The sequence below is a fragment of the Pseudoduganella sp. jia 9 genome, from assembly GCF_055502615.1.
Window position 1 is genome coordinate 1 of the sequence record NZ_JBUPWE010000003.1, and the last position, 230686, is coordinate 230686.

The 230686-nt window shown below is 67.2% G+C and carries 183 protein-coding genes, 1 tRNA gene, 1 rRNA gene and 3 pseudogenes (1 of these 188 cut by a window edge); 92 read left to right on the plus strand and 96 right to left on the minus strand.

Features of this window, described 5'->3' with window-relative positions; translation table 11 throughout:
- Positions 1 to 185: 185 nt before the first annotated feature.
- The 4 genes from rrf (at position 186) to tnpC (ending at position 3019) form a co-directional block, all read left to right on the plus strand.
- A 5S ribosomal RNA gene (gene rrf / locus ACY34H_RS03365) occupies positions 186 to 298 on the plus strand.
- A gap of 406 nt (positions 299 to 704) precedes the next feature.
- On the plus strand, positions 705 to 1064 hold the full coding sequence (gene tnpA / locus ACY34H_RS03370; protein ID WP_464976077.1) for an IS66-like element accessory protein TnpA: 360 nt from the start codon (positions 705 to 707) through the stop codon (positions 1062 to 1064).
- Positions 1061 to 1408 (plus strand): IS66 family insertion sequence element accessory protein TnpB, encoded by a 348-nt coding sequence (tnpB, locus tag ACY34H_RS03375; protein ID WP_464976078.1) that lies wholly within the window; start codon positions 1061 to 1063, stop codon positions 1406 to 1408. The genes tnpA and tnpB overlap by 4 nt, the downstream gene beginning before the upstream one ends.
- A gap of 30 nt (positions 1409 to 1438) precedes the next feature.
- Positions 1439 to 3019, plus strand: a complete 1581-nt coding sequence (gene tnpC, locus ACY34H_RS03380) for an IS66 family transposase (protein WP_464976079.1) — start codon at positions 1439 to 1441, stop codon at positions 3017 to 3019.
- 427 nt (positions 3020 to 3446) lie between these two features.
- Here the strand turns inward: tnpC and ACY34H_RS03385 are convergent, their stop codons facing one another.
- Positions 3447 to 3770, minus strand: coding sequence for a hypothetical protein (locus tag ACY34H_RS03385; protein ID WP_464976080.1), 324 nt, complete (start codon positions 3768 to 3770; stop codon positions 3447 to 3449).
- A gap of 227 nt (positions 3771 to 3997) precedes the next feature.
- Complete coding sequence (locus ACY34H_RS03390; RefSeq protein ID WP_464976081.1) at positions 3998 to 4744, minus strand: NADPH-dependent F420 reductase; 747 nt, start codon at positions 4742 to 4744, stop codon at positions 3998 to 4000.
- A gap of 103 nt (positions 4745 to 4847) precedes the next feature.
- Between ACY34H_RS03390 and ACY34H_RS03395 the strand changes: the two genes are divergently transcribed.
- The gene (locus tag ACY34H_RS03395; protein ID WP_464976082.1) at positions 4848 to 5219 is read left to right on the plus strand and encodes a winged helix-turn-helix transcriptional regulator; all 372 of its coding nucleotides are present in this window, start codon (positions 4848 to 4850) and stop codon (positions 5217 to 5219) included.
- A gap of 117 nt (positions 5220 to 5336) precedes the next feature.
- Entirely contained in the window at positions 5337 to 6248 is a 912-nt protein-coding gene (locus ACY34H_RS03400; RefSeq protein WP_464976083.1) for a LysR family transcriptional regulator, read from the plus strand.
- 28 nt (positions 6249 to 6276) lie between these two features.
- Here the strand turns inward: ACY34H_RS03400 and ACY34H_RS03405 are convergent, their stop codons facing one another.
- Complete coding sequence (locus tag ACY34H_RS03405; RefSeq protein ID WP_464976084.1) at positions 6277 to 7266, minus strand: zinc-dependent alcohol dehydrogenase family protein; 990 nt, start codon at positions 7264 to 7266, stop codon at positions 6277 to 6279.
- A gap of 532 nt (positions 7267 to 7798) precedes the next feature.
- Here ACY34H_RS03405 and ACY34H_RS03410 point away from each other — a divergent pair.
- The 3 genes from ACY34H_RS03410 (at position 7799) to ACY34H_RS03420 (ending at position 12534) form a co-directional block, all read left to right on the plus strand.
- Positions 7799 to 8380, plus strand: coding sequence for a hypothetical protein (locus ACY34H_RS03410; RefSeq protein WP_464976085.1), 582 nt, complete (start codon positions 7799 to 7801; stop codon positions 8378 to 8380).
- An 82-nt stretch (positions 8381 to 8462) separates the two neighbouring features.
- Positions 8463 to 9698, plus strand: a complete 1236-nt coding sequence (locus ACY34H_RS03415; protein WP_464976086.1) for a cyanophycinase — start codon at positions 8463 to 8465, stop codon at positions 9696 to 9698.
- A gap of 124 nt (positions 9699 to 9822) precedes the next feature.
- On the plus strand, positions 9823 to 12534 hold the full coding sequence (locus ACY34H_RS03420) for a TonB-dependent receptor (RefSeq protein ID WP_464976087.1): 2712 nt from the start codon (positions 9823 to 9825) through the stop codon (positions 12532 to 12534).
- Here the strand turns inward: ACY34H_RS03420 and ACY34H_RS03425 are convergent.
- Positions 12527 to 12840: pseudogene (locus tag ACY34H_RS03425) on the minus strand (PLP-dependent aminotransferase family protein); the annotation flags it as partial. The gene ACY34H_RS03420 and the pseudogene ACY34H_RS03425 overlap by 8 nt on opposite strands.
- Before the next feature lie 172 nt (positions 12841 to 13012).
- Between ACY34H_RS03425 and ACY34H_RS03430 the strand changes: the two are divergent.
- Positions 13013 to 13279: a hypothetical protein gene (locus ACY34H_RS03430; protein WP_464976088.1), complete on the plus strand. Its 267-nt coding sequence runs from the start codon at positions 13013 to 13015 to the stop codon at positions 13277 to 13279.
- Between the two features lie 30 nt (positions 13280 to 13309).
- Here the strand turns inward: ACY34H_RS03430 and ACY34H_RS03435 are convergent, their stop codons facing one another.
- The 5 genes from ACY34H_RS03435 to ACY34H_RS03455 all read right to left on the minus strand — a co-directional run bounded on the left by ACY34H_RS03435 (position 13310) and on the right by ACY34H_RS03455 (position 22499).
- A complete protein-coding gene (locus ACY34H_RS03435) occupies positions 13310 to 15868 on the minus strand; it encodes a beta-glucosidase (protein WP_464976089.1) in 2559 nt (852 codons plus the stop codon).
- 35 nt (positions 15869 to 15903) lie between these two features.
- Complete coding sequence (locus ACY34H_RS03440; protein ID WP_464976090.1) at positions 15904 to 17151, minus strand: MFS transporter; 1248 nt, start codon at positions 17149 to 17151, stop codon at positions 15904 to 15906.
- Positions 17148 to 18791 carry an alpha-L-rhamnosidase-related protein gene (locus ACY34H_RS03445; protein WP_464976091.1) on the minus strand — a complete coding sequence of 548 codons (1644 nt, stop codon included), beginning with the start codon at positions 18789 to 18791 and terminating at the stop codon, positions 17148 to 17150. The genes ACY34H_RS03440 and ACY34H_RS03445 overlap by 4 nt, the downstream gene beginning before the upstream one ends.
- Positions 18792 to 18819: 28 nt before the next feature.
- Positions 18820 to 21510 carry a TonB-dependent receptor plug domain-containing protein gene (locus ACY34H_RS03450; RefSeq protein WP_464976092.1) on the minus strand — a complete coding sequence of 897 codons (2691 nt, stop codon included), beginning with the start codon at positions 21508 to 21510 and terminating at the stop codon, positions 18820 to 18822.
- A gap of 113 nt (positions 21511 to 21623) precedes the next feature.
- Entirely contained in the window at positions 21624 to 22499 is an 876-nt protein-coding gene (locus tag ACY34H_RS03455; RefSeq protein ID WP_464976093.1) for a DeoR/GlpR family DNA-binding transcription regulator, read from the minus strand.
- A gap of 182 nt (positions 22500 to 22681) precedes the next feature.
- Between ACY34H_RS03455 and ACY34H_RS03460 the strand changes: the two genes are divergently transcribed.
- The 6 genes from ACY34H_RS03460 to ppk2 all read left to right on the plus strand — a co-directional run bounded on the left by ACY34H_RS03460 (position 22682) and on the right by ppk2 (position 29892).
- The gene (locus tag ACY34H_RS03460) at positions 22682 to 23371 is read left to right on the plus strand and encodes a response regulator transcription factor (RefSeq protein ID WP_464976094.1); all 690 of its coding nucleotides are present in this window, start codon (positions 22682 to 22684) and stop codon (positions 23369 to 23371) included.
- A 1-nt stretch (position 23372) separates the two neighbouring features.
- Entirely contained in the window at positions 23373 to 24779 is a 1407-nt protein-coding gene (locus tag ACY34H_RS03465; protein ID WP_464976095.1) for a sensor histidine kinase, read from the plus strand.
- Between the two features lie 13 nt (positions 24780 to 24792).
- Complete coding sequence (locus tag ACY34H_RS03470; protein ID WP_464976096.1) at positions 24793 to 26073, plus strand: ABC transporter substrate-binding protein; 1281 nt, start codon at positions 24793 to 24795, stop codon at positions 26071 to 26073.
- A 329-nt stretch (positions 26074 to 26402) separates the two neighbouring features.
- Complete coding sequence (locus tag ACY34H_RS03475; RefSeq protein ID WP_464976097.1) at positions 26403 to 27734, plus strand: MFS transporter; 1332 nt, start codon at positions 26403 to 26405, stop codon at positions 27732 to 27734.
- Between the two features lie 151 nt (positions 27735 to 27885).
- On the plus strand, positions 27886 to 28929 hold the full coding sequence (locus ACY34H_RS03480; protein ID WP_464976098.1) for a patatin-like phospholipase family protein: 1044 nt from the start codon (positions 27886 to 27888) through the stop codon (positions 28927 to 28929).
- A gap of 42 nt (positions 28930 to 28971) precedes the next feature.
- Positions 28972 to 29892, plus strand: a complete 921-nt coding sequence (ppk2, locus tag ACY34H_RS03485) for a polyphosphate kinase 2 (RefSeq protein WP_464976099.1) — start codon at positions 28972 to 28974, stop codon at positions 29890 to 29892.
- Between the two features lie 88 nt (positions 29893 to 29980).
- Here ppk2 and ACY34H_RS03490 read toward each other — a convergent pair whose 3' ends face one another.
- A complete protein-coding gene (locus tag ACY34H_RS03490; RefSeq protein ID WP_464976100.1) occupies positions 29981 to 30550 on the minus strand; it encodes a hypothetical protein in 570 nt (189 codons plus the stop codon).
- 353 nt (positions 30551 to 30903) lie between these two features.
- On the opposite strand from ACY34H_RS03490, the gene ACY34H_RS03495 reads away from it, so the two are divergent.
- A complete protein-coding gene (locus ACY34H_RS03495) occupies positions 30904 to 34641 on the plus strand; it encodes an SdrD B-like domain-containing protein (RefSeq protein ID WP_464976101.1) in 3738 nt (1245 codons plus the stop codon).
- Positions 34642 to 34715: 74 nt separating this feature from the next.
- Complete coding sequence (locus ACY34H_RS03500) at positions 34716 to 35435, plus strand: PEP-CTERM sorting domain-containing protein (RefSeq protein ID WP_464976102.1); 720 nt, start codon at positions 34716 to 34718, stop codon at positions 35433 to 35435.
- A gap of 73 nt (positions 35436 to 35508) precedes the next feature.
- On the opposite strand, the gene yghU is transcribed toward ACY34H_RS03500, so the two are convergent.
- Together yghU and ACY34H_RS03510 are read right to left on the minus strand one after the other, a co-directional pair.
- Positions 35509 to 36351: a glutathione-dependent disulfide-bond oxidoreductase gene (gene yghU / locus ACY34H_RS03505; RefSeq protein WP_464976103.1), complete on the minus strand. Its 843-nt coding sequence runs from the start codon at positions 36349 to 36351 to the stop codon at positions 35509 to 35511.
- Between the two features lie 137 nt (positions 36352 to 36488).
- Complete coding sequence (locus ACY34H_RS03510) at positions 36489 to 37715, minus strand: ROK family transcriptional regulator (RefSeq protein WP_464976104.1); 1227 nt, start codon at positions 37713 to 37715, stop codon at positions 36489 to 36491.
- Between the two features lie 62 nt (positions 37716 to 37777).
- Here ACY34H_RS03510 and ACY34H_RS03515 point away from each other — a divergent pair, with 62 nt between their 5' ends.
- The 3 genes from ACY34H_RS03515 to ACY34H_RS03525 all read left to right on the plus strand — a co-directional run bounded on the left by ACY34H_RS03515 (position 37778) and on the right by ACY34H_RS03525 (position 42736).
- On the plus strand, positions 37778 to 38041 hold the full coding sequence (locus ACY34H_RS03515; RefSeq protein ID WP_464976105.1) for a hypothetical protein: 264 nt from the start codon (positions 37778 to 37780) through the stop codon (positions 38039 to 38041).
- Positions 38042 to 38292: 251 nt separating this feature from the next.
- Positions 38293 to 41355, plus strand: coding sequence for a TonB-dependent receptor (locus ACY34H_RS03520; RefSeq protein WP_464976106.1), 3063 nt, complete (start codon positions 38293 to 38295; stop codon positions 41353 to 41355).
- A 193-nt stretch (positions 41356 to 41548) separates the two neighbouring features.
- Entirely contained in the window at positions 41549 to 42736 is a 1188-nt protein-coding gene (locus ACY34H_RS03525) for a GGDEF domain-containing protein (RefSeq protein WP_464976107.1), read from the plus strand.
- A gap of 14 nt (positions 42737 to 42750) precedes the next feature.
- On the opposite strand, the gene ACY34H_RS03530 is transcribed toward ACY34H_RS03525, so the two are convergent.
- On the minus strand, positions 42751 to 43644 hold the full coding sequence (locus ACY34H_RS03530; RefSeq protein WP_464976108.1) for a sugar kinase: 894 nt from the start codon (positions 43642 to 43644) through the stop codon (positions 42751 to 42753).
- A gap of 191 nt (positions 43645 to 43835) precedes the next feature.
- Between ACY34H_RS03530 and ACY34H_RS03535 the strand changes: the two genes are divergently transcribed.
- Positions 43836 to 45425 carry a methyl-accepting chemotaxis protein gene (locus tag ACY34H_RS03535; RefSeq protein ID WP_464976109.1) on the plus strand — a complete coding sequence of 530 codons (1590 nt, stop codon included), beginning with the start codon at positions 43836 to 43838 and terminating at the stop codon, positions 45423 to 45425.
- A 51-nt stretch (positions 45426 to 45476) separates the two neighbouring features.
- On the opposite strand, the gene ACY34H_RS03540 is transcribed toward ACY34H_RS03535, so the two are convergent.
- The 4 genes from ACY34H_RS03540 to ACY34H_RS03555 form a co-directional block, all read right to left on the minus strand.
- Positions 45477 to 46130, minus strand: coding sequence for a MarR family winged helix-turn-helix transcriptional regulator (locus ACY34H_RS03540; protein WP_464976110.1), 654 nt, complete (start codon positions 46128 to 46130; stop codon positions 45477 to 45479).
- A 63-nt stretch (positions 46131 to 46193) separates the two neighbouring features.
- The gene (locus tag ACY34H_RS03545; protein WP_464976111.1) at positions 46194 to 48068 is read right to left on the minus strand and encodes a putative bifunctional diguanylate cyclase/phosphodiesterase; all 1875 of its coding nucleotides are present in this window, start codon (positions 48066 to 48068) and stop codon (positions 46194 to 46196) included.
- Positions 48065 to 48550 carry a YfiR family protein gene (locus ACY34H_RS03550; protein WP_464976112.1) on the minus strand — a complete coding sequence of 162 codons (486 nt, stop codon included), beginning with the start codon at positions 48548 to 48550 and terminating at the stop codon, positions 48065 to 48067. The genes ACY34H_RS03545 and ACY34H_RS03550 overlap by 4 nt, the downstream gene beginning before the upstream one ends.
- On the minus strand, positions 48540 to 50528 hold the full coding sequence (locus ACY34H_RS03555; RefSeq protein WP_464976113.1) for a TonB-dependent receptor plug domain-containing protein: 1989 nt from the start codon (positions 50526 to 50528) through the stop codon (positions 48540 to 48542). The genes ACY34H_RS03550 and ACY34H_RS03555 overlap by 11 nt, the downstream gene beginning before the upstream one ends.
- A gap of 266 nt (positions 50529 to 50794) precedes the next feature.
- On the opposite strand from ACY34H_RS03555, the gene ACY34H_RS03560 reads away from it, so the two are divergent.
- Entirely contained in the window at positions 50795 to 54151 is a 3357-nt protein-coding gene (locus ACY34H_RS03560; RefSeq protein WP_464976114.1) for a sugar-binding domain-containing protein, read from the plus strand.
- A 107-nt stretch (positions 54152 to 54258) separates the two neighbouring features.
- Here the strand turns inward: ACY34H_RS03560 and ACY34H_RS03565 are convergent, their stop codons facing one another.
- From ACY34H_RS03565 to ACY34H_RS03575, 3 genes are all read right to left on the minus strand, one after another.
- Positions 54259 to 56994, minus strand: a complete 2736-nt coding sequence (locus tag ACY34H_RS03565) for a glycoside hydrolase family 3 C-terminal domain-containing protein (protein WP_464976115.1) — start codon at positions 56992 to 56994, stop codon at positions 54259 to 54261.
- Positions 56995 to 57160: 166 nt separating this feature from the next.
- Positions 57161 to 57523, minus strand: a complete 363-nt coding sequence (locus tag ACY34H_RS03570; RefSeq protein ID WP_464976370.1) for a DUF4406 domain-containing protein — start codon at positions 57521 to 57523, stop codon at positions 57161 to 57163.
- A gap of 130 nt (positions 57524 to 57653) precedes the next feature.
- On the minus strand, positions 57654 to 59354 hold the full coding sequence (locus tag ACY34H_RS03575; protein WP_464976116.1) for a sensor domain-containing diguanylate cyclase: 1701 nt from the start codon (positions 59352 to 59354) through the stop codon (positions 57654 to 57656).
- 276 nt (positions 59355 to 59630) lie between these two features.
- Here ACY34H_RS03575 and ACY34H_RS03580 point away from each other — a divergent pair, with 276 nt between their 5' ends.
- Entirely contained in the window at positions 59631 to 63557 is a 3927-nt protein-coding gene (locus tag ACY34H_RS03580) for a CHASE domain-containing protein (protein ID WP_464976117.1), read from the plus strand.
- 30 nt (positions 63558 to 63587) lie between these two features.
- Here the strand turns inward: ACY34H_RS03580 and ACY34H_RS03585 are convergent, their stop codons facing one another.
- Complete coding sequence (locus ACY34H_RS03585; RefSeq protein ID WP_464976118.1) at positions 63588 to 64292, minus strand: GntR family transcriptional regulator; 705 nt, start codon at positions 64290 to 64292, stop codon at positions 63588 to 63590.
- Positions 64293 to 64462: 170 nt separating this feature from the next.
- On the opposite strand from ACY34H_RS03585, the gene ACY34H_RS03590 reads away from it, so the two are divergent.
- The 3 genes from ACY34H_RS03590 (at position 64463) to ACY34H_RS03600 (ending at position 70537) form a co-directional block, all read left to right on the plus strand.
- Positions 64463 to 66100, plus strand: a complete 1638-nt coding sequence (locus ACY34H_RS03590) for a sialate O-acetylesterase (protein WP_464976119.1) — start codon at positions 64463 to 64465, stop codon at positions 66098 to 66100.
- Between the two features lie 105 nt (positions 66101 to 66205).
- Positions 66206 to 69175, plus strand: coding sequence for a glycoside hydrolase family 2 protein (locus ACY34H_RS03595; protein ID WP_464976120.1), 2970 nt, complete (start codon positions 66206 to 66208; stop codon positions 69173 to 69175).
- Positions 69176 to 69322: 147 nt separating this feature from the next.
- Positions 69323 to 70537, plus strand: a complete 1215-nt coding sequence (locus tag ACY34H_RS03600) for a YbfB/YjiJ family MFS transporter (protein WP_464976121.1) — start codon at positions 69323 to 69325, stop codon at positions 70535 to 70537.
- Between the two features lie 29 nt (positions 70538 to 70566).
- On the opposite strand, the gene ACY34H_RS03605 is transcribed toward ACY34H_RS03600, so the two are convergent.
- Entirely contained in the window at positions 70567 to 71505 is a 939-nt protein-coding gene (locus ACY34H_RS03605; protein WP_464976122.1) for a LysR family transcriptional regulator, read from the minus strand.
- Between the two features lie 240 nt (positions 71506 to 71745).
- Entirely contained in the window at positions 71746 to 72081 is a 336-nt protein-coding gene (locus ACY34H_RS03610) for a hypothetical protein (RefSeq protein WP_464976123.1), read from the minus strand.
- A gap of 272 nt (positions 72082 to 72353) precedes the next feature.
- Here ACY34H_RS03610 and ACY34H_RS03615 point away from each other — a divergent pair, with 272 nt between their 5' ends.
- Both ACY34H_RS03615 and ACY34H_RS03620 read left to right on the plus strand, forming a co-directional pair.
- Positions 72354 to 73235, plus strand: coding sequence for a phosphate/phosphite/phosphonate ABC transporter substrate-binding protein (locus ACY34H_RS03615; protein WP_464976124.1), 882 nt, complete (start codon positions 72354 to 72356; stop codon positions 73233 to 73235).
- A 2-nt stretch (positions 73236 to 73237) separates the two neighbouring features.
- Entirely contained in the window at positions 73238 to 75997 is a 2760-nt protein-coding gene (locus ACY34H_RS03620; protein ID WP_464976125.1) for an EAL domain-containing protein, read from the plus strand.
- Between the two features lie 98 nt (positions 75998 to 76095).
- On the opposite strand, the gene ACY34H_RS03625 is transcribed toward ACY34H_RS03620, so the two are convergent.
- On the minus strand, positions 76096 to 76722 hold the full coding sequence (locus ACY34H_RS03625; protein WP_464976126.1) for a DUF6624 domain-containing protein: 627 nt from the start codon (positions 76720 to 76722) through the stop codon (positions 76096 to 76098).
- Between the two features lie 107 nt (positions 76723 to 76829).
- Positions 76830 to 77513 (minus strand): SOS response-associated peptidase, encoded by a 684-nt coding sequence (locus ACY34H_RS03630; RefSeq protein WP_464976127.1) that lies wholly within the window; start codon positions 77511 to 77513, stop codon positions 76830 to 76832.
- A gap of 155 nt (positions 77514 to 77668) precedes the next feature.
- On the opposite strand from ACY34H_RS03630, the gene ACY34H_RS03635 reads away from it, so the two are divergent.
- The 3 genes from ACY34H_RS03635 (at position 77669) to ACY34H_RS03645 (ending at position 82676) form a co-directional block, all read left to right on the plus strand.
- Positions 77669 to 78943: an MFS transporter gene (locus tag ACY34H_RS03635; protein ID WP_464976128.1), complete on the plus strand. Its 1275-nt coding sequence runs from the start codon at positions 77669 to 77671 to the stop codon at positions 78941 to 78943.
- A complete protein-coding gene (locus ACY34H_RS03640; RefSeq protein ID WP_464976129.1) occupies positions 78940 to 80607 on the plus strand; it encodes a glycoside hydrolase family 43 protein in 1668 nt (555 codons plus the stop codon). The genes ACY34H_RS03635 and ACY34H_RS03640 overlap by 4 nt, the downstream gene beginning before the upstream one ends.
- A gap of 116 nt (positions 80608 to 80723) precedes the next feature.
- Positions 80724 to 82676 carry an MHYT domain-containing protein gene (locus tag ACY34H_RS03645; protein WP_464976130.1) on the plus strand — a complete coding sequence of 651 codons (1953 nt, stop codon included), beginning with the start codon at positions 80724 to 80726 and terminating at the stop codon, positions 82674 to 82676.
- 27 nt (positions 82677 to 82703) lie between these two features.
- Here ACY34H_RS03645 and ACY34H_RS03650 read toward each other — a convergent pair whose 3' ends face one another.
- From ACY34H_RS03650 to fdhD, 3 genes are all read right to left on the minus strand, one after another.
- Positions 82704 to 85202, minus strand: a complete 2499-nt coding sequence (locus tag ACY34H_RS03650) for an ABC transporter permease (protein ID WP_464976131.1) — start codon at positions 85200 to 85202, stop codon at positions 82704 to 82706.
- 199 nt (positions 85203 to 85401) lie between these two features.
- Positions 85402 to 85677, minus strand: coding sequence for a hypothetical protein (locus ACY34H_RS03655; RefSeq protein ID WP_464976132.1), 276 nt, complete (start codon positions 85675 to 85677; stop codon positions 85402 to 85404).
- Positions 85678 to 85816: 139 nt separating this feature from the next.
- The gene (gene fdhD, locus ACY34H_RS03660) at positions 85817 to 86665 is read right to left on the minus strand and encodes a formate dehydrogenase accessory sulfurtransferase FdhD (RefSeq protein WP_464976133.1); all 849 of its coding nucleotides are present in this window, start codon (positions 86663 to 86665) and stop codon (positions 85817 to 85819) included.
- A 435-nt stretch (positions 86666 to 87100) separates the two neighbouring features.
- On the opposite strand from fdhD, the gene fdnG reads away from it, so the two are divergent.
- The 8 genes from fdnG to ACY34H_RS03700 all read left to right on the plus strand — a co-directional run bounded on the left by fdnG (position 87101) and on the right by ACY34H_RS03700 (position 98281).
- Positions 87101 to 90172, plus strand: a complete 3072-nt coding sequence (gene fdnG / locus ACY34H_RS03665; RefSeq protein ID WP_464976134.1) for a formate dehydrogenase-N subunit alpha — start codon at positions 87101 to 87103, stop codon at positions 90170 to 90172.
- A gap of 19 nt (positions 90173 to 90191) precedes the next feature.
- Positions 90192 to 91115: a formate dehydrogenase subunit beta gene (fdxH, locus tag ACY34H_RS03670; protein ID WP_464976135.1), complete on the plus strand. Its 924-nt coding sequence runs from the start codon at positions 90192 to 90194 to the stop codon at positions 91113 to 91115.
- Entirely contained in the window at positions 91102 to 91779 is a 678-nt protein-coding gene (locus ACY34H_RS03675) for a formate dehydrogenase subunit gamma (protein ID WP_464976136.1), read from the plus strand. Before fdxH ends, ACY34H_RS03675 begins: the two co-directional genes overlap by 14 nt.
- 135 nt (positions 91780 to 91914) lie before the next feature.
- A complete protein-coding gene (gene fdhE, locus ACY34H_RS03680; RefSeq protein WP_464976137.1) occupies positions 91915 to 92943 on the plus strand; it encodes a formate dehydrogenase accessory protein FdhE in 1029 nt (342 codons plus the stop codon).
- Positions 92940 to 94415 (plus strand): L-seryl-tRNA(Sec) selenium transferase, encoded by a 1476-nt coding sequence (gene selA, locus ACY34H_RS03685; protein ID WP_464976138.1) that lies wholly within the window; start codon positions 92940 to 92942, stop codon positions 94413 to 94415. Before fdhE ends, selA begins: the two co-directional genes overlap by 4 nt.
- Positions 94412 to 96301, plus strand: a complete 1890-nt coding sequence (gene selB / locus ACY34H_RS03690) for a selenocysteine-specific translation elongation factor (RefSeq protein WP_464976139.1) — start codon at positions 94412 to 94414, stop codon at positions 96299 to 96301. The genes selA and selB overlap by 4 nt, the downstream gene beginning before the upstream one ends.
- Positions 96302 to 96335: 34 nt before the next feature.
- A tRNA-Sec gene (locus ACY34H_RS03695) sits at positions 96336 to 96431 on the plus strand.
- Between the two features lie 137 nt (positions 96432 to 96568).
- On the plus strand, positions 96569 to 98281 hold the full coding sequence (locus ACY34H_RS03700; protein ID WP_464976140.1) for a vWA domain-containing protein: 1713 nt from the start codon (positions 96569 to 96571) through the stop codon (positions 98279 to 98281).
- Between the two features lie 82 nt (positions 98282 to 98363).
- On the opposite strand, the gene ACY34H_RS03705 is transcribed toward ACY34H_RS03700, so the two are convergent.
- The gene (locus tag ACY34H_RS03705) at positions 98364 to 98819 is read right to left on the minus strand and encodes a hypothetical protein (protein WP_464976141.1); all 456 of its coding nucleotides are present in this window, start codon (positions 98817 to 98819) and stop codon (positions 98364 to 98366) included.
- A 143-nt stretch (positions 98820 to 98962) separates the two neighbouring features.
- A complete protein-coding gene (locus ACY34H_RS03710; RefSeq protein WP_464976142.1) occupies positions 98963 to 99997 on the minus strand; it encodes an MBL fold metallo-hydrolase in 1035 nt (344 codons plus the stop codon).
- Positions 99998 to 100186: 189 nt separating this feature from the next.
- On the opposite strand from ACY34H_RS03710, the gene ACY34H_RS03715 reads away from it, so the two are divergent.
- Both ACY34H_RS03715 and ACY34H_RS03720 read left to right on the plus strand, forming a co-directional pair.
- Entirely contained in the window at positions 100187 to 101008 is an 822-nt protein-coding gene (locus tag ACY34H_RS03715; protein ID WP_464976371.1) for an alpha/beta fold hydrolase, read from the plus strand.
- On the plus strand, positions 101008 to 101700 hold the full coding sequence (locus ACY34H_RS03720; protein ID WP_464976143.1) for a YoaK family protein: 693 nt from the start codon (positions 101008 to 101010) through the stop codon (positions 101698 to 101700). The genes ACY34H_RS03715 and ACY34H_RS03720 overlap by 1 nt, the downstream gene beginning before the upstream one ends.
- A gap of 133 nt (positions 101701 to 101833) precedes the next feature.
- Here ACY34H_RS03720 and ACY34H_RS03725 read toward each other — a convergent pair whose 3' ends face one another.
- Positions 101834 to 102412: a TMEM175 family protein gene (locus ACY34H_RS03725; RefSeq protein ID WP_464976372.1), complete on the minus strand. Its 579-nt coding sequence runs from the start codon at positions 102410 to 102412 to the stop codon at positions 101834 to 101836.
- A gap of 214 nt (positions 102413 to 102626) precedes the next feature.
- Here ACY34H_RS03725 and ACY34H_RS03730 point away from each other — a divergent pair, with 214 nt between their 5' ends.
- Together ACY34H_RS03730 and ACY34H_RS03735 are read left to right on the plus strand one after the other, a co-directional pair.
- Positions 102627 to 104444, plus strand: a complete 1818-nt coding sequence (locus ACY34H_RS03730) for a putative bifunctional diguanylate cyclase/phosphodiesterase (RefSeq protein WP_464976144.1) — start codon at positions 102627 to 102629, stop codon at positions 104442 to 104444.
- Complete coding sequence (locus ACY34H_RS03735) at positions 104441 to 105379, plus strand: DUF72 domain-containing protein (RefSeq protein WP_464976145.1); 939 nt, start codon at positions 104441 to 104443, stop codon at positions 105377 to 105379. Before ACY34H_RS03730 ends, ACY34H_RS03735 begins: the two co-directional genes overlap by 4 nt.
- On the opposite strand, the gene ACY34H_RS03740 is transcribed toward ACY34H_RS03735, so the two are convergent.
- The 4 genes from ACY34H_RS03740 to ACY34H_RS03755 form a co-directional block, all read right to left on the minus strand.
- Positions 105351 to 106595 (minus strand): voltage-gated chloride channel family protein, encoded by a 1245-nt coding sequence (locus tag ACY34H_RS03740; protein ID WP_464976146.1) that lies wholly within the window; start codon positions 106593 to 106595, stop codon positions 105351 to 105353. The two genes, ACY34H_RS03735 and ACY34H_RS03740, sit on opposite strands and share 29 nt — an antisense overlap.
- Before the next feature lie 47 nt (positions 106596 to 106642).
- Positions 106643 to 108031 (minus strand): multicopper oxidase family protein, encoded by a 1389-nt coding sequence (locus ACY34H_RS03745; protein WP_464976147.1) that lies wholly within the window; start codon positions 108029 to 108031, stop codon positions 106643 to 106645.
- Entirely contained in the window at positions 108028 to 109488 is a 1461-nt protein-coding gene (locus tag ACY34H_RS03750) for a TolC family protein (protein WP_464976148.1), read from the minus strand. The genes ACY34H_RS03745 and ACY34H_RS03750 overlap by 4 nt, the downstream gene beginning before the upstream one ends.
- Before the next feature lie 86 nt (positions 109489 to 109574).
- Positions 109575 to 109991, minus strand: coding sequence for a hypothetical protein (locus ACY34H_RS03755; RefSeq protein WP_464976149.1), 417 nt, complete (start codon positions 109989 to 109991; stop codon positions 109575 to 109577).
- Between the two features lie 121 nt (positions 109992 to 110112).
- On the opposite strand from ACY34H_RS03755, the gene ACY34H_RS03760 reads away from it, so the two are divergent.
- Entirely contained in the window at positions 110113 to 111003 is an 891-nt protein-coding gene (locus ACY34H_RS03760) for an EamA family transporter (protein WP_464976150.1), read from the plus strand.
- On the opposite strand, the gene trbK is transcribed toward ACY34H_RS03760, so the two are convergent.
- Positions 111004 to 111225 carry an entry exclusion lipoprotein TrbK gene (gene trbK / locus ACY34H_RS03765; RefSeq protein ID WP_464976151.1) on the minus strand — a complete coding sequence of 74 codons (222 nt, stop codon included), beginning with the start codon at positions 111223 to 111225 and terminating at the stop codon, positions 111004 to 111006. It lies immediately after the preceding gene.
- Positions 111226 to 111277: 52 nt separating this feature from the next.
- Positions 111278 to 112762 (minus strand): M20/M25/M40 family metallo-hydrolase, encoded by a 1485-nt coding sequence (locus ACY34H_RS03770; RefSeq protein ID WP_464976152.1) that lies wholly within the window; start codon positions 112760 to 112762, stop codon positions 111278 to 111280.
- A gap of 140 nt (positions 112763 to 112902) precedes the next feature.
- Between ACY34H_RS03770 and ACY34H_RS03775 the strand changes: the two genes are divergently transcribed.
- Positions 112903 to 113442 (plus strand): GNAT family N-acetyltransferase, encoded by a 540-nt coding sequence (locus ACY34H_RS03775; protein WP_464976153.1) that lies wholly within the window; start codon positions 112903 to 112905, stop codon positions 113440 to 113442.
- 160 nt (positions 113443 to 113602) lie between these two features.
- Entirely contained in the window at positions 113603 to 114025 is a 423-nt protein-coding gene (locus ACY34H_RS03780) for a glycine zipper 2TM domain-containing protein (protein ID WP_464976154.1), read from the plus strand.
- A 42-nt stretch (positions 114026 to 114067) separates the two neighbouring features.
- Here ACY34H_RS03780 and ACY34H_RS03785 read toward each other — a convergent pair whose 3' ends face one another.
- Positions 114068 to 115018, minus strand: a complete 951-nt coding sequence (locus ACY34H_RS03785) for an AraC family transcriptional regulator (protein WP_464976155.1) — start codon at positions 115016 to 115018, stop codon at positions 114068 to 114070.
- 94 nt (positions 115019 to 115112) lie between these two features.
- Between ACY34H_RS03785 and ACY34H_RS03790 the strand changes: the two genes are divergently transcribed.
- From ACY34H_RS03790 to ACY34H_RS03815, 6 genes are all read left to right on the plus strand, one after another.
- Positions 115113 to 115859, plus strand: coding sequence for an SDR family oxidoreductase (locus ACY34H_RS03790; RefSeq protein ID WP_464976156.1), 747 nt, complete (start codon positions 115113 to 115115; stop codon positions 115857 to 115859).
- Positions 115860 to 116119: 260 nt separating this feature from the next.
- On the plus strand, positions 116120 to 117118 hold the full coding sequence (locus tag ACY34H_RS03795) for a protein kinase domain-containing protein (RefSeq protein ID WP_464976157.1): 999 nt from the start codon (positions 116120 to 116122) through the stop codon (positions 117116 to 117118).
- Positions 117115 to 119502 (plus strand): FtsW/RodA/SpoVE family cell cycle protein, encoded by a 2388-nt coding sequence (locus ACY34H_RS03800; RefSeq protein ID WP_464976373.1) that lies wholly within the window; start codon positions 117115 to 117117, stop codon positions 119500 to 119502. The genes ACY34H_RS03795 and ACY34H_RS03800 overlap by 4 nt, the downstream gene beginning before the upstream one ends.
- Before the next feature lie 3 nt (positions 119503 to 119505).
- On the plus strand, positions 119506 to 121077 hold the full coding sequence (locus ACY34H_RS03805) for a hypothetical protein (RefSeq protein ID WP_464976158.1): 1572 nt from the start codon (positions 119506 to 119508) through the stop codon (positions 121075 to 121077).
- A 12-nt stretch (positions 121078 to 121089) separates the two neighbouring features.
- Positions 121090 to 121608 carry an SH3 domain-containing protein gene (locus ACY34H_RS03810; RefSeq protein WP_464976159.1) on the plus strand — a complete coding sequence of 173 codons (519 nt, stop codon included), beginning with the start codon at positions 121090 to 121092 and terminating at the stop codon, positions 121606 to 121608.
- A 183-nt stretch (positions 121609 to 121791) separates the two neighbouring features.
- A complete protein-coding gene (locus tag ACY34H_RS03815; RefSeq protein WP_464976160.1) occupies positions 121792 to 123339 on the plus strand; it encodes an FHA domain-containing protein in 1548 nt (515 codons plus the stop codon).
- Positions 123340 to 123374: 35 nt separating this feature from the next.
- Here the strand turns inward: ACY34H_RS03815 and ACY34H_RS03820 are convergent, their stop codons facing one another.
- Positions 123375 to 124244 (minus strand): LysR family transcriptional regulator, encoded by an 870-nt coding sequence (locus ACY34H_RS03820; protein WP_464976161.1) that lies wholly within the window; start codon positions 124242 to 124244, stop codon positions 123375 to 123377.
- Positions 124245 to 124374: 130 nt separating this feature from the next.
- Between ACY34H_RS03820 and ACY34H_RS03825 the strand changes: the two genes are divergently transcribed.
- The 3 genes and pseudogenes from ACY34H_RS03825 to ACY34H_RS03835 all read left to right on the plus strand — a co-directional run.
- Positions 124375 to 125121 carry a glucose 1-dehydrogenase gene (locus ACY34H_RS03825; protein ID WP_464976162.1) on the plus strand — a complete coding sequence of 249 codons (747 nt, stop codon included), beginning with the start codon at positions 124375 to 124377 and terminating at the stop codon, positions 125119 to 125121.
- Between the two features lie 23 nt (positions 125122 to 125144).
- Positions 125145 to 126596, plus strand: a complete 1452-nt coding sequence (locus ACY34H_RS03830; RefSeq protein ID WP_464976163.1) for an MFS transporter — start codon at positions 125145 to 125147, stop codon at positions 126594 to 126596.
- Between the two features lie 257 nt (positions 126597 to 126853).
- Positions 126854 to 126979: pseudogene (locus ACY34H_RS03835) on the plus strand (transposase); the annotation flags it as partial.
- A gap of 72 nt (positions 126980 to 127051) precedes the next feature.
- Here the strand turns inward: ACY34H_RS03835 and ACY34H_RS03840 are convergent.
- Positions 127052 to 127795, minus strand: a complete 744-nt coding sequence (locus ACY34H_RS03840) for an SDR family NAD(P)-dependent oxidoreductase (RefSeq protein WP_464976164.1) — start codon at positions 127793 to 127795, stop codon at positions 127052 to 127054.
- Between the two features lie 87 nt (positions 127796 to 127882).
- On the opposite strand from ACY34H_RS03840, the gene ACY34H_RS03845 reads away from it, so the two are divergent.
- Positions 127883 to 128446, plus strand: a complete 564-nt coding sequence (locus ACY34H_RS03845; protein ID WP_464976165.1) for a TetR/AcrR family transcriptional regulator — start codon at positions 127883 to 127885, stop codon at positions 128444 to 128446.
- A 632-nt stretch (positions 128447 to 129078) separates the two neighbouring features.
- On the opposite strand, the gene ACY34H_RS03850 is transcribed toward ACY34H_RS03845, so the two are convergent.
- The 10 genes from ACY34H_RS03850 to ACY34H_RS03895 form a co-directional block, all read right to left on the minus strand.
- Positions 129079 to 129246: a hypothetical protein gene (locus tag ACY34H_RS03850; protein WP_464976166.1), complete on the minus strand. Its 168-nt coding sequence runs from the start codon at positions 129244 to 129246 to the stop codon at positions 129079 to 129081.
- 38 nt (positions 129247 to 129284) lie between these two features.
- A complete protein-coding gene (locus ACY34H_RS03855; RefSeq protein ID WP_464976167.1) occupies positions 129285 to 130181 on the minus strand; it encodes a pirin family protein in 897 nt (298 codons plus the stop codon).
- The gene (locus tag ACY34H_RS03860; protein ID WP_464976168.1) at positions 130178 to 130585 is read right to left on the minus strand and encodes an OsmC family protein; all 408 of its coding nucleotides are present in this window, start codon (positions 130583 to 130585) and stop codon (positions 130178 to 130180) included. The genes ACY34H_RS03855 and ACY34H_RS03860 overlap by 4 nt, the downstream gene beginning before the upstream one ends.
- A 123-nt stretch (positions 130586 to 130708) precedes the next feature.
- Positions 130709 to 133096: an SUMF1/EgtB/PvdO family nonheme iron enzyme gene (locus tag ACY34H_RS03865; protein ID WP_464976169.1), complete on the minus strand. Its 2388-nt coding sequence runs from the start codon at positions 133094 to 133096 to the stop codon at positions 130709 to 130711.
- A gap of 18 nt (positions 133097 to 133114) precedes the next feature.
- Positions 133115 to 135406: a coiled-coil domain-containing protein gene (locus ACY34H_RS03870; protein WP_464976170.1), complete on the minus strand. Its 2292-nt coding sequence runs from the start codon at positions 135404 to 135406 to the stop codon at positions 133115 to 133117.
- An 82-nt stretch (positions 135407 to 135488) separates the two neighbouring features.
- Positions 135489 to 136613, minus strand: a complete 1125-nt coding sequence (locus ACY34H_RS03875; RefSeq protein ID WP_464976171.1) for a hypothetical protein — start codon at positions 136611 to 136613, stop codon at positions 135489 to 135491.
- Positions 136610 to 137845 carry a hypothetical protein gene (locus tag ACY34H_RS03880; RefSeq protein WP_464976172.1) on the minus strand — a complete coding sequence of 412 codons (1236 nt, stop codon included), beginning with the start codon at positions 137843 to 137845 and terminating at the stop codon, positions 136610 to 136612. Before ACY34H_RS03880 ends, ACY34H_RS03875 begins: the two co-directional genes overlap by 4 nt.
- Positions 137842 to 138378, minus strand: coding sequence for a hypothetical protein (locus ACY34H_RS03885; RefSeq protein ID WP_464976173.1), 537 nt, complete (start codon positions 138376 to 138378; stop codon positions 137842 to 137844). The genes ACY34H_RS03880 and ACY34H_RS03885 overlap by 4 nt, the downstream gene beginning before the upstream one ends.
- Positions 138368 to 139591, minus strand: a complete 1224-nt coding sequence (locus ACY34H_RS03890) for a hypothetical protein (RefSeq protein ID WP_464976174.1) — start codon at positions 139589 to 139591, stop codon at positions 138368 to 138370. The genes ACY34H_RS03885 and ACY34H_RS03890 overlap by 11 nt, the downstream gene beginning before the upstream one ends.
- A 71-nt stretch (positions 139592 to 139662) precedes the next feature.
- On the minus strand, positions 139663 to 142833 hold the full coding sequence (locus tag ACY34H_RS03895) for a penicillin-binding transpeptidase domain-containing protein (RefSeq protein WP_464976175.1): 3171 nt from the start codon (positions 142831 to 142833) through the stop codon (positions 139663 to 139665).
- A 205-nt stretch (positions 142834 to 143038) separates the two neighbouring features.
- Between ACY34H_RS03895 and ACY34H_RS03900 the strand changes: the two genes are divergently transcribed.
- Both ACY34H_RS03900 and ACY34H_RS03905 read left to right on the plus strand, forming a co-directional pair.
- On the plus strand, positions 143039 to 143650 hold the full coding sequence (locus ACY34H_RS03900) for a YXWGXW repeat-containing protein (RefSeq protein WP_464976176.1): 612 nt from the start codon (positions 143039 to 143041) through the stop codon (positions 143648 to 143650).
- 90 nt (positions 143651 to 143740) lie between these two features.
- A complete protein-coding gene (locus ACY34H_RS03905; RefSeq protein ID WP_464976177.1) occupies positions 143741 to 144223 on the plus strand; it encodes a ribonuclease HI family protein in 483 nt (160 codons plus the stop codon).
- A gap of 5 nt (positions 144224 to 144228) precedes the next feature.
- On the opposite strand, the gene ACY34H_RS03910 is transcribed toward ACY34H_RS03905, so the two are convergent.
- Together ACY34H_RS03910 and ACY34H_RS03915 are read right to left on the minus strand one after the other, a co-directional pair.
- Complete coding sequence (locus tag ACY34H_RS03910; protein WP_464976178.1) at positions 144229 to 145920, minus strand: methyl-accepting chemotaxis protein; 1692 nt, start codon at positions 145918 to 145920, stop codon at positions 144229 to 144231.
- 13 nt (positions 145921 to 145933) lie between these two features.
- Complete coding sequence (locus tag ACY34H_RS03915; protein WP_464976179.1) at positions 145934 to 146410, minus strand: chemotaxis protein CheW; 477 nt, start codon at positions 146408 to 146410, stop codon at positions 145934 to 145936.
- Positions 146411 to 146580: 170 nt separating this feature from the next.
- Here ACY34H_RS03915 and ACY34H_RS03920 point away from each other — a divergent pair, with 170 nt between their 5' ends.
- From ACY34H_RS03920 to ACY34H_RS03930, 3 genes are read left to right on the plus strand one after another with little or no spacing between them, the layout of a single operon-like run.
- Positions 146581 to 147240 carry an HD domain-containing protein gene (locus tag ACY34H_RS03920; protein ID WP_464976180.1) on the plus strand — a complete coding sequence of 220 codons (660 nt, stop codon included), beginning with the start codon at positions 146581 to 146583 and terminating at the stop codon, positions 147238 to 147240.
- A gap of 4 nt (positions 147241 to 147244) precedes the next feature.
- On the plus strand, positions 147245 to 149185 hold the full coding sequence (locus tag ACY34H_RS03925; protein ID WP_464976181.1) for a DUF3857 domain-containing transglutaminase family protein: 1941 nt from the start codon (positions 147245 to 147247) through the stop codon (positions 149183 to 149185).
- Positions 149182 to 150456, plus strand: coding sequence for a TCR/Tet family MFS transporter (locus ACY34H_RS03930; RefSeq protein ID WP_464976182.1), 1275 nt, complete (start codon positions 149182 to 149184; stop codon positions 150454 to 150456). Before ACY34H_RS03925 ends, ACY34H_RS03930 begins: the two co-directional genes overlap by 4 nt.
- Before the next feature lie 20 nt (positions 150457 to 150476).
- Here ACY34H_RS03930 and ACY34H_RS03935 read toward each other — a convergent pair whose 3' ends face one another.
- Positions 150477 to 151091 (minus strand): SDR family oxidoreductase, encoded by a 615-nt coding sequence (locus tag ACY34H_RS03935; protein ID WP_464976183.1) that lies wholly within the window; start codon positions 151089 to 151091, stop codon positions 150477 to 150479.
- Between the two features lie 174 nt (positions 151092 to 151265).
- Here ACY34H_RS03935 and ACY34H_RS03940 point away from each other — a divergent pair, with 174 nt between their 5' ends.
- Positions 151266 to 152210 (plus strand): AraC family transcriptional regulator, encoded by a 945-nt coding sequence (locus ACY34H_RS03940; protein WP_464976184.1) that lies wholly within the window; start codon positions 151266 to 151268, stop codon positions 152208 to 152210.
- 15 nt (positions 152211 to 152225) lie between these two features.
- Here the strand turns inward: ACY34H_RS03940 and ACY34H_RS03945 are convergent, their stop codons facing one another.
- Positions 152226 to 154205 (minus strand): CocE/NonD family hydrolase, encoded by a 1980-nt coding sequence (locus ACY34H_RS03945; RefSeq protein WP_464976185.1) that lies wholly within the window; start codon positions 154203 to 154205, stop codon positions 152226 to 152228.
- Between the two features lie 151 nt (positions 154206 to 154356).
- Here ACY34H_RS03945 and ACY34H_RS03950 point away from each other — a divergent pair, with 151 nt between their 5' ends.
- Entirely contained in the window at positions 154357 to 154803 is a 447-nt protein-coding gene (locus ACY34H_RS03950) for a YXWGXW repeat-containing protein (RefSeq protein WP_464976186.1), read from the plus strand.
- Positions 154804 to 154918: 115 nt separating this feature from the next.
- On the opposite strand, the gene ACY34H_RS03955 is transcribed toward ACY34H_RS03950, so the two are convergent.
- Entirely contained in the window at positions 154919 to 156799 is a 1881-nt protein-coding gene (locus ACY34H_RS03955) for a pre-toxin TG domain-containing protein (protein ID WP_464976187.1), read from the minus strand.
- Positions 156800 to 156808: 9 nt separating this feature from the next.
- The gene (locus ACY34H_RS03960; RefSeq protein ID WP_464976188.1) at positions 156809 to 160462 is read right to left on the minus strand and encodes a hypothetical protein; all 3654 of its coding nucleotides are present in this window, start codon (positions 160460 to 160462) and stop codon (positions 156809 to 156811) included.
- A 1060-nt stretch (positions 160463 to 161522) separates the two neighbouring features.
- Between ACY34H_RS03960 and ACY34H_RS03965 the strand changes: the two genes are divergently transcribed.
- A complete protein-coding gene (locus ACY34H_RS03965; protein WP_464976189.1) occupies positions 161523 to 162017 on the plus strand; it encodes a DUF3016 domain-containing protein in 495 nt (164 codons plus the stop codon).
- 291 nt (positions 162018 to 162308) lie between these two features.
- On the opposite strand, the gene ACY34H_RS03970 is transcribed toward ACY34H_RS03965, so the two are convergent.
- On the minus strand, positions 162309 to 162833 hold the full coding sequence (locus tag ACY34H_RS03970; protein ID WP_464976190.1) for a hypothetical protein: 525 nt from the start codon (positions 162831 to 162833) through the stop codon (positions 162309 to 162311).
- A gap of 81 nt (positions 162834 to 162914) precedes the next feature.
- A complete protein-coding gene (locus ACY34H_RS03975) occupies positions 162915 to 163178 on the minus strand; it encodes a DUF2798 domain-containing protein (RefSeq protein ID WP_464976191.1) in 264 nt (87 codons plus the stop codon).
- Between the two features lie 117 nt (positions 163179 to 163295).
- Between ACY34H_RS03975 and ACY34H_RS03980 the strand changes: the two genes are divergently transcribed.
- The 3 genes from ACY34H_RS03980 (at position 163296) to ACY34H_RS03990 (ending at position 165960) form a co-directional block, all read left to right on the plus strand.
- Positions 163296 to 164225, plus strand: a complete 930-nt coding sequence (locus ACY34H_RS03980) for a LysR family transcriptional regulator (RefSeq protein WP_464976192.1) — start codon at positions 163296 to 163298, stop codon at positions 164223 to 164225.
- Between the two features lie 366 nt (positions 164226 to 164591).
- Positions 164592 to 165629: a tryptophan--tRNA ligase gene (gene trpS, locus ACY34H_RS03985; protein ID WP_464976193.1), complete on the plus strand. Its 1038-nt coding sequence runs from the start codon at positions 164592 to 164594 to the stop codon at positions 165627 to 165629.
- A gap of 49 nt (positions 165630 to 165678) precedes the next feature.
- On the plus strand, positions 165679 to 165960 hold the full coding sequence (locus tag ACY34H_RS03990; protein WP_464976194.1) for a DUF1294 domain-containing protein: 282 nt from the start codon (positions 165679 to 165681) through the stop codon (positions 165958 to 165960).
- 140 nt (positions 165961 to 166100) lie between these two features.
- On the opposite strand, the gene ACY34H_RS03995 is transcribed toward ACY34H_RS03990, so the two are convergent.
- Positions 166101 to 167453 (minus strand): erythromycin esterase family protein, encoded by a 1353-nt coding sequence (locus tag ACY34H_RS03995; RefSeq protein ID WP_464976195.1) that lies wholly within the window; start codon positions 167451 to 167453, stop codon positions 166101 to 166103.
- A gap of 79 nt (positions 167454 to 167532) precedes the next feature.
- Between ACY34H_RS03995 and ACY34H_RS04000 the strand changes: the two genes are divergently transcribed.
- Positions 167533 to 168486, plus strand: a complete 954-nt coding sequence (locus ACY34H_RS04000; RefSeq protein WP_464976196.1) for a DMT family transporter — start codon at positions 167533 to 167535, stop codon at positions 168484 to 168486.
- On the opposite strand, the pseudogene ACY34H_RS04005 reads toward ACY34H_RS04000, so the two are convergent.
- Positions 168473 to 169069, minus strand: a pseudogene (locus tag ACY34H_RS04005) (FMN-binding negative transcriptional regulator); the annotation flags it as partial. The gene ACY34H_RS04000 and the pseudogene ACY34H_RS04005 sit on opposite strands and share 14 nt — an antisense overlap.
- A 145-nt stretch (positions 169070 to 169214) precedes the next feature.
- The gene (locus ACY34H_RS04010) at positions 169215 to 169823 is read right to left on the minus strand and encodes an LON peptidase substrate-binding domain-containing protein (protein WP_464976197.1); all 609 of its coding nucleotides are present in this window, start codon (positions 169821 to 169823) and stop codon (positions 169215 to 169217) included.
- Positions 169824 to 169997: 174 nt separating this feature from the next.
- Here ACY34H_RS04010 and ACY34H_RS04015 point away from each other — a divergent pair, with 174 nt between their 5' ends.
- Positions 169998 to 170384: a VOC family protein gene (locus ACY34H_RS04015; RefSeq protein WP_464976198.1), complete on the plus strand. Its 387-nt coding sequence runs from the start codon at positions 169998 to 170000 to the stop codon at positions 170382 to 170384.
- A 350-nt stretch (positions 170385 to 170734) separates the two neighbouring features.
- Here ACY34H_RS04015 and ACY34H_RS04020 read toward each other — a convergent pair whose 3' ends face one another.
- Positions 170735 to 171028 (minus strand): H-NS histone family protein, encoded by a 294-nt coding sequence (locus ACY34H_RS04020; RefSeq protein WP_464976199.1) that lies wholly within the window; start codon positions 171026 to 171028, stop codon positions 170735 to 170737.
- Positions 171029 to 171264: 236 nt separating this feature from the next.
- On the opposite strand from ACY34H_RS04020, the gene ACY34H_RS04025 reads away from it, so the two are divergent.
- Positions 171265 to 171735, plus strand: coding sequence for a cupin domain-containing protein (locus tag ACY34H_RS04025; RefSeq protein WP_464976200.1), 471 nt, complete (start codon positions 171265 to 171267; stop codon positions 171733 to 171735).
- Between the two features lie 50 nt (positions 171736 to 171785).
- Here ACY34H_RS04025 and ACY34H_RS04030 read toward each other — a convergent pair whose 3' ends face one another.
- Positions 171786 to 174005, minus strand: coding sequence for a TonB-dependent receptor plug domain-containing protein (locus tag ACY34H_RS04030; protein ID WP_464976201.1), 2220 nt, complete (start codon positions 174003 to 174005; stop codon positions 171786 to 171788).
- A gap of 185 nt (positions 174006 to 174190) precedes the next feature.
- On the opposite strand from ACY34H_RS04030, the gene asd reads away from it, so the two are divergent.
- Complete coding sequence (asd, locus tag ACY34H_RS04035; RefSeq protein WP_464976202.1) at positions 174191 to 175036, plus strand: archaetidylserine decarboxylase; 846 nt, start codon at positions 174191 to 174193, stop codon at positions 175034 to 175036.
- Between the two features lie 182 nt (positions 175037 to 175218).
- Here asd and ACY34H_RS04040 read toward each other — a convergent pair whose 3' ends face one another.
- On the minus strand, positions 175219 to 176124 hold the full coding sequence (locus tag ACY34H_RS04040) for a LysR family transcriptional regulator (protein WP_464976203.1): 906 nt from the start codon (positions 176122 to 176124) through the stop codon (positions 175219 to 175221).
- Between the two features lie 123 nt (positions 176125 to 176247).
- On the opposite strand from ACY34H_RS04040, the gene ACY34H_RS04045 reads away from it, so the two are divergent.
- The 4 genes from ACY34H_RS04045 to ACY34H_RS04060 all read left to right on the plus strand — a co-directional run bounded on the left by ACY34H_RS04045 (position 176248) and on the right by ACY34H_RS04060 (position 179241).
- Entirely contained in the window at positions 176248 to 176844 is a 597-nt protein-coding gene (locus tag ACY34H_RS04045) for an FMN-dependent NADH-azoreductase (RefSeq protein WP_464976204.1), read from the plus strand.
- A gap of 55 nt (positions 176845 to 176899) precedes the next feature.
- Positions 176900 to 177790, plus strand: a complete 891-nt coding sequence (locus ACY34H_RS04050) for a pirin family protein (RefSeq protein WP_464976205.1) — start codon at positions 176900 to 176902, stop codon at positions 177788 to 177790.
- 31 nt (positions 177791 to 177821) lie between these two features.
- Positions 177822 to 178286: a hypothetical protein gene (locus ACY34H_RS04055; protein ID WP_464976206.1), complete on the plus strand. Its 465-nt coding sequence runs from the start codon at positions 177822 to 177824 to the stop codon at positions 178284 to 178286.
- 301 nt (positions 178287 to 178587) lie between these two features.
- Complete coding sequence (locus tag ACY34H_RS04060; protein WP_464976374.1) at positions 178588 to 179241, plus strand: PEP-CTERM sorting domain-containing protein; 654 nt, start codon at positions 178588 to 178590, stop codon at positions 179239 to 179241.
- 57 nt (positions 179242 to 179298) lie between these two features.
- On the opposite strand, the gene ACY34H_RS04065 is transcribed toward ACY34H_RS04060, so the two are convergent.
- Positions 179299 to 180426 carry an acyltransferase family protein gene (locus tag ACY34H_RS04065; protein WP_464976207.1) on the minus strand — a complete coding sequence of 376 codons (1128 nt, stop codon included), beginning with the start codon at positions 180424 to 180426 and terminating at the stop codon, positions 179299 to 179301.
- 68 nt (positions 180427 to 180494) lie between these two features.
- Here ACY34H_RS04065 and ACY34H_RS04070 point away from each other — a divergent pair, with 68 nt between their 5' ends.
- The 3 genes from ACY34H_RS04070 (at position 180495) to ACY34H_RS04080 (ending at position 183020) form a co-directional block, all read left to right on the plus strand.
- The gene (locus ACY34H_RS04070; RefSeq protein ID WP_464976208.1) at positions 180495 to 181448 is read left to right on the plus strand and encodes a M14 family metallopeptidase; all 954 of its coding nucleotides are present in this window, start codon (positions 180495 to 180497) and stop codon (positions 181446 to 181448) included.
- Positions 181449 to 181618: 170 nt separating this feature from the next.
- Complete coding sequence (locus ACY34H_RS04075; RefSeq protein ID WP_464976209.1) at positions 181619 to 181924, plus strand: ArsR/SmtB family transcription factor; 306 nt, start codon at positions 181619 to 181621, stop codon at positions 181922 to 181924.
- A gap of 40 nt (positions 181925 to 181964) precedes the next feature.
- Positions 181965 to 183020 (plus strand): alkene reductase, encoded by a 1056-nt coding sequence (locus ACY34H_RS04080; protein WP_464976210.1) that lies wholly within the window; start codon positions 181965 to 181967, stop codon positions 183018 to 183020.
- Between the two features lie 118 nt (positions 183021 to 183138).
- Here the strand turns inward: ACY34H_RS04080 and ACY34H_RS04085 are convergent, their stop codons facing one another.
- From ACY34H_RS04085 to ACY34H_RS04115, 7 genes are all read right to left on the minus strand, one after another.
- A complete protein-coding gene (locus tag ACY34H_RS04085) occupies positions 183139 to 184086 on the minus strand; it encodes an MBL fold metallo-hydrolase (protein ID WP_464976211.1) in 948 nt (315 codons plus the stop codon).
- Positions 184087 to 184173: 87 nt separating this feature from the next.
- A complete protein-coding gene (locus ACY34H_RS04090) occupies positions 184174 to 185598 on the minus strand; it encodes an acetate kinase (RefSeq protein ID WP_464976212.1) in 1425 nt (474 codons plus the stop codon).
- A 57-nt stretch (positions 185599 to 185655) separates the two neighbouring features.
- Positions 185656 to 186288, minus strand: coding sequence for a hypothetical protein (locus ACY34H_RS04095; protein WP_464976213.1), 633 nt, complete (start codon positions 186286 to 186288; stop codon positions 185656 to 185658).
- Positions 186289 to 186301: 13 nt separating this feature from the next.
- On the minus strand, positions 186302 to 186982 hold the full coding sequence (locus ACY34H_RS04100; protein ID WP_464976375.1) for a C39 family peptidase: 681 nt from the start codon (positions 186980 to 186982) through the stop codon (positions 186302 to 186304).
- A gap of 110 nt (positions 186983 to 187092) precedes the next feature.
- A complete protein-coding gene (locus ACY34H_RS04105; protein ID WP_464976214.1) occupies positions 187093 to 187632 on the minus strand; it encodes a hypothetical protein in 540 nt (179 codons plus the stop codon).
- A gap of 258 nt (positions 187633 to 187890) precedes the next feature.
- A complete protein-coding gene (locus tag ACY34H_RS04110) occupies positions 187891 to 189846 on the minus strand; it encodes a hypothetical protein (RefSeq protein ID WP_464976215.1) in 1956 nt (651 codons plus the stop codon).
- A 470-nt stretch (positions 189847 to 190316) separates the two neighbouring features.
- Positions 190317 to 191663 (minus strand): sigma-54 dependent transcriptional regulator, encoded by a 1347-nt coding sequence (locus ACY34H_RS04115; protein WP_464976216.1) that lies wholly within the window; start codon positions 191661 to 191663, stop codon positions 190317 to 190319.
- A 211-nt stretch (positions 191664 to 191874) separates the two neighbouring features.
- Between ACY34H_RS04115 and ACY34H_RS04120 the strand changes: the two genes are divergently transcribed.
- Positions 191875 to 192603, plus strand: a complete 729-nt coding sequence (locus ACY34H_RS04120; protein WP_464976217.1) for a 1-acyl-sn-glycerol-3-phosphate acyltransferase — start codon at positions 191875 to 191877, stop codon at positions 192601 to 192603.
- A gap of 152 nt (positions 192604 to 192755) precedes the next feature.
- Here the strand turns inward: ACY34H_RS04120 and ACY34H_RS04125 are convergent, their stop codons facing one another.
- From ACY34H_RS04125 to ACY34H_RS04180, 12 genes are all read right to left on the minus strand, one after another.
- Positions 192756 to 193349, minus strand: coding sequence for a HupE/UreJ family protein (locus ACY34H_RS04125; RefSeq protein ID WP_464976218.1), 594 nt, complete (start codon positions 193347 to 193349; stop codon positions 192756 to 192758).
- 15 nt (positions 193350 to 193364) lie between these two features.
- The gene (gene ureG / locus ACY34H_RS04130; RefSeq protein WP_464976219.1) at positions 193365 to 194000 is read right to left on the minus strand and encodes an urease accessory protein UreG; all 636 of its coding nucleotides are present in this window, start codon (positions 193998 to 194000) and stop codon (positions 193365 to 193367) included.
- Positions 194001 to 194030: 30 nt separating this feature from the next.
- The gene (locus tag ACY34H_RS04135; RefSeq protein WP_464976376.1) at positions 194031 to 194711 is read right to left on the minus strand and encodes an urease accessory protein UreF; all 681 of its coding nucleotides are present in this window, start codon (positions 194709 to 194711) and stop codon (positions 194031 to 194033) included.
- Positions 194711 to 195241, minus strand: a complete 531-nt coding sequence (gene ureE, locus ACY34H_RS04140; protein ID WP_464976220.1) for an urease accessory protein UreE — start codon at positions 195239 to 195241, stop codon at positions 194711 to 194713. The genes ACY34H_RS04135 and ureE overlap by 1 nt, the downstream gene beginning before the upstream one ends.
- A 14-nt stretch (positions 195242 to 195255) precedes the next feature.
- On the minus strand, positions 195256 to 196956 hold the full coding sequence (gene ureC, locus ACY34H_RS04145; protein WP_464976221.1) for an urease subunit alpha: 1701 nt from the start codon (positions 196954 to 196956) through the stop codon (positions 195256 to 195258).
- Positions 196957 to 196972: 16 nt separating this feature from the next.
- Positions 196973 to 197299 (minus strand): urease subunit beta, encoded by a 327-nt coding sequence (locus tag ACY34H_RS04150; RefSeq protein WP_464976222.1) that lies wholly within the window; start codon positions 197297 to 197299, stop codon positions 196973 to 196975.
- 8 nt (positions 197300 to 197307) lie between these two features.
- The gene (locus ACY34H_RS04155; RefSeq protein WP_137312348.1) at positions 197308 to 197610 is read right to left on the minus strand and encodes an urease subunit gamma; all 303 of its coding nucleotides are present in this window, start codon (positions 197608 to 197610) and stop codon (positions 197308 to 197310) included.
- A 30-nt stretch (positions 197611 to 197640) separates the two neighbouring features.
- Positions 197641 to 198504, minus strand: a complete 864-nt coding sequence (locus ACY34H_RS04160; RefSeq protein ID WP_464976223.1) for an urease accessory protein UreD — start codon at positions 198502 to 198504, stop codon at positions 197641 to 197643.
- Positions 198505 to 198632: 128 nt separating this feature from the next.
- The gene (locus ACY34H_RS04165) at positions 198633 to 198863 is read right to left on the minus strand and encodes a hypothetical protein (protein WP_464976224.1); all 231 of its coding nucleotides are present in this window, start codon (positions 198861 to 198863) and stop codon (positions 198633 to 198635) included.
- Between the two features lie 192 nt (positions 198864 to 199055).
- Entirely contained in the window at positions 199056 to 200813 is a 1758-nt protein-coding gene (locus ACY34H_RS04170; protein ID WP_464976225.1) for a DUF885 domain-containing protein, read from the minus strand.
- Entirely contained in the window at positions 200810 to 202462 is a 1653-nt protein-coding gene (locus ACY34H_RS04175) for a SulP family inorganic anion transporter (RefSeq protein ID WP_464976226.1), read from the minus strand. Before ACY34H_RS04175 ends, ACY34H_RS04170 begins: the two co-directional genes overlap by 4 nt.
- Before the next feature lie 87 nt (positions 202463 to 202549).
- On the minus strand, positions 202550 to 203125 hold the full coding sequence (locus tag ACY34H_RS04180; RefSeq protein ID WP_464976227.1) for a TetR/AcrR family transcriptional regulator: 576 nt from the start codon (positions 203123 to 203125) through the stop codon (positions 202550 to 202552).
- A 96-nt stretch (positions 203126 to 203221) separates the two neighbouring features.
- Between ACY34H_RS04180 and ACY34H_RS04185 the strand changes: the two genes are divergently transcribed.
- The 3 genes from ACY34H_RS04185 to ku all read left to right on the plus strand — a co-directional run bounded on the left by ACY34H_RS04185 (position 203222) and on the right by ku (position 206502).
- Complete coding sequence (locus tag ACY34H_RS04185; protein ID WP_464976228.1) at positions 203222 to 204274, plus strand: aldo/keto reductase; 1053 nt, start codon at positions 203222 to 203224, stop codon at positions 204272 to 204274.
- Between the two features lie 148 nt (positions 204275 to 204422).
- On the plus strand, positions 204423 to 205415 hold the full coding sequence (locus ACY34H_RS04190) for an SDR family oxidoreductase (protein WP_464976229.1): 993 nt from the start codon (positions 204423 to 204425) through the stop codon (positions 205413 to 205415).
- 10 nt (positions 205416 to 205425) lie between these two features.
- Positions 205426 to 206502 (plus strand): non-homologous end joining protein Ku, encoded by a 1077-nt coding sequence (gene ku, locus ACY34H_RS04195; protein WP_464976230.1) that lies wholly within the window; start codon positions 205426 to 205428, stop codon positions 206500 to 206502.
- 67 nt (positions 206503 to 206569) lie between these two features.
- On the opposite strand, the gene ACY34H_RS04200 is transcribed toward ku, so the two are convergent.
- Complete coding sequence (locus ACY34H_RS04200; protein ID WP_464976231.1) at positions 206570 to 207595, minus strand: AraC family transcriptional regulator; 1026 nt, start codon at positions 207593 to 207595, stop codon at positions 206570 to 206572.
- Between the two features lie 165 nt (positions 207596 to 207760).
- On the opposite strand from ACY34H_RS04200, the gene ACY34H_RS04205 reads away from it, so the two are divergent.
- On the plus strand, positions 207761 to 208453 hold the full coding sequence (locus tag ACY34H_RS04205; RefSeq protein ID WP_464976232.1) for a glutathione S-transferase family protein: 693 nt from the start codon (positions 207761 to 207763) through the stop codon (positions 208451 to 208453).
- Positions 208454 to 208551: 98 nt separating this feature from the next.
- On the opposite strand, the gene ACY34H_RS04210 is transcribed toward ACY34H_RS04205, so the two are convergent.
- Complete coding sequence (locus ACY34H_RS04210) at positions 208552 to 209193, minus strand: hypothetical protein (RefSeq protein WP_464976233.1); 642 nt, start codon at positions 209191 to 209193, stop codon at positions 208552 to 208554.
- Positions 209194 to 209608: 415 nt separating this feature from the next.
- Here ACY34H_RS04210 and ACY34H_RS04215 point away from each other — a divergent pair, with 415 nt between their 5' ends.
- From ACY34H_RS04215 to ACY34H_RS04225, 3 genes are all read left to right on the plus strand, one after another.
- The gene (locus ACY34H_RS04215; protein WP_464976234.1) at positions 209609 to 210070 is read left to right on the plus strand and encodes a carboxymuconolactone decarboxylase family protein; all 462 of its coding nucleotides are present in this window, start codon (positions 209609 to 209611) and stop codon (positions 210068 to 210070) included.
- A gap of 50 nt (positions 210071 to 210120) precedes the next feature.
- The gene (locus tag ACY34H_RS04220; protein ID WP_464976235.1) at positions 210121 to 211614 is read left to right on the plus strand and encodes an HD domain-containing phosphohydrolase; all 1494 of its coding nucleotides are present in this window, start codon (positions 210121 to 210123) and stop codon (positions 211612 to 211614) included.
- A gap of 150 nt (positions 211615 to 211764) precedes the next feature.
- Positions 211765 to 212592: an isocitrate lyase/PEP mutase family protein gene (locus ACY34H_RS04225; protein ID WP_464976236.1), complete on the plus strand. Its 828-nt coding sequence runs from the start codon at positions 211765 to 211767 to the stop codon at positions 212590 to 212592.
- Here ACY34H_RS04225 and ligD read toward each other — a convergent pair.
- Positions 212577 to 215336: a DNA ligase D gene (gene ligD, locus ACY34H_RS04230; RefSeq protein WP_464976237.1), complete on the minus strand. Its 2760-nt coding sequence runs from the start codon at positions 215334 to 215336 to the stop codon at positions 212577 to 212579. The genes ACY34H_RS04225 and ligD overlap by 16 nt on opposite strands.
- A gap of 192 nt (positions 215337 to 215528) precedes the next feature.
- On the opposite strand from ligD, the gene ACY34H_RS04235 reads away from it, so the two are divergent.
- Positions 215529 to 215900, plus strand: a complete 372-nt coding sequence (locus ACY34H_RS04235; protein WP_464976238.1) for a hypothetical protein — start codon at positions 215529 to 215531, stop codon at positions 215898 to 215900.
- Positions 215901 to 216105: 205 nt separating this feature from the next.
- Positions 216106 to 217374: an MFS family transporter gene (locus ACY34H_RS04240; RefSeq protein ID WP_464976239.1), complete on the plus strand. Its 1269-nt coding sequence runs from the start codon at positions 216106 to 216108 to the stop codon at positions 217372 to 217374.
- A gap of 42 nt (positions 217375 to 217416) precedes the next feature.
- Here ACY34H_RS04240 and bla read toward each other — a convergent pair whose 3' ends face one another.
- The 8 genes from bla to ACY34H_RS04280 form a co-directional block, all read right to left on the minus strand.
- A complete protein-coding gene (gene bla / locus ACY34H_RS04245) occupies positions 217417 to 218268 on the minus strand; it encodes a subclass B3 metallo-beta-lactamase (RefSeq protein ID WP_464976240.1) in 852 nt (283 codons plus the stop codon).
- Positions 218269 to 218406: 138 nt separating this feature from the next.
- On the minus strand, positions 218407 to 218616 hold the full coding sequence (locus tag ACY34H_RS04250) for a hypothetical protein (RefSeq protein ID WP_464976241.1): 210 nt from the start codon (positions 218614 to 218616) through the stop codon (positions 218407 to 218409).
- 269 nt (positions 218617 to 218885) lie between these two features.
- Positions 218886 to 219542: a purine nucleoside phosphorylase YfiH/LACC1 family protein gene (locus tag ACY34H_RS04255; RefSeq protein ID WP_464976242.1), complete on the minus strand. Its 657-nt coding sequence runs from the start codon at positions 219540 to 219542 to the stop codon at positions 218886 to 218888.
- 141 nt (positions 219543 to 219683) lie between these two features.
- Positions 219684 to 221168 carry an efflux transporter outer membrane subunit gene (locus tag ACY34H_RS04260; protein WP_464976243.1) on the minus strand — a complete coding sequence of 495 codons (1485 nt, stop codon included), beginning with the start codon at positions 221166 to 221168 and terminating at the stop codon, positions 219684 to 219686.
- Complete coding sequence (locus ACY34H_RS04265) at positions 221165 to 224356, minus strand: efflux RND transporter permease subunit (protein WP_464976244.1); 3192 nt, start codon at positions 224354 to 224356, stop codon at positions 221165 to 221167. Before ACY34H_RS04265 ends, ACY34H_RS04260 begins: the two co-directional genes overlap by 4 nt.
- Positions 224357 to 224387: 31 nt before the next feature.
- The gene (locus tag ACY34H_RS04270; RefSeq protein ID WP_464976245.1) at positions 224388 to 225596 is read right to left on the minus strand and encodes an efflux RND transporter periplasmic adaptor subunit; all 1209 of its coding nucleotides are present in this window, start codon (positions 225594 to 225596) and stop codon (positions 224388 to 224390) included.
- Positions 225597 to 225792: 196 nt separating this feature from the next.
- The gene (locus tag ACY34H_RS04275) at positions 225793 to 226662 is read right to left on the minus strand and encodes an alpha/beta hydrolase (RefSeq protein ID WP_464976246.1); all 870 of its coding nucleotides are present in this window, start codon (positions 226660 to 226662) and stop codon (positions 225793 to 225795) included.
- Positions 226659 to 226856, minus strand: a complete 198-nt coding sequence (locus ACY34H_RS04280; protein WP_464976247.1) for a hypothetical protein — start codon at positions 226854 to 226856, stop codon at positions 226659 to 226661. The genes ACY34H_RS04275 and ACY34H_RS04280 overlap by 4 nt, the downstream gene beginning before the upstream one ends.
- Positions 226857 to 227060: 204 nt before the next feature.
- Between ACY34H_RS04280 and ACY34H_RS04285 the strand changes: the two genes are divergently transcribed.
- The 3 genes from ACY34H_RS04285 to ACY34H_RS04295 all read left to right on the plus strand — a co-directional run bounded on the left by ACY34H_RS04285 (position 227061) and on the right by ACY34H_RS04295 (position 230127).
- Positions 227061 to 228002 carry a LysR family transcriptional regulator gene (locus ACY34H_RS04285; protein ID WP_464976248.1) on the plus strand — a complete coding sequence of 314 codons (942 nt, stop codon included), beginning with the start codon at positions 227061 to 227063 and terminating at the stop codon, positions 228000 to 228002.
- On the plus strand, positions 227999 to 228976 hold the full coding sequence (locus tag ACY34H_RS04290) for a D-2-hydroxyacid dehydrogenase (RefSeq protein ID WP_464976249.1): 978 nt from the start codon (positions 227999 to 228001) through the stop codon (positions 228974 to 228976). The genes ACY34H_RS04285 and ACY34H_RS04290 overlap by 4 nt, the downstream gene beginning before the upstream one ends.
- Before the next feature lie 152 nt (positions 228977 to 229128).
- Positions 229129 to 230127 (plus strand): OmpA family protein, encoded by a 999-nt coding sequence (locus ACY34H_RS04295; RefSeq protein ID WP_464976250.1) that lies wholly within the window; start codon positions 229129 to 229131, stop codon positions 230125 to 230127.
- An 11-nt stretch (positions 230128 to 230138) separates the two neighbouring features.
- On the opposite strand, the gene lnt is transcribed toward ACY34H_RS04295, so the two are convergent.
- Positions 230139 to 230686, minus strand: partial view of an apolipoprotein N-acyltransferase gene (gene lnt / locus ACY34H_RS04300; protein WP_464976251.1) — the 3' portion only. 1117 nt of this gene lie beyond the right edge of the window; the window shows 548 of its 1665 coding nt (coding positions 1118–1665); the start codon falls outside the window, past its right edge; the stop codon is at positions 230139 to 230141.

Below are 230686 nucleotides of genomic sequence, written 5' to 3' on the forward strand. Positions count from 1 at the left end.
TGATAGGTCAGGTGTGGAAGTGCAGTAATGCATTAAGCTAACTGATACTAATTGCCCGTACGGCTTGTCCCTATAACCTTGACGGTTACAGTGCATTTACTCTTTGATGAGAGTTACCCAACTTACTTCTTCCAGATTGAGCAGTGACGTTGCCCCATAGGGAACGGCACTGCGTACAAGTCATGCCTGATGACCATAGCAAGTCGGTCCCACCCCTTCCCATCCCGAACAGGACCGTGAAACGACTTTGCGCCGATGATAGTGCTGCAACCAGTGTGAAAGTAGGTTATCGTCAGGCTGTTACATAGAAAAACCCCGCTAGCGTGTGCTGGCGGGGTTTTTCGCATTTGAACGCATGCTTTGTGCACTGCCCACTTGATTCCGACCCGTCGGCCGGCAAGATGCTGTCGACCGATCAATGTCGTGGAGCAGTTGACGCGACCGCCACGAAACGGCTTGCCCCTTATGTTGCAAGAATTGCTATATGATCGTGGAGTTCATCCCCTTCGGCCAACCTTCCGTGGCCAACACCCAGCGTGCGGCAAACACCTGTTCGAGAAGTTCTCCAAGCCACTGAACTGCGCCTGAAGGCGCTGATGTTGCGGGGTATGGAGGGCGATGGTAAGCGTACAGCCTGCACCGTCTAGACACTGAATAGCACCAGTTGCCAAGATAGTCCCCACTAAATTTTGGTGGAGACTATCTTGGAGAGTGAGGTCAAACCCGGCAGGCGCCGACGCAGTACGAACTACCCACTGGAGTTCAAGCGGAAGTTGGCGCAACAGGCGTGCGAACCCGGTGTGTCGGTTGCACAGCTGGCTCTGCAGCATCAGTTGAATTCGAATATGGTGTTCAAATGGCGGCGCCAATTGCGCGCCGGCCTGTTCGATCAACCGGGGCTGGTTGCGGTGACATTGGCGCCAGTGATACCGCCACGGCTTGGTGTGAGCGATCAGCGCTGCGAAGGCGTGATCGAAATCCGGCTGGGCAATGCGACGATGCGGATCGAAGGTCGGCCCGATCCAGCAACGCTGGCAGTGGTCCTGGAAGGGCTACGCCGATGATCGGCCTGCCCGCAGGAACACGTATCTGGCTCGCGGCCGGCGTGACCGATATGCGTTCCGGCTTCAACGGTTTGGCCTCAAAAGTGCAGACTGCCTTGGAGGAAGATCCGTACAGCGGCCATGTGTTTGTTTTCCGCGGCCGGCGCGGCGATCTCATTAAAGTGCTGTGGTGGACTGGCGATGGCCTGTGCCTGCTGTGCAAGCGCCTCGAGAAGGGCCGCTTCATCTGGCCACAGGCCACGAGCGGTACCGTCACGCTGACACAGGCCCAACTCTCGATGCTGCTTGAAGGGATCGACTGGCGCCGGCCAGAACGGACTTGGCGACCGGAGTCGGCCTTGTAAACTTGCTATCGTCAGCGTAAACTTGGTCGCATGCTCAACGCCGCTGACCTGCCCGACGATATCGCTGCCTTGAAGGCCATGCTGCTGGCCAGCGAAGCGCGTGCTGCACGGATTGAAACATACGCAGAACAGAGCGAAGCGCGCTTGGCGCATTTGACCGCTGAACTGTCGAGGCGGGACGCCGAGATCGAGCACCTGAAGCTGGTCCTGGCCAAGCTCAAGCGCATGCAGTTTGGCCGCAGCTCTGAAAAGCTGGACCAGCAGATAGAGCAACTGGAACTGCAGCTGGAAGACCTGGAAGCGGAAGAAGCGGTCGCCGAGGCCCAGGCGCCTGCAGAGGTAGCGCCTCGCAAGAAAGCCGAACGCAAGCCGCTGCCACCACATCTGCCACGCGAAGAGCATGTGCACTCACCGGGCAATGATGCCTGCCCGGACTGCGGCGGCCACCTGAAGTATCTGGGTGAAGACGTCTCGGAGCAACTGGAGTACGTGCCGGCCAGTTTCCGCGTGATCCGCCACGTACGTCCCAAGCTGGCCTGTGCCTGCTGCGATACGATCGTGCAAGCACAGGCAGCAAGCCGGCCGATCGAGCGCGGCATCGCCGGTCCTGGACTGCTGGCCCATGTGCTGGTAGCGAAGTATGCCGACCACCTGCCGCTGTATCGCCAAAGCGTGATCTACGGCCGTGAAGGCGTGGAGCTTGAGCGCAGTCTACTGGCCAACTGGATCGGTGCCGCCAGCATGCTGCTGCGTCCCCTGATCGATGCCCTGCGCCGCTATGTTTTTGCCGGCACTAAACTGCATGCCGACGATACGCCACTACCGGTACTGGCGCCAGGCAACGGCAAAACGCGCACGGCACGCTTGTGGACTTACGTGCGCGACGACCGCGCCGGCGGTGACGACACGCCACCGGCAGTATGGTTTGCATACTCACCCGACCGCAAAGGCGAACATCCGCAGGCGCACCTGGCCAACTTCAACGGCGTGCTGCAGGCCGACGCTTACGCCGGCTTCAATGCGGTCTACGACACTGGCCGCGTGATCGAAGCAGCATGCTGGGCACACGCGCGACGTAAGTTTTACGACCTGCATGCGGCGCGCCCGACACCGCTGACCACCGAAGCGCTGCGCCGGATCGGCGAGCTGTATGCCATCGAAGAATCCATCCGCGGCAAGCCGCCCGACGAACGTCGTGTCACCCGCCAGCAGCAAGCGAAACCGCTGCTCGACGACCTGGAGCGCTGGCTGCACGCCACGCTCGCTACGCTGTCGCGTAAATCCGATACGGCGGCAGCGATCCTGTATGCCCTCAAGCTGTGGCCGGCACTGATCCGCTATGCCGACGATGGCCGCATCGAAATCGACAACTCGGCCGCCGAACGCGCGCTGCGCGGCGTCGCGCTGGGCCGGCGCAACTTCCTATTTGCCGGCGCCGACAGCGGTGGCGAACGCGCCGCTGCCATGTATGGGCTGATCGGAACGGCCAGGCTGAACGGCATCGACCCCGAAGCCTGGTTGCGCCACGTGCTGACGCATATCGCCGATCATCCTGTGAACCGCGTCGACGACTTCCTGCCCTGGAACTGTGCCGCCAAACTGGCCGGCTGAACTCCGCTTCCCAGCGGTGTGGCAAACATCATCTCGCTTTCCATCTGACGGCTCAAGACGGTGCTGAACAGACGCTTACAAATTAGACCGGATTAGATCGCGAGGGAAAACGGGGGCACTGCGTCATGCGTCTTTTCCATCGAATCCGCTTGAGTCCGCTTGAATCCGCCTGACGCTAATCGGGTTCAGCAGATAGCTCGACTGGACCCGGACAAGCGAGCTTGCAGACTCTATGTCCGCCTCTGGCTGAACTCGGCCGTTCGCCAGAGCGCAGCAGCCCGCAAAATCGGAAAGTCGCAGGCTCTCGTGAAAGGCAGCTCCCGCCCTGAAGCGGACCGTCGTCCGAAAAAAGGTCATCAATCCGACATAGTCAAGATCTGCTGCCACCGGTTTCAAGGCTATATCGTTTTGCAAGATGTTCCACTCCCTAAAGATCCTTCAGGGATCGGGTCATGCTGGACATAAGGTAGGCGCGGTCAACGTCAGAAATTTTCAGCCTTTCAAAACCGGGCCAACTGGCGACATTGGACAATCCGAAGTCCCATGCTTCACTAAAATAGGTCGGATCCAGTCCCCACTCATCTCGCGGCACCGATCGATGTATGAAACCGCGCACAACCCACAGATCAGAAAGGAACTCTCGTCCGGCATTGCTGAGAGGTTCGAGAGGTCTTTCATCGGGCCAGATCAAGCAGAATTTGAGCAACTCGAAGTTTGGTTGAGCTGCAGGATCCAAAGTCAGCTTCCTCAAGATTTCAATATCGTTCCGCAATATCATTTGTATGGCTCCAACTATAGCAACTCGCCTAGCACCGCGAGCCTGCGGGCTCACGGATACCCGGGAAAACCTCGAAGCTGACGTTAGGTGCACGACCTCTCCTGGCCGAATCGGCCATAAGTCACGCTGCGGGCGCTGGAACGGTTCGCACCGCGCGTCGTCGCTGGAGCGGAACAATCGATTCCAGCACTCCGGCGCGCTTACATATTAATGGCGCGCACCAGCCGCACGCCCCACTCCTCGTCGGGATTGGTCGTGCCGTCGCCAAGGCGCTCCTGCATTACCGCAACACCCAGGTCCCGCCGCTTCGGTAGCCGGCTTCGCTCCGCGGCATTCAGCGCAGCGCCGATCTCGGCATAGGTCAGATCCGTGCAATAAACGGGCGCACCCGGCTGCTGGCGCCACGAGTCCGCGAGCGAGCCGGCGTCGAAGGCATCCAGGCCGGTATCGTTGACCAGCGACATGGCGACCTTGCGATCGTGACCCCGGTCCGCGGCCACCGGGATGGCGATGCGGTCGGATGCGCCGGCGGGCCTTGCCTTCCTGGCCAGGGAAGCCGAGCCGATGGCATTCCATGCCTTGGCAACGGGACGGCCAAGCTGCCCGGCGACCCACAGGCTCTCGACCTGGCCTTGCTCGATGGCGTCGATCTTCTCGTCGCGGAAGGGGTAGTAATTCGAGGTGTCGATGACCACGGTCTGCGCCGGGAGGCGGGCGACCAGTGGCGCGATGCCGGGGATGCGGTTGAGCGGGATCGACAGGATGACGGCATCGACATCGATGAACGCGTCCTCAGCGGTCACCGCGCGCGCGCCGCCGGACAGCAGTTCCGCATCGATCGTCTCGGGCCCACGCGAATTGGCCACTTTTACTTCGTGACCGGCCTGGCTCAAGCGCATGACCAGCGTCTTGCCGATGTGTCCCGTTCCCAAAATACCGATCTTCATACATTCCTCTCATTGATGATTTCTGTGCTGTCATAATAGGAACAAACTCCCTTGACAACAAGAACTCACCGAAAAGTGGGTAACGCACCAAAAGGTAAGTACTATGAACCGCGACTGGCAATGTGACGATCCCAAGCAGCAGCTCGTATGGGCCGCAGCGACGGGCGAAGCGCTGCGCGTACTGGAAGGAAAGTGGAAGATCGTCATCATCGTCCAGCTCTTCGCGGCCAAGCAGCCGCTGCGATTTTCGGAATTGCAGCGGCGGGTCGAAGGCGTCAACCAGAAAATGCTGATCCAGCAACTCAAGGAGCTGGAGAAGGACGGGATCGTCACACGAAAAGTGTATCCACAGGTACCTCCCAGGGTCGAATATGCACTCAGCGACATTGGCCTGGCGCTCGGTCCTTCGATCGAGTCCCTGGTGGACTGGTCACTGCTGCGCCGGGATGCCCTTCGTGCTGCCTCCCCGGCCTGACTGTCGACGGCGACCGATCGTGGCGACGCAATACCCTGCCATGAAAAGGGCTGATCACCGCCCTGCCGGCGCTGGCCGAACCATCGCGGCAACGCAGGCGCTCGGGTAGAGGTGCCGATGGAGCTCTTTCAATCGATGCGCCTGTTCGCCAAAGTCGCACAGCTTCAAAGCTTCACCAAGGCCGCCGAGTCCCTTCATATCGGCCGGCCGCAGGTCACGCTGGCCATCAACCAGCTTGAAGCGTCGTTGGGTGTACGGCTGTTTCAGAGAACGACACGCAAGGTCAGCCTGACTGCCGAGGGCGAGATCTTCCTGGCCAGGGTTGAAGAGATTCTCGGCCGCGTCGACGAAGCGGTGGCGATGTTCCAGCCTCCGGGGGGCGCCGTCAGCGGACGCCTCCGGATCGATATTCCTTCGGCGTTTGCCGTGGAGGGCTTCATGGCTTCGCTCAGCCAATTCCGCAAAGCGTATCCCAGGGTATCGATCACGCTGGGGGTGAGCGATCGTTCGGTCGACCTCATCGCCGAAGGGGTCGATTGCGTGCTGCGCATCGGCGAACTGCCGAGTTCCAGCCTGGTGGCTTGCCGCCTGGGCGCACTGGTGATGATCACCTGCGCGGCGCCGGCCTATCTCGAGAAAGCGCCGCCGCTCGAGAACCCGGCCGGTCTCGACCGGCATACATGCGTCAATTTCCTGTCCGGCATCAGCAAACGCACGCTGCCATGGCACTTCCGCGACCATGGCGTGGGCACGACGCTGCTGCCTGACAGCTCGATGCTGGTGAACGATGCATCCGCCTATGTCCAGTGCGCCCGGTCCGGCTTCGGGTTGATTCAAGTACCGGGAATCCTCGTGGACCGGTATCTTCGCGACGGGACGCTGGTGGAGGTCCTGGCGCAATATCGTCCCGCCCCGCGCCCTGTCTCGCTGGTCTACCCAAGCCGGTCGCATGTTCCGCCAGCACTGCGGGCATTTTCGGAATGGCTCCAGCAGCACTTCGCCGCCATCGACCGCACCTGGCTTGCGTAGTCGCGCACCGGCTGCGCCGGCGTGACTATTACAGCTTCACCAGGATCTTGCCGAACTGCGCGTTGGACTCGAGGAAGCGGGTTGCTTCGACGATCTCATCGAACGGGAATACCTTGGCAATCTGCGGGCTGAACTTTCCAGCGCTCAGACCTTCGGTGATGAAGGTCTTGGCGCGGGCAAGTTTCTCGTCATCGGCAGTCACTTCGATAAATTCGTAGCCGCGAATCGTTGTGTGCTTGCCCAGCACGTGCAGTACCGGCACTGGCGTGGTGTCGTGGCTCAGTGCGCCGTAGATGAATACGATGGCATCCTTGCTCGTCGCCTTGACGATGTTTTCGAAGTCGGGGCCACCTACCGGATCGAAGACCACGCGTGCACCGGCGCCGCCGCTGATGCGCATGATCTCCGCAGTGATGTCGTCCAGGCCGGTCTGCAGAATGTGGGTAAAGCCTGCCTGCCGCAGTGCATCCGTTTTCTCGCCATTGCGGGTGATGGCGATCGGGGTGGCGCCGACGGACGCGGCGATCTGCATCGCGGCCAGTCCCACACTGCTCGACGCCGCCGGCAGAACCACGAAGTCGCCTTTGCCCAGGTTGGCCAGGTCGATCAGTGCGCCCCAGGCAGTGGTGAACGGCATCCAGGTGGCGGCTGCGGCTTCATAGCTTACGCCAGCCGGATTCCTGACCACGGCGCGGGCCGGGGCGATCACGAGATCGCCATACAGGCCATACTGGTCGAACATGAAGGCCGGGATGACGGCGACCTGATCGCCGACCGCCAGGCCGCTTACCCCCGGTCCGACGGCGTCGATCACGCCCGATGCCTCATAGCCCATCGTGGCCGGGAAGATCGGCTCGATCACGTAGCGACCGGAGCGGTACATGCTCTCGGCGCGGTTCAGACCCAGCGCGCGGACGCTGATGCGTACTTCGCCAGCCTTCGGCTCGGGAGTGGGTACTTCGTCGATCTGCAGAACTTCAGGACCACCGGTTTTGTGAAAACGAACATGACGTGCCATAACTCTTCTCCTGCTTTTGATACGCCGCCAACGGGGCGTGGAATGGGTAATTGACCGGTCCGCTCACGCTGGCGTCGAAGGACGCGAAGGCAAGCTGGACACAGGCGAACTATAAGGAGGAGCCCGATCGTCGAGAAGACCGGATGGCGGGAACTGACTGTTTCGGTTTTTGCCAACTATCGCCACGAGCATGCGACATTCCGTACGGTGCGGTCGAGGAGCCGATGACCTGTCCCCTGCCCGGGCGGCGGCCCCCTGCGCGAATGATCCCATCAACATATCAACAAGCGTGCAATGCGCGACGCTTTATTTCCCACTTGAAGCTAATTCGATCGGCATTGGAAATTCTGATTTCTCATCAGTAAGTAGTCTGCGGATTTTATTTGCATTCAACGATTTCACATCCGCACTTGGCGATACACTTGCATTGCTTCCTGCAATCGATCACGGCTGACCTCCCAAACTCTCGATGCTGTCAATCCCATCGAATAGTTTTCCTGCGTGCAGTGGTATTTATTTTCGGAAAAATATCATGACAAATACAAGGTCTGTACAGCGCATTTTGATGTTGGCTGTGGCATTAAGTTCGGGCATCGCGCACGCCAGTGCCGTCGGCGCACGCGACGTTGCCATCCACGAGCTGCAGGTGAATACCACCGGCATCCTGAATAATGATGAGAGAGGCGCGGCAAGTAATATCATCCTGGATTTTTACGTCGGATCACGAGCCTCCATCACAAGCCTCGAATGGGACGTCAATGTGACCAGTTATGCCGGAAGCTACCTGTCCGAAATGAAGGTCACGTTCAGCGATACAACGGGCACCGGCGTGACTTTTACGCCCGGCAGCGGCGATGATTTTGACGGGACAGCGAACTACGCCGGATTCCAGGATCTTGGCGAGCTTGGACAGGTTTTTGCAGTGGGCGCCGACGGCATTCTGCGTCTGGAATTCCATGACGGCTTCAAGGATCTCGCATTCGACGAGCCTGAGGGAGTATGGAACTCGGGCACGCTGGTCTTCGGTATTTCTCCAGTGCCCGAGCCTCCCGCCTTTGCCATGGTGCTGGGCGGTCTGCTGTTGCTGTCGACCGCTTTCAGGCGACATCGTTAGCAGCAGCCGGTTTTCCCTGATCGGGACCTGTTTTCCCCGACGGATGTTTCATCCCAAAACAGCCATCACCGGAGCCCGAACCATGCCGACACGCTTTTTCCACCAGCCGCTGATGCGGATTCTCTCAGCTTGCGGCGCGATGACGCTCGCGATAACGTGTGTTATTTCCGCTGCCCCGGCATCCGCGGAGGCCACGTTCGAACCTGCTCAACCGATTCCTCTTTATTCCTATTTCGCGACAGGCGATGTCAATGCCGCGGTAACGGCGCCATCGTCGCTGCCGACGCCATCATTCGTGTTGATGGGTGGCGGTCCCGACGTGGATCCGGCGTTTCGATGGCTGATCCAGCGGGCCGGCATCAAACCGGGCACCGGGGGACGATTCGTCGTCATTCGGGCCACCGGGACCGAGGCGTATAACCCGTATATTTATTACAGCGACGAGGCGTTGTCGACTTCCACGACGATCGCCGATATGTGGGTGGGCGGCGCCGCGCTGGGCCTGACATCGGTGGAAACGCTGGTGATTCCCAGTGTCAAAGCGGCCAACAGCCAGGCCGTCAATGCGATCGTGGCGAAAGCCAACGTCGTCTTCATCGCAGGTGGTGACCAGAGCCATTACATCCGTTTCTGGAAAGGCACGGCGCTTGAACAGACGCTGAAAACACTGATGGCGAAAAACGTCCCTGTCGGCGGCACCAGTGCGGGTCTGGCAGTGTTAGGCCAGTTTGATTACTCCGCACTCTACCAGTCGGCCACTTCCGAGCTGTCGATGCTCAATCCATACTACAAGGATATTACGTTCGACCCCAGTCCTTTGAGTCTGCAGGGCGGCTTCATCGCACCACCGGCGCTGGCAAGCCTGATCTTCGATTCGCATTTCGACAGCCGCGATCGCATGGGCCGCTTCATCACCTTCATTTCAAGGATCGTGGCGCCGAACCGGACATCAAGCGGGACCGTAGGCTGCATGGGTGGTGTACTGCCCGCATCGTCCAGCGGCAATATGACCGCGCGCGGTATCGGTATCGGCGTCGAGACCGCATTGCTGGTCCAGGGAAATGGCAATGGGAGAGCCGTTACCGCGAAACGGATCACCAACCCTTCGACAACCACGGAAAGCGCGGTTTATTTTGTTCGCCCCTCTGTTCCGCCTTCTGTGTGCCGGCCCAGGTTTCCCCTGACAGTCTCCACCGTCGAGGTAAGAAAGCTGGCGGATTCGAATGGCGTTTTCAATCTTACCGACTGGACCGGCGTGCCGCTGTACAAACACCTGGACGTCAACTCCGGGGTGTTATTCCCCGCGGACTGGTATTGAGGGCCGCCGGCCGGAATGTATTATTTTTTACACATTACTGGGACGATGCGGCCATTGGCGCCAATTTCATTGATCAGCCGGCCGACACGCGCTAGTGTAAAAGCTGGAACCATGGAGGGATTGAATGACATATCAGCACGGGCACCTGCCGGTTCGAACACATATCGCCGTCAATGTATCGCGGATATTCGGCATCACGGCCACCGCCGGCCTGCTGGCTTCGCCGGTTTTCCCGGCAGCCGCGCAGGAGACACCAGCGATGCCCAAGGTCGAAATCACCGGTTCGTCGATCAAGCGCCTCAACGCCGAAACCGCATTGCCGGTGCAACTGATCACCCGTGCCGAGATCGAGAAAAGCGGCGTCACCACCGTGGCTGAACTGCTGTCGAAAGTGTCCGCCAACACGGCCGCCCTGACCGACGGCGCCAGCTTCAGCGACATTGCCGGACAGCGCGGTTTCAACGGCGCCAACCTGCGCGGCATTGGCGTGTCGTCGACGCTGGTGCTGCTCAATGGCCGGCGCCTGGCCAACTTTGCCTCGCCGGGCGGCAATGCGGGCGTCGACCTGAACGCGATCCCGTCGGCGGCGCTGGAGCGGGTCGAAGTGCTCAAGGACGGTGCCTCGGCCATTTATGGCACCGATGCGATCGGCGGCGTGATCAACTTCATCACGCGGCGCAATTACGAAGGTGCCGACGCCAGCGCCTACTATGCCGACACCGAGCACGGCGGCGCGCGCAAGGCCACGGCGACCCTGTCGGGCGGCATCGGCAATCTCGCAACCGATCGCTACAACCTGCTGGCCGTGCTCGACTACCAGGACACGAGCAGCCTGCGCTCGTCGCAGCGCAGCTGGATCGGTTCGGCCTACCAGCCCGACATCAATCTCGATTCGGGCAGTTCGAATACTTTCCCGGCCAACGTGCGCCGCACGCGCGCCGATGGCACCACCGCCACCGGCCCGCGGATGAATCCCGGTGCACCGGCCTGCAATCCGCCGGCAACCGTTTATGCGCCGGAAAGCTTCGTCGGTCCGGCCGCCTGCATGTACGATTACATGCAGGACACCGAACTCTTCCCGGAATCGAAGCGCGCCTCGCTGCTCACCCGCGGCCAGTTCGCAGTCGACAAGGACACCACCCTGTACGGCGAACTGCTCGTCAACGAAACGTCGACCACCTACCGCATCAGCGCACTGACGATCTCGGGCGAGATCTATCCGCTGGCCGGCCAGTACTACCCGCATGCGCTCATCACGAGCAACAAGACTCCGCTCGTCGTCAACATGCGCCTGACCGAAGGCGGACCGCGCACCAACGAAATCGATGCCAAGGCGACGCGCATGGTGGTCGGCCTGAAGGGCGGCGCGCTGGGATGGGACTACGACATGGCGCTCAATCACAGCGTCAACGAGGTGGACGACAAGTATATCGACGGCTATGTCAGGACCTCGCTGTTCGACGCGGCTTTCGCGCGCGGTGACATCAATCCTTTCGGACCGTCCGGTGCGGACGGCGCGGCCTTGCTGGCCGAGGCCAAGATCAACGACCTGGCGCGCCATTCGCGCGGCACCACCGACTCATTCGACATCAAGGCCACACGCGACCTGTTCGCGATGGCTGGCGGAAATGCCGCCATCGCGCTCGGCGCCGAATACCGGCGCGAGAAGATGAGCTTCAGGCCATCGGCGTTGCTTCAGGCCGGGGAAATCCGCGGCGAAGGCGAGGCCACGCCGTTTTCGGGCGGGCGCAATGTCAAGGCGGCATACGCCGAAGTCAACCTGCCTTTGCTGGCCAGCCTGGAAGCGCAACTGGCGCTGCGCCATGACCGCTACAACGACGTGGGCTCGACGACCAACCCCAAGGTCGGCATACGCTGGAATCCGATGAAACAGGTGGTGGTGCGTGGTTCGTATGGCACCGGCTTCCGTGCGCCCTCCCTTGCCGACCTTTACAGCCCTGTGCGGCTGGGCCAGGCCAACGGCATCTACAACGACCCGCTCGGCTGCATCCAGGTCGGCGCGATCGACAATACCGACAATCCCGACTACTGCGGCCTGCAACCCGATAAGCTCCGCGGCGGCTCGGCATCGCTGCGCCCGGAGGAATCGAAGCAGCTTTCGCTGGGCCTGGTGGTCGAACCGTATCGCGACCTCACGACCACGCTGGACTACTGGCGCATCAAGAAAACCGACGTGATCGTTTCGCCGGAAGGCTCCTACTTCACCGACCCGGTGCGCAATGCCGCCTTCATCATCCGCGGCGAGCCGGACCCGGCCCTGCCGGGTATCCCGGGACCCATCCTGTCGATCGATTCGCGGCTGCGCAATATCGGCGCACTGGAGACCTCGGGCGTCGACCTGGGCGTCGACTGGCGCCTGCCCGCGACCGCCGTGGGCAGGTTTGCCGTCTCGCTCAACGGCACCTATGTGTTCGACTACAAGACGCGCGAGGCGAGCGACGGCCCCGACATCAGCGCGCTGGGCGTGTATACCAACGACCAGATCGTCCAGCGCTGGCGCCATACGGTGAGCCTGGACTATGAACGCGGCCCGCTCAACCTGACGTTGCAGCAAACCTACCTGCGTGGCTATCGCGACCAGAACCTGCTGGCCGACGGGTCGGTCCATCGTGTCGATGCGTATTCCCTGCTCGACCTGACCGGCGGGTATCAGATCTCGACCGGCCTGAGACTGCGGGCCGGTATCAGGAATTTGCTCGACAAGAATCCACCGCGGTCGAACCAGCTGTTCAGTTTTTCGGTCGGCTACGATCCCAGCTATACCGATCCGCGCGGACGCCAGTTCTACACTGCGCTGGCTTACGCGTTCAGGTAGCCTCCGCCAGGCCGGCGGGCCGCCGCGCAAGCAGATCCGACAGCCGCTGGAGACCCGCCTGCAACCGTCCACGGTCCTTGATGGTACCCGGCGACATGCGCAGCGCATTCATGGATCCGCTGCCTGTCGCGAATGCCTCCGCCGGCATGACCGCGATACCCTCGCCGCCGTCCCCGGCGCCCCTGTACCACCCGGCCAGGATATCCCGCGCCATCCCGTGGCGCAGGCGGCCTCCCTGCGTACGCCTTCCATCAATCCGGCAGCCGAACCGTCGAGGATCCACTGCGTGGCCAGCGCCGCCGTCATCTTGTATGGTTTCACCTGGGACATTATGTCTCAATGTATGGATATTGCTTTCGCGTAGTATGCCTTATGGTCAGACCCGGTGACGGGTTTGAACGACGGCGAGGCTGCCGAAACAGCATTACAAGGCAGTGCGCCTCGATAGTGTCAGGAAATACCCTGGGAATACGCAAACATGGAATGGACCCCGATAGTCTTCGCGACGTTCAAGATTCTCGTGCTGGGCACGGGGATGTACTACGCCGTCAAGTGGCATTACGATCAAGGGAAGAAGAAGCAGGACAAGGAGCACGGAAAGAAAATGGACTGGGAACAGGAGAAGCGCGCGGTACTGCTCGCGGCCGCCAAGGTCGCTGTGGTCTTCGTAGTGTCGCTGCTGCTCCTGGGACTCTTCACCGTCGCCCTGATGAGATGGGTCGGGCTGGACTTGTCCTTCCCATGACGGGCCGGCTGCGCGGCCGGCCCGCCAACCCTATCGCGGCAAGGGGGCCTCCTGCCGCTGCACGATCTCGGCGGCATTGAAGCCCACGCCCAGCGACACCTTGCCGGGCGGCGCCACCCACTTGCTCCCCTTCTCGTCCCAGTACGACAGCAGCCTGCGCTCGACGGGAATCGTCACCACCTGCTCGCCGCCCGCCGGCAACTGAACCCGCGCGTAGCCGACCAGTTTCACCGCCGGCGTGTCGACCGGCGCCGGCAAGGCGCCGCTGTACACCTGCACCACGGTCGATCCGGCGCGCGTTCCGGTATTCTTCACGCGCACCGATACCGTGGCCGCCACGCCGGCCAGCCCCCCTTCCGCATCCTTCCCGCCCTCGCCTGCCCGCACGTGCAGGCGATCGAGCTGGAATGTCGAATACGACAGGCCGTAGCCGAACGGGAACAGCGGCTGCTGGCCGTGCTTCTGGAGGTAGCGATAGCCGACGAACACGCCTTCGTCGTAGCGCACCGTGCCGCCGCCCTGGTATGGCCGCGGGCCCTGGCTTTCGTCCGCCGGGAACGAGACCGGCAGGCGCCCGCCCGGTTCGGCGTCGCCGAACAGCACGTTGGCGATCGCGGTACCGGAAGCGGAGCCCGGATACCACATCTGCACCACGCCTTTTACACGCGCCAGCCATGGCATTTTCACGGCGCCGCCGGTATTCAGCACCACCACCGTGTTCGGGTTGGCGGCGGCGACCGCTTCGACGAGCGCATCCTGGTCGGCCGGCAGCGCGTAGCTGTCGCGGTCCATTTCCTCGCCGGTCACCTGGTTGACGAATACTACGGCGACATCCGACTTCTTCGCCAGCGCCACCGCGTCGGGGATCATCGAGGCCCCCTGCCAGCCCAGCTGGATGCGCGGTCCGGTGAACGCCCCGCGCGACGAATACTCGACCTCGATGCGCACCTTGCGGCCCTTTTCCAGGCTCACCACGCCATGCAGCGGATACGTGTACGGGCCCGAACCCGGGAAGCCGTCGGCTGTCGAGCGGGCGCCATCGATGACGGCCTTGCCGTCGACCTTCACCTTGACCGCTCCGCTGACGGAAGCGGTCAGCCGCACGGGGCCGTCCTTGTCCGGCGTGAAGTCCGCCACCCACTTCGCCGACCATTTCGCCGGCATCGCCATCGACGGCCTGCCCTTGATGTCGATTTCCTTGACCGTATCGCTGCCCAGCGCCGCGCCGCCGAAATCCTCGTCGCCGAAGTAGCGCACCTGCCAGCCCGGCTTGCCGTCCGGCGCCACCAGCGCCACCGGCGGCGCGAAGATGCCGCCATCGGCGGACATCGACGGCAGCACGAAGTCGCCGAGCGACCCTTGCGCGTGCGCCACTTTCGCCCCGCTGCCCGCTTTGGCGGCGATGGCATCGAGCGGCGTGGCGAACTGGCCCGGATCGACGAACGTCGACCACATCACGCCGGTGACGGTGTCCTTGCCGGCCGGGCCGATGACGGCGATCCGGCCGCCTCGGCGCAGCGGCAGCACATTGCCCTCGTTCTTCAGCAGCACGGTAGCGCTTTCCGCCACCCGGACGGCCAGTGCCTGGTGTTCCGGCGTGGTCACGACCGCAGCCGGCGTATCGGTGACGGGCCGGTCGAAAGTACCGGTCGAGAACAGCGCCCACAGCATGCGGCGCGCCGCGTCGTCGAGCCGGCTGGCCGGAATGCGCCCATCCCTGAAGCCCTCGGCCTTGCGCAGGAACGGCTGCAGCGACCAGGAGTCGATGCCGGCATTGAATTGCGCGATGCCGTCGGCGCCGCCCATGAAGTCGGTGGCCATGTAGCCCTGGAAGCCATGGCGCTTGATCGCGCCGAGCAGCGCGGCGTTCTCCAGCATGTAGGTGCCGTTCACTTTCGGGTAGGAGCCCATCAGCGAACCGATCGCCGCTTTCTCCACCAGGTAGTGGAACGGCAGGTCGTACACCTCGTGCAGCGCGCGCGGCCCTACTTCCACGTTCATCGTCAGCCGTTCGCGTTCCGTGTGATAGACCGTGTAGTGCTTGGCCATCGCGATCACGCCCTCGCCCTGCATGCCCGATGCCACCTGCGCACCCATGACGGCGTTGACCAGTGGGTCTTCGCCGAACGATTCGGTGAGCCGACCCGACAGGCCGTCGCGCGCCACGTCGACCGTGGGACCGAGGATCACGTTCCAGCCCTTGCCGCGCGCTTCCACGGCGATCGCCTTGCCATATTCTCGCGCCAGCCCCGCGTCGAACGTGGCGCCCAGCGCCAGCGGCACCGGGAAGGCCGTTACCCCCTTGTCGCCGCGCAGGCCCGCCGAGGCATCCACGCGGGTCAGCGGCTGGATGCCCAGCGGGGCCAGCGGCGCGTACTCGGCCGGATCGACGCCGCTCACCAGCGCCACCTTCTGCTCGAAAGTCATGGCTTTCAACACTTGGGCGGCGCGCACTTCCGGCGCCTGCGTGGCATCGCGCCAGGCTTGCGTACCCGATCCGGCCGCGGGTTCGGCTCCCTGCGCCAGGAACGCGATCGCCAGGCCCACGTGCACGGCCACGCCGCGGCGCAGCAGGTTCTTCTTCATCATCTCGTCTCTCTTGTCGTTGTCGTGGTTGAAAACAGTCAATGCAGGGCCGCCGCCGGCAGCCTGCGAATATAAAACCAGCCCAGTGCCGTGGTAAAGCCCACCGCCACCGTCAGCGTCATGAACAGCGTGGCCGGGCCGCTCTCGATCAGCAGCGGCGTGCCCAGCGCGGCCACGGCGGCCAGCATGCGCGTGAAGAACGTGGTCGCACCCTGGGCCGTGGAACGCAGCAGGGTGGGAAACAGTTCCTGGCTCCACACCTTCCACATCGACTCGCCGGCAAACGCGCCGCCGACGCCCTGCAGGATCTGCCAGGCCGCCAGCGAGAACACGTTGACGCCGAACACGACCGGCATCAGCTGCCCGGCCACCGCCAGCACGCCGCCGAGCACGAACCACGTCATCCGCGACGGCAGGTCGACAATGCGCATGAACAGGATCGCGCTGCCGAACGACACCGCCAGCTGTGCGGTATTGACCAGCCCCGCGGTGGAAACGGAAGTTCCGGCCACCTCGGTATACAGCAGCGTGCCGAACTGGCCGCCGGTGTTCGCGGCCAGGTTGAACACGCCGTAGAACAGCGCCAGCGCCATGAACGGGCCGGCGAAGCGGCGCCCGAACAGCTCCCGGATGCTGCCGGCGTCGAGCCGGTGTGCATCCGCATCGGCGCGCGCCCGCGACCATTCGCCGGATTCCGGCAGCGTGGCGCGCAGCGCCAGCACCAGCAGCGCCACCGCCAGCACATGCGCCCACATGATCCGCCCGCCCAGTTCGCCGAGGCCGCCGACGAAGATCTGCAGCACGTAGGTAGTGCCGATCGCCGCCATCCACAGTACGTGCGAAAAGGCGATCAGCCGGCCCTTGAAGCCGGGCGGCGCTTCCTCGGCGATCATCGCCATCGACACCGGCAGGTCCGCGCCGATGCAGAAACCCACGATCACCGTGCCGGCGCACAGCACCGCCAGCGACGGCGCGAACGCCAGCATGGCCGTGCCAAGCGCCAGCCCGAGCATCGTGGTGGTGAACACGCGGCGCCGGCCGAAGCGGTCGCCCAGCCGCCCGCCGACCAGCGCGCCGATGGCGAACAGCGCCGTCAGCACTGCCGACAGCTGTCCGATGTTCGCCAGCGACAGCCCGAAGCGGTCCTTGTACAGCACCAGCGCAGCGCCGCTCGTGATGATCGCGGCGGCATCCAGGTAGGAGGCCATGCCGGCCAGGATCGCCACCCGCCATGCCGGGCGAGGCAGGTCGCGCAGCCGCGGCACGGGAATCGTCTCGACTTTCATGCCGCCTCCCCCGCCGCCGGCCGGCCCAGGCCGCGGGCCCGGAACAGCCACGCGGGCGAGCAGCTCCACGCGTGGCAATAGCTGTTGGCGTGGATGTCGCCATACGGAGAGGCCAGCGGATCGGCCGGGTCGAACGCTTCCCAGAACGTGTCGGCGCCGGCATCGAGCATCGCGCCCCAGTAGGCACGCACCAGGTCGAGCGCTTCGCCGTCCATGCCGCAGGCCAGCATCGCCTCGGCAATGTAGTGATAGGCATACGGCGTGATGGGCCGCAGTGCTGCCGGATCAGCCAGCGCATTGCGCAATGCCGCCTGCGCAACGTCGCGCGATTCCGGAATCCCCGCCAGCACGAGCCACGCCTGCGCCGCGCACGACACCTGCTGTTCCGGCCCGCTGGTGTAGACGCCGCGGCCGGCGTCGAACAACTGCGCGCGGGCGGCGGCCGACATGCCGTCGACCAGCGGGCCGTAGTGGGCAACCTCCCCGGCGCATCCGAGCCGTTCGGCCAGCGCCAGCATGCGCCGCAACGCAAAGACGATGACGCCATGCGTGGCCGCGCTTTTATCGAGCCCGTAAGCCCAGTCGATGAAGCACCATGTTTCGCCGCTGTCGTGGAACAGCAGCGTGTCGTCGAGCCGGGCCAGCAGGCAGTCGACCTGGCGGCGCGCCACCGGCCACAGTTCGCGCCCGCAGGCCACATCGCCGGTCGCTTCCACGTATTCCTGCAAGGTCACGCAGAACAGCGCGGCGTAGTCGAGCGTGGTGGTATCCCCGTAGGTGGGTTCGGGGCGTTCGTACACGCAGCCGTTTACCAGGCCGTCGGAGCGCGGCAGGCCGGCGAACAGGTACAGGCAGCGCTTGACGACGCCGTCGGCGCGCAGCGTCACATAGCTGGCCAGCGCCTGCAGCCGCAGGTCGCCCACCCACAGCCGCCGGTCACGCCGCGGGCCGTCCTCGAACGCCGTCTGCAGGCAGTCGCGCAGTGTACGCTGCGCCACGAGGTCGACCTGGCGGATCCATTCCGGATACTCCGCCGGCAGCGGCGCCGGTTCCGTGCGGGCGGACGTGACGGCGTGCGCCGTCATCGCCTCGAATCGTACGCCGAAGCGGCGCGACGCGGCCAGCACCTCGACCTTCACGTAGCGGAACGCGTGCCGGCGCGCCACCCGGAACGCGGCCGGCAGGTCGTCGACCGTGACGATTTCCTCCGGCAGCCAGGCCGCGCTGATCCAGCCCGTGTACGGATACAGCGGCTCGGCCACGTCGGTCGGCACTTCGCCGAACGTGAGGCGCAGGCGCACCGGGCTGTCCGCCACGCTGCCGGCCGGCACCGCGCGAAACGACAGGTAGCCCGTCATGTGCTCGCCGAAGTCGACGATGAAGCTGCTTCCTTCCGGCCAGTCGCGCCCGTCGAGCGCCGCGCCGTCCGCGACCGGCTGCATCGCATGGCGCAGCGGCAGATCGGGGCGCGGCACCGGCCGCACCAGCGCGACCGGCCGCAGCGCGCGTTCGGCCAGGGCGGGCACCAGGGCCTGCGCGGTATCGAGGAACGCCGCGACCGGCTTGCCGGCCGGGAGGTTGACCCGGCGTGCCTCTTCCGCCGCGTTGGCGCGGGCAATCTGTTCCGGACTTGGTTTCATTGGTCTCCTCGGTGGTTGCAAAGCGGGGTTACCAGCGCTTGCTCAGGCTGGCGGAAATCACGCGGCCCAGCGGGTTGGCGGCGGCGGCATCGAAGCCGAGGATCGACCCGCCGGTGTAATACACGGGCGGATTGCGGTCGAACAGGTTCGTCACGTCGATGGCCAGCGTGGTGTTGCCGAGCACGCCGCCATCCCGGAATTTCCACGCGAAGTGGCCGTCCACCGTGTTGAAGCTGGACACCCGCTGGACCGGCGTGATGCCGGTGTTGCGGTAGCTGCCGACATGGTTGGCGAACAGCGCGGCGCTGAAGTCGCCGCGCACCAGGCCGGCCTGGAGCCGCACCTTGTCGCGCACCGAATAGTTGGTGTTCAGCAGCTCGATGGTTTCCGCCACGCCCGGCACGTTCTGGTCGAACTTGAGCATGCGGGTACCGGCGATGCCGAAGTTCCACTGGCCGACGCTGTTGCGCAGGCGGTATTCGACGTTGTAGTCGATGCCCTGGATCGTCTCGTCGGCGAAATTCTGGCGGCGCAGGTCATAGATCGCCAGCGGCAGGCCCACGTCCGGGTAGATCAGGCCATCGTGGCGCAGGCCGGCCAGCAGCGGTTCGACGGTGGAGCGCCATTGCGCGTCGGTGGCACCGGCCGGACGCAGCGTGCGATAGCGGTCATACGCGCCGATCGGGTTGAACAGCGGTCCGAACGTGGGGAACGTGATCACATCCTTGTAGTCGATGCGGAAGTACGTCACGCCCACCTTGAAGCCGCCCAGCAGTTCGGGACCGAGGTCCAGGCCCATGCTGTAGGTATTGGCCTTCTCCGGCTTCAGGTCGTTGCCGCCGGCCAGCCACACGGCATAGTCGGACGGCCCGGCGCTGCCGCAGCCGAGGTGCTGGCCGGGCAGGCAGTCGGCGCGGATGGCGCGGGTATCGATCGCGCTCGGCGCGTCCGCCAGGCTCGGCGCATGGAACGAGCGGCCGGCCGAGAAACGCACCTTGGCGCCTTCGGCGACCGTCCAGGTGGCGCCCACCTTGGGATTGGTGGTACTGCCCACGTCGCTGTAGCGGTCATGGCGCGCGGCGACCGACACGTCGAGCTTCCTGACACCGGGGACGGCATTCGCTTCGCCCAGCACCGGGAAGTACAGCTCGCCGAAGACGAAGTCGTCGTCGCGGGTACCGACCGACGTGTACGGCGCCGAGGTGAAATCGCCGCCGACGGGGCCGGCCGATGTCAGGCCTTCCATTTCCTCGCGCCGCGTGCCGGCGCCCAGCGCGGCCCTGGCCTTGCCGCCGCCCATCTGGAACAGCGGGCCATCGAGCTTGACCTGGGCTTCCTTCAGCGTGTGGCGCGCGTTGTAGCGCGTGACGAAATTGCCGACCTGGCCCAGCACGCCGGCGCTGGTCTGCGCGCCGATGCCGGTCGGGTTGAACGTGCCGTTGGCCGCCGCGGCGATCGCCAGCGCCTGGTTGATGCCGAAGTTGTTGACGTCATCCTTCTCGATGCCGTAGTTGAACTCGACCTTGGCGCTCCAGTCGTTCGGCAACTGCACGTTGGCGCCCGCCACCAGGCTGCGCGTGTTGGTGGTGATGCGGTTCGTGAACGCCGCACCGAAGTCCGCGGCCGGGTTGTACGTCACCGACTGCGTAGCACCCGCATCGGCACCGGCCAGCGGCAGGTGGAAGGGGCTGCCGGCCGGCACGGCGAGCGACAGGCCGCCGCTGGTGACGCCGCTGCCGGAGACGCGCGAATCGAGCCGGCGCCCCGAGTACAGGAAGCTTGCATACAGCTCGGCCGACTCGCCGACATCCTGGCGCACGCTGAAATAGGCCTGGTCGCGGTGCTGTGCGGGGTACAGGTCGTTGCCGCGGTTGGTCTCGCAGCGCGTGGCCGCCCCCGGCACCAGCGCAGCGCCGGCGAGGATCGGGTAATTCACGCCGCCGACGGTGGCCGTACCCGGCGTGCAATTGGTCGAGCGCGCGTCGGCGCCGCCCCAGCGCCGCTGGTCGGCGACCGCGTACGGACGGGCGAAGCCGTCGAGCGCGGTGTTTTCCGAGCGTTCGATGGCGGCCAGCGCATGGCCGCCCTCCCACTTGTGTCCCATCAGGTGGCTGAAGTTCTTGGTGCGGTAGCCATCGGCACTGCCGAAGCGCAGCTTTGTCTCGGCGCCGTCGAAACTCTTGCGCGGCACGAAGTTGATGACACCGGCCACGGCGTCGGAGCCATAAATGGCCGAGCCGCCGTCCGCCATCACCTCCACGCGCTCCAGGATCGAGGTGGGAATCGCGCCGGCGTCGGGCGCGGTCTGGTTGATGCCGGCGCCTGGCAGGCGGTGGCCATCGAGCAGCACCAGCGTCAGGCCGCCGCCGCCGTTGCCCACGCCGATGCCATGGATGGCCGGCTGGTCGACGAAGTTGGCCTGGTTCTGGCCGTTGTTGATGCCGGAAGCGCTGAAACTGCCCATCTCCGGCACGGAGCGCAGCAGTTCGGTGGAGGTCGTGGCGCCGGTGGCGGCGATATCCTCGCGGCGGATCGTCGTGACGTCCGACCCTACCGCGGCCACGCCGCGGATGCTGGTGCCGGTCACGGTCACCACGTTCTCGGGCTGCACGGCCTGCTGGCCCGCGGCCGAGCCGATGGCTCCGGCGAGGCCGCAGGTCGCCAGGGCGATCCGCGTCATGCGCATGCCGGGAACGCGGTGAATGGAATGTCGTTGCATTGCCTGTCTCCTTGAATTGGTATGGGTGCTGCGTTGAACTGCTGTTTTCAGGGCGCAGCCGTGCCCGCGCGCGGCCATGGCTGCCGTGCGCATCGTGCTGACGCCTGGGGTACTCAGTGCGGCGGGCTGGCGCTGGTCCAGTTACGCGCGGCGGCGAGCCGGCAGGCCGCCTCGCCGCCGCCTGCCGGCGCATCCGGCGCAACCACGTCGACCTTCACGCCGGCGCGCTCCAGCATCTGCACGCCGGCGTCCGGCGCACCGGTATCGGTGACGACGCGGGCGACGCGGTCCAGCGCGCACAGGAACATGCCGCCGCGCCGCTCGAACTTCGAGGAATCGGCCAGCACGACCACGTCGCGGGCCTGGTGCAGCAGCCGGCGGCCGGCCTGGATCAGCAGCGCGTCCGCTTCCATCAGGCCCAGCGCGGACAGGCAGTGCGCGCCCATGAACAGCCGGTCGGCGTAGCAGTACTGCACCGCCTCGGTATCGAACGGGCTGAGGATGATGCCCTGCGCGGGATACACCTTGCCGCCGGTGAGGATTACGTCGTTCTCGCCGGCAGCCAGCAGTTCGCGGGCGACGGCGAACGAATTGGTCAGTAAGCGCATGCGCCGCTCCGCCAGATAGGCGGCCAGGTGGAACGTGGTGGTGCCGCCGCCGATCAGCAACGTGTCGCCGTCGGCGCACAGTGCGGCGGCATGGCGCGCGATGGCCCGCTTGCTGCCGGCATTGGCGCGTGCCGCATCGAGGAAAGTGTCGCCCCGGGCCGCCCCCGGCATCCGGCTCGCCGCAGCCTGGGCCGCGCCGGAGTCGATGCGGCGCGCGCCGCCATGGGTGCGGCACAGCTGGCCCGCGGTATCGAGCAGGCGGATGTCGCGGCGCACCGTGGCGGCGGACACGCCGAGCCATTCGGCCAGCCGGGAAATGGGCGCCGCGCCATGCTCGGCGAGCAGGCGCAGCAGGTGCTTGTGGCGGTAGCGCGGGTCCATCGCAGTCTCCTTTATGGCCGTGGACGGCCTGTTTTTCTTGCGAACCTTAACGTCTTGTAAGCAAATATACTCACGCATTAATGTTACGTAAACCTCTTAAAGAAACATTACAAGAAATTGATCATTTAGCCCGGTGCCACGCCAAGGTGGCCGTTTCGTTCATTTATTGTTAAACTCTTTTTATGCATATCCTGCTTGCCGAAGACGACCCGATCCTTGCCGACGCGCTGTGCGCCCACCTGCGCGGCATGGGCTATACCGTCGAACACGCGCCGAACGGCCCGGTGGCCGAGTACCTGCTGCAGCGCCAGCCGTTCGACCTGTCCATCCTCGATCTCGGCCTGCCGATGGTCGACGGCCTGACCGTGCTGCGCCACGTGCGCGCCACCAACCAGCAGATGCCGGTCATCGTGCTGACGGCGCAGGATGCGCTGGAGAGCCGCGTGGCCGGGCTCGACGCCGGCGCCGACGACTACATGACCAAGCCGTTCGACTTCCCCGAGCTCGATGCCCGCGTGCGGGCACTGCTGCGCCGCGTCAGCGCCGGCAGCGGCAATTCCGAACTGGGTTTCGGCAAGCTTGCTTTCGACCTGCGCACCCGGCGCGCCACGATCGCCGGCGAACCGGTCGAACTGAGCCCGCGCGAATGGTCGCTGCTGGAACTGCTGCTGGTGAACCGCGACAACGTGGTGACGAAGGAACAGATCAACGAAAGCTGGGCCAGCGACGGCACCGGCACCGGCGCCGGCAACGCCATCGAGGTGTACATCCACCGCCTGCGGCGCCGGCTGGAAGGCTCCGGCCTGGACATCCGCACCGTGCGCGGCCTGGGCTACCTGCTCGAAGCGGACAGCCGCGCGGCACGCGCCTGAGATGGTCTCGCTGCACCGCAAACTCCTGCTCTGGCTGCTGCTGCCGCAGCTGGTGCTGTGGGTGGCGGGCGGCTTCCTCACCTACCGGCTGGCCGCCACGTACGCGAACCGCGCGATCGACGCCAGCCTGGCGCAGGCTTCGCGGGCGCTGCTGCGGCAGGTAAAACCCATCGAACAGGGCCTGCTGATCGATTTTCCGCGCGCTGCCCAGGATGTGCTGGAAGCGGATCCGAACGATCCGCTGATGTACACGGTGAGCACGCCGCCCGGCCACTTCATCCTGGGCAACGAGAACCTGCCGGCACCGCCGGCGCGCATCGAACGCAAGCTCGACACGCCTTATTTCTATGACGGCGAAGTGGTGCCGCAGCCCGATCCCAGCGGCACGCCGAAGCAGATGCGCATCGCCGCGCTGTACGTGGCGTTCGGCGACATCAGCGCGCCGCAGCAAACCATGCTGGTGCAGGTGGCGCGCAGCAGCGCCAACCGCGAAGAGCTGGCGCGCGCCATCCTGGCCGACACGCTGCTGCCGCTGTCCGGCCTGGTCCTGCTGATGAGCGTCATCGTGTGGGCCGGCATCCGCGCCGGGCTGGCGCCGCTGGCGCGGCTGCGCCGCGAGGTGGAAAGCCGCGCCCCGGGCGACCTGACACCCCTGAAACTCGACCTGGCGCCGATCGAACTGCGCTCGCTGGCCGGTGCGCTGAACGATCTGCTGGCATCGGTGCGCCACCACGTGGGGGCGCAGCAGCGCTTCATCGCCGATGCGGCGCACCAGCTGCGCACGCCGCTGGCCGGCCTGAAAAGCCAGACCAGGCTGGCCCTGGAAGCGGCCGGCGACGACGTGCAGCGCACCCGCCTGGACATGGTGCACCAGAGCGCCACGCGCAGTGCCCACCTGGTGGCGCAGCTGCTGACGCTGGCCCGCGCCGAGCCGGGCGCGGCGGCGCTGGAACGGACCCGCTTCGACCTGCACCGCTTCGTGCGCGAAGTGGCGGCGCACCTGGTGCCGCGCGCGCTGCGCGCCGGCGTCGACCTGGGCGTGGATGCGCCTGCCGGCGAGATTCCGGTCCATGCCAACGCGGCGCTGCTGCGCGAAGCGCTGACCAACCTGGTCGACAATGCGATCCGCTATGGCGGCCGCGGCGCCGAAGTGACGCTGCGCATCAGGGAAGAGCAAGGCGCCGTGGCGATCGTCGTCGACGACAACGGACCCGGCATTCCCGCCGCGGACCGCGAGCGCGTGTTCGAACGCTTCGTGCGTGCCACCGAAGGCGGCGACGGCTGCGGCCTGGGCCTGGCGATCGTGCGCGAGATCATCGAGCGCCACCACGGTACCGTGACGCTGGGCGACGCCGAACCGCACGGCCTGCGCGTGACGATCCGGCTGCCGCGCGAGCCGCAACCATGAGCACGCTGCCGCGATGAGTGCCCTGTCCCCACGCAAGCCACGCCTTGCGGCGGCAGTGCTCGCCCTGCTGCACGCCGCCCTGCCCTGCGGCGCGAAGGCCGGCGAAGTGGAGGTGCTGCATTTCTGGGCCAGCGGCGGCGAGGCGCAGGCCGTGGCGCAGCTGAAAGCCACGCTGCGCGCGAACGGCCATACATGGAAGGACTTCGCCATCGCCGACGGCGGCGGCGGACTGGCCGTGCTGATGCTCGATTCGCGCGTACGCTCGGGAAACCCGCCGACGGCCGCGCAGATCAAGGGCGTGGCGATCCAGGAATGGGCCCGCAAGGGCAAGCTGTCGGGCCTCGACGACGTGGCCGGCGCCGAGCGCTGGGATGCGCTGCTGCCGCGGCTGATCAGCGACACGATGAAATACCGCGGCCATTACGTGGCGGCGCCGCTCAACCTGCACCGCGTAAACTGGCTGTGGATCAATGCCGACGTGCTGCGCAAGGCGGGCGCCAAAGTGCCGGCCACGTGGGACGAGTTCTTTGCCGCCGCCGAGGCGATCCGCCGGATCGGCATCACGCCGGTGGCCTACGGCGGCCAGTCCTGGCTGGACATGGGCACGTTCGAGAGCGTGGCGATCGGCGTGGGCGGCGTGGATTTCTACAAGAAGGCGTTCCTGGAACTGGACCGCGCGGCCCTGGCCAGCCCGGCGATGGAGAAAACCCTGGAAACCTTCAAGCGGCTGAAGTCCTACACGGACCAGCGCAACATGGGGCGCGACTGGGTGGCGGCGACGGCCATGCTGAACCGCGGCGCCGCCGGCATGCTGATCATGGGCGACTGGGCCAAGGCGGAGATGCTGGCCGCCGGCAAGCGCCCCGGCATCGACATCCTGTGCACCGCCACGCCCGGCTCCGCCGATACGTTCAGCTTCGACATCGATTCGATCGTGCTGTTCGACGTCAGCGCGGACAAGAAGGCGGCGCAGCGCGACCTGGCGCGCGCCGTGATGGGCCGCGAGTTCCAGCAGGCGTTCAACCTTGCCAAGGGTTCCATTCCCGCCCGGCTCGACGTGCCGCTGGACCGCTTCGATGCCTGCGCGCGCCGCGCCCGGCAGGATTTCCAGCACAGCGCGAAACGGGGCACCCTGCTGCCCAGCCTCGCGCACGGCATGGCCCATCCGTCGCACACGGTGGCGCCGATGTGGGACGTGGTGCAGCAGTTCTGGCACCAGGACCGCATGACCGCGCGCGACGCGATGGCCCGGCTGGCCGCCGCGGCCAGCCCTCCGCCGGCAACCAAGCGCTGATCCGCCGCCACACCCCGGATCACCCTTCCCGACGATGCGCCTGCGCGAGCCCGACGCCAGGGCGGGCACGGCTGTGCCCACCGCCGCATGCTGGTGCAACTTCGGCATCCGTGCAAAATGTGTTCGGTCACCGCACCAGTGGTTGTCTACCGAACGAACGTTCAGTATAGTTGCCGGACGCCTCCCGTCACTTTCATCCTGGAAGCCGGGAGCCGCGACCGTATTTACCCGGCTGGCGACAGCGTTGCGTGCCCCGAAGCGGGCATCGAAGCGAACAAAGCAGCGTCCGCGCCGCCCGGGGATCGACCAGTACGCATCAAGGAGACTGCATGGAAAATCAAGCGCTCGACGTCCGGGCCCACATCAATGGCCGGAGCATGTCCAGGTACCAGTGGCTGCTGCTCGGCCTTTGCTTCCTCATCGTCGCCACCGACGGCATGGACGTGGCGATCATGGGCTTCCTGGCCCCCGACATCATCGGCGAATGGGGCATTTCACGCACCGCGTTCGGCGTGGCGATGAGTGCCACGCCGGTCGGGCTGGCCATCGGCGCGCTGTTCATCGGCCCCATGTCGGACCGCTGGGGCCGCAAGCGGATGCTGCTCGGCGCAGTGGCGCTGTTCGGCCTGTTCAACCTGCTGAGCGCGGCCGCGGACAATATCGTGGTGCTCGGCCTGCTGCGCTTCCTGACCGGGCTGGGCCTGGGCGCGGCGATGCCGTGCTGCACCACGCTGCTGTCCGAGTACGTGCCGGAGCGCTCGCGCAGCACGCTGCTGGCCGTGATGTTTACCGGCTTCAACCTGGGCTCGGCGCTGATCGGCTTTGCCGCCGCGGCCTTGCTGCCATCGTACGGCTGGCGCGCGCTGCTGCTGATGGGAGGCGCGATTCCGCTGCTGTGCCTGCCTTTCTATATCTGGCTGCTGCCGGAATCGGCGCGCTTCATGGTAGTGCGCAAAGTGGCGTCGGACAAGATCGCGCGGACGCTGCGCCGCGTGTGCGGCGGCGAGTTCTCCGACACGACCCGTTTCCACGTCAGCGAACCGCCGGTGGCGACCGGCCATCCGGTGGCCACGCTGGTCTCGCCCACCTATAAATCGATGACGCTGTCGCTGTGGACCACGTATTTCATGGGCCTGCTGGTGATCTACCTGCTGGGCGGCTGGCTGCCGACGCTGATCCGCGATGCCGGCCTGCCGATCGAGCGGGCCGCCAGCCTGACCGCGCTGTTCCAGCTGGGCGGCACGCTGGGCGCGCTGGTCGTCGGCTTCTACATGGACCGCTGGCGCGCCAACCGCGTGATCGGGCTGGCCTATGGCGGCGGCGCCGTCTTCATCCTGGCGCTGGCCGCCAGCGACATCCACTCGGCGATGTTTACCGCCTTTGTGATGCTGGCCGGCTTCTGCATGAATGGCGCGCAGACCGGCATGACCGCCTTCGCACCGGCCTGCTACCCGACGGCGGTGCGCGCCACCGGTGTCAGCTGGATGCTGGGCATCGGCCGCTTCGGCAGCATCCTCGGCTCGTTCCTGGGCGGCGTGCTGCTGTCGATGGGCTGGGGCTTCTCGGCCGTGATCGCGATCCTCGGCATTCCGGCGGCCATTGCCGGCCTGGCGATCCTGCTGGTGCATGCCGGATCACGAGGCACCGCGAAGCCGGCCTGACACTGGCCATGCCGGCGGCGCGCAATGCGCGCGCCGCCGGCTGATCCGTAGCGCCGGAGATTCGCGAAACCCCCTACAGTACCGGCAAGGGCCTTCCTTGGCCCAGCCACATCGAAGGGGAATGCAATTGTTGATCGCCACGAAAAAAACAGTGAGCCTCGCCCTGCAGGGCGGCGGCACCTACGGCGCCTTTACCTGGGGCGTGCTTGACCGGCTGCTCGACGAAGAGCATCTGGAGTTCGATGCACTCACCGGCAGCAGCGCCGGCGCCATCAATGCCGCGGTCACCGCCGACGGTTTTGCCTTCGGCGGCGGCCGGCGCGGCGCACAGGCCGCGCTGCGCCGCTTCTGGACCACGCTGGGCCAGGTATCGCTGATGAGCCCATTGCAGCGTTCGCCCGTCGATCGCCTGACCGGCCGCTGGGACATGGCGCACACACCCGCCTATCACCTGATGGAAATGATGGGGGCCATCATCGGCCCGGTGACGAACCTGCCGCTCACCATCAATCCGTTGAAACAGTTCCTGTCGACGATGATCAACTTCGAGCGGGTGCGCGGCTGCGAGGAATTCGAACTGTTCATCGGCGCGACGAATGTGCGCACCGGTACCGGCAAGATCTTCACGCGCAGGGAGCTCGACGTGCAGAGGGTGATCGCCTCCGCCTGCCTGCCCACCGTGTTCGCCGGGGTGGAAATCGAAGGCGAACTCTACTGGGACGGCAGCTATGTCGCCAACCCGCCGCTGTTTCCGCTGCTCGAACGGCCGGCGCGCGACGTGATCGTCGTGCAGATCAACCCGATTGCCCGGAGCGAACTGCCGCGCAGCCAGGCCGACATCGCCAACCGCTCGAACGAGATCGCCTTCAATATCGCGTTCATGCGCGAAATCAGCTCGCTGTATTACACACAGCACCTCGCCGACGAGGAACGGGCGGCGCGCATCGCCGCCGAAGCGACCCGCCTGCACCTGATCAGCGGACTGGATACGCTGATGGACTACGGCTTCTCAAGCAAATTCAATTCCGAGCCGGGTTTCCTGGAAAAGCTGCATGGACTCGGCGTGGCGGCCGCCGAACAATGGCTGCGCGAGCACGGACACGACCTGGGTCACAGGACGACGCTCGACCCGGCGCGCATCTTCGCCGCCGACGTCGTCGCCGAACACCGCGCGTCATCGGCCTGTCACGTTTGATCCGTAGACTGCGGCACCATTACCATGTAGCCGGAGTACCGAATGTTGCAGAACAATCCGCAGGACGTCATTCATCGCGTGCAGCGCGACATCGCCGACAGCTACGACGAGGAGCTGGAACTGGAACTGGACGACCGCGATCTCGATCCCGACACGCTGCTGCCGCAGGGCGGGCGCAGCGACGAGGAAAGGGAGGCGCGCCGCGCCTACTTCCGCGAGCTGTTCCGGCTGCAGGCCGAACTCGTGAAACTGCAGGACTGGGTGGTGCACACGGGCCACCGCGTGGTCATCCTGTTCGAGGGCCGCGACGCGGCCGGCAAGGGCGGCGTCATCAAGCGCATCGCCCAGCGCCTGAACCCGCGCGTGTGCCGCGTGGCCGCCCTGCCGGCACCGAACGACCGCGAACGCACGCAGTGGTACTTCCAGCGCTATGTCTGCCACCTGCCCGCGGCGGGCGAGATCGTGCTGTTCGACCGCAGCTGGTACAACCGCGCCGGCGTGGAACGGGTGATGGGTTTCTGCACCGATGAAGAGTACGAGGAGTTCTTCCAGACCGTGCCGGAGTTCGAGCGCATGCTGGCGCGTTCCGGCATCCAGCTGATGAAGTACTGGTTCTCGATCTCGGACGAGGAACAGAATGCCCGCTTCCTGTCGCGCATCCACGATCCGCTGAAGCAGTGGAAGCTGTCGCCGATGGACCTGGAGTCGCGCCGCCGCTGGGAGGAATACACGAAGGCGAAGGAAATCATGCTGGAGCGCACCCACATCCCGGAAGCACCGTGGTGGGTCGTGCAGGGCGTGGACAAGAAAAAGGCGCGGCTGAACTGCATCGCCCACCTGCTGGCACAGATCCCCTACGAGGAAGTGGAACGGCCGGCGATCGCGCTGCCCGAGCGCGAATACCACGAGGACTACGTGCGCCGGCCGGTGCCGGCCGAGATCATCGTGCCGGAAATTTACTGAGGATTCATCCCGCGGCAGGATCGCGGCCAGCGCGACCGCGACGGTGCGGCAGCGCCGCGACCGGCCGTCCGCCCGATGCCGGCGACGGCTAGTTGATCGCGCGCTTCTCGCCGCCCGGCGTATGGTGCCAGGTCGGCCAGTCGTCGGCGCGCGGCAGGTTCGGCAAAGTCGGCAGCTGCGACTGTGCGTGCACCTGCGGTTCCGGCCGTGCCAGCGCCATCGTCAGCGCACTGATCACCTCTTCCTTGCCCTGCAGGCGTGCGCGCCACGTCACGTCGGCCGCCTGCCGTGCGGCCTTTTCCAGCTGGGCGATCCGCTCCAGCAATGCGATGCGGTGCTCGCAGGCGGCCAGCCGCTCGCGCAGGACCGCCATTTCCATCGCCTCGCCGCCCTGCCCTTCCCCGCCTGCCGCGCCGTCGACCTGGCGCAGCACGGCCTGGATCGCCTTGTCGGTTGCCGCCGGCGACGCGCCCGGCGCACCGTGCTCTTCGCGCCGGCCGATTTCGCCGTAAGCGCGTGCCAGTGCGGCCGAATCGATCTTCAGCGCGCCGTCGGCCGTGAATACCTTGTCCAGCCGGCCTTTTTCCAGGTCGCGGTAAATGGAAGCGCGGCTGCGCCGCGCCAGGCGCGCGGCTTCGGTAACGGTCAGAAGGGCCATGGATTCGCTCGACAGGTAAAGGGGCGAATGATGACGGCGGCATGACAGTTCGTCAAGGCATGTCTACTCCCCCATGGAACGCCGCCGCGTGCAGTGCTCTTTCGTCCTGGACGCAACAGTTTTCTACTGGCGGAACAGAAAGTCATTGCAGTTAACAAACTTTTATTGACAGTTGTTACTAAATTGATCAAACTGCTATACAATGAACAACATAAATAGCTGAGCGGCATCAAAATATCCGCCCCGCACTTCCCCTGCAGAAGCTGTACCAAGCACCTGTACCGCATCCCAGGACAACCCCGTCCGCCACGACATCCAACAGATGCGCAGGCTGGCATTGGAGCACACACTGCATGAGCGATTTAGCACTTTTCAGCACCATTCACGTCGATGAAGACACGTCCGTCAACCTCTCCCTGCACGACATCCTCAAGGATGCCGGCTATGTGGCATCGAGCACCCTCGCGGTCATCGACATCTCGACCGACCTGCCCGACGGAGAAACCGTATGGGGCGACACGCCCCTGCTGGGGCTGGTCGGCACTGACAAGATCTACGTGCGGCCGGGCGACTGGAAAGAACATTACAACGGCGAGTTCACCACCTTCCAGTTCATGGTGGAAGACAATGACGGCAACTACCTGTCTCTGGAACTGCGCGTGGTGATCGACCCGGTCAACGACGCGCCGACTGGTGCTGACCGCGACTTCGACCTGCCCAACCACGATCCGGTGGTGCTGGGCACCGATGATTTCGGCTTCAAGGACGCAGTCGAAGGCGATGCGTTCCAGTCCATCCTCGTCGAGTCCCTGCCGGCCGACGGCAAGATCCTGCTTGATGGCAAAGCCGTTACGAAAGGCACCGAGATTTCCGCCGCCGACATCGCCGCGGGCAAGCTGTCGTTCGTGCCTGGCGGCACCTCGGGCGGTATCGTCGAGATGGGCTTCCACGTGCGCGACAACGGCGGCATGACCGGAACCGGCGCGCAGGACACCAGCGTGAACACGAACTACCTGTCGTTCAAGGTGCCGATGCCGGAGATTACGGAACCCGAAGAACCGGGCAATCCGGGCAGCGGCGCACCGACGCTGGCCAAGATCGGCGACACGGTCTGGGAAGACAACAACGGCAACGGCATCCAGGATGCCGGCGAAGCGGGCATCGCCAATGTCAGCGTGGACCTGCGCGACGCCAGTGGCAATGTGGTACTGACGACCACCACCGACGCCGACGGCCAGTACAGCTTCTCGATCGGCACCGGCACCTACACCGTGGCGATCACCGCGCCAAAGGGCTACATCGCGACCGGCAAGAACGTGGGTTCCGACAGCGCCGTGGACAGCGACATCGATGCCAGCGGCCTGACCGGCGGCATCACCGTGGCCAAGGGCGACGTTTACGACAGCGCCGACGCCGGCCTGTACCGCTACGCCAGCATCTCGAGCACCGTCTGGAACGACGCCGACAGCGACGGCACGCTCGACGCGGGCGAAAGCGGCATCGGCAATGTCGCCGTGTCGCTGCTCGACGCGAACGGCAACGTCGTCGCCACCGCACGCACCGATGCCGATGGCCACTACACGTTCGGCGACCTGAAACCGGGCACCTACAGCCTGAAGTTCGATGCCGCCACGCTGCCCGAAGGCGTGAAGTTCGCCGCCGGCAGCGGCAGCACCGAACAGGTAACGCTGGCATCCGGCGAGAACGCGGTGTTCGAGGCGCCGGCCAATATGCAGCTTGGCAAGATCGCCAGCACCGTCTGGGAAGACCGCAATGCCAACGGCCTGCAGGACAGCGGCGAAACCGGCGTGGCCGGCGCCACCGTCTCGCTGATCGACGCAAAGGGCAACAAGGTCGCCTCAACGACCACCGACAGCAAGGGCAACTACACCTTCACCACGGCGGTTGGCAACTACTCTGTCGAAGTGACGAAGCCTGCCAGCTACACGTTCACCAGCCAGAATACCGGCAGCAACGATGCGCTCGACAGCGACGTCAATGCCAGCGGCAAGTCCGGCACGTTCACCGTGCAGGCCAACACCACGGTCGATCCGGCCGATGCGGGCGTCTACCGCTCCGCCTCGCTGGGCAGCAAGGTATGGTACGACTGCGATGGCGACGGCATCCAGGAGGCCGGCGAAAGCGGCATCAAGGGCGCCAAGGTCACGCTGCTGGACGCCAGCGGCAAGTCGATCGCCTCCACCACGACCAATGCCAGCGGCGACTACGCATTCACGGGCCTGAAACCCGGCACCTACAGCGTGAAGTTCGACACCTCGGCACTGCCGTCCGGCTACACGGTAACGAAACAGAACGCGGGTTCGGACGATGCGCGCGATTCCGACGTCGACGCCAAGGGCATGTCGCAGAAGGTGACGCTGGCTTCCGGCGAAAACAACACCAGCATCGACGCCGGCGTGGCGCAGATGGGCAGCATCGGCGACCGCGTCTGGCTGGACAGCGATGCCGACGGCATCCAGGACAGCGGCGAATGCGGCGTGGCCAACGTGGTCCTGACGCTGACCGATGCCAGCGGCGACGTGGTCGCCACCACGAAGACCGATGCCAACGGCAACTACAAGTTCAACGTGGCGGCCGGCACCTACAGCGTCAGCATGAAGACGCCGGACGGCTATGGCATCACCAAGCAGTACGCCACGAATGGCAGCTACGACAGCAACGCCGACGCCAGGGGCAACCTGGGCACCGTGACGGTGAAGGCCGGCGAAGCGGTGAAGACGCTCGACGCGGGCCTGACGCAGACCAGCATCCGCAGCACCGTCTGGGAAGACAGCGATTTCGACGGCGTGCAGGACAAGAACGAGTGCGGCATCGGCGGCGTGACCGTCAAGCTGTACGACGCCAGCCACAAGCTGAAGGCCACCACGGTCACGGCGTCGGACGGCAGCTACGCCTTCGACAAGCTGGCCGCCGGTTCGTACAGCGTCGAAGTGACGCGTCCGAACGGCTACTACACGACCAGGGCGAACGTGGGTTCGGACACGGCCGATTCGGACTTTGCCAACCTGGCCGGTTCGTCGAACGTGGCGGGCAGCGGCGTGTTCAAGCTGGCCGCCGGCCAGATGAAGACCGACGTGGACGCTGGCCTGTACCGCAAGGCCAGCATCGGCGACAAGGTGTGGCGTGACGCGAACCACAACGGCGTGCAGGACAAGGGCGAGGAAGGCGTCGGCAAGATCAAGGTCATGCTGTTCGATGCCGCGACCAGCAAGCAGCTGGCCGTCACCACCACCGACAGCAGCGGCAGCTACCTGTTCAGCAACCTCGATCCGGGCAGCTACTACCTGAAGTTCGACAAGGCCAACGTGAAGTTCACCGATTCCAAGGGCCTGACCTATGCGATGAACGACTGGAAATGGGGTGCGCAGAATACCGGCAAGAACGACCAGGTCGACAGCGATGTCAAGGGCGACGGCGTCAGCAAGACCAACCTGACCCAGACCGATGCCACGTTCCTGTCGTCCGGCGAGAACGACCGCAGCTGGGATGCGGCGATCACGCCGATCGCCATCGACCTGGACGGCAACGGCATCCAGACGATCGCCCGCGGCGACTTCGCCGGCAGCTTCGACCTGCTGGGCACCGGCAGCGCGGTCAAGTCGGGCTGGCTGTCGTCCGGCGACGCCTTCCTGGCGATCGATGCGAACGGCAACGGCCGGATCGACAGCATCGCCGAACTGTTCGGCGGCGCCAGCAAGGGCAGCGGCTTCGCGAAACTGGCATCGTTCGACAGCAACGGCGACGGTTTCGTGACGGCGGACGATGCGCAGTTCGGCGCGCTGACGCTGTGGCGGGACGCCAACGGCAACGGCGTCACCGATGCGGGCGAGCTGGTCTCGCTGGCGCAGGCCGGCGTCACCTCGCTGGCGGTGTCGTTCGAGGAACTGCCGTTCGTCGATGCCAACGGCAACCTGCACCTGGAACGCAGCAGCGCCGTCGTGAATGGCCGGGAAGTGTCGATGACCGACGTGTACTTCAGCGTCGACGCGGCCGACGCCGCGGCTGCCGGCATCGATGCGGCCAACATGGCCCAGCTGATCGGCCAGACCGCGACCGCCACCATCGCTTAAGCCACACGCCGCGCGCAGCACATACCACATGTGCCGGCATGCAGCCGGCACCATTGAACAACAACGAGAACACCATGAATAACATCACCCTGAAACTGTCCGCAATCGCCCTGGGCGCCGCCCTCTTCTCCACCGCCGGCGCTGCCGGCCTCGCCGCTGGCCAGGTCGATACCCACCACATCGCAACGCTGCGCGCGACGTCCAGCTATACCGCTCCCGCCAGCGGCATGTCGGTTCAGAGCTGGGACGTGGCCGACGCGAACGGCAAGGTCTTCCTGGCGCTGTGCGTCGAGCCGGGCACGCCGCTGGCTTTTAAAACCGCCGACTACAAGGCCACTGGCGCCTTCACGTTCGCGGCCGGCAAGGACGACGCCGTCGTGCGCCAGTCAGCCATCGCGCGCCTGTACTCCCACTATTACGGCGACATCACCGGCACCACGCTGGATGCAAAGCAGGACAGCCTGAGCTTCCAGCTGGCGCTGTGGGAACTGAACAACGACAACGGCAACCTCAAGGATGGTACGCTGGCATTCAAATGGAATGACACGACCTCCAGCTGGTCCCAGAACAAGCCGGAATTCCAGGGCATCCTGAACACGGCTGCGGAAATGATCTCGTGGTCGAGCGTTGCCACCAATCCGGTCGAGCAGGCGTACAGCTTCACGCAGTACACGATGACGGGTTCGCAAACCATCGTGGTGGCCACGCCGGTACCGGAACCGTCGACCTACGCCATGCTGGGCCTGGGCCTGGCCCTGGTCGGCTTCACCGCGCGCCGCCGCTCGAAGCGCTGATCGCTGCCCGCCCCGCCGCGGGCGGAAAACACAACGGGCGCCGCGGCGCCCGTTGTTCATTGCATCGCCAGCCTCAATCCAGGTCGGCCGCGTCGTGCCGTTCCGGCACCTGCTGTTCCGGCGGGCCCTGCAGCCGGTTCACGCGCCGACCGCGTGCCACCGCCGGGCGCGCCGCCACCTCGTCCGCCCAGCGCCGCACATTGGTGTATTCGTGCACCGACAGGAACTCGCCGGCGCCATACAGATCGCCCAGCACCAGCAAACCGTACCACGGCCAGATCGCCATGTCGGCGATCGTGTACTCGTCGCCGGACACGAAGCGGTGGCCGGCCAGCTGGCGGTCCAGCACATCGAGCTGGCGCTTCGCTTCCATCGCGTAGCGGTCGATCGGGTATTGCAGCTTCTCCGGCGCATACGCGAAGAAATGGCCGAAGCCGCCGCCGACGAAGGGAGCCGAGCCCATCTGCCAGAACAGCCAGTTCAGCGTTTCCGTGCGCGCCCGGATTTCGGTCGGCAGGAAGGCGCCGAATTTCTCGGCCAGGTAGACCAGGATCGAGCCGGATTCGAACACGCGCAGCGGCGTTTCTCCGCTGCGGTCAAGCAGCGCCGGGATCTTCGAATTGGGATTGATGTCGACGAAGCCGCTGCCGAACTGCTCGCCGTCGCCGATGCGCACCAGCCACGCGTCGTACTCGGCGCCCGCGTGGCCCAGCGCCAGCAGTTCTTCGAGCAGGATCGTGACTTTCTGGCCGTTCGGCGTGCCCAGCGAATACAGTTGCAGCGGGTGTTTGCCGACCGGCAGCTCGCGGTCGTGGGTGGCGCCGGCCACCGGCCGGTTGATGCTGGCAAAGGTGCCGCCGGATGCCGCGGGCGGCGTCCACACGGCCGGGGGCACGTATTTCGGGTTGTCACTCATGCGTTGTATCTCCTGTACGGGTCATGGCCGCGCCGGCCGAGGGCGGCCGCGCGGCGCAGGGACCGCTAGTTTGGCATGGTTGCGAAAAATGCGTACGGCGGGCCCGCATCCGGCGCCGCCCGGCCTGCGCGCTTGCTCTACGCGGCCCGCCCGGCGCTGCGCTCCAGCGTCTGCAGGTCGAGCGGACGCGTGAGCCGGTAGCGCGCCAGTGCCGCGGCGCCGACGGCGACGGCGTCGGCGCCAAAGTGCGAAGTGCGGATCTCGGGCGGTGTCAGCATCGCCGCTTCCGCATAGCCGGCGAGGACCTGCCGCGCCGGCCCGGTCAGCGCGTCGCCGAGGCGCAGCGCGGGGCCGCCGATGACGATCGCCATCGGATCGAAACCGGCCCACAGGTTGTTCAGCAGGATACCCAGCTGGCGCCCGGCCGCCGCGACGGTGGCACAGGTCGACGGGACATTGTCGGCCACCCGCTTGTACAGCCGTTCCAGCGCCGCGTAGCTGGGCCGCTCGTCGCCCAGCAGCGCCGCCAGGCCGATCAGGGCATCGGCGCAGCCGCGGCGCCCGCAGGTGCACGGTGGGCCGTCGGCCTGCAGGATCGCATGGCCGACTTCGCCGCCGAAACCGTGCATGCCGGTCAGCAGCCGGTCGCTGACGATGATGCCGGCACCGACGCCGTAGCTGATCGACAGGTAGATCAGCGGATCGCCGGCCGTCTCGCGGGAAAACTCGAGCTCGGCCAGCGCGGCCACGTTGGCCTCGTTCTGCATGTACAGCGGCCGCCCTTGCAGCACGGTACCCGCGAAGTGCGCCTCGACCTGGGCGCGCACGTCCACGTTGCGCCAGCCCAGGTGGGGCGCGTGGCGCAGCATGCCGGTGTTCTCGTCGACGGCGCCATGCAGGCCGATGCCCACGCCCAGCACCTGCCGCGCGCCGCCAGCGGTGGACGGGCGCGCGAGGCGGCGCGCCTGCCGCACCATCGCCTGTGCCGCCAGCCGGATGCACGAAGCCGCGTCGTGCGCATCGTCGTAATCGATGACGCGCGCGTCGAGCACTTCGCCCAGCAGGTTGGTGGCCAGCACGCGGGCTTCGTCGACACCCACTTCCGCGCCGATCAGCGCCAGCCGGCCAGGGTCCAGGTGCAGCGGGGTGGCGCGGCGCCCCACTTCGCCCGTCACCAGCAGCGCGCTCTCGGTGAGCCAGCCCTCGTCCATCAGCTCGCGCACCAGCTGGCTGACGGTGGACTTGGTCAGCCGCAGTTCGTCCGACAGCGCCGCGCGCGACAGGCCGGGTTGCACGCTCACCTGGCGCACCAGCGCCATCCGGTTCAGTTGTTTCAGGAGTTGCTGGTCACCGGTAACGGGCATGGCGGATCTGGGTCGATTGCAGTGGGCGGATTATGCAGCACCGGCGGCGCCGATGCCAAAAAATGCCCGCTCAATCCGCTGCGCGTTCGGTGCCGCGCAAGCCGTTGGTGGAGACGTTTCCATCGAACGTTGGTTTTTTGCCTCAGGCTGTGAAGATTTTGCAACGGATTCGGCGGCGGCAAAAGTTCGATGAGCGCGTCAGCACAGCTGGCCGCGTTTTTTTGTTGCTGATGGACACGTTTCCAGAAGTCGTTGATTTTGCTGTGAAAACGATTTCTTGGAAACCGTTTTCCATCGTATTACGTAAGGTACGTATGACCGAATGATGACGTAAATCCCTGCTCCGACAGGGTTTTTTTCGCATTCCGGACACAATTTTATTTGTTCGCCCGATTGACCAATTACGTCAATTTTCTTACTCTTGTGTAAATTCCGCCAGCCGGCAATGCTGCAAAGACAGCATGCGGCGCGCTGAAGTCCCGCGGTGATCGGAACGCAGGGACATGTGAATTTGGCAGGACCAATGACGTCGCACCCTTGCCCCGGGCGCGTCGTTCCACATCAGAGAGGAGACACCGTGCTGTACAGATCCAAGGGTTCCATGGAACTCAATGCTTTCCCCAATACCACGCACCGCCTGATCGCCATCGCCGTCGCCGGGGCTTGCGCCACGCTGATGGCGCCGGCATTCGCACAGGACGCCACCCAGGCAGCCCCGGCAGTAGCCCAGGCCGCCACGGGACCGTCGGCCCAGGAAGCCGCCAGCAATGTGGCCGGCAACGTCGCCGACCCGAGCGCACCAGCCACCGTCGTCGTCAAGGGCATCCGCGCCTCGATGCAGTCGACGCTGAACCTGAAGCGCAACTCCGACGGTATCGTCGACGGCATCGTCGCCGACGATATCGGCAAATTCCCCGATACCAACCTGGCCGAATCGCTGCAGCGCATTTCCGGCGTGTCGATCGACCGCAACCGCGGCGAAGGCGCGCAGGTTACCGTGCGCGGCGTCGGTCCGGACCTGAACATGGTGCTGCTGAACGGCCGCCAGATGCCGACCTCCAACCTGGGCGACCTGGCCGGCCGTGCGTTCGACTTCTCGAACCTGGCCTCGGAAGCCGTGTCGCAGATCCAGGTCTACAAGAGCTCGCGCGCCGACACGCCGCCGGGCGGCATCGGCGCGACGCTGAACATCATGACGGCGCGCCCGCTGGAACTGGGCAACATGGCCAGCATCGGCGGCAAGGTGGTCTATGACACCTCGAACGACAACCTGCCGCAGGAAGACGCGGCGAAGCGTTCCTACACGCCGGAAGTCTCGGGCATCTACAGCACCACCTGGGGCGACGGCAAGTTCGGCGTCTCGGTCAGCGCCAGCTACCAGGAACGCAACCTGGGCGTGAACCAGGCGCAGATCACCAACGGCTGGAAGGGTCCGTACACCGCCACGCAGACCGGCGTCACCGGCGTGATCCCCCTGCCCGGCCAGCCCGGCTCGGAGAACATCACCAACCGCCCGGACGGCAGCGACGTCTATTCCGTACCGCAGAACATCTCGTACTTCATGCGCGGTTCGCAGCGCCAGCGCACCAACGGCCAGCTGACGTTCCAGTTCCGCCCGAACAAGGACCTGACCTCGACGCTGGACTACACCTACTCGCTGAACAAGGTGCAGACCAAGTACCACGAGCTGTCGGCCTGGTTCAACCACGGCCCATCGGTTTCCAGCTGGACCGACGGTCCGGTGGCGGCGCCGATCTTCTACCAGGAGAACGTGGCCAACCAGGATATCGCGATGAACGGCGGCGACTTCGCCACCAAGTCCGAGAACAAGTCGATCGGCTTCAACACGCAATGGCGCGCGACGCCGGACCTGCGCCTGACGTTCGACGCGCACCACTCCACCGCCGTGTCGCAGAAGGACAGCCCGTTCGGCTCCAACAACGACCTTGCCACTGTCAGCTTCAGCCGCGGCAACACGCGCGTGCTGTTCGATAACGAAATGCCGGTGCTGTCGATCGAGGGCGCCGACTTCAACCGCGCGCCGATGCAGGTTTCCGGCTCCTGGTTCCAGGACGGCTACCAGAAGATGGAAATCGACCAGGCCCAGGCCGGCGGCCGCCTGAAACTGTGGGAAACCTCGGAACTGAACTTCGGCCTGTCGCTGACCAACGTGAAGAACCGCTCGGCATTCCAGCAGGTGCAGAGCGATTCGTGGGGCGGCGCCACTTCGCCGGCGGACTATCCGCAATCGATGTTCCGTCCCGACACGCTGTCGCAGTACTTCGACAAGCTGGGCGGCCACGACAACCCGGCCATGTTCCAGCAGATCCACCTGTTCGACTTCGCGGCGATGCGCCAGCGGGTGTCGGACGCCACCGGCAAGCCGGCGCTGTATCTGCCGAGCCTGGCCAATCCGGACTACGACCGCCGCACCACGGAGAAGAGCCGCGCGCTGTACTTCCAGCTGAACACCGAGTGGGATACGGCGATGCCGATGCACACCGGTATCGGCTTCCGCTACGAGAAGACCGACGTGCAATCGACCGCGCTGTCGCAGACCGTGTCGGGCGTGAACTGGGTGGCGCAGAACGAACTGCCGTTCGTCTTCTCGGGCAAGGACTTCACCAGCCTGACCGGCAAGTACCACCACATCCTGCCGAGCCTGGACTGGGACATGAACGTGCGTGACGACTTCAAGGTCCGTGCCAGCTATGGCCACACGATCGGCCGTCCGCGCTACGACCAGATCCAGGGCGGCACCAACATCAACCCGACCGGCAACATCAACTACGGCACCGGCACGCGCGGCAACCCGGCGCTGGAACCGGTCAAGTCGAAGAACCTGGACCTGTCGGCGGAGTGGTACTACTCGCCGCAAAGCACGATTTCGCTGGGCCTGTTCCACAAGTCCCTGTCGAACTACGCCGGCCAGAGCGTGAACATGGAAGCGTCGCCGACCGTGACGACGCCGGTGGGCGGCGCCTACTGGAACGCGGCGCTGGCGTCGGGCTGCATCAACACCGACACCACCTGCATCCGCAACTACATCTTCCGCAACTTCAACGGCCAGCCGGGCGTGGTGCAGGGCGCGGACAACGCGGCCGGCAACGCCACCGGCACGATCTCGGGCATCCCCGGCAATCCGGCCGTGCAGTACCAGATCACGTCGTTCGTCAACGAGAAGTCGGCCAACGTGAAAGGCGCGGAAGTCAACTGGCAGCACATGTTCGGCACAAGCGGCTTCGGCGTCCAGGCCAACTACACGTACGTGAAGTCGAACCTGGCCTTCGACAACGCCGGCTCGGGCAACCAGTTCGCGCTGGTCGGCCTGTCGGATTCGGCCAACGTGATCGGTATCTTCGAGAACGACCGCTGGTCGATCCGTGCCGCGTACAACTGGCGCGACGAGTTCCTGTCCTCGGTCACCGACCAGGCGGGCCCGAACCCGCAGTACGTCGAGCCGTATGGCCAGGTCGACCTGTCGATCGGCTACAACCTGACCAAGAACCTGACGCTGCAGTTCGAAGGCATCAACCTGAACGACGAAACGCAGCGCGTGCATGGCCGCAACAAGAACATGGTGCTGTCGGCCACGCAGGGCGGACCGCGCTACATGCTCGGCGCGCGCTACAAGTTCTGATGTAGTCAAGGGCGGCATCCGCGAAGTGGCCGGGCCGGCACTTCGCACCAGGCGGGCCGTCTTCGGACGGCCCGTTTTTCGTTGCAAAGCCGTGAAGAAAGTGAATGTCAAACTGATACTTATCAGAAATTTAAGGTAGAATGCCGCGGCATGGCCTGCGCTCTGTGGGCACCGTCAATGCCGGAAAGACCCTGTGCCGCACCACGACCTGCCCTATCCCCGCCTCGAGATCGACCGCAACCGCGCGGAGTTCGCCGACGCTGCCGTCGAGGACCGTTTCAATCGCCATCACCTGCCGGAGCGGACTTCCCAACTGAAGGTCAGCCTGCTGTTCTGCGCGGCGTTCTACGTGGCGTTCGGCGCGACGGACGTGGCCACGCTGGGCCCGACGGCGACGGCGTGGGCGATGATCGCACTGCGCCTGATGGTGGCGGTGGCCGCCGGCTGCAGCTGGCTGGCGATCACGCGCCGGCCCGAGTCGGTGCGCGTGGCGGTGCTGGCCGCCTGCGCGGTCGAGGTGGTCGGCCTGGCCGTGTTCATGGTGCTGTGCTGGTACCAGCCCTCCGCAACGACCTGGAACGTGATGTCGCAGGCGCTGATCCTGATGGCCATCTACATCAATATTCCGAACCGCTTCGTCTACGCCGCCTGGATCGCCATCGGCTCGAGCATCGTGTTCTGCGCCATGCTGCTGGTCCAGGGGTTCCTGAAGATGGACGACCAGGTAGCGCTGGTATTGCTGCTCATGCTCGGCAATACGCTCGGCTACATCGGCGCGCGCCGCTTCCACCTGGCCCAGCGCGAGGAATTCCGCTCCGCCCTCCTGCTGCAGCAACTGGCCGACCGCGACCCGCTGACCGGCTGCTACAACCGCCGCGTGCTGCAGAAAGGCCTGCTGGATGCGGAACTGGCGCGCGCACGCCGCTACGGCACCGCGCTGTCCGTGATCCTGTGCGACATCGATCACTTCAAGCGCATCAACGATACGCATGGCCACGCGGCCGGCGACCACGTGCTGCACGAGTTCGGCGCGCTGCTGCTGGAGATGACGCGCGAAACCGTCGACAGCGTGGTGCGCTACGGCGGCGAGGAATTCCTGCTGGTGCTGCCCGAAACGGATCTCGAGGGCGCCCGCGCGCTGGCCGAACGGATTCGCCATGCGTTCGGCAGCACCGGCAGCGCGGTCGAGTTCGGGCATTTCGTGACCGCCACCGCCAGTTTCGGCATCGCCTCGATGGCGGCGCTCGACCCCGATACGCCGGAGTCGCCGGCGGAGCTGGTCGAGATGGCCGATGCGCAGCTGTATGCCGCCAAGCGCGGCGGGCGCAACTGCGTGCGCGGGGTGTTGGTGACGGCTGACCGGATGCGGTCGACGGCCTGAGTACCGCCTGGCGCTTACCGCGGCGGAATCGCGCCGCGGTGCGCCAGCTTCGCGGCGGCGACCCGGTTGGCCAGCGCGGCGGCGCCAGCGGGCGCCTCGCCGCGCAGCACGGCGGCCAGGTAGGCGCCGTTCCAGGCGTCGCCGGCGCCGGTGGTGTCGACCACCGTGGCGGCAACGGCGGGCACCGCGGTGCACTGGCCGCGCAGCCACACCTCGCATCCCTCTTCGCCGTGCTTGACCACCGCGTGCTCCACCAGTTCATGGGGCGCACCCGGCAGGATGGCGGCATCGGCCGGCAGGCTCGGAACCAGGATGTCGACGAAGGGCAGCAGCTCGGCGCACGCCTCGCGGGCGGCCTGTTCGTCCCCCCACAGCCGCGGGCGGTAGTTCGGGTCGTACGCAACCAGCACGCCATGCTCGCGGGCGCAGCGGGCCGCCGCCAGCGTGGCGGCGCGCGCACCCGGCGAAATCGCCTGCGTAATGCCCGACAGCAGGATGCAGCGGGCGGAAGCGATGAACCCTTCGTCGATATCGGCCGCCACCATCCGCGAGGCAGCACTGCCCGCGCGCCGGTACGTAAACGAGCGCTCGCCGTGCGCGTCGAGCGAGATGAAGTACACGCCGTTCTCGCCCGGCACCAGTGGCGCCTGGCCGACGTCGATGCCTTCCGCCTGCCAGGCGGCGATCAGGCCGGGGCCGAACGGGTCGTCGCCGACGCGGGTGGCGAACGCCGTGCGCGCGCCCTGCCGGGCCGCGGCCACCAGCGCATTCAGGACATCGCCACCATAGGCCCTGGCGAACCGTTCGGCGCTGGCCAGCGGCTCGCTGGCGTTGAACTCGACCATGCATTCGCCCAGGCCGACCAGGTCGAAGCGGCGCGCGGCGCCGGCGTTATCGTGTGTGCTCATGATTTTCAGCGGAAGCGTTAACAAGAAATAAAAATTGGCGGTAACGCTATCACCTTCCGGGCCTCGTGCATAGCGCTTTTGCTGCGGCGCGGCACGCGGCCGTGCGCCGTCCGCACACATGGTCGGGTATAACGTACGGCGACGGGACCGGCACCGGCCGCCGATGCCTCCCTACGCCAAGGAGACCAACGATGAACGTAGCGAATCTCGGTATCGGCAAACGCCTGGCTTTCGCCTTTGGCACCCTTTGCATCATGTTGATCGCCATGGTGCAGCTATCGAACTCCATGCTGTCGCGGGTGAACGATGGCACCCATGAAATCGTCAACAACCGGATGCCGAAGATCGACGCCACGGTCCGTGTGCAGAGCGAGATCAACGACATCGCCATCGCGCTGCGCAACATGCTGCTGTATGTGGATCCGGCGGACCAGCAGCGCCAGCGCGAGGCCATTCTCGCGTCCAGGCAAGCCATCGAGACGGTCCTGCGCGACCTCGATAAAACACTGGAAAACCCGAAGGCGCGCGAACTGCTGCGCCAGATGCGCGCCGAGAACGAGCGCTACACAACAGGCCAGGAGACGATATTCGGCCACCTCGGCAGCGGCGCCATCGACGATGCGCGCGCCTTCCTTGGCACAGAGGTCAGGCCGGTGCTGGCACGCCTGAAACAGGCCATCTCCGAGCAGGCGGCGGTGCAAAGGGAAATCAGCGCGGCAGCCGCCGACGCGGCAACCGCCACCTACATCAGCACGCGCAACCTGATGTGGGGCCTGGGCTTCGCCGCCGTCGCGCTGGCGGCGCTGGTGGCCTGGTGGATCACCCGCTCGATCACGGCACCGGTCAGCCAGGCGCTCGGCGTCGCCAATACCGTGGCGGACGGCGATCTCACCAGCCGCATCGAGGCTGCCACGCGGGATGAACTGGGGGACCTGCTGCGCGCACTGCGCAGGATGAACGAAAGCCTGGCCGCCACCGTCACGACGGTGCGGCGCGGCACCGACATCATTGCCACCGCCGCGGCCGAGGTGGCGAACGGCAGCCAGGACCTTTCCGCCCGCACCGAACAGCAGGCCAGCGCGCTGGAGCAGACCGCATCGTCGATGGAACAGCTGGCATCCACCGTGAAGCAGAATGCCGACAATGCGCGGCAGGCCAACACGCTGGCCGGCGCCGCGTCGGCCGTCGCCGCGCGCGGCGGCGACGTGATCGCCCGCGTGGTCGGCACGATGGACGAGATCCGCGCGTCGGCCGGCCAGATCGGCGACATCATCGGCGTCATCGACAGCATCGCTTTCCAGACCAATATCCTGGCGCTGAACGCCGCGGTGGAAGCGGCCCGCGCCGGCGAACAGGGCCGCGGCTTCGCCGTCGTCGCCTCGGAAGTGCGGACACTGGCGCAGCGCTCGGCGGCCGCGGCCAGGGAAATCAAGGAGCTGATCGGCGCTTCCACCGACAAGGTGGCGGCCGGCAGCCAACTGGTCGGCGAAGCGGGTGCGACGATGCGCGACATCGTCGACAGCGTCCAGCGGGTCACCGACATCATGGGCGAGATCTCGTCGGCCACTGTCGAGCAGTCGGCCGGCATCGAGCAGATCAACCGCGCCGTGGTGGAAATGGATGCCGTGACCCAGCAGAATGCGGCGCTGGTCGAACAGGCCGCCGCGGCATCGGAATCGATGAAGGAGGAGGCGGCGCGGCTGGCGCAGGCGGTGGCGGTGTTCAGGATCGGCGACGATGCGCAGGCAGCGCGGCACACGGCGCCTTTACGGCTCGGCTAGCGGAGCATCGGGCTGCAGGTCATCGGGCTGGCCATTACCCGTCGTGCCGGCTCAGGCGAACGTCTGCCAGTTGCGCTGCGCGGCGGCGGCGTCGGCTGGTTCGTGCTCGGCGCAGTCGATGCGCAGGAAGGCGATCGGCAACGGCGCGCCGACCAGGGCGCAGTGGTGCGGCGCGGCGGCGCCGGGAAACTTGTTGGGCTCGAAATGTCGGCACGACAGGCAGGCGCGCAGTTCCGGGAAGCGCTCGGTTTTCTGCAGTTCGGCGATGGTCTTGAACAAGCCCGTCAGCAATGCCACCTGCAGCGGCTGCGGCAGCGCCGACACCGCTTCGTCGGCGAAACCCAGCGCACCTTCCAGCCGCCCGGCCAGTTGCTCGCCTTCGGGCGTCAGCAGCAGCGCGGTGGCGCGGCCGTCGTCCGCCGCCCGGGTCTTGCGCACATAGCCCTTCGCCACCAGGGCCGCCACGGAATCGCTGGCGCTGGCGGTGGAAATCGAAAGCTGCTGGGCCAGCCAGGACAGGCGCATGCCACGCACGCGGCGATGCAGCAGCTGCACGATGTCGGCCTGCGCGGGATTGAGCTGTTCGGCGGTGGATGCAGCCCACATGCCGGACCGCAGCACGCTGGCCAGCCGCGCCATCGCGGTGACGATGCGGGCCGACAGGTCCGGCGTCGCATCCCACGGGGTTTCGGGCGAGATATCCATTCGCGCAGGGTACGCCCGTCACCCGCTTATGTCAAGGAGTCCTAATCTTCCTCGGCCTTGATATCAGGCGGTGTCGAACCTCAGGTAGCGCGCCGCGAGCGCATCGGCGCTCATCGGCGCGCCCAGCAGGTAGCCCTGCACCACGTCGCAGCCGGCGTGGCGCAGCCAGTCGAGCTGGCGCTGCTCTTCCACGCCCTCGGCCACCACGGTCAGCCCGAAGCCGCGCGCCAGGGCCAGCACCGCGAGGATGATCGTCTCGCCGCGCTGCGGCAGCATCTGCACGAAACTGCGGTCCACCTTCAGCTGGTTGATCGGGAAGGTCTGCAGGTAGGCCAGGGACGAGTAGCCGGTGCCGAAGTCGTCGATCGCCAGCCGCACGCCGAGCTGCCGTACGGCCTGCATGAAGGCGATGGCGCACGTGACATCATCCATCAGCAGGCTTTCGGTCAGCTCCAGCTCCAGCCGGCCAGGCGCCAGGCCGCTGTCGGCCAGCGCGCGTTTCACGTCGCCGATGAAGCCCGGTTCGCGCAGCTGCCGTGCCGACATGTTGACGGCCAGCGTCAGCGCCGGCGCACCGGCACGCTGCCAGCCCGCCACGTCGGCGCAGGCCCGCTGCAGCACCCAGCTGCCCAGTTGCACGATCAAACCGCTTTCCTCGGCGATCGGAATGAACTCGGCCGGCGACACCGGCCCGTGCTCCGGATGCCGCCAGCGCAGCAGCGCCTCGACGCCGACCAGCTCGCCGCTGGCGCAGGCGAACTGCGGCTGGTAATGCACGGCCAACTGGCCGGCATCGATGGCGCGGCGCAGCTCGCGCTCCAGCGCGGCGCGGCGCAGCGTGGCCGCCGTCATCGCCGGCACGAACTCGGCCAGCCGGTTGCGTCCGGCCTGCTTGGCGTGGTACAGCGCGGTATCGGCACTGCTGACCAGGTCGCTCAGCGTCTCCGCATCGTCCGGAAACAGGCAGACGCCCACGCTGGCGGTGGCAAAGAACTCCCCGCCCGCCACCGAAATCGGCTGGCGCAGCGCCTGCGTGACGTTGCCGGCGATCGCCAGCGCCATGGCGCGCCCCGGCACGGGCGCCACGATGATGGCGAATTCGTCGCCGCCGATGCGGCCCACCAGGTCCGACGCGCGCACCGCGCCGGACAGTGCGGCAGCCACCTTCTTCAGCAGCGCGTCGCCGGCGGCATGGCCGGCGGTGTCGTTGACGGCCTTGAAATGATCCAGATCCACCAGCAGCAATGCGACCTGGCTGCCGGCCGCGCCGGCCTGTTCGAGCGCCCGTTCCAGCCGCTCGTAGGTCGCGTGCCGGTTCGGCAACTGCGTCACGTGGTCGGTATGGGCCATGTAGTCGAGATCGCGCTCGGCGGCCGCCGCCCTGGCACGCGCGGCGCGGCCCAGCGTGGCCACGACCAGCATCGCGCCCAGCGACGCCACGGCCAGCAGCGCAATGTAGCGCAGCATCGCCGCGCGCAGCCGTTCGGTTCCCACGTGCAGCACCGTGTGCCCCACGACGGCGCCGCGATAGCGCACCGTGTCGGTGACGACAATGCCGTCGTCGCGTTCGCGTCGCGCGGCCTCCAGCGTCGTCGGCAGCCGGCTGTCCGGATAGGAGAATTCGGCAAAGCGGCGCCCGCCCCTGTCGTAGATGCCGACCGCCTTCAGGCCCTGCGCGTAGCGGAACGCCCGCAGCGTCTCCTGCGCCACTTCGCGGTCGCCGAACATCAGCGGCGCGGTCACGCTGTCGGCCACGATGGCGGCCTGCACGCGGGCGCCTTCCATCAGCGCCTGGCGGATCTCGAGCAGCTGGTAGGCGACCAGTACCACGCCGGCGATCACCAGCGCCGCCGCCATCGCCAGCAACTGGCCGCTGCGCAGCGTCGCCGCGATCGGCGTGCGGTCGCGCGCCGCGGCCGGGGTCGAAAAGAGCTTCATCGGACGTTCCTGGCCAGCCGCAGCAGGCGCGCGCTGAGGCGCAGGCCGGCACGCGCGGCTTCCCTCGTATCGATGTCGAAGCGCAGGCGCTGGTCCTCCTCCACCAGCGCCACGGCGCCGGCGTAGCCATTGGCCGGCTCGTCGACGATGACCAGCGTGCCGGTACCGTCGGCGGCCGGGCGCGCCGCGCCGGCGTGCAGCACGGCCATGTCGCACGCGGTATCCGCGCCCGGTTCGACGACGGCCACCGTGCGCCCGCCCACCGGCTTGCCTTGCAAGCCTCGCAAGCCCTGCCACAGCACGTGGCCGCTGCTCACGCAGACATTGAGCGGCCGCGCGAGCGCCCGGGCGGGCCATGTGGTGAACTGCGCGATGTTATAGATATAGGCCGCCTTCAGCACCGCATCGTCGCTCTGGGCGCGGCCGTGCGGCGCCGCGACGAGCAGCGCCAGAACGGCGGCAGCCAGGCATTCAGAACGCATGGCCTATCTTGACGAGCACCGCGCGGCCCTCGCGCGCGATAGCTTCCTGCACGAAGGCCGGACCGGCCGGATCCGCGTAGCGGCGCGCGGTCGCGTTGTACAGGCTGATCGACCAGTCCAGTTTGCCGGTGTGGCTGGCCGGACCGAGCGTGACGTTCCAGGTGCAGAAGCCGCCCGTTTCGGCATTCTCGGTCAGGCGCCGCGACGTGCACTGGCCTTCCGTGCCCAGCCGCAGTGCATCGCCGGGCAGTGCCCAGGTGGCGTTCAGCTTCAGCAGGTGGCGCGGCGAATTGACGATCCACTCGCCCGTGTCGTCCGCCGCGTGCTGGTACGTGTAACTGCCGCGCACCCGGGTGCCGCCCGCGAACAGGCGTTCGGCGGACAGTTCGAAGCCGTCGGCCGAGGCCCGCTCGGTGTTGTCGAACATGAGAATGCCGTCCGGCCGCAACGTCTCCGTGATCAGGCCGTCGATGCGGTAATGGAATGCCGACACCGCCAGCTTGCTGTAGGCGTCGGGCTGGCGTTCCCAGACCAGCTCGCTCGTGGCGATCTCCTCGGCGCGCAGGGCCGGATTGGCGTCGGCATAGGCGTCGACGTCGTAATACAGTTCGTAGGCGTTCGGCGAGCGGTAGGCGGTGCCGTAGATCAGCTTCAGCGTATCTTTCGGCCCCGGGTGCCAGATCAATGCCGCGCGGGGGTTGACGCGGCTGCCCGTGGTGCTGTCGCGGTCGTAGCGCACGCCGGCGTTGAGGATCAGGTCGGGCGCGAGCCGCGCTTCGTCCTCGATGAAGACGCCGGCGCGGCTGTCGGACCGGCGGTCGTCCATCGCCGCCTCGTATGGGTCGAGGTCGAAGTTGAACTGGTCGCGGCGGGCATTGCGCTGCACGTCGACCCCGGCCAGCAGCTTGTGGCCGGCCAGGCCGGTATACGTGGCGGTTGCGTTCAGTCCGTACCACGCGGCGTGTGTGCCATCCACGTTGATGCGCGGCCTGTCGTCCTCGTCGGGGTACAGGCCGGCGCCGAGGTAGTCCGCCCGGCCCCACTCCAGCCGGGCGGACAGCGACAGCGCGTCCGACAGCGGCGCGCTGTAGCCCACCCCGGCGAAGCTCTGCGCATCGCGCGTCGCGTTCGGCGTGTTGAACACCGCGCCGAACGATGCCGTGGGTATGCCCTTCACACGCGTCACGTGGCCGGCGCTGAACGACAGCGGGCCGCGCGTGGCTTTCACGAACGCGCTGCGCGACCGGTCGTGGTCCAGGCCCGTGGCAAGGCCGTGGTTCTGGGCGGGCGTATCGAATTCGGCGGCGTAGACGTTGCCGCCGTCGCGCGTGAAACCGCTGACGGACAGCAGCACGTCGGTGCCGTCCTGCGCGTGGTAGCCCCAGCTGGCGCGGCCGCGGCGCTCGCCCTTGCTGCCGGCCGCCAGCGCGGCGCGCGGCCCGGAGAGCGCGCTGCCCGACTTGGTGACGATGCTGATCACGCCGAACAGCGTGTTCGAGCCATACACCGCCGCACCGGGCCCCGGCACGTATTCGATGCGCTCGACGAGGTCCATGTCCAGCAGGCCCTCGGTGCCGATCGATGCCTGGTCGTACACGCTGTCGTTGACGCGCACGCCGTCGATCAGCAGCAGGAAGCGGCTGTTGTAGTCGCCCGGCCGCTGGAAGCCGCGTGCCCCGAGGTAGGCGTAGTTGCGGTCGTCCGAGATGTACAGCCCCGGCAGGCTGGCCAGTGCCTCGCCCAGCGTGCGCCAGCCATGTTCACGCACATCCTGCGACGTCAGCACCGACACGGCGGACGGCGCATCGCTGATCCGCTGCGCAAAGCGCGAGGCGGAGGTGACGACGGTAACGTCCATCAGGCTTTCCAGCGGCATGGCCGCCAGGTCGCCGGACGGTTCCTGCGGATCGGCATGGGCAAACGCGGCTTGCAGGGCCAGCACCAGGATGAGTTGATGGCGCACGAAGGGACGGGGCATGGCGGCGGGCTGGGCGTGGAACGTGGGGACACGCTATGTCGATGTTCCGCTGTTCAACAAAGTATTTACATAAGGCAAGATGTTACAGGCGTTCGGCTACGAATGTGACGTTTGATTCTTTATGTTTAACGTTTTTTGCGCATACGCAACAACGGCCGGGCCATTCGTTGCCGCCTTGCTCATCTTCTTGACTGCTTTCCTGCGCGCGGCTGCCGATGCCGGAGAGCACGCGATAATGCACAGTCCTGTTACCTGCCCTGCCGCCGATGACACATTTTGCCCTCTTCCCTGTCCGCCACGCCATTTCCCTGTCCGCCGCCGCGCTGCTGGCGCTCGGCACCGCCCAGGCCGCCACCGCTACCGCGCCTGCGCGCGACCTCTCCGGCACCTGGCGCTTCGCCCTCGACCGCAACGACGAAGGCATCGCCGCGCGCTGGTACGGCAGCGCGATGCGGGACAGGTTCACCGACCGGATCGCGCTGCCGGGGATCCTGAACGCGCAGGGATTCGGCGACGAGATTTCCACACGCACGCCGTGGGTGCTGTCGCTGTACGACAAGGAATGGCACCAGCGCGAGGACTACAAGGCCTATACAAAGCCCGGCAACGTCAAGGTACCGTTCCTGTCGCAGCCGCCGCGCCACTACCTGGGCGCGGCCTGGTACCAGCGCGACATCGACGTGCCGGCCGCCTGGCGCGGCAAGCGCGTGGTGCTGCACCTGGAACGCCCCCGCTGGGGCTCGACCCTGTGGCTGGACGAGCGGGAGATCGGCAGCAACCGCAGCCTGGTGGCCGAGCATGCCTACGACCTGGGCCTGCTGGCGCCGGGGCGGCACCGCATCACGGTGCGGGTGGACAGCCGCATGCTGATGAACTACCGGCCCGATTCGCACAGCGTGTCCGATTCGCTGGGCATGAGCTGGAACGGCATCGTCGGCAAGGTGGAACTGCGCGCGACGTCGCCGGTATGGATCGACGATGCCCAGGTGTTCCCGGACGTGGCGGCGCGCACCGCGCGCGTGCGGCTCAAGATCGGCAACGCCGGCGGCAAGGCCGGCGGCGGCATCGTGCAGGCCAATGGCGAGCGCATTCCCGTCACGTGGACCGCAGCCGGCGGCAGCGCCGAATTCACGGTGCGCTACCCGCGCGACGCCGCGCTGTGGGACGAATGGAACCCCGTATTGCACACATTGAAACTGCAACTGGACGGCGCGCAGGCAAGCGACGCCCGCGACGTGACATTCGGCTTCGTGCAGATACGTGCCGAGGGCAAGCAGATGCTGGTGAACGGCCGGCCCACGTTCATGCGCGGCACGCACCACGGCGGCGATTTCCCGTTGACCGGCTACCCGCCGACCGACGTGGCCTACTGGAAGAAGATCTTCACGATCAACAAGCAGTGGGGCATCAACCACGTGCGCTTCCACTCGTTCAATCCGCCGGAAGCGGCATTCCAGGCGGCCGACGAGGTGGGCATCTACCTGCAGCCCGAACCGGGCATGTGGAATACCGTGTCGCCCGGCACGCCGATGGAAGCCATGCTGTACGAGGAAACGGAGCGCATGATCCGCGCCTACGGCAACCACCCGTCGTTCCTGCTGTTCAGCCCCAGCAACGAGCCGAAAGGCAAGTGGAAGGAAGCGTTCGACAAGTGGATCGCCCACTACCGGCTGGCGGACCCGCGCCGGCTGTACACCAACGGCACTGGCCACACCGAATCGGCGGTGCCGGACGTCGACAAGGGCACCGACTACCTGGCGATCCAGCGCATCGGCCCGAAACCGCTGCGCAACAAGACCGGCTGGTTCGGCCGCGATTATTCCGCTTCGCTGGAAGGCATCGGCGTGCCGGTGCTGTCGCATGAGAACGGCCAGTGGGTGGCCTACCCCGACTATTCGGTGATCGGCAAGTTCACCGGCTACCTGCGACCGGGCAATTACGAGATCTTCCGCGATTCGGCGCGGGCCCGCGGCGTGCTGGAAAAGAACCGCGAATTCGCGCTGGCTTCCGGCCGCTGGCAACTGGCCTGCTACAAGGAAGAGATCGAAGCGATCCTGCGCACGCCCGGCATGAGCGGCTACCAGCTGCTCGACCTGCATGACTACCTGGGCCAGGGAACCGCGCTGGTCGGCCTGCTCGACACCTTCTGGGAATCGAAAGGCTACGCCTCCGCCGAGGGATTCCGCCGCTTCAACGGCGAGACCGTGCCGCTGGCGCGGGTGACGCGCCTGGTGCTGACCAGCGCCGACACGCTGGACGTGCCGGTGGAGATCGCCCATTACGGCAAGGACGTGCTGCGCGGTGCGCGGCCGTGGTGGAAGGTCGTCGACACCGCCGGCAAGGAAGTGGCCGGCGGCAGCTTTGCCGCGGCGGACCTGCCCGTCGGCCGCAATGCCCAACTGGGCCGCATCGCCCTGCCGCTGGCGGGCCTGAAGGCGCCGGCGAAGTACCGGCTGGTGGTCGGCCTGGCCGATACGGGCATCGAGAACGACTGGAATTTCTGGGTGTATCCGAAAACCCTGGACACCGCGGCCCCGGCCGACGTGCTGGTGACACGCACCTGGCCGGAAGCCGAGGCGCGGCTGGCCGCCGGCGGCAAGGTACTGTACCTGCCGCGCAAGGCGGACCTCGACTGGACCTCGCCGCCGCTGGCGGACGTGCCGGTGTTCTGGAACCGCCTGATGAACCCGGGCTGGAGCCGCATGCTCGGGCTGTGGATCGACAAGGACCACCCTGCCCTGGCCGGCTTCCCCACCGACGATCACTACGACTGGCAGTGGGCCGAGGTGGCGGCGCAGGCGCGTGGCATGAACCTGGCCCGGCTGCCGCGCGGGCTGCAGCCGATCGTGCAGCCGATCGACGACTGGAACCGCAACTACAAGCTGGGACTGCTGTTCGAGGCACGCGTGGGCAGCGGCCGGCTGGTGGTGTCCACGGCGGACCTGGACAGCGATATCGACAACGGGCCCGACGCACGCGTGGTGGCGCGGCAGTTGCGCAAGTCCGTGCTCGACTACATGGCCAGCGCCGCCTTCGCCCCGAAGACCGCGATCGCGCCCGGCGACGTGCGCGGCTCCCTGTTCGATACGCGCGTAATGAAGAAGCTGGGCGCCACCGCCAGCGGCTGGCGCGATGCCGACAAGACCATCGACGGCGATCCGAACACCTACGCGCTGGAAGCCGGAAAGGGAGATGGCGCGCGCCCGCAACCGGCCCTGACGATCGCCTTCCCGGCCGCCGTGCCGTTCGACGGCCTGGTGCTGATGCCGCGCCAGAACCACCGCGACCACGAAGGCGATGTGCGCGAATGGCTGGTGCAGGTCAGCGATGACGGCCGCCAATGGCGCGATGTCACGCGCGCCACGCTGGGCTCCACGTTCGACCCGCAGGCGATCCGCTTCGACAAACTCAGCGCGCGCTGGCTGAAGCTGACCGCGCTGTCCGGCTTCGGCGCCGACCGCGCCAGCGCGCTGGCCGACGTGGCCGTGTCGTACACCGGCCCGGCGCTGCCGGACGAGGAAGGCGAGCTGCAGTACCAGCGTTCACGGTCGACGTCGTCCGATGTCGACGAAGCGGGGATGGATGACCGGCGGCCGGCGCGGCCGGGGGGCGGCAAGCGCTGATCCGCGGCTTGGGGGCTGGGGGCTGCGGGCTGCGGCCGGCAGCGGCCGGCGGCGGACACGATCATCGCGGGGCCGGCCGGCCCCACTGCTAAAATCACTTGCAGCCGTCATTTCGGCAACGCGAACTCCCCGTCGACCCGCAGCCTGGCCTGCGCGGCCTTCACATGCTTCGGCTGGCCGCCGCCGGCATACACCGTGTACTCGCCGGCGCGTACCGCGCGTGCTCCCTTTGCGTCGACCTGCGACTGCGCGCGCGCGTCGATGTCCATCGTCACGGTCTTGCTGCCGCCCGCTTTCACGTGGACGCGGCGGAAGCCGGCCAGCACCGGGTTCGAACGGTCGCCCGGCTTGGCCAGGTACAGCTGCACGACTTCGTCGCTGTCGCGCTTGCCGGTATTGCGTACCGTGACCGTGGCCGTCACCGCCTGCCCCGCCTTGATCCGCATGGCCGACAGTGCCGGCGCAGCGTAGCTGAAGCTGGTGTAGGACAGGCCATGGCCGAACGGGTGCAGCACCGGCCCGTTGAAGTAGCGGTAAGTGCGGTTCTGCATCGAGTAATCGGCGAACGGCGGCAGGTCCGCCTCCGAACGCACGATCGTGTATGGCAGGCGGCCGGCGGGGCTGACCGCGCCGGACAGCACGCGCGCGATCGCCGCGCCGCCGCCTTCGCCCGGATACCAGGCATGCACGATGGCGTCGGCATTCGCTTCCAGCCACGGGTCGGAGATCGGGCCGCCCGTCAGGAGCACCACGACCAGCGGCTTGCCGGTGGCTTTCACCGCTTCGAGCATGCGGCGCTGCGCGTCGGGCAGCGCCAGCGTCAGGCGGTCGCCGCCGCGGAAGCCCGGGAAGTCCACCTTCATCTCCTCGCCTTCCAGATCGGGCGACAGGCCGACCAGCGCGACGGCGACATCGCTGGCGCGGGCCGCGGCGACGGCATCGTCCACCAGCGCATCCTGCGGTGTCACCCATTCCAGCGCGCTGTGGCGATCGTTCTCGGTGCGCGCGTAATCGATGCGCACGCGGCGCGGTGCCGTGTCGTCGAAGGTGAAGTGGATCTTGTTCATCTGCTGCTGGCAGTTGCCGGCCACGCATTCGGCCGTGTTGCCGGCGCCGATACCGGCCTTCTCGGGCGAGACCACCAGTTCATCGTCGATCCATACCTTGATGTTCGGCAGCGGCCGGTCGCGCGGCACGATCATGCGGAAGCCCAGCTCGTACTTGCCCGGCTTTGGCGGTACCACCACGCCGGTCCAGCGGATCGAGAACCCCTTCGGCGCGAAGCCCTGCGGCGCGCTGTGCTCGAAGTTGAAATTGATGACCGGGTCGACACGCGTCAGCCTGGGCGTTCCGGAGAACGTGAGGTTGTCGAAGTACTCGCCCTTCAGGCCATGCTGGCTGCTGTCCGCCGCCACTTTCAGGTACGTTTCGGGGATCGGCATGCGCTTGCCGTCGATCAGCGGCGCGCCGGGCGCATAGCTGACGCGCGCGGTTCCGAAGGCCTTGCGCAGTGCGTCGACCGGCAGGCTCGGCTGGACGATGGTGCCGTTGTAGTTGCCTTCCAGGCTTTGCAGCAGCGCCGCGTTCGGCCCGATCACGGCGATGCGCGCGCCAGCGGCCAGCGGCAGTAACTTGCCTTCGTTCTTCAGCAGCACGATCGCTTCCTCGGCAGCCTGCTGCGCCAGCGCGCGATGCGCAGCCGAGTTGATGGCGCCGTACGGGACCTTGTCCCAGGCGCTGCCGTCGAGCAGGCCCATGCGGATGCGCGCGGCCAGCAGGCGCTCCAGCGAGGTGTCGATCTCCGCCTCCGTGATCAGGCCGCGCGCCACCGCGTCCGGCAGGCCCAGGTAGCTCTGGCCGCACACCAGGTCCGTGCCGGCCTTCACCGAGGTGGCCGCCGCATGGGCGATGTCGGGCGACGTCTTGTGGCCGGTGACGAGGTCGCGCACCGAATCGCAGTCCGACACGATGAAGCCCTTGAAGCCCCAGTCCTTGCGTACCAGGCCGTTCTGCAGCGGGTGCGCGCACATCGGGATGCCGTCCACCGCGTTGTAGGCGCACATCAGCGAGTACGCTTTCGCGTCGACGATGGCATTGCGGAACGCCGGCAGGTAGGTGTCTTCCAGGTCGAACGGCGAGACGTCGACGTTGAAGCTGTGCCGCTCCGGCTCGGGGCCGGAATGCACCACGAAGTGCTTCGGCGTGGCCACGCCCTTGTACAGTTTCGAGTCGGTGCCCTGGATGCCGCGGATGAATGCCATGCCCAGCTGGCCGGTCAGGTGCGGGTCCTCGCCGTAGGTTTCCTGGCCGCGGCCCCAGCGGGGGTCGCGGTAGATGTTGATGTTCGGCGTCCAGTAGTTGACGCCGAAGTAGCGCGCCGTGCCGCCGCCATCGCGCCGCAGCGCGGCATTGAAATTGGCCCGGCCTTCCAGCGCGATCGCATCGGCCAGGCGTTCCGTGAGCGCGGTATCCCAGGCCGCCGCCAGGCCGATCGCCTGCGGGAACACGGTGGCGTGCCCCGCCCGCGCCACGCCGTGCAGCACTTCGTTCCACCAGTCGTAGCGCTTCAGCCCGAAACGCTCGATGGCCGGCGCGCCGTTCTGCATCTGTTCGGCCTTTTCCTTCAGCGTCATGCGCGCAAGCAGGTCCCTGGCACGCGCCTCGGGCGACAGGGCGGTATCGCGGTACGCGGGCGCGCTGTCCGCCACTGCGATGGCGGGCACGAAGGCCAGGGCCAGCGCGAGAGGAATGGTGGCCAGCGCGGCCGGGCGGGTGAATGACGGAACGGGCGAGGAGCGGGATGCCGAGGGATGGCGGGTGTCGCGGGTGGCTGGGAAGTACATGGGTCTCCTGGACGGTCTGATGGTGAATTGCCGGATATCCCCGCATTCTGCCGACCGGCAAGACTCACCGCAATAGCGAAAACACCCAAACGCCGGGCGATTTTACGACCCTTGCCCGCCGGGCCGTGCTGCCGCAGACTATGTCGCCCGCGCCGCCAGGCATCCGTCAAGCGACCGGCACCTCGTCCAGGCTGAAATACACCGGCAGGCCCAGTTCGCGCGCCTGGCGCACGTCGCCATCGGCACCGCGCGAGGCGCCGGGAATCCGGTACACGGCGGCGCACTGGGCGATCACGCGGCGCGCCACGCCGTACAGGAAATCGGACGGCACATACTCCGCCACCCGGCCGTGCCCGGCATGCTGGGCCAGCGGCAGCGCAAGCCATTCGCCGATCAGCGGCACATGCCCCTTTGCATAGACCTGCCAGGCAGCCTCCTCGAGTACGTGGAGATTGCGCGCAATGCGCTGCAGGTCGCCTTCGGTGCCGCTGCGGTAGGGGCCGGCGATCAGGATGGTCATCGGTTTCATCATGGATTTTCCATATCGTTAAGGAAAGCACGATATTACATGATACTGCACGATATTGCACGATCCTGAGTGTAAAAAATCCGCCCGGTACCTCCATGCACGGGGCGGACGATGCGCGCCGGGCGGTGCTTCAGCCCACGCCGATCAGCGCATTTTCCTGCCGCGCCGTGCCGCGCACGCTGGCGAGTTTTTCCGCGCCGACCACGTTGACCGCGTAGCCGTTGCGGCCGGCGGCCTTGACGCCGTACAGCGCATGGTCGGCCGACTGCATGATCGCGTCGGCAGTCGTGTGAACGCCGGTGATGGCGATGCCGACGCTGGCCGTCACGTCCAGCGCCGTGTCGCCGGCCAGGAACGGGGCCCGCATCGCCGCCAGGATCTTGTCGCCCAGCTGGTGCGCCTCGCCGGGGCCGCGCACCTGTTCGAAGACAACCACGAATTCGTCGCCGGCCAGGCGCGCCACGGTATCGGTACAGCGCACGGCTCCCTGCAGGCGGCGCGCAAACTCGACCAGCACGGCGTCGCCCGTGGCGTGGCCATGGCTGTCGTTGATGCTCTTGAAACGGTCGATATCGAGGAAGGCCACGGCCACCGATTCGTTCGAGCGCCGCGCGCGCGCCAGTGCCGCCGGCAAGAACTGGTCGAACATGCGGCGGTTGTGGGTGCCGGTCAGCACGTCGGTCGTCGCCAGCCGGTGCAGGTCGTCGGCCGCCTGCTTGCGGCTGCGCGACAGCCGGTACAGCGCACGGGAAAGCACGCCGAATTCGTCGGCATGGTCGACGTCGAACGCGCTGATGTCGGTGGCGCCGGCATCGATCGATTCGACGATGCGCTGCAGTTCGTCCAGCGGTTCCAGCAGCACCTTGACGAGACCCCAGCCGAAGATGCCCGCCATCGCCGTGAACAGGCCGGCCGCGCCCAGCGCGTTGAACCACACCGACGCCATCGGCGCGAACGCATCGCGCAGCGGGTACGACACGGCCACCGTCCAGTCGACGTGGCGCAGGCGCTTCCACGCCACCAGCGCCGGTTCCTTGCCGTCGAGGATGTCGGCGCGCCAGCCTTCGTCGCCGACCAGCGCGGCGCTGATCGCCGGCATCTCGTCGGCCGACGGCCGCGTCAGGATCAGTTCCTTGCGCGGATGATGGATCACCGTGCCGTCGTTGGCGACGATGAACAGGTAGCCCTGCTCGCGGGTGCGCAGCGCTTCGACCTGGGCCGCGAAGGCCGGCCGCAGCAGATCGAGTCCGCCCACCAGCACGGCATAGATATTGCCGCGGGCGTCGCTCAGGGGCTGCGCCACCGACACCACCGGCCGGCCCGACAGCGCGCTGCGGAACGGCGCGGAGATCACGCTGTCGTGCGTGCGCAGCGCTTCCTGGAAATAGGGGCGCGCGCTGACATTGATGAACTTGTCGTTGCGGTTCTTCAGGCTGGCAACGCGATCGCCGCGCGCATCGAAGGCGGCAACGTTGAGGAATTCATCGCGCAGGCCCGGATGGGATTCCAGCAAGGCCTGCACGTCGCCGGCGTGCAGGCCCGGATGGGATTCCAGCAAGGCCTGCACGTCGCCGGCGCCCACGTTGCGTGACAGCGCCTCCTCGGCGATGCTGCGCAGCACCTGCTGCCTGGCGCGCACATCGTTGTCGAGGTAGGCGGCGGCGCCGGACAGTGCCGAGATTTCCTGGCGCGCGATCATGCGCTGGATCTGCGACTCCGCGATCAGCAGCGAAATGCCGCACACGCCGATGGCGGCGATGAGCACCATCGAGGCCACCAGGGCGGAGACCTTGAACTTGAAGCTGGTGAAGTGTGAGGTGGTCGAAAACACGACGACTCCCTGCGCGCGGTGACGCATCGATCGATGATCCGGCAGGGAGTTGGGCCAGGAGAGCAATCCGCGCGTGGCATGGGGGCGGACGTGCAAGGGCTTCATTATAACGGTGGCATCGCGCATGGCAGCCCGAAATGGCGGAAATGTTGCCCTGCTACAACGCTAGTGAATGCGAAGGCAGGTCCTTGCTGCACCACGCAGTGCACCGGAACATGCATGGTCGAAGCAACTCGGGCATCATCTGGACAACCACCGGGAGGAGACCCCATCCGCATGACGACGCGTTCCGGCCCGTTCTTCGCCAATGCCGGCAGAGCCGTGCTGTGCGCACTCGCCTACTGCCTGGCCGCCGCCGTGTGCATCGCTGTTTCCGTACCGACCGGGAATAACAGCCCGGTCTGGATTCCGACCGGGATCGCCCTCGCGGCGGTACTGCGCCATGGGCGGCCGATGCTGGCCGGGGTGGCGGCCGGCGCCTTTGCCGTCAACCTGACCCTGCTGGCGGATTCGCCCGGCATCGGGGTCATGGCGGTCGTCGCGGCGGCGGTCATCGCCGCCGGCAATACGCTGGCGGCGGCGGCCGGCGCCTGGCTGGTGCGCCGCGGCAACCGCGCCCTGCGGCGCGACAGCGGACTGGTCGTGTATGGCTACGTGCTGGTCGTGGCGCTCGCCGCGATGATCGGCGCGGCGCCGGGCGGGTGCGCGCTTGCCGTCGCCGGGCAGGTGCCGTGGAGCCGCGTGGGCCCGGTGATCACGCTGTGGTGGCTGGGCAATGTGATGGCCCTGCTGCTCGTGACGCCGCTGCTGTGGGCATGGACGTCGCGCCACGCCCTGCGCCCGCTGCGGCCGCCGCGTACGGCAGCCATGCTTGCTCTCCTGCTGGGACTGACGGCACTCGCCGCGTTCTGCCTGCTGCGGTCGGCGGCGGCATCGGTGCAGTCCTGGGCACCGCTTCTTCTGCTTGGTCCCGTCATCGCCGCCGCCTACCTGTTCGGCGCCCCGGGCGGCACCGCCGCCGGCGCGATCGTGGCGACCGGCACGGTCGCCGCCACGCTGGCGGGCGCCGGTCCGTTCGCCACCCGCGACCAGTTCCACTCCCTGCTCGGACTGGACCTCTACCTTGCCCTGATGGCAGTCGCGGCCATGCTCGTGACCAACACGGCCGCCGGACACCACCGGCCCTCGACTGGCCCGCGGCCGGGCCGCTGGCCGGTGGGAACGCTGGCGCTCTGTCTCGCCATCACGTCCCTGGCATGGCATGCGGTCGGCAGGCAGGCCGAACACCGCACCCGCGAGCGCTTCGACGCCCTGGTCGGCCTGGCGTGGCAGCAGATGGACTACCGGATGGCCAATTACCGCCGCATCCTGATGGCCGGCCGGGCGTTCTTCGACGGTTCCGACGATGTCAGCGCCGCCGAGTGGAACGCCTATGTGGGCAGCTTCGACGTGGCGCGGTCCTTCCCCGGCACGCTGGGGGTGGGTTTCGCCACGTGGCTGCGCTCGCCGGCGGAAGCCGAAGCATTCGTGCAGCGCATGCGCGTGCGGCAGCCGGACTACCGCCTCTGGCCGGAGCCTGTCGCCTGGCCCGTGGCCGCCGTGACGTATCTGGCACCGCCCGACGGGTCGAACCGGCGCCCCATCGGCTACAACATGACGGCCGAGGCCAACCGGCGCGCGGCGCTGGCGGCGGCGGTGGCCAGCGGCGGCATCGGCAGCACCGGCACCATTGGCCTGGTGCACGATATGGATCGGTCCGCCGAACCCGGCTTCCTGATGTTCATGCCGCTCTATCGCCGCGCTGCGCCGGTCGCCACCCCGGCCGCTCGCGAGGCGGCGCTGCGCGGCTTCGTCTACAGCCCGTTCCGCGTGCGCGACATGGTCGGCAGCCTGTCCGGCAGTCACGATGCGTTTGCGCTGCGGATCGTCGACCTGCACCCGGCGTCGAACGGCCGCGAGATCTACCGCGACGCCGCCGGAGACACGCGTGGGCCGCGCTATGTGAAGCCGCTGGCGGCGGTGCGCACGCTGGCGATCGACGAGGCCGGGCACCGCTGGCGGCTGGAATTTCGCGCCAGCGCCAGTTTCGAATCCGGCATCGACCGGCAAGGGCCGCTGCTGACGCTGGGCCTGGGTGCGCTGATCAGCTTCCTGTTGTTCAGCATCGTGCGCGGGCTGGCCTCGACGCGGGCGCGCGCGCTGCGGATCGCGCAGCAGATCACCCGCGAACTGCAGACGCAGCAGCGTGCGGCGCGCCAGAGCGAGGAACGCTTCCGCCTGTTTACGGCCAGCGTGCGCAGCCACGCCATCATCTTCCTCGACGCGGCCGGCCGCGTGGAAGCCTGGAACGATGGCGCCGCCAACCTGTTCGGCCACGCCGACGGCGAAGCGATCGGCCGCGCGCTCGACCTGTGGGCCGATCCGGAACGCGGCCGCGCGCTGCTCGACGAAGCGATGGCCGGCGACAGCGCGACCGCCGTCACGGAACTGGTGCGCAAGGATGGTGCGCGGTTCACCGGCGAGCTGCAGCTGACGGCGGTGCGGCGCGACGGCGTGCCGACCGGCTTTGCCTGCATCGTGCGCGACGTGACGGCGGCGCGCCAGGCGGAGGAACAGCTGCGGCAGGCGGTCGCGATCGCACAGGGTGCGAGCCGCGCCAAGAGTGCCTTCGTGGCCAACATGAGCCATGAACTGCGCACGCCGATGAACGGCGTGCTGGGCATCGCCGCGCTGCTGGAACGCGGCGCTCTCGACAAGGAACAGCGCGAGCTGGTGCGGATGATCCGCAGTTCCGGCGAGACGCTGCTGGCGGTGCTGAACGATATTCTCGATTTTTCCAAGATCGAGGCCGGCAAGGTCGAACTGCACCCGGAGCAGGTGGCGCTGGACGACGTAGCGCTGGCCTGCGCGCGGCTGATGGCCGTGAACGGCGGCGGCCGCCTGCGCGTGCTGGTGGACGTGGCCCCGGCGCTGCCCGCTACCATCGTGGCCGATGCACTGCGGCTGGAGCAGATCCTGACGAACCTGATCGGCAACGCGCTGAAATTCACCGAGCAGGGCGCCGTCGACTGCCGCTTCGTCGCGGCGAGGCTGGACGGCGCGCCGGCGCTGCGGGTGACCGTCGCCGATACCGGCATCGGCATCGCCCCGGAACAGCGCCAGCGGCTGTTCTCCGCGTTTGCCCAGGCCGACGGCTCGACCACCCGGCGCTTCGGCGGCACCGGCCTCGGCCTGACGATCGCCAGCAGCCTGGCCAGCCTGATGGACGGCACGCTGGACGTGGACAGCACGCCCGGCGTCGGCAGCACTTTTACGCTGACGGTCCCCCTGCGCGATGCCGGCGCGCCGGACCGCTACCGGCTGCCTCCCGCGCACATGCACCTGTCCGTGCTGCTGTGCGAGCCGGAGGCGCGGGTGGTCTCGGCACTGGCCAATGCCACCGCGCGCTGGGGCTGGCACCTGCACATCGTCCACGATGCGGCGCGCGTCGGGCTGCTGCTGGCGGTGCCAGGCGCGCTGCCCTGGGACCTGGCGATCGTCGGCCCCGGCATCGACGGCAGCCAGGCGATTGCCGCACTGGCCGCGCGGCGCGCGCAGTTGCCGTCCGGTTTCGCGCTGATCCGCATCGCGGCCGGCTTCGACGTGCCGCACGGTGATGCCGCGGCGCCCTTCCCCGCCGCCGTCGTGCATGCGCCGGCCACCCGCGCCGCGCTGCATGCCGCGCTGCTGGAAGTCCGCACCCCGGCCGAGCCGCTGCCGTCCCCGGCCCGGGACGACGACGGCGACAAGGACAACGACGACGACGACGACGACAACGATCGCGCGCCACTGGCGGGCTTGCGCGTGCTGCTGGCCGAGGACAACCTGATCAACCAGACCGTGGCCGTGGCCCTGCTCGACCATGCCGGCGCCGCCGTCACCGTGGCCGGCGACGGCGGCGAGGCGCTCGCCCTGCTGGAACGCGACCCGGCCGGCTTTGACGCGGTGCTGATGGACGTGCAGATGCCCGTGCTGGACGGACTGGCCGCGACGCGGGCGATCCGCGGCACGCTGCGCCTCGCGCTGCCGGTGGTGGCGATGACGGCCGGTGTCACGCAGGAAGAGCGCGATGCGTGCAGCATGGCGGGCATGGACGGCTTCATCGCCAAGCCGATCGACGAGGAGGAACTGGTGGAAGTACTGCGCGGCTACCGCCGCGCGTGACTTCAGGCGCGGCGGTAGCCGCGTGTGACCTCAATGCACCGGCAGCACGAAATCCGGGTACCGCTCGCGCAACGCATCGAGTTCGGACAGCGTGCCGGACAGGTGTTCGCGCACCCATGACTGCGCCCGCGCCGGGTCGCCGTCGCCGATCGCGCGGGCGATCTCGGCGTGCTGTTCGAGGATCGACTGGGCCTTGCCGTTCAGCGGCAGGTGCAGCCGGCGCAGGCGGTCCAGGTTGCCGCTGCCGTCGCGCAGCCGGTGCCACAGGCCGGTCAGCAGCGCGGCGTCGTACATGGTGCGGTGGAATTCCATGTCCGCGGCCGTGAAGCTGGCCAGGTCGTCGCACTCCAGGCACGCGCGCTGCCGGTCGACCAGCCCGGCCAGCCGCGCCGCCAGTTGCGGGTCGCGCCGCAGGGCCAGGCCGTGCACCAGCTCGAGCTCCACCGACAGCCGCAGGAAATGCGCTTCGCGGGCCGACGACAGGTCGACCGCGCGCACCCGCGTGGCATGCTGCGGGAAGACTTCGACCAGCTTTTCGTCGTCCAGCCGCGCCAGCGCATCGCGCACCGGCGTCACCGACACGTCGAAGTAACCTGCCAGGTCGGTGCGCGACAGCACGGCGCCGGGCGGCAGGGCCAGCGTGACGATCAGTTCGCGCAGGTGCTCATAGACCTGCAAGGCCGCGCTGCGGGACCGGTCGAGCCGGAAGGTGCCAGGTAAAGTATGTTCGCTCATGTTGTCATCGTTATGTGCCCCGCCGCGATTGTACCGGGCGCGGGCTGGGTCATGGACGTTCCTGGCCGCAAATCAACTTCATGAGCGATTGCCGGCCGCCGCGGCCGATCGCTGGACAGCGCGCCCCGGCCCCGGATAATCGCCGGGATCACGTCCAGGAAGTTTCCCGCATGCCCCTGCCACCCGAGCCATCCCCACCGCACATGCCCGGCCCGTCGCTCCGCGGCGCCCTGCCGTTCGCTCCACGGTTGATCGCCGCCCTGCTGCTGGGCGCCGCTTGCGGTGCCGCCGGCGCCGTGGTGCGCCTGCCGGCCATTCTCTCGGATCGCATGGTGCTGCAACGGTCGGCCGCCACGCCGGTGTGGGGCTGGGCCGACGCCGGCGAAACGGTGTCGGTGCGCTTCGGTGAAGCGGCCGCGGCCACGCGCGCCGGCGCCGACGGCCGCTGGCGCGTCGAGCTCGACCTGGGCGCAGCACCGCGCGCCGGCGAGCTGCGGGTGCGCGGCGCGGCCAGCGACATCGTGGTGCGCGACGTGCTGCTCGGCGACGTGTGGCTCGCCTCCGGCCAGTCGAACATGCAGAAGCCGCTCGGCGAACGCAAGGGCGAGCGGCCCACCTTCGACTACCGCGCCGAGATCGAAGCGGCCGATGCGCCGGATGTCCGCCTGTTCAAGGTGGCACGCAGGCGCGCACCAGTACCGATGGACGACGTGGCCGGCGAATGGGTGCGCTGCAGCCCGGAATCGGTGGAGCGCACCGCGTTCTCCGCCGCCGCCTATTTCTTCGGCCGCCGCCTGCACCGCGAGCTCGGCGTGCCGGTCGGCCTGATCGATTCCAGCTACGGCGGCACACGCATCGAACTGTGGACGCCGGCCGATGCACCGGCCGCCGCACCGGCCAATCTACCGGCCAATCTACCGCCCAATTTACCGCCCAATTTACCGGCCAATTTACCGGCCAATGTACCGGCCAATGTACCGGCCAAAACGGCGCCGGCCGGCGCGCAAGCCGGGCCGGACCATCCGGTGCTGTACAACGGCATGATCGCCGGCCTGGCGCCGTTCGGCCTGAAGGGCATGCTGTGGTACCAGGGCGAATCGAACCTGATCGACGACGGCGACGGCGCCGCCTATACCGCCAAGATGGCCACGCTGATCGAGCGCTGGCGCGGCGCGTTCGGCGGCGGCAATGCGCGAGCCTCCCAGCCGCGCCTTCTGCCCTTCTACTTCGTGCAGATCGCGCCGCACCTGTACCACGTGGTGCGGCAGGCAAAGGTGGCCGACCCGGAAGCGGCGGCGCGTCTGCGCCAGGCGCAGGCGGCGGCGCTGGCCATCCCCGGCACCGGCATGGTCGTGACGACCGACCTGGCCGACGACCTGGCCGACATCCACCCGCGCGACAAGCGCACCGTCGGCCTGCGCCTGGCCAACCTGGCGCTGGCCGATACCTATGGCCGCGCCGATATCGAAGCGCATGGCCCGCGCCTGCGCGCCATGCAGGTGGAGAATGGACGCGCGCTGCTGTCGTTCGACCATGCCGAAGGGTTGTTCGCCAGCGACCGCAAGCCGCTGTCGTGGTTCCAGGTCGCCGGCGCCGATGGCCGCTGGCATGCCGCGAAGGCCGACATCGAGGGCAGCCGCGTGGCGGTCGGCAGCGCGCGGGTGCCCCGGCCGGTCGCTGTGCGCTTCGCCTGGGACGAAGCGGCGCAACCGAACCTGGTAAACGGTGCGGGATTGCCGGCCATTCCCTTCCATACCGGCGAACCGCTGCCGGCCACCGCGCCGGCAATGTGGCGCAGGGCCGAATAATGTTGGGCAAGGCCGAGTAATGTTGCGCAGGTCAGAGGCAGGGCCCAACGAGGTCATATATTAGTATTTAAGCACGGATTTCCCACTGAAACGATGGAAAACGCGATGAACAGATTGCAATTCGAGCGCCGGCTGGGCGCCGCACTGCTGGCCTGCGCCGTCCTGGCCGGGCACGCGCTGCCGGCCCATGCCGCGCGCAATGTCTACAACTTCAATCCCGGCTGGCGGCTGGCCGTGGCCGATGCGCCCGGTGCGGCCAGGCCGGCGTTCGACGACGCCGCGTGGAAACCCGTGACCCTGCCGCGCGCCTGGAACGAGGATGACGCATTCGGCAAGGACATCGTCGACCATTCGACCGGCATCGCCTGGTACCGCAAGCACTTCACGCTGCCGGCCGCGGCGAAGGGCCGCAAGGTCTTCCTCGAATTCGAAGGGGCGCGGCAGGCCGCCGAGGTCTACGTCAACGGCAAGCGCGTCGGCCTGCACGAAAACGGCATCACGGCTTTCGGCTTCGACATCACCGGCGTGCTGGTGCCGGGCCGGAACGTGGTCGCCGTGCGCACCGACAACAGCTGGGACTACCGGGAGGCGGCCACCGGCCAGCGCTACCAGTGGGCCGACCGCAACTTCAACGCCAACTACGGCGGCCTGCCGAAGAACGTTAGACTGCACGTGACGGACCGCCTGTACCAGACCCTGCCCCTGTACTCGTCGCTGGGCACGACCGGCGTCTACGTGTACGCGCGCGACTTCGACATTCCCGGCCGCCGCGCCACCGTATGGGCCGAATCGGAGGTGAAGAACGACGACGACCGGCCGCGCACTTTCACGTACGAAGTGCGGCTGCGCGACCGCGACGGCAAGGAAGTGGCGCGCTTCGCGGCGCCCCCGCAGACCGTCGCACCGGGCGCCACGGCGGTCGCCAGCGCGCATGCGCCGGTGACCGGCCTGCATTTCTGGAGCTGGGGCTACGGCTACCTGTACGACGTGGCGACGACGCTGAAGGTGGACGGCGAGGCGGTCGACACGGTTGTCACGCGCACGGGTTTCCGCAAGACCGAGTTCAGGGACGGCATGGTGAAGCTGAACGACCGCGTGATCCAGATGAAGGGCTATGCGCAGCGCACGTCGAACGAATGGCCGGCCGTCGGCATGTCGGTGCCGGCCTGGCTCAGCGACTACGGCAACGGGCTGGCGCTGGCCAGCAATGCCAACCTGATCCGCTGGATGCACATCACGCCGTGGCGCCAGGATACCGAGTCGCTCGACCGCCTGGGCCTGATGCACGCGATGCCGGCGGGCGATGCCGAGAAGGACGTGACGGGTCGCCGCTGGGAGCAGCGCATCGAGGTCATGCGGGATGCGATCGTCTATAACCGCAACAGCCCCAGTATCGTCTTCTACGAAAGCGGCAACCGCGGCGTCAGCGCCGAACACATGCGCGAAATGAAGGCGCTGCGCGACAAATTCGATCCCCACGGCGGCCGTGCCTCGGGCAGCCGCGAAATGCTGTCGACGGAACTGCAGGGCATCGCCGAGTATGGCGGCGAGATGCTCTACATCAACAAGAGCGCGCGCATCCCGATGTGGGCGATGGAATACTCGCGCGACGAAGGCGCCCGCAAGTTCTGGGACGAGTTCACGCCGCCGTTCCACAAGGATGGCGACGGCCCGCCGCACAAGGGCCAGCCCGCGCCCACCTACAACCGCAACATGGATTCGCACGCGATCGAGAACGTCAAGCGCTGGCATGACTACTGGCGCGAGCGGCCGGGCACCGGCACCCGCGTGTCGTCCGGCGGCGTGAATATCGTGTTTTCCGATTCGAACACGCACCACCGGGGCGCCGAGAACTACCGGCGCAGCGGCGAAGTCGACGCGATGCGCATTCCCAAGGATGGCTTCTACGCCCACCAGGTCATGTGGGACGGCTGGGTCGACGTCGAGAACCCGCGCGCCCACATCGTCGGGCACTGGAACTACGCCCCCGGCACCGTGAAACCGGTGACGGTGATCTCGAGCGCCGACCAGGTCGCGCTGTACCTGAACGGCAGGCGGCTGCCCGATCCCGTGCAGAGCGAGCGCTTCCTGTTTACGTTCGCCGGGGTGGCATGGCAGCCGGGCGAGCTGAAGGCGGTCGGCCTCGACGCCGCCGGCAAGACGATCTGCGAAACGGTGCTGGCCACGGCCGGTGCGCCCGCCGCGCTGAAGCTGACCGCGCTGACGGCGCCCGGCGGCCTGCGCGCCGACGGCGCCGACCTGGCGCTGGTCCAGGTCGAGGTGGTGGATGCGCAGGGCCGCCGCAACCCGGTGGCGCTGGACACGGTGCGCTTCGACCTGCGCGGCCCGGCGGAGTGGCGCGGCGGCATCGCCCAGGGGCCGGGCAACCACGTGCTGGCGCGCGAACTGCCGGTAGAGGGCGGCGTCAACCGCGTGCTGGTGCGCAGCACCACCGAGGCCGGCCGCGTGGTGCTGCGCGCCAGTGCCACCGGGCTGGCCGAGGCCACGCTGGCACTGGACACGCAGCCGTTCGAGGTCGACGGCGGCCTCGCCACGCGTTTCCCGGCCGACGGGCTGCCGCTGCACCTGGAGCGAGGGCCGACGCCGGCCACGCCGTCGTTCAAGGTTTCAAGGGTGGCGGTGCCGGTCGCCGCGGCCGACGCGGCCAGCAACGCAGGCGATGCCGCGTTCACCCACGACGACGACGAAACGACCAGATGGTCCAGTACGCCGGGCCACGGCGCCATCACCTACCGCCTGGCGCAGCCGGCCACGCTGAGCGAGATCTCGCTGAAACTCTCCGGCTGGCGCGAACGCAGCTATCCCTTGCGCGTGTTCGTCGACGATGCTCTGGTCTATGAAGGCATGACGCCGAAGAGCCTGGGCTACGTGACCTTGCCGCTGCAGCCGCGCCAGGGCAGCACGGTGCGCGTCGAACTGAACGGCGTGGCCGACGAATCGAACGCCATCCGGCTGACCGAAGTGGCGAACCAGGCCATCACCGATACCGGCGCGAACCAGACGCCGAAGGGCGTGCTGTCGATCGTCGAGATCGAGTTCTACCGGGCGCCCTGAGCCGGCACGGCGCCGGGCGCCCGTCGGCGGGAGCTGGCCCATCAGCGGGAGCCTGCCGATAAGCTGGAGCTTATCGGTCGCCCCAGCCGTTCCGATTGGTATTCCCGCCACCGCATCCCTACCATGGTGACAACGAAAGGAGTCGCCATGACCACCCGCTCATCCGCTTCACCGGTTTCCCCCACCCCACCCGCCGTGCAGGACGGCGAGCGAACGCTGCCGGCGCCGGTGGCGATCTTTGCCGGCCTGGCCGCCAGCCTGGTAGCGATCGGCCTTGCCCGCTTTGCCTATACCCCGCTGATCCCGCCGCTGATCGAGGCCCGCTGGTTCGGCGCCAGCGACGTCGTCTACCTGGGCGCCGCCAATTTCGCTGGTTACTTCGCCGGCGCGCTGTCGGGCCGCCGCCTCGGCACCCGCTTTTCCAACCGCGCGATGCTGCGGTGGATGATGGCGCTCGCCGCGCTGTCGTTCGCCGCCTGCGCGTTTCCCGTCTCGCTGGCCTGGTATTTCGCCTGGCGGCTGGTATCCGGCTTTGCCGGCGCCGTGGTCATGGTGCTGGTGGCGCAGACCATCCTGCCGACAGTGGCGCCGGCCCGCCGCGGCCTCGCCAGCGGTGCCATCTTCATGGGCATCGGTGCCGGCATCGTCGCCTCCGGCACGCTGGTGCCGCTGCTGCTCGATCTTGGCCTGGCCGCCACCTGGCTCGGCCTGGCGGCGCTGTCGGCACTGCTGACGGTGCTGACGTGGCGCGCCTGGCCGGCGCATGCGCACGTGGCGCCCGCCGAAAACGACAGGCAGCCCATGCCGGCCTCCGTGCGGCTGCTGTATGCCGCCTATGCGGCCGTGGCCGTCGGCCTGCTGGGCGCTGCGGTATTCCTGGTCGATTACGTGGCGCGCGGCCTGGGCCGCGGCACGGCGGCGGGTGCGGCATACTGGATCGTGTACGGGGTGGGCGCGCTGTCCGGCCCCGTGCTGTACGGGCTGCTGGCGGACCGGATCGGCTTCGCACGGGCATTGCGGACCGGGCTCGTGCTGTCCGGCGCGGCGGCGCTGTCGCTGGCGTTCGCGGTCCATCCGGCTGCGCTGGCGGTGGCCAGCGTCCTGCTGGGCGCCTTCACGCCCGGCGTGGTGACGCTGATGATCGGCCGCCTGCACGAACTGCTGCCGGGCGACAGCCACGCCCAGCACGCCGCGTGGGGCCACTCGACGACGATGTTCGCGCTGTTCCAGGCGCTGGCCGGCTACGCGTTCTCGTTCCTGTTCGCGCACAGCGGCGGCCGGCATCACGTGGTGTTCGTTGCCTCCGCGCTGGCGTTCGGCGCCGCGTTGCTGCTGGAAATGGCCAGCGCGCGGCGGCGCTGAATCGACCACCCTCGACGTTTTCCGGCACGCTACTTTTCCGCCATCACCTCGCACCGGCGCGCTTCCTCCACAGTGATGGCGAGGAAATCCAGCACGGCCGGCTGCGCTTCGGCGCTGCGCCAGAAAGCGTGCATGGCCAGCGGCGCCAGCCCCGGCACCGCCAGCGCGACCATGCCGGGCAGCGGCTCGGGCAAGGCGAACGACGTCGCCAGCATGCAGCCCAGCCCTTCGCGCGCCAGCTGTACGCCGGTCTGCACCTGGCTGGTTTCATACACGATGTCGGGCGCGGCGCCGGCCGCGCGGCAGGTGGCCAGCACACGGTCGTAGACGGAAGGGTTGACGGCACGCGCGAACATCACCACGCGCTCCCGGGCCAATCGCTCCAGGCCGACCTGCCCGCCCGGCGCCCGCGCCAGCGGGTGATCGTCCCGCACCAGCAGCTTCCAGCCGGCCGCCAGCAGCGGCTCGGCCCGCACGGCGCCATCGGCCGGCAGCCACAGCGCCGGATCGTCGAGGATGACGGCGATGCCCAGGTCGATGCGGCCGCGCTGCAGGGCCTCGACCTGGGCCGCGGCATCCATTTCATGGCGCGTCACCTTGATGTCGGCATACAGCGCACGCAAGCGTTTCAGGGCGGCGGCCAGCATCGGCACGCTCGCATACTCGACCAGGCCGATCGACAGGCGCGTGTCCTGCAGGCCGCCCGCCGCGCGGGCACTGCGGGTGGTGTCCTCGATCAGCCGGAACACGCCCTGCACGCCGTCGCGGAAGATCTCCCCGGCCGGCGTCAGCGCAACCGCGCGCTGGCCGCGCACGAACAGCCGCACGCCCACCGATTCCTCGAGTTTGGCAATCTGCTGGCTGAGCGCCGGTTGCGTGATGAAGCACAGCTCGGCCGCACGGCCGAAATGCAGTTCCTGCGCCAGGGTCAGGAAATAATGGTACTGCCGCAGCTCACCGGTTCTCATGGGCCGATTGTAGACGCGCACCGGCGCGCGGGGCAATGCACCCGCGGTGCGGCCCTCCATCGGAGAGAACGGCCGCCTGCCCCGCCGGGCGGCGCCGGACAGTGCTACTCAGCCCTGCGGCGCCGGGCAGCGCCGCTCAGCCCTGCGGCGCCGGGCAGCGCCGCTCAGCCCTCCTGCGCCGAACTGCGCCGCCACCCCGCCATGCGATGCAGCAGCGTTCGCACGCCGGCGCGCGGCGGCTCAGCGACCAAGCTGCTGCTCGCCGGACTCCTGCGCCGATTTCGGCCGGAATTCCTGGGGGCTCATGCGCATGCGGCCGCGCCGGTCGCCCATCAGGTCGCGCAGTTCGCGGATCGGAATGCCACTGGCTTCGTGCATGCGCAGCAGGATCGTCGCCCCGACCGGCAGCCGGCCATGGCGAATCTTGCTGAGCACCGGCGGCGCCACTTCCAGCGCGCGCGACAGCGCCGCATCGTTTTTCGCGCCGAGCCGCTCGGCCAGCGTGTCGAGCAGGCGCCCGGGATTGTATTGACCGATGTCCTGATCGGCTCCACTATTGTTGAGCAGGGGTTCCATCATTTTCTCCTTGTCAATCGCTACTTGTTGGATATGCAGGCGAAGCAACGCAAATCAACAGGGCGATGTCGAAAAATCAGGGGTTTTGTAGTAACGATATAAAAGGTTTAAACGTTATAAAAACATAACAGGCAGCAGGGCAAGGTCTCCGCTCCTAACATTTATTAATTTTCGGTTATTGTTCAGCCGCTATCGTTTTGCGATAAAATGCCGACCGCCGCCGACCTGGCGGACCGCACCGCGTTGCCTGACGCGCCCTCGATGGAGCCTGGATGTACCCGATCCGAACCGCCGGCCAGTTTGCGGCCCGCTCGCTTGCTGCCCGCCTGTTTGCCTGCCTGCTTGCCACCGTCTCCGCGCATGCCGCGTCCGCGCCGGAAAACGGGGCCGTCTACCAGTTTTCGCCGGTCAACCAGCACAATGTGCAGATCACGGCAGGCTACTGGAATCCCATCATGGAATACGTGTCGCAGGCCAGCGGCGTGCCGGTGCGCCTGAAACTGGGGCGCACGTCCGCCGACACCACCAGCTTCGTGCTGGCCCAGGAAGTGGATTTTGCCTTTACCAACCACCTGTTCGCGCCGGAACGCGCACGGATGGGCTGGCGCGTGCTGGCCCGCCGCACCGGCACGGCGGTGCGTTCGCAGATCGTCACGCTGGCCGAGTCGCCGGTGCGCGACCTGAAGGAGCTGGCCGGCGCCGACGTCGCCTTCCCCGGCCCGGAAGCAACGGTTGCCTACCAGGTCAGCCATGCGGAACTGCAGCGGCGCGACATCCCCGTCAATGTGGTATTCGGCGGCAACATGGATGGCGCTTTCGCCCAGCTGGTCAGCGGCAAGGCGCGCGCCGTCGGCGCCAACTCGCAACTGACCGCGTCGTTCATCGCCCGCACCGGCAAGCCGCTGCGCGTGCTGTGGCAATCGCCACTGTTCAACGATTTGGCGCTGATGGTGTCGCCGCGCGTGCCGGCCGCCACGGCGGACGCGGTGGCGCGCGCGTTCATCGGCATGGTGGATGACCCGCACGGCCGCCGCGTGCTGGCCGACGCCGCCGCGCTGGTCAAGACCACGCCATTCGCCTTCGTGCCGGCAAGCGAGGCGGACTACGCCAGCTACCGCGAGTTCTACGGCCAGGCTCCGGCCGGACTGCGCTGACGATGGCTCCGCTGCGCCGCCTGACTCCGCGCACGCTGTGGGGCCGCATGCTTGCGCTGTACAGCGCCACGCTGCTGTGCTTCCTCGTGCTGGGCCTGGGCACCTATTACCACCTGCAGTTCGTGCGCGAGATCGAGGACGTGCAGGACACCGCCGGCATGCTGGCCGAGGTGGCGTCGCTGGCCGTCGAGGACAGCGTCGTCGTCGGCGACTACGACACCGTGCAGCGCACGCTGGCCAAGACGCTGCACTATTCGCCATTCAGCGCCGCCGCGTTCATCGACGTGGGCGGCCATACGCTGCGCATCGCCGCCCCGCTCCGCGACGGCGCCATGCCGCCCGCCTTCGTCGTCGCCATGGTGGCGGACCAGCTGTACGACGTGAACCGGCCGATCACCGTGGGCGGGCGCGACTACGGCGTGATGCGGCTGACCTTCGACGATGCCGCGATCGCCCAGCGCCTGTGGTACATGATCCGCGATGCCGCCCTGCTGGCCGCCTGCTGCGTGCTGCTGTCGCTGTTCGCCATGCACCGGCTGCTGCGCCGCTGGCTGGGCCAGCTCACGCGGCTGCAGCGCTACGAGGAAGACCTGTCGGCCGGCGTGGCCGATGCCGCCGCCCGCTCCGGCGATGCGCCGCTGGAAATCGAGCAGGCGATGCGCGCGGTGGACCGCATCACGCGCAGCATCCGCACCCGTTTCGACCAGCGCATCGATACGCTGATCGACTCGCTGATCCAGCACAAGAGCGCGCTCGACGAGGCGTGCAGCGTGTGCGAGCTCGATCCATCCGGCCGCATCGTCGCCGCCAACGACCGTTACGTGGCCGCTTCCGGCTACAGCCGCGACGAGCTGCTGATGATGCCGATCGACCAGATCGGCGAATTGCTGGAGCCGCGCCGCCATGGCCGGCACGGCGCCTCCACGCTGACCTGCGAGGTACGGCTGCCGGACCGCGCCGGGCGCCCGCACTGGCACCGGCGCACCGTGGTGCCGATCTTCGACGCCATGCGCAACGTCGAGAAATACATCTGCATCGAGATCGACATCACCGACCGCCGCCGCAGCGAACAGCTGGCGCTGGCCCATGCCCGCAAGCACGAGCAGGCCGCCGCGTTCGCCCGCTGCGCGCTGGTGGAATCCGACCACGATACGCTGTGCCGCCTGCTGGTGCGTGCCGCCGCGGTGGGCCTGCAGGCCGACAGCGCGGTACTGCTGCAGCATGCGGACAGCGGCACCGCCTGCGTGGCGGCATGGCCGCCGCTGCACGCCGGACGCGCCGACGATGGCGCGGACAGCGGCGGCCATCGCGCCGAGGTGGCGCTGCGCTGGGGCGAGGCACATGGCGTGCTGGCCGTGCAGGGCGGCGCCGAGGATGCCTTCACCGACCAGGACCGCTATTTCCTCGACAACCTCGCAGGCACGTTCGCGAATGCCGTCGAGCGCCACGACAGCAGCCTGCGGCTGCGCTACCTGGCGACGCACGATCCGCTGACGTCGCTGCCGAACCGCACCGCCTTCGGCGACCGGCTCGAGCGCACGGTCGCCGGCGGCAGCACGGTGCAGTTGCTGATCATCGACCTGGATCACTTCAAGAATGTCAACGACACGCTCGGCCACGCCGCCGGCGACGCCCTGCTGGTCGAGGCGGCGCACCGGCTGCTGGCCGCGCTGCCGCCGCGCGCGTTCGTGGCGCGCCTGGGCGGCGACGAATTCGCCGTGATCTGCCCGCCGGGTTTCCCTGACGACGCGGCCGACGCGTGCGCCGAAGCGCTGGTGGACAGCCTGCGCCGGCCCTTCGCGCTGGACGGCCAGCAGGTATTCATCGGCGCCAGCATCGGCATCGCCTGCTCGCCGCGCGACGGCCGCGCCGCCGACGATCTGGTGCGCAATGCCGATACCGCGATGTACGCCGCCAAGCAGCACGGCCGCGCGCGCGGCTGCCGTTTCCAGGGCGAGATGAATGCGCGCGTGGCGCGCCGCGTGGCGCTTGAATCCGGCCTGCGCGGCGCGCTTGATGGCGGTGAATTCACGCTGGCATACCAGCCCAAGCAGGACGTGGCCTCGGGCCGCCTGACGGGCTTCGAGGCGCTGCTGCGCTGGAACGGCGCGGTCGGCCCGGTCCAGCCCACCGAGTTCGTGCCGGTGCTGGAAGATACCGGGCTGATCCTGCCGGTCGGCACCTGGGTGATCCATGCGGTCTGCGCCCAGGTGCGGGCCTGGCGCGATGCCGGCATGCCGCCGGTGCCGGTGGCGGTGAACCTGTCGGCCCGCCAGTTCCAGCAGGACGACCTGGTGGACGTGATCCTGGCGGCCACGCACGATGCCGGCATTTCGCCTTCCGCGCTCGAGTTCGAGCTGACCGAATCGATGCTGATGAGCGACCCGGCCGCGGCCGAAGGCATCCTGCTGCGGCTGAAGGCGGCCGGCATCGGCCTGTCGATCGACGATTTCGGCACCGGCTATTCCAGCCTGTCGTACCTGAAGCGCTTCCCGCTCGATGCGCTGAAGATCGACCGCGCCTTCGTGCGCGACCTGCCGGCCGACAGCGAAGACCTGGCGATCACGCGTGCCGTGATCGCGCTGGCGCACAGCCTGGGTTTGCGGGTGATCGCCGAAGGCGTCGAGGATGCGGCCCAGCTGGCATCGCTGCGCGCCAACGGCTGCGACGAGATCCAGGGTTACCTGTACGGCGAACCGCTGCCGGCGGAGGATTGCCTGGCGATTTTCGCCCGGGACCGGCTGGAACGGACGGTGGCCTGATTCCTCGAACGATAGCGCTTGCCGTGCCCTCGACTGGCTGACACCATCGGCCGGTTTTTTCGCGCTACGTCACGTCCGCAACCGCTCCGTTGCGAACGCTAGCGCTTCTTCTCGCTCATCTTGCCTGGACAATCAGGCGGAATAAATCGTCTGCGTCCCTCGGCCTCATATTCCTCAAGGCTTGGCAGTCCGATAGCCAACCTGCGACGGTTGACCAGTTCCCGGTTATCGACTCCGTCGAGTACCAAATGACAGCGATCCGGTTGTGACCATTGCGTCCCATACTCCTGCGGACGGCCTTCGTTGGCTGCGATACGGTCGGCAAGATAGGCAAGATCACGCGGTGCCGCGATGCCGGCCTCTACCGAAGCTTCCAGGAACCCTTTCGCAAGGCGCTGGAAGGCAATGTCACTGTCCGCATGCTGGGCCAGCAACCAGGCACGATGACTATCTTTCTTTGTCGTTGGCCAACCGCATTCTGCGACGATTGCCTTGAACTGTTTTAAATTTTCGCTGTCGATAGTGCGCCAGCGCTGTTGCAGGGCGTCTTTTTCGGCGGCGGCGGCTTTTGGGTTCTGATCAAGCAGGTTCGACTCCTGCCTGATTTGCTGATCCACACTGGCTAGCGCATTCAAATGAGTACCGACCTTTTGACAGTCGATTCCGTTTGCTGCTGCCTGAAAGGCAAAAACAAATAAACCAGAAGCGAGCAACCGTTTCTTCATTTAAATCCTTTCAATATCCCGGCCCAGTGCCCGCCGAAAGCAGCCGAACAATATGGCTCAGTCGATGCTGTTCCTCCAGGGTCCAGCCCGGGATTTTGCCAGGCGTTCTAGAACAGCGCCGTCTGCGGATCGACCGCACCCGCCAGCGGTTCCGGCCCGGCCGTCAGCAGCCCCTCCTCCGGCAGCACCAGCATCCGCCGCGCCGCTTCCGGGTCGCGGCAATGCAGCCAGGCGTCCCAGTGCTCCGGCGCCAGCGGCACCAGCGCGCGCTTCTCGTCGCCGGGCCGGTGGAAGCGCGACAGCAGCGGATGCGCGTCGGCGTTGACGGTCAGTTGCGTGAACGAGCAGACGCGGCGCCCGTCCGGCTCTTCCCAGGCACGCCACAATCCGGCCACGGCCAGCGGCGCGCCGTCGGCGCGGCCGATCGACCAGCGCTGGTGCCGGCCGCTCTCGTAGTTCGGTTCGAACCAGCGTTCCATCGGTACCAGGCAGAAGCGGAACCGCGCCCACGCATCGCGGTAGCTGGCCAGTTCCGCGACGGTCTCGCTGCGCGCGTTCATCGTCGAATAGGCGCGGCTGCCGGGTGCCAGGCGGTGCTGCGGCACCATGCCGTAGCTGGCCACGAGGCAGCGGCGCCCCCGGCCCGCCGGTTCCGCCACGACGATCGGCGCCGCGTAGTCCTGCCACACCTCATGCTCCCACTCGCCGCGCGGGGCGAACGGCACCCGCTGGTCCAGGGCCGCGAAGCGTGCCAGGCTATCTCTTTTCACCGTCACATAATTTACACACATGCCGCCGCATTCCTCCACTCGCGCCTGCCCGGCCGAATGGTAGCAAACATCACGAAAAATGGTGCCATGCATCATCGATTGCGCTACCAGCCGGGTTCACAATTATCCCTTTCGCTATGCTATTGTGGCAGTCCATCCGAAATGATTGCGCAAACATGATCGCTAAAAAAATACGGGGACTGCGCTGGTGGATGATCGGGCTCGTCATGCTGGGGGCCGTCATCAATTACCTGACCCGCAGCACGCTGGCCGTGGCGGCGCCCACGCTGCTCACCGACCTGAACATCACCACCCAGGAATATTCATACATCACGGCAGCCTTCCAGGGCGCCATCATGCTGCAGCCGCTGTGCGGCTACGTGCTCGACGTGATCGGCCTGAAGTACGGCTTCGCGATGTTCGCCACCGCCTGGTCGCTGATCTGCATGGCGCACGGCATGGCCACCAACTGGCAGACGCTGGCGTTCCTGCGCGGTTTGCTGGGGCTGGCCGAAGGCTCGGCCAACCCGGCCGGCATGAAGGCGGTGTCGGAGTGGTTCCCGGCCAAGGAGCGCGGGCTGGCCGGCGGCATCTTCAATATCGGCGCTTCGTTCGGCTCGATGCTGGCGCCGCCGCTGGTGGTGTGGGCCATCCTGCACTACAACTGGCAATCGGCCTTCGTGATCACCGGCGCGCTGGGCCTGGTCTGGGTGGCGGCCTGGCTGCTGCTGTACGATGCGCCGGCGCGCCACCGCCGCCTGGCGGCCGCCGAGGCCGAACACATCGCCGCCGGCCAGGAACAGCACCTGAAGGGCGACGGCACGCGCCCATCGGTGCTCAGCATCCTGAAGCTGCGCAATTTCTGGGGCATCGCGCTGCCGCGCTTCCTGGCCGACCCGGCCTGGGGCACGCTGGCGTTCTGGGTGCCGCTCTATCTCACCACGGTGCGCGGCTTCGACCTGGCGCAGATCGCCATGTTCGCGTGGCTGCCGTTCCTGGCGGCGGACCTGGGCTGCATGTTCGGCCCGATCGTCGTGCTGTGGCTGCAGAAGCGCGGCGTACGCCTGATCAATGCGCGCCGCGGCGCCTTCACCGTGGGCGCCTGCATGATGATGGGCGTGGCCTTCGTCGGCTACGTGGAGAGCGCGTACGCGGCGATCGCCCTGCTCAGCCTTGCCGGCTTCGCGCACCAGACGCTGTCGGTCACCGTCATCACGATGTCGTCGGACCTGTTCAAGCGCAACGAGGTCGCCACGGTGGCAGGCATGTGCGGCACGTTCGGCAACCTGGGCCTGCTGATCTTCTCGCTGCTGATCGGCGGCATGATGGCCAGCGTCGGCTACACGCCGTTCTTCGTCAGCCTGGCCGTGCTCGACCTGATCGCCGCCGCGCTGCTGTGGATCCTGGTGCGCGAAAACGCGCCGCAACCCGCCACCGAACCCAAAGCATGATCCAGAACCCCATCCTTCCCGGCTTCAATCCCGATCCGTCCATCGTGCGGGTGGGCGACGACTACTACATCGCCACCTCCACCTTCGAATGGTTCCCGGGCGTGCAGATCCACCATTCACGCGACCTGGTCAACTGGCGCCTGCTGACGCGCCCGCTGACCCGCGCCAGCCAGCTGGACATGCTGGGCGCGCCCGATTCCTGCGGCGTGTGGGCGCCCTGCCTGACCCATGCGGACGGCCTGTTCTGGCTGATCTACACGGACGTCAAGCGCTATGGCCGCACCTCTACCGGCGGCGCCACCGGCAGCGCATCGCTGCGCGACTTCCACAACTACCTGGTCACCAGCCCGTCCATCGAGGGCCCGTGGTCCGATCCGGTGTACCTGAACAGCAGCGGCTTCGATCCTTCGCTGTTCCACGATGCCGACGGCCGCAAGTACCTGCTGAACCAGCTGTGGGATCACCGCCCGGGCGGCAACCGCTTCAACGGCATCGTGGCGCAGGAATACTCGGTGGCGGAGCGCCGCCTGGTCGGCCGCCGCGAGAACATCTTCCCCGGCACCGCGCATGGCCTGACCGAGGCGCCGCACCTGTACCAGCGCGACGGTTACTATTACCTGCTGACCGCCGAAGGCGGCACCGGCTGGAACCACGGCGTGACGATGGCCCGCTCGCGCAGCCTGCACGGGCCGTATGAACTGCATCCCGACGTCACCATTCTCAGCGCGCGCCAGCGCCCGGATGCTGCGCTGCAGCGCGCCGGCCACGCCGACCTGGTCGACACCGCCGACGGGCAAACCTGGATGGTGTACCTGTGCGGCCGCCCGCTGCGCAACCGCGGCACCTGCACGCTGGGGCGCGAGACCGCCATCCAGCCCGTGGCGTGGGGCGAGGACGGCTGGCTGCGCACGATCGATGGCGACGCCATGCCGGCACTGCAGGCCGCCGCGCCCGGCATGCCCGAGCACCGCTTCCCGGCGGCGCCCGGGCGCGAGGATTTCACGGCTGCGCAATTGCCGATCGATTTCCAGTGGCTGCGCACGCCATGGCCCGACGAGCTGTTTTCGCTGTCGGCGCGGCCCGGCCACCTGCGGCTGTTCGGCCGCGAAAGCCTGGGCAGCACGTTCCGGCAGGCGCTGGTGGCGCGGCGCCAGCAGTCGCACTGCTTCAGCGCGGCGACGGTGGTCGACTTCGCGCCGGAACACTACCAGCAGCAGGCCGGCCTGGTGTGCTACTACAACGCGTCGAAATTCCACTACCTGTACATCACCCACGACGACACCATCGGCCGGCACCTGCGCGTGATGAGCAGCCTGCCCAATCATGTGCAGACCGATACCTTCACGGTTCCGGTGCCGCTGCCGGCAACCGGCCCGGTGGAGCTGCGCGTGGAAGTCGACGACGAGCGCCTGCTGTTCGGCTGGCGGCCGGCCGATGTTGCCGCCGATGCACAAAACGGCGGCTGGCACTGGCTCTCGCAGCAGTTCGATGCGAGCATCCTGTCCGACGAAGCCAATGCGCCCGGCCAGCCCAATTTCACCGGCACCTTCGTGGGCATGGCCTGCCAGGACATGTCGGGCAGCCGCCTGCACGCCGATTTCGACTGGTTCGCCTACCGCGGACGGGCATACTGCAGCGATCCGAAGGGCCTGCCCGTTCCCTGAGCCGCTGGCAAAAACGGCGGCGGCGTGGCGTGGCCGCCACCCGCCGCCGCCATCCGTCTCCTCATTGCGCCTCCGACTCCGGTATAGTGACGACAGCCCATCGGCACAACGGAATCATGCTCAGCGGTTACTATCACCCCATCCTCGTCGCCGTCTCGATCATTGTCGCAATCTTCGCGGCCTACACCGGATTGAGCCTCGCCGACCGCGTGCGCAGCTCGCGGGGCCTGGTGGCGGCCGGGTGGACGGCCGGCGGCGCGCTGGCGCTCGGCACCGGCATCTGGGCCATGCACTTCATCGGCATGCTGGCCTTCCGGCTGCCGATCCCTGTCGGCTACGACGTCGGCATCACCGGCCTGTCGCTGCTGCTGCCGGTGACCGTCACCGGACTTGCTTTATGGCAACTTCGTCACCGGGTGGTTTCCGCCCGCCGGCTCGGCATGGCCTCCCTGCTGATGGGCCTCGGCATTGCCGGCATGCATTACACGGGCATGGCGGCAATGCGGATGGCACCCGGCATCGTCTGGGATCCGCTGGCGTTCGTCGCGTCGGTGATCCTGGCGATCGGCGCGGCTGCCGGCTCCCTGTGGATCGCGTACCGGCTGCGCCAGCGCACGCCGCGGGCCAGCCTGATCCAGGCCGCCGCCGCGGTCGTGATGGGCCTGGCGATCGCCGGCATGCACTACACCGGCATGGCGGCCGCGAGCTTCCCTCTCGGCAGCGTGTGCCAGGCCGCCGCCGGCGGCGTGGCCGGCATGAACCTAGCGATCCTCGTGGCGTTCGGCGCGGCCGCCATCCTCACCATCGGGCTGATCGTCGCCGTCTACGATGCCCGCCTCGAGGCGCGCACCCACGTCCTGGCGGCGTCGCTGGCCACCGCCGAGGAGCGTCGCACCCAGTTCCTCGACGAACACGAGGCACGGCTGCAGCTCGAGCGCCTGTCGCACCTGAAAGATGAATTCCTGGCCACCCTGTCGCACGAACTGCGTACGCCGCTGAACGCGGTGCTGGGCTGGGCCCAGCTGCTCCAGCAGGGCGGCAAGGACGACGCGACGCTGCAGCGCGGCCTGGCCGCCATCGAGCGCAACGCGCGCGCCCAGGTGCAGATGATCGACGACCTGCTCGACATGAGCGGCATCGTGTCCGGCAAGGTGCAGGTCGACACCGCGCCGGTGTGGCCGGCGGACTTCGTCACCGCCGCGGTGGATGCGATCCGGCCGATGGCGCTGGCGCGCCGCATCGTCGTTTCCACCGACATCGACCGGCAGGCCGGCCCGGTGCTGGCCGACGCGGGGCGCATGCAGCAGGTGATGGGCAACCTGCTGTCGAACGCCGTCAAGTTCACCGAGCCGGGCGGCCGCGTCACGGTCACGCTGGCCGGCGCCGCCGAACAGCCCGGCCACGCGATGATCCGGGTGGCCGACACCGGCGCCGGTATCGAACCCGCCTTCCTGCCGCACGTGTTCGACCGCTTCCGCCAGGCCGATGCGTCGACCACCCGGCTGCACGGCGGCCTTGGGCTGGGCCTGTCGATCGCCCGCCAGCTGGTGGAACTGCAGGGTGGCACGATCCGCGCCGAGAGCGCCGGCGCCGGGCGCGGCGCCGCCTTCACGGTGGCGCTGCCCTTGTCCGCCTACGCCGCGCCGCGCACCGCGAAGCCCGATACGGCAGCGGCGGCGATCGACCTGGCCGGCGCGGTGATCGTCGCCGTCGACGACCAGCCCGATTCGCTGGACGTGCTGAAGCGCGCGCTGGTGGCGGCCAATGCGCGCGTCTACACGGCCGGCAGCGGCATCGGCGCGCTGAACCTGGTGGCCAGCGTGCGCCCGGCCCTGCTGATCAGCGACATCAGCATGCCCGGCATGGACGGCTTCGAACTGCTGCGCAAGGTGCGCGCGCTGCCCAACTGCCGCGCGCTGCCCGCGCTGGCGCTGACGGCGCTGGCCGGCGCGCGCGAGCGCGACCGGGCGCTGCAGGCCGGCTATACGGACCACCTGCCGAAACCGGTTGGTCCCGCCACGCTGGTGCGCGCCGCCGCGGAGCTGCTGGCCCAGCGGGAAAAAGTGTAAAACAGGCAACCCCGCATCACCCCCGCATCACCCCCGCAGCGCCTGCGCGGGCGCCACCCGCATGGCCAGCCACGCATGCCGCGCCGCCGCGGCCAGCGCAACGGCCGCCGTTGCCGCCAGGGCGCACGGCAAAGCCCACTGCCCCTCCGGAGCGCGCTCGACATAACCCGCCAGGTAGCGTTCGATGACCAGTGCCGCCACCGGCAGCCCGGCGACAGCGCCCAGCAGGGCCAGCGCCCCTGTCTCGCGCAGCACCAGCAGGCCAACCGCGCCGCCGGAGGCGCCGTGCAGCTTGCGCAGCACGATTTCCCTGGCGCGGCGCTGCACGGTGTGGGCCGACAGCGTGTAGCACCCGGCGGCGGCCAGCGCCAGCGCGACGCCGGCCGCGATCGCCAGCAGCCGCGCCAGGCGCCTGTCGTCGGCGTAGTTGCGGTCCAGGATGTCGCCGGCGCGGTGGATGCGCGGCAGCGCATCCGGGAAGAAGCGCGGCCACAGCTGGCGCACCAGCGCATCGACCCGTGCCGGCGGCAGCGCCGAGCGCACGGTCAGCGTCGCGCCGCCGGTGGACAGCTCGAAGGCAACGGGCCGCGGCTGCTCGCGCAGCGACTGGAAGCGCAGCGGCGGTGCGATGCCGATCACGCGGCGCGGCGCCGTCTTGCCGTCCCAGTCGCGGAACAGCACGGTCTGGCCCAGCGCGCTCGCCGGTTCACGGAAGCCCAGCAGGCGCGCAGCCTCGGCGTTGAGCACCAGCGGCCCCGGGTCGTCGTCGCGGTCCTGCCGCGGGTCGAACAGGCGGCCGGCACGAGCCCGGATGCCGTAAAGGGTGAAGAAGTTGGCGCCGACCCAGCGTACATCGAGCGCCGCGGACTGTCCGCCCGGCCTCTGGAATGTGCGGCCGAGCGGATCTTCGCTGCGGCCCACCGCATCCAGCGACACGGCCACGCCATCGATGCCGGGCTGCGCGGCCAGGGCCGCCATCAGGCCGCGCGCCTTGTCTGAAAAGCGCAACTGTTCCGGCACGTCGACCAGCGTCAGCGGCGCCGGGTCGAAGCCGGGCGCCGCCGACGCCGCATGGCGCGTCTGCCATGCGATTGCCAGCGCCACGCCGGCCACGCCCATCGCCACCGCAAGTTGCAGCACGGTGAGTACCCGCCGCGCCCGCGCCGCGCCGGCGGACTCGGTATCCGGCTTGCCGGACAATACGCGGTCGGGCCGCACGCGCACCGCCAGCCACGCCGGATAGACGGCCGCGGCGCAGCCGAGCACGAAGGCGGCTGCCAGCACCGCCGCCAGGTGGCCCGCCGACAGCATGCCGGGCAGGTCGCGGCCGGCCAGCGCCGCGAAGGCCGGCTGGGCGAGCCATGCCAGCAGCAGGCCCATCAGCGCTGCAAGCAGCGTCACCGTCACGGCTTCCGTCGCGCATTGCGCGGCGATGTCGCGGGCACGGGCGCCGAGCACCTTGCGCACGGCCAGTTCGCGTTGCCGGCGCAGCACGCGCACGGCCGCCAGGTTGACGTAGTTGGCTCCGGCCAGCGCCAGGATCAGCAGCGCCACCGAGCCAAGGCCGGTCACCAGTGCCGGGTTGGCGCGTTCGCCCGCGCGAAAATGAAAATTGCTGCCCAGTTCATGGTCGAAGTAGGCGCTGCGCAGCGGCGCCAGCCCGAGTTCCAGCGGCTTGCGCCCGGCCAGCCGCGCCAGTACGTCCGGACCATGGCGCTGCATGCCGGGCAGGTGGTCGACGGCGGCCTGCAGCGCGGCGCCGACCGCTTCAGGCTGGCCATCCGGCCGCAGCCGCACAAGCACCTTGCCGGGCCAGCCCTGCCGGCCGGTCAGCATTTCCTCGCGAATTGCCGGGTCGACGATGGCGCTGGCCACGCCAGCCAGCGCGTCGAATGGCAGCGTCGTCGGCCCCGGCTGCGGCGCCAGCACGGCCGCCACGCGCAGCACCTGCCCTTCCGCGCGCAGCGTGCGGCCGACGGCATCGGCCGTGTCGAACAGGCGCATCGCGGCCGACCGGGTCAGCACGATGCCGTCCGGACGCGCCAGTGCCGCTTCCACATCGCCGTCGATGGCACGCAGGCCCAGCATGCCGGCAAAACCCGGCAGTACGGCCAGGCCCTGCAAGGGCACCAGGCGGTTGCCGGCCCGCACGGTCAAGCCCGTCACTTCCGGCCGCAACGCGACCACCACGGTGGCGCCGGCCACACCGGGCACTGCCGACGCCGTGCGCGCCAGCGCCATCGGCGCCTGGTCGAACCAGGGTGCCTGGGGAGCGGTATTGTCGCGCTGCTTGATGATGAACAGCGAGTCGGGCAAGTGGGCGTTGACGCTCCACGCATGGCGCACGAAACCGCTCAGCAGCGTGAAGACCGCCAGGCCGAGCGCCAGCCCGGCGACGGCGGCCAGGGTCTGCCAGGGGCTGGCCGCCGCGTTGCGCCAGCCAGTGCGCAGCAAGTGGCTGGCGAACCGGCCGGGAAAGTGGCCACGGGTATTGCCGGGGGTATTGCCGATAGGGCGCCGGCTCATCGGCCGCACCTTGCGTTGTTCGAGGTCATCGTCTCCATCCCTTCACTGTAGCAATGAAATGATGGGAACTGTGCAACTTGCATGCCATGGCAAGCCAGGCCATGCAATCGGCGCGCCGCAAGGCGCCACCGCCGCCGCCGCGGCCGTTTCCGGCCACCCCCGCTGTCCGGAAACGGACAACTGCGGGACAACTGCCGGGTCAGTGCGATTCCGAAGCGGACGCTGCCTGGCTTTCGCGGCGCTGCAGCGCGCGCGCCACCTCGACGAGAATGGTGCGGGTCAGCGGTTCGTTATGGTACTCGTGGCGGGTCGCCTCGGCCAGCAGCCGCGCGGCGGAACGCGCGTTCAGGTCGGGCGCAACGGCTTTCAGCACCGCGCCAACCAGCCCGCAGGCATCGAGCACTTCGTCGATCTCGACCTTCTCGAGGCCTAGCGTGTAATGCGGCGCCGGGCCGCTCGGGTGGTGTTTTTGCATGATGGGATTCCTTGCCACCATTTAAGCAAGAGTTGCGTCATCGCCGCGTCAGCATATTGCCCACGAGCGTGTCAGCCTGCGCGCCATCCTGGCACGCCGGCAGGTGCTCCGGCGCGGCAGCCGGCCGATGCACAGGAATCTAGGGCACCAGAAGTTCCTGGCCTGCATAGCAGGTGAACCGGTCGCCACGCGCAAACGCCAGCAGCACCAGCCCTGCCCCGGCGGCCATCCGCACCGCCGCCGCTGTCGGTGCCGACACGCCGACGATGCCGGCGGCCCCCGCCATCGCGGCCTTTTGCACCATCTCCACGCTGACCCGGCTGGTGACAAGGACGAACCCATCGCCCCCACGCAAAGCCGGCGCGCGCGCCAGGGCGCCGGCGACCTTGTCGAGCGCGTTATGGCGGCCGACGTCCTCGCGCAGCACGGCGAGCCGGCCGTCGAGATCGCACCAGGCGGCCGCGTGCGTCGCGCCGGTAAGCTGGCTCAGTGCCTGCCGGCCCGGCAACGCGGCCAGCGCGGCACGCACCGCCGCACCGGTCAGGACCACACCGGCCGCGCGCCGCGGCAGCGTGCGGTAGACCTGGTCCAGGCTGTCCACACCGCACAGGCCGCAGCCGGTGCGGCCGGCCAGCGAACGGCGGCGCTCCTTCAGGGCGGCGAAAGCCCGGCTGGCGATATCCAGCTGCACCGCTACGCCGGCCGGCCCCGCCTCGATGTCGATGCCATAGCACTCGCCGGGATGGTCGATCAGGGCTTCCGTCAGCGAGAAGCCGAGCGCGAAGTCTTCCAGGTCGGCCGGGGTCGCCATCATCACCGCGTGCGAGATGCCGTTGTAGACCAGCGCCACCGGCACTTCATCGGCCAGCACGTCCTCGGCCGGCGCGGCACTTCCTGCCTGTACGCGCAGCACGCCGCGCCGTTCCGTCGAGGGAGGCGGCTCCTGCCCGAAGGCGGTGGGACAGGCGGTGGCGGGATCGTCGACCATGGCGGTGCTCCTTATCAAAACGAGGCGGGAATGATGCCACAGCGCGCGTCACTTCGCCGACGGCTGGGCTGGTCGCAAAACAACACCGGGGCACGGCTCCGCGCCTGCCACGCGGTCATGGCATGCATGCCATGACTCCTTCCAGTCCCCGAATTTTAACAACACTCGGGATGCGCCAAATGCTGTCGAAGATTGGTGAATAGATAAGTAGGGACTCGGGCGGATTGAATGAGAACGCTTCTCATTATATTTAATCGATTTGCCTTTTGACTAATATCAGGCTTTTCGATCAACTATTTTGCATTCGCCTGATAAGGGATAACACGTAGTTTTTGAATTTAACCCCTTGTCCGGTTGAGTTTCGCTGCGAAAATACTTTCTTCGCAGTGATAACATTACTTGGCGAAACAAATAAACTCCTTACAGAGGATTTCCATGAACCAGATGTCAAGGCGCCAGTTCCTGAAGGTAACTGGCGCAACCATCGCGGGTTCGAGCATCGCGGCGCTGGGCTTCATGCCGGCTACGGCCATGGCCGAAGTCCGGCAGTACAAGCTGGCGCGCACGACCGAAACCCGCAACACCTGCCCGTACTGTTCCGTCGGCTGCGGCCTGCTGATGTACGGCCTGGGCGACGGCTCGAAGAACGCGGCCGCCAGCATCATCCACATCGAGGGCGACGCCGACCACCCGGTCAACCGAGGCACGCTGTGCCCGAAGGGCGCCAGCCTGATCGACTTCATCCATTCGCCGAACCGCCTGAAGGAGCCGGAATACCGCGCGCCGGGCGGCACCGAATGGCAGAAGATCTCGTGGAGCGACGCGCTCGACCGCATCGCCCGGCTGATGAAGGCCGACCGCGACGCCAACTTCATCGAGAAGAATGCGGACGGCGTGACCGTCAACCGCTGGCTGACGACCGGCTTCCTGGCCGCTTCGGCCGCCAGCAACGAAGTCGGCTACCTCACCCACAAGACTGTGCGCAGTCTCGGGATGCTCGCATTCGATAACCAGGCGCGTGTTTGACACGGTCCGACGGTGGCAGGTCTTGCCCCGACGTTTGGCCGTGGTGCGATGACGAATCACTGGGTCGACATTAAAAATGCCGACGTGATTCTGGTTATGGGCGGTAATGCCGCCGAAGCGCACCCCTGTGGTTTTAAATGGGTTACCGAAGCCAAGGCACATAACAAGGCCAAGCTGGTGGTAGTGGACCCGCGGTTTACCCGTACTGCGTCCGTGGCGGACTACTATGTTGCCACGCGTACCGGCACGGACATCGTGTTCCTTGGCGCGATCGCCAATTACCTGATCACGAACGACAAGATCCAGCACGAATACGTCCGCAACTACACGGACATGTCCTTCATCGTCCGCGAGGATTTCGCGTTCGACGACGGCATCTATTCCGGCTACGACGCCACCGCAGGCAAGTACACCGACAAGTCGAGCTGGAACTACGAGATCGGCGAGGACGGTTACGCCAAGGTCGACCCGACCATGCAGCACCCGCGCTGCGTGTATCAGCTGATGAAGAAGCACTACGCCCGCTATACGCCAGAAATGGTACAGAAGGTGTGCGGCGTGTCGCCCGAACAGTTCCACAAGGTTGCCGAGACGCTGGCTTCGACGGCGGTGCCGGGCCGTGCCGCCACGGTGCTGTACGCGCTGGGCTGGACGCACCACTCCACCGGTGCGCAGACGATCCGCATGGGCGCGATGGTCCAGCTGCTGCTGGGCAACATCGGTATCGCCGGCGGCGGCATGAACGCGCTGCGCGGCCACTCGAACATCCAGGGCCTGACCGACCTGGGCCTGATGTCGAACCTGCTGCCCGGCTACATGACGCTGCCGTTCGATGCCGAACAGGACTTCGACAAGTACATCGATGCGCGGGCACCGAAGCCGCTGCGCCCCAATCAGCTGAGCTACTGGAGCAACTACAAGAAGTTCCACGTCAGCTTCATGAAGACCTGGTGGGGCGATGCCGCCACCGAGGAAAACAACTGGGCCTTCGACTACCTGCCGAAGCTGGACAAGCCGTACGACCTGCTGCAGACAATCGAGCTGATGCACCAGGGCAAGATGACCGGCTACTTCTGCCAGGGCTTCAACGTGCTGGCGTCCGCGCCGAACAAGCAGAAGGTCACCGAGGCGCTGGCCAAGCTGAAGTACCTCGTCATCATGGATCCGCTGGCCATCGAGACGGGCGAGTTCTGGAAGCCGCATGGCGAATTCCATGACGTCGACCCCACGAAGATCCAGACGGAAGTGTTCCGCCTGCCGACGGCGATCTTCGCCGAGGAACGCGGTTCGCTCGTGAGTTCGTCGCGCGTGCTGCAGTGGCACTGGCAAGGCGCCGAACCGCCGGGCCAGGCCAAGGGCGACATCGAGATCATGTCCGGCCTGTTCCTGCGCCTGCGCAAGCTGTACCAGACCGAGGGCGGCAAGTTCCCCGACCCGATCCTGAACCTGACGTGGCCGTACGCGCAGCCCGCCCATCCGACGCCGGAAGAACTGGCGATGGAATTCAACGGCAAGGCGCTGAAGGACATCACCGATCCGAAGGATCCGACGAAGGTGCTGCTGAAGAAAGGCGAACAGCTGGCTTCCTTCTCGCAGCTCAAGGATGACGGTTCCACGGCTTCCGGCTGCTGGATCTTCGCCGGCAGCTGGACCGCCGCGGGCAACCAGATGGGCCGCCGCGACAACTCCGACCCGACCGGCATCGGCAATACGCTGGGCTGGGCGTGGGCATGGCCGGCCAACCGCCGCGTGCTGTACAACCGTGCTTCGTGCGACACGCAGGGCAAGCCGTTCGACCCGACCCGGAAACTGGTCGGCTGGAACGGCACCACGTGGAGCGGCGCGGACGTGCCGGACTTCAAGCTGGACGAAGACCCGGCCAACGGCATGAATCCGTTCATCATGAACGCCGAAGGCGTGGCGCGTTTCTTCGCCCGCGGCCAGATGAACGAAGGCCCGTTCCCCGAGCACTACGAGCCGTTCGAGAACCCGCTGGGCTACAACCCGATGCACCCGAAGAACCCGAAGGCGACCAGCAACCCCGGCGCGCGCGTGTTCCCGGGCGACCGTGCGCAGATGGGCACGCACAACGAGTTCCCGCACGTGGCGACGACCTATCGCCTGACCGAGCACTTCCACTTCTGGACCAAGCACGCCCGCCTGAACGCGATCGCGCAGCCGGAGCAGTTCGTGGAAATCGGCGAGGCGCTGGCGAAGGAAGTCGGCGTGGTGGCGGGCCAGAAAGTGAAGGTGTCGTCGAAACGCGGCGTGATCGTGGCGAAAGCCGTCGTCACCAAGCGGATCAAGGCACTGACCATCGACGGCAAGGTCACGCACACGGTCGGCATCCCGCTGCACTTCGGCTTCAAGGGCCTGACCAAGCCGGGCTATCTCACCAACACGCTGACGCCTGTCGTGGGCGACGGCAATTCGCAGACACCGGAATTCAAGTCGTTCCTGGTGAAGGTCGAGAAAGCCTGAGCGAGGATAAGGAAAGATCATGGCATTACAATCTTTGGACATCAAACGGATCTCGGCCACCACGGTGCAGCCGCCCGCTGCCCGCGAGCCGATCACCGGTACGGTCGCCAAGCTGATCGACGTATCGAAATGCATCGGCTGCAAGGCCTGCCAGACGGCGTGCTCGGAGTGGAACGACCTGCGGGATGAAGTGGGTGAAACCACCGGCGTGTACGACAACCCGACCGACCTGACGCCGCAATCGTGGACCGTAATGCGCTTCGCGGAACACGAGAACGAACAGGGCAACCTGGAGTGGCTGATCCGCAAGGACGGCTGCATGCACTGCGAGGAACCGGGCTGCCTGAAAGCCTGCCCGGCGCCTGGCGCGATCGTGCAGTACACCAACGGCATCGTCGACTTCCACGAAGAGAACTGCATCGGCTGCGGCTACTGCGTGACGGGCTGCCCGTTCGACGTGCCGCGCATCTCGAAGAAGGACAACCGCGCGTACAAGTGCACGCTGTGCTCGGACCGCGTGGCCGTGGGCCAGGAACCTGCCTGCGTGAAAACCTGCCCGACCGGTGCGATCGTCTTCGGCACGAAGGAAGACATGAAGACGCATGCGGCCGAGCGGATCGAGGACCTGAAGTCGCGCGGCTACGAGAACGCCGGCCTGTACGACCCGGCCGGCGTGGGCGGCACGCACGTGATGTATGTGCTGCACCACGCCGACCGTCCGGCGCTGTACAGCGGCCTGCGTAACAATCCTTCCATCAGCCCCGTCGTGGGCGCATGGAAGGGCCTGACGAAGCCGCTGGCCCTGGCCGGCATGGCGGCGGCGGCGCTGGCCGGCTTCTTCCACTACACCCGCGTCGGACCGAACGAGGTCAGCCGCAAGGAAGAAGAGGAAGCACTGCACGACGCGAAACGCATAGCGGAGGAACGTCATGAGCCACGATGAGATCCGGAAGCACGATGACACCCTGAAGGACAAGGAAGGCTACCCGCTGATCGAGCGGTACAAGCCGAACGAACGCACCAACCACTGGATCACGGCGATTTCGTTCGTGCTGCTGGCGGTCTCCGGCCTCGCCCTGTTCCATCCGGCGATGTCGTGGATGGCGGTGTTCCTCGGCGGCGGCCAGTGGACGCGGATCCTGCATCCGTTCATCGGCATCGTGATGTTCGTGTCGTTCCTGGTGCTGGTGCTGCGCTTCTGGCACCACAACTTCCTGGACGCCTCGGACCGCCAGTGGCTGAAGCAATTCGACGACGTGCTGGCCAACCGCGAGGAGAAACTGCCCCGCATCGGCAAGTACAACGCCGGCCAGAAGCTGCTGTTCTGGGTGCTGATCGTGTCGATGGTCGGCCTGCTGCTGACCGGCATCGTCATGTGGCGCGCCTGGTTCTCGCACCTGTTCGCGATCGACGTGATCCGCGTGGCCTCGCTGCTGCATGCGTTCTTCGCGTCCGTGATCATCGTCTCGATCATCGTGCACGTGTACGCCGGCTTCTGGATCAAGGGTTCGATGGGCGCCATGATCCGCGGCACCGTCACCTACGGCTGGGCACGCAAGCATCACCAGCGCTGGTTCGAGGACGAAATGCGCAAGCGCAACCGCTGAAGTCGGGCGGAAACTGCGCGTTTCATGCGATTCGTCTAAAATTGGCCGGGCCCACGTGGCCCGGCTTTTTTATTTCCTCAAAAACAGGGTCTGACCCTGTTTTTGAGGAAATAACTGTGTGAATTTGGAGTTATCTTGGTACAGCGACTGCTAGAACCGGGCGAGATCGAATCGCTCGACCATACCGCCATCCCCCGCCTGCTGCTGCCGCGGCCGGGCGAACTGTACACGGCGCGTGCCGAACGGCTGCGCCAGCTGGCGCAGAACAACATCAAGGGCATTCCCGTCGATGAAGCGCTGGCCAGCTACGTCAAAGTGATGGCCGAACTCGTACAGGCGCAGGCCGATGTCGTGAAGACCCTGCTGCCGGCAGGCGTGCCGCTGCCGCCGCAGGAGGAAATGCGCGTCGCGCACGAGCACAACATGCCGCCGCTGCCGGTCACCGGCAAGCGCCCGGACGGGTGGCGCACGGTATTCACCGCCATCCTCGACAGGCTGGAGGCGAAAGCCGCCGGCCAGCCGCAGCTGGCGGCCGCCCTCGCCGCCCTGCGCGCGCTGGACGAAGCGCAGCTGGAAGGCGCGGCCGACGCCGTGCTGGGCGAATTCGCCGAAGGCATCGATCCCGCCCAGGCGCCGTTCGTGGCGGCCGCGCTGCAGGTCACCTGGAGCGTGATGGCCGCGCAGCTCGACGAGCGCTGGGCCCAGCCGCTCGTCACCGGCACGCTGTGCCCGGTGTGCGGCTCGCACCCGGTGGCCAGCGTGATCCGCATCGGCGGCCAGTCGCAGGGTTATCGCTACCTGCATTGCGCGGTCTGCGCCAGCGAATGGCACATGGTGCGCGTGAAGTGCTCGTGCTGTGAAGCCAATGCGAAAGTGGCATACCAGGGCCTGACCGACGCCGATGCCGACCCGGTCGCCGAGAACGTGGCGGCGGCCAGGGAAGGCAAGATGCTGAACAAGGCCAACGACCCGACCCGCGTGGCGCGCGCCGAAACGTGCGACGAGTGCCATTCGTACCGCAAGATCTTCAACCAGGAACACGACTACAACGTCGACCCGCTGGCCGACGATCTCGCCAGCCTGGTGCTGGACATGCTGGTGTCCGAGCTGGGCTATGCACGGGCCAGCGGCAACCCGCTGCTGCGGCTGGGCGCCGCGGAATGACAGCGGCGGCACAGGGCAAGGAGCAGGCGCCGCCGGCGCAAGACGGAAACCCGGCAGCGTCGGTGCCTCACCTCAGGCTGCCGGCCGTCCACCTGCTGCTCGCCGCACCCGCCTGCCAGCCACTGCTGGCCGAATACGGCCGAGAACAGACTGTCGACGCGCTGCGCGGCCTGCTGGCCGGCCTGCGCGGCACGCTGCTGGCGGGCGGGGCCGCCGATACGTCGGAGGCCGCCGTGCTGGCCGCGCTGCGGGACAGGCTCGCCGCGGCCAACCGCCCGGCGATGCGCCGGCTGTTCAACCTGACGGGCACGGTGCTGCACACGAACCTGGGCCGCGCCCTGTTGCCGGATGTGGCCGTGCAGGCGGTGGCCGATGCGCTGCGCTGGCCGATGAACCTGGAATGGGACCTCGACACGGGCAAGCGGGGCGACCGCGATTCGCTGGTCGAGGAACATCTGCTGAAACTGACGGGCGCCGAAGCCGTCACGATCGTCAACAACAACGCCGCCGCCGTGCTGCTGATGCTCAATACGCTCGCCAGCGGCCGCGAGGTCATCGTGTCGCGCGGCGAACTGGTGGAGATCGGCGGCGCCTTCCGCATCCCGGACGTGATGACGCGCGCCGGCGCCACGCTGCGCGAAGTCGGCGCGACCAACCGCACGCACCTGAAGGATTACGCGGAAGCCGTCGATGCGCAGACTGCGCTGCTGATGAAGGTCCACACCAGCAATTATGCGATCACCGGTTTCACGAAAGAGGTGACGCTGCCGGAGCTGGCGCCGCTGGCCCGCGAACGCGGCGTCCCGGTAGCGGTGGACCTGGGCAGCGGTACCCTGGTCGACCTGGAAAAATACGGCCTGCCGCACGAGACGACGGTGCGCGAAACCATCGAAGGCGGCGCCGACCTGGTGACCTTCAGCGGCGACAAGCTGCTGGGCGGCCCGCAGTGCGGCATCATCGCCGGCCGCAGGGACCTGGTGGCCGCCATCAAGAAAAATCCGCTGAAGCGCGCGCTGCGCGTCGGCAAGCTGACGCTGGCCGCGCTGGAACCGGTGCTGGCGCTGTACCACGCGCCGGACCTGCTGCCCGAGCGGCTGACGACGCTGCGCCTGCTGACCCGCCCCGCCAGCGCAATGCGCGCGCTGGCCGAACGGCTGCAGGCGCCCTTGCAGCGCGCGCTGGGCGACGCCTACGCCGTCGGCGCGCAAGCCATGACGAGCCAGATCGGCAGTGGCGCCCTGCCCGTCGACGTGCTGCCCAGCTTCGGCCTCGCCGTGCGCCCCGTACCCGTGCCGGGAAGCGCCGCCACGCGCGGCAATCCACTGGGCGTGCTGGAACGCCGGCTGCGCGCACTGCCGGTGCCGGTCATCGGCCGCATCGCCAGCGATACACTGTGGCTCGACCTGCGCTGCCTGGAAGAAGCCCATGCCGCGGAATTCGAACGGCAACTGAAGGACCTGGAATCCACATGATCGTCGGTACCGCCGGCCATATCGACCATGGCAAGACCACGCTGACACGCGCGCTGACGGGCGTCGATACCGACCGCCTGAAGGAGGAAAAGGCGCGCGGCATCTCGATCGAGCTGGGTTACGCCTACCTGCCGCTGGCCGATGGCGAGATCCTCGGCGTGATCGACGTGCCGGGCCACGAGAAATTCATCCGCACGATGGCATCGGGCGTGACCGGCATCGACCATGCGCTGCTGGTGGTTGCCGCCGACGACGGCATCATGCCGCAGACCGTCGAGCATCTGGCCATCCTGCGGCTGTTGGGCGTGCGCCGCGGCGCCGTGGCGCTGACCAAGACCGACCGCGCCGACGCGGCACGCATCGCCGCCGTCGAGGCGGACATTGCCGCGCTGCTGGCCGATACGCCGTTCGCCGGCGCCCCCGTGTTCCGTACCGCCGCCACGCTGCCGGGCGACCCCGGCGTGGCAGCCCTGCTGGCCTACCTGACGGAAGCGGCACGCACGCTGCCGGCGCTTGACGACCGGCGCCTGTTCCGGCTCGGCGTCGACCGGGTGTTTACCCTGTCCGGCCAGGGCACGGTGGTCACCGGCACGGCGCTGTCCGGCCGGGTGGCCGTCGGCGACACGGTGGTGCTGGCACCCGGCGGCCAGAGCGCGCGCGTGCGCGGCCTGCACGCGCAAAGCCGCAGCGCCGTCCAGGGCCATGCCGGGCAGCGCCTCGCGCTGAACCTGGCCGGGGTGGCGAAGGAAGACATCGAACGGGGCACGTGGATCGTCGCTCCGCCATTGCAGGCCTGCGGCGAACGGATCGATGCGCAGCTGACGCTGGCCACGGGAATTCTCAAGGCGTGGTCGCCGGTGCACGTGCACCTGGGTGCCGCGCACCATACGGCCAACGTGGTGCCGCTCGACGCCGACGCCGTGCAACCGGGACGGCCGTCCCGCGTGCAGCTGGTGTTCGACGTGCCGGTGCATGCGGTGCCCGGCGACCGCTTCGTGGTGCGCAACGCCCAGGCGACGCAGACGATCGGCGGCGGCACGGTGCTCGACCCGTTCGGCGCCGCGCGCAAGCGCCGCAGTCCGGCGCGGCTGGCATGGCTCGATGCGCTGCAGGCCTGGGTCGACAGCGGCGACGTGGCGGCGCTGCTGGCGCAAAGCCCGCTCGGCGTGCGCGCCGCCATGCTGACCCGGCTGACGCAATTGCCGGCCGATGCGATCGCGCTGCCGGCCGGCTGCCTGCGCTTGCCGCTGCCCGGCGGCGAGGACCTGTGGATCGCCGAACCGGCGCTGGCACGGCTGGAGCGCTCGGTACTCGACGCGCTGGCCGCCTTCCACGCCAGGCAGCCGGATGAAGCGGGGCCCGAACTGTGGCGCCTGAAACGGATGGCGCAGCCCGACGCAGAGGACGCCTTGTGGCCGGCGCTGGTGGCGCGCATGCTGGCCGCCGGCACGCTTGCGCAGCGCGGCCACAGCCTGCACCTGCCGGGCCACAGCGTGGCGCTGACGCGGGAAGAGGAAACGCTGGCCGCGCCGTTGCTCGCCGCCCTGGAACGGGGCCGCTTCGATCCGCCGTGGGTGCGCGACCTGGCGCGGGAATACCGCGTACCCGAAGACGAAGTGCGGCGCCTGCTGCGCAAGCTGGCGCGGGCCGGACAGTTGTCGCAGGTAGTGCCCGACCTGTTCTACCATCCGCGCGCGCTGGCCGAGATGGCGCGCATCGTCGCCACGCTGGCCGATGCGCAGGCGGCCACGTTCCGCGATGCGACGAACCTGGGCCGCAAGCGCGCGATCCAGGTGTTGGAATATTTCGACCGTGTCGGCTATACTCGCCGCGTCCGCAACAGCCACCTGGTGCGGCCCAACGCAAGCTGGCCCGACCCGACATGACAGTCGCGGCCGGGCACGCGGCACTGTTTTCCCTGGAAGGCATTCTCATCCGGTGATGGGGCCGGGCTTCAAACCCGGTGAGGGGCGTCAGCCGTTCCTCTGTAAGTTCGACTCTTTCTGCCTTCCGCCATCCTTCTTCGCGATCGCAACCCGCCGCGCGCCTCCGCCGCCGGTTGCCCGCCGAGGGTTGCCAGTTGTAACGGCGGTTGACTGGCCGATGCTGTTTTGGCATGTTGTCCGCACCCCCGACAACCTGCGAGGCTTCCCATGAAATCGCCGCTCCACCTCGTTCTACCGCTCGGCATCGTCCTGCTGCTGGCGGCCTGCGGTTCCGGTACCGTCCACCAGGAAACCGTATCCGGGCAAGCCGCGCCGGACGCTGCCGCGCCTAAGCTCTCGCCGCCTCCCCCGGCACCACCGGCCGCGCCGGTCCCTGCGGTCGTGGCCCACGGCAGCGCCCAGCGCCTGGCCATGCCGATGCACGCTCCACACTTCCGTGCCCCCTACCTGCCGCCGGTCATCGTGCCGCAAAGCGCGAACAAATTCCCCGGCAAGCACGCCAACAAGGCCGTGCTGGTCAGCGAGCAGCCGGTATCCACGTTCAGCGCCGATGTCGACACCGCCTCGTATGCGTTCGTGCGGCGCCTGCTGTCCGCCGGCACGCTGCCGCCGCCGGACGCAGTGCGGGTGGAGGAAATGGTCAATTACTTCCCGTACCGCTACAGCGCGCCCCGCGACCCGGCACGGCCGTTCGCGATCGGCACCGACGTCGTGCCGAGCCCGTGGCAGGCCGGCAACCAGCTGGTCCACATCGCCGTGCGCGGCTACGACATCGCCGCCGCCGCCCGGCCGCGCGCCAACGTTGTGCTGCTGGTCGACGTGTCGGGCTCGATGATGCCGGCCGACCGATTGCCGCTGCTGCAGCAGGCGTTCGGCCTGTTCGCCCAGCAGCTGCGCGACGGCGACAGCCTGGCCATCGTCACCTATGCCAACGGCACGCAGGTGGGGCTGGAACCCACGCCCGGCAAGGAAAAGGGCAAGATCGCCGACGCCATTGCCGCGCTGAAGGGAGGCGGCGGTACCGCCGGGGGGGCGGGACTGCAGCGCGCCTATGACCTGGCCGCGCGCAACTTCGATCCGAAGGCCGTGAACCGCGTGATCCTGGCCACCGACGGCGACTTCAACCTCGGCATGACCGACCCGCGGCAGCTGGAACGCTTCATCGCGGACAAACGCAAGAGCGGTGTCTACCTGTCGATCCTCGGCGTGGGCGAAGGCAACCTGAACGACGCGCTGATGCAGCGCCTGGCCCAGGCCGGCAACGGCAACGCCGCCTACATCGACTCGCTGCTGGAAGCGCGCAAAGCGCTGGGCGAGGAGCTCGGCTCGACCATGTTCCCGATCGCCAACGACGTCAAGCTGCAGGTCGAGTTCAACCCGGCACGGGTCGCGGCCTATCGCCTGGTCGGCTATGAAACGCGGATGCTGGAGCGCCAGGACTTCAAGGATGACAAGGTGGACGCCGGCGATATCGGCGCCGGCCACACGGTGACGGCGATCTACGAGATCACGCCGGCCGGCGCGGCGGCCGCACTGGTCGATCCGCCGCGCTACGCGGGCAACAAGGCCGCGAAAGCAACAGCGGCGGCAGGGCAAGGCGGAAGCGAGCTGTGCTTCGTCAAGCTGCGCTACAAGCTGCCGGGCGAGACGGCCAGTCGGCAGATCGAGCACGCGGTGCCTGCCACGGGCCGCGCCAGCCATGCCGCCGCGCCGGACGACCAGCGTTTCGCCATTGCCGTCGCCGCGTTCGGGCAGAAGCTGCGCGGCGAGCCGCAACTGGCCGGCATGGGGTATGCGGACATCGCCGCGCTGGCCAGCGGCGCGCGCGGCGACGACCCGGAAGGCTACCGCGCCGAATTCGTGAAACTGGTGCGGATGGCCGAGGCCCTCGACAAAGTGGGGATCGCGGCCCAGCCGTAGCCGGGTGCCCCGGGCTGCCACCGGGATTGCGGGGACGGCTCGAGTCGGGCGGCTTGGGGCAACCGGATTTGCGAGGCCCGGCCTACTTCTGGCCGCTCTTCGGCGCCTCGTCGAGCGCGCGACGCTCGACCGGATTCACATAGGCCTCCGACGGCTTGATCTCCATCGCGCCTTCCGCGCCACGGTCGCCATTGCCGGCACCGATGCCGCTGGTGGCCGTGGCGCTGGAACCGGCGCCGACCCGGTCGCCGGTCATCGCGCTACCGGTCCCGCCGGTCGTCGAGCCGCCGCTGGTCTCGGCCTTGCCGGCGGGCTGCCGCGCCGTTTGCGCATTGCGCGCCTGGCCGGCGTTCTTGTCCGGCTGCTTGCTGGTATTGCGGTGCGCCGTTGCCGTCCTGCCCGGCGTGGCTTCGGTGGCGGCCTTGTTGTCCGACTGGGTCTGCGGCGGATTAGCCATGTTGCTGACGGAATGGCTCTGCGCCGACGCGGCGCCCGTGAATGCCAGTGCGGCGACTGCCGCGAGCAGGTGGATGTGCATGATGTTCTCCCTCGGGCCGATGGCCCTGCAATGCTCCGGCCAGATGCCGGAATGACAAGTCCATTCTGCCACTCTGCTCAGCAGTAGGTTGTAGGACACGACCGCGTGCGCCGGTCGGCCTGCGCCGCAAGCACCGGCCTTGCTCAGCCGGCAGGCGCGCATGGATGCGGCAGCGGCGCACCGCCGGGCACGGGTGTCCGGGCCACGTGGTTCAGCGGCAGCCAGCGGTAGCCGTCGACGCCATCGACCACGTGGCCGAGTCCCGGGAACGAAATGTGGGCCGCCGCCACGCAGTCGCCGCGCCGGGCCGCCGCGGCGAACCATTCGCGGCGATGCGCCGCGGCCTGCGCCGCATCGCTGTCGTACTTCACCGTCACGCCGGGGTCGGGAAACTGCACGGGCGCGACATGCACGGTATCGCCCCACGCCAGCAGCCGCTCGCCATCGCTCTCGACCAGGTAAGCCGTATGGCCCGGCGTGTGGCCCGGCGACGCCACCGCGGTAATCCCCTCTTCCAGCCGGCCGGCGCCATCGAAGGGCCTGAAGCGCCCCGCCGCGATGTACGGCTTCAGCGACGCCATCGCACCGTCGAACATGCCGTGCAGGAAGGCCGGAGCCTTGTCCTGCTCGGCGGTGCTGAGCCAGTACGCCGCGTCGCGCCCGTCGACGCGCACCACGGCATTCGGGAACGCGGCGGCGCTGCCCAGCGCTACGCCGCCCACGTGATCGGCATGCAGGTGGGTCAGCAGCACTTCGTCCACCTGTTCCGGTGCGTAGCCGGCGGAGCGCAGGTTGCCCAGCAGGTGGCCGCCATCCGCGCCGTACAGCGCGCCGGCGCCGCTGTCGATCAACACCAGCTTCGTGCCGGTATTGACGAGGAACGCGTTGATCGACCCTTCCACCGGCGCCTTCAGGTACGCGGCCGCCAGCAATCGGTCCGCCAGGCCGGGATCGGCCTTGTCCAGACTCGCGGTGCCGCGCGTGAGCACCTCGTGGGCGGGGAACGGATGGGTACCGTCGAGCAGCGCCGTCACTTCGTAGCGGCCCAGGGCGATGCGGTACCAGCCGGGTGCCTGCGCCGCCGCGAACGGAGCGGCGGCATGCACCTGGACGGCGGTGGCGGCGGCCAGCAGTCCGCCGAGGGCACACAGGGCAAAGGCCCGGGACAGGTTGGACATGACGGCTCCTTGGCAATGGTGGGAGGCGCAGTGTGCGCCACCGCGCGCCGTCCGATAACCCCCTGCCGTGGCGCCCTCTTCTCTCCCTTAGTGCAGTGGCCCGGAAATGGCCGGGCGAAGACAATGCAAGTCATCGCAAACACTGCGCAACCACGTTCGGAAAGGAACATCATGACCGCTCAACGCACCATCAACACCGTGACCACCCGCGACGGGACCATCATCCGCTATACCGACTGGGGCGACGGCCCGGCCGTGGTATTCAGCCACGGCTGGCCGCTGCAGGGCGACGCCTGGGAAGACCAGATGATGTTCCTGGCCGAGCATGGCTACCGCGTGATCGCCCACGACCGCCGCGGCCACGGCCTCTCCAGCAAGCCATGGCACGGCAACGACATGGACCACTACGCCGACGACCTGGCGGCCGTGATCGAGGCACTCGACCTGCAGGGCGCGACTCTGGTCGGCCACTCGACTGGCGGCGGCGAAGTCGCCCGCTACATCGGCCGCCACGGCACCGGCCGCGTCAAGGGCGCCGTGCTGGTGGGCGCCGTCACGCCGCGCATGCTGGTGGGCCCGGACAATCCGGCAGGCGTGCCGATGGAGGTGTTCGACGGCATCCGCGCCGGCGTGAAAGCCGACCGCGCGCAGTTCTTCAAGGACCTGACCACGCCGTTCTACGGCTTCAACCGCGACGGTGCCAAGGACTCCCAAGGCATGCGCGACACGTTCTGGCTGCAGGGCATGCAGTGCAGCATCCGCGCCGCCTACGCGTGCATCAAGCAATTCTCCGAGACCGATTTCACCGAAGACCTGAAGAAGATGACGATCCCGACGCTGGTAATCCACGGCAGCGACGACCAGATCGTGCCGATCGCCGCCACCGCGCGCCGCGCCGCCGAGATCCTGCCGCAAGGCCGCCTGGAAGTGTACGAAGGCGCGCCGCACGGCCTGCCGTCCACCCACAAGGACCGCCTGAACGCGGACCTGCTGGCCTTCCTGCGTTCCTGATGCGGGCCACTCCCAGCGACCTGTTCCTCGGCATCTGCCTCGGCGGCCTGGCCGGCTATGTCGACACGGCCGGCTTCGTCGCGCTGTACGGGCTGTTCACGGCGCACGTGACGGGGAACTTCGTGCTGATCGGTGCCACGCTGACGCATCCTTCGCATACGACCCTGCTGCTGAAGTGCCTGGCCTTCCCCGCCTTCGGCGCGGGGGTGGTGGCCACCCGGCTGCTGGGCAACCGGTGCGAGCGGCGCGGCGTGGTGCCGATCCGGCCCATGCTGTCGATGCAGCTGGTGCTGCTGGTCGCCTTCATGGCGACGGCGCTGCTGGCGATGCCGATCGTGAGCCCGGATGCGCCGCTTGTGCTTCTCACCGGCATGCTCGGCGCCGCGGCGATGGGTGTACACAATGCCGCCGGCAAGCTGCAGTTCTCCCGCATCGCGCCGACCACGGTCATGACCGGCAACGTGACCGAACTGCTGATCGACATGACCGACCTGGCCACCGGCCATGCCACCCCGGCCGCGAAGGAAAAATTCATCCGCTTCGTGTGGCCCGTGCTGGCATTCGCGGTCGGCTGCATCGCCGGCGGCGCGGGCTACGTGCATTTCGGCTTCTGGTGCCTGCTGCTGCCGATCGCCGCCGTGGCGTTCCTGATGGTCCTGCCATGGCCGGAGGCGAAGCCGGCGCACGTCTGAACCATGTTTTTCGAACGGGAAGAGCCGCGGCGGTCGCCGCGGCTTTTATTCCTGCGGCGGTCGCCGCGGCTTTTTTATTCCTGCGGCGGTCGCCGCGGCTTTTTTATTCCTGCGGCGGTCGCCGCGGCTTTTTTCACTCCTGCGCCACGTTGCGCTCCACCCGCGGGTCAGGCCGGATCCACACCAGCGCCAGCCCGACGTAGAACGCCGCGCCCACCAGCGGCTGCCACAGCGACAGCGGCACGCCCACAGCGTACAGCACGATCGACACCCATCCCTTGGTATCGCGGCCGATAGCATGGGCCAGCGCCGACTGCGGGCCGTGCAGCCGCACCAGGCTGCGCACCAGCAGGTCGTAGGCAATGGCGCTCATCAGCAGCACCACGCCGTACAGCGCCATCGGCCACGCGGCCATGTGCTGCTCGCCCAGCCAGTTGGTCATGAACGGCACCAGCGACAGCCAGAACAGCAGATGCAGGTTGGCCCACAGCACCCGGCCGTCGACCTTGCGCGCCAGCTGCAGCAAGTGGTGGTGGTTGTTCCAGTACAGGCCCACGTAGACGAAACTGAGCACGTAGCTGAAGAACAGCGGCCAAAGCGGCAGCAGCGCCTCGAGCGTGGGCTCGTGCGGCACCTTCAGCTCGAGCACCATGATCGTGATGATGATGGCGATGACGCCGTCGCTGAAGGCTTCCAGCCGGCCCTTGCCCATCTCTTTGCCCCCGGTTGCCGCCGCGATTTCCGGGTGGTCTTGTTTGCTTCCTTCCTGCATGCTTCCTCCTGTGGTTCGGGCAATCATCTTAGTGCCCCGCGCCGCGCCATCACATCGCCCTGAAGGCAGAGCTCTCGCAACCCTACCGGACAACGGTTGCATCGCAAGTAAAACCTCCGTAAGCTTGGCCCCATTGAAAAGGAGGCAATCTGTCATGGACATGCGGTTCGAACGGGAAGAGTCCGAGCAGCGTCGGGTGCGCGAACTATCGCGCTACGAGCTTGCGCTGGACAAGCCCGATCCGCAGTTGCGCTTTATCGTGGAACTGGCCGTGCAGACGATGGGCGCGGACATCGGCGGCATCAGCCTGGTGTACCGCTCGCACATCTGGATGCCGGTCACCGTAGGCACGACGCTGCGCGAGATCGAGCGCGGCGATTCGTTCTGCAGCGACCTGGTGGCGTCCGGGAGCGACTTCTTCGAGGTGGAAGATGCCCGGCAGCACGACTGGTCCGCAGCCAAGCCCATCGTACGCCAGCCGCCGCACTACCACCACTATGCCGGCGTGGCGCTGTACGGCAACCGCGGCTATCAGCTGGGAACCCTGTGGGTGATGTGGCGCGCGCCCGGCCGGCTCGAAGCCGCGCAGCGCACGATGCTGCAGGGGCTGGCGCGGCTGGTTGCCGATACGCTGGAATTGCGCTACTGCGATGCCGTCACCGGCATGTACAACCGCGGCGCGTTCGTGCAGCAACTGCAGCATGCCAAGAGCGAGGCCGGGCGCCGCGAGCTGGCCGTCGGCTACATCGACCTGACCGGTTTTCATCAGATCAACGAAGTGTACGGCCGCGATGCCGGCGATGCCACGCTGGCCGAGATCGCCGCGCGCATCGTCGGCTGGGCCGGAGTGGACAGCCTGGCCGGCCACCTGGGCGGCGACCGCTTTGCCTTTGCGCTGCTGGCCCCGGCGGGCATGGACCGCCTGCAGGCGCTGTGCCATGCGATCGACGTGCCGGTCACGCTGCCGTCCGACCGCACGCAGGTGCTTCATGCCCGCATCGGCATCGTGCGCGAGAGCCTGCCGACGCCGGTGGCAGCGGCCGCCCTGCTGGACATGGCGGAAACGGCGGCGGCCAGCATCGGCGACATGGCCGGTTTCTCGGTGGTGCGCGAATACGGCAGCGAAATGCGCGAACGCTCGACTTTCCTGCATGACCTGCTCGGCGTGCTGGAAGGCCAGCCAGGCGCTGGCAGGCTGTCGATGCACTACCAGCCGCAGGTCAATTTCGCCAAGCAGATGCTGATCGGCCTGGAAGCGCTGGTACGCTGGGACCATCCGCAGCGCGGCGCGGTGCCGCCGTCGGCCTTCGTGCCGCTGGCCGAAAGCGCGGGCAGCAGCCACGCGCTGGACATGCTGGTGATGCGCCAGGTTTGCCGCGACATGCGCGGCTGGATGGATGCCGGCCTGCCGCAGGTTCCCGTATCGCTCAATTTTTCCCGTTCCACACTGCTGCATCCCGGCCTGCCCGATGCCATCATGGCCCTGCTGGACGAGTACCGGCTGCCCGGCGCGCTGCTGGAAGTGGAAGTGACCGAGAGCCAGTTGCTCGAAGCACCGGAAGCGCTGGGCGAACGGGTGGCCGCGCTGCGCCGCCTCGGCCTGCGCATCGCCATCGACGACTTCGGCATCGGCTATTCGAACCTCGATGCGATCGGCACGCTGCCGTTCGACCGGCTCAAGGTGGACCGCCGCTTCGTGCACGGCGTGGCCGACAGCGCCGTGACGGCCAGCCTGTTCCGGCTGATCCAGGGCGTGGCCGAGGTGTCCGACGCGGAACTGCTGTGCGAGGGCCTGGAACGCCAGGTGGACCTGGACTGGCTGCGCCACCAGCATGCCTATTGCGTGCAGGGCTGGTACTTCTGTTCCGCGCTGCCGCCGCAGGGCGTGGAACACCTGCTGCGCGCCTGGGGCCAGCGCGCCCGGCAGGCGGCCGGCGATGGCGACGTGCGCGAGCTGTTCGCGGGCGCATGAGCGGGCCGGCGAAGGGGGCGCGGGCGCGGCTGCGCGTCGGCATTTCCGGCTGGCGCTACGAACCCTGGCGCAAGGTCTTCTACCCGCCCGGCCTGGCGCAGGCGCGCGAACTCGATTTCGCGTCGCGCGCCCTGCCGACCATCGAGATCAACGGCTCGTTCTATTCGCTGCAGCGGCCGAAAAGCTACCAGGAGTGGTACGACGCCACGCCGCCGGGCTTCGTGTTTTCGCACACGGGCAACCGCTTCATCACGCACATGCGCCGGCTGCGCGACCCGGTGCCGTCGCTGAACAACGTGTTCGCCTCCGGCGTGCTGGCATTGCGCGACAAGCTGGGACCCTTCCTCTGGCAGTTGCCGCCGAACTTCGCGTTCGATGCCGACGTGATCGAAACATTCCTGGCCGCCCTGCCGCACGATACCGAAGCGGCGCTGGCGATGGCGCAGCGCCACGAGGCGCGCATGAACGGTCGGGAATTCCTCGAGATCGACCGCAAGCGCAAGCTGCGCCATGCGCTGGAGATCCGGCACGAGAGCTTCAACGACCCGGCGTTCGTGGCCTTGCTGCGCAAGTACAAGGTAGCGCTGGTGGTGGCCGACACGGCCGGCAAGTGGCCCGACTTCGAGGACGTGACGGCCGACTTCATGTACCTGCGCCTGCACGGCGAAAAAGAGCTGTATGCCGGCGGCTACACCGACGCCGCGCTGGACGACTGGGCAGCCAGGATCCGCGCATGGAGCAGCGGCAGCCAGCCGGACGGCGCACGCCTGATCACCAAGGCGGCGCCCCCGAAGCGCGCCAGCCGCGACATCTACTGCTACTTCGATAACGACATCAAGGTGCATGCGCCGTTCGATGCGCGCCGGCTGCTGGCGCGCCTGGACGCCGACGACGGGCTGGAGCCGCTCACCGATCCGCGCCCGGATCCGCGCTGAAGGCCGATTTCGAGCCGCGCTGCGCCCGGTAGATGCCGGCGTGGCCCGAGCACAGGTACGCCACCACGCAGCCCAGCGCCGCGTACGGCCCGATCGCGGGGCCGAACAGTTCCAGCGCCATCACCGTGGAAGCCAGCGGCGTATTGGCCGCGCCGGCGAATACGGCGACGAAGCCCACACCCGCCAGCAGCGGGAACGGCAGGTCCAGCAGCGGCGCCAGCGAGTTGCCCAGCGTGGCGCCGATATAGAACAGCGGCGTGACTTCGCCGCCCTTGAAGCCGGTGCCCAGCGACGCCACCGTGAACGCCAGCTTGCCCAGCGCATCCCAGATGGGCAGCGGGTGCGCGAACGCTTCGACGATGACGGGTATGCCGAGGCCCACGTAGCGCTGCGTGCCCACGGCCCACACCGCGCAAGCGACGACGGCACCGCCGATGAGCGGCCGCAACGGCGCATAGGACACATGGCGTTTCATGAAGGCCGACAGCGCATGCGTGGCGCGGGCGAACAGCATGCCTGCCAGGCCGAAGGCGACGCCGGCGGCCATGATCGCGCTGATCGTCCACGCCGTGAGCGGCGGCACCGCGGCAACCGCGTAGTGAATATGGTGCACACCCCACGCCAGCCCAACCTGGTCGGCCAGGATCGCCGCCGCCATGCACGGGAAAATCGCGTCGTAGCGCATGCGGCCGATCACCAGCACTTCGAGGCCGAAGATCGCGCCCGCCAGCGGCGTGCCGAAAACCGACGCGAAACCCGCGCTGATGCCCGCCATCAGCAGGATGCGGCGGTCGGCGGGGCCGAGTTTCGCCACCCGCGTCAGCTGGTCGGCCAGCGTACCGCCCATCTGCACCGCCGTGCCTTCGCGGCCGACCGACGCGCCGAACAGGTGCGAGATCACGGTGCCGCCCAGTACCAGCGGCGCCATGCGCAGCGGAACCACGTTTTTCGGATCGTGGATCTCGTCGATCAGCAGGTTGTTGCCGGCCTCCACGCTGCGGCCCCAGCGCAGGTAGATCCAGCCGACCGCGAAGCCGGCCAGCGGCAGCAGCCAGATGATCCAGGGATGGCTTTCACGCCAGCCGGTCGCGGCGTCGAGCGAGAACAGGAACAGTGCGGAGGCGGTGCCGGCCAGGGCGGCGATCAGCAGGGAAATCAGGGACCACTTGAGGAGGTAGCGGAGCGCGAGGACGAAGGAGTCGAGGTGGGCTTTCATCGGAGGGCAATATAGCATGCCCTCCGGGACTTCAGACCGACAACCCGTCAATGATGGTCATGCCCTCCCCCGCGCTTCACCTTCACCGGCTTGCCCTGCGCCGGCGCCAGCGGCGCCATGCCCGGAGCCTGCGGCGCGGGCGGCAGTTCGCCGCTCCACTCGCGGGCGACGCTGCCGGCCGGATGCCGGTAGTGCCCCGGATCGCGGTAGTCGCCGCGCGCCAGGCCTTCGCGCACCTTCACGAGCGTGAACATGCCGCCCATCTCGATCTCGCCGTACTGGCCGGTGCCGGTCATCATCGGCAGCGTGTTTTCCGGCAGCGGCATGCGCATGCTGCCCATCGAACCGCCCTTGTCGCCCATCACCATGTAGCCCGGCACCAGATCGTTGATCTTCTCGGCCACGCCGCGGTGGTCGACGCCGATCAGCGTTGGCACGTCGTGTCCCATCGCGTTCATCGTGTGGTGCGACTTGTGGCAGTGGAATGCCCAGTCGCCCGGATTGTCGGCCACGAACTCGATCGCGCGCATCTGGCCGACCGCGATGTCGGTCGTCACCTCGGGCCAGCGGGCCGACGGCTTGACCCAGCCGCCGTCGGTGCCGGTCACTTCGAACGTGTGGCCGTGCAGGTGGATCGGGTGGTTCGTCATCGTCAGGTTGCCGGCGCGGATGCGCACCCGGTCGCCCTGGCGCACCACCATCGGATCGATGGCCGGGAACACGCGGCTGTTGAAGGTCCACAGATTAAAGTCGAGCATCGTGTTGACCTGCGGCGTGTAGCTGCCCGGTTCGATGTCGTAGGCCCCCAGCAGGAACACGAAGTCGCGGTCGACCGCATGCCGGCGGATATCCTTCGGGTGCGTGACCCAGAAGCCCATCATGCCCATCGCCATCTGCACCATTTCATCGGCGTGCGGGTGGTACATGAACGTGCCGGCGTGCTTCGCGACGAACTCGTATACGAACGTCTTGCCGGGCTGGATCGACGGCTGCGTCACGCCGCTGACGCCATCCATGCCGTTCGGCAGGATCTGGCCGTGCCAGTGCACGCTGGTGTGCTCCGGCAGCTTGTTGGTGACGAAGATGCGCACGCGGTCGCCCTCGACCACTTCGATCGTGGGCCCCGGGCTTTGGCCGTTGTAGCCCCACAGGTTCGCCGTCATGCCGGGCGCCACCTCGCGCAGCACCGGCTCGGCGACCAGGTGGAACTCCTTGACGCCATCCTTCATCCGCCACGGCAGGCTCCAGCCGTTCAGCGTGACGACGGGGTTGTATGGCCGGCCGTTGGGCGGCACCAGCGGCGCGGCGGTGGCAGCGGACGGGCCCACCGGCGCTTCGGGCAGCGATGCCGCGCCGGCGCGGCTCACCATGCCCGCGCCCAGCAGGGTGGTGGCGCCGGCCAGGAAGCTGCGGCGCGAATTGTTCGATGCGGTCATTGGTGTGCTCCGTGTTCGTGGTTGTGCTCCTTCTTGTGCTCGGGCGTGTGCTCTGGCTCCTGCTCCGTCTTGTGCTCCATGGTGTGCGCCACGGCGGCAACGGCGGGCAGGCGGCCGCCCAGCGCGGTCTCCAGGTCGGCGTCGGCGATCCAGTATTCTTTCAGTGCCTCGATCGCGCCAGCCACGGCCACCCTTTGCTCGCGCGCGTCGGCCAGCAGCTCGAAGGTGCTGAGCAGCATGCCGTTATAGCGCAGCAGCGTCTCGTCCGACACCTGCTTCCTCAGCGGGATGACCGTGTCGCGGTAGTGCCTGGCCAGGTCGTAGGCGGTGCGCCACGCGGCGTAGGCCTCGCGCGCCTCGCTGCGGGCATTGACGGCGGTTTCCGCCAGCCGGTTCACCGACTGCATGTACACCGCCTCGGCGCGCCGCGTGCGCGCGGTGCCCCAGTCGAACAGGGGGATTTCCAGGGTCAGCTCGTAGCCGCGCTCTACCGGCTCGCCACCTTCGCGTTCGCGCACCACGCCCAGTTCCAGCACGTTGACGAAACGGGTCGCACGCACCAGGCCCAGCGATGCGGCGGTGTGCTCGGTGTCCTTCCTTGCCGCCTGCACGTCGAGGCGCTCGCGCAGCGCGGCGCCTTCCACGTCGGCCAGCTCGCGCGGCGCCGCCGGCAGGTCCGGCAAGCGGCCGGGCAGCCGGTATCGGGCTTCCTCGCCCGACAGGCCGAGCAGCCGCGTCAGGCGCTCCCGTGCCGCCGTCGCCGCTTTCGCCGCGCGCGCCACGTCGGCCATCGCCTCGGCGTGGAACGCGGCTTCGCGTGCCTGGTCGTAGGCGCTCCAGTTGCCTGCCCTGCGCATGCGCTGCGCCAGTTCGGCGCTGGCATCGGCGGCGCCGGCCACCTGCTTCGCGTACTCGACGGCCTGGGCGCCGCCCACCGCTTCGTAATAGGCGCGCCGCGTGTCGGCCGCCACTTTCAGCGCCTCTGCGGTCACGCGCAGCCTGGTCTGCTCGAACAGCCGGCCTTCGATACGCTGCGCCAGCGGCGCCGTGATCAGGCCCGCCAGGTTGAATGCCAGCGAACGCTCGATCGTCGTGGTGCCGCCGCCGCGCTTGTGCTGGTAGCCAAAGGCGGGATTCTGCAGCCGGCCGGCCTGCACCAGGTCGGCCTCTGCAATACCCAGCTCCCAGTACGTGGCCTGCAGGCCGCGGTTGTTCAGCAGCGCGATGCGCACGGCGTCGTCCACGCCGATCGGCTGCGCCAGCATCGGTTTCAGCTGTTCCGCCAGCGCGCGGCGGTCGTCGTCGGTGCGCAGCAGTTTGGTCGGCGCGCCAGCTCTTGCCTGCGTGGCCTGGTCGACGGCGGCCATGCCGCCATCGGGGGAAAAACTGGCGCAGCCGGACAGGGCCAGCGCCAGGATCGGAACGGCCAGGGCCGTCGCCATCGGTGATGATGTCATTGTTACCTCTTGCATGATCGTATGTGCTTGACCCGCGCGGTGCGGGTCAGGACCGGCCGGACAGGTTGCCCGGAGCGGCGCTCGATTCAGGCTGGGGCGGATTTCGGCGGCCGTTCGAGGCCGGCCAGGTCGACGGCGGCGGGCACCGCGGAGACGAAGGGAACGGTGGCGCAGCGGCCATCCTGCAGCGGCGGTGCCGCGGGCAGCGCAGGTGCCAGCGGGGCACCGGTGCAGCACGCGCCGGCACTGGCACATTGCGCATGCTCCGCATGGGATGCATCGGCATCGTGGTGCGCGTCCCCGTGGTGGGGCGCGGCATGGCCATGCTGCGCGGCCAGCATCGCCGCATGGTCGTGATGGCCGTCCGCCGGCATGGCCTCGTGATGTGCCATGGCCGGTGCAGGCTGTGCGTTACACAGCAGCATCGTGGCCGAGGCAAAGCCCTGCAGGGGCACACCGGCCAGCAGACACCACAGCAACAAGGTACGGAGCAGCGCTTTCATCGGGCGTCATGGTAGCACGGGCCAGCGCCTGGCGGAGGCTGGCGGACAGGCAGCTGGCGTATATACTGTCGGCCTACCCGAACAGCGCGGCAATCGCAGCCGCCCATCAATCCCACGTTGCATGCAGCCCGCCTCCTCTTCCGCCCCCGCTTCCAATGCCCTTCCCTTCGCCGCCCTGCTGCTCGCGCTGGTCTCGCTGACGGCCGGCGCCTCGCTGGCCAAGCAGCTGTTCCCGCTGGTCGGCCCGGCCGGCGCGACGGCGCTGCGGCTGACGTTCGCGGCGGTGATCCTGTCGGCCGTTTTCAAGCCATGGCGCATCCGCCTGGGCGGCGACTGGCATGCGCTGGCGCTGTATGGGGTATCGCTGGGGGTGATGAACCTGTCGTTCTATTCGTCGCTGGCCTACATACCGCTCGGCGTGGCGATCGCGGTCGAATTCACCGGCCCGCTGGCGGTGGCCGTGTTCACATCGCGCCGGCGCATCGATTTCCTGTGGATCGCACTGGCCATCGGCGGACTGGCGCTGCTGCTGCCGCTGGACCGCACGGCGGCGGCGCTGGACTGGCGCGGCATCGCGCTCGCGCTGTGCGCCGGCGCATGCTGGGCCGTGTACATCCTGGCGGGCAAGCGCGCCGGCATGCGCCATGGGCCGGCGACGTCGGCCTACGGGATGTGGATCGGCGTGCTGGTGGCGGCGCCGTTCGGCTTCTGGCAGGCCGGTGCAGCCATCCTGCAGCCGCAGGTGCTGGCGCTCGGCCTGGGCGTGGCCATCGTTTCCAGCGCGATCCCCTATTCGCTGGAGATGCTGGCGCTGCGCCGGCTGCCGGCCAATACGTTCAGCATCCTGCTCAGCGCGGAGCCGGCGATCGGCGCCGTGATGGGGCTGCTGCTGCTGGGTGAACGGCTGGCGCTGAACCAGTGGGCGGCGATCGGCGCGATCATCGCCGCGTCGGTGGGCGCGGCGATGAGCAGCCGTTTCGGTTCGCCGAAGGCACCGCCCCCGGCGGGGTGATCAGCTGGCCGGCGCGGCCGGCTTGAACTGATCGCGGCGGTCGCAGCGTTCCTGGAACGCCTTGCGCACGTCCGTGTCGGCGATCTTTCCGATCTCGGCCGGCGCGCAGGTGGCATCGGTCATCGTCATCTGCTGCGCCGTCAATTGCGGGTCGACCTTGCCGCAGCCGGCCAGCACCAGGGCCAGGGCGCACAGGGCCCCGATCGTCTTCACGTATGTCATCGCGGTTCCATTCGAAAGTGAACGACAGCCATCGGCCGCCGCCGGTTGAATTTCACTTGAACTGCTCCGGCGCGCGGCCGATCGGCTGTTCCATGTTGGCAAGGTACCACGTCAGCGCAGACATGACCGCCACGTGGCGCTTCAGGTGGTCGGGATCGACCTTGTCGAACGTGTCGGCCGGCGTGTGGTGGTAGCTGAAATAGACACTGGAATCGACCAGCGGCGTGAACGAGGGCACGCCGTCGGCTTCCATCGCGTGCAGGTCGCCGGCGCCGATCACGTCGCGGCGCTGCAGCACGCCGGCGCCGATCGGCACCAGCGCGGCCTGCAGCGGTGCGAACAGCTTCTCGTATTGCGGGCGGATGCCGGCCTGCACGCCGAACGTGCGGCCGGCCACGCCGCCGTCGCTTTCGATCGCGGCGAACTGCTTGCCGAGGGCCGCCTTGTGCGCCTCGTGGTAGGCGGCGCCGCCGCGGCCACCGTTTTCCTCGTTCATCCAGGCGATCATGCGGATCGTGCGGCGCGGTTTCAGGTTCAGCTTCTTCAGCGTTTCCAGCACGCCCATCGACGCGGTGACGCCGGTGGCATCGTCATGCGCGCCGGTGGCCAGGTCCCACGAATCGAGGTGGCCGGAAACGATGACGACTTCGTCGGCCTTGTCGGTGCCCGGCAGGTCGGCGATCACGTTGAAGCTGTCGGCATCCGGCAGCGTCTGCGGCGTGAGCATCAGTTTCATCGTCACCGGGCCGCGCCTGCTCAGGCGCGCAATCAGCATCGCATCCTCGGCCGTCACGGACGCCGCCGGGATGCGCTTGTCGTCCGCCAGCCGCGTGGTGCCGGTATGCGTGAGGCGATAGTCGGCACCGCCGACGGCACGCACCAGCGCTGCCGCCGCGCCGAGGTCCGCCGCCAGCGCCGGGCCGCGCGTGCGGAAGGCCGAGCCGTGGCGGTAAGCCGGGCCGCCCAGGCCGGCATCGGCCATGCCCTGGTCGAAGGCCACCTCGAACAGCACGATCTTGCCCTTCACTTCGGCGGCGCGGCGTTGCAGTTCGTCGAAGTCGCGCACGATGACGACCGGCGCCGTCAGGCCTTGTGCCGGCGTGGCGCCGGAGCCGCCGAGCGCCGTCAGCACGATGTTCTGCACCACGCCCGCCGGCCGGCCGGTGTACTCGACCAGCTGGGCCTTTTCTTCGCCACGCACCCAGTGCGGCACCTTTACCGGCTGCAGCGTGACCTTTGCACCCAGCTTGCGCATCGTCTCGGCCACCTGCTGCACGGCCGCCGCGGCGCCGGGAGAACCGGACAGGCGCGGCCCGACCAGGTCCGTCATGTCTTCCAGGCGCTGGTAGGCCCAGTCGCTGCCCATCGCGGCATCGCGGATCTGCGCCAGCGTGGCGGGGGCATTGGCGGCATTGGCGGCATTGACGGCATTGGCGGCGTTGGCGGCTTTGGCGGCATATGCGGGAGCGGCGGCGGTCATGCCGGCGGCAAGCAGGCTGGCGGCGATGGCGGACAGGATGGGCTGGCGAATGTGCATGCGGTGTATACGGAGGAGTTCGGGAAAGCAGGAAGATATCATTCGACAATGTTGCAAGGCAACTTATAACATCGCGATCGAAACAATGATCGAACAGGTTCGCGTTTGACCTTGCCATGGCCATCGCTTAGCATGTGTCCATGCTGAAGGGACCACTCTGCACCGTGCGGCACCTGCTGAATACGGACCTGAACACGTTCATCGCGCTGGTCAACGACCTGCCGTCGCGCGGGGATTATTTTTCCAGCCAGTTCAAGTCGCCCGAAGCGATGCGCAAGGAATTCGTGCAGCATGGCTTCGTGACCGAAGACAGCGAACTGTTCGTCGTGGAAAACCAGTCCCGGCACATCGTCGGCGTCATCACCCACTTCAAGAGCCGCACGCCGACCAGCCGCGAGATCGGCTACCGGCTGTTCGACACCGCCCTCGCCGGCCAGGGCTACACCACCGAGGCGCTGCGGATGCTGGCCGATCACCTGTTCCGCGTGCACACCTGGCACCGCCTGGAAGTCCTGGCAGCCCCACGCAACATCGCTTCGGTGCGCGTCGCGCAAAAATGCGGCTTCACAACCGAAGGCATGCTGCGCGAGGCATTCTTCATCAACGGCCGCTACCAGGACGTGACCGTCATGAGCCTGCTGCGCCACGAGTGGGAACGGCTGCCGGGCGTGGCGCGATAGCGGCGCAGGCCTTCCCATGTAACAGATCTGTTACCTGCCCGCGCTCGTTTGTAATAATCTGTGTAACGACTGGCAATTCCCGCCCGGCCCGGTAAAGTAGACCTCAACCAAACGGCAGTCATCATTCCGGTGCCGCCGCGCAAAGTGAGGGAGAAATATCATGATGGTCAAAAAAATCTTCGGAATCGTCCTGCTGGGTGCCGCCGTTACCACGTCTTCCGCCGCGCTTGCCGCCGGTGACCGTGCGTTCAATACCGCCGCCGGCGCCGTCGTTGGCGCCGCCCTCGGCAGCCAGACCGGCAACGGCACCACCGGCACCGTGGTGGGTGGCGTGGTCGGCGGCCTGGTCGGCAATGCGCTCAGCTCCAGCGACCGCGACCGCCATGACTACCGTCCGCATGGCCGCGTGTATGCCCAGCCGCAGCCGGTGTACTACGACGCACCGCGTCCACGCTATGTGCGCCAGCAACCGGTGTATGTGGAACGCCGCGTGGTCCACGAATACCGCTACGACGATCACCGCGGCCGCGGCCATGGCAAGGGCCACGGCAAGGGTCACCGCAAGCACCACCATCACGACTGATCGTTCGGTCGCAACGTAAAGCCCGGCACTGCCGGGCTTTTTTCATGCTTCGTGCCGATGGCGGCCGGGATTACCCTTGGTGGATCGGGACGCACCGCAATACAACCGGGCATATCTGGCCGGTGGCTGTCCCACTTGTCTGGTGAAGGCGACACTGAAGGCGTTTGCGGAGCTGTAGCCCACCCGCTCAGCGACGTCTGCCACGCTGTGGTCCGGTTGTCCCAGCAGGCTCTTTGCCAAAGCCATGCGCCACGCCAGCAAATACTCCATTGGCGCAGAACCGATTGCTCGACTGAAGCGTTCGAAGAAAGTCGAGCGCGACAATGCCGCCTCCTTCGCGAGTTGCGCCACGGTCCAGGGATGCTGTGGTGCCTCATGCATGCGACGTATGGCTTTTGCCAGCCGCTCGTCGGAAAGGCCGCGTACCAACCCGGGCGAGGAAGAAACGCCCTCTGTGGAGCGTAATGCTTCAATCACCAGCACTTCAAGCAAATGTCTGAGAACCACGTCGCGGGCCGGGCGATTCGTACGAGACTCGCCGACGACGAGTTCCATCACTGACTGCAGACGAGTTTCTCCGCGCACGTGCAGGATATCCGGAAGCAAGGACACCAGCAACATCGCGTCCGGCGACTCGAAAACGCAATATCCGACCAGCAGCCGGACATCCGCGGGCCCCAGCGGGTCACCGTGCCTGGTCTCGCTATCGAGAACGGCAACATCTTCGGGACGATATTTCTTGTTCTCGCACCGCTGGATGCTCGACATGTCGAAACTGTAAGCTGCAGGAATAAGGACGAAGTCACCTTGCCGCAAATGGATGGTCCCCCGCTTCTCGACAGCGATCGCACACTCCCCTTCCATGACGGCACAGAAAAAAGGCCCTCCTGATTCGGTCCTGTGCACAGTCCACTCGCCAGACCCGCTGACGATTTTCGAGTAAGGGGCGGTTGGCCTGAGGAGAGACACGACTTCGGACAACGGATCTACCATTCCGGACTCCTGCACACAAATTGCGGACCGCTAAGTGTAGATCGTCCGGACAGCATCGTCTATTCTTTGTTCACACATTTGAAAGGATCGATTGATGAAAACCGTCTTGATTACTGGAGCTTCTTCGGGTTTTGGCCTGGAAACAGCAGAATACTTTTTGGCCAAAGGCTGGCGAGTCATCGCAACGATGCGCTCCCCCAAGCCCGAAAGTATTCCCGAGTCTCCCAATCTGCGCGTCGTGAAACTCGACGTGACTGACCCGGAAAGTATTGAACGGGCAGTTGAATCGATCGGACCGGTCGACGTCCTGGTGAATAATGCAGGCGTGGGCCTGCTCAGTATTGTTGAAGGAACGTCGATGGAGACAATCCGGGAAATATTCGAAACAAATACCTTGGGCACTATTGCAATGACTCATGCCATGCTGCCGCATTTCCGTCAACAGCGTTCCGGTGTAATCGTCAACGTGACCTCAGCCACGACATACCAACCTCATCCATTGCTGGCTGTCTATACCGCCAGCAAAGCTGCCGTCAATGCTTTCTCGGAATCGGTGGCATTGGAGCTTGCGCAGTTCAATGTCCGGATCAATCTGGTCATTCCAGGCCGTGCGCCGGAAACCCCATTCAGCAAGAACGCACAGTCCCGTATGGAAGGCGCTTTTCCAGAAGCCTACAGCGAATTCGTACAGGGGATTTTTGGCCGGATGGGCGAATCCACCTTGGTAACGCATCCCGTTGATGTAGCGGAAGCGATCTGGCAGGCAGCAACCGACCCAACGGTCCCGCTACGTCTCCCGGCTGGTGCAGATGCTCATGCGATGTCGCGCGCTGCGAGCTGATTTAGTTTCCCTGATGTCGGCGGACACGCGCCGGCAAAGCGGTCGTCCTGTACGGGTGAGCGTGCAGGTCCGGCTGTTTAGCCCGGGGCTGCATGTCCCTCCCGAGCCATGCCATTGGTTCGCTCTCGTCTACGCGATCGGACTGGTCATCATCCCCATCATTTATTTGATTTCCCGGTAAATATCCGGCAGGGCCGGTGTACCACCTTCTTTCCCCCTCCCCCCGCTAGCCGGCATCGGAACAGCCGATACCGACAACCATGCCTGCTCGCGACACCACCATCGCCCTTGGAAAGGGCCACTACCGCCTGCGCGAGCAGATCGGCGCCTCCGTGTACGGCACCATCTGGCGCGCCGCGGCGCTGTCCGGCATGCCGGACGTGGCCATCAAGCTCGTCAACTCCGAGCGCATGGCCTGCGCGCAGCCCGGCCAGCGCGAACGGTGGATCGCCAGCGCCTGCAACGAGATCGCCTTCCTCGACGCGCTGCAGCCGTGGGACGGCCGCCACATCGTGCGCCTGGTCGACAGCGGCTGGCATGACGGCCTGCCGGTGCTGGCGCTGGAGCTGATGAGCGGCGACCTGGGGCGCCACGTCGCGCGCCGCCGGGCGGAAGACGATGCGCCGCCGCTGCCCCAGGTGCTGGACTGGGTCGGCCAGCTGAACGGCGCGCTGGCCAAGGTACACCAGCATGGCTGGCGCTACCTGGACCTGAAGCCGGCCAACGTGCTGGTGGATGCGGCGACCGGCACGGTGAAGCTGGCCGATTTCGGCACCAACCGGCTGCTGGAGGCGGCGCAGGCGCACAGCTATTGCGGCACGGCCAGCTGGCAGGCGCCGGAGCAGTTTTTCCCCGCCCCCGGCGGCGGGTATGCCACGGGGCGCCACAGCGACTACTTCGCGCTCGGCGCGCTGTATTACTTCCTCGTCACCGGGACAGCGCTGCGCTGGTGCGCCGCGTGCGGCGACGCGTACCGCGAACACCAGTCCGACGGCGCCCGCGCCATGCTGGACGCCGGCCCGCTGCCGCCCGTGCTGGCCGACGATGAAGCGGCGCTGTTTGCCGGTTCGGTACCGGCCATGGCACGCGAGCCGGCGCTGCGCCTGCTGTCGATACTGCTGGCCCGCGCACCGGAAGAGCGGCCCCGCAATGCGCTGCACATCAGCCGGATGCTGGACGCGGTCCGCGCCGGCCTGGGTGGGCGGGCGGCGCTGGTGCGCAGCAGCGCCGCCTCCCTCGAAAACGGCCTGTGCGCATGAATACCGGCGCGCAGGCGGCACGCAAGGCGCTGCTCGCGCTACTGGCCCTGCTGTTCGCGCTGCAGGTCTTCGCGCTGCTGCGGGCGCCCGCGGCGTGGCTGCCGGCTGCCATCACGATCAATCTCGACCGGCCCGCCGCCATCACCCTGACGGCGGCGCAGCTCGGTGCCATCGGCGCCGCCGGCACCCGGCTCGTCTTCGGCCGGAGCGCGGACGGCGCTTGGTGGCTGCGCAGCGGCGGGCCGGCCCGGCCGCTACTGCGGCGCGACGGCACCGACGAACGCCTCGGCAGCGTCGATCCTTCGTCCCTGCGAACATTCGGCATCGGCACCCGGACCTTCCGGGTACGGCCGGACAGCGCGGGCGCCCTGGCGTTCGACAATGGCGCAACGCGCTGGCGCTTCGATGGCGCGACGGTGTTTCGCGATGGCAGCGCCCAGCCGCCATGTCCGGATGCCGCGTGGCCGGCACGGGCCACGGCGCTGTGGAACCGTGTCGTGCCGCCCGGGTTGTCGATTGCCCGGCCGCTGGTCTTCGGCGGCAACCTGCATTGCGGGAACCGCATCGGCCTTGCCGGCATCGATGGCGGTGCCGCACAGGTCGCGCGCCATGGCACGGCGCTGTTGCTCTCCGCCGGCACCGCCGGGGTGCCGGCCGACGTGCTGGCCGATCGCGCCAGCCTGCGCGACACGGCGCGCCGCCTCGACGGCGTACAGGCCCTCACCGTCGGCCGCACACGCTACGACATCGGGTTGGCAAACGGCGGACTGACGCTGGCGCCGGCGCGGCGGGTGTCCCTGCACGCCATTCCCGAAACCGCGCTGCCGCCGGAGGCGGCATGGCAATGGCGGCAGCGCAGCCTGTGGCAGGGTGGCGCGGCAGCCTGGCTGCTCGCCGCTACCGCGGCACTGGCCGTGCTGGCCGCCGCGCGGTTCGGCCGGGTGCCGGCGGCGCGGCGCGGCAACATCCTCGGCCCGCTGGCCGATGCGCGCCGCCGGCGCGCGGTGTCGTCATGGGCCTTGCCGTCATGGGCTATGCCGCAATGGGCCAAGCCGCATTGGGCCGGCCGCTGGCTGTCGGGCACGGCCGCGGCGCTGGTGCTGGCCACCGGCTGCGCCGCCCTGCTGCTGCAGCGCGGTGGCGATCCGCCCGCCGCCGCGTGCTCGCTGCTGCTTGCCGCCTGTGCGCTGGGCCTCTGGCTCCTGCATCCCAACCGCCTCCCGGCCAGCGCCTGCGCCGCGCTGCTGCTGATCGGTGCCGGCCTGCTGTGCCAGCTGAACCTGGGCCTGGCCGGGCCGGAGACCGGGTGGCTGCGCTATTACGGCAAGAGCGCCGCGCTGCTGGCGATCGGCAGCGGCGCGATCGCGCTATGGCGGCAGTTTCCGCCGGCCGTTTCGCAGCGGCGCGTCGAATGGCTGCTGGCCGGCGCGGCCGGCGCTGCATTGCTGCTGCTGGCGGCCCAGGTGCTGTGGGGTGACGAAACCGGCGTGTTCGACATGCAGCCGGTGGAAGCGGCCAAGCTCGTGCTGGCGCTGCTGACGGCGCACTGCCTGGCGCTGCGCATGGGCTGGCGCGCCGATCGCCGCGCCCAGCCGGGGCATGGCGCGCGCTGGCTGCGGCTGATCGCGCCGGCGCTGCTGTTCCTGGCACTGCTCGGCTGCGCGCTGGTGCAGGTCGACGATTATTCGCCGCTGATCCTGCTGCTGCTGTGGGCCGGCGCGATGGCGTTCGCCTATGCGCTGGCGGCGCGGCGCTGGCTGGCGGCGGGCCTGCTGGGCTGCGTGGCGCTGGCCGGCATCACGGGCGTGGCGGCGCTGCGCGGCGGCGATCCAGCGCACTTGCCGGCCACGTTCTACGGCGACCGCTTCCAGGTCTGGCTGGAACCCGCGCAGCATCCGCATACGGGCCAGCAGGTGCGGCAAGGCGCCGCCGCGATCGCGGCCGGCGGCTGGCTGGGCACGGACGGCATGCTGGGACTGGCCTCGCTCGGCCATGCCGGCGGCAGCGTGATGGCGCTGCCGGCCGTGCAGGACGATTTCGCGCCTTCGTTCCTGCTGCACCGCCACGGGCTGCTGGCGGCGCTGCTGCTGTGGTGCGGGCAGGCCGCGCTGGTGGCCGGCCTGCTGCGCGCCGCACTGCGCCACGGCCGCGCGGGCGCCGCGGCCCCCGGGTTCCGGCTGGCCTGGCTGCTGCGCCTGCGCGCCTTTGCCCTGTGCGGCGGCGCGGCGTTCGTGGCCGGGCACCTGCTGCTGTCGTGGGGAACCAACCTGGCGATCCTGCCGGTGATGGGACAGCCGATGAGTTTTCTGTCCGCGGGCGGCAGCCACCTGCTGTTTTTCCTGCTCCCCCTGCTAGCAATCGATGCCGGTTCAACTGAGGAGTAAACCATGCCGATCTATGTCCAACACGAAGTCCTGGGCCGGGTGCCCGACGTGTTCAACGCCGAGGCGATCTGGCAGGCGCCGGGGCTGGCGCTGTTCGCGCGCCGCCCGCTGCTGCGCGACCTGCTGGAACGCTGCCCCCGCGAGCAGCGCGGCAACGCCGCCACGCGCTGCTTCACGCACGTGACGCTGCGCCTGCCGCAGGAAGATGTCGACGACGACTACCACCTGACACGCGGCAACCGCGCGCGCGACCTGGCGCAGACGCTGGCGGCGCTGCACCAGAAGGATTTCGGCGACCTGCTCGGTACCGACCAGGTGCGCTACCACGTCGCCGGCGCCGACGACCTGCAGCCGGGCGAGATCGAAGTGCGCTTCGGCCACGCCGTCTACCTGCCGGGGCCGGACGAGAAGGTGCTGTTCCACGTCAGCGCGTCGGCCGACGCGGCGGCATGGAAGCCGGTCTGCCCGGTCTACCCGGACCAGCGGCTGGCCGTGATCGACGAAGGCAATGCCCCTGGCTGGCCGTTCGGCGCGGCCGGCACGCTGTTGCTGATCAACGACGGCCCGGACACCGAGCCGGTCCTGCAGGTGCGCCCGAAGGATGCGCTGGACTGCCGCCTGGACGAACGCCTGGGCTGCCATGTCATCACCCGCAAGGGCGAGGCGCAGGGACGGCGGCTGCTGCTGAAGGTGGCGCGCGCCGCGCGTATGCCGGCGGCGCCGCCCGTGATGCAGCCGACGATGCAGCCGGTGATGCAGCCGGCAGCCCGGCCGATCGTGCCTGCGGTCTGGCAGCCGCGCGCGCCCTCCTCGCGCGCGGTGCCCGACGACGGCACCGCGCTGCCGCAGCCATCGGTACGGGCCGCCGAGGCCCGCGCCGGCGCGACCGATGCAACGTTCGCGCCCGGTACGCGCCATCGGCTGACGCTGGCCGCGCTGGCCCTGCCGCGGCTCAGCCGCTACCGCGGCACCGGTGCGGCCTCGCTGTCGGTGCCGTTCGACCGCGCGCTGGCAGTGAACGGTGCCGGCGCCGGCGCCGGCACGCTGGCGTTCGTCGTCGATGCCGACGATGCGCTGCATGCCGTCACTCCGGCCGGCCGGGAACCGGTGGCCGTGCCGGCCAGCTTCGCAGCGGACGGCACGCGCAGCATCCGGCTGCTGGCGGCACCCGCGCAGATGGCGGAACGCTATTGCGCGCTGGTCGCCCTGCCGGTACCGGTGGCGGCACCGGTCACGCAGGGCAGTTTCGGCCGCGGCAGCCCGGCGCTGGCCACGCTGCGCGTGCTCGACGAACCGCGCCTGCTGGCCCGCGACGACGCCACGGCGCAAGCCAGCCCGGACCGGCAGGCCAGCCCGGACCGCATCGGCCTGTCGCGCAGCGCATTCGCCTTCGAAGCCGGTCCCCATGGGCTGTCGATCACGCGGCAGTCGGCCACGCAGGCGCTGTACCACCTCGATCCCGAGCTGCGCTACGTGGGCGCGATCGAAGGCGCGGATGCCGGCACGGCCCCGTTCGTGCTGCCGCCGGGGCACCACGTGGTGGCGGGCCACTACGTGCTGCGCTTCGATGCCTGAGCGGCGATGACCATGTCGCTCGACCATTTTGCGGCCGGCTTGGTGGCCTGTCATGGCGCCCTCGCCTACGCGCTCGGCCTGGCGCTGACGCTGGTGCTGGCGGGCTTCCTGACGCCGGCGCACTGGTGGCGCCGGCCGACAGCGCGCGGCCTCGCCATCCTGGGCGGCGGCGCCTGGGCGTTCGGCGCGCTGCTGCTGCATGGCGTTGCCGCGGTACCGCCGCCTGTCACTGCCGCTGCCTCTGCCGCTGCCTTTGTCTCTGCCGCCCCCTTGCAGGATGACGCATCCGCGCAACAGGCCGGCGCCATGCTGCCGGTACCGGGTCAGCGCTACCGGGTGCACCGCGACCTGAACGTGCGCGATGCGGCCGGCGTGGGATCGGCGCGGGTCGGCCTGGCGCCGGCCGGGTCGTTCGTCACGCCGACCGGACGCCACGAAGGCGACTGGTGGCAGATCCGCTATGACGGCGGGCCGGCCGGCGCAGTGGGCTGGGCCAGCAGCCTGTGGCTGCGCCGCGCCGCCGAGCAGTGACTTCGGACCGCGCGGCCCGCCGTGGCCGATAGGACATGGTTGAGCGATCGCTACCGGCCGCACGCGGCGCACGCGCGCAGCGGATGAATACGGGCTGAAAAGCACCCCTGTTCGAGGCTACGCCGAGTTGCCAAGGGGATGCAAAAGCGCGTAAAGTCTTGCTTGTCTCGTCCGTGGCCCTTCATGAACACTTGCCGTCATCCCGATCACCCGCACTGCACCTTCTGGGTCGCGCCGGGCCAGCACGCCTGCGAGGGCGGCCATGCGCAGCCGGCGGCGGCACCGGCGGGCCTGGCGGATGCAGGCTTCGCCGCCGCATCCGACGCCGCGTCGAGCTACGAGTTGCTGGCGGCGGTGCGCAACGGACGGGCGCCGCAGTCCATGGCCGAACCGGCACGCGGCGCGGCCGGCAACTATGCAAGCCCGATCCGCGTGCGCCCGCAGCTGCACATCAGCGGCTTCGATCCCCGCGCGGCGGGCGGCCGCCAGACCCTGAAGATGGAGCTGCGCGGCATGCCGGATGCGTGCGCGCCGCAACTGGCGATCCGGCTGACGTCGGACCTGATGCAGCAAGGCGCCTCGGAGCGGCAGTTCGTCCGCTCCATCGATGGCGACTGGCGCCCCGTGTTCGCCGAATTCTCGTCGCGCGACCGCGAGCACGGCCAGTACCAGATCCATGCCGAGGTGCTGAGCCGGCATCCGGGCCAGCCGGTACGCAAGTGGGAATGCACGTTCGTCGTGCTGGTGCCGCGCCCCGATGCGACGCTGACCGAGATCCACCGCATCTTCCTGTCCACGCACAAGAACGTGCGCGTGATGGCGGACGACGCGTCGATCGCGCGCGTTTCCGGCCAGGGCGGCGACAGCATGGACATCGACGTCACCGCGCGCAATGCCGGCATCGCCCACCTCGACCTGGGCGCGCCGCAGGGCAAGATCGACCTGGGCTTCTCCACCATCGCGTGGGACGAGGACCTGATCGAGATCGACATGCCGCACGCAGGCCCGGCCCACCCGCATCCAAGCCGTGCCGCCACGTTCGTCAACGCGGCGCCGGAAGCGGGCGCGCTGCGCCACATCCGCCTGTTCGCGCTGGACGAATGCGTGTTCGGCCGTATGGAGATCGTCGATCCCGAAGCGGACGCGCTGCTGAATCACTATGGCCCGGACGGCATCGACAGCGCCGGCCTGACGCGCCGGCTGTCCGGCCGCCACGCGGTGATCCGCCGCGGCACCTTGGGCTTTGAAATCGAGGACGTCTCGCGCTACGGCCTGCTGCTGGACGGCGTCTGGCCCGGCAAGCACAAGCCGGTGGCGCTGCGGCTGGGGATGCGGATCGAACTGTCGGCCAGCATCAAGGGCATCGTCGTGCTGGAAGTGACGGCGCTGATGCCGCACGGCGTGATCCTGCATCGCATCGATGAAGGGGCGCGCGCCGAATGCTTCGTCGTGCTGGCGCCGGACACGCACCCGGGCTATCCGCTGCGCCGCATGCAGGCCGCGCCAATCGCCGCCGCGTTGCCGCTGCTGTTCCACCACGACGGCGGCTTCTGGCACCTCGATGCGCTGACCGGCAAGGAAACCGCGCTGGGTCCGCAGGCGCAACTCGACAAGCTGAGCCGCATGCCGGGGCACACCCGCTTCGCCGCCGATCCGTATCCCGGGAGTTACATCATCCGCACCGGCGGCGTGGTGCGCGAGATGGTGGCCGGGGAAATGCACACTGCCTGAACCGGGTCAGGCCCATCGCAAAACACTTACGCACCTCAAATTGCCGCAAATGCGGAATTCGACAGCATCGCGTCGGCAATATCCAGCATCGCGCGCAGACGGTCCATGTGCCGCAGGTCCTGGTGGTAGCCAACCCAGATGTCCCTGCCTGGAGGCTGGTCCGGGGTGTCGATACGCTGCAATCCGGCTGTTGCATCGCCCAGCGGCCTTGGCAGCACCGCGATGCCCATACCTCGCACGCACATCTGTGCCTGGATGGCTCGGCTCGTGCTTGTGAATGCCCGCCGCGACTGCGGGAATCTGTCCAGCAGCCAGGCCACATCGGGAAAATGGGACTGTGCTGTATTCATGAGTATCAATCCCACTGATGCCGGATCGCTCTCCATCGCAGCCGCGGTGCCGGATGAACCATACAGGCCATAGGAAATCCGCATCAGGCGGCGCTGGACGATGTCGGGTTCGCTGAACGGAACAATGCGAAACGCCACATCGGCCTCGCGACGCGGCAGATTCAACAAGCGGTAGCTGGCGATCACCTCCGGCACCACGCCCGGATGGCGGCGCGTCAGTTCCGCCAGCACGGGTGCGAGAACATGGCCGGCAAACCATTCGGCCGAAGATATCCGCAAGATGCCTTCGAGGCGCTCGTGGTTGCCCGCCAGGCGCCTCTCCATGGCCAGCGCGGAATCCTCCATCGATTCGGCCAGGGTCAGCACGGCGTCCCCGGCGTCCGTGAGCACCAGTCCCTCCCGGGTCCTGCGGAAGAGCGCCTGCTCCGCCTCATCCTCGAGCGCTTTGATCCGGCGCCCCACCGTCGGATGGCTCACCCCCAGGGTGCGCGCGGCCTGGCCGAATGATCCGCTACGCACCACCGCCAGGAAAATCCGGACATCGCCCCATTCCATCTTATCTGCCCGTACAAAAATGTAAGCGAAATATACGTGAATGGCAGTTCCCGGACAAGCCTGTTCGGCTCACCATGGCGTTTTCAATCGCGCTGGCCCGGTCCGGACCAGCCTCACCTGGAATCAAGACATGAACAAGCTGAAAGACAAAGTCGCCGTCGTCACGGGCGCTTCCAAAGGTATCGGCGCCGGCATTGCCCGCCAGCTCGCGGCGGACGGCGCGAAGGTCGTCGTCAATTACGCCTCGAGCAGGAGCGGTGCCGACAAGGTGGTGGCCGACATCGAAGCCGCTGGCGGGACAGCCGTGGCGGTGGGCGCCGATGTCACCGGGCAGGCGGAGGCCGAGTCCCTGGTCAGGGCGGCAATCGATCACTTCGGGCGCCTGGACATCGTCGTGAACAACGCCGGCATCTACCAGCTGGCCAAAGTCGAAGACACTACCGAAGAGCTCTATCGCAAGCAGTTCGATATCAACGTTCTGGGTCCGCTGCTGGTCATTCGCGCAGCCGCGCCATACCTGGGCAAGGGCAGCAGCATCATCAACATCAGTTCCAATGTCACACGCGTTCTTCCTCAAGGAAGTGCGATCTATACCGGTACGAAGGGCGCAATCGATGCCATCACCGGTGTGCTGTCGCGCGAACTCGGGCCGCGCGGCATCCGTGTCAATGCCGTGAACCCCGGCATGATCGAAACCGAAGGCACCCACGCCGCCGGGGCGATAGGCTCCGATTTCCAGGCCTGGTACGAGAGCCTGACGCCGCTCGGACGCATTGGCCAGGTGCGGGACATTGCGCCGATCGTTTCCTTTCTCGCGTCGGAAGATGCTGGCTGGGTGACTGGCGAGATCATCCTGGGTTCGGGCGGCATGCGCTGAGATGCCGGTTTTGTAAGGAACACATGTCGCAGAATAATCCCGCCCCACCCGAGCCGCGCCGCTGGGCCATGTTCGCCGTCCTGCTGGTCGGATCCTTCCTGCCGCCGCTCGACTTCTTCATCGTCAACGTGGCGCTGCCTTCCATCCAGGGCGATCTCGGCACCTCGTCCTCGGCCGAGCAGATGGTCATTTCCTCCTATGCCGCGCTGTATGCGGTGACCCTGATCACCGGTGGGCGCCTGGGTGACCTGTTCGGCCGCAGCCGGGTGTTCTTCGTCGGCCTGATCGGCTTCACCGCCGCCTCGCTGCTGTGCGGTTTTGCCTGGTCGCCCTGGGTCCTGATCGCCGGGCGCGCCCTGCAGGGCATCACCGCCGCGGTCATGGCGCCGCAGGCACTCGCCTGCGTGGGAGCGATCTTCCCGGAATCCGACAAGCCGCTGGCGCTCAGCCTGTACGGCGCAGTGTTCGGCCTGGCCTCGGTCATCGGACAGGCGCTGGGCGGCGTCCTGATCGCGCTGGACCTGTTCGGCATGGGATGGCGCGCGGTCTTCCTGGTCAACCTGCCGGTGGCCATCCTGGTAGTCCTGTTCGGCATCCGGCTCTTGAAGCAGGCCGGCGAGCAGGAGTCGGGCAGGCTGGACCCGGGCGGCATGGTCTTGTCGATGCTGACGCTGGCGCTGCTGATCGTGCCGCTGATCGAAGGCCGCGAGGCCGGATGGCCGTGGTGGTCCTGGCTGTCACTGGGCGCGGCGCCGCTGCTGGCCCGGTTCTTCTGGCGCTACGAAAGCCGGCTTGCGCAGGCCGGCGGGGCGCCCCTCGTCAATCCCGCGGCCCTGCGGGCACCGGGGCTGGGCCGCGCCCTCCTGATCGCCCTGTCTTTCTATTCGATCGCTTCCTTCTTCCTGCTGTTCTCGGTCTATCTGCAGAAGGCCCTGCACTTCAGCGCCCTGGATGCCGGCCTGGTCTTCCTGCCTTTCGGCGCCGGCTTCCTGCTGGGGCCTTTGTCCACGCCTTATTTCCGCCGGCACCTCGGCGAATGGGTCAATCCGATCGGCATGGGACTGGAAACCGCCGGCTTCCTTGGCCTGGCATGGCTGATCTCCGCGACGCCGGACAGCATGGCGCCGGCATCCACCCCGCTCGCCGTGCTGCTGTTCTTCATCGGCTCTGGACAAGGGCTCGGCATGCCGACGCTGATGAAAATGATCACGGGCCGCGTGGCGCCCGCCTACTCCGGCATGATCGCCGGCATCGCCAGCTCGACCCTGCAGGTGAGCACCGCGCTCAGCGTGGCCCTGATCGGCGGGATCTTCTACACCGTCCTCGGCGGACGAGACGACCCGGCGGCGATCTCTCACGCCTTCGTGGTCGCCGCCCTGTGCATCGCCTTCTGCCTCGGCGCCGGAGTACTGCTGGGCATGACCCTGGCCCGCCGCGCCGCCGTTTCCACGCAAGGCCGGGTGTCCGGCGCCTGATCTACCGCCGTTTTCAAGGAGCTGTTCATGTCAAATCGGTGACCGTTCGACCAGAACCATTGTCTGACCTCATGTTGAGACACTTTATGTATATCAGGAGGCGAATTGGGCGCAGCCGATGTCGCGCGGTGTTGAAGGTGCTGGAGCAAGTCCAGCTTTCAGGTGAGGAGATCGCTCTGTTGCAGGGCGTTCTTGCCAATCTTGTCCTGCCCGGCCAATGCCTGCGCCTGATTGGGGCGGCCGCGGGGAAGCAGTCGTGCCCCGACTGCGGAGGAAATCGTTGCCACCGCAGTGGCCACGCCAACGGCTTGCAGCGCTATCGCTGCGCCGCCTGCCGGCGGAGTTTCAACGCCCTGACCGGCACGCCGCTGGCCCGCCTGCGGCTACCAGACAAATGACTACATCGCGTCCATTGGTAATTTTATCGATTGAATCGGTCCAGGCTTGTCCCAGGCTTAAACCGCAGCGACACCGCCATCGACAAAGAGTTCATGTCCAGCGACAAAGCTGCTCTCGCTTGATGCCAAGAAGAGAACTGCTCGCGCTACCTCGTTCGGTTCTCCCAGCCGCCCAAGCGGAACACTTCTATTCAGTGTCTCCTCGACTCCCGGCTGCGAGTCAAGATAGCTTCGTATCAGACGTGTTTCGGTACCACCCGGCGAGACTACGTTCACGCGTATGCCTCGCTCCTTAAGGTCATTTGTCCAGCTGCGCGCGAACGAGCGCACCGCTGCCTTGCTGGCGTTATAAAGAGACTGACTTGGCAGGCCTTTGCTGCCAGCGATAGAGCCGTTGAGGACGACAGTACCTCCCGCTGCCATCAGCGGTAGTGCTTTCTGCACAGTGAACACCATGCCTTTTACATTGATGTTGAAGATGGAGTCGAAATGCGTATCGTCGATCGTCTCGAGTGGAACGACCTCGTAGATTCCGGCATTGGCGAATACCACATCGACCTTCTGGTGATCGTACTGGATCTGCTCGTAAAGCCGAGCGACATCGGCAGCGCTGGTGACGTCACCCTGCACGCCGACCGCCCCATGGCCGATCTCTTCCACGGCCTCCTCGAGCATTCCTTGCCGTCGCCCTGTGATGTACACCTTCGCACCTTCGATAGCGAACAATTTCGCTGTTGCGAGGCCGATGCCGTCAGTGCCGCCTGTTATCACCACGACTTTGTTTTCGAAACGTTTCGTCATTTCCTGGATCCCATTCTCATAAGTGGAGGATTGCTCCACTTATAATATGGAGGTATCCTCCACTTGACAAGCAAAAGAGGAAAAAAGTTGAGTGATGAGCATGCCCTCCGGGCCGACGCGCAGAAAAATCGCGAACGTATCCTTGCTGCTGCAGAGGAGCTTTTCCTGGAAAAAGGAGCAGGCGTCTCGCTGGAGGAAGTTGCGAAGCGGGCAGGCGTTGGTATCGGTACACTCTATCGTCGCTTTCCAACGCGTGAGGCACTGTTGGCCGCTACCAGCAATGAGCGTTTCATGTCGCTGGCGGAGAGCAGCCGTGCGCGCGATCCGGATCTGACTCCCAGTGACGGGTTACGAGCTTATCTTGAAGAACTTGCCAGGAATACAAGCATTTATCGCAGCCTTGCTGCTTCACTCGGAACTGTTATTCAATGCGGGACGCCCGGATGCAATGCGGTCATGGCGGAAGGACATCGGCTGCTTCAGTGTGGACAAGATGCGGGCAGCATCCGCCCTGATGTCACATACGAGGATTTGATTTACGTGGTGACTGCCATTTCCATTGCAATCGAGAATGATCGTTCATCAAAATCGCGTATTGGCCATCTGGTGGATTTGTTTCTGAATGGCATAGGCGAAAAAGGTTCGCACTAGCCACGGATTCCGTCACTGTCTTCGGTAGTCGTTCAATGGAACCTAGCCGATTGTTCGATCGATTGGTCTTCTGGTGTCAGTAACTCGCGACAATTCAGACGCGGAGACATCGAGGAAGTGGATTGTTCCTTCAAGCCGGTCTTCGATAAAGACGTCGCCACATGCCGTCACCATGTATGGCCGCATAGCATTGACAACCAGCCATGTCCATTCGTCCAATATGGACTCTTTGGCTGTAGAACTGAGCCTAACGACGAGAATGTCTATGGATATCGACTGATGCTGGAACATCGTCCATCCAACTGATGAGAAATGAGACAACGGTGGGAACAGCCGCTGTGCTGTCGTACAGCAAGGGGCATACCAGTGCCGAGACGGCAAGCGCTCCAGGCGGCCCCGTCCAGGCCACCTGTAATGAATCCCTGAGCGTCTGAGCAATAAGATTGCATGGCCCGACTTTAGCGCTCGATCTCAGTGCTGGACTACACCTCGTCCGCCATGATCTGCTGCGCCACGTTGTCGACCGTCACCGGGCTGTCGAAAAAAATCACTGTAGGCTCGACGCCGTATTTTTCGGCGACGAAGGCGTGCCATGCCTCCGTGTACAGCGCCTCGGCTTCCGCCCGCGAGTTTCACAGATACACGCCGCCGGCCGTGGCGCCATCCTCGGACAACACGTAGTGCTTCCTGAGCAGGCCCGGCACGCCCTGGTACGTGGGGGCCGTGCTGAGATAGATACGGCGTGCTTCCTCCGCGGCGATCGGTTGCGGCAACTTGAAAGCAGTGATGGTGATGATCATGCGGCCTCCTGGTGGCGGGTTGGAACGTCAGCGGCCCTTCAAAGATACGTGCCTTGCGGTTTCGGCTTGTTCGGCAGCGGAATGCGCTCGGTCTCGCCCGGTACCTGCGGGAAGCGGTCCGCCTCCCAGTCCTCGGCCGCCTGCGCCAGGCGCTCCTTCGACGACGACACGAAATTCCAGAACATGTAGCGGTGCCCGTCCAGCGGCGCGCCGCCGATGACGACGAAGCGGGTATCCGCGGCCGTCGCGGTGACTCGCGGCGCGGTCGACGTGTCGAGCAGCGCCATCGCGTTCGCGGCAACCGCGATGCCGTCGACGTCGACGCTGCCGGCCACCGGGTAGATCGCCGCCTCGGCGGGCAAGGCGTGCAGCACCAGTTCGGCGCCCTGTTCCAGCGCGACGTCCAGGTACAGTGTTTCCATGTAGGTGGGCACCGGCGACGTGCAGCCGAACGCGGAACCGATCAGCACGCGCACGGTGGCGCCATCGACCGTGAGTTCGGGAATGCTGGAAGCCGGCGTGTGCGAGAAACTTGGCTCGTCTTCCTCGTTCGCCTTCGGCAGCGCCGCCCACAGCTGCAAGCCGTGCATCCGGTGCGGATGGCCTTTCAGGTCGAGCGGTGCGCGCTCGGAGTGAACGATGCCGCTGCCCGCCGTCATCCAGTTGATCGCGCCGGGCTCGATGCGCTGGTAGGTGCCCACGCTGTCGCGGTGGTCCATCGCGCCTTCGAACAGATACGTGACGGTGGCCAGCCCGATGTGCGGGTGCGGCCGCACATCGTGGTTGGCGTCGAGCGGCACGTCGAGCGGGCCGAAGTGATCGAAAAAGATGAACGGGCCGACGGCCTGCTTGATCACCGAAGGCAGGTAGCGGCGCACGATGAAGCCGCCGCCCAGGTCCTTGTCGTGGCCCTTGATCAGGTGTGCGATATTCATGATGCCTGCTCCAGCGTGGTGGTGACTTCGGTGCTCACGGCCGTCATCAGCTTGTGCACCGGGCACTTCTCGGCCACCGACAGCAATTCGGCACGCTGCGCCTCCGACAGGTCGCCGGTCAGGTGCAGCTTCACGGCCAGGCGGTACACGCCCTTGCGCTCTTCACTGTCGTCGCGCGTGGTGGTGACCTGGATATCGTCGACGGGAATGTTCTTGCGCTTCGCGTACCACAGCACCGTCAGCGCCTTGCAGGACGACAGCGCGGCATCGTACAGGTCGTGCGGCGACGGGCCGGCATCGGCGCCGCCCTCTTCCGGCGACACGTCGGCCGGGACCAGGTGGTTGCGCACATGGACGATGTGGCGCATCGGTTGGGTGGAGTCGCGGCGTACGGTGATGGACATCGGGGTTCCTTGCAGGGTAGTTAAGCTTATCGGACTGATAGTGGACTATAAGCCGATCCGCGCGCCGTGCCTACTCCCGGAATGGGGAATAGTCTGTCGCAGATTCGTGCCGCCGCATGCGCATCACCCCAGCCTGCGCGCCACCCTGAAGCCCACCACGTCGTTCGACAGCAGCGCCGAAAAGCCGTTGCGCGCCGCCGAGCGGACGTAGCGGGGCGGGTACAGCCAGGCGCCGCCGCGCACCATGCGCCGGTCCGGGTCGGCGTTTGTTCCCCGGCCCGCTTCCCTGCCTGCCTCGCCAGCTTCTCCCGCGTCTTCCCAGGCGCTGCCGTCGAGCGGCGCGCCGGTGTAGTCGTCGTGCGCCATGTCCTGCGTCCATTCCCACACGTTGCCGTGCATGTCGTACAGGCCCCAGGCGTTCGGCTGGAAGCTGCCGACCTTGCTGGTGCCGCCGCGGAAATCGCCGCGCACCCCGTTGCCATACGTGAAATGGCCGTCGTAGTTCGCATACTCGGTGCCGATTTCGTCGCCGCACGAGAACGCCGTGCGGGTGCCCGCGCGGCAGGCGTACTCCCACTCCGCCTCGCTCGGCAGGCGGTACACCGCACCGGTCATCATCGACAGCCAGCGCACATACTGCTGCGCATCGTGCCAGCTGACGTTGACCACCGGGTGCCAGTCGTCCTGCTCGAAGCCGGGCTGGGTCCAGTCGATGTCGAGCTGCGGCTGCCACGCCGTGGCACGCACGAAGCGGCGCCATTCGCCCACGGTGACCGGGTAGCGCCCCAGCGCGAACGAACGCTCGATGGCCACCCAGTGCGCCGGCAGTTCGCGCGCCAGCCAGGACGGCTGCGAGCCGGCCTTGCGCGCCACCACGTGTTCGTGTTCGGTGCCGCCCATCTGGAAGCGGCCGGTCGGGATCAGCACCAGGTCCGGGCCGACGGCGCTGCCGTCCAGGAAGCGGTCGCGCAGCACGCCGCTGGCGTCGGCCACCGGGCTCGCCGCGGTCGGCATCAGCGCCGACAGCTCGGCCGCGTGGCGGGCCGCCTGGTCGCGGCGCGCGCGTTCCTGTTCCGCCCGGTAGGCGGCCTGCGCCTTCAACAGGGCGGCCTTGCGCTGCTTTTCCTCCTCGATGGCGCGGGCCTTCGCCGCATCGGCTTCGCGCCGCGCCAGCAATTGCTGGCGCAGCTGCTCCTTGCGCGCCTGGGCCGCCGCTTCCGCTTCGAGCCGGCGCTGTTTCTCGCGCTGCAGTTCCTCCACGCGGCGCGCCTGCTCTTCCCTCAGCTTCTTCGCAGCCTCGGCCTGCGCCTCCGCGCGGCGCCGCGCCGCCAGTTCCATGTTCCGCTGCAGTTCCAGCCTGCGCTGCTCTTCCGCCCCGGCGGCGCGCGCCTGCTCCATCGCACGCTGCTCGGCATGCAGGCGTTCCTCGGCTTCCTTCAGGCGGGCGCGCTGCCGCTCGTGTTCGCGTCGCTCCGCGGCCAGTTGCGCCGCTGCCGCCTGCGCCGCCAATTCTTCGGCCGACGGGCCGGCCGCACGCCGCAGCGCGTCGAGCAGCGCAGTCACGCTGTCGAAGCGTTGCTCGGGGTCGAACGCAAAACCCTGCTGCAGCACCTGCCACTGCGCGTCGTTCAGGCCCGGCGGAGGCGCGACCTCGTGCTGGGCGGAGCGGGATTCATCGAACGGCATCGCGCCGGCAAGCATCTGGTACACCATCACCGCGACCGCATGGACATCCAGCCGCGGCAAGGGCCGGGCCTGCTGGGTCCCGGTTTCCGGCGCGCGATAGCCGGCCGTGCCGGCGTTCGGCACCTCCGGCAGGCCGGCTGTCGCATCGCGCGAGCGGGCCGCGATGCCGAAGTCCAGCAGCTTGATGTCGCCCTGCGCGGTGAGGAACACATTGCCCGGCTTGAGGTCGCGGTGCACCAGGTGGTGCCGCTCCCACGCATATTGCAGCGCGCTGGCCACGGGCCGCAGGATGCGTTCGACTTCGCCGAACGGCACCGGCCCGTGGCTGGCCAGCCAGGCGTCCAGGTCCTGCCCGTCGAGGCATTCCATGATGATGAAGTAGCTGGCCGTGGCCGGGTCCTGCGCCCATTCGTAGACGCGCACGATGCTGTCGTGCGCCAGCCGGCGCGCCTGCGTGGCTTCCTCGACCAGCAGGCGGGCGTGGGCCGGGCTTTGCGTCAGCTGCGGCGGCAGGATCTTGACGGCCACCTGCTCGCTGTGCCCCAGTTCCGCGTGTGTCGCGAGATCGGTGGCCTGCCACACCTGGCCCATGCCGCCCATGCCGATCAGCCGTTCCAGCCGGTAGCGGCGGTGCTGCGGGCCGATTTCCTGGCCGGCCATCAGCCCCAGCTCGGTACCTTGCCGGGCCGGCGGCGGCGCGGTGCCGCCGGGCGTGTACTCGGCGTCCAGGATGGCGTTCTTGCGCCGCTCGAATTCTTCCGCGGAGAGCAGTCCGTCGTCATGGAGGGCGCGCAGTTCGCGGATCTTGTCCCTTGCCGTTTGCATCGATACGCAGCCGTTCCTTCAGCGCCGCAGCGGCACGCCGCATTCCGCACAGAATTTCGCATCCCGGTCCGGCGGCAGCCGGTGGCCGTTGATGCAGGCCGCCGCATTCTGCTGGCCGCCCTGTTGCGCCGGGGCGTGGTGATGATGGACCGGCGCGCCGGCCTGGGCAACGCCCACCCCGAGCTGCATTTGCGAGGCCAGCGCGTTGGCGTGGGTGGCGTTCTGCAATTTCAGCAGTTCGAGCTGGTGCTGGCGGTCCCTGTCCTGCCGGGCATCGGCCTGGACCCGTTCGTCGGCCAGGGCCTGCTGCGCCATCCGCATCGCCTCCAGCGGCGTGACGCTGTTCTCGGCGCCGACCACCTGCGCCAGCGCCTGCAGCTGGTCGGCGCTCATTTCCGACTGCGTGCGCACCTTCAGCAACTGGGCCAGCGCCTGCGCGTTGGCGGTGGGCGCCAGCGCCACCTTGCCGGTGTCGGACAGGTTGCCGATCGTGCCGAGCCGCTCGATCTCGATGCGCGCCAGCTCGGCGGCATGGTTCTGCTGCGCCACCAGCGTTTCGTATGCGGAGCGGGCACGCGCGTAGCGTTCCTCGCGCTCCAGCTCCATCCGGCGCAGCTCCTGCTGCCACTGCGCCTCGTGCTCGCGCAGCTTCAGAGCCAGCCGGCTCTCCTCCGCTTCGTGCGCGATGGTATTGACCTGGCGCTGGGCCATGCCGTCGGCCTCGATGGTGCGCAGCAGCTTTTCGTGCTGGGCCAGCGCCTCGGCACTGGCGCCGCCGCGCCGCAGTTCGTCGAGCCGGGCGGCGATGCCGGCCGCTTCCACCTGCGACGACGCGTCCTTGACGGCCTCGCCACGCGACAGCTCGCGGCGTTTCGCCAGGTGCAGGTCTTCTTCCCAGTCGCGGATGCGTTCCGCCTCGCGCCGGCGTGCCAGGTTGGCCAGCGTGGCCGCCTGCAGGCGGCCCTGGTGGTGTTCCGCCTCGATCTCGCCTTCGCGGCGCTGGGCCGCCAGGTGCGCCTGCTGCAGCCGCTGCGATTCGGCGCGCCGGGCCGCTTCGTCCTCGATCGCCAGCGCCTGTTCCATCTGGTTGCGGATCTGCTGCACATGCAGCTGGTGGCTGAAGCGCTGCTTCGCCAGCGCGCGCTGTTCCACCGCTTCCTGCTGCGCCACTTCGAGCTCGGTGCGCATGCGGATCTGGGCCAGCTGGCGCACGTGCTCCCAGTCCGCGGTTGCACCGGCCTGCCCGGCCGCCTGCCGCGCCAGCTCGTGTTCCAGCTCGGCGGCGGCGGCGCCGGCGCCCCGCTCGATCGCTGCCTTGCGCGTACGCGATTCGACGATGCGCGCATACAGTTCGATCTCGCGCGCCCGTATCGCCTGCATCCGCTCGCTCTCGCGCAGCGACAGCTCGGCCTTGTCCACGGCCGCATCCTGGCGCAGCTCGGCGCGGCGGTAGTCGTTGCGCGCCTGCTGTTCCGCGCGCGCCAGCGCCAGCCATTCTTCCTCGCTGTACAGCTCGTCGAGGTGCCTTGCATGTTCGAGCTGCACGTGGCGCTCGTCGGCCACCAGCCACAGGGTGCCCACGCGCGCGCGATTGGCGTCGTACTTGTCGTGGCGCAGCTGCAGCGTTTCCACCTGCACGGCTGCCAGCCCGAACTCGGCCAGGCGCAGCTTCAACGATGCCTGCAGGCGTTCGTCGAGCTGCTGCCGCAGTTCGTTATTGGCGCTCATTTCGCGGATCGACCGGGCGCCGACGAACTCGGCGGCGATCTGCCACACCGACTGCTGCAGCAGTTCGCCCAGGTGCCGCGTGGTGACGGTGCCCGGCGCCGTCATGAAATGCTGGGCGAACGCCGCCACGTGCTCGACCTTGATGCCCACCGAGAAACTGGCGCTGATCTTCAGGTGCTCGGCGGTATGCAGGTCCGCCAGCTCGAACGGCACCGGCAGCGGCTGCATGCGGGTGATCAGGATCTCGGCATGCTGGTCGCGCAGCAGGTTGTTGAGGCGCTGGAAAAAACCTTCCAGCTCGTACTCGCCCTGCGGCACTTCGGTCGCGGTACTGCCTTGCAGGATGTAGGCACGGGTGGTGGGCGGCACGCGCAGCGTCTTGGTGAAGATGCCGGACAGTTCGCGCATGCCGAAATAGACGGCCAGCTCGTCGTCGGCGGGCACCCAGCGGTTCTCCACCAGCACCGGTTCGCTGCGCGGCGTGCCCAGCGACAGGCCGCATTGCGCACAATAGCCGGCGGCACCGTTGCGTTGACCGCAGCGCGGGCATTTGATACCACCGATACCGAACATCTTGAACATGTCAGCTTCCTCCCAGTTTTCACCATGAGCCCTGCCGATTCTAACAGGCGGCCCACCCTTGTCGTGCTGCACGCGACGATTTTCAGATCAGCCCGATGCGGTCGACGCAGGCGCATGACGCCCCCTTCGCCCGCAATGCGTCGCGCCAGCCCGGCGGCAATGTTTCGCGCCAGGCGCCCGGCAACAGCACCCTGTCGCCGGGCGCCGCCTCGGCCAGGATCAGCGCCAGCTTGGCCTCGCGCCCGGCCACCGCTTCGACCAGGCCGGCATGCCACGCCGTCGAGCTGCCGGTGGCGATCAGCCGGCCGCGCGGCACGAAGTCGCGGCCCCGGGCCAGCCGGTCCGCCATGACCAGTGCCAGCTGATACGAAGTGCCCGTGAAGCGCGGCTCGCCGAACCGCACCGCGGTGCGCCAGCGGCCGAGTCCCCGGCCATCGGCATGGCGCGCGCCCGCCAGCGCCTGCCGCACGGCCAGTTGCGCGGCCGCGTCGACGCCGGGCACGGCGATCGTGTCCTCCTCCTCCGCACCGCCGGCAAGATCGGCGCCGGCCAGCGGGCTGACGCTGACCTCCACCCACGCCAGCGCGTCGTTGATGCCGCCGCTGTGCAGCGGGAACCAGGCGCGCACCGCCGACACCGATGCCGCCGGGTCGGCATGCCCGGTCAGCGCGCCCAGGTGCGGCAGGCCGGCACCGCCGAGCAGCAGTTCGGTGCCGGCCGAATCTGCGCCTGGCTCGGCGTCGGGCTCCCCGGCCGGGCCGGTGGGCGGCAGCGCGGGCGGGGCATCGTAGCCATCCACGCGGCCCAGCTGCCAGGCATCGGACCAGCCGAGCGCGATCACCTCCCGCGTGCCTTGCGGCGGACGCCATATGCCCCGTGCCATCCGGTCCGCCAGCACGGCGGCCAGTTCCCAGTTGCGCTCCCCCTTTTCCGGGGCGCCGTCGATGCCGAGCACCAGCTGCACCCGGCTGTCCAGCCGCGCTTCGGTCAGGCGCGCCAGGCGTACCACTTCCGCCATCCGCTCGCCCAGCGCGGGCGCGCCCGGCACGACGCATTTCACGTCCGCCCGGTTGGCACGCGGGCGCACGGTGGCGGTGACGGCCAGCACACGGCCGTCGCGCAGCACGGTGCGGCAGGTAGTGGGGGCGGCGATGCGGCCATCGCCGGCCGGGACCGCGGCATGGCCGCTTGCGGGATGCTTGCTCACAGGCTCGGCTCCCGGCGTTCGTCGCCGGCATTGGCACGGCGCGCGGCCAGGTGAAATGCGCAGTTCGCGACGATGCGATCGATCTCGTCGTCGCCGTCGCCACCGCCCGCCAGCTTCATGTGCGCCAGCGCGGCCCACAGCTCGTCCAGCGCACGCATCGCCTCCATGCTGGCGCAAGCCAGGCGGCGCTGCCCGTCCACGGCACGGCGGCGGCCCGGCGCCGACCACGCCAGCGCGGGCATCGTATTGACCTCCAGCGCGGCCAGGCCGAGCTGCTGGAGCTGGGCCTGCCGGACCGCGAAGGCCGGTGCCGGCAGCAGCCGCAAGGCGCGCGTCGCCTCGGGCAATTCCAGGAACAGGCGGCGCAGCGCGGCGGCATCGTCCGCCGCGGCGGTCGATTCATGGGGCGATTCGTGGGCCGATTCATGGAACGACTGATGGGACGACTCATGGTACGACTCATGGGCCGAATCGCGTGCCGGCTCATGCCGCGATTCACACGCCACACCGGCTGCCGCCCCGGGTGCCGCCGCCATTGCCGGCGGATCTGACGGCCTTCCTGCCTGCGCCGGCACCGGTCCGGCAGCCGGCGGCAACGGAGCCGCCGCGGTGGCGCGGCGGCGCAACATGCCGGCATAGTCCACGTCGTCCAGCCCGATGGGCACGCAATCGTCCACCGTGATACCGAAGCGCATGTACAGCAATTCGTCGAGGCCGGCGCGGAACGCATTCCACTCGTCCAGCGACGTGCAGGGCGGCAGGTCCAGCGAGCCGCCCGCCAGCGCCGCGCGCAGCGCCGCTTCGAGGCGGCCCGCCAGGTCCGCCAGCGGCAGGCTGCCGGACTGCCCGGCCACCTCGCTGAACAGGAACAGGTCGAAGCGCTGGCGTGCCAGCCGGGGATCGGCGGTGTCGATCACGAAGGCCAGCCGCAGGCCCACTTCGGGGGCGCCGGCGAACGGCACCAGCGCGACCGCATGCGGGCCCGGCATGAACCACCACGCCGTTTCGGCCTTGCCGGCAGCGCCCGCGACCTTGTGCCGGGCGCCGGACGCGCGATCGGCCGGGGACTGGCGGCGCGCCTGCCCGTCCGCGCCGAACACCACGACGGTGGCGCCGGACGGCACGGGGGAGGCATCGCACAGCGCCGCCACCGGCGTATCCGCGCCGGCGATCGTGCCGGTGGGCCGGCTTCCTTCCGCCCCATCCAGGAACGGCTCCCGTCGTTCGTTCATGGCGCGGCCAGCGCCGTGACGGCGAACGTGGCGCCGTGCCGCTGCAGGTGATCGGCCGGCGCCGCCGCGAATGGCCAGGCGTGCTCGCATTCGCCGTCGGCATCCAGGCGGCCCTGCAGCAGCGTGGCGCCGGTGCCGTCGGTCACCCGCAGCAGGGTGCGTTCGCGCAGCAGGCCGGCGGCAACCGGCGCCGCCGCATCGAGCGCCAGCACCACCCGCCAGCCCGTCCCCGATACAATGAAGTGCAGGGTCCAGAGGCCGTCGTCGGTCGCCAGTGCTGGCACGTCGCCGCTGGCGGCCGCGCGCAGCATGCCGCTGGACGACTGCCAGGCGCCGCGCCGGCGCGCCAGCGCCAGGTGGCGGAAACGCCGCAGCGTGGCCGGCGAGCCGTTCAGCGCGGCCAGTTCGCCGGGGCTCAGGGGCCGCGTGCCGTCCAGCGCGGCCAGCAGCGTGGCATCGGCCAGCATCAGGCGGTCGCCGGGTACCGGGCGCGCCAGCAGCAGCCGCTCGCGCAGCCTTGCATCAAGATTCATCGTGTTCTCCAGTCAGGCCGGCCAGGCGCTCGAGTGCCGCGTTGCGCCGCTTGCGCAGCGTCGGCACGGACATGCCGCCGCGCTGCGCCAGAGCCTGCAACGTGGGCAGCTCGCGCGTCTCGCCGTCCAGCCAGTCGTCGGGGTAGCTGTCGTCCGCGGGCCCCAGCAGTTTCAGGTACACCGCCAGCCGCACCGGCAGCGCTTCGTCGTTCAGCGTGGCCAGCGCGGCGGCGTGGGCCGGCACATCATCATAGCCGGGGGCGGCGCAAACCGCGCCACTGTCTTCGTCCTCCGCGCCATGGGCAGGCGGCGGCAGGATGCGGTCGGCGCCGTCGTGCGGGCTGGCCGCCGCCGCGACGCGATCGAGTTCGTCCAGCCAGGCGGCGGCGTCTTCGCCGTCGCGGCGCCAGCCGTCGCCGCCGTCGTCGCGGTTGGCGGACAGCTCCTCGTAGTCGCCGATCTCGGCCAGCATCGCGGCGATCTTGCCGGCGCCGTTGCGCAGGCTGGCGAAGCGCTTGGATTTCGTGTGCAGCGGCCCGGGTGCCCCGGTGAACTGTTCCAGCGTGGCGCTCCAGTTGATCACCCAGGCCGCCTGGCACAGCGCGATCGACTTCATCCGGCGTATTTCGATCGGCATGCCATCCGCCTCGCGGCCGAGGATCGCCGCCACCTGCTGCGCGGTGCCCGGCCAGCCGGCGAACACCTGGGCGATCGCCGCGTACGCCATGTCGAGCATGCGGTAGGTGTAGATGCGGTTCGGCGTGCAGGGCTGGCCGGTCGCGGCCTGGTAGTTATCGGCGTCGACCTTGTCGCGCAGCGTGGCGAACATGTCGTTGACCTTCTTGCGCAGCAGCGTATCGCCGGCGGCGTGCTCCCAGAACGGCCCTTCCTTCGCATGCGCGGCGGCGACGGCGGCCGCGAACGCCGCGAAGAACGCCGGCTGCGCCTGCAATTCGAACAGCAGCGCCAGCGCCAGGTCGCCGACACTGTCGCCATAGCTGTTGCCGGGCACGGCGCCACGCAGCGACCGGCCTGCGCTGCGCAAGCCGTGGGCTACCGCGTCGGTGTACCAGTCCAGCATCGCCGCATGCCGCGCCGGGTCGAGCAGGTGCGCCAGGTCGCATTGCCGGAAAGCGAGCAGCGACGCATGCCCGAGCAATTTCCGCACCGCTTCCCAGCCGGGTTCCTGGTAGCGCGTTCCTGGCAGCCTCATAACATCCGAAGAATGAATAACAACGCCCATCATGCCATGGCCGGGCACGGCCCGTTCGCGCGTGGATGGCCTCATTTACCCTTCAGTTCATTCTTTGCTCCAGCGCCATTGCCGGCGCCCTGCCCGGCAAGGGCGTCCAGCAGCGCCGCCACGGCCGGGGCGGCGTGGTCGCCCCCGGTGCCGCCGGAGTGGCTGGCATGGACGGCAAAGGCAAGCCGGTGCCGCTGGCCCGGCAGGCTGCCCGGTTCCAGCCAGCCGGTGAACCATACGGTGGCGCTGCCCTCGCCGGTGGGCGCGGTGCCGGTCTTGCCGAACAGCCCGGCGCGCACGGTACGCGGCAGGCGGCGGAACGCGCCCGCCGCCGTGCCGGCATCGACCACGCCCTTCATGCCGGCGCGAATGCGGTCCAGGCGCACATCCAGCCGTTGCGGCGCGGCCGCCACAGCCGAGCGGCCATCGAGCTCCAGCAGCAGGCGCGGCGCGACGGTAGCGCCTTGCCCGATCGCGCCCGCCGCCAGTGCCATCTGCAATGGCGTGGCCTGCATGCGCAGGCCGATGCTCATCTGGCGCAGTTCGTGGCGCGTGTGGACCGGGTCGATGCGGGCCGGCGTGGCCTGCAAGGCATCGTAGTCGTTCCAGCGGAAATCGGCGGGCAGCAGGCCGCCGTCCAGCCGCAGCGGGCGGGTGAAGCCGAGCCGGCGCGCCGCGGCCACGATCGGGCGGGCCCCGTCGAGCGCACCGGCTTCCAGCGGCTGTACGTCGGGGGCGCCGCCTTCGGCACGGCCGGCCAGCGTCTTGTCCGACAGCTCGCCGGTCCACGCGAACCACGTGTTCAGGCTGTAGGCGAGCGCTTCGGCCAGTCCGAGCCGCCCGCCGTGCGCCCGGTGGTCGATGCCCTGTTCGCGGTAGTTCGTCACGAAGGCGCCGCGCGCGCCGGCCGGATAGGTGGCGGCGCCGGTGGCGAAGTCGAAACCGCGTTCGCGCGCCAGCGCGTTGATCGCCGGCAGCGGCGGGCCGGCCAGCAAGGCGTCGAGCTGGCGGTCCTGGCGGGCGGCCAGTTCGAGGCCCAGCGCGCTGACGATCTTGAAGGTGGAGCCGGGACTGTGGTGGGCGCCGCCATCGTGCTGCAGCGCCGGCAGGCGCAGCGGGCTGCCGGCCGGGTTGGCCCGGTCCAGCGCGCGTGCCTCCAGCCAGTTGCCCGCGTCGACGGTCGGCTGCCCGGTGCCGGCGGCCGCCAGGATGTCGCCGTTCTCCGCGTCGAGCACGATCAGGCCGGCCTTGCGCCGCGAAGGCGCCGCCGTGGCGCCTTCGCATCCGGCGCCGGACCAGCGGCCGCGCTGCTGCGCCACGCAATCGAGCACCCGTTGCGCCAGTGCCTGCAGCGGCAGGTCGAGCGACAGGCGCGCACGCGAGCCCGCCTGGCCCGCGCGCGCCAGCATGCCGGCGATGCCGGCGCCGTGTTCCGGGCCGATGCCGAGCAGCGGCGCCAGGCCGGCGCGGGCGGCAGCGCCGGTGAATGCATCGCCGGTCCACAGCGGCGTGCCGTTGCGGTCGGCCAGCAAGGCCGGCCCGGCACCGGGATTCTGGCCCGGATTCTGGCCCGGATTCGTGGCCGGATTCGTGGCCGGATTCGTAGCCGGATTCGTAGCCGGACTCGTGCCCGGATTTCCGCTCGCATCCGGTGCGCCGCGATAGGCCGGATCGGCAAGCGGCTGCCAGACGATCCGGTTCGCCACCACGCGCAGGTGGCGGTAGCGCAGGTCGCCCGGCCGTTCCAGGTTGCGCGCATCGAGCGGTGCCAGCGCCAGCACGATGCGGCGCGCGCCCGGCTGCGCCCGCAGGTGCAACTCCTGCACATCGTCCGGCGCGGTGCATGCGCGGCCGTCGCACGCGGCGCGCGCCTGCACCGCCGCGCCCTCGATCCTCAGCATGCGCCCGGCCACCAGCAGCACCAGCGATTCGCTTCCCGTGGCGGGGTGCGGCAGGTCGAGCGACAGGCGTGCCAGCGCCGCGCCGGCCGGCAACGCCGCCAGCCGGGTCCACGGCTGCCAGCCCTGCGGCAGCGTGGCGAACAGGCGCGCCGCCTGCGGCGCCATGGATTCCGTTGCCGGGCCGTCGGCACGCCAGCGCGAGGCGTCGCCGGTGCGCACGCGCCACGCCAGCAGCGCGCGCTCGCTGTTGTACAGCGCCACCTGCTGGCGCACGTAGCTGCCGTCGGCCTGGCGGTACAGCCGGCGCAGCAGCGCGGCGCCGGCATCGTCGATACGCACGTGGTCCCACGCGGCCAGGTCGGCGGCCCGCTGCCGTGCCGGCGCGGCGCGCCAGGCCGGCAGATCCCGCGGCGCCAGCAGGATGGCGCCATCCTCGGCCAGCCGCACCAGGCCGCGCGCCTGCAAGGCGGCAAACAGCGTTTCGTCTTCCAGTGCCCGCGCCGGCACCGCCTCCAACGCGTGGTTCCCGGGCCACAGCCATGCCGTCGCGCTCGCGCCATGCGCCGCGAATGCGGTGACCCGGGCCCTGCCGCGCTGCGCCGCATCGGGCGCGTAGAGGCGCGCCACCAGTTCGCCGGCGCGCGGGCAGGCGGCGGCAGGACGGCGTACCAGGTGCAGTGCGCCGCCTTCCCATGCCAGCCAGCCTTCGTCGCGCAGCGCCACGGTGCCGGCGGCGCCGCTGACGATGCCTTCGCCGCCGTTGCCGAGCCAGCGGGCCGGTGCGCCGCTCCATGCCAGTTGCAGCGGCAGTCCGGCCTGGCCGGTGATACGCAACAGCGGCATTGCGGCCGTGAGCGGCGATCCTTCCGTCACCAGCAGCGCGCCGCGCGGTGTCCGACCGGCGCCGGCAAAGTGCTGCCCCAGCAGCAGCGGGACCATCCGGCCGTCCGGTCCGGCCGGGTGGCGGCACAGGTCGACCCGCACCGGGGTCTCGGGCCGCATCCGGCTGGCCACGACGAGCGCGCCGCCGGGCTGCGCCAGCATCGTCACGCCCGGCGCCTCCGGAACCTCGAACCGGGCACCCGGCACCACCGGCTGCAGCGGCGCCGCCGCGCGCAGCGCACCGGCATCCGCGGCCGTTGCCGCGGGGCCCAGCCGCAGCGCGTTCACGCCCAGCAGCACTGCCCCCAGCAGCACGCAGGCGGCCGCCGCGAGCAGCGCCCACGGCACCCTGCGCGGCCCGGCCAGGTTCCTGCCGCGCCGCCAGGCACGGCGGCGTTGCTCGACGATATTGGTAAGCGGATGGGCCATGCCGCCCCCTAGCCGGGGGCAGTGGAAACGCTGCCGGAAACAACTCGGAAACACTCCCGATACAAGCGCGAAACATGCGGTAGCAAACCTTCGCGATTTGTAAGAAACTGAAATGGGTTTTCGTGCTGGAAACCGTGCGCGCTATAGTGGTTTCAACGGGGCACAGGCCGCCGCCGGCAGAGAACATAACATTCGGAGAAATACCATGATCAGGACCTCACTCATCGCAGCAGCCGCCATCGCCCTCGGCGCCGCCGCGTTCGCGGCACCGGCGCAGGCACAGGTCGGCGTCAACATCATCATCGGCTCGGCGCCGCCGCCACTGCGCTGGGAAGCGCGGCCGCCGCCCCGCCACGGTTATGTGTGGGCGCCCGGTTACTGGAACTGGAATGGCCATCGCCACGTATGGATGGACGGGCACTGGCTGGCGGAGCGTCCCGGCTACGCGTATGCGCCGCCGCGCTGGGTGGAATACGGCGGCCGCTGGCGCTATGAAGAGGCGCGCTGGAACCGTCACGGTCCGCGCGGCGACCTCGATCGCGACGGCGTGCCGAACCGCTTCGACCGCGACCGCGACGGCGATGGCAGGCCGAACTGGGCCGACCGCGATCCGAACCGCTACGGCCGTGGCCACGACCGCGGCCATGACCGGAGTTATTACGACCGCGGCCACGATCGCGGCCACGCCTACTACGGCAACGGACCGCGCCGCGACCAGGACCGCGACGGCATCCCGAACCGGCATGACCGCGACCGCGATGGCGACGGCGTGCCGAACCGCTACGACCACCGGCCGGAAAATCCGCATCGCCGCTAGCGAAGCAAGCGTAAAAAATGCCATCCGCCCGGATGGCATTTTATTTTCCCGCTGCTGGCCGCTGTAGAATCGGCGCTTTTTCCCGCTCCGATGACCGCCCTGCCCCCGACTCCCCGCGCCCTTGCCCAGGCCCGCGCCGCCGCTGAAAAGCTGGCACGCCAGCCGGTGCCGCCTTCGCCATCCGCCTGGCGCGGCTGGTTCGACGGTTCCGCAACGCCGAATCCGGGCCGGATCGGCATCGGCGCGCTGCTGCTGGGACCGGAAGGGGAACGGATCGAGATCAGCCGCCGTGCCGGCGAAGGGACCAGCGGCGATGCCGAATACCTGGCGCTGGTCGCGCTGCTGGAAGCGGCAGTGGAAGCGGGAGCGAGAGAACTGGCCGTCTACGGCGACAGCCAGGTGGTGGTGCAGGACGTCCTGATGAGCGGCGTGCCCGGCGCCAGGGGACTGGAACAGTACCGTGCCCGCGCCGTGGCGCTGATGGCGCGGCTGGACCGGGTGGCGCTGCGCTGGCTGCCGCGCCACCGCAACGGCGCCGCCGACGCGCTATCGCAGCGCGCGATCGGCGGCTGACCGGGTCAGAACTCTTCCCAGTCCGCCTCGGCCGCCTTTGGCGCGGCCGGCTTGCGCGCGGCAATTGCCGGGCGTGCTGTTGCCTTCGGCGCCATGGCGACCGCCTTGCGCGCCACGGGCGCGGCGGGCGCCTGCGCCGGCGACGCCGCCGCACCCGTGCGGAACACGCTGACCACTTCGGCCAGCGCGCTGGCCTGCTGCTGCATCGATTCCGCGGCGGCGGCCGATTGCTCGACCAGCGCGGCATTCTGCTGCGTCACCGCGTCCATCTGCACGATCGCGCCGTTGACTTCCTCGATGCCGGTACTCTGCTCGACGCTGGCGGCGGTGATTTCGCCGATCACGTCGGACACGCGGCGTACGCTGGCCACGATTTCGTCCATCGAGTTGCCGGCCTGCGTGACGAGGCGGCTGCCTTCGGCCACTTCGCTCACCGAAGCGCCGATCAGTTCCTTGATTTCCCGTGCCGCCGCGGCGCTGCGCTGCGCCAGGTTGCGCACCTCGCCCGCCACCACCGCGAAGCCGCGGCCCTGTTCGCCCGCGCGCGCCGCCTCGACGGCCGCATTCAGCGCCAGGATATTGGTCTGGAAGGCGATGCCGTCGATCGTGCCGATGATGTCGACGATCTTCTTCGACGCCGCATCGATCGAATTCATCTTCCCCACCACCTGCTGCACCACGTCGCCGCCCTTGGCCGCGGCGCCGGCCGCCGCGGCGGCCATCTGGTTGGCCTGGCGCGCGTTGTCGGCATTGGTGCGCACGGTCGACGTCAGTTCTTCCATCGTCGACGCGGTTTCCTCCAGCGCGCCGGCCTGCTGCTCGGTACGGGCCGACAGGTCGTGGTTGCCGGCGGCGATTTCGGTGGACGCGACCTTGATGTTTTCGGTACCGCTGCGTACCTCGGTGACGATGTTGAACAGCGCCTGGTTCATGTCGCCCAGCGCGCGCAGCAGCGTGCCGGTTTCATCGGTACCGGCCGCTTCGATACGGCCGGTCAGGTCCCCACCGGCCACCCGCGTCGCCGCATCCACGGCCTGGCGCAGCGGCCGCGTGATGCCGACCGTCAGCCACCACGCGCTGGCCGAGCCGAACACCAGCACGGCCAGCGCCAGGGCGATCACGATCGTGCGGCTGCGCTCATTGATGCCGGCGATCTGGGCGGCCGTCTCGTCGATGCGGATACGCTCCAGCTTCAGCAGGTCCTTGACCATTTCCTGGTATTTCGCGGCACCCGGCACGAACACCGATTCGAAGATCCGCGCGGCCTCGTCCAGCTCACCGCCGGCCTTCAGCTTCGCCACCTGGTCGCGCGAACTCAGGTAGATCTTGCGCTGGTCCATGATCTTCGCGAACAGCACTTTCTCCTCGTCCGCGACGAGCAGCCCCTCGATGTCCTTCTGCAGTGCGGACGACGAGGCCGACGAACGCTTGCTCTCGTCGGCGAAGTAGGCCGCCAGCGCGGTGTCCGACGACTTGGCAATCGCCGTCGTGCGGCGGATCGCGCTGTCGATATTGCTGTACCAGTCGCTGATCATGCGCTCCTTCGCCAGCGGCGAAGCCATCATGTGATGCGTGGCCCGGGCCACGTCATTGAGCCGCCACAGCGCGATGGCGGAAATCACGATCGCCAGCGCGATGGTGATGGCAAAGCCCAGGCCGAGCCGCTTGCCGATGGGAAGGTTGCGCAGGATGTTCATGGTTGACCTCCGGTCAGGCGGCGATGCGTTCGATCAGGCCCATCTCTTCGCTCGACATCATGCGGTCGATGTCGACGAGGATCAGCATGCGCTCGTCGACCGTGCCCAGGCCGACGATGTGCTCGGTGTTCAGCGACGAACCCAGGTCAGGGGCCGGCTTGATCTGCTCCGGCGCCAGCGTGGTCACGTCGGACACCGCGTCGACCACCATGCCCACCACGCGGTTGCCGATGTTCAGGATGATGACGACGGTGAATGGGCCGTATTCCGGCGTGCCCAGCGCGAAGCGGATGCGCATGTCGACGATCGGCACGATGATGCCGCGCAGGTTGATCACGCCCTTGACGAACTCCGGCGCGCTGGCGATCCGTGTCGGCGCTTCGTAATTGCGGATCTCGCTGACTTTCTGGATGTCGATGCCATATTCTTCCTTGCCCAGGGTGAAGGCAAGGTATTCGGCCGGGGTGGTGGTGCTGGCGGTGTCGGTCATTGTTGTTCCTGTTGAAGACGATGCGAATGATGCGAAATGTTACCTCAGGCCAAGTTTTAACGCACCAAAAATTCCATGCGGCAACGCCAAACACGGCAAAAAATTGCCCAAATTACAGCAAAAGCGTTTCATTCGTGGCACAATGCGACGACCGCCGCATTGACCTGAACATGACAACAACGAATTCCCCGCTGGCCAGCTGGCACCCGAAGCTGGCCGCGATCGCGGCCGCCATTTCCGGAGACGATGGCGCCCACGACACCAATCACCTGCACCGCGTCTGGCGCAATGCCACCCTGCTGCTGCCCGATCACCCCGAGGCCGATGCGCTCGTGGTGCTGGCCGCATGCTATCTGCACGATATCGTCAACCTGCCGAAGAACCATCCGGAGCGGCACCTGGCGTCCCGCCAGGCTGCCCGCGAAGCGACACGCGTACTGGCGGGAGCGCAATTCCCGCCCGGGCTGCTGCCCGCCGTGGCGCACGCGATCGAAACCCACAGTTTTTCCGCCGGGCTGGTGCCTGCCACGATCGAAGCGAAGATCGTGCAGGATGCCGACCGGCTGGATGCGCTGGGTGCCGTCGGGCTGGCGCGCATGTTCTACACCGCGGGCCGCATGGGCTCCGGGCTGGCGCACGGCACCGACCCGGCCGGCCTGGACCGGGCGCTCGACGACAAGGCTTACTCGCTCGACCACATTGCCGTCAAGCTGGCCACGCTGCCCGGCACGATGCAGACCGCCGCGGCCCGGCGCCTCGGCGAAGAACGGCTGCGCGCCCTGACGGCGTTCCGCGACCAGTTCGTCGCCGAATGGTCCGCGCCGGCCTGACGCCATGATGCGCTTCCCGGTCCGCCCCGCAGCCGGCCATGGCGCGGCCACCAGGCTGCTGTCGGCCACCGTGCTTTGCCTGGCTGTGCAAGCCGCGCACGCGGATGGCGAAGGCCACGTGCGCGCGCTGCGCGAACGCACCGATATCGTGATCCGCGCCGATCACACGATGGAACAGACCGTCGACTACACGTGGCGCGCCGTGGATGCCACCGGCGCCGGCTCGCTCGGCCAGCAATACGTGAACTGGGATGCACGCCGCCAGACGCTGGAACTGCTTGCCGCCGAGACGATCCCCGCCAGCGGCACGCCGATCCCGGTCGATGCGTCGGCGATCCAGATCCAGGACGGCATCCTGGGCGGCGTGTCGTTCCCGGAGAAGCGGCTGTTGCAGGTGACGTTCCCGCAACTGGCCGCCGGCGACGCGATCCGCCTGCGCTACCGCCTCGTACAGAAGGTGCCGGAACTGCCGGGCGGCATGTCGCACGTGATGTTCCTGCAAACCGACGTGATCCGCGACGACAGCGAGATCACCGTGCGCTATCCGCGCGCGCTGCCGCTGAAAGTCGCGCAGTACGGCCTGGCGCAGCAGCAGGAGGAGAAAGCCGTCGCCGGCGGCGACGGGGTGCTGCGCTGGCGCTACCGCAGCACCGGCACCGGCACCTCCGAGCCGAACGCGGCCAACGGCTGGCGCCGCACGCCGCACCTGATGCTGTCCACCTTCGCCGACTGGCAGTCGATCGCCGACGCCTATGAACAGGGTGCGGCGCCGAAGGCGGCCGTCACGCCGGCCATCCGCGCGCTGGCGGAAGAAGTGGCCGGCCGCGCCGGCACGCCGCGCGAGCAGGCGCGCCTGCTGTATGACTGGGTGCGCGCCAATGTGCGCTACGTGGCCAGCTATGTCGGCGACGGCGGCTGGGTGCCCAACGATGCCGGCACCGTGCTGCAGCGCCGCTACGGCGACTGCAAGGATCACGTGGCGCTGCTCGAAGCGCTGCTGGCCGCACGCGGCATCGCGGCCTCGCCCGTGCTGCTGCGCGCCGACGGCGAGAACTTCACGCTGCCGGACATTCCGGTGATGTGGTTCGACCACGCCATCAGCTACCTGCCGGCGCTGGACGTTTTCCTCGACTCCACCGACGATGCGATGCCGTTCGGCCTGCTGCCCGACAACGATGCCGGCAAGCCGGCACTGGCCACGCGGCTGGCCCCGGCGCTGCGCCGCACGCCGCTGCCGGACCCGTACAGCTTCCGCGTCGAACGCAAGGTCACGCTGAAGGTGGCGCTGGACGGTTCGGCCGAACGCATCACCGATATCGTCGGCCATGGCCGCAATGCGGTGGCGGTACGCCAGTTCGTCGACAGCGTGGTAGCCGCCGGTACCGCCGACTGGGTGCGGCGCACGATGGCATCCAATGGCTACGAGGGCGACGGCAGCGTGGAACTGCTGCCGCAGCCGGAGTCGAAGTCGGATGCGGAGTCGGACAGGCTGGGCGTGCGCTATACGGAACGGATCCGCAACTACGTCAGCCAGCCGGAGGCCGGCGTGCTGTCGTTCCTGCCGGGGATGAACGGGCCGGTGCCGCTGGCCGGGTTCGCCGGCCGCTTTGCCGACCGCGAGCGCCAGTACGATGCGCGCTGCGAACCGTTCGCCGTGGAAGACAGCATGACGATCGAACTGCCCGCCGCGATGCAGGTGCTGTACGTGCCGAAGAACCTGTCGATCCGCCAGGACGGGCTGGATTACCAGGCCACCTATTCGCGCGAAGGCATGCGCTATCACCTGGCACGCCGCATGGTGGCCGGTAACCAGCGCGGCTGGTGCACGCCGCAGGAATACCAGGCGCTGCGCCCCGCCATGAACCGCATCAGCCGCGCCATGCACGGCAGGCTGGTGTTCGTGCTGAACGACACCGACGTGGCTGCCGCCACGGCCGAGCCATGAAGGACGACGCCGTTCCAGCCGTGCCAGCCCCGCCCGCCGATCCGGCCGGACCGGCAAAGCCGAGCCCGCCCGTCAACCTGAATTTCGCGCTGCTGTGCGTGTTCATCGACATGCTGGGCGTCGGCCTGATCATTCCGGTGCTGCCGGTACTGGTGGGCGAGTTCGTCTCCGCGCGCGAGCAGCAGTCGCTGTGGTACGGCGCGCTGGGCGCCACGTTCGGACTGATGCAGTTCGTGTTCATGCCGATGCTGGGCGCCTTCAGCGACAAGGTCGGGCGCCGCCCCGTGCTGCTGTATTCGATGGTGGGCATGTCGCTGAACTTCCTCGTCACCGCCCTGGCGCCGAGCCTGGCGTGGCTGCTGGTCGGGCGCGTGATCGGCGGCATGTCCGCTGCCAGCATGTCGGTGGCATCGGCCTATGCGTCGGACATCTCGACGCCGGACAACCGGGCAAAGAGCTTCGGCAAGATCGGTGCCGCGTTCGGCATGGGCTTCATCGCCGGGCCGATGCTGGGCGGCGTGCTGGGCGGCATCGACCTGCACCTGCCGTTCTATGTGGCGGCCGGCATGTCGGCGGCCAACTTCGTCTACGGCTGGTTCTTCCTGCCCGAGTCGCTGCCGCCGGAACGGCGCGGCCAGTTTCCGCTGCATAAGCTCAATCCGCTGGGCGGCCTGATCAAGCTGTGGCGGCGCCGCGCCACGCGCGGCCTGGTGGTCGTGTTCGCGCTGGTGGCACTGGCGCAAACCATGCTGCACACCACGTGGGTGCTGTACACCACCTTCCGCTACGGCTGGTCGACCGCGCAGAACGGCATCGCCCTGTTTTGCGTGGGGGTGGCGTCCGTGGTCGTGCAGGCCGGCCTGCTGGGCGTGTTCATGAAACGCTTCGGCGAAGTGCGGCTGTCGCTGCTGGGGCTGTGCTCCGGCGCCTTGACCTACCTGCTGTACGGCCTGGCCACCGAGGGCTGGATGATGTATGTGCTCATCCTGTGCAACCTGCTGGCATTCGCCGCCGGGCCGGCACTGCAGGGCATCATCTCGAAGGCCACGCCGGCCACCGAGCAGGGCGAGCTGATGGGATCGCTGCACGCGATCAACAGCGTCGGCATCGTCATCATGCCGCTGATCGGCGGCTTCCTGCTGGCCAAGGTGAGCCACCTGCCGCCGTCGGACTGGCGCATCGGCGTCACGTTCTTCGTCAGCGCGGCGATGCAGGCGGCGGCGATCCTGGTGGCGCGGCGCTGGTTCCGCGACCACCACCAGACGCTGTAGCGGGCTGGCCGCGGGCTGATTCAGGCGCAGGCATGCGCTTCACTTGCCACGGCCGCGCCGATGGCCTCCGCCACGGCGGCCGCGCCGCCCGGCAGGTCGGGAGCGATCACCGAGACCTCGATGTCGCGTTCCTCCTGCCGCAATGCGTCGGCGATCGCCTGCAGTGCCCGCGCCGATGCGCCCTGCACGGCATGCGCCGGGCCGATGCCGGCGCCGGAGGCCAGGTTGACGACGTGGCCGCTGCCGGCCCGCTGCATCAGCGGCAACACGGCCGCGATCGCGTACAGCGCGCCGCGCACGTTGACATCGAGCATGCGGTCCCACTCCAGCAGTTTCAAGGCATCGAGCCGCGACGGCGCCGCCACGCCGGCGGCGTTGACCAGCACATCGATCCGGCCATGCCGGTGGAACGCGTCCAGCACGAATGTTTGCGCATCGTCGGCATCGGTGACATCGAGGACGTGGCATTCCACGCTGCCGCCGGCGGCGCGGATCTGCGCGGCCAGCAGCACCAGCCGCTCGATGCGCCGCGCGCCCAGCACCACGTGGTGGCCCTGCGCGGCCAGCGTGCGCGCCGTGGCGGCGCCGATGCGCCCGGTGGCGCCGGTGATCAGGATGATGCGTTGTCCGGCCATGTGTACCCTCCGTCGATGATCGATGGCGATGTTGCCAGCGATATTGCCAAGTCTACGGCGGGCAGGCCACGCCGGGTTGCGCGAAGGTTTCGAATCATTGCCTGATCCTACAGCGGCCGTCACTTATCGGCATTTGCGCGGCATAATCACTGCCTGAAACGACAGGAGGCAAGGATGACTGTAGCTCAACGGCAGGCGCGGATGGTGGAACTGATGGGCGTACTCGCGCCGGACGAAGGCTACACGCTGTGCGGCCTGCCGGGCGTGAAGTTCATGCGCGCGAACTCGGTGCGCCCGCGCGGCAAGGCGCTGTACGAGCCCTGCATCGTCATCGTCTGCCAGGGCCACAAGCGCGGCTACCTGGGCGGCGAAGCCTTCGATTACCACGCCCAGCAGTTCCTGGTGCTGGCGGTGCCGCTGCCGTTCGAAGGCGAGACCGTGCGTGCCTCGCCGGCCGAGCCGATGCTGGCGATCTCGATTCCCATCGACCTGCAGCTGGCGGCCGAACTGGCACTTGCCGTCGACGATGCCCAGTCCGGCATCGTCCCGTCCGCCGCTCCGCGCAGCATGATGGCCTCGAAACTGGACGACGCGCTGGGCGACGCCGTGCTGCGCCTGCTGCACGCGCTGACCTCGCCGGTCGAGACGCGGCTGCTCGGTCCCGGCATCCTGCGCGAGATCCTGTTCCGCGTGCTGACCGGCGCCCAGGGAGGCGCCCTGCGCGCCGGCCTGGCCCACCAGACGCAGTTCGCCAAGATCGGCAAGGCGCTGCGGCGCATCCACGCCGACTACCACCGGCCGATCGACGTGGCCACGCTGGCACGCGAAGCCGGCATGAGCCAGGCAGCCTTCCACGCCGGTTTCAAGGCGGTGACGCTGACATCGCCGATCCAGTACCTGAAGACGACGCGGCTGCACAAGGCGCGGCTGCTGATGGTGCAGGACGGCCTGACCGCCGCCACTGCCTGCGGGCGGGTCGGCTATGAAAGCACGTCGCAGTTCTCGCGCGAATTCAAGCGCTTCTTCGGCCGCACGCCGGTCGAGGAAGCACGCGAGATGCGCGGCCTGCTGGCCCAGGCGCCGGGCGGGCGCCCTTCCCCCTGGGTCAGCGCCCCGTAGCCGCCATTGCCCGCATCAGCGCGCGGCGGGAACCACCGGCAGCTCGATGGCGCTCGGCAGCGCCGGCGTGTGCCAGATGCGCTGCGTGGCTTTCACGTAGTCCGCCGGCTGCGCGTGGAAGATGTTGGGCACGTAGCGCTGCGGATTGCGGTCGTACAGCGGGAACCAGCTGGACTGGACCTGCACCATCAGCCGGTGGCCCGGCCGGATCACGTGGTTCACGTTCGGCAGCGCGAAGCGGTAGCGTTCCGGCTTGCCGGGCACGATGGCGGCCGGGGTTTCCAGGCTGTCGCGATAGCGGCCGCGGAAGATCTCCATCGCCAGCGGCAGCTGGTAGCCGCCCAGTTCCGGCTGCGACGGGACTTCGTCCGGATAGACGTCGATCACCTTGACGACCCAGTCGGCATCGGTGCCGGAGGTCGACGCGAACAGGTTCACCACCGGTGCGCCGGCCAGTTGCAGCGGCGCCGTCAATGGTTCCGAGACGTAGCTCAGCACGTCCGGCCGGTCGGCCACGAAACGCTGGTCGCTGACCAGCCATGGCCGCCACACCGCCGGATCGCTCATCCGCACCGGCCGTGGCACGAACGGTACCGGTTTCGCGGGATCGGCCACGTATTCGTCGTAATCGCCGCTGCTTTGCGCGTGACCCTGCGCGTGACCCTGCGCATGACTCTGCGCATCGCCGGCGGGTGCCGCGAATGCAAGCCTGAAACCAGCGTGCAGGTAGACGGCCTGCGCCGGCGCCGGGCAGCCGGTCTCGCAGGCGAGCGGCCAGCGCTGCAGGCGCTGCCAGCGGTTGCTGCCGGTCTGGTACGTCAATACCGGCGGCGTATCGGCCCGCGGCGCGCCCTCCTTCAGGTGCTGGTCGAGGAATGGCTGCATCACGTCGCGGCGGAACTCGAGCGCCGTATCGCCGGTGAATTTCAATGCGCCCAGCGACGCACCTTCGTAATTGACGCCGCTGTGCCGCCACGGTCCCACCGCGAGGAAATTGCGGTCGTTATCCTTGTCCTGCGGCTCCAGCGCCGCGTAGACGGCAAAGGCGCCGTAACTGTCTTCCTGGTCCCACTGGCCGGTCACCGTCATTGTCGGCACCTTCAGGCGGCGTGCGCCGAGCAGCCGGTCCAGCGCCTGGTGCTGCCAGTAACTGTCGTAGGCCGGGTGCTCGAACAGCTTTTTCGTGTACGTCAGCCTGTCGAGGCCGAACCGGCGCGCATAGCCGGCGGCGGAGACGGCACGCAGCATGCCGTCATAGTCGTCGTAAACGCCGGTGGCCAGCGGTTCGCCGCGGCCGCGCACGGTGGTCTGGGCGTTCACGAACGCCAGCGACGGCATGCGGAACGCCCCGTTATGGAACCAGTCGTCGCCGCGCCAGCCGTCCACCATCGGGCTCATCGGCACCGCCGCCTTCAGCGCCGGGTGCGGATCGGCCAGCGCCATCAGCACCGTGAAGCCTTCGTACGACGAGCCCAGCATGCCGACCCTGCCGTTCGATTCGGGCACGTTCTTCACCAGCCATTCGATGGTGTCCCACGCGTCGGTGGCGTGATCGGTTTTCGTGGTGTTCAGCGGGCCGCGCAGCGGGCGCGTCATCACATAGTCCCCTTCCGAGCCATGCTTGCCGCGCACGTCCTGGTAGACGCGGATATAGCCGCCCCGGACGAACGTTTCATCGCCCTCCGGCAGCGTGGCCAGCATGCTCGGGCTCTTGCTGCGCTGGGCGCGCGCGAAGGCGTTGTAGGGCGTGCGGGTCAGCAGCATCGGCGCATGCTTCGCGCCTTTCGGCACGACGAGTACGGTATAGAGCTTGACGCCGTCGCGCATCGGGATCATGACCGTGCGTTTCACGTAATCCGCATCCGGCACCGCCGCCGAAAATTTCGTGCCGATGTCGGGCGCCATCGGCGGTGTCTGCGCGTGCGCTCCGGACAGCATCAGCGACAGCATCAGCGAGAGCAGCGGGGGCAGGACAAAGGCAGGGCGCACGTGCATCGGGTTCTCCAGGGGGGAAAGAGTCCGATGGTAACGTGTCGTTTCCTTGAAGGCAACGAAACAATTGCTTACAGAGAAGTTGGGTGCGGGCACACTGCCGTTACACCTTGCCGCCAGAATGAAGCCATACGTTCACCACAAGGAGTACATCATGAAAAAACTGCTGATCGCCGCCATGTTCGCCGCTTCGCTGGGTTCCATCGCCGCACCGGCCATCGCCGCCACCGAGATCATCGTCGTGCGCAAGGCACCGCCGGCGCCGCGCCATGAAGTCATGCCGGCGGCCCGCCACGGCTATGTGTGGACGCCCGGCTACTGGAACTGGACCGGCCACCGCTATGCATGGGTGAAGGGCAAGTACGTGAAAGCACGCGCCGGCTATCACTGGAACGCGCCGAGCTGGCAGGAACGCAACGGCCGCTGGCAGTTCGCGCGCGGCGAATGGCAGCGCGGCGACCGTGACCGGGACGGCGTGCCGAACCGCTACGACCGCGACCGGGACAACGACGGCATCCGCAACCAGCATGACCGCGACCGGGACAATGACGGCGTGCCGAACCGCCATGACGACCGGCCGGATAATCCGCGCCGCCATTGATCCGCGCCGCCATTGATCCACGCCGCCATTGATCCGCGGCGGCCTGCGGAGCGTGGCCGGAGTGCGGCCGCAGTGCGCCGATGTCGATGCCGCGCAGCGCCGCGTCGATGGCAAGCTACCAGACCGTCACGATCGTTTCCAGCCACCCGGCAAGCTCTTCCGCGCGCGGGTGATTCGCGAACGACCTGCGTACGGTGTCCTGCATACTGGTAACGAGCCGGGTTCGGTCCATGCCGAGGCGGTTCGCGTCGAACACCCAGCGCAGATGCTCGGGCGAGTCCGGCATTTGTGCCAGCAGATCCGCAAGGTCCCGGCGCAGCTGGCGCGCATGGCTGGAGTACGACCGGAACTCAAGCACGGACTTGAATTCGTGGCGAACGTTGGCAATGACCGCATCGATCCTGCGCAACCTGCCGCGCGGAACTTCAAAGCGCAAGCGTCCTTGCGCGAGAAGCCGGGCGGGCTCGTGGACGTTGGCCTCGACAAACTGCATCACGTACCTGGCCCCCTGCTGGAAGGCGCCACCCCGGAGGTAGTCGGCCAGTACGTGCTCGAATCCGGGGACGCCATGGAAGCCGTTGATGAACCTGATGACATCGTCATGCACGCTGCCGAGGGCGCGACGGGCCCGGTCGAAAGGCACGCCTGCCCGGCGGGCGGCCAGCCTGACCATACCGATGGCGGCATCGTCGATGCGACCGAATCCTCCGGACCTGCCTGCTGAAGTGCGCCTTCCGGCCATGGCCCGCCGCGCCGCGTCCGGTGCCACGGCGCGCAGATGACCTGGAATCCTGTCCATCCCTTCGATGCGCACAGCATCGGTCGGGGCCGGCGGCGCCTGCCGCACTGCCTGCCGCAGTTCCCTGGTAGCCTCTTCGGCGCCTTCAACCAGGGCGATTTCCCGTGCGGACAGGCGCTGTCCGGCCTGCGCGCGGCGCACTGCCGCGTCGACTGCGGGCGCCACGTCTTCCAGTGCTTGCAGCCGCTCATAGGTGCGCTGGAGCACCACCGGCGCCAGCCCGGCCCGCGCTGCCCGTGCGGCAACCCGGGGGCCCTCGCGCAGCAGGGCGCCAACCAGTCCCGTCAGATCGAGCAGTACGAACCCGCCGGCAAGCCGGCGCTGCCCCGTGGAAAGCGCCTCCGACGTCGTCGGATCGACTCCCGTCAAGACCCGGTAAATGTCGTTCAGCGCCGCTATGATCGGGATGAAGTCGCTGATCCAGGCAGTCTGCGCGATCACGGCAGCCCCTGGCGGCGGCACCACCTGCAGCGGAGCGACCTGGGCCTGCACGTAACGCTCGCGCCGTAATTGCTCCTGGTCGGGCATGTCGAATGGGGCGGCAAGGCCAAGCGATTCAGCCAGATGGTATACGTCCTCCATCGGCCAGGGCTCGCCGAAGCGATAACCACGTGCCCGGGCCTCCGTCATGACCCGCCGCGATTGCTCCTCGAGCGATCTGCTTTCCCGTTCCAGGTCCGGCGCCGACAGCGTTCCCTCGGCATACTGGCGCGCCAGGTCGATCCTGCGCGCCCGCGCGCCTGCGATGGACATCGGCGGTCCCTCCCCCCGTCTGCTGCGCTCCAGTGCCTCGGTCGTTACTTCTCCCCCGGAACCCGGATACGGGACTGGCTGCCTGAGCTCGACTTCCCTCGCAAGTGCGCGGTCCATTGCCGAAACGGCGGACATGGCAGGGTCCGCGAGACGCGCGGACGGTGCCAGCCCTCGCGGGTCGGATACCGCGTAGATCTCCTCCAGCCGGGGCGCTGCCGCCGCGGGATGGCGCGGCGTGGCATCGGCGGCACTTGCCTGCGCCCTTCGTGCGAGGAACCGGTCGACTGGCTCCCGCAGTTCCGGCGGTCCCTGTCCCCGTCCATAGTACGTCGACTGTGTCTCCGGGAGCGACGGCTCGCCAGCATGCACGACGAAATCGCCATCGTCGAATATGTCGAGGAAGCCGCCCGGGATCGGCACGTGCTGCACGACCAGATCGGACATGACCGCTCCTCAATCGTCCGGCGGCACCGGAACCACCGCGTGGCCGGTGTGGTCGTGGACAACCACGCTGCGGTCGAACGCCGGCTGGTTGAAGTTCGGCGTCTCCTGCAGCAGCATCGCGGCATGCTGCAGGCTGCGCAGGCGTGACGCCCTGACCTCTTCCTCCACCTTGAGCACGTCCAGGCCCCTGTGCGCACGCTTGAACGATTCGAGCAGCGTCTGGCCGCCTTTCAGGGCGTCCATGAACAGCTCGCCGGTCGTCACGATGATGGTGTCGTCCATGAACTCCGGCGTGGTGAGCTGGTGCGACACCAGCGCGAGGAGGCTGCTGCGCTCGGCATCCGTCAACGGTGTCGTCGCATCATTGAGCACCTGCTGCGCATATGCCAGCAGTTCCGCAGTGTCGTAGGGCGTGTCGAGCGCGGGATCCTTCAGCCCGAAGTGGGCGTCGATATAGTTCTGCATCATGTAGTCGGTGATATAGGTGCATGTCTTCAGGCGGTACAGGATGTAATTGCCCTTGTATCCCATCGGCTGGTCGAGATCGGCGACCTGGTGCAGTTTGCAGGTCTTGAAGGACGACGCCGGATCCGACGGATCGGGGCGTGCCGGTGGCGCGCACTCGACCACGAAGAATTCGCCATCCCTTACCACGCCGGGAATCTCGCCGGGAATCTCGTCGGCCGTGGGCGCGCGCAGTGTGCATCTGGCGCCGGCGGGCTCGAACATGTCGATGTCGATCTCCGCATGCTGGAACAGGATCTGGTCCGGATGACGATGGTCCCAGATGTTGTGCATGTAATGCAGGATGTTCTGACGGATGTGCAGCAACAGCTGATCGATGCGGGTCTGCGCCTGCCGCGATTCGCGCAGCGCCGCGGTCAGTTTCTCGCCGGCGCTGGCCATGTCGCCGCGCGCCCGCCCCAGCCGGTCCTTCAGGTCGGCAATCCGGCGCTCATTGAATTTGAGTGCTTCCTCCGCACCCTTGCGTCGCGCTTCGAGCAGATCGGCCTGGGCCGGGTCGTCGCTCGCGAACAATGCGGAAAGCCCACCCGTGAAGATACCGAGTGCGATGTCGTCCGCGTCGGTCGCTCCGCTCGTGGCAGCCGTCGCGCTTGTCGTCAGGTCCACCAGTGCCTGCTGCTTCTGCCGAAGCAGCGCATCGGCGTCGTTGTATGCGGCCTCCAGCGATTGCGTCAGCGTGCGCTGCACTGTCCAGTTGGCCTTTGCAAGCTCGACGTCCGCCGACAGGCCGGTTGCGCCGTCCTCGATCATCGCGATCGCCTCATCATAGCTGTTGTCCAGCATGGCGCGCCGCAGGATCCAGCTGTGCTCCAGCACCCAGCCCGCCGTGATCTGGTGCGGCGCGGGGATCTCCATGGCAACCATGATCACCGGCGCCACGCGGTGCAGGCGGCTGCGCACGCGGTAACGACGCTCGAGCTCGTAGAGCAGATACGTCACGGTGATCTCATTGTTCGGGTTCGATATCTCATGCGTGGTCTCCGAACCGACCGTGTCCTTGCTGGTGGCCTCGACGTGGATCTCCCTTTCCTGGCGCACCTGCTGCGCAGCCTTGTTGGTGGACTCGATAATCGATCTCTGCTGTTTGCTCGACTCCTGTGCCTGATTGACGCCGAATTCGGAAGTCGCTCCCACCGAACCGATGCCGAAGCTGATGCTGCCTTGCGCCGTCAGCCGGAAATTTGTCGTGGTCGCGGTGCGGTTCATCACGTCGGTTTCCGCGCGGTTCAGCATCTGGCTCTCCTGCGACCGCTCGACCAGGGACTTGTTCACCTCCCGTTCGATGCGCGACACCTCGCGCGATCGGGATATCTTGAAAGCGCGCTTTTCCCCGGGCGCCATGGGAATGGTGCTGACCAGGCGTCCCCGCTGGTAGCTTTCCGGCCACCACTCCTGGCGATAGGTCGTCATCAGGCCGAGGTTGTAGCTGCCGGGTGCGTAGTAGCGGAATTCGTGCGGTTTGCCGAGACGATCGGCAAGGTCGAGCGCCAGCTCCTCTGCCCTGGATAACGGCGTATTACGGTGAGTGCGGACCACCTCGGCGTATTTCTCGTCGATGTAGGATCGCGACGTGAGCGTGCCGACATCGGGATTGGTGTCGTTGCCGTCGTACGGACGAAGGAAATTCCCGGCAGTGTTTAGCAGTGCGGTCTGGCCCCCTTCGTCGAGTTGATTCCAGAGCAGCTGCGTCATTTGCGGGAACACCAGGAGCACATCCGGCGGCACTGGCTCCACTGCAAGAAATTCCGCCACCCCCTGGATTTCCGAAATTGCACGCCGAAATTCGTTCACGTCGCGCACGGCGGCTAGATCGGGCACCGGAACGCCATAGTCGTCGGCGAGTTGAACCAGCGTTTCGTACAGCGTGCCGGCAGCCTCGCGCATGCGCTCATCGAAAGCGGCGGTCCAGACAGAGCTGTACGCCACCTGCAGCGTGTGAAAATCGTGGAAAGCGGTGACGTTGGCCGGCCCTCCCGATTCGATGCGGTTGATGACCGCCTCGATTTTCAGCAGATCATCCAGCGGCCCTGCCTGCTCCTGGGCAGTAAACTCGTCCAGATCCGCAACCTGCCCGGCGATGCGCCGCTCGATCTGCGCAAGAAGCTCTTCACGGGTCTCGGTGCCCGTTCCACCGGAGCCCGGTGGCGGGCCCGGAGGGGGTATGCCGCCGCCGGGTGGGTGCTCCAGCTCGTGCTGCCGATGGCGCATTGCGATCGCGTCGAGCAGGCCGCGCACACGGACCAATTCGGTTCCCAGTCCCATCACCGACATGACGTCGCAAAGCGAGATGGGCACCCGGTCGTCGGCCGACGAGGGCCGGCGCGCACCGATCCTGGCAAAGTGCTCCGGCTTGAAGTAAAACCCGGCCAACCCCGGCATGGAGGCGAGGCGGACAGCGTCGTCTGCCATCGCGCGGCGCTGCAGGGCGGGTACCGCGGCGGCATCACGGGTGAAATTCGTCTCTGTAAACCCGCTGAGCGGCATGAACCAGCGCCAGTTCTCTCGCTTGACCTCGGCCAGCCGCCGGTATTTGTCCAGATGGCCGGCCACCGCGGTCCGTACCAGTTCGATTTTCCGGGCGGTTCTCTGCTGCTGCGCTGCGAGCAGCGACGCCGGGTCAATTCCCCGTGCCGATGCCGAGCCGGGGTAAGCGATACCGCGTTGATCGAGAAGCGCGGGCTCCAGGGCAACGATCAGTGCTTCACGCTGCCCGGCATCCTTTCTGGCCACATAGGCGTAGTGCAGCAGGCGCTGGGGTACGGGCTGCCCCAGGTACGTGTCGCCGACGCGCACATCCGGCGCGAGGACGAAGAAGACGAGATCGGGACGGTGCTCGCCAGCGGGAGTCCGATTGAACGCCGCGTCGCGGTACCCCAGCGTAAACGAGCCATCGCGCGCGGTCAGTACCGAGCCGATGCGATCACCCGGGAAGTCGATCCAGGCCCTTGCGGCGGCATTGGAAATCACCGCGTCCAGATCCTCGTCAGCCTGTTCCTGCCGAGCCGCATCGATGTCATAGACGACTACCAGCAGGTTCGGGATCCCGACGAAGGTTCCCTTGATGATCACTTTGCCGTACACGATATTTTCGCTGGCGGGAAGTGGAGTGCCGTCTCCTGCACCGGTTGCGATTGCCATGTGGCCTCCCTGATTAAGCACCGGCGGCAGACTCATGTGGGACGATGCCGGATAGGGTCAGGCTAGATCACCGGAAAGCCTTATTCAAGTCGTCGAACGGGCAATTCGGCGTCGGTGCGCGGACCCCATCAGGCCTGATCGCCGCCACTGGCGATAATCCTGGGCGCGTGCGCAGCGAAGCAGCGCAGTGGCCCTCGTCCTCCGGCACGACAGTCCGGCGTCGACCGAGGTGCTCCTGAATCGGTGACACAGGAAATCGGCCGTAAAATCACACCACTCCCGAGAGCACATAGGTGCCAAGACTGACGCTGACCTGGAGCGCTGAATGAAACGACTTTTTGCATGCATTGCTCTGGCAGGAGCTTGCAGTAGTGCGAATGCCATTGCGGCTGAGCTTCCGACGAGGTGGTTTGGGAGCCAGAAGATGCTTACTTGCGGGCCTTACCGCTTCGAAGCTGTAACTACCTGCTCTGTCGGCGAGGACGTGACCGAGCCATACTGTTTCAAGCAAACATTTACGTTTGGAAATGTCTCGGCACGTCCATACAGGACCGTTACGCTCCATTACCGATCCGGGGCTGAACCAGGCGAGCTGATAGTAGGTGCAGGCTGCATGAACGTGGAGTCGCAGCATTACATAATCCTGACCGGGACGAACTTCGCAAATTGCCGCGAGGGTTGCGAATGGCACGATTTCTTCATGGCTGATGGCAGATATATAGGGAGTACACCGAACCTGGCTAAAGCAAGTACATTCCGCCGCCGCGACATCTATAAAAGCTCTCCTAAGCTGGCGCGCAAGCTCCGCACACACGTACAGGATCAGGAGCTGCTTGAAAGCTTCGATATCCACAGGGCGGAGTAATCAATTTTCCGGACATTCGGCTGAATCCGCAGACGTTGGCGGCCGTACGCCGGACGACAGCGACCGGTCGGATGTGGATTGAGCCAACGCTACAGAACGATACAAAATTAACCAGCCTGTCGAAGCCAGCATTCTTGAAATGCCGTATATTATTGAATCGATTTCGTCGAAGTGATAACTGAACAGGGGCCCCCTATGAAGAACGTAACGAGAAATTTTGTGCTCACCGGCTTGCTGATGCTGGGCGCAGGAAGTGTCTGCGCAGAGGTAGTCGTCAATTACGTCCATCCCGAGCGTTTTTCGGACTTTCCCACCGATCAGCATGACCGCGAACGGGCGTTCCGGGAGCTGACCAAACATTTCGACGAACTGGGCGCGAAGTTACCTGAAGGGCAAACGCTCCGCATCGATGTCAAGGATGTTGACCTGGCTGGCCGTGAAGGCCCAAAGCGCGCGGTTACCAACCTGCGTACCTACACCAGCCTGGATTGGCCGCGCATTGACTTGCAATTCGAAATCAAAAGCAGCGGGCAAACGGTGCGCAGTGGCGAGGCGACATTACGCGACATGGAGTTTTCTTCCCGATCGAAGCGCTATTACGATGGCGACGCACTGCGTTTTGAAAAACGTATGCTCGATGAATGGTTCGATGCGGTCGTATTACCGAGCGAACGCTCTGCTCGACGCTGAGCAAGATGCGCATGTGTCTTTCGGGGAGCCATTTCTGGCCCGGAAGTGCATGGACATCTTAGCTGAGCACCTTCCTTGAGGCGGGAGCGGACTGGCCAGGTGGTGGCGGTTCGCATAGCGACGCGGCGATGCCGCGCCGCGCCGCCACGTGGTCCCATGCAGCAACCCCGCACACTACAAATAGCCGGGCTGCCGCTTCAACCTCATCGTTCCTGCTTTACACCTCTATTTCAGCGCCACCCAGCGGATAGAAAACACCAACGTTACCACCTGGCGAAAGTGCATTCCGGATCATCGCCGGGATTTGGCCAGCTCTTCAGCGACGTCTTTCAACATTTCCAAAGGAAATGAGTCAGAACAAGCCTGAAATACAGCTGACAAATGCGCACTGCCGGGATCGGATCCGTTGTTGATATCATTCGTGAGCAGAGAGAACCGGTGCCGGGCGATGTCCATCAGAGCCCTACGCATACCATCGGATATCTTGTTCATCCGGGAAGCCTGCATCAGACTTTCATGGCTTATCACCGGGCTGGCATTGTTTCCTGAGCCGGTTCTTACCAGCATGAATGGATCGAATCCGGCCTCTATCGAGTACCTGAGAAAACGATCATGAAACTCGGTATGGCAAACACCATCGAGCACTAGCGCGTGGAACGAAGGGCCTGCGCCTTCGTTATATGCACGCGCACCTTTTCGCGCAGTCTCTTTTGATTTTTCCCAGTTGAAGGTAACAGGGTCGTCCTCCCATTGTTCTTGCAAATCGTAAAATTCCCCAACCAGTTCGTTGATGCTGATATTTTTACCATGACTCATGATGCCTCCACCGGTTTTTTTTAACGAGCTATGGCAGGCATGCTCATACTCCGTATTTATTTCGCTGAACTGCCTGCACCACTAACCTTCGGAACGCACGCTTAACGCGACCAACTTTGCAACGATGGGACGAACGAGTAGTATGCAGGCGAAGGCAGCCGGCATAGCGACGCGGTAGGCATTCATCACATTTTCGACATAGCGATCGGTAAAGCCGAATTCTGCAATGGTAATGACCAGGCACATTAAAAGCGACATTACGGTTGCCATGTACAGGGCGAAGACATAAGGGGCCAGGGACTTTGGCAGCCTTCGGCATCGCCGTCGGCCAGGCTCTTGTAACATTCAATCACCACATAAGAATAGAAAACAAGCGTAGGCTACCATCACCGTCCAAATGCCAGTAGGCATGAGATGCTTGATTCAACATGAAGCAAAACTTATGAATAGGTGCACGAGCCAGTGAACATTATTGGATTGATCAGCAGTTTCGTCACGGTAGTGGAGTCGGGCACGATTGCCGCTGCCGCCCGGTCACTCGGCATCAGTGTGGCCGCCGTTAGCCAGAATATTGGCCGGTTGGAAGTTCATCTCGATACTCGGCTGCTGTCGCGCACGACACGGCAAATGGCGCTGACCGAAGCCGGCCGCCTGTACTATGAAAAGGTTCGCCATATACCGCGCGAACTGGACCTGGCGAGGCAAGCTGTCAGTGAAGGGATGGGCCTGCAGGATCACCTGCGGATTGCGACAACGTCAGCTTTCGGTCGCCATATACTGGCACCCCTTCTGCCGGCGTTCCGCACCAGCTATCCCAGTCTGACCATCGAATTGATCAGTGCGGACCATGGGGTCAATCATTTGCAGGAGCGTATTGATGTCAGTATCCGCATCCCGGCGCAATTAGAGGAACGGCTGGTGGCTCGGCTTATCGCATCCCGCCCTTTCATGGTCTGCGCCTCACCCGGCTACCTCGAGTGCGCGGGTTGGCCAACGTCACCGGAAGACCTGCAACACCATGCGTGCCTGGTTTTACGTTACCCCACCGACGGGCGTTTCCTTCCATGGGGTTTTATGCGCGACGGGGTACGGTTCGATGCGCCTGTCAACGCCGAGTTAATCAGCGACGACATCGATATGCTGGCCCAAATGGCAGTCAACGGCGGAGGTATCACTCGCCTCGCAAGCTTCGTCGCTCAACCCTTGATCGAGAAGGGACTGTTGATCCGTCTCTTTCACGACGATCGGCACACCGGGGCCCGCGCAGTGCCCGAGCCTATGCAGCTATATGCCTGCGTGACGGATCACCTGGCCCTGACACCCAAGGTCCGCGCTTTCATCGATTACGTTCAGGCCCATCTCGAGGTCTCCGACCAGCATGGAGACGTGTGAATTCTTCATCGGCACATTTGGCAGGAAGGCGATTCCAAATCTCTCGGCGCTGCCCCGGGAAGTCCCTCAGGCGAAAAGTCGAGCCTGGCCGGATCAATGTTTGGCAGAGCTAGATATAAAGCATCCCCACAGCAGAGGTGAACTTGCGTAAGTCGTTGATTTTCCGCCGCTTGACAGCCCAGCGGGAACCTGCAACCATAGCGGGATGATTTTTTTCCAATCGCATCTGTCCGATCTTTGCTGGTGGCGCCGCTCCCTCGTCGTGCGGCCACACTGAAATGATGTGATGTAACTATCAACGCCGCCTCTGCCAGGGTGGCGTTTTTCATGGCGCATCCGGGCAGGGGCCAACCCCGAAGGAATGCAATGAGCCAGCCTGAAATGTCCGCCCCGGCGTCCGCCGCCTCCCCTGCCGTCATCCTCACCGGCGACCGTCCGACCGGTCCGCTGCACCTGGGCCACTACGTGGGCAGCCTGCGCAGCCGCGTCGGCTACCAGCACGAGTATGAACAGTTCATCATGCTGGCCGACTCGCAGGCGCTGACCGACAATATGGACGACATCGACAAGGTGCGCCGCAACGTCGTCGAAGTGGCGCTGGATTACCTGGCGGTGGGCATCGACCCGGCCAAGTCGACGATCCTGATCCAGTCGCAGATTCCCGAACTGGCCGAGCTGACGTTCTATTACCTGAACATGGTCACCGTCGCGCGCCTGGAGCGCAACCCCACGGTGAAGGCGGAAATCGTGCTGCGCGGCTTCGAGCGCGACATCCCGGCCGGCTTCCTCACCTACCCGGCCTCGCAGGCCGCCGACATTTCGGCTTTCAAGGCGTCGATCGTGCCGGTCGGCGAAGACCAGATCCCGATGATCGAGCAGACCAACGAGATCGTGCGCCGCTTCAACCGCATCGCCAACCGCGACATCCTCGTCGAGTGCAAGGCGCTGGTGCCGGAAATCGGCCGCCTGCCGGGCATCGACGGCAAGGCCAAGATGAGCAAGTCGCTGGGCAACACGATCAACCTGGGCGCCTCGGCCGACGAGATCACCGCTGCCGTGAAGAAGGTGTACACCGATCCGCTGCACCTGCGCGTACAGGACCCGGGCCACCTGGAAGGCAATGTGGCCTTCATCTACCTGGATGCGTTCGACACCGACAAGGCGGCACTGGAAGAAATGAAGGCGCACTACGTGCGCGGCGGCCTGGGCGATTCGATCGTCAAGAAGCGCCTCGAAGCGGTGCTGCAGGAAATGCTGGCGCCGATCCGCGCGCGGCGCGAGGAATTCGCCAAGGACAAGGGCCAGGTCATGCAGATGCTGAAGGAAGGCACCGCGCGCGCCCGCGAAGTGGCGGCAAGGACTGCCGATGAAGTGAAAGCGGCGCTGGGCCTGAACTATTTCTGATCCCGCGCTCCTGCACCCGGCACTCGCCATCGCGCTGGCCGGCTGGCATGTGCTGGCCAGCCTGGCCACCTTCCTCGCCTACGCCATCGACAAGCGCGGCGCCCGCCTGGGCCGGCGCCGCACGCCCGAGCGCACGCTGCTGCTGCTCGGGCTGGCCGGCGGCTGGCCCGGCGCCCTGCTCGCGCAGCGGCTGGTGCGGCACAAGTCCGCCAAGCCGTCGTTCCAGATGAAGTACCGCTGCACCGTCGCCCTGCACCTCGCCATCCTCGCCCTGCTGTTGGTGCTCTCACAAACTGGGGACGGACCCTGGTTTCTGAGAAATTTCTCCTGATCAAACTGGGGACGGACCCTGGTTTCCGGGAAATTTCTCCTGGTCGCGGCGCTTGGTCAACCGTCCACGCGAGATGCTTCCAAACATGGGTACGTCCCCGGTTTTGCCTGGAAACAGGGGTACGTCCCCAGTTTTTTGAGTTACAAGCCGCTGGGGTAGGTTTCGGGCACTTCGTCCTGCTTCCACAAGGCGGAGCGTTCCAGCGGCCGCAGCGCAGTGCTGCGGTCGACGTGTACCAGCGCGTCGAACTGCCTGGCCGGGTCGGCATGGAAGTAGTGGCTGTAGCGCTCGGTGTCGGGGCGGTAGATGACGCCGATCGCGCGTTCCAGGTAGCGCGACGGCAGCCGCGCCAGCATGCTGGCGTGGCCGCGCAGCGGCAGCATGAATTGCGGCATGCCGGTGGCGATCGAGGTCTCGTGCATCAGCCGCTCCACGCTGTCCGGCCGCGACGCCACCACCTGCTTCAGTTCCGCCGGGCCGTCCCATTCGGTGGCGGCCGTCACGGTGCCGGTGTGGGTCGTGAAGCCGAGCAGGAAGATGTCGTCCGGGCGATAGCGTTCGCGCACCAGCTGGCCCAGGTTCAGCTGGCCGTGCTCGCCCATCTCGGTGGCCCGTGCATCGCCCAGGTGCGAGTTGTGGGCCCACACGACGATCTTGCCCGGCCGGCTGGTGCGCTGGCTGATGTGCTCGCGCAGCGCCTCCAGCGTTTCCGCCATGTGCGAATCGCGCACGTTCCACGATTCGTCGCGGCTCTGGAACATCGAGCGGTAGTAGGTTTCGGCATTGCGTGCCACACGCGCGTTCTGCTGCGCGTAGAACAGTTCGTCCGGCACCTGCCCACCCGTTTCGCGCACGTGCAGGCTGGCCTGGCGCGTCAGCTCCAGCAGCTGCCGCATCACTTCTTCCTCGCAATGGGGCTTCATGCCGAATGTCGTCGCGTAGCCGTACTGCTGCGGGTCTTCGGCCATGTGGTCGATGCAGGCGTAGCGCTGGCGCGCCCGGTCGGCGGCTTCCGGGTCTTCCCTGTCCAGGTAGTCGATCACCGCATGCATCGACTGGCGCAGGCTGTACAGGTCGAGTCCGTAGAAGCCCACGCGGCGCACGCTGCTGGCCACGTGGGCATTGTGCAGGCGCAGCCAGTTCACCAGGTCGACGATCTCGTGGTTGCGCCACATCCACTGCGGAAAGCGCTTGTAGCCGGACAGCGCGCCCTCGGCGGTCATGTCGTCGCCGCCGTGCTGCACGTAGCGCGACACCCGCAGCGCGTCCGGCCAGTCCGCTTCGACGGCGATCGCGTCGAAGCCCTTGTCGACGATCAGCCGCTTGCTGATTTCCGCGCGCAGCCGGTAGAACTCGCGCGTGCCGTGCGTGGCCTCGCCGAGCAGCACGATCGATGCGTCGCCGATCGATTCGAGCAGGTAGTCGAAATCCTCCGCGGCCGAAAAGGGCCGCGCCTCGCCCTTCAGGGCGCCGATGATGGTCTTGTCGGTCATGATGGTCTCCCGAAGCTGATGTGGCCACCATAACGCACTCTGTGCGACACTGGCGCAGCATAAAAAATGGAAACAATGCATGTGGACTGGCGTAATGTGCGGCCTGCTGGCGGGCGCGCTGTGGGGAATGGTGTTCATCGTGCCGGCGCTGCTCTCGGCATTCTCGCCGCTGGAGCTGGCCCTCGGCCGCTACACGGCGTATGGCGCGATGGCGTTCGTGCTGCTGCTGCCGAAGCTCGCTAGCCTGGCGCAGCGGCTCGACCGTGACGATTGCGCGGCGCTGCTGCGGCATGCGCTGGCGGGAAACATCGTTTACTACATGCTGCTGGCCACGGGCGTGAAGCTGGCCGGCGTGGCGCCCACGTCGCTGATCATCGGCGTGCTGCCGATCACCGTCACGCTGCTCGGGCGGCACGACCACGGCGCCGTGCCGCTGGCCCGGCTGGCGCTGCCGCTGGCCGTCGTGGCGGCCGGCATCGCCTGCATCAACGTCGACGTGTTCGCCCATGCACGGGAAGCCGGGCGGCCGCTGTGGCAGACCGCCACCGGCCTTGCCTGCGCGGCGGGAGCCCTGCTGTGCTGGACCTGGTATGCAGTCTACAACGCGCGCTACCTGAAGGCCAATGCGCATTTCAGCAGCGCCGAGTGGTCGGCCCTGTATGGCCTGTCGACGGGCATCATCGCGCTCGCCATCGCCGTGCCGGCGCTGGCGCTGCGCCACGGCGAAGTGACCGGCGTGGCCGGTGCGGCCAGCGGGCGCGACTGGGGATTGTTCTGGACCTGCAATGCGCTGCTGGCACTGGGCGCCTCGGTGATCGGCAACCAGTTGTGGAATATCGCCAGCCGGCGCGTGCCGGTCACGCTGTCCGGCCAGCTGATCCTGTTCGAGACGCTGTTCGCGCTGCTGTACGGATTCATCTACCGGCAGGCCTGGCCACGGCCGCTGGAAGCCGCCGCCATCGGATTGCTGGCCGCCGGCGTGCTCTGGTCGGTGCGGGTGCACGCGGCCGAAGAAGAGATCACTCCCCAGTAAGCGCGCGCACCAGTCCCGCCATCTCCGGGGCCCGGCCGGCCAGGCCGTCGGCCACGCCGGCCCGGTCGGCCGCGCTGCGGTTCTGGCTGACCTTCCATTTCGCCGCGATATGGGCGATGGGAATCTCGATGCCGACCACGGCGCGCGTCAGCGCCGCCACGAAGTCGGCCGGCGCATCGTCGAGGCTCCACGGCCGCGGCAGCGCGGCTTCGTGTGTCGCCGTGAGGTCGCGCATCTGGCGCTGCAGCCACGCTCCGTCGCTGGTGACGCGCGCAGTACCGCGCACCTGCACCATCGCGTAATTCCAGGTCGGCACGACCTTGTGCGTCTCGGCCTTGCTGGCATACCAGCCCGGGCTGACGTACGCCTGCGGCCCCTGGAACAGCAGCAGGCATTCGGCGCCGCCTTCCAGTTCGCGCCACAGCGGATTGGCGCGCGCCACATGGGCGCGCAACGTGCCGTGCGGGCCTTCTTCCGGATACAACTGGAAAGGCACAAGATCGGCCGTCAGCTCCATGCTGCCGGCCACCACCAGCGTGGCCAGCGGATGGGCGCGCATCAGCGCATGCTGGACGGCCAGGCGGTCTTCGGCGAACTAGGCGGGGTTGTACATCATGGGCTCCTGGCAATGAACCGCCAGTGTAGCGGTGCACGCGGCGCGGCCAAAGGGCCACGCCGCGGCGCCAGGGTGGAGCCAGGACCGGAGGCTGCGCCGGGAAAGTGACCGCTCAGTCCATGTAGCCGCTGTCGGCCAGTGCATCCTGCACCAGTTCGAGCCGGAGCACGGGATTGTCCTGGGCCAGCAGCAATTGCTTCTGCGCGAGGTCGATATCGAGCAGTTCGCACCAGCGGTTTGCAACCCAGCCACTCTCGTCGAGGCGATATGGCGCCCCCATCGGCATTTGTGCCGGCGTCACGCCGCGCTCCTGCAGCGAGCGGATCAGCGAACCCAGTGCATTGGCTACATCCTGCTGCTCGGCCGGCACCGGTACCGTCAGGTCGTCAGGCAGGCGTTCGACGTTTGCCATCCACAGGCCGTGCTTCAACTGTTCGGCCGCCTGCAGGCGAAAGCGCTGCGTACCGAGGCAGGTAATATGCATCAATCCCGGCAACGGCGCCGTCCAGTCGACGATGCGCGCCAGCGTGCCGACCGGGGCCAGTATTTCCTGCTGGCCGGGCTTGCGCACTTCCTCGCCCTCGGCCAGCGCCACGACGCCGAATTCCTCCGATCCGCCGATGCACCGCTTGATCATGTCGAGATAGCGCACCTCGAATACCTGCAGCGCGAGACGGCCATCGGGGAATAGCACCGTATTGAGCGGAAATAATGGAATCATGCGGCATCTTTGCATACATCGGACCGGGGCGGCGCTCACCTGGCATCTTCCGGTCAACGGAATGTTACGCAGGTAAACATCAAGAACGATGCCGAGGCCGCCGGGTCAACAGCGCGCTGCCGCAAGCCGGGGCGCGATACGCTGCGCGGGTTGTCTCAACCCTAGGAGGACACCATGCTGGCGAATACCGAAGTGATGGCGACGATCGCGGTGCGCGATATCGCGGCGGCCCGGGCGTTTTACAGCGATGTGCTGGGACTGCAGGAAAACCCTGTCGGCGGCGAGGCGGAGGGCGAGGTACTGTCTTATCTGAGCGGCAGTTCGCAGATTATGGTTTACCGTTCGGAGTTTGCCGGCACCAATAAGGCCACCGCGGCAACCTGGACGGTAGGTGACGAAATCGGTGAAATCGTCGCTGCACTGAAATCGAAAGGGGTGGCATTCGAACATTATGAGATGCCGGGGCTGCAACTGGACGGAGATATCCATGTCGGCGAACAGATGAAAGTCGCCTGGCTCAAAGATCCGGATGGGAATATTCTGAGCATTACTGGGAATTGAACGGATGCGGGGATAGAAGCCGCAAGCGTTGGGAGAGCGCCGTGCCCGGTTGTCCCGGCGGCCAGGCGGATGTGCCGGCCAGCGCTCCTCGAATACATGGACTATGCCGTATCGATGAGGAGACATGGCAGGCAGTTTGAATATATCGCCACCCTGCCTGGAAAGCAGTAACTTATTGCTGCTCCTGAATGCACCGGTGTGTTGAATATTCGCCACACCGATTCGCCACACCGGCGCATTGCCCGCGCCGGCATGGCGATGTTAAAGCTCGGGTTCGCTTAAAATCGCCCCGCCCTGCACCGCGCTGCCGCTGCCATCGCCGCATTACGGCCATGGCATTCCCGGCATTATTACTTGATCAGGAACTCTTCCTTGGCGCGGCCTTCCAGCCATTTCGGCGCACGGCCGCGGCCGGTCCAGGTCTGGCCGGTTGCATCGTCACGGTATTTCATCGGCACCGGTGCGCGCGGCTTGACGGGCTTTGCCGATTTGACGGCAGGACCCAGGTCAGCCAGGGTCAGGTTGTGTTCACGCATGATCGTGGCAATGCGCTCCTTCGCTTCGGAAATCTCGTTCCGACGGGCCAATTCAGCCTGCTTCTGCAATTCAGCGATCTTGGCCTGGTATTCCTGGTAAGTCGTCATCTCAAATCCTTGGTAAGTGAAAAAGTACGCCTGAAGCAGTACGTATGACAAAGTCCGCGTACAGAGCGCGCGACAAGAGTTGCGCACTCACAGAGTGCCGGAGTGCGCGTGAGAATCTGTGAGAATTCAATGTCCCGCCAATTTACCATAAGACTGCGGCGGCGTTCCACATATATTCACACTAAATGTCGTGTAAGCTTACGCGAGAATAAAAACCACCCTCATAAACTCAGGCCATGAATACCATCCCACTTGCCATCAATGCGCCGGACGCCGCACCACGTACCAGGCCATCGCTGTTGCCATCGCCGTTCGCGGAAATGACGGCAGGCCGTGTGAAGCAGCCGCTCGGCGATATATTCGGGCTGAAGAATTTCGGCGTGAACCGCTGCACGCTTGCACCCGGAAGTATCTCCGCACTCTTGCATGTGCATACCACGCAAGACGAATTCATTTATCTGGTGGCTGGCGAAGCGGTACTGGTTACCGATGAAGGTGAAATGGTAATGACGCCGGGAATGTGCGCGGGATTCAAGGCGGGAGGTCGCGCGCACCGGCTGGAAAACCGTTCGGCGGCCGACGCGGTATTCCTGGAGATCGGCGACCGTTCGGCGGGCGACACGGCCGTCTATCCGCGCGACGACCTGGCTGCCGTGTTCGATAACGGCAGCTGGCGGTTTTTACACAAGGATGGATCGCCGTATTAACCCGGCGCCATGAATCGGGCCGGGCCCGGCCCGGGTTCCCGCGGCAACGCTCAGAAACGCATTTCCAGCGTTGCCCGCCCCTGTGCATAGCCGGGATAGATGCTGGTACGGCGCAGCGTGCCGTTCCCGTCGAGGTACGCGGAGTCGCCCAACGAATCCTGGCCGAGCAGGTTCGAGACGGCCACGCGCAACTGGTACTGCGGGTTGAACTTCCATAACGCGTACACGTCGAGGTCGCGCCGCACGCTCTGGTAGCCGGTCTGGTTGATGTCGATGCGCACCGGGCCGCCATCGCGGAAGGCGAAGCTGGCACCCGTGGCCAGCTTGCCGTCGCGCGAACGGTAATCGGCACCGAACGTGGCCGACAGCGGTGTTTGCTGGTCCAGGCGATTGTCCGGCCCCGGCACCACGTCCACGCGCGACCAGTTGCGCGCCACGCTGGCCCGCAGGTCGACAGCGGGCGCATCGTCCAGCACAGCCGCCAGCGGGAACTTGGCTTCCAGCTCGATGCTCCGGGTCGTGGCATTGCCGTCGTTGACCGGCGTGGCGATCCACCGGCCGTTCTCGAGGAACAGTCCCTGCCGCGTATAGCCACTGATGCGCCGCATCGAGGCCGCCGCCGACAACAGCGCATTGTCGCCCCAGTAGTGCTCGTACGACGCGTCGATGCCCGAGGCCAGTTCGGGCTGCAGGTCTGGATTGCCGCGGCGATCGGGCTCGGTCTGGCTGTTGTTGGTGGACGTGAAGCGCCGCGGCACCAGGTTGTTCGGGCTCGGCGCCTTGTAGGTACGGGTCAGCGCCAGGCGTACCTGGTCGCGGCTGTCCGGCAGCTTGTACAGGGTTTGCGCCAGCGGGCTCCACACGCTGTTGGTCTGGCTCACGGTGTCGAAGCTGTCGCCCTCGCTGGTGGTTTCAATGCCTTCCCAGCGCAGGCCGGCATAGACCGACCAGCGCGGCGTGAGATTCCACTCATCCTGCGCGTACAGCGCCAGCCTCGTGACCTTCGCCTCGTAGCCCTCGTCCGAATCCACCGCGGCATAGCCCGGCAGGTCGGCCTCGTCCTCGGTGCGCACGTCGTCGCGCAGCGTCAGGCCGGCATCCCAGCCCATCGACAGCGCATGATCTTCCAGCCAGGGCGCGGAGTACTTGCCCTGGGTGGAAAAGCCCTTTTCGGTCGTTTCGCTGAGAACGGTCGCGTCGCGCCCCAGCACGGCGGCGCGGTAGTCGAACTCGTGCCACGTGCCGTCCGAGCGCATGCCGCTGATGCCCGCTTTGGCATCGAGCTTGCCGCCCTCGCCCAGCCGTTTTACCCAGTTCAGGTCGGTCCGGGCGAACAGGCTGCGGTTGCTGTTGTACATATCGCGCACATCGAAGCGCGGCGGCGTGCCCAGTTCGGTATCGATTTCCTGGTAGCCGTGATAGCGGTTGCGGTTGAAGTTGACGAAGGTTTGCGACGTCAGCGTATCGCCGCCGCCCAGGTTCCAGTTGAGCCGCGGAGCCAGGTTCATGCCTTCCCAGCGGCCGCCGTCCTGCTGGCGCGTGTGGCGCACCATGCGCAATTGACCGGCCGGGTCCACCAGCGTTTCCTCGACCGGGGAGGCGCGATCGTAGGTGCCGCGCCAGAAATTCCCGCTCAGCGAATACGACAGCGCGCCGTCCTTGTCCGACAGCTGCAGGCTGCCGCTCGGGCTGTTCTGGTCGGCGCTCTTGGCGGCACTGAGCTTGAGCTCGCGTTGTGCCGTCTTGACGGCCCGTTTCAGCACGATATTGATCGTGCCGGCGATCGACTGGGTGGAAAACTCGGCGCTGGCGGCGCGCACGATCTCGATGCGTTCGATCACGTCCGGCGACAGCGTATCGATCGAGAAACCAGCCGGTGCCCGTTCGCCATTCAGCAGGATCTGCGTGTAGCCGCTGCCCAAGCCGCGCATGCGGATGTCACCGCCGCCCCGGCCGGAGCCGCCGACCGTCACGCCGGGAATCCGCTTGAATACATCGGTGATCGCCGTATCGCCGTAACGCTTGATTTCCTCGTCCGAGACGACGATCTTGCTGGCGGTATCGTCGCGGCGCGGATCGTAGGCTGCGGCGGCGCCCTTGATTTCAACGGTCTGCATCGGTTCGGCCGGCTTTTGCGGCTCCTGTTGCGTGCGCTGTTCGCCGGTGTCGGGCAGGGTTTGCACAATATTGGCGAATGCGGGCAGCGAAGCGAGAATGGCAGCCGTCAACGCGGCCAGCTTGAATGGAATGAGGGAATTGGGCGAACGCATGGAAAACGTTTTATTGTAAAAAATTGAACGATAAAAAGCGGTGGTAGCGCTATTTTGCCGGAGTTTCAATCGAACAGCTTACATTGCCGGAAATATTTCCGGGTGATTCCCGCGCCATTGCCCCTGCGTGCGCGGCTATAATGCGCGCTGATCCAACCAATATTCCTTATCAGGAAATCCATATCGTGTCCGACCGCCTTGCCGTCCTCCCGCAATACCTGCTCCCGAAAGGAGCATTGACCAATTTCGCCGGCCGCGTGGCGGGCGCGAAAGGCGGGGCAATGACGACGCGGCTGATACGCTGGTTCGTCGGCAAATACGATGTGAATATGGCCGAAGCGGAAAATTCCGATATCGCCAGCTACCACAGCTTCAACGAGTTCTTTACCCGTGCGCTGAAACCCGGCGTGCGCCCGATTGCCGACGTGCCGTTCGTCTGCCCCGTCGATGGCCGCATCAGCCAGTTCGGCGCGATCGAGGACGACCAGATCTTCCAGGCCAAGGGCCACAGCTTCACGACGACGGCACTGGTGGGTGGCGACCGCGCCCTGGCCGACCTGTTCCGGCATGGCAGCTTCGCCAACCTGTACCTGTCGCCACGGGACTATCACCGCATCCACATGCCGTGCGACGGCAAGCTGACGCGGATGATCTACATTCCCGGCAGCCTGTTTTCCGTGAATCCGACGACCGCGCGCGGCATTCCCGGCCTGTTCGCCCGCAACGAGCGCGTGGTCTGCGTGTTCGACACGGCGCACGGCCCCTTCGTGATGACGCTGGTGGGCGCGACGATCGTCGGCAGCATGGCCACCGTATGGCATGGCGTCGTCAATCCGCCGCGCCAGGCGGACATCCGCGAATGGTCGTACCTCGACCAGCACATCATGCTGCGCAAAGGCGAGGAACTGGGCCGCTTCCTGCTGGGCTCCACCGTCGTCATGCTGTTCCCGAAAGACTCCCTCGCCTTCAACCCCGGCTGGCAGCCTGCCGGCGCCGTGCGGCTGGGCGAACCGATGGCCGCACTCCCGTAGTGTTCCCAGGCAAAACTGGGGACGTACCCTTGTTGTCAGGAAAATGGCGATAGGTGCCCGCTGGCTGCTTTGGCAGCTTGTCGGGCAAGCGGAGCTTTCCAGTCGCACGTCGGCCTCGTGACAGCCAGTTTCCCAAGAACAGGGGTACGTCCCCAGTTTTGCTTGGAAACAGGGGTACGTCCCTATTTTTTTGCGCTTGTGTCGTGGTGTGCTTCGAGCATGTCGAGGAAGGCGCGGGTCTTTGCCGGCATCAGCCGGCGGCCGGGAAACACGGCGTAGCCGGTGACGGCGGGGAAACTCCACTCGGGCAATACCTTGACCAGCGTGCCGGCGGCCAGCAGTGGTGCGGCGTAGCGGTCGGTGCAGCTGGCGATGCCGGCGCCGGCGGCGGCGAGCCGGGCCAGCAGTTCCGGCGAGTTGCCGGTCATCCGCACCGGCACTTCGCGCTCCCATTGCACTTTTCCCCGCGATAGCGTCCACTGCGCCATGCCGGACGCGGTACGTGACAGCCCCAGCAGATCGTGCCTGAACAGCTCGTCCGGATGCGATGGCAGCCCGCGCAGCACCGTGTACGACGGCGATGCGTACAGCGACCACGTGCTGAGCACCACCGGCCGGGCGGCCAGCGTGGCGTCGTCCGGCAGCGCCCCCATCCGCACGGCGAGATCGAAACCTTCGGCGACCAGGTCGACACGCCGGGGCGACAGATCGAACTGCAAGGAAACGGCCGGATATTTCGCCATGAACGCCGGCAGCAGGCTGCCCATGACTTCATTGGCGAAATCGGCCGGCATCGACACCTTCAGCAAGCCGTTCGGGGCGCCCTGCCGGTGCTGCGCCAGCGCGCCCGCGGCCGCCGTTTCCTCCGCCACCTTGCGCGCGTGTTCGAGCAGGCTGGTGCCGAATTCGGTCAACACCAGGCGGCGCGTCGTGCGCTGCAACAGGCGTTCGCCCAGCCGGGCTTCCAGCAGCGACAGCCGCCTCGACACGGTCGACTTCGGCAAGCCGGTCCGCTCGGCTGCCTGGCTGAAGCTGCCTGTTTCAACGATGCGGGCAAACAGCAGCAGATCGCTTGGGTCGATATCCACGTGCAGCCTCCTTGATTGTTCCACTAGTGGATGAATGTTATCCATTTTACCGTCTTTATCGGCACGAATGGAACGCGTAAAGTACATCCATCGCAGCAATCAACCAATTCAACGGAGCACACCATGAACATCCTGCAAATCAATTCCAGCGCCCGCAGCAACGGTTCCGAATCCACCCGCGTGGCCGACGCGATCGTCGCGAAGCTGGCGGCCGGCGGCAACGCCACCGTCGTGCGCCGCGACCTGGCCGCGGCCCCCCACCCTGTGCTGGACGAGGCCGCCCTGCAGGCCCTGTTCACGCCGGCGGACCAGCGCAGCGCCGAGCAGGCCGCCCGCGTGGCGCTCGACGACGCGCTGATCGCCCAGGCACAGGCGGCCGACGTGATCGTGATCGGCGCGCCGATGTACAACTTCGGCATCACCGTGCAACTGAAAAGCTGGTTCGACGCGATCGCCCGCGCCGGCGTCACGTTCAAGTACGGCGCGACCGGCCCGGTCGGTCTGCTGACGGGCAAGAAGGTGTATGTGGCGGTGACCCGCGGCGGCCTGCACAAGGATGCCCCGTCCGACACGCAATTGCCGCATCTGAAGGCCTTCCTGTCGTTCGTGGGCCTGACCGATGTACAGTTCGTGTTTTCGGAAGGCCATGGCCTGGGCGCGGACGCCGTGGCCCGTGCCCGCGCCGACGCGGACGACCAGATCAACGCCGTGCTGGCTTAAGCCGGCAAGCAGACAAGCAAGCAAACCGCCAGTATCGGGAACAAGGAGAACAATCATGAGCAACAACGCAGAAACCGTCCGCCGTCCACGCAGCGTGGAGCGCGTGATCCAGGGCCAGGCCGTGATGGATGGCGCGGGCGTGAAGATCAACCGCGTGCTGACCCAGCCGCTGCAGCGCCGCCTCGATCCGTTCCTGATGCTGGACAATTTCGGTTCGGAAGAAGCCAGCGACTACCTCGCCGGCTTCCCCGACCACCCGCACCGCGGCTTCGAGACCGTGACCTACATGCTCGAAGGCCGCATGCGCCACCGCGACAGCGCCGGCAACGAAGGCCTGCTGGAAAACGGCGGCGTGCAATGGATGACGGCCGGCCGCGGCGTGATCCACTCCGAGATGCCTGAGCAGGAAGCGGGCCTGATGGAAGGCTTCCAGCTGTGGCTGAACCTGCCCGCGAAAGACAAGCTGATGAAGCCCTGGTACAAGGACTTCAAGGCCGCCGACATCCCCGCGTTCACCACCGCCGAAGGCGCCACGGTGCGCGTGATCGCCGGCCACAGCCACGGCGTGACGGGCGCCGTGACGCGCGACGTGACGGAACCGGTCTACCTCGATGTCGAACTGCCGGCCGGCGCCACGTTCAGCCAGTTGCTGCCGGCCGGGCACAACGCTTTCCTCTATCCGTACCGCGGCAGCGTGACGGTGGCCGGCAAGGTGGTGGCGGAGCGCAGCATGGCGATCCTGGCCAACGAGGCGGAGGCGGACGGCGCCACCGTCGCGGCCCCGGCCGCGGCCGCGGCCCGCTTCATCCTGGTCGCGGGCCGCCCGCTGAACGAGCCGATCGCCCAGTACGGCCCGTTCGTGATGAACACGCAGCAGGAGATCCACCAGGCGGTGCAGGACTTCCGTGCCGGCCTGCTGGGAGAAGAAGCCCAGGACGCCACCTGACCGCGGCAGCGTGGTCGGCTAGAATGCACGCATGACCACGCTGATCGACCTGTTCAAACGGCTGAGCCGGGCCCTCGGGCTCGACACGGCCGACTCTTTCCCGCCCGGCCACGCCTACGCGCGCACGCGCTGGAACGCGGCCTACTTCGACATCGCTTCCGACGTCAAGCCGGACGACATGGAGCGCCGCATCTGCGAAGCGATCGCCAACACGCCGCTGGTCTTCGCCCACATCACCAATCCCACGCCGCGCATGCAGCGCGCGCTGTTCGGCATCCTGGAACAGCGTTTGCGGCTGCACCACGAACGCGAGGCGGCGCAACTTGCCGCCCTGCTGATACAGGCTTACCGGAGTCCGCATATCGTCGAAGCGATGCCGGGCCTGAAAGCGGCAATCGCCGCCACCGCGCACGATGAGGCTCCGGCGCGCATCCGTACGGTGCTCGACTTCATGGCGCAGCGGGATGCGCCGTTCGACGTGATCGAGATGCGCTGAACCGCGCTTCGACAGTCGGGCTGCAATCGCAGGACCTCGAGATGATTGCCTCGACCTGCCACGACGGCATGCCGGCAGCGGCATGCACCGCCATCCCCGCGTTTTCTGCACGTTGCGGACACACCTCCTCAAATACTAAATGAGCCACTGCCTGCGCACGATTAAAAGAAACTATATTAATTTATTTTTAATACAGGATTGCTAACCGAGCTCGACGGTATTAGATTAGGAGCGGTTCGGCGCTGAACAACATACAAGAGAAGTCTTCCTTAACCACAGTTTTTGGAGCCAAATCGTGCGTATGTCCCTCTCTGCGAAAACCGCTGTCGCTACCGCCGTCCTGCTGCTTTCCGCCAGTGCCGCGCAAGCGGATATCACTTCCTATTCCAGCCAGTCCGCCTACCTCGCGGCCGTCGGCAATACCGGCGTCGATACCTTCGACGATCTCGGCATCGAACCCTACGAGGGCCCCTTGATCCGTGACGCGGGCGACTATTCGTATGAACTCAGCACCGGTCCCGAGACCGCGGAGCTGTGGGGCGCAAGCGACGATGGCACGGATATGTGGGTAACGCCGGGCTGGAGTGGCGACGGACTGACCTTCACGCTGAACGGCCCGGTTGCCGGCGCCGGCGGCTTCTTCTTCGGTTCCGACCTGTTCGGTCTCTCGGCACCGCTCGATGCCATCACGATCACGGCAACGGACAGCAGCGGCGCCACGCTGACCTACACGATCGAGGCACCGGAATCCGGTTCCTTTGTCGGCTTCGTGTCGGACGTGGCACTGACCTCGCTGTTCGTCCTGCGTGGCGAGAATGACCCGGGCGTGTTCACCACGGTCAACGACCTGCACCTGTCCGTGGCAGCCGTGCCGGAACCGGAAACGTACGGCATGATGCTGGCTGGCCTCGGCCTGCTGGGCTATGCCGCGCGCCGCAAAGGCCGCACGTCGTAACGAGGTAAACACGGGCTTGTCCGGCGACAGGGCGGTCCGTGCGGCCGCCCTGTGCATTCAGGCCGAGGCCCCGGCCGGGAGCGCCGGCCGCGCCACGGCCGGCACGTATTTTTCACGCAGCAGCATGAACGGTGTTTCCACCACCTTGTACAGCAGCCAGCCCGCGCCCAGGCTGGCAACGGCCAGTACCGCGATACCGGCCGCCCCGCCCGGGTCGGTGCCCATCGGCCGCAAGGCCTTGGCCAGCACCACGCACAGCTGCTTGTGGGTCAGGTAGATCGCGTACGACCACACCGCCACGCTGCCCGCCCCGGGCACCCGCATGCGCGCGAGCAGCGACGCGGGGCTCAGCGCCGCCAGCACCAGCAGCGCAAAACCCAGCGCCAGCAGCGGATAGCCGAACACGGTGACCGCGTGGCCGAAGTGGTCGTCCAGGAACAGCTTCATGGCCAGCGACGTCACCAGGATGCCGGCCGCCAGCGTCCAGTTGCCGAACGATGTGATGCGCACCCACAGCGGCGCATGGCATTGCCGGATCATCGCCAGCGCCACGCCGGCCAGCAATTCATCGAACCGGCACAGCGTGGCATAGTAGACCTCCGTATAGAACCGGCCGTTGCCCCATTGCGGCGGCCGGGCCTCCTGCCAGCCCATGTCGCGAAACAGCATGCCGGCCAGGAAACCGCAGGCCAGCGCACACCAGCCCAGCGTCACGGCGTTCCGGCAGCGCGCGATCAGCAGCGCCACGACCGGCAGCACGAAATAGAACTGCTCTTCCACGCAGAGCGACCAGGAATGGGAAAACCGCGTGCCCGGCACCAGGCCGAGATTGAGCGTAAAGGTCAGGTATTGCCACCACGGCGCGTGGCGCGTGCCGTCGATGAACGGCGGCCAGAATGCGTAGAGCGCCAGCACCACGTAATAATTGGGCAGCGTGCGCAACAGGCGGCGCGCGGCGAACCGGCCCATCGAGAAATTGCCGGCGCGCAGGCCGGCCAGGATCTGGTTGCCGATCAGGTAGCCGGACAGTGCGAAGAACAGGTCCACGCCCGTCCAGCCGATCTTGCTGACGAAGCCGAACGTGGCTTCGTCGGTCACGAAGCTCATGTAGTGATTGGCGAACACGAGCACGATCGCGAGGGCGCGCAGCGTGTCCAGGCCGGGCTGGCGGGTGGAGGGTTGCATGGCCGGCATTGTACTGCCGCGCCCTGCGGCGGCGCTAAAATGGCGCTCTCATTGTTTCGAGGACCAGCATGAACCGCACACTGCACTTCCGATCCCTCCATTACGCGGGCCAGGGTCCGGGCCCCCGGCTGATCGTCACCGGTGCCGTGCACGGCAACGAAACGGCCGGCACGCAAGGCATCGAACGGGTGATGGCGCAGCTCGACAGTGGCGACCTCGCCATCGTCAACGGCAGCGTCACCTTCGTGCCGGTCGTCAATCCCCTGGCCTACGCCAAAGGCGAACGGGCCGGCGACCGCAACCTGAACCGCAACCTGTTCCCTAAGGCCGATCCGCAGGATTTCGAAGACCGCGTCGCCAACTGGCTGTGCCCGCTACTGGCGGCACATGACGTGCTGCTGGACCTGCACTCCTTCAACTCGCCGGGCGAGCCGTTCGTGATGGTGGGCCCGCGCGACAACGATGGTCCGCTGGAACCGTTCCGGCGCGAACGGGAAGAACGTGCACTGGCCCGTGTGCTGGGCGTGCGGCGTTTCGTCGACGGCTGGCTGCGCACGTATGGCGCGGGCGTGCGGCGGCGCCTGCGCGACGATAGCCGGCTTGAAACGGTACTGCGCTACGGTGTCGGCACGACCGAGTTCATGCGCACGACCGGCGGCTATGCGCTGACGCTCGAGTGCGGCCAGCACGACGATCCGCAGGCGCCCGACGTGGCGCACCGCGCCATCCTGAACACCCTGGCGCACCTCGGCCTGATCGATGCGCCGCGGCCCCCTCCCATTCCGCGAGAACGGATGGAAGTGCTGTCGATGGACGAAGTGCACGACAAGCGCGGCGATGGCGACACATTCAGCCGGGCATGGACCAGCTTCGACCGCGTGCACCGGGGCGACGAGATCGGCCGCCGGGCCGATGGCACGCCGGTGCTGGCCGAGGCCGATTGCGTCATCCTGTTCCCGGACCGCGCGGCCACCGCCGACAGCGAGTGGTACTACCTGGCGCGGGTCAACGGCGATTTCTGAGGCGCCCGCCGGCCCGGCAACCGCGGCACGATCATGCCATGGGCCTGCGGAGCAATATTTAAACCATTAAAACTCCTGTTTGAAGCGTTCCCTGCAAGGGTTGAATTTATATCGTACTATCCCGATATGCGTATCGGAGCAATACGATAGACGCATCGAGAAAACCTGATATGACTGAACTCGACATCGACGCCATCCACAAGGCACTGGCCAACCCGGTCCGCCGCGACATCCTCGGCTGGCTGAAGGAGCCGGAAACGCATTTCGCCGACCAGCTTCACCCGCTCAGCCTGGGCGTGTGCGCGGGCAAGATCGACGAGCGCTGCGGCCTGTCGCAATCGACGGTGTCGGGCCACCTGGCGGTCCTGCAAAAGGCGGGGCTCGTCTCGGTGACGCGCCTTGGACAGTGGAATATGTTCAAGCGTAATGAAGAGGTCATCGCGGCATTTCTCGATCACATCAACACTGGCCTGTAACGCAGACAACACTGCGCAGGCACTTTCTACAGGAAACGATATGACCACTCTGTTCGACCCCATCACCATCGGCGGCGTGACGCTGAAAAACCGCGTCGTCATGGCGCCCCTCACCCGTGCCCGCGCTGTCGGCCCCGGCCGCGTGCCGAACGCACTGATGGCCGAATACTATGCCCAGCGTTCCGGCGCCGGACTGATCCTTTCGGAAGCCACCTCGGTGACGCCGCAGGGTGTCGGCTACGAGAACACGCCGGGCATCTGGTCGGATGAGCAGGTCGAAGGCTGGAAACTGGTGACCGAAGCGGTCCATGCGAAGGGCGGCAAGATCTTCCTGCAGCTGTGGCACGTCGGCCGCATTTCCGATCCCAGCCTGCTGGACGGTGCCGCGCCGGTAGCGCCGAGCCCGATCGCGGCCAAGGGCCACGTCAGCCTGCTGCGTCCGATGCGCCCGTACGCGGTACCGCGCGCGCTGGAAACCGCTGAGATCCCGGGCGTGGTCGCCGCATACCGCAAGGGCGCGGAAAACGCCAAGCGGGCCGGTTTCGACGGCGTGGAAATCCACGGCGCCAACGGCTACCTGCTCGACCAGTTCCTGCAAGACAGCACGAACCAGCGCACCGATGCCTACGGCGGCCCGATCGAAAACCGCGCCCGCCTGCTGCTGGAAGCAACCGACGCGGCCATCGACGTGTGGAGCGCCGACCGCGTCGGCATGCACCTGGCACCGCGCCGCGATTCGCACGACATGGGAGATTCGGACCCGGCCGGCACGTTCGGCTACGTGGCACGCGAACTGGGCAAGCGCAAGATTGCCTTCATCTGCGCGCGCGAAGCCATCGGCGAAGACAGCCTGGGCCCGCTGCTGAAGAAGGAATTCGGCGGCGTGTACATTGCCAACGAGCAGTTCAGCCTCGAAGCCGCGCAGCAGGCGCTGAACGATGGCACCGCCGACGCGATCGCCTGGGGCAAGGACTTCATCGCCAACCCGGACCTGCCGGAACGCCTGCGCACCGGCGCGTCGCTCAATCCGCAGCGGCCGGAGCTGTTCTACGCGCCCGGCGCGGAAGGGTATATCGATTATCCGGCGCTGGCCTGACGCCTGGCCCATGCCGGCAGCCATTCACGGAGATGGCTGCCGGCTATCTGGCGGACAGGTGGCAATTGTCTGCCGACTGTCTGCCGACTACCTGCCGGCTCCGCCGGCTTTCCGGTCCTTACCGCGGCACGCTGTAGTTGACCGGCACGAACCGGTAAGCCTTGCCGTTGCCGCGCAAGTGCCCCAGGCCGGGGAACGGCAGGTGTGCCGCACCGATCAGGTAACCACCCTTGGCGGCGTTCGCGAACGCCGCCTTGCGCGCTGCCAGCGCCGCCTTCGTATCGCTGTCGAAGTCGATCGTGACCGATGGATCGTCGAACTGGATGAAGTGCGCGTGCATCAGGTCGCCGATCAGCACCAGTTTCTCGCCGCGGCTTTCGATGACATAGCTGGTATGCCCGGGCGTGTGGCCATAGCTGGACGTTGCGCGGATACCCGGCACCAGGTCCGTATCGCTGTCGAACGGCTTGAAGCGGTTCGCGCCGGCATACGCGGCCAGCGACGCCTGGGCACCCTGGAAGAAACCTTTCGCCTGTTCCGGCGCAGCGTCCTGCTTCGCCTTGCTCAGCCAGAAATCCGCATCGTGCCGGTCCGCGCGCACCACCGCATTCGGGAAAGCGGCCTTGTCGGCATTGCCCAGGCCGCCAACGTGGTCCGGGTGCAGGTGCGTGAGGTAGATTTCATCTACCTGCTCAGGCTGGTAGCCGGCTGCCCGAAGGCTCGCTTGCAGCTTGCCCAGCGTCGGGCCGAACAGGCCGCCGGCGCCCGCGTCCACCAGCACCAGCTTGCTGCCGGTATTAATGAGGTAAGCATTGACCGACGTTTCAACCGGCGCTTTCAGGAAATGGTTGGACAGCGCGCTCTGCAGCTTCGCCGGCTTTTCATGCAGCAGCTTGTCCATCGGCAGATCGACGGTCCCGTCGGACAGCGCGGTGACTTCGATGTCGCCGACCATCATGCGGTAGAAGCCAGGCGCCGGGGTCTTCGCCAGGGGCGCGGCCGCGCTGGCGGCACCGGTCACGGCCAGCAGCGCGGCGGCGATCGCGGAACGAGTGAAAATAGTCATGGATGGATGTTCTTGTATGTTGCGGGATTCAGAGATTACCCGAAACACCATTCCCCTGCAGAGAACTCGCGGCCCCTGGCCGCCGCTTCAGAAACTGAGCGGCACGCGTACCGACAGCGACACGTCAGGCGTGTCGCGCGTCAGCCCGGCGCCGACCGTGACGTTGACGGTACGCCGGTCGCTCAGGCGGTAGGAGAATCCCATCAGCAGGGTGCCCAGTTGCGTGCGCACCGAGCCGGGGACCGTCATGCCGTTCTGCTTCGTGCGCCCCATCGAGCTATGGTCGTAGCCCAGGCTCAATGAAGCCTTCTCGTTCAGCGCCAGGCCGATGCCGAAGTTGAAGCCGATGACCGCGCCAGGCTTCACCTCGCCGAGCGGCTCGGTTTCGCCGTTCAGCACGCGGCGCGACACATCGCTGCGCTTGACGTTATGCAGGTAGCTGACGCTGCCGAAGAAAATCGCCGGGTCGCTGGGAAACAGCCAGGTCACGCTTGGCTGTACGCCGTAGAAGCCGGACCCCGTGGGCAGATCCAGCGGCAGGCCGGTACCGGTCGCATTCGCCCCAATGCAGCGCCGGGTGCAATCGGTGACGACTTCGAACGGGTCGCGGCCGGTACGGGTCTTGACGCGCAGGCCGGCCACGTAATAAGGCTTGTCGACGCCGCCATCGTTCAGTTGATGGCGCAACGACATTTCCACGTCGCCAACGGCGCGCCCGCTGGTATCGAACACGCGTTCGACGGCGGTGCCGGTAAACAGTTCGCGGCTTACCGTGGAATCCGAGCGGTACACGTAGGGCACCCGCACTTCGACTTCGGTGCGGTTGGTCAACCCGTGCCGGGCGGCCAGCGCCGCGGTGAAGGTATTGCGCTTTACTTCGCGCACGTCGATCAGCCCGATCAGCAGCGCCGGGATGATCGTGTAGCCCACCAGTGCCACGCGGTTGCTGGACGAATAACCGAACTGGAACGACGGCTCGAGCACGGTGCGGCCGCGCGCCGTCAGCACACCCGGCGCCTCGAACAGCGGCGCCACCTCGGGCGGGCGCAGGTCGCGCGCGGGCGCCTGCCCGACCGATCGAGAGGGGCCGGCGGCCGATGCGGCCGATGCAGCCGGCTGCGTGCCTGTGCCGGGCGGCGGCAGTGGCGGCTGCGGCTGCGACTGCGCAGCCGGGCCGGCGCCGCGCATCGTCGCCAGGACCGTGGGCGGCAAGGGACGCGGCGCCGGTGCGCCTGCCTGTGCCGACGCCCCCTCCCAGCCATCGACACTCGGCACCGCCGGCATGGTGCCGGGAGCATCGTCGCGCGCCATCGCCAACGCCTCGCGCAGTTGCCGCAGCAGCGTGCGCTGCTCCGCGAGTTCCTGGCGCAACCGATGCAGTTCGGCCGAAAGCTCGGCCGCCGTGGGCCCCTCGTCCAGTGCCGCCGGTGGCGGTTTACTCTGCGCCAGCGCGCTCAGCATGAACAGGGACAGGCCGGCCGAACCGGCGCGCAGGGTCTGGACGAAGCGCATGGGTGGCTCCTCGGAGTGATGGTCGAGTGGTGCGCGGGGTGGAAACGGAAAGGCCGCTCAGCGCGGCACGATGGCTGTCGACAGCGACTGGCGCAGGCTGTCGCCGAAATGCATGTCGTTCAGGATCGACAGGCTGTTGACGGTGGCGTCGATCGTGGTCTGGCTGCGGATCAGCTGGTCGTTGGCGCTGTTTTGCAGGACCAGGCCCGCCAGCGGCTGCGCTGCCTGTACCAGCGCGCTGCCTTCGCCGACACGCGCGACCTGGAACGTCGACAATGCGGATCGGCCCGCCAGCGCGGCAGCGTCCATCGACAACTGGCCGCTGGCGATGGTGTTGCCGTTCAGGCTCAGCACGCGGTCGACGGACAGCGCGACCAGCAGGCCGTTGCCGGTCTCGAAGCCGCCCCGGGCATCGGCCAGCACCTGTTCGGCGACCGGTTGCCATTCGGCCGGGCCACCACTGGCGGCGGCAGCGGCGCCGGCAGCGGCAGGTGCATGGACGGCTGCATCGGTGGCCGCATCGGTGGCTGCATGGGCCGCTGCATCGGTGGCTGCATGGGCCGCTGCATCGGCGCCTGCATCGGTGGCGCATGCCGGTGCGGCCAGGCATGCGGCGGCCAGGTATGCGGCCGGCAGATACACGGTGGCCAGCACGCGCGCGCGGGGCAACGGCAACCATGGCTTGCTCATCTTCACTCTCCTTTTAAAAATCGCCGGCGTCGAGCTTTGGCAGCGTCACGCGCCCCAGGCCTTCGCGCCCCAGTGCATCGCCGGGGGGCATGCGCGGCGCCACCACCCAGTCGGATCGTTCATTGAAGCGCGCTTTCGCTGCGCGGTCATGGATCACGAACAAGAGTTGGTTCAGCCAGATCGCCTCGAATGCGGCGCGCGGCAAGGCGCGCGTGCCGCCGGAAGGATCGCCGAACAGCACACGCCCGTCCCGTACGCCCTTGACGACGACAAAATGCCGGTAGCCATGTTCGGCCACCAGCACGATTGCAGGCAAACCCGCCTTGGCGAGGCTGTCCAGCGGCTGCTGGAAACCGTCCGCCGTGAAGCCGTGCGCCGCGAGAAAACGCTTCATGTCCAGCAGCGAGAAACCTTCCTTGCGAATGCGCCGCTGGTCGCCGCCAGCAAACATTTCCGCGAATGCCTGCTGTTCGCTGACGGGGTAGGCGTAGTGATGCGTCAGCAGCGTGGCCAATGCCGCCGAGCCGCAACTGAAGTCGTATTGCTGGCGCACGGTGGCGCGGTAGCGCGATTCCTTCAGGCTCACGACCCGCATCGACACAGGGCCGCTGCCGGCGAACGGCACGTCGACGGCACGGGCTGGCGTAGCGGCCACCAGCCACAGCAGTAGTGCCAGGCACGACGTTAGTCCCAGGTACGAAGGCAGTGCCAGGCACGAAGGCGACGCCCGCCACGGCACGGCGGCGGCGGACCGCGGCCGCGGCACGGCCGGCCCGCTCCGGGCCGTCCGCCATGGAAGAGCGTTCATCGGATCTGCACGTTGACGATGGTTGCGTTCTGGATCAGCACGTTGGCGCCCGAGTTCTGGATCACCATCGGCAAACCCGATGCATTGCTGAACGCGCCATCGGTGATATTGTTCGTCCCGGTAACCACATTGACCGCGCTGTTGCCGCCAACGGTGCCGCTCAAGCGCATGTCGCTCCACGGCGTTTCGGTGCCGCCGCGAAGCTCCGCCAGACTGGCATCGCCGAGCGCGCCTGCCGCGTTATCGGGCCTGTCATCGGGCACGCTACCGCGCGGCACAGCGGCTCGCACGGCCGGATTCGGGACAGCCGGCAGGCCGCGCACCGCCTTGGCTAGCGGCAGCGGATCTGCCGCTACCGCGAATAGTTGCAATCCGGCTTCTCCAGCGGCAGGCGCCGTGGCTGCCGGCACACTCGCCATCAACAATGCCGCCGCCCCGGCCAGCTGCGCACAGCCGCGCCACCGCGCCGACGCCATGCGTATCCGGCATGCAGGGTTGGCAGGCCCTCCTCCCGCCTGGGTCATTCGATCGTGCATGTTGCCTCCACTGTTACGGCATCGGGTCGCGCGAACGCACGGCTGGAGCCGGCAGTCCGCGCACTCACGTCCACCTGGCCAGCCACCCGGCAACCGTGCGATGAAAGCGTGGCCGATTCTCCTGCGCCACGCCGCGTCGCGCTGCCCCGGGATAGCCGGCTACCCCGGGGTACCGCACGTGCCTGTCAGGAAAAGCCATCGCTTTCATCTACCACGCCGTTGCCGGGCGACCGCAAGTGGGTCGCATCGCACTCCCTGCTAGCGCCCCACCGCCAGGTTGGCCTGCACGTTGACGCTCTGTTGCACGAGCGAGCTGATGCCGCTGTTCTGGCTGATCACGGAAATGCCCGCCGCCGATTGCGCCACGCCGCTCATCGTGTTGGACATATTGAAGGTACCGGCATTGACCGTGTTGGTACCGCCCGCGCCACCCGTGCCGCCCGCGCCGGCGCCGCCCGCCGCGTTGCCGGCCGTGGTAGCGCCGGTCGCGCCGCCTGCCCCACCCGTGCCTGCGCCGCCGGCGCCGCCCGCGCCGCCGTCACCGGCCGTGGCATCGCCATTGGTCGCGCTGCCACCGGTCCCGGCACCGCCCGTGCCGGCACCCGCAGTTGCCGTACCGCCCGTGCCCGCGCCACCCGCCGCACCGGCGCCCGCCGTGTTCGATGCGCCACCGCTGGCCGCACCCGCGCCACCGGCCGCACCGGCTGCCCCGGCACCGGCAACGCTGCTGCCGCTGCCACCGGTCGCACCTGCGCCACCCGCGCCGGCCGTGCCGGACGCGCCAGCGCCGCCGGCCGTCGCGGCCGCGGCACCCGCGCCGCCGCCACCCGAGGTGTTGGTGCCGCCTGCCGCGCCGGCACCTGCCGTGCTGGTGCCGGCGGCACCGGCACCGCCAGCGCCGCCGGTACCGCCACCGGCGCCTGCGCCACCCGCCGCTCCGGCGCCCCCTGCCCCGCCGGTCTGCGTGCCCGCGTTCGCGGTGCTGGCGCCCGTCGTGGCCGCGCCACCACTGCCGGCTCCGCCACTGCCGGCGCCGCCCGTGCCGCCCGCACCGCCGCCCGCACCGCCACCCGCTCCGCCCGACGTGGTGCTGGCGGTCTGGTCACCCGTGCTCGGCGGCGGGTCGCCGGATGGCGTGCCGCTCGTCGTGCTGGCCGTGCCGGCGCCGGAGGTACCCGCGCCACCATAGCCCGCGGTGCCGGTGCCTGCACCGCCAGGGCCGGTGCCCCCGGTACCATTGCCGGAAGATGCCGAGGTGCTCACGTCGGCTCCGCCGGAATCGGCATTGCCGGCCGCGGCACCGCCACCACCCGCGCCGCCGGCGCCGCCCAGGCCGCCCAGGCCCGCGGTGCCGCCGGCACCACCCGTTGCCGCGCCCGTGCCACCGCCACTGCCGCCAGCCGCGCCGGTGGCATTGCCGCTGGCACCACCCGCGCCGCCGGTGGCCGCACCGGCCACGCCGCCGGCACCGCCAGTGCGCGCACCGCCCGCAGCGCCGCTACCGCCGGCGCCGCCATAGCCATCCGAACTGGTGCCGCCCGCGCCGCCGTAGCCGCCGCTGCCGCCCGCGCCGCCAGCGCCGGTGGTGGCGCCTGTAGCGAGGCCGCCGGCGCCGCCGGCGCCACCACTGGTCGCGCCATTGGTGGCATTGCCGCCGGTTGCCATGCCGCCCGAACCCGCGCCGCCGGTGGCACTACCGTTGGTGGCCACGCCACCGATGCCGCCGGCAGCGCCCGCCGCGCCGGTACCGCCGCCGCCAGCGCCGGCCGTGGCCGCCGCATTGCCGCCCGTGGCGGCACCGCCGACGCCGCCCGCGCCGGTACCACCACTGGCGGCGCCGTTGTTGGTGGCGACATTGCCGATGTCCTGCACGGTGTTGCCGGTGACGGTGCCTGTCAGTGCGCTGGTCGCGGTGGCGCTCGAGGTATTGAACGCATTGTCGAGGTTGGTGGTCGCCGTCGCGCCATTGTTGGCGGCGGCGGTACCGGTCGCCAGAGCGCTGGCGTAGCCGGTGCTGTTGTTGTTGTTGTTGGCCTGGGTGTTGTCACGGTTGGAGCTGGCATCGCTGTAGCTGTTGTCGATCGTTGCCGTGGAAGCGTCGTTGGCATGGGCTCCGGCGCCGCTCTGGGTCACCGCCGACGTCGGATCGGTGGTCTGGGCATAGACCCCGCTGCAGGCGAGCGCGATTGCCGTGGCAAGCATTGTTTTCTTCATTTGATTTCCTCACTGAAGTAGTTGGCCGCGATAGGAAGTTCCGTCATCGTTTCGATGCGATTCCGCTGATGGTTTCTCCGAAACGCCGCGGGTTGCGTGGTCGATTCCCGCGTCAGTGGCTTATCGCAAGCTTGGTGCCATGCGGCTGCAGATTCGCTAAATGGTTGAAATCGTTGGTATTTCACCGTGCGGCACCGCAGGCTGGGAATGGCGTATGTCACTCGGGTGCAACAAGCGGACGGAACTTTATGGCTGCTTGTTCCCGCTGGGTTCACCCTGCAATAAGGATCGGGAGGGACTGTCACATCCGTGTGACTGCCGGAAGTGCGGCGAACGCGGCCGCGCGATCGAATGACGCGCCGGTGTCGGTCCGGTGTCGGTCCGGGTGTCGGTCCGGCCAGCGCTCCGTGCTCGACCGGGAGGCGTCACGGACCTTGCCTTGCCCTCTCGATCGCGCCGGCAGCCGCGCGTCAGCCTTCGCGCTTGCGCGCCGGCGGCGCGATACTGTGCTTGGCCATCAGCCGGTACACCGTCATGCGCGACACGCCCAGTTCACGCGCCACGTGCGTAATGCTCTTGCCGGCACCGAGACCGGCCTCGATGGCGCGCCGTTCGGCCTGCACGCGGGCGCCGTGCAGCGCCAGCGCCGGCACGATGGCGCCGTCCAGGCCCAGGTCGTGCGGCATGATCAGTCCGCCTTCCGCCATCACGGCCGCGCGGCGCACCCGGTTATGCAGCTCGCGCACGTTGCCGGGCCAGTGGTGCGCGTGCATCGCTTCCAGTGCGTCGTGCGAAAAACCGCGCACATGCCCCGAACGTTCGCGCGCGTGATCGCGGAAGAAGGTCTCCGCCAGCGCCGCCACATCCTCGCGGCGCTCGCGCAGCGGCGGCATCTCCAGGGTGAGCACGTTGAGGCGGTAGTACAGGTCCTCGCGGAATGTGCCGCGCGCCACTGCGTCGTCCAGCCGCACGTGCGAGGCCGCGATGACGCGCACATCGACCGGAAGCGGCCGCGTGCCGCCCAGGCGGTAGATCGTTTTTTCCTGCAGGAAGCGCAACAGGTTCACCTGCATGTCGAGTGGCAGGTCGCCGATCTCGTCGAGGAATACCGAGCCGCCGGCCGCCGATTCGATCAGGCCGGCACGTGCCCGGCCGGCACCGGTGAATGCGCCGCGTTCGTGGCCGAACAGCTCGGACTGCACTAGGCTTGCCGGAATCGCGCCGCAATTGATCGGCACGAACGGGCCGGCCGCCCGCGCCGACCCCTCATGCACGGCGCGCGCGGCCAGCTCCTTGCCGGTGCCGCTCTCGCCCCAGATCAGTACCGGCGCATCGGCCGCTGCCACCTTGCGCAACTGCCGGCGCAGGCGCGCGATCGCCTCGCTGCCGCCGGTAAGGCGCGAAACGTGCGGTTCGGCGGCATGGCGCGCTTCGCCGGATGCCGCGTCCAGCTTGGCCATGCCGTGCGCATGCCCCAGGGTCTGCCCCAGCCGCGCCGCATCCACCGGCATCGTGTGAAAATCGAGGCAATGGTCGGCAACGAGCTTGCGGCAGGCGGCTTCGTCGAGCGCGGTTGCGGAGCAAAGCGCGATCCAGCGTGTGCGGCTGTGTTCGCGCAACAGTCGGTCGAGCGGCCCGATGACGGCATGCCTGTCGAGCACGACAATGCCGACCGGGATCGGGTGCGCACTCAAAACCGCATGCGCACCGGCGGGGTCGCGCGCTGCGTGGATCGTGAATCCGGGCGCTGCGGTGTCCAGTACGGCTGCGGTATCCGCATCGGGAGTTGGAACGCAAAGCAATTGTCTTAATTGCATTTTAATATCAACAATTTCGTGAGAACAAGGCCAGTCTGGCCGTCGGCACCTTATCGGGCCTGCGCTTCAAGCCCCCGGGCAAGCCATACACACCGCCTTGCCGCGCCGTATGGGCACGGATAGAATGCCGTCCGCGGTTTCATGAAGTGAAATCAACCGTTCCGGTGGATGCCGGGCTACCGCGCCAACGTCAGAACAAGGTAAGCATCACATGAGCACGAGCAACGGAGACATGAACAGCGGCGACGCGAGCGACGGCACAAGCAACGGCACGAGCAACGGCGCGAACCGCAGCGGCGCTACCGGCGGCAGCGCGGACGAATACCAGCTGCACCCCGACCGGCTGCCAGGGGTTGGACAGCGCCTGGCCTTGCGAGTTCTGCATTTATTTGGCTGGCGCGTGCTTTACCGCCCGTTGCCGGGGCCGCGCGGCATCGCGGTGGTCTACCCGCATACGTCGAACTGGGATTTTGTCATCGGATTGCTGAGCAAATGGGCAATGAACCTGCCTTTTCGCTGGCTGGCGAAGGATTCGATGTTCCGCATTCCGGTGCTGGGCAACTGGTTCCGGTGGCTGGGCGGCCAGCCGGTCGACCGCAGCGCGCCGCAGGGCATGATCCGGGCGCAGGCCGAACGCATGCATGCCGGAAGCTGGTACTGGCTGGTGATTACCCCGGAAGGCACACGCGGCTATCGGCCCAGCTGGAAGAGCGGCTTCTACCATCTGGCGCTGGAAGCAAAGGTGCCCCTGGCGCTGGTATGCCTTGACTATGCGAACAGGACGCTCGATTTCACGCAGCACCTGTGGCTGACGGGCGACCAGGAGCGGGACCTGGCCGCGATCCGCGCCGCATACGAGGGATGCGGCGGCAAACACCCCGGGAACGCCGCCCCGATCGTGCTTGGCGAACGGCGCAAGGAGCCGCGCCGCCCGGCCTGATCCCGCCTGGCTGGCGCAGCGCGATGCGAGCCGAAAACCGGGGACGGACCCTGGTTTTCAGGCAACTTCCCGATAAATAGGGACGGACCCTGTTTTCCAGGCAATTCCAGCTGTTTGAACAGCGGCGCCTTGCCCGTCCCGGCACCCGGCAATCAGCCGAGCGCCAGCATGCCCAGGCCGGCGGCGGCGATGGCGCCGCCGGTGAAACGGGCCAGCGGCAGCCTGCCGGCCAGGCGCCCGGCGCCGATCAGCAGCGCGCTCATGCCGAGAAAGCCGGCGGCGCTGGCGGCATGCGGCAATTCCAGGCCGTGGGCATTACCGTGCAGGACGGCGAAGCTGCCCAGCAGCGCGGCACCGGCCCAGGCCGGCAACCGGACGGCGGCGGCAACCAGCGCGCCCGTCAGCATCACCGTCAGCGCGATACCGCTCTCCAGGCCGGGAATGTGCAGCCCCGCCATGCCCGCCGCCGCGCCGGCGCCCATCATCGCCACGAACACGGCCGGCAGCGCCAGCGGGTGCGCGGCACCGGAGCGCTGGTCCAGCCGCTCCTGCCCAGTCCTGCGCTCCTGTCGCACGCTCCAGATGCCGGCGGCGAGCAGCGCCAGCAGGTGGTCGATGCCCGTCAGCGGATGCAGCAGGCCGGCGGCGAAACCCATCTCGGCGTGGCCCGGGTGAGCCAGCGCGGGCAGGCTGGCGCCCAGCAGGATGGCGGTGGCAAACAGTTTTTTCATGCAGCGTTTTTTCATGCGATCTCCTCGTGTTTATCTGGCAGCTACCGGTGCCTGCCCCAGCAGGCCCTGTTCGCGGATGAAGTCGATGACCTTCTCCACCCCATCGCCGCTGCGCAGGTTGGTGAACACGAACGGCCGCGTGCCGCGCATGCGCTTCGCATCGGCCGCCATCACGTCCAGGTTGGCGCCCACGTGCGGCGCCAGGTCGGTCTTGTTGATGATGAGAAGATCCGAGCGCGTGATGCCGGGGCCGCCCTTGCGCGGGATCTTCTCGCCGCCGGCCACATCGATCACGTAGATCGTCAGGTCCGACAGTTCCGGGCTGAACGTGGCGGCCAGGTTGTCGCCGCCCGATTCGACGAGGATCAGTTCCAGATCGGGGAAATCGGCCTGCATCCGCGCGATCGCCTCCAGGTTGATCGACGCATCCTCGCGAATCGCCGTGTGCGGGCAGCCGCCCGTTTCCACGCCCATCAGCCGCTCGGCCGGCAGCGCCTCGGCGCGCAGCAGGATTTCCATGTCCTCGCGGGTATAGATGTCGTTCGTGATGACGGCCATGTCGACCGAGTCGCGCATGCCCTTGCACAGCATTTCGCACAGCGCGGTCTTGCCCGAGCCGACCGGCCCGCCGATGCCCACGCGCAGCGGGTTGGATTGAACCACCATTTCTTCTCCTCGTTATTCAGGGCCGGGATATCAGGAACGATAAACCCGGCTGTACTGCACCTCGTGGCGCATCGACAGCAGCGACAGGCCCGGGGTCCAGTTCGACAATTCGTGTTCCGCCAGCGATTGCGCGCACAGCGCCGCAGCTTCGATTTCCGGCCGCAGCGACAGCAGCAGCCGCTGCCCGGCCACCTGGCCCAGCGGCACCGACTTCACGCACACCAGCACCTGGTTTTCCACCCACGAGAACAGCAGTGCCAGCAGCGCTTCCTCGTGCGGGATGCCCAGCGCCGACACGGCGCACGCATAGGCCGCCACCAGCGGCACCTCGCCGCCTTCCTTCAGCATCGCCAGCGCGCCTTCGTCGGCAATGCCCAGTTCCTCGATCAGCCGCGCCAGCGAATAGCCCATCTGCACGGTCTCGGCGCGGAATTCGGCCGTATCGCGCGAAGCGATGGCGCGCTCGGAGAGCTCGGCCACGCGCTGCGCATCGCGCGCCGTAAACGCTTCCATCAGGCGCCAGCACATCGGCGCCTCCCAGCGCGCGACGACTTCATGCAGCTGGCGCGCGATCCAGCCATGCGCACTCGCGGCATCCTTGACGATGCCCTGCTCCAGCGCCGCTTCCAGCCCCTGGGAATAGCTGTAGGCGCCGATCGGCAGTTGCGGGCTGGCGAACTGCAGCAGGTGCAGCAGCTGCGCGGCGGCGATCATGACGCGGCCTCCTTCGGATCGCCCGGGCGATGGATCTTCTGGCGCAGCGGAACCGGCGCCAGCGGCCCCTGGCCGTGATCATGGTGGTGATGACCGCCGCCGAATCCCGCCGAATACGCTCCCGACTCGGGCTCGAACGGCGCCTGCTCCTCGGCCACCGTGGCGCCCAGGCCGTGCAGCATGTCCTTCAGCACCGCGTCCGCGCGGATGCGCAGGAAGCCGTCGCCCACCTGGGCCTGGGTGTGGCGGTTGCCAAGGTGGAAGGCGCAGCGCAGCAGCGCCTGCGCATCGGGCGCGGTCACCCGGTACGTGGCTTCATGGGCAGCCACCACCTTCACGACGCGCCCATCCTCGCCGGTCAGCAGGTCGCCGCCGCGCAGCACGGTGCCGCGCACGGTGAAGATGGCGACTTCCTCGCCGGTGTCGAGCGCGGCGCGCAGCCGGCATTTTTCACGCAGTTCGTAGGGCAGCACGAGCGATGCGTCGACGCACTCGGCGTTCGTCAGTTTGGTATGCAGGGTCAGCATGTTCGATGCACAGGTCAGAAAAGGAAATAGCGCTGCGCCATGGGCAGGATGTCCGCCGGTTCGCAAACCAGCAGTCGCCCGTCGGCGCGCACTTCATAGGTTTCGGGATCGACTTCCATGACCGGCGTGGCGCCGTTGTGGATCATGTCGCGCTTGCGGATGTTGCGGGTATTCTTCACCGGGATCAGCGTCTTGCTCAGTTGCAGCCGCTCGCCGATGCCGGCGTCGAACGCGGCCTGCGAAACAAAGGTGAACGATTTTTTCAGGCCGCCGCCGAAGGCGCCGAACATCATCCGGTAGTGCACCGGCTGCGGCGTGGGAATCGACGCGTTCGGGTCGCCCATCTGCGCCGCCGCGATCATGCCGCCCTTCAGGATCATCGATGGTTTCACGCCGAAGAACGCCGGCTTCCACAGCACGATGTCGGCGATCTTGCCCACTTCCAGCGAGCCCACCACGTGCGACACGCCATGCGTGATGGCCGGGTTGATGGTGTACTTGGCGATGTAGCGCTTCACCCTGAAGTTGTCGTTGCGGGACGAATCCTCCGGCAGCGAGCCGCGCTGCACCTTCATCTTGTGCGCCGTCTGCCAGGTGCGCAGCACCACTTCGCCGACCCGGCCCATCGCCTGCGAGTCGGACGACATCATCGAGATCGCGCCGATGTCGTGCAGGATATCCTCGGCGGCGATGGTCTCGCGCCGGATGCGCGATTCGGCGAAGGCCACGTCTTCCGCGATGGCCGGATCGAGGTGGTGGCACACCATCAGCATGTCGAGGTGTTCATCGAGCGTGTTGACGGTGAACGGCCGGGTCGGATTGGTCGATGACGGCAGCACGTTCGATTCGCCGACGGCGGCGATGATGTCCGGCGCATGGCCGCCGCCCGCCCCTTCGGTGTGGAAGGTGTGGATGGTGCGGTCCTTGAACGCGGCCAGCGTCTCCTCCAGGAAGCCGCCTTCGTTCAGCGTGTCGCTGTGCAGCGCCACCTGCACGTCCATCCGCTCGGCCACCGACAGGCAGTTGTCGATCGCCGCCGGGGTGCTGCCCCAGTCCTCGTGCAGCTTCATGCCGATGGCGCCCGCTTCGACCTGCTCTTCCAGCGGCCGCGGCAGCGAAACATTGCCCTTGCCGAGAAAGCCCAGGTTCATCGGGAACGCATCGGCCGCCTGCAGCATCGAATGGATGTGCCACGGCCCCGGCGTGCAGGTGGTGGCCGCCGTGCCCACGGCCGGGCCGGTGCCGCCGCCCAGCATCGTCGTCACGCCGCTCATCAATGCCTCCTCGATCTGCTGCGGGCAGATGAAGTGGATGTGGCTGTCGATGCCGCCGGCCGTGACGATCATGCCTTCGCCGGCGATGATCTCGGTGGCGCCGCCGATGGCCATCGTCACGCCAGGCTGGATATCCGGGTTGCCGGCCTTGCCGATGCCGGCGATGCGGCCGTTCTTCAGGCCGATGTCGGCTTTCACGATGCCCCAGTGGTCGACGATCACGGCGTTCGTGATCACGGTATCCATCACGTCGGCATGCACGCGCTGCGACTGGCCCATGCCGTCGCGGATCACCTTGCCGCCGCCAAACTTCACTTCTTCGCCGTAGATGGCGTAGTCCTTCTCGATCTCGATGAACAGCTCCGTATCGGCGAGGCGGATGCGGTCGCCCGTGGTGGGCCCGTACATCTCCGCGTACGCGCGGCGGGAAATGATTGCCATCTGATCTCCTTGTTATTTATGTCGGGTCTGGTTCATTTTTCAGCTTGCCCATGACCTGGCCGGCAAAGCCGTAGATCTCTCGGTTGCCTTCCACCGCCACCAGTTCGACGGTGCGCTGCTGGCCCGGCTCGAAGCGCACGGCGGTGCCGGCGGCGATGTTGAGCCGCTTGCCGTAGGCCTTCCAGCGCTCGAACGACAGCGCGTTGTTCGCCTCGAAGAAATGGAAGTGGGAGCCGACCTGGATCGGGCGGTCGCCCACGTTGGACACGACGATCGTCACGGTTTCACGGCCGTCGTTGATCGGCAGGTCGCCGTCCTCTAATCGGTATTCGCCCGGGATCATGTTTCACCTCACGGTATCGGGTTGTGGACGGTCACCAGCTTGCTGCCGTCCGGGAAAGTCGCTTCGACCTGGATGTCGGGAATCATCTCGGGGATGCCGTCCATCACCTGGTCGCGGGTCAGTATTTGTGTGCCCTCGGACATCAGCTGCGCCACGGTTTTGCCGTCGCGCGCGCCTTCCATGATGGCTGCCGAGATCAGCGCCACCGCTTCGGGGTAATTGAGTTTCAGGCCGCGTGCCAGGCGGCGTTCGGCCAGCAGGCCGGCGGTAAAAATGAGCAGCTTGTCTTTTTCGCGGGGTGTCAGGTCCATGGGTATCCTTGTCAGTGCGCAGTGCGCCGGTCAGGTGCGCCAGCTGCGCAGGTCGATGGCGGCGCGGCCCAGCAGCGCGGGGCGCACGATGCGCCAGGCCGCCAGCATCATTTCGCGCGCGGCCTCGCTGTCGTGGCCGAGCCAGCGCACGCACAGCACGTGTTTCATCTGCGTTACGCCATAGCACGGGTCGTCGGCCAGTGCGCGCAATGCCGCCACCGTCTCCGCCGCCACCGGTTTGCCGACGGCAAGCAGCATTGCCGACACCGTGTGGCCATTCAGCCCGAGCGGGCTGGCAATCGCTTCGGGCGTCAGCGCGCCCTGCTCCCACCACAGCAGCCGGCCGCCGCGGCGCACCGAGGTGCGCTGGTCGACGCGGCCCTTTGCAAACGCTTCGCCCGAGGCGCGGCGGCCCAGGCACAGGATCTCGCAGCCGAGATAACTGGCGTCGGCCGCCAGCGTGACATGGTGGTCGAGCTCGACGTGGGCATCGTTGAAGAAGATGGTTTCCTGCGGCAGCCACTCCAGCGCACCGCCGGCCTCCACCGACAGGTCGACGCGCTGGCGCGATACGCGGCCATTGGCGCGGTACCACTTGGCGGCGCCGGGCGACGTCAGCAGTGCATTGCTGCCCTGATTCAGGTGCGCGGTGACCGCAAGCTGGTCGCCGCCGACCACGCCGCCGGGCGGGTGCACCACGATGGCGTGGCAGATCGACGGATCTTCCGGGTACAACGGTTTCTGCACGCGCAGCGGGCCGCTGTGCTCGCGGCGGGTCAGCCGGGTGGTATCGCTATCTCGGGTAAAGCCAAGCGTGAGCCGGGCCTGCCACGCCGCCGGGTGCGGAGGGGCGTGATGCGGCGGGAAAGGCAAGCGTTCCGTACAGTCGGGCATGAGGCGGTTTTCAACGATGACCCTGCACTTACAGCAAGTTGCGTGCCAGAATTTTCGGGGCCAGGCGGCCCCGCGATGCACCACGGCAGAGCAGACGCACTGCCGTGGTGCAAATCAGGTGACAATTCTCACCGCAGGTCGACGGGTTCGCTTTCGTCCAGCGTGTAGCGCACATTGCGCAGGCCATTTACGCGCAGCAATTCGCGTACCGTCAGGCCGGCGGGATCGGCGCTCTGGCGGTTCTGGCGCTGCTCGTTGCGGATGATCTCGCCGGCGATTTCGATATCGCGCAGGCGGTAAGGCGTATTGACGACCAGCGGTTGGTCGGCGTCGTTGTACCAGATCTGGTAAAGCGGCATGGCGGAATTCCAGTGAAGTTGAGAAAGAATGCTGTTGAGAATGGTTGCACCATTATGACGACAATTCGGCAAGATGACGCACGAAGATTCATTAACGAAGCAATAACGCAACGATATGGTGCAGGCGCCACCTGCCGATTGCGCTGCGCGCCGGTCATGCGCAGACGATACCGCTCGGCGGCGCCAGCCGCATCACCCGTACGGGCCTTTTCCACCCTCCCCGATGAACCGGTCGATCCTGGCCTTCAGCACGGGCAGCGGCACCGAACCCAGTTCCAGCACCGTGTCGTGGAAGGCGCGGATGTCGAACTTCTCGCCCAGCGCCGCCTCGGCCTTGCGCCGTGCCTCGATGATCGCCATCTGGCCCAGGTAATACGACAGCGCCTGCCCCGGCCACGAGATATAGCGGTCCACCTCCGTGGCCACCTCGTGCCGGGACAGCGCGGTGTTGTCCATCAGGTAGCGCAGCGCCTGCTCGCGGGTCCAGCCTTTCGCGTGGATGCCCGTATCGACGACCAGCCGCGAAGCGCGCCAGGCCTGGTAGCTCAGCATGCCGAACACTTCATAGGGCGTTTCGTAGATGCCCATTTCCGTGCCGAGCCGTTCCGAGTACAGCGCCCAGCCCTCGCCGTAGGCCGAGATATACGCGTTGCGGAACGGCGGACGGCCCGCCTGCTCCATCGCCACCGGCATCTGGAACGCATGGCCGGGCGCCGATTCGTGCAGGGTCAGCGCGGGCAGGCTGTACAGCGCGCGCGACGGCAGGTCGTAGGTATTGACGAGGTAGACGCCGGGACCGCCGCGGCCGGACGTGTAGTACGGCGCCTGGTCCGGCGGCACGGGAATGATGGCGAAGCGGCTGCGCGGCAGGCGGCCGAAGTAGCGCTCGGCCTTGCCGTCGAATTTCTTGGCGACCCAGGCGGCGCGCATCAGCAGCTCTTCCGGCGTCTTCGCATAGAAGCGCTGGTCGGTGCGCAGGAACTGCAGGAAGGCCGGCAGGCCGCCGGTGAAGTTCACCTGCTTCATCACGTCCGCCATCTCGGCGCGGATCTTCGCCATTTCGGCCAGGCCGATGCGGTGGATCTCGTCGGCGCTCAGCTGCGTGGTGGTGTACTCGACGATCTTCGACTGATAGTACGCCTTGCCGTCGGGCAGGCGTTCGGCCGCCAGGGTCTCGGTGGCGCGCGGCAGGTACTCGTCGCGCATGAACTTCAGCAGTTCCGCGTGGGCGGGGATCACGCGGTCCCCGATGGCCTTCAGGGCCGCGGCGCGCAGGCTGGCCTGTTCGGCCGCCGGTATCGTCACGGCCATCTCCTTGAACGGCAGGTAGAACGGCGTGTCGGCCGGCTGCGCACCGGCGACGCCGGCGATCGTGGCCTCGCGCCCGGCCAGCGTCACCTTCGGCGGCGTGAAGCCGCGCGCCAGGCCGGCGCGCATGTTGGCGACCTGCTCGCGGAAATAGCGCGGCACGTCGTTCAGCTGGGCCACGTAGTTGACGTAATCCTGCTTCGTACGGAACGGCTTCCTGGCCTCGTACGTCATGTTGAACCAGAACGAGGAATCCGCGTTCAGCGGCTTTTCGTATTCGCGGAAGCGCGCGTTCGCCACCAGCGCCGCGACCTGCGCGCGGTAGACGGCGAAATTGATGCGTTCGTCCGCCGACAGGCTCTCTTCCGCCACGCCGTCGAGCTGCGCCAGCACGCCCTCCCAATGGGCCCGGCGCGCCTGCTGCGTGGCCGCGTCCACCTTCGGCAGGTCGGCGCGGATGCCATTGGTGTCGTCTTCCTCGTTCTCCAGCCGCTGCTGCAGGCGCCACTCCCATTCGCCCGTATAAATGGCGCGCAGCCGGGCATCGCCGTCGCCCGGGGCGGCGGGTGCCGCATGCGCCGGGGCGGCCGCCAGCAGGGTGGCGAGCAGGCAGGCGGCAAGCGCCGCGCCGGTCTTCTTCATCGGTGTTCCTTGTCGGTTGAATTCAGGTAGTCGCTGGCCATGGCCGTGCTGAGGAACAGCTTGCCGTTCAGCGTGTCGAGCAGCGTGCTGTCGCGCAGCCGGTCCATCACCGGGCCCTTCACTTCGGCCAGGTGCAGGCCGATGCCGCGCGCGCGCAGGCCGGCATTGAGTTCGGACAGCGCGAACAGCGCCGTGGTATCGATCGAGCTGACGGCCAGCATCGTCAGCACGAGATGGCGGGTGGCCGGGTGGGCACGCAGCTCGTCCTCGATGCGCTCGTTGACCGCCTCGACATTGCCGAAGAACAGGTTGGCATCGATGCGCAGGATCAGCACGGCTTCCGATCGCGTGGCGGCGTAGCGGTCGACATTGCGGAAGTGCTCGGTGCCAGGGATGCGCCCCAGCACGGCGATGTGCGGCCGGCTGGCGCGCCAGATCAGCGTCCCCATCGACAGCACCACGCCGACGATGACGCCCGCCTCCACGCCCAGCGCCAGCACGCCGACGCAGGTGACCAGCCAGGCCAGCGCATCGCCGCGGTCGTAGCGCCAGGCCGTCCGCAGGGTGTCGAGTTCCAGCAGGCCGAGCACGGCCACGATGATGGTGGCCGCCAGCGTCGGCAGCGGCAGCAGCGCCAGCCAGCCGGTGGGCAGCAGCAGCGCCACGGCCAGCAGAACGGCGGAGATGACGCTGGCCAGCGGCGTATTCGCGCCGGCGGCGAAATTGACGGCCGAGCGCGACAGGCTGCCCGTGACGGGAAACGCGCCGGACACCATGCTGGCGACATTGGCCGCGCCGAGTCCCACCAGCTCGCGGTTCGACACCAGCTTCTCGCCCCGTTTCAGGGCCAGCGTCTGCGCCGCGCTCATGCTCATCAGGAAGACCACGAAGCCGATCAGCAGGCCCGGCTGCAGCAGCTCGCGCCAGTGCGACGGCGACGTGGCCAGGTTCAGTTGCGGCAGGCCCGCCGGCACCGGCCCGGTAAGGCGGATGCCATGGGCGCCATCGGCACCATAGGCTGCAACGGCCGCGGTGGCGGCCAGCACCACCACCATCGGCGCCAGTTTCGACAGCACGTCCGCCGCGCTGGCCGCCATGCCGAGGCGCTTGAGCAGCCTGGCCAGGTGGCTGCGCGCGAGCATCAGCAGCGCCAGCGATGCCAGGCCGAGGATCGCGCTTGGCAGGTGCGGGTGCTGCATCGGTCCGCCCAGCAGCGGCTTTACCTGGCCCCAGGCGATCACCAGCGACGAGCCGACGGTGAAGCCGCTCATCACCGGCCGCGAGAAAAAGTTGGCGAGAAAGCCCAGCCGCAGCAGCCCGCACAGCAGCAGCACCGCGCCCGCCACCAGGGCCAGTTGCGCCGCCAGCACGCCGTGCAGGCCGGGGACGCCGCCCGCCAGCGGCGCGATCGCCGCGCCCGTCATCAGCGACACGATGGCCATCGGGCCGACCGATTGCGTCATGCTGCTGCCGAACAGCGCATAGACCAGCGGCGGCAAGATGCTCGCATACAGCCCGGCCACCGGCGGCAGGCCGGCCACCAGCGCATACGCCATCCCCTGCGGCACCAGCATCATGGCCACGACGATGCCCGCGCCGATATCCCCGGGCAGTGCCGCGCGGCGGTAATGTCTGAGCCAGTCCAGCATGCCGATGAAACCTGTTATGACGTGTGAAGGCGCAAGCCTACCATGGCAGAGCTTTCATCCACCACTGCCGGTGCGCTCGCATCGTCGCTATCGCCCGCTCCCGTCCAGCGACTGCGCGACCGCCGCCAGGATTTCCTCCGACAGCGCGGGGTCCGACACCGTCCGCGCCAGCACCATCGCGCCGATCATCGCGGCATACGTCGCGATCGCGTTGGCGCGCCGCGCCTCCCCGCTATCGCCGGGCGCCGCCTGCGCCAGCAGCGCGAACTGGGCACGCGCACGCTCCGTCACCGCATCGCGCACGGCCGGCCCGGCGCGCGCGATATCTGCGCCCAGCGCCGACATCGCGCAGCCGATGCCGGGGTTGTCCCGGTGCGCGGGCGACAGGTAGGCGCGCACCACCGCACCCAGCGGATCGTCCGGGTGCGCCGCCATCCGCGTCCGCCATTCGTCGCCGGCTCCGTCGAGCGCCCGGCCCGCGGCCTCGCCGAGCAGCGCCTCCTTCGACGCGAAGTGGCCATAGAAGCCGCCGTGCGTCAGGCCCGCCGTCTTCATCAGGTCGGCCACGCCGATACCGTCGAACCCTTTTTCGCGGAACACCCGGGCTGCCGTCTCGACGATGCGCTCCCGGTTCTGCGCCGCCTGCTCCCTCGTTACTTTCATGCTCGCCTCCGTGAAATCTCCTTGACATTATACATTATAGTCGTAATATATGAAGCATACATGACGATCGTCATTTAACCAACCGGGAGAATCACCATGCAATACAAGAGCTTTGGCCGCCGCAGCGGCTTGCGCGTTTCCGCACTGGCGCTGGGCACGGGCAACTTCGGTACCGGCTGGGGCTATGGCAGCGAGCACGCCGAAGCCAGGGCCGTGTTCGACCGCTATGTGGAGGCGGGCGGCAATTTCATCGACACGGCGGACGGCTACCAGGGCGGCCAGTCGGAACAGCTGACGGGCGACTTCATCGCCGCCGACCGCGACCACTTCGTGCTGGCCACCAAGTTCACGCTGTCGGGACCGGGCGGCATCAGCGGCACCGGCAACAGCCGCAAGGCCATGGTGCAATCGGTCGAGGCCAGCCTGAAACGGCTGAAGACCGACCGCATCGACCTGTACTGGGCGCACTTCGCCGACGACCACACGCCGATCGAGGAACTGCTGCGCGCCTTCGACGACCTGGTCCGCGCCGGCAAGATCCTGTACGCGGGACTGTCGAACTTCCCCGCCTGGCGCATTGCCCGCGCGGATGCGATCGCCGAGCTGCGCGGCTGGGCGCCGCTGGTCGGCGTGCAGATGGAATACAGCCTCGCCGAACGGGGCGCGGACCGCGAACTGCTGCCGATGATCGAAGGCCTCGGCCTGGGCGGCGCGCTGTGGTCGCCGCTCGGCGGCGGCCTGCTGACGGGCAAGTACCGCAACAACGAAGCAGGCAGGCTACAAGGCTTCGGCGGCCGGCTGGTGCACCTAGAGGACTCGGATCGCGCCACCGCCACGCTGGACGCCGTGCTGGCCGTCGCCGCCGAAGTGGATGCACCGCCCGCGCAGGTGGCGATCGCCTGGCTGCTGCACCGCGACGCGGCGTCGTCGACGGCGCTGGTGCCGATCCTCGGCCCGCGCACGCTGGCGCAGCTCGACGGCACGCTGGGCGCGCTGGACGTGAAGCTGGCGCCGGACCAGCTGGCCCGCCTCGACGCCGCCAGCGCCATCCAGCTGGGCGCTCCCTACGACACGATCGCGCAAACGGCCGGCGCCATCGCCGGCGGCAAGCCGGAACTGCTGCTGCCGCGCAAGGTACCCGTCGCCTGAAGCCGGTGAATGCGCCGCAGCGGGAACGTTTCAAACCGATTCGCGGCGGCGCGCCATGCGCGCGGGTGCCCGCATCTGTGCGCAACCGCACTGAGGACCGCAGCGCAGGCGCCAATACTGTTCGCTCGAACTTTGGGAGAACAGTCACATGAGCAATTCGGAAAACAAGGCACAGGACGTCGGCAACCTGCAGCGCGGGATCCAGCAGCAGCAGGATCGCAAGGACGAGGCGAAGCCGCAAGGCGGCAGCGAGCAGAAGGAGGAGCAAGGCGTGCAGGCGGGAACCCATGAGTTCCCGACCACCCCGCTGCCCGAACAGCACCTGGACAAGCCCGGCATCGAAGCCGAGATGGAACTGAAGCCGCAGTTCCTGGCGCCCGGCTACAAGGGCAGCGGCAAGCTGGAAGGCATGAGCGCGATCGTGACCGGCGGTGATTCGGGCATCGGCCGTGCGGTGGCCGTGCTGTATGCGCGCGAAGGCGCCGACGTGGCGCTGGTCTACCTGCCCGACGAGCAGCAGGATGCCGAGGAAACGCAGCGCCACATCGAGGCCGAAGGCAAGCGCGCCCTGCTGATCCCGGGCGACGTGCGCGACGCCGCGTTCTGCCGCAGCGCCGTGGAAGAGACGGTGAAAGCGTTCGGCAAGCTCGATATCCTGGTCAACAACGCCGCCTTCCAGGAACACGCCGACTCGCTGGAAGACATCACCGAGGAGCGTTTCGACCTGACGATGAAGACCAACATCTACGGTTACTTCCACATGGCCAAGGCGGCCCTGCCGCACCTGAAGAAAGGCGCATCGATCATCAACACCGGTTCCGTGGTCGGCCTGCGCGGCTCGTCCAAGCTGCTCGACTACTCGTCGACGAAGGGCGCGATCCACGCGTTCACGATGTCGCTGGCGTCGAACCTGATCGAGAAAGGCATCCGCGTCAACGCGGTCGCGCCAGGCCCGGTGTGGACGCCGCTGAATCCTGCCGACCAGACGCCGGACAAGATCAAGGAGTTCGGCGCCAGCACCGACATGAAGCGCCCCGCCCAGCCGGAAGAGCTGTCGCCGGCCTACGTGTTCCTGGCCTCGCCGGCCACCGCCAGCTACATCAGTGGCATCGTCCTGCCGGTCACCGGCAGCGTCGGCTAGGAGCGCCACCATGGCCCGCTCGCTCTGGAAAGGCGCCATCAGTTTCGGCCTGGTCCACATCCCGGTCGACCTGTACTCGGCCGTGAAGCAGAACGAGCTGGACCTGACCATGCTCGACAAGCGCGACTTCTCGCCGATCGGCTTCAAGCGCTACAACAAGGGCAACGGCAAGGAAGTCGCCTGGGACAACATCATCAAGGGCTACGAATACACGTCCGGCGAGTACGTGGTGCTTTCCGACGAGGACCTGAAGCGCGCCAACGTGAAAGCGACGCAGACGATCGACATCATCGCCTTCGTCAATGCCGAGGACGTGCCGCTGACCTACTACGAAACGCCGTACTACCTTGCGCCGGGCCGCGGCGGCGCCAAGGTGTATGCGCTGCTGCGCGAGACCCTGCGCCGCGCCGGCCGCATCGGCATCGCCACGGTGGTGATCCGCACCAAGCAGCACCTGTGCGCGCTGGTCGCCAGCGAGGACGGCATCATCATGAACACGCTGCGCTACGCCGACGAGATCCGCGACACCGAAGGCCTCGACCTGCCCGCCAAGGGCCTGAAAGGCCCCGGCATCTCGGACAAGGAACTCAAGATGGCGCTGTCGCTCGTCGAAGGCATGAGCGAGGAATGGGACCCGAGCCTGTACCACGACACCTACAAGGAAGACGTGCTGGCGCTGGTCGAGAAGAAGGTCAAGGCCGGGCAGACCAAGTCGATCACGATGCCGTCGAAGGAGACCGAGGCGAAACCGTCCAGCAACGTCATCGACCTGGTGGCGCTGCTGCAGCAGTCGCTCGGCAACCGGCCGGGCAAGGGAAAGAAGGCAGCGGCCGAAGAAGTGGACGACGCGGACGACGACTCCGGCGACGAGGATGCAGCGCCTGAGCAGGACGACAAAAAGCCGGCGAAGAAGGCAGCGCCACGCAAGGCTGCCGGCGCATCCGGCACGGCACGCGCGGCGAAGACAACGGCGGCAAAGCAGGCAGCGCCGAAGACGGGGGCTGCCAAGGCGGCCGCTTCGAAACCGGCGGCACCGAAAAAGTCCGCTGCGAAATCCACCGCCGCGATCCGCAAGAAGGCAGCGTAATGCCCTGCCAGGCCGATCGCCAGGGCTACGAAGGCGCCGGCCGGCGCGGCGTCATCCGGCCTGCGACCTACTCGGCAACCTGGCCCGCTCTGACCCGCCGCCACTGGCTGGGAGTTACCCGCTGCCGTTGGCGGAATGCCCGATAAAAAGACTTGGTATCGTCATACCCCAGCAAATACGCGATCTCTTTTATGTCGATCCCGGGATCGGCCAGGTATTGAAGACTCATTTCGTGCCGTGCATCGGCAAGCAGGCCACGAAACGTCTTCCCTTCCGCCGTGATCCGGCGTTGCAGGGTCCGCTGGCTCAAGCCCAGGTCGCGAGCGACGAACGCAATATCGGGTGCGCCCATGCTCATTGCGCGTTTAAGGCTGGACCGTACCTGTTCCGAAAGGCTCGCCTGGTCTTCGATCTGCTGCATGGCCGCCGCGAGTGCCGGTGTGACCAGCTCCAGCATCTCCGGATTCGCATTGCTGAAAGGCAGATCGAAATCCGCCGCGTTCAACACCATCCTGTCATGCTTCGCGCCATATCGCACGGCGCAGCCGAAATAATCGCCGTGCCTGTTCGCGCCCGGCGCGGGCCGCCTCAGCTCCAGCCTTGCAGGTGCGATGTGCCGCCCCGTGCCGCGTCGACCCAGCTCGATCAGCAGCGCAAAATTGGCGTCCACCGATAATGGCGGCTCCGGTTCCGTTCCGATGGGCCATTCGATCGTCACCGCGACAGTATCCCCCTGCTCTTCCAGGCAGATCCGGTCCGGACTGCACAGACGCTTGAACCGTGCGACCCTGGCCACGCCATCGCGAAAGTCGTTTGCGTAGGACGCGGCGAGAAACGCCATCTTGTGTCGCGCAGTGCTGGTTTCACTGACCATCCTGATGCTGAAAGCCGGGTCGCCTGAAATGGACTCGATCGCTTTCCAGACTGCGAAGAACTGGGACGTACTGATGAACGCAGACCCGTTCCGATCGAGCGTGGCAGGCAGATTCGCGTGGCGCAGCACCTCCGCTGGATGCAGCCCCAGCGCTTCCAGCGATCGCCAGAAAGCCTGTGGCAGCTTGCATCGGCCGGTCGACGCGGTGTGCGGCTTCACGTTTTCACCCCGCCATGAGAGCAAGGAAACGGAAGCTTACCGCTGCAGGATGCTGCAGGTCGCAGCGGCGCCGAATGGCGCGCTTGGCGAATAAATTGGCGGAAGTTGCCGACGTCAATCACAGGTCCGTTCTCTATCATCCAGTTTTCCGACCGATAAGGTGCAATGCTGATGTTAACTTTTTATACGAATCCGAATTCGCGCGGGCGCATGGTACGCTGGATGCTGGAAGAAGTGGGCTGTTCGTACGAAACAATCGTGCTGGAATATGAGTCGTCAAGCCAGTTCGACCGGTGGGGCGGCGCGGCGCTGCAAAGGCCCGAAGGCAGCCAAGCCAGCGAAGGCAGCGACGATAAAACACGTTTTTTCAGGGACGTGAACCCGATCGGGAAGGTGCCCGCCATCGTGCACGACGGGCAAGTGGTCACGGAAAGCGCGGCGATCTGCGCCTATCTTGCGGAGGCCTTCCCGGCGGCAGGGCTCGCGCCCACCGCGGATGAACGCGCCGCCTACTACCGCTGGCTGTTCTTCGTTGCCGGGCCGGTCGAACAGGCGGTGACCAATCTGCGCGCGGGGTTCGAGCCATTGCCTGAGCAGGAATTCTTCCTGGGCTACGGCAGCTACCAGCGCACCGTGGACCAGCTCGACATGGCTGTGCAGGCACATCCTTACATTGCCGGTGACCGCTTCAGCGCCGCCGATGTCTATGTCGGCTCGCATATCGGCTGGGGACTGGCGCTGAAGACCCTGCCGCCGCGCGATGCTTTCGTCAGCTACGCGAGCAGACTGGCAAGCAGGCCGGCTTACCAGCGCGCGGTCGGGAAAGACAATGCATTGCTGGCGCTGACCGGACGCTGATCCGAGAGTGCCGCCGGCGCAAGCGAAGCCGGGAACCACACCATGCCGCGACGCAGCGCGTCTTTATCGCCCCATCGTTTCCCTGCCCCGCCAGTGGATCAGCGCTGGAACACGTAGGTCAGGCCGACCGTCGCGAAGCGGCGGCGGCCGTCGCAATCCCGCGAGGCGCCATAGCCAGCGTCGAGATCGAGCACATTCTCGACCAGCGTCCAGCGGGCGCCCGCCTGCCAGCCGCGGCTCGATCCGCGTTCCCCGAACGTCTCGAATGTCAGGCCGCCGCGCCCCCGCGTGGTTTCCAGCGCCGCCGCCCAGGTGGCCGCATGCTGGTGCGACAGGCCGTGCCGGACTGCCCCGGCATTCACATGCGCCACCGCCCACGGCGCCAGCGGCACGCTGGCGAACAGGTTCACGGTCTGGTCCCTGGACCGTTCCGGCCCGGCGATGCGTTGCTCCGAGACCGCCGCGCCGACCCCGATGCCGTCGTCCGACAGGGGCCTGAATACGGTTTTCGCCCCGATCACGATCGCACGGCGGAATTTCCCACCGCTGCGCACATGGCCCGCGCCGATCCCCGCCTCCCAGTTCTCCGCCACGTTGCACGAAGGCGCCAGCCAGCGCTGGCCCGGCCCGCGGCTGGCCGATGCCTCGACCTGGCAATCGCCGGGCGCCAGCACGGCGGCGTCGTCGGTGACGAGCGGCCGCCCGGCCTGCGCGGCCAGCGGTATCAGCAAAAAGGACATGGCGGCAGACAGCCGCGCGAATCGCGAAGAGTTCTGTTCAGACATCGGTCAGTTACGAGAAGAAGACGACAGCGACCGGCTGGTCGCGCGATTCGGGCAGGGGTGGGGGCCGAAGGATTGCACCGTGATAGTGCTTGTCGGCAATTTTATCAGCAGGCGCGGCCGATTGCACTTTCACTGTGGCAATTATGCGACGATCCACCGCCTGCCAGAAAACCGGGCTACGGGAAAATATCCTGCTAATTCAGCCACTTAACAAGCGAGCCCAGCTTTGATTAACAAGCTTATCCACAGTTTTTGTTAACAACTCGACGTTTTCGCAAAAATCGCGGTCCTCCTGTCACAACGGTTCATTCCACCCCGTCTAAGGAGGGAAGGCGGCGCACGGTGCGCCACCACCACCAAGGAAACCATCATGTCCAAGGCACGTATCCCCCTGTTTTCCGTCGCCCCGCAAAGCCTGCAGGCGATGATCGCACTATCGCAGGCCGCCAAGGCCAGCTCGCTGGGCGAGCGCATCGTCGAACTGGTCAACCTGCGCGTCTCGCAAGTCAACGGCTGCGGCGTCTGCATCGACATGCACTGGCGCGACCTGGTGCGCCAGGGTGCCGATCCGCGCCACCTGAATACCGTGGCGGCGTGGCGCGAGTCGCCGTTCTTCGATGCCCGCGAACGGGCCGCGCTGCGTTGGGCCGACGCCCTGAACGCCCTGCCCCATCGCGACGACACCGATGCCGCCTACGGCGAGCTGCGCGAGCATTTCAATGAAACGCAGGTCGCCGAACTGGGCTACGCGATCGCCGTGATCCGCGGCTGGAACGTGATCAACCTGTCGCTGCGCAATCCGATCCCGGTCAACCCGCCGCCGGGCATGTAAGCGCCGGACCGTCCTTGCCGGCACCGGCCGGCGCCGCTACAGTACCGGCCATGATGCAACATGAACCTGGAACAGTGGGCGGCACGGCGGCCGAAACGATGGCGCGGCCGGCGGGCATTGCCGTGACCGCGCGTGCCGACGTGCGCGCAACGGCGCACGTGACCGATACCGTGGCGGCGCTGGCCATGGTCGGCGACCTCGCCATGGGCCAGCCGGCCAGTCATTCCCCGCGCGTGGCGCTGCTGGCCGCGCACGTGGCCGAGACCGATGGCGCAAGTCCCGAGGGCCTTGCCACGGCACGGCTGGTGGCGCTGCTGCGCTGGTCTGGCAGCACCGCCAATGCCACGGGCTTCGCCGCGCTGCTCGGCGACGACGTGGGTCGCCGCGGCGCGATGCTGGCGCGCACCCTGCCCGCCGGCCACGGGCTGACGTTCGCCAACGCGCTGCCGCTGGCACGCCTGCACTGCGAGGTGGCCGGCGATATCGCCCGCATGCTCGGGCTGCCGGCCGGCGTCGAGGAAGGCCTGCGGCACCTGTTCGAACACGCCAACGGCAACGGCCTGCCGGCACGGCTGCATGGCGACGCGGTGCCCGCCACCGTCTTCCATGTGGCGCTGGCCGGCGACCTCGACGTGCTGGCGCGCGCCCACGGCCTCCCCGAGGCATTGCGCGTGATCGGGCGCCTGGCCGGCCGCAAGTATCCGGCGCATCTGGTGCGGAGCATGGTGCCGCACGCGCGCGACTGGCTCGATGGCCTCGATGACGCGGCGCCACCGCCCGCCGCCAACGGCGACGCGCCCCTGGCGCTCGTGGCGGACGTGCTGGAACTGAAGCTGCCCTGGCTGGCCGGGCACGCGCGCCGGGCGGCCGCCATCGCGCGCGATGCCGCGGCGCTATCGGGCCTGCCCCCGGCGGAGCAGCGCTGCCTGGAGCGCGCCGCGCTGCTCCACGGCACCGGCCGGGCGGCGATTCCCAACAGGGTCTGGGACAGGCCAGGCCGCCTGCGCAAGGCCGAGTGGGACCTGGTCCGCCGGCTGCCTTACTGGACCGCGCAACTCGCGCACCGGGTTCCGGCACTGGCCGACGAAGCACGGCTGGCCGCCCATGCGTACGAACGCCTCGACGGCAGCGGCTATTTCCGCCGACTGACGGCGGACGCGCTGACGCCCGCGCAGCGGCTGCTTGCCGCCGCCGTTGCATGGACAGCCCTGCGCTCGCCGCGGCCATGGCGCGCGCCGTACTCGCCCGCCGCGGCCACCGCTTTGCTGGCGGCCCAGGCCGGCCGTTTCGACAGGCAGGCCGTCGACGCGGTGATTGCCGCCGCGGCGATGCAGCCAGCCAGGCTGCGAGCAGGCCCCCTGTCGGAACGCGAAGCAGACGTGCTGCGGCGCATCGGCACCGGTGCAGGTATCTCCAGCGTTGCCCGCGCACTGCGGATCAGCACCGGCGCGGTGCGTACGCATGCCGACAGCATCTTCGACAAGCTGGACTGCGCATCGCGGCCGGCGGCGGTGCTGAAGGCGCTGGCGCTGGGACTGATGTGAAGCGCTACCCGACTTCGGACCGGCCCGCTCGCGCTCTCTTCCATCGCTGCACTACAAGAATGCGCCAGCGCTCTCGCGGCGGTGCCATCGGCTGCACGCCGCCTCCAATGCCTTACCCGATAAAATAAGATTCTTGCCAAGGAGACCCCGATGGATGCCCAGCCGATGGACGCCACGTTTCACGCCCTGCACCGCCAGTCACTGCCGCTGGTCCTGACCAACGCATGGGATGCCGGCAGCGCCCGGCTGATCGCCAGCCAAGGCGCGCCGGCGATCGCCACCACCAGCGCCGGCGTGGCCTGGTCGCTGGGCTACCGCGATGGCGACGTGCTGCCGCTGGATGAACACGTGGCCTGCGTGCGCCGCATCCATCGCGTGATCGGCGTGCCGCTCAGCGTCGACATCGAGGGCGGCTACTCGGAAGACCCGGCAGCCGTGGGCGCCGCGGTGGCGCGCTTCCTTGACGCCGGCGCGGTCGGCATCAACCTGCAGGACGGCTCGGCGCCGCCGGAACTCCTGTGCCGCAAGATCGGCGCGGCCCGCGCCGCCGCCGCGCGCGCCGGGGTGAACCTGTACATCAACATCCGCTGCGACGTGTTCGCACGGCAGCTCGCACCGGCTGGCGAACAGGTCGCGGAAACCCTGCGGCGGGCGCGGCTGTACCGCGCGGCCGGTGCGGACGGGCTGTTCCCGCTGGCGCTGACCGACCCGGCGGACATCGCCGCGCTGGCCGCGGGCACGGACTTATTGTTGAACGTGATCGCCTGGCCCGGCCTGCCGCCGGTAGCGGAACTGGCCGCGCTGGGCGTGCGGCGGGTGAGCACCGGCTCGTGGCTGCCGCAGGCGCTGTGGGCGCACGCCTCGCGCCTCGCGCGGGAATTCACGGCGCATGGCCGCTCGCACGCGCTGGTCGACGAAGCGGAGGCCTACGGTACCGTCAACGGGCTGCTGCCGGCACCGGATCAGCCGGGCTTGTAGCCCATCTGCTTCATCGCCTTCGTCAGCGTGACGGCGCTCTTCGCATAATCGGCCCACGGTTCATTGCCGTGATCCAGCCGGGTGTGGACGGTGGCCACGGTCCACTGGTCGCCGCCTTTCAGGTGTTCCAGTTCGCTCCAGTCCACCGGCACGGAGATCCCCATGCCGGGGCGCGCGCGGGCCGACCAGGCCACGGCCGTGGTGGCGCCGCGGCCGTTGCGCAGGTAATCGATGAATATCTTGCCGACGCGGTTCTTCGGCCCGCTCTTGAAGGCGAAACGGTCCGGCAAGGTGCGCGCCATGTGCTCGACGATGAAGCTGGAAAAACCCTTCACGGCATCCCAGCCATGCTGGGGTTTCAACGGCACCACGACGTGCAGGCCCTTGCCGCCGCTGGTCTTCAGGAATGCCGGCAGGCCCAGTTGTTCGAGGAACGCGCGCATCAGCTGTGCCGCCTCCTGGATCTGCTGCCACGACACGCCCTGGCCGGGGTCGAGGTCGAACACCATCCGGTTCGGCTTTTCATAGGTCTTCGCGAACGCGTTCTGCGAATGGAACTCGACCACGTTCCACTGCGCGCACGACAGCAGGCCCTGCACGCTGGCCACTTCCAGCATGGTCGGGTGATCCGGGTCCAGCTCCTGCGGCAGCTGTTTCACGCCGGGCAGCTTGCCGGTTTCCGAATGCTTCTGGAAGAACAGTTCGCCGCCGATGCCTGCCGGCGCCCGCACCAGCGCCAGCGGGCGTCCCTTCAGGTGTTCCAGCATCAGTGCCGACACCAGCGCGTAGTAGCGCACCAGGCCGATCTTGGTCATGCCGCTGACCGGATCGATCAGCCGGTCCGGGTTGGTGACCTTCAGGGTCGCAGGCAGCTTGCTGTCGACTACCGCCTTGGCGTCTGCTCCCGCGACCCCTTCCGCCTTGGCGCCCGCCTTGGCACCTGCCTTGGCGCCCGCCTTCGGTTCCGCGGCGCTCTTGCGGGCGGCGCCCGCCTTGCTTTCTGTGTGCGTCTGCATCACATCCTCCACATGGGCGGCCTGCTCGCGGCGAATGCTTGCCGCCTTCTTGTCCGTACGCAGGCCGAGAAACACGGAATGGCGGATCGAGCCGCTGCCCGTCCATTCACCGAACGTCACTTCGGCCACGAGCGTGGGCTTGACCCAGTGCGCCTTTTTTTCGATCGCCTTGGTGGGCGCGAACGGGTTGGTGTCGCTGGCGACCTTCTTCAACCTGGCGATGATGTCGCGCAGCGACGTGTCGTTGAATCCTGCGCCGACATTACCGGCATAGTGCAGCTTGCCCTCGTCATCGTAGTAGCCCAGCAGCAGCGAGCCGATGCCCACCCGCGATCCCTTCGGATCGGTGTAGCCGCCAATGACGAATTCCTGGCGCTGCGCGCACTTCAGCTTGATCCAGTCGCCCGAACGGCGCGACGTGTACGGCGCATCGCGCCGCTTGCCGATGATGCCTTCGAGGCCCATGCGGCATGCCGCCGCCACGATTTCCTCGGGCGGCGCCGCCAGCTCGGCCGAGAAGCGCACCTGGCCCGTCCCTTCGTCGCCCAGCACCGTGCGCAGCAGCTCGCGGCGCTGGGCCAGCGGCACGTCGCGCAGGTCGTGGCCGTCCAGGTACGGCGCATCGAAGATGAAGTACACGATGTTCTTTGTCTTCTCGCCGTCGAACGCCTGTTGCAGCAGGCCGAAATTCGGGCGGCCATTCGCATCGTGCACGACAATCTCGCCGTCGTACCAGCCGTCCCGCAGCTGCATCTTTTCCAGTGTGGCGCGCAGCGGTTCCAGTTTGTGGGTCCAGTCGTTGCCGTTGCGGGTCCATAGTTCGATCGACTTGCCCTCGACGCGGGCCAGCAGGCGGTAGCCATCGAACTTCAGCTCGAAGATCCAGTTTTCCGGATCGCCCGGCGGACTGTCGACCAGCGTGGCCAGCTCGGGCGACAGCGTGGCCGGCAGTGGCACCGCCGCGAGCGGGTCGCTGGTGGCCTTTGCCGAGCCCTTTCCTTTGGCGGGCGCCTTTCGGACAGCCACCGTCTTTGTCGCGGTCTTCGTCGATGCCGATTTCTTTGCTGCAGCTTTTGCCGCACTCCCCTTCGCTGCGGCCTTGCGCGCCGGCTTGCCCTGGTGCTGCTCGGCGATGCTTTCCGCTTCCTCCGCTTCGGGTGTCAGCTTCTCGTCCGTGGGCATGCCGAGTGCCTTCACGCTGTCGGGCATCTCGTCGATGACGGAAAACTCGTCGGCCGGCCGGACGTATTCGTCGTTCTCCTTGATCAGCAGCCACGGCTCCTGCTTCTCGCCGGAACGCTTCATGCGTATCAGCACCCAGCGCCCGCGCATCTTGTGGCCGCGCAGTTCGAACTTCAGGTTGCCGTCGCGGTAGCCCTTGCGCGGATCGCCGACCGGATGCCAGGTGCCCTTGTCCCAGATGATCACCTTGCCGGCGCCGTACTGTTTTTCCGGGATGACGCCCTCGAAATCGTTGTACGAGATCGGGTGGTCTTCGACGTGCACGGCCATGCGCTTGTCGTGGCTGTCGTAGCTGGGGCCTTTCGGAACAGCCCAGCTTTTCATCGTGCCGTCGAGTTCGAGGCGAAAGTCGTAGTGCAGCCGTGATGCCCAGTGCTTCTGGATCACGAACGTCAGCGCTTCCTGCCCCTCGTCGCCGCCCTCGGCGGGTTCCGGCGTGATCGAGAAATTGCGCTTGGCCTTGTAGAGTTTGAGTGCGTCGGTCATGGCGATACTGTAGGCCCGCACAGGCCGGGGGATCGGTTCGTCAGGTAACAGAAGCGGTGCGGAAGACCCGAGTTGTAACAGATGTAAAGGCCGTCAACGTCGTAAGGACGGGTGGCGTTTTCTGTCCAGTGACACCCGATGCAGCGTGTCATACCGATGAGTATCACCAACCCAGCAGACAAGGACTTCGACATGAAAAAAGCAATCGGAACCAAAGTAGCCGCCACCCTGCTCGCAGGCCTGTTCGCCGGCGCCGCGTTCGCCCAGTCGACCGCGCCTGCCACGTCTCCGGCCGCCGCCGCGCACGCCGAAGCGGCGCATGCGAAAGAAGTTGCGAAAGAACAGAAGGACGTCGCCAAGGCAGACGCGAAGGAAGCCAAGGAAACCGCGAAGGCCGATGCCAAGGTCGCCAAGGAAAAAGCCGAAGCGAAGAAGGACGTTGCAGAAGCAACGGCCGACGCCAAGGTAAAGAAGGCCAAGGCAAGTGAAAAGGCCGCGAAGGCAAAGGCCGAGGCCAGGGAAGATTCGCATGCGAACCTGACGCACGCACCGCAGACAAAGTAAAACCGTCGCTACTCTCAGAGCACAAAACGGCAACAACCATATAGAGCACAGAACAACAACGGCTCCCTTGCCCGTGCCTTGCGCACGGGCTTTTTTTTGCTGGCGCACCACCTCTTCCGGCCAGGTCGCTACCCCTGCCAATCGGGCGCGCGTCCCACCGCCGCTGCCGCTAAGATGAAAGCCATTTGTCGAAACAGGCTTCATCATGAGCGACCACAAGATACACAACCCCATCCTGGCCATCGTCGGCGCCTCGTCCGGCAACCTGGTCGAGTGGTACGACTTTTACGCGTACTCGTTTACCTCGCTGTATTTCGCCGCGGCGTTCTTTCCGAAAGGCGATGCGACTTCGCAGCTGCTCAACACGGCCGGCATCTTCGCCGTGGGCTTCTTCATGCGCCCGCTCGGCGGCTGGCTGTTCGGCCGCATCGCCGACCGGCTCGGCCGGCGCACGTCGATGATGACGTCCGTGCTGCTGATGTGCTTCGGCTCATTGATGGTGGGCCTGCTGCCGACGTATGCCACCATCGGCTTCTGGGCGCCCTTCCTGCTGCTGCTGGCGCGGCTGATCCAGGGGCTGTCGGTGGGCGGCGAATACGGCACCAGCGCCACTTACATGAGCGAGGTGGCGGTGGCCGGCAAGCGCGGCTTCTACGCCTCGTTCCAGTACGTGACGCTGATCGGCGGCCAGCTGCTCGCGACGCTAGTGCTGGTCGCCCTGCTGCAATTCCTGACGCCGGACGAAATGCGGGCCTGGGGCTGGCGCATCCCGTTCTTCATCGGCGCGGCGGCGGCGCTGGTGGCGCTGTTCCTGCGCCGCGCGCTGGTGGAAACCGCCACCGATGCGAGCAAGAGCGAGAAGGCCGGTACCATCCGTGGCGTGCTGGAACACCCGCGCGCGCTGCTGACGGTGCTCGGCTACACGGCAGGCGGCTCGCTGGCGTTCTACACGTACACGACGTATATGCAGAAATACCTCGTCAACACGGCGCACATGAACGCCGAGACGGCGACGCTGGTGATGACGGCCGTGCTGTTCTGCTTCATGCTGATGCAGCCGCTGTTCGGCGCGCTGTCGGACCGCATCGGCCGCCGCACGATGATGATCATCTTCGGCCTCCTGACGATGATCGGCACCGTGCCGCTGATGACGGCGATCGGCCGGGTGCAGGCGCCGGTCCATGCCTTTGCCCTGGTGCTGACGGCGCTGGTGGGCGTGAGCTTCTATACGTCGATCAGCGGAATCGTCAAGGCCGAGATGTTCCCGCCGGAGATCCGCGCGCTGGCCGTTGGCCTGTCCTATGCGATCGGCAACGCGGCCTTCGGCGGCACCGCCGAATACGTCGCGCTGCTGTTCAAGTCGCAGGGCCACGAGAGCGCGTTCTTCTGGTACGTGGCCATCATTTGCGCGATCGCCCTGGCGGCTTCGTGGGTCATGCCGGATTCGCGCCGGCACGGCTACCTGAAGGCGTGAGCGGATTGGCACCTGGAGAATCGCCGCCAGGTTCGGTTTGTCTCAGCGGCTTTGTTCTTCGCGAAGCTGCGTGGCCAGCCGTTTCCGGCCCCGTTCCGCGTACTTGCGGCAGGCATCGGTATCGATAAACGCCGCGTTGCCGCGCTGCGCCGCCTGCTCCTTGCGCTCCCACAGGCCGGCGAGGTCGGGGTGGGCGGCAACGAGCACGTCGCACTGGAAGCCGGCAACCTTCGCGATCGACGCTTCCAGCTGCGTGCGCGCTTCAGGCCAGCGTGCATCGCCGGCATAGCGGAAGCCGTGCAGGCCGAAGGCGTTCAGGCTGTCCGCATAGACCATGTTCGCGGTGCGGCCGTTCTCGGTCGATTGCCAGGTCCATGACAGGCCGCCGGGCGTGTGGCCCGGCGTATAGTGCGCCGTGATCGACAGCGGGCCGAGCGTGACCGCTTCGCCGTCGCGCACAGCGCGCGTCGTCGCCACGGGCGTCATGTCCGGCAGGCTGCCGAGTTGCGGATCGGCCGGATTCGGTTTGCCGCTCGCCAGCACCAACGAGCTTTTCACGCTGCCGATCACCGTGGCACCCGTCATCGCCTGCAACCCGGCGGCCCCGCCGACGTGATCGTAATGCTCGTGCGAGGTGAGGATGTACTTGACGTCTTCGACCTTGAAGCCCAGCTTGCGAATGCTGGCGGCGATGGCGGCCGGCGACTTCGGCGTGCCCGTATCAATCAGGATATGGCCGGCGGGCGACGTCACCAGCACGGCGGCGACGCCTTTCGGTCCAACATAGTACGTATTGCCATAGAGGGCGAACGGCTCCTGCGGCTCGTCCCAGTCCGCGCCGTGGGCGAAGGCGGCGATGCCGAGACAGGCGATGGCGATCAGTGTGTTTTTCATGTGTTCCGGTCGGGTTGAATGGAGCAGCCATTCTAGGGACCGGACAGCGCGATTGCCATGGCGGCTGCCCCGTCAAACGGAGCGTTCATCCCATCGCAGGTAACACCGGTTATGCGGACCTGCCGCCTTCGGGTAAGCCTACCCGCGGTGCAACGCGTTGCGAAGAAGTGATGCAACGCCGACGGCGGCGCCGGACAGCGCACCGATGCATCCCCATTTCGCGGCCTCGCCGGACAGTGCGCCCGCCGCGGCGAAGTCGAGTGCAAGTCCGGCGAAACCACCCATGGCGCCGGCAACGAGCCACCAGGCTTGCTTGCCTGGGACGGCGAATCTCATCTGCTGAGTCATGCAAGCATCCTTGTATCGGGTTGGGAAATGCCGCGCGCGGCGGGGAGTTCGCCGCCGGCGCGAGCCGGCCAGGCAGCCGCCGACCTGGGCTGCCTGCGCAGCGATGGTCTCACGAAGGCAGCGGCTTTTTCAAGGACTTGCCGGTCGGCGAATCATTCATGCAACGCAGCGTCCGGGGAAGGACCGGGGCAGACATGCAATCGACATGCCGCGGCGATGGCGCTGTCATCCGCGCGCTGTCACCCTTCGCGCCGTCATCCTTCGCGCTGTCACGCCTCGATATACAGGCCCGCATGCTGCTGGGAGTTGCGGTCGCCCCGGCGGTAGCTGCGAAACAGCAGCGAGCCCGCCCCGTCGCGCGCGCAGCAGGTGCAGCCGCCCACGTGATCGATCCCGGTCACGCCAGCCTGCCGCAACTGACTGCCGGCGACGGCCCGCAGGTCCAGGTGGCGGTGGCGCGGCAGCAGCTCCGCTGCCGGAATGTCGTGGAACTGCCGGGCGAAGTGCTGCGCCAGCTCTTCGCTGACTTCATAGCATTGCGCGCAAATCGTCGGCCCGACCGCCGCCACCCAATCCTCCCCCGCCCCGACCTCGGCCAGCACGCGCGGGATGATGCCATCGGCCAGGCCGCGCCAGCCCGCATGCACGGCCGCCACGTGGCCGCCGTCCCGCCGCGCCAGCAGCAGCGGCACGCAATCGGCCGTGATGACCGAGACCGGGATACCAGGCCGCCGGGTGTGGAACGCATCCGCCTCCCCAACGCGCTGGCGTTCCCTGTCGATGCGCACGGCGCGGGTGCCGTGTACCTGTTTCTTGTCCGGCCGCTGCTCCCAGACCGGCTGCAGCACATGCGGCACCAGTTGGGCATCAGTGCCGAAGCCGTGGATGACGTTTGGAATACTGCTGAGCAATTCACTGGTGATCACGCGTTTCCCCTGGATTTCGACCGCCGCATAATAGCGAACAAATATTTCCGGAGTTCGGGGTCAGACCCCGGTTTCAGGAAATGTTTCCAAAAAAAACGGCGGCTCCGGTGGGAGCCGCCGTAAAGGACTACGCGGGGTTATTTAGTTGCTGGCCTGGGCGGTATTGACCGGTGCGTCCCAGCCGCCGCCGAGGGCGCGGATCAGTGCGACGGTGGTGATGGCGCGGTCGCCGCGCAGTTGCACGGCGGTGCGTTCGACGGTGGCCAGGTTGCGCTGGGCGTCGAGCAGCTCGAGGTAGCTGGAGCGGCCGGCGTCATACAGCTTCTGCGCCAGGTCGGCGGAGCGCCGGGCGGAGACGACGGCATCGTCGATCTGCGCCGTCTGGCCGGACAGGATGCGCAGGCCGGCCAGGTTGTCCTCGACCTCGGCGAACGCGGTCAGCACCGTCTGGCGGTAGGTGCCGACCGATTCTTCCAGCACCGCTTCGCTGCGGGTGATGTTGGCCCGGTTGCGGCCGCCGTCGATGACGGGCATCGACAGCAGCGCGCCGAGCAGCCAGGAGCGGCTGCTCCAGCGGAACACGTCGGAGAAGGCCGGGCCGACGCCGCCACCGTCGGCGCTGATGGTCAGCGCCGGGAACATCGCCGAGCGGGCCACGCCGATGCGGGCGTTCGACGCTTCCATCGCACGCTGGGCGGCGGCGATGTCGGGCCGGCGTTCCAGCAGCGACGATGGCAGGCCGCCCGGAATGGCCGGCAACGTGCCGCCCTCTGCCAGCGGATTCTCGCCAGCCGTGAACGATGCCGCCGGTTTCCCGAGCAGCACCGCCAGCGAGTGCTCGGCGGTCGTGCGCTGCCGTTCCAGGCCGATCGCTTCGGCGCGCGATGTCGCCAGTTCGGTTTTCGCGCGGGACAGGTCGAACTCGCCGATATCGCCCAGGTCGAAGCGGCGCTGGTTGACCTTGACGTTCTCCTCGCGCAGCCGGACCGTCTGCGCCACGGTCGCCAGTTCGGCGTCCGTGGCCCGCAGGCGGAACCAGGTCTGGGCCACGTCGGCCTGCAGCGACAGCAGCACGGAGCGGTAATTCGCTTCAACCGTCGCCGCGTCGTTGCGCGCTGCCGCCACATTGGACGACACGCGGCCGAACAGGTCCACTTCATAACTTGCCGTCAGCCGGGCGTTGTAGCTGGTGCCCGGCGCCATCCGCGTGCCTTGCGGCAGGCCCGCTTCCTGCGGCGACTGCTGCGAACGGCTGGCACCGACGCCGACGCCCACCTGCGGAATGCGGTCCGCCTCGGCGATGCCGGCGATGGCACGCGCCTGTTTCACCCGCGCGGCGGCGACGGTGAGGTTGGCGTTGTTGCGGATCGCCTCGGCCATCAGCTCGTTCAGCGCCGGGTCGTTGAAGGCCAGCCACCACTCGCCGCGCGGCTGCTGCTCGGCCGGCTGCGCTTCCTTCCAGCGCGTGCCGTCGGCAGCCACCTTGACGTCGCCGCCGGTTTCCTTGAAGGCGGCCGGCACCTCCACCGCGGGTTGCTTGAATTCAGGCGCGGCGCAGGCGCTCAACACCAGCGCGGCGATCAGCGACAGAGCGGGGGCGCGACCCCTGGCAATAAAATTGTTCATCCGTGAGTCCCTTCCATTTTCACCAGCGACACTTCCTCGTGCGCCGGTACGTTTTTCTTTTCCATGCGCTTGGCCAGCGTACGCAGCAGCACGTAGAACACCGGCGTCAGGAACAGGCCGAAGAACGTCACGCCCAGCATGCCGGCAAACACGGCGACACCCATCGCATGGCGCATCTCGGCGCCCGCGCCACTGGAGAACACCAGCGGCAGCACGCCCATGATGAATGCGATCGACGTCATCAGGATGGGGCGCAGACGCAGGCGGCAAGCCTCCAGTGCGGCGTCGACGACGCTGCGCCCGTGATCTTCCAGTTCGCGTGCGAATTCCACGATCAGGATCGCGTTTTTCGACGCGAGTCCGACCAGCACGAAGAGCGCGATCTGGGTAAAAATATTGTTGTCGCCACCGGTCAGCTTCACGCCGATCAGCGCGCACAGGATCGACATCGGCACGATCAGGATCACCGCCAGCGGCAGGGTCCAGCTTTCGTACTGCGCGGCCAGCACCAGGAACACCAGCAGCACGCACAGCGGGAACACATAGATCATCGTGTTGCCGGCCAGGATGTCCTGGTACGTCAGGTCGGTCCATTCATACGTGATGCCCTTCGGCAGCGTGTCGCGCAGGATCTGGTCCATGATCGCCTGCGCCTGGCCGGACGACACGCCCGCTGCCGGGCCGCCGTTCAGGTCCGCCGCCACGTAGTTGTTGTAGCGCTGCACGCGGTCCGGGCCATATGTATCCTTCACGCGCATCAGCGACGACAGCGGAATCATCTCGCCCTTGTCGTTCTTCACCTTCAGCTGCGCGATCTGCTCGGGCTGCGAGCGGAACTGCGCATCGGCCTGCACGCGCACCTGGTAAGTACGGCCGAACTGGTTGAAGTCGTTGACGTACAGCGAGCCCAGGTTGATCTGCAAGGTCTGGTAGATCGTCTGCAGCGGCACGCCCAGCTGTTTCGCTTTCACGCGATCGACGTCGGCGAACAGCTGCGGCACGTTGATCTGGTAGCCGGAGAACACGCCCTGCAGCCGCGGTTCCTGCGCGGCCTTGGCCTGCACCGCCTGTACCGCCTTGTACAGTTCGTCGTAACCCAGGTTGCCGCGGTCTTCGATCATCAGCTTGAAACCGCCGGTGGTGCCGAGGCCGTTCACGGGCGGCGGCGGCAGCACCATGACGAAGGCGTCCTGCACGGCGCCCATGCGCTTGTTCATCTCCGCGGCGATCGCCTCGGCCGACTTGTTCTTGTCCTTGCGCTGGTCGAACGGCGCCAGTCCCAGGAACACGATGCCGGCGTTCGGCGCATTGGTGAAGCCGTTGATCGACAGGCCAGGGAACGAGATCGAGTTCTCCACGCCAGGGATGCTCTCGGCGATTTCCGACATCTTGCGGATCACTTCATCGGTGCGGTCCAGCGAGGCGGCATCGGGCAACTGGGCGAAGCCGATCAGGTACTGCTTGTCCTGCGCCGGCACGAAGCCCGGCGGCACGGCCTTGAACATGAACAGGCCCGCGGCGCCCAGCAGTGCGTAGATGACCAGCGATGCACCCTTGTGGCGCAGCACGCCCTTGACGCCGTTCTCGTACTTGTGCGCCGAGCGGTTGAAGAACTTGTTGAAGACGCGGAAGAAGCCGCCGAATACCTTGTCCATGCCGCGCGTCAGCGCGTCCTTCGGTTCGTGATGGCCCTTCAGCAGCGCGGCCGACAGTGCCGGCGCCAGCGTCAGCGACGAGAAGGCCGAGATCACGGTGGAGATGGCGATGGTCAGCGCGAACTGGCGGTAGAACTGGCCCGTCAGGCCGGACACGAAGGCGATCGGCACGAACACGGCGCACAGCACCAGCGCGATGGCGATGATCGGGCCGGACACTTCCTTCATGGCCTGGATCGTCGCGTCGCGCGGCGACAGCCCGTTCTCGATATTGCGCTCGACGTTCTCCACCACCACGATCGCATCGTCGACCACGATACCGATCGCCAGCACGAGGCCGAACAGCGACAGCGTGTTGATCGAGAAGCCGAAGATCATCATCACGGCAAAGGTACCCACCACCGACACCGGCACGGCCAGCAGCGGAATGATGGAAGCGCGCCAGGTCTGCAGGAAGATGATCACCACCAGGGCAACCAGGATCACCGCTTCGACCAGCGTGTGGATCACGGAATCGATCGATTCACGCACGAACTGGGTCGGGTCATACACGATGCTGTATTCGACGCCTTCCGGGAAGTCCTTCGACAGCCGCTCCATCGTCGCGCGCACGTCGGTCGACAGTTGCAGCGCGTTGGCGTTGGGCGCCTCGAAGATGGGAATCGCCACCGCCGACTTGTTGTTCAGCAGCGAGCGCAGCGCATACGAGTTCGAGCCCATTTCCAGGCGCGACAGGTCCTTCAGGCGCGTGACCGCGCCATCGGCGCCGGCCTTGACGACGATGTCGCCGAATTCCTCGATCGTCGACAGGCGGCCCTGCGTCTTCACGGTGAGCTGGAAGTCGGCATCCTTCGACGGGCCCTGGCCGATGACACCGGCCGCGACCTGCACGTTCTGCTCGCGGATCGCATCGACCACTTCGCCCGACGTCAGCCCGCGCGCCGCCACCTTCTGCGGATCGAGCCAGACACGCATCGCGTAGTCGCCGGAGCCGAACAGCTGGACTTCACCCATGCCATGGATGCGGGCCAGCTGGTCCTTGATGTTGAGCACCGCGTAATTGCGCAGGTACAGGTCGTCGTAGCGGCCGTCCGGCGAGTTCAGGTGGACCACCATCGTCAGGTTCGGCGAGCTTTTCACCGTGGTGACGCCGATCTGGCGTACCTCTTCCGGCAGGCGCGGCAGCGCACGCTGCACGCGGTTCTGCACGGCCGTCTCGGCCTGCTCGACGTTGGTGCCGATCGCGAACGTGACGGTCAGCTGCAGCGCGCCGTCGGAGGTGTTCTGCGACGACATGTACAGCATGTTTTCAACGCCGTTGATCTGCTCTTCCAGCGGCGCGGCCACCGTTTCGGCGATGATCTTCGGGTCGGCGCCCGGATACTGGGCACGCACCACCACCGACGGCGGCACCACGTCCGGGTACTCGGAAATGGGCAGCTTGAAGATGCTGATCAGGCCCGCGACGAACACGAGGATCGACAGCACGGCCGCGAAGATCGGCTTGTCGACAAAAAAGCGTGAGAAGTTCATGGTTGTTCCTTGGTTTTAGCCAGGCGGCGCCTTACAGCGCGGCCACCTTGGCATCCTTCTTGTTGTCCTGCGCCTTGGCGACGTCGGCATCCATCGGCACGGTCGTAGGGGTGACGGGCGCGCCGGGGCGCACGCGCTGCAGGCCGTTGACGACGATCTTCTCGTTGGCCTTCAGGCCTTCCTTCACGACGCGCAGGCCATCGACGGTCGGTCCCAGCTTGACTGCCCGGTACTCCGCCTTGTTGTCTGCGCCCACCACGAAGACGAACTTGCGGTTCTGGTCCGTGCCCACGGCGCGATCGTTGATCAGCACCGCGTTGCTGACGGCAGTGCCGCCGCCCAGCTGCACGCGGGCGAACAGGCCCGGCACCAGGGCGCCGTCCTTGTTGTCGAAGGTGGCGCGCATGCGCACCGAGCCGGTCTGCGTATCGAGCTGGTTGTCGACGAATTCCAGCTTGCCTTCGTGCGGGAAGCCCTCCTCGTTGGCCAGGCCGACCTTCACGACGACCGGTTGCCCCTTGTGGTTCTGGGTGCCCACGCGCAGGTAGGTGTCCTCGTCGCCATCGAAGCTGGCGTAGATTTTTTCCAGCGAAACGACGGAGGTCAGCACGGCGGAGGCGTCCACCAGGTTGCCCAGCGTGATCTCGGCCTTCGACACGCGGCCGTCGATCGGCGAGGTGACACGGGTGTACGACAGGTTCAGTTTCGCCGCTTCGGACTGGGCCTGCGCGGCGCGGGCGCTGGCGTCGAGCTCCTTCTGGCTGGACGCGCGCTCGTCGAATTCGCGCTGGGCAATGGCCTTGTCGGCCAGCAGGCGCTCGGCGCGGGTCAGTTCCAGCCGGGCCAGTTCGGCGCGGGCGCGGGCCGAGTTGGCTGCAGCCTCGGCGCGGTCGGCTTCCGCCTGGTAGGGGCGCGGATCGATGACGAACAGCACGTCGCCCTTCTTCACCTCACTGCCCGGCTTGAAATTCACCGCGGTGATGAAGCCGGAAACGCGCGACCGGATTTCCACGTGGTCGATGGCTTCCAGCCGGCCGGAAAACTCCTGGGTTTCCACCACCGGCTTTTCGATCACCAGTGCCGCGGAAATGGGTGGGCCGCCGGCAGCGCTGGCAGCAGATGCGTCCGCCGTCTTGCCGGTGGCATCCTCGCAGCCGGCCAGCGTGACCGCGATGCCGGCCGCTGCCAGCATGCCGACGATCGGTCGCACGAGCGCTGTCAATGTATTCGTGTTTTTCATTTTTTACCCCTTTTTGTATGAAAAATATTAATAGCTTTGCGTTGCCATTCTTCACTCGCCTAGTTCGAGAGAAAAAGCGGGCCCACCACGCTGTGAAGTATCTTCGCTGCGCGTTGTTACTATTAGTTACTGGAATTGGATCGTTTCACTATATCGCCAGCCCGACGATAAGTAAACGTTTTTATTTATATATCCCTCAGGCTGGTGGGGTCTCCGTCCCATCGGCACCGCGGATGAACGCGGTAATTTCGGTCAGTGCATAGACGCAGGCGCAATCGTTACGTCCGCCTGCCTGGTCGAGCGGCGGCGGCGGCAGCCGTTTCACCGTGGTGGTGATGCCGCATTTGATGAGTTTTGCTCCGTATTGTTCAGCTTCGTCGCGCAATGGATCGTCCTCGGCGGACAGGATCAGGGCCGGCGGCAGGTTCTTCAGCCGCGACGACTGCAATGGCGACGCATACGGATGGCTGCGGTCGGCGGCATTCGGCAGGTAGCCGCGGTAGCCGGCGGCGCAGGTATCGGCGACCCGGTCGACAATGGCGGCCTTGTCGCGGCATACCGGCATTTCGCGCATCGAGCAGGTGGACAGCGCGGGGTCGAGCATCGGCATGATCAGGACCTGGCCGGCCAGCGGCGGCCCGCCGCGGTCGCGCGACATCAGCGCCACCACGGCGGCCAGGTTGGCGCCGGCCTCGATGCCGGCCACCACCAGGCGCTTGCCGTTCCACGACAGTTTCGACTTGTTCTTCTTTGCCCACAGCAGCAGTGCGTGGGCATCCTCCACCGCGGCCGGGAACGGCTTCACCGACGCCAGCGTATAGCCGGCGGACAGCGCCACCTGGGCGCGGTCGCTGCTGACCAGGCGCGACAGGAAATCGTCCGCTTCGTCGATCGATCCGCCGACAAAGCCGCCGCCATGGAAAAACACCACCAGCGTATCGCGTTTCGTGGCGGGCGCGCCGGCCAGGTACAGGCGCGCCGGCAGTGCTCCTTCGGCGCCGCCCGCTTCCAGGTCGCGCAGTACCAGGTCGCCGGCCAGCGGCACGACTTGCTGCAGCCCGCTCATTGCGCCACTGCCTGCGGCGCATCGGCCAGCACCGCACCGGTGGAGCTGCCGGACTGCACCTCGGCCATCAGCGCGTGCAGGCCGCGCGCTTCGGCGCCCGCCGCCTGCGAGTATGCGTCCGTGCTGACGATGCCGGCCATGGCCAGCGCATACAGCGCCAGTGCCACGATGAGGAGAATGTTCCGGAGTTCCATGATGAGCCTTTCAATGACCTTTCCAGTGAGCTTGCCAAGTAAGTCGTTTTTTGATGCAGTGCAGTAATCATAGGCTTGATCTACAATCTGATAAAGACGGCAATGACGAATTGATTGTTCATGAATCCGAACAATGACAGGTTCGTGACGGAGACACACTCCGGAAGTTGCCTTGTAATAAACCGGCAACACGGGAGATGGCAAGTGAACAAACTACAGGCGATGGAAGTCTTCGTGCAGGTGGTCGATGCGGGCGGCTTTTCGCGCGCGGCGGACCTGATGCAGCTGCCGAAAGCCACCGTGTCGACCCTGATCCAGCAGCTCGAAACGTCACTGTCGGTCAAACTGCTGCACCGGACGACACGGCAGGTCAGCGTGACGGCCGACGGCGCCGCCTATTACGAACGCTGCCTGCGCATCTTGTCCGACGTGAAGGATGCCGAAGAATCGCTGTCGCGCACCCGGCTGTCGCCGAGCGGCCGGCTGCGCGTGGAATCGCCGACCGGGCTGGCCAGCGAGATCCTGGTGCCCGCCCTGCCCGGCTTCTTCGAGCGCTACCCCGACATCCAGCTGGAACTGGGCAGCTCGGACCGCCCCGTGGACCTGATCGAGGAAGGTGTCGATTGCGCGGTGCGCGGCGGTGAACTGGGCGATTCCACGCTGATCGCGCGCCGCATCGGCATCATCCACTTCGTCACCTGTGCCGCGCCGTCGTACCTGGACAGGTACGGTGCGCCGCAACATCCGCGCGATCTCGAACGGCATCGCTGCGTGAACTATTTTTCTGCCAAGACCGGCAAGATCTACGATTGGGATTTCACCAGGGACGGCGAACGGATCCAGGTGCCGATGCCCGGCATGATCGCGCTGAACGACTCGAACGCCTACGTGCAGGCGGGCCTGGCCGGCCTGGGCGTGATCCAGATGACCGACTACCTGCTGCTGCAGCACGTGCGCGAAGGCCGCATGGTCCAGCTGCTGCCGGACTGGATCACGGACCCGCTGCCCGTCCACATCGTCTACCCGCAGAACCGCCACCTGTCGGCCAAGGTGCGCGTGTTCGTCGAATGGGTCGCCGAACTGTTTGCCAACCACCCGGGCATGCGCCTGCGCAGCCCGGCCCACCCTTTACCGGAGGCCGCTTGAATTCCCCCCGCCACGATACCCCTTCACCGCACACCATCGTTTTCCTCGACCGCGACAGCGTGATCGCCGAGGTGCACCGTCCGGCTTTCGATCATGCCTGGACCGAATACCCGGCCAGCACGCCGGCCGAGGCGGCCGCGCGGCTGGCCGATGCGACGATCGCGATCACCAACAAGGTGCCGCTGCGCGCCGGCACGCTGGCGCAACTGCCGAAGCTGAAAATGATCGCGGTGGCCGCCACCGGTACCGACATCGTCGACCTGGCCGCCGCGCGCGAACGCGGCATCGTCGTGTCGAACATCCGCGACTACGCGCATGCGGCGGTGCCCGAGCACACGTTCGCGCTGATCCTCGCACTGCGCCGCAACCTGCTGGCCTACCGGGCCGACGTGGAAGCCGGCAAATGGGAAGCGGCGCCCCGCTTCTGCCTGTTCGACCACCCGATCCGCGACCTGCACGGCAGCCGCCTCGGCCTGTTCGGCTACGGCGCGCTGGGCCGGCAGGTGGCGCGGATCGGCCGCGCGTTCGGCATGGAGATCGCCGTGCACACGCGCACGCCGGTACCGGATGCGGACGTGGTCAACGTCGGCTTCGACGAACTGCTGGCGACGTCGGACGTGCTGTCGCTGCACGCGCCGCTGACCGATGCCACGCGCAACCTGATCGGCGCCGCCGAACTGGCGCGCATGAAGCCTTCGGCGCTGTTGATCAATACCGCGCGCGGCGGCCTGGTCGACGAAGCGGCGCTGGCCGACGCGCTGGCACGCGGCGTGATCGGCGGCGCCGGCTTCGACGTGCTGACGCAGGAACCGCCATCGGCCGGCAATCCGCTGCTGCAGCTGCGGCTGCCGAACTTCATCCTCACGCCGCACAACGCCTGGGCCAGCCATGAAGCGATGCAGGGGCTGGCGGACCAGCTGATCGGCAATATCGAGGCGTTCGTGCGCGGGGAACCGGTCAACCGGGTGGATTGAACGCGAAAGCGATAATCGCTTTCATCATGAAATCGATTATCGCTGCGCCGTGCTGACCGGTTCAGCGGCGCTCCGCACTCGGATTATATGAATATCACCGGAACTATGAGTTTTGCAATTTAATTAGTATCCCGGATTTCACGATTATAATAATGGCATTGCCATTCAACGTGATGACCATGAATCCACGCTTTTCTCTTTTGAGCATGCTTGCCGCCGCCTGCCTGGCAGTTTCGCCGATCGACAGCCGTGCCGCACAGGAGATTAATCCCGCCGCGACATCCGCTGCTGCCTTCAATCCAGAAAGCGTGCCTTTCACCACCAGATCCCTGCCCGCATTTCCCTATGTCGACTGGCCGGAAAAGCTGAAGCCCTCCCTGCGCAAGGCAAAGCAGGAGGACTTCGACCGTGCCTGGTTCGTCGCCGGCGCCGCCCCTTACTCCGTGGAAGGCAGGGTTGACCGGCGGCGTTTCTCGCCATCGCAGGCAAAGATGTCCGGGCTCGAGATCGCCCGCAATTACGAAGCCGCACTGAAGGAATTGGGTGCCGTACGTGTGGACACGATGCATCCATTGGACAAGAATTTCCCTGCCGAAAATTCATCGGCGAGAAATCGTTTCGTCAAGGAAAAGCTGCGCATTTACGGCGATGGCATCAGATATTCCACCTACCTGATCCGCACGACAGATAAACGCATCTGGATCGGCGTGGGTGTTTCCAGGCAGATCGTGCAGATCACCACTGTCGAAGAAAAGAATATGGAACGCTCGGTTGCGCTGACAAAGGCCGACGAAATGAAAACGGCGCTCGATAAAGCCGGATTCATTGCTCTGTACATCCATTTCGATACAGACAAGGCTGCGCTGCGCGATGACGGCAAGCCCGCTGTGAATGAGATCGCCAAATTATTGAAAGATAACCCTGGCCTGAAAATCTCGGTAGAAGGACATACCGACGACAGTGGCGATGCGAAGCGCAACAAAGTGTTGTCCGAGCAGCGCGCCTCCACGATCGTTGCGGCATTGAAATCGTCCGGTATCGCCGCTGGCAGGTTGAAGTCCGCCGGGTTCGGCTCTGCCAGGCCGGTCGCCGACAATCGCACCGAGGAAGGCCGCGCCCGCAACCGCCGGGTCGAACTGGTGAAAACCTGAATGCCGAGGCATCAGTGCCGTACGCCCGCGTTCCATCGCCAGCGAAGGCTGTGAACACGCGGCGCTGCCAGCGCACGATGGACACGCGGCGCTGCCAGCACACGATGGACACGCGGCGCGGCCAGCGCACGATGGACACGCGGCGCGGCCAGCGCACGATGGACACGCGGCGCGGCCAGCGCACGATGGACACGCGGCGCGGCCAGCGCCGCGGCCACCAGCAACGTGCATAGTGCCAGCACTGCCGCGCTGCCGTGCCGGGCGAACGGGGTAGTGCCAGTCATGGCTGGCACGCCGACATCGAGAATGCCGGGCCCCTTTTCGAGGCTTGCGGCGATGGCGCCAGCCGGATCGACCAGGGCGGTTCCGTCGCCGTTCGATACCTGCATCAGCCAGCGGCCTGTTTCCAGCGCCCGCATGCGGCTGGCCTGCAGGTGCTGGGCGTCCGCAAATCCCCGTGCCCACGCCAGGTTACTGGCCACCAATAGCGCGCCCGCGCTCCTGCTCTGCAGCGCGAGGTAATCCTCGAACTGGTTCTCGTAGCAGATCGCGACGCCAA

What these genes read in the sequence shown, in the direction of transcription:
- tnpB (WP_464976078.1), top strand. Translation starts at nt 1,061, where the DNA reads ATGATCGGCCTGCCCGCAGGAACACGTATCTGGCTCGCGGCCGGCGTG.
- tnpC (WP_464976079.1), top strand. Translation starts at nt 1,439, where the DNA reads ATGCTCAACGCCGCTGACCTGCCCGACGATATCGCTGCCTTGAAGGCC.
- ACY34H_RS03390 (WP_464976081.1), bottom strand. Translation starts at nt 4,744, where the DNA reads ATGAAGATCGGTATTTTGGGAACGGGACACATCGGCAAGACGCTGGTC.
- ACY34H_RS03395 (WP_464976082.1), top strand. Translation starts at nt 4,848, where the DNA reads ATGAACCGCGACTGGCAATGTGACGATCCCAAGCAGCAGCTCGTATGG.
- ACY34H_RS03400 (WP_464976083.1), top strand. Translation starts at nt 5,337, where the DNA reads ATGGAGCTCTTTCAATCGATGCGCCTGTTCGCCAAAGTCGCACAGCTT.
- ACY34H_RS03405 (WP_464976084.1), bottom strand. Translation starts at nt 7,266, where the DNA reads ATGGCACGTCATGTTCGTTTTCACAAAACCGGTGGTCCTGAAGTTCTG.
- ACY34H_RS03410 (WP_464976085.1), top strand. Translation starts at nt 7,799, where the DNA reads ATGACAAATACAAGGTCTGTACAGCGCATTTTGATGTTGGCTGTGGCA.
- ACY34H_RS03415 (WP_464976086.1), top strand. Translation starts at nt 8,463, where the DNA reads ATGCCGACACGCTTTTTCCACCAGCCGCTGATGCGGATTCTCTCAGCT.
- ACY34H_RS03420 (WP_464976087.1), top strand. Translation starts at nt 9,823, where the DNA reads ATGACATATCAGCACGGGCACCTGCCGGTTCGAACACATATCGCCGTC.
- ACY34H_RS03430 (WP_464976088.1), top strand. Translation starts at nt 13,013, where the DNA reads ATGGAATGGACCCCGATAGTCTTCGCGACGTTCAAGATTCTCGTGCTG.
- ACY34H_RS03435 (WP_464976089.1), bottom strand. Translation starts at nt 15,868, where the DNA reads ATGATGAAGAAGAACCTGCTGCGCCGCGGCGTGGCCGTGCACGTGGGC.
- ACY34H_RS03440 (WP_464976090.1), bottom strand. Translation starts at nt 17,151, where the DNA reads ATGAAAGTCGAGACGATTCCCGTGCCGCGGCTGCGCGACCTGCCTCGC.
- ACY34H_RS03445 (WP_464976091.1), bottom strand. Translation starts at nt 18,791, where the DNA reads ATGAAACCAAGTCCGGAACAGATTGCCCGCGCCAACGCGGCGGAAGAG.
- ACY34H_RS03450 (WP_464976092.1), bottom strand. Translation starts at nt 21,510, where the DNA reads ATGCAACGACATTCCATTCACCGCGTTCCCGGCATGCGCATGACGCGG.
- ACY34H_RS03455 (WP_464976093.1), bottom strand. Translation starts at nt 22,499, where the DNA reads ATGGACCCGCGCTACCGCCACAAGCACCTGCTGCGCCTGCTCGCCGAG.
- ACY34H_RS03460 (WP_464976094.1), top strand. Translation starts at nt 22,682, where the DNA reads ATGCATATCCTGCTTGCCGAAGACGACCCGATCCTTGCCGACGCGCTG.
- ACY34H_RS03465 (WP_464976095.1), top strand. Translation starts at nt 23,373, where the DNA reads ATGGTCTCGCTGCACCGCAAACTCCTGCTCTGGCTGCTGCTGCCGCAG.
- ACY34H_RS03470 (WP_464976096.1), top strand. Translation starts at nt 24,793, where the DNA reads ATGAGTGCCCTGTCCCCACGCAAGCCACGCCTTGCGGCGGCAGTGCTC.
- ACY34H_RS03475 (WP_464976097.1), top strand. Translation starts at nt 26,403, where the DNA reads ATGGAAAATCAAGCGCTCGACGTCCGGGCCCACATCAATGGCCGGAGC.
- ppk2 (WP_464976099.1), top strand. Translation starts at nt 28,972, where the DNA reads ATGTTGCAGAACAATCCGCAGGACGTCATTCATCGCGTGCAGCGCGAC.
- ACY34H_RS03490 (WP_464976100.1), bottom strand. Translation starts at nt 30,550, where the DNA reads ATGGCCCTTCTGACCGTTACCGAAGCCGCGCGCCTGGCGCGGCGCAGC.
- ACY34H_RS03495 (WP_464976101.1), top strand. Translation starts at nt 30,904, where the DNA reads ATGAGCGATTTAGCACTTTTCAGCACCATTCACGTCGATGAAGACACG.
- ACY34H_RS03500 (WP_464976102.1), top strand. Translation starts at nt 34,716, where the DNA reads ATGAATAACATCACCCTGAAACTGTCCGCAATCGCCCTGGGCGCCGCC.
- yghU (WP_464976103.1), bottom strand. Translation starts at nt 36,351, where the DNA reads ATGAGTGACAACCCGAAATACGTGCCCCCGGCCGTGTGGACGCCGCCC.
- ACY34H_RS03510 (WP_464976104.1), bottom strand. Translation starts at nt 37,715, where the DNA reads ATGCCCGTTACCGGTGACCAGCAACTCCTGAAACAACTGAACCGGATG.
- ACY34H_RS03515 (WP_464976105.1), top strand. Translation starts at nt 37,778, where the DNA reads ATGCCCGCTCAATCCGCTGCGCGTTCGGTGCCGCGCAAGCCGTTGGTG.
- ACY34H_RS03530 (WP_464976108.1), bottom strand. Translation starts at nt 43,644, where the DNA reads ATGAGCACACACGATAACGCCGGCGCCGCGCGCCGCTTCGACCTGGTC.
- ACY34H_RS03535 (WP_464976109.1), top strand. Translation starts at nt 43,836, where the DNA reads ATGAACGTAGCGAATCTCGGTATCGGCAAACGCCTGGCTTTCGCCTTT.
- ACY34H_RS03540 (WP_464976110.1), bottom strand. Translation starts at nt 46,130, where the DNA reads ATGGATATCTCGCCCGAAACCCCGTGGGATGCGACGCCGGACCTGTCG.
- ACY34H_RS03545 (WP_464976111.1), bottom strand. Translation starts at nt 48,068, where the DNA reads ATGAAGCTCTTTTCGACCCCGGCCGCGGCGCGCGACCGCACGCCGATC.
- ACY34H_RS03550 (WP_464976112.1), bottom strand. Translation starts at nt 48,550, where the DNA reads ATGCGTTCTGAATGCCTGGCTGCCGCCGTTCTGGCGCTGCTCGTCGCG.
- ACY34H_RS03555 (WP_464976113.1), bottom strand. Translation starts at nt 50,528, where the DNA reads ATGCCCCGTCCCTTCGTGCGCCATCAACTCATCCTGGTGCTGGCCCTG.
- ACY34H_RS03560 (WP_464976114.1), top strand. Translation starts at nt 50,795, where the DNA reads ATGACACATTTTGCCCTCTTCCCTGTCCGCCACGCCATTTCCCTGTCC.
- ACY34H_RS03565 (WP_464976115.1), bottom strand. Translation starts at nt 56,994, where the DNA reads ATGTACTTCCCAGCCACCCGCGACACCCGCCATCCCTCGGCATCCCGC.
- ACY34H_RS03570 (WP_464976370.1), bottom strand. Translation starts at nt 57,523, where the DNA reads ATGAAACCGATGACCATCCTGATCGCCGGCCCCTACCGCAGCGGCACC.
- ACY34H_RS03580 (WP_464976117.1), top strand. Translation starts at nt 59,631, where the DNA reads ATGACGACGCGTTCCGGCCCGTTCTTCGCCAATGCCGGCAGAGCCGTG.
- ACY34H_RS03585 (WP_464976118.1), bottom strand. Translation starts at nt 64,292, where the DNA reads ATGAGCGAACATACTTTACCTGGCACCTTCCGGCTCGACCGGTCCCGC.
- ACY34H_RS03590 (WP_464976119.1), top strand. Translation starts at nt 64,463, where the DNA reads ATGCCCCTGCCACCCGAGCCATCCCCACCGCACATGCCCGGCCCGTCG.
- ACY34H_RS03595 (WP_464976120.1), top strand. Translation starts at nt 66,206, where the DNA reads ATGAACAGATTGCAATTCGAGCGCCGGCTGGGCGCCGCACTGCTGGCC.
- ACY34H_RS03600 (WP_464976121.1), top strand. Translation starts at nt 69,323, where the DNA reads ATGACCACCCGCTCATCCGCTTCACCGGTTTCCCCCACCCCACCCGCC.
- ACY34H_RS03605 (WP_464976122.1), bottom strand. Translation starts at nt 71,505, where the DNA reads ATGAGAACCGGTGAGCTGCGGCAGTACCATTATTTCCTGACCCTGGCG.
- ACY34H_RS03610 (WP_464976123.1), bottom strand. Translation starts at nt 72,081, where the DNA reads ATGGAACCCCTGCTCAACAATAGTGGAGCCGATCAGGACATCGGTCAA.
- ACY34H_RS03615 (WP_464976124.1), top strand. Translation starts at nt 72,354, where the DNA reads ATGTACCCGATCCGAACCGCCGGCCAGTTTGCGGCCCGCTCGCTTGCT.
- ACY34H_RS03620 (WP_464976125.1), top strand. Translation starts at nt 73,238, where the DNA reads ATGGCTCCGCTGCGCCGCCTGACTCCGCGCACGCTGTGGGGCCGCATG.
- ACY34H_RS03625 (WP_464976126.1), bottom strand. Translation starts at nt 76,722, where the DNA reads ATGAAGAAACGGTTGCTCGCTTCTGGTTTATTTGTTTTTGCCTTTCAG.
- ACY34H_RS03630 (WP_464976127.1), bottom strand. Translation starts at nt 77,513, where the DNA reads ATGTGTGTAAATTATGTGACGGTGAAAAGAGATAGCCTGGCACGCTTC.
- ACY34H_RS03635 (WP_464976128.1), top strand. Translation starts at nt 77,669, where the DNA reads ATGATCGCTAAAAAAATACGGGGACTGCGCTGGTGGATGATCGGGCTC.
- ACY34H_RS03640 (WP_464976129.1), top strand. Translation starts at nt 78,940, where the DNA reads ATGATCCAGAACCCCATCCTTCCCGGCTTCAATCCCGATCCGTCCATC.
- ACY34H_RS03645 (WP_464976130.1), top strand. Translation starts at nt 80,724, where the DNA reads ATGCTCAGCGGTTACTATCACCCCATCCTCGTCGCCGTCTCGATCATT.
- ACY34H_RS03650 (WP_464976131.1), bottom strand. Translation starts at nt 85,202, where the DNA reads ATGAGCCGGCGCCCTATCGGCAATACCCCCGGCAATACCCGTGGCCAC.
- ACY34H_RS03655 (WP_464976132.1), bottom strand. Translation starts at nt 85,677, where the DNA reads ATGCAAAAACACCACCCGAGCGGCCCGGCGCCGCATTACACGCTAGGC.
- fdhD (WP_464976133.1), bottom strand. Translation starts at nt 86,665, where the DNA reads ATGGTCGACGATCCCGCCACCGCCTGTCCCACCGCCTTCGGGCAGGAG.
- fdxH (WP_464976135.1), top strand. Translation starts at nt 90,192, where the DNA reads ATGGCATTACAATCTTTGGACATCAAACGGATCTCGGCCACCACGGTG.
- ACY34H_RS03675 (WP_464976136.1), top strand. Translation starts at nt 91,102, where the DNA reads ATGAGCCACGATGAGATCCGGAAGCACGATGACACCCTGAAGGACAAG.
- selA (WP_464976138.1), top strand. Translation starts at nt 92,940, where the DNA reads ATGACAGCGGCGGCACAGGGCAAGGAGCAGGCGCCGCCGGCGCAAGAC.
- selB (WP_464976139.1), top strand. Translation starts at nt 94,412, where the DNA reads ATGATCGTCGGTACCGCCGGCCATATCGACCATGGCAAGACCACGCTG.
- ACY34H_RS03700 (WP_464976140.1), top strand. Translation starts at nt 96,569, where the DNA reads ATGAAATCGCCGCTCCACCTCGTTCTACCGCTCGGCATCGTCCTGCTG.
- ACY34H_RS03705 (WP_464976141.1), bottom strand. Translation starts at nt 98,819, where the DNA reads ATGCACATCCACCTGCTCGCGGCAGTCGCCGCACTGGCATTCACGGGC.
- ACY34H_RS03710 (WP_464976142.1), bottom strand. Translation starts at nt 99,997, where the DNA reads ATGTCCAACCTGTCCCGGGCCTTTGCCCTGTGTGCCCTCGGCGGACTG.
- ACY34H_RS03720 (WP_464976143.1), top strand. Translation starts at nt 101,008, where the DNA reads ATGCGGGCCACTCCCAGCGACCTGTTCCTCGGCATCTGCCTCGGCGGC.
- ACY34H_RS03725 (WP_464976372.1), bottom strand. Translation starts at nt 102,412, where the DNA reads ATGGGCAAGGGCCGGCTGGAAGCCTTCAGCGACGGCGTCATCGCCATC.
- ACY34H_RS03730 (WP_464976144.1), top strand. Translation starts at nt 102,627, where the DNA reads ATGGACATGCGGTTCGAACGGGAAGAGTCCGAGCAGCGTCGGGTGCGC.
- ACY34H_RS03735 (WP_464976145.1), top strand. Translation starts at nt 104,441, where the DNA reads ATGAGCGGGCCGGCGAAGGGGGCGCGGGCGCGGCTGCGCGTCGGCATT.
- ACY34H_RS03740 (WP_464976146.1), bottom strand. Translation starts at nt 106,595, where the DNA reads ATGAAAGCCCACCTCGACTCCTTCGTCCTCGCGCTCCGCTACCTCCTC.
- ACY34H_RS03745 (WP_464976147.1), bottom strand. Translation starts at nt 108,031, where the DNA reads ATGACCGCATCGAACAATTCGCGCCGCAGCTTCCTGGCCGGCGCCACC.
- ACY34H_RS03750 (WP_464976148.1), bottom strand. Translation starts at nt 109,488, where the DNA reads ATGACATCATCACCGATGGCGACGGCCCTGGCCGTTCCGATCCTGGCG.
- ACY34H_RS03755 (WP_464976149.1), bottom strand. Translation starts at nt 109,991, where the DNA reads ATGAAAGCGCTGCTCCGTACCTTGTTGCTGTGGTGTCTGCTGGCCGGT.
- ACY34H_RS03760 (WP_464976150.1), top strand. Translation starts at nt 110,113, where the DNA reads ATGCAGCCCGCCTCCTCTTCCGCCCCCGCTTCCAATGCCCTTCCCTTC.
- trbK (WP_464976151.1), bottom strand. Translation starts at nt 111,225, where the DNA reads ATGACATACGTGAAGACGATCGGGGCCCTGTGCGCCCTGGCCCTGGTG.
- ACY34H_RS03770 (WP_464976152.1), bottom strand. Translation starts at nt 112,762, where the DNA reads ATGCACATTCGCCAGCCCATCCTGTCCGCCATCGCCGCCAGCCTGCTT.
- ACY34H_RS03775 (WP_464976153.1), top strand. Translation starts at nt 112,903, where the DNA reads ATGCTGAAGGGACCACTCTGCACCGTGCGGCACCTGCTGAATACGGAC.
- ACY34H_RS03780 (WP_464976154.1), top strand. Translation starts at nt 113,603, where the DNA reads ATGATGGTCAAAAAAATCTTCGGAATCGTCCTGCTGGGTGCCGCCGTT.
- ACY34H_RS03785 (WP_464976155.1), bottom strand. Translation starts at nt 115,018, where the DNA reads ATGGTAGATCCGTTGTCCGAAGTCGTGTCTCTCCTCAGGCCAACCGCC.
- ACY34H_RS03790 (WP_464976156.1), top strand. Translation starts at nt 115,113, where the DNA reads ATGAAAACCGTCTTGATTACTGGAGCTTCTTCGGGTTTTGGCCTGGAA.
- ACY34H_RS03795 (WP_464976157.1), top strand. Translation starts at nt 116,120, where the DNA reads ATGCCTGCTCGCGACACCACCATCGCCCTTGGAAAGGGCCACTACCGC.
- ACY34H_RS03800 (WP_464976373.1), top strand. Translation starts at nt 117,115, where the DNA reads ATGAATACCGGCGCGCAGGCGGCACGCAAGGCGCTGCTCGCGCTACTG.
- ACY34H_RS03805 (WP_464976158.1), top strand. Translation starts at nt 119,506, where the DNA reads ATGCCGATCTATGTCCAACACGAAGTCCTGGGCCGGGTGCCCGACGTG.
- ACY34H_RS03810 (WP_464976159.1), top strand. Translation starts at nt 121,090, where the DNA reads ATGTCGCTCGACCATTTTGCGGCCGGCTTGGTGGCCTGTCATGGCGCC.
- ACY34H_RS03815 (WP_464976160.1), top strand. Translation starts at nt 121,792, where the DNA reads ATGAACACTTGCCGTCATCCCGATCACCCGCACTGCACCTTCTGGGTC.
- ACY34H_RS03820 (WP_464976161.1), bottom strand. Translation starts at nt 124,244, where the DNA reads ATGGAATGGGGCGATGTCCGGATTTTCCTGGCGGTGGTGCGTAGCGGA.
- ACY34H_RS03825 (WP_464976162.1), top strand. Translation starts at nt 124,375, where the DNA reads ATGAACAAGCTGAAAGACAAAGTCGCCGTCGTCACGGGCGCTTCCAAA.
- ACY34H_RS03830 (WP_464976163.1), top strand. Translation starts at nt 125,145, where the DNA reads ATGTCGCAGAATAATCCCGCCCCACCCGAGCCGCGCCGCTGGGCCATG.
- ACY34H_RS03840 (WP_464976164.1), bottom strand. Translation starts at nt 127,795, where the DNA reads ATGACGAAACGTTTCGAAAACAAAGTCGTGGTGATAACAGGCGGCACT.
- ACY34H_RS03850 (WP_464976166.1), bottom strand. Translation starts at nt 129,246, where the DNA reads ATGATCATCACCATCACTGCTTTCAAGTTGCCGCAACCGATCGCCGCG.
- ACY34H_RS03855 (WP_464976167.1), bottom strand. Translation starts at nt 130,181, where the DNA reads ATGAATATCGCACACCTGATCAAGGGCCACGACAAGGACCTGGGCGGC.
- ACY34H_RS03860 (WP_464976168.1), bottom strand. Translation starts at nt 130,585, where the DNA reads ATGTCCATCACCGTACGCCGCGACTCCACCCAACCGATGCGCCACATC.
- ACY34H_RS03865 (WP_464976169.1), bottom strand. Translation starts at nt 133,096, where the DNA reads ATGCAAACGGCAAGGGACAAGATCCGCGAACTGCGCGCCCTCCATGAC.
- ACY34H_RS03870 (WP_464976170.1), bottom strand. Translation starts at nt 135,406, where the DNA reads ATGTTCAAGATGTTCGGTATCGGTGGTATCAAATGCCCGCGCTGCGGT.
- ACY34H_RS03880 (WP_464976172.1), bottom strand. Translation starts at nt 137,845, where the DNA reads ATGAACGAACGACGGGAGCCGTTCCTGGATGGGGCGGAAGGAAGCCGG.
- ACY34H_RS03885 (WP_464976173.1), bottom strand. Translation starts at nt 138,378, where the DNA reads ATGAATCTTGATGCAAGGCTGCGCGAGCGGCTGCTGCTGGCGCGCCCG.
- ACY34H_RS03890 (WP_464976174.1), bottom strand. Translation starts at nt 139,591, where the DNA reads ATGAGGCTGCCAGGAACGCGCTACCAGGAACCCGGCTGGGAAGCGGTG.
- ACY34H_RS03895 (WP_464976175.1), bottom strand. Translation starts at nt 142,833, where the DNA reads ATGGCCCATCCGCTTACCAATATCGTCGAGCAACGCCGCCGTGCCTGG.
- ACY34H_RS03900 (WP_464976176.1), top strand. Translation starts at nt 143,039, where the DNA reads ATGATCAGGACCTCACTCATCGCAGCAGCCGCCATCGCCCTCGGCGCC.
- ACY34H_RS03905 (WP_464976177.1), top strand. Translation starts at nt 143,741, where the DNA reads ATGACCGCCCTGCCCCCGACTCCCCGCGCCCTTGCCCAGGCCCGCGCC.
- ACY34H_RS03910 (WP_464976178.1), bottom strand. Translation starts at nt 145,920, where the DNA reads ATGAACATCCTGCGCAACCTTCCCATCGGCAAGCGGCTCGGCCTGGGC.
- ACY34H_RS03915 (WP_464976179.1), bottom strand. Translation starts at nt 146,410, where the DNA reads ATGACCGACACCGCCAGCACCACCACCCCGGCCGAATACCTTGCCTTC.
- ACY34H_RS03920 (WP_464976180.1), top strand. Translation starts at nt 146,581, where the DNA reads ATGACAACAACGAATTCCCCGCTGGCCAGCTGGCACCCGAAGCTGGCC.
- ACY34H_RS03925 (WP_464976181.1), top strand. Translation starts at nt 147,245, where the DNA reads ATGATGCGCTTCCCGGTCCGCCCCGCAGCCGGCCATGGCGCGGCCACC.
- ACY34H_RS03930 (WP_464976182.1), top strand. Translation starts at nt 149,182, where the DNA reads ATGAAGGACGACGCCGTTCCAGCCGTGCCAGCCCCGCCCGCCGATCCG.
- ACY34H_RS03935 (WP_464976183.1), bottom strand. Translation starts at nt 151,091, where the DNA reads ATGGCCGGACAACGCATCATCCTGATCACCGGCGCCACCGGGCGCATC.
- ACY34H_RS03940 (WP_464976184.1), top strand. Translation starts at nt 151,266, where the DNA reads ATGACTGTAGCTCAACGGCAGGCGCGGATGGTGGAACTGATGGGCGTA.
- ACY34H_RS03945 (WP_464976185.1), bottom strand. Translation starts at nt 154,205, where the DNA reads ATGCACGTGCGCCCTGCCTTTGTCCTGCCCCCGCTGCTCTCGCTGATG.
- ACY34H_RS03950 (WP_464976186.1), top strand. Translation starts at nt 154,357, where the DNA reads ATGAAAAAACTGCTGATCGCCGCCATGTTCGCCGCTTCGCTGGGTTCC.
- ACY34H_RS03955 (WP_464976187.1), bottom strand. Translation starts at nt 156,799, where the DNA reads ATGTCCGATCTGGTCGTGCAGCACGTGCCGATCCCGGGCGGCTTCCTC.
- ACY34H_RS03960 (WP_464976188.1), bottom strand. Translation starts at nt 160,462, where the DNA reads ATGGCAATCGCAACCGGTGCAGGAGACGGCACTCCACTTCCCGCCAGC.
- ACY34H_RS03965 (WP_464976189.1), top strand. Translation starts at nt 161,523, where the DNA reads ATGAAGAACGTAACGAGAAATTTTGTGCTCACCGGCTTGCTGATGCTG.
- ACY34H_RS03970 (WP_464976190.1), bottom strand. Translation starts at nt 162,833, where the DNA reads ATGAGTCATGGTAAAAATATCAGCATCAACGAACTGGTTGGGGAATTT.
- ACY34H_RS03975 (WP_464976191.1), bottom strand. Translation starts at nt 163,178, where the DNA reads ATGTTACAAGAGCCTGGCCGACGGCGATGCCGAAGGCTGCCAAAGTCC.
- trpS (WP_464976193.1), top strand. Translation starts at nt 164,592, where the DNA reads ATGAGCCAGCCTGAAATGTCCGCCCCGGCGTCCGCCGCCTCCCCTGCC.
- ACY34H_RS03995 (WP_464976195.1), bottom strand. Translation starts at nt 167,453, where the DNA reads ATGACCGACAAGACCATCATCGGCGCCCTGAAGGGCGAGGCGCGGCCC.
- ACY34H_RS04000 (WP_464976196.1), top strand. Translation starts at nt 167,533, where the DNA reads ATGTGGACTGGCGTAATGTGCGGCCTGCTGGCGGGCGCGCTGTGGGGA.
- ACY34H_RS04010 (WP_464976197.1), bottom strand. Translation starts at nt 169,823, where the DNA reads ATGATTCCATTATTTCCGCTCAATACGGTGCTATTCCCCGATGGCCGT.
- ACY34H_RS04015 (WP_464976198.1), top strand. Translation starts at nt 169,998, where the DNA reads ATGCTGGCGAATACCGAAGTGATGGCGACGATCGCGGTGCGCGATATC.
- ACY34H_RS04020 (WP_464976199.1), bottom strand. Translation starts at nt 171,028, where the DNA reads ATGACGACTTACCAGGAATACCAGGCCAAGATCGCTGAATTGCAGAAG.
- ACY34H_RS04025 (WP_464976200.1), top strand. Translation starts at nt 171,265, where the DNA reads ATGAATACCATCCCACTTGCCATCAATGCGCCGGACGCCGCACCACGT.
- ACY34H_RS04030 (WP_464976201.1), bottom strand. Translation starts at nt 174,005, where the DNA reads ATGCGTTCGCCCAATTCCCTCATTCCATTCAAGCTGGCCGCGTTGACG.
- ACY34H_RS04045 (WP_464976204.1), top strand. Translation starts at nt 176,248, where the DNA reads ATGAACATCCTGCAAATCAATTCCAGCGCCCGCAGCAACGGTTCCGAA.
- ACY34H_RS04050 (WP_464976205.1), top strand. Translation starts at nt 176,900, where the DNA reads ATGAGCAACAACGCAGAAACCGTCCGCCGTCCACGCAGCGTGGAGCGC.
- ACY34H_RS04055 (WP_464976206.1), top strand. Translation starts at nt 177,822, where the DNA reads ATGACCACGCTGATCGACCTGTTCAAACGGCTGAGCCGGGCCCTCGGG.
- ACY34H_RS04060 (WP_464976374.1), top strand. Translation starts at nt 178,588, where the DNA reads ATGTCCCTCTCTGCGAAAACCGCTGTCGCTACCGCCGTCCTGCTGCTT.
- ACY34H_RS04065 (WP_464976207.1), bottom strand. Translation starts at nt 180,426, where the DNA reads ATGCAACCCTCCACCCGCCAGCCCGGCCTGGACACGCTGCGCGCCCTC.
- ACY34H_RS04070 (WP_464976208.1), top strand. Translation starts at nt 180,495, where the DNA reads ATGAACCGCACACTGCACTTCCGATCCCTCCATTACGCGGGCCAGGGT.
- ACY34H_RS04075 (WP_464976209.1), top strand. Translation starts at nt 181,619, where the DNA reads ATGACTGAACTCGACATCGACGCCATCCACAAGGCACTGGCCAACCCG.
- ACY34H_RS04080 (WP_464976210.1), top strand. Translation starts at nt 181,965, where the DNA reads ATGACCACTCTGTTCGACCCCATCACCATCGGCGGCGTGACGCTGAAA.
- ACY34H_RS04085 (WP_464976211.1), bottom strand. Translation starts at nt 184,086, where the DNA reads ATGACTATTTTCACTCGTTCCGCGATCGCCGCCGCGCTGCTGGCCGTG.
- ACY34H_RS04090 (WP_464976212.1), bottom strand. Translation starts at nt 185,598, where the DNA reads ATGCGCTTCGTCCAGACCCTGCGCGCCGGTTCGGCCGGCCTGTCCCTG.
- ACY34H_RS04095 (WP_464976213.1), bottom strand. Translation starts at nt 186,288, where the DNA reads ATGAGCAAGCCATGGTTGCCGTTGCCCCGCGCGCGCGTGCTGGCCACC.
- ACY34H_RS04105 (WP_464976214.1), bottom strand. Translation starts at nt 187,632, where the DNA reads ATGCACGATCGAATGACCCAGGCGGGAGGAGGGCCTGCCAACCCTGCA.
- ACY34H_RS04110 (WP_464976215.1), bottom strand. Translation starts at nt 189,846, where the DNA reads ATGAAGAAAACAATGCTTGCCACGGCAATCGCGCTCGCCTGCAGCGGG.
- ACY34H_RS04115 (WP_464976216.1), bottom strand. Translation starts at nt 191,663, where the DNA reads ATGCAATTAAGACAATTGCTTTGCGTTCCAACTCCCGATGCGGATACC.
- ACY34H_RS04120 (WP_464976217.1), top strand. Translation starts at nt 191,875, where the DNA reads ATGAGCACGAGCAACGGAGACATGAACAGCGGCGACGCGAGCGACGGC.
- ACY34H_RS04125 (WP_464976218.1), bottom strand. Translation starts at nt 193,349, where the DNA reads ATGAAAAAACGCTGCATGAAAAAACTGTTTGCCACCGCCATCCTGCTG.
- ureG (WP_464976219.1), bottom strand. Translation starts at nt 194,000, where the DNA reads ATGGTGGTTCAATCCAACCCGCTGCGCGTGGGCATCGGCGGGCCGGTC.
- ureE (WP_464976220.1), bottom strand. Translation starts at nt 195,241, where the DNA reads ATGCTGACCCTGCATACCAAACTGACGAACGCCGAGTGCGTCGACGCA.
- ureC (WP_464976221.1), bottom strand. Translation starts at nt 196,956, where the DNA reads ATGGCAATCATTTCCCGCCGCGCGTACGCGGAGATGTACGGGCCCACC.
- ACY34H_RS04150 (WP_464976222.1), bottom strand. Translation starts at nt 197,299, where the DNA reads ATGATCCCGGGCGAATACCGATTAGAGGACGGCGACCTGCCGATCAAC.
- ACY34H_RS04155 (WP_137312348.1), bottom strand. Translation starts at nt 197,610, where the DNA reads ATGGACCTGACACCCCGCGAAAAAGACAAGCTGCTCATTTTTACCGCC.
- ACY34H_RS04160 (WP_464976223.1), bottom strand. Translation starts at nt 198,504, where the DNA reads ATGCCCGACTGTACGGAACGCTTGCCTTTCCCGCCGCATCACGCCCCT.
- ACY34H_RS04165 (WP_464976224.1), bottom strand. Translation starts at nt 198,863, where the DNA reads ATGCCGCTTTACCAGATCTGGTACAACGACGCCGACCAACCGCTGGTC.
- ACY34H_RS04170 (WP_464976225.1), bottom strand. Translation starts at nt 200,813, where the DNA reads ATGAAGAAGACCGGCGCGGCGCTTGCCGCCTGCCTGCTCGCCACCCTG.
- ACY34H_RS04175 (WP_464976226.1), bottom strand. Translation starts at nt 202,462, where the DNA reads ATGCTGGACTGGCTCAGACATTACCGCCGCGCGGCACTGCCCGGGGAT.
- ACY34H_RS04180 (WP_464976227.1), bottom strand. Translation starts at nt 203,125, where the DNA reads ATGAAAGTAACGAGGGAGCAGGCGGCGCAGAACCGGGAGCGCATCGTC.
- ACY34H_RS04185 (WP_464976228.1), top strand. Translation starts at nt 203,222, where the DNA reads ATGCAATACAAGAGCTTTGGCCGCCGCAGCGGCTTGCGCGTTTCCGCA.
- ACY34H_RS04190 (WP_464976229.1), top strand. Translation starts at nt 204,423, where the DNA reads ATGAGCAATTCGGAAAACAAGGCACAGGACGTCGGCAACCTGCAGCGC.
- ku (WP_464976230.1), top strand. Translation starts at nt 205,426, where the DNA reads ATGGCCCGCTCGCTCTGGAAAGGCGCCATCAGTTTCGGCCTGGTCCAC.
- ACY34H_RS04205 (WP_464976232.1), top strand. Translation starts at nt 207,761, where the DNA reads ATGCTGATGTTAACTTTTTATACGAATCCGAATTCGCGCGGGCGCATG.
- ACY34H_RS04210 (WP_464976233.1), bottom strand. Translation starts at nt 209,193, where the DNA reads ATGTCCTTTTTGCTGATACCGCTGGCCGCGCAGGCCGGGCGGCCGCTC.
- ACY34H_RS04215 (WP_464976234.1), top strand. Translation starts at nt 209,609, where the DNA reads ATGTCCAAGGCACGTATCCCCCTGTTTTCCGTCGCCCCGCAAAGCCTG.
- ACY34H_RS04220 (WP_464976235.1), top strand. Translation starts at nt 210,121, where the DNA reads ATGATGCAACATGAACCTGGAACAGTGGGCGGCACGGCGGCCGAAACG.
- ACY34H_RS04225 (WP_464976236.1), top strand. Translation starts at nt 211,765, where the DNA reads ATGGATGCCCAGCCGATGGACGCCACGTTTCACGCCCTGCACCGCCAG.
- ligD (WP_464976237.1), bottom strand. Translation starts at nt 215,336, where the DNA reads ATGACCGACGCACTCAAACTCTACAAGGCCAAGCGCAATTTCTCGATC.
- ACY34H_RS04235 (WP_464976238.1), top strand. Translation starts at nt 215,529, where the DNA reads ATGAAAAAAGCAATCGGAACCAAAGTAGCCGCCACCCTGCTCGCAGGC.
- ACY34H_RS04240 (WP_464976239.1), top strand. Translation starts at nt 216,106, where the DNA reads ATGAGCGACCACAAGATACACAACCCCATCCTGGCCATCGTCGGCGCC.
- bla (WP_464976240.1), bottom strand. Translation starts at nt 218,268, where the DNA reads ATGAAAAACACACTGATCGCCATCGCCTGTCTCGGCATCGCCGCCTTC.
- ACY34H_RS04250 (WP_464976241.1), bottom strand. Translation starts at nt 218,616, where the DNA reads ATGACTCAGCAGATGAGATTCGCCGTCCCAGGCAAGCAAGCCTGGTGG.
- ACY34H_RS04260 (WP_464976243.1), bottom strand. Translation starts at nt 221,168, where the DNA reads ATGAACAATTTTATTGCCAGGGGTCGCGCCCCCGCTCTGTCGCTGATC.
- ACY34H_RS04265 (WP_464976244.1), bottom strand. Translation starts at nt 224,356, where the DNA reads ATGAACTTCTCACGCTTTTTTGTCGACAAGCCGATCTTCGCGGCCGTG.
- ACY34H_RS04270 (WP_464976245.1), bottom strand. Translation starts at nt 225,596, where the DNA reads ATGAAAAACACGAATACATTGACAGCGCTCGTGCGACCGATCGTCGGC.
- ACY34H_RS04275 (WP_464976246.1), bottom strand. Translation starts at nt 226,662, where the DNA reads ATGAGCGGGCTGCAGCAAGTCGTGCCGCTGGCCGGCGACCTGGTACTG.
- ACY34H_RS04280 (WP_464976247.1), bottom strand. Translation starts at nt 226,856, where the DNA reads ATGGAACTCCGGAACATTCTCCTCATCGTGGCACTGGCGCTGTATGCG.
- ACY34H_RS04295 (WP_464976250.1), top strand. Translation starts at nt 229,129, where the DNA reads ATGGCATTGCCATTCAACGTGATGACCATGAATCCACGCTTTTCTCTT.